General features: G+C 40.4%; 226 protein-coding genes, 2 tRNA genes, 1 other RNA gene and 1 pseudogene (1 of these 230 cut by a window edge). 150 read left to right on the top strand and 80 right to left on the bottom strand.

Going from position 1 to position 227,927, the window contains the following annotated elements:
- Positions 1-182, bottom strand: partial view of a radical SAM protein gene (locus tag AC6JA8_RS18100; protein WP_497975058.1) — the beginning only. It extends 937 nt beyond the left edge of the window; only the first 182 of its 1,119 coding nucleotides appear in the window; it begins with the start codon at positions 180-182; the stop codon falls past the left edge of the window.
- 78 nt (positions 183-260) lie between these two features.
- On the opposite strand from AC6JA8_RS18100, the gene AC6JA8_RS18095 reads away from it, so the two are divergent.
- Genes AC6JA8_RS18095 through AC6JA8_RS18085 form a run of 3 tightly spaced genes read left to right on the top strand, consistent with a single transcriptional unit; the run spans position 261 to position 3,148 of the window.
- Positions 261-1,436 carry a DegT/DnrJ/EryC1/StrS family aminotransferase gene (locus tag AC6JA8_RS18095; RefSeq protein ID WP_497975057.1) on the top strand — a complete coding sequence of 392 codons (1,176 nt, stop codon included), beginning with the start codon at positions 261-263 and terminating at the stop codon, positions 1,434-1,436.
- Between the two features lie 3 nt (positions 1,437-1,439).
- Positions 1,440-2,150: a glycosyltransferase family 2 protein gene (locus AC6JA8_RS18090; protein ID WP_497975056.1), complete on the top strand. Its 711-nt coding sequence runs from the start codon at positions 1,440-1,442 to the stop codon at positions 2,148-2,150.
- Complete coding sequence (locus tag AC6JA8_RS18085) at positions 2,147-3,148, top strand: radical SAM/SPASM domain-containing protein (RefSeq protein ID WP_497975055.1); 1,002 nt, start codon at positions 2,147-2,149, stop codon at positions 3,146-3,148. The genes AC6JA8_RS18090 and AC6JA8_RS18085 overlap by 4 nt, the downstream gene beginning before the upstream one ends.
- Here the strand turns inward: AC6JA8_RS18085 and AC6JA8_RS18080 are convergent.
- Together AC6JA8_RS18080 and AC6JA8_RS18075 are read right to left on the bottom strand one after the other, a co-directional pair.
- Positions 3,123-4,058, bottom strand: a complete 936-nt coding sequence (locus AC6JA8_RS18080; RefSeq protein ID WP_497975054.1) for a transketolase family protein — start codon at positions 4,056-4,058, stop codon at positions 3,123-3,125. The two genes, AC6JA8_RS18085 and AC6JA8_RS18080, sit on opposite strands and share 26 nt — an antisense overlap.
- Positions 4,051-4,884 carry a transketolase gene (locus tag AC6JA8_RS18075; protein ID WP_497975053.1) on the bottom strand — a complete coding sequence of 278 codons (834 nt, stop codon included), beginning with the start codon at positions 4,882-4,884 and terminating at the stop codon, positions 4,051-4,053. The genes AC6JA8_RS18080 and AC6JA8_RS18075 overlap by 8 nt, the downstream gene beginning before the upstream one ends.
- Positions 4,885-4,929: 45 nt before the next feature.
- Here AC6JA8_RS18075 and AC6JA8_RS18070 point away from each other — a divergent pair, with 45 nt between their 5' ends.
- From AC6JA8_RS18070 to AC6JA8_RS18060, 3 genes are read left to right on the top strand one after another with little or no spacing between them, the layout of a single operon-like run.
- On the top strand, positions 4,930-6,003 hold the full coding sequence (locus AC6JA8_RS18070; protein WP_497975052.1) for a radical SAM protein: 1,074 nt from the start codon (positions 4,930-4,932) through the stop codon (positions 6,001-6,003).
- Positions 6,004-7,353, top strand: a complete 1,350-nt coding sequence (locus tag AC6JA8_RS18065; RefSeq protein ID WP_497975051.1) for an SGNH/GDSL hydrolase family protein — start codon at positions 6,004-6,006, stop codon at positions 7,351-7,353.
- A complete protein-coding gene (locus tag AC6JA8_RS18060; RefSeq protein ID WP_102245208.1) occupies positions 7,350-7,559 on the top strand; it encodes a DUF5989 family protein in 210 nt (69 codons plus the stop codon). The genes AC6JA8_RS18065 and AC6JA8_RS18060 overlap by 4 nt, the downstream gene beginning before the upstream one ends.
- On the opposite strand, the gene AC6JA8_RS18055 is transcribed toward AC6JA8_RS18060, so the two are convergent.
- Together AC6JA8_RS18055 and AC6JA8_RS18050 are read right to left on the bottom strand one after the other, a co-directional pair.
- Entirely contained in the window at positions 7,556-8,413 is an 858-nt protein-coding gene (locus tag AC6JA8_RS18055) for a radical SAM protein (protein ID WP_497975050.1), read from the bottom strand. The two genes, AC6JA8_RS18060 and AC6JA8_RS18055, sit on opposite strands and share 4 nt — an antisense overlap.
- Complete coding sequence (locus AC6JA8_RS18050) at positions 8,406-9,212, bottom strand: glycosyltransferase family 9 protein (RefSeq protein WP_497975049.1); 807 nt, start codon at positions 9,210-9,212, stop codon at positions 8,406-8,408. Before AC6JA8_RS18050 ends, AC6JA8_RS18055 begins: the two co-directional genes overlap by 8 nt.
- A gap of 107 nt (positions 9,213-9,319) precedes the next feature.
- Between AC6JA8_RS18050 and AC6JA8_RS18045 the strand changes: the two genes are divergently transcribed.
- Positions 9,320-10,612, top strand: coding sequence for a glycosyltransferase family 4 protein (locus tag AC6JA8_RS18045; protein WP_497975048.1), 1,293 nt, complete (start codon positions 9,320-9,322; stop codon positions 10,610-10,612).
- On the top strand, positions 10,590-11,561 hold the full coding sequence (locus AC6JA8_RS18040; RefSeq protein ID WP_497975047.1) for a hypothetical protein: 972 nt from the start codon (positions 10,590-10,592) through the stop codon (positions 11,559-11,561). The genes AC6JA8_RS18045 and AC6JA8_RS18040 overlap by 23 nt, the downstream gene beginning before the upstream one ends.
- On the opposite strand, the gene AC6JA8_RS18035 is transcribed toward AC6JA8_RS18040, so the two are convergent.
- Positions 11,555-12,835, bottom strand: a complete 1,281-nt coding sequence (locus tag AC6JA8_RS18035; RefSeq protein ID WP_497976893.1) for a twitch domain-containing radical SAM protein — start codon at positions 12,833-12,835, stop codon at positions 11,555-11,557. The two genes, AC6JA8_RS18040 and AC6JA8_RS18035, sit on opposite strands and share 7 nt — an antisense overlap.
- A gap of 144 nt (positions 12,836-12,979) precedes the next feature.
- Here AC6JA8_RS18035 and AC6JA8_RS18030 point away from each other — a divergent pair, with 144 nt between their 5' ends.
- Positions 12,980-14,095, top strand: coding sequence for an SPASM domain-containing protein (locus AC6JA8_RS18030; protein WP_497975046.1), 1,116 nt, complete (start codon positions 12,980-12,982; stop codon positions 14,093-14,095).
- The gene (locus AC6JA8_RS18025) at positions 14,092-15,306 is read left to right on the top strand and encodes an amidohydrolase family protein (protein ID WP_497975045.1); all 1,215 of its coding nucleotides are present in this window, start codon (positions 14,092-14,094) and stop codon (positions 15,304-15,306) included. The genes AC6JA8_RS18030 and AC6JA8_RS18025 overlap by 4 nt, the downstream gene beginning before the upstream one ends.
- Here AC6JA8_RS18025 and AC6JA8_RS18020 read toward each other — a convergent pair.
- Entirely contained in the window at positions 15,298-16,101 is an 804-nt protein-coding gene (locus AC6JA8_RS18020; RefSeq protein WP_497975044.1) for a hypothetical protein, read from the bottom strand. The two genes, AC6JA8_RS18025 and AC6JA8_RS18020, sit on opposite strands and share 9 nt — an antisense overlap.
- A 188-nt stretch (positions 16,102-16,289) precedes the next feature.
- Between AC6JA8_RS18020 and AC6JA8_RS18015 the strand changes: the two genes are divergently transcribed.
- Positions 16,290-16,826, top strand: a complete 537-nt coding sequence (locus AC6JA8_RS18015; protein ID WP_497975043.1) for a hypothetical protein — start codon at positions 16,290-16,292, stop codon at positions 16,824-16,826.
- On the opposite strand, the gene AC6JA8_RS18010 is transcribed toward AC6JA8_RS18015, so the two are convergent.
- Complete coding sequence (locus tag AC6JA8_RS18010) at positions 16,823-19,393, bottom strand: M16 family metallopeptidase (protein ID WP_497975042.1); 2,571 nt, start codon at positions 19,391-19,393, stop codon at positions 16,823-16,825. The genes AC6JA8_RS18015 and AC6JA8_RS18010 overlap by 4 nt on opposite strands.
- A gap of 106 nt (positions 19,394-19,499) precedes the next feature.
- On the opposite strand from AC6JA8_RS18010, the gene hemW reads away from it, so the two are divergent.
- Positions 19,500-20,615, top strand: a complete 1,116-nt coding sequence (hemW, locus tag AC6JA8_RS18005; RefSeq protein ID WP_497975041.1) for a radical SAM family heme chaperone HemW — start codon at positions 19,500-19,502, stop codon at positions 20,613-20,615.
- Here the strand turns inward: hemW and AC6JA8_RS18000 are convergent.
- Positions 20,561-21,562 carry a glycosyltransferase family 2 protein gene (locus tag AC6JA8_RS18000; RefSeq protein WP_497975040.1) on the bottom strand — a complete coding sequence of 334 codons (1,002 nt, stop codon included), beginning with the start codon at positions 21,560-21,562 and terminating at the stop codon, positions 20,561-20,563. The two genes, hemW and AC6JA8_RS18000, sit on opposite strands and share 55 nt — an antisense overlap.
- A 64-nt stretch (positions 21,563-21,626) precedes the next feature.
- Between AC6JA8_RS18000 and AC6JA8_RS17995 the strand changes: the two genes are divergently transcribed.
- From AC6JA8_RS17995 to AC6JA8_RS17970, 6 genes are all read left to right on the top strand, one after another.
- Entirely contained in the window at positions 21,627-22,640 is a 1,014-nt protein-coding gene (locus AC6JA8_RS17995; protein ID WP_497975039.1) for a hypothetical protein, read from the top strand.
- Entirely contained in the window at positions 22,637-23,668 is a 1,032-nt protein-coding gene (locus AC6JA8_RS17990; RefSeq protein WP_497975038.1) for a hypothetical protein, read from the top strand. The genes AC6JA8_RS17995 and AC6JA8_RS17990 overlap by 4 nt, the downstream gene beginning before the upstream one ends.
- Positions 23,655-23,966, top strand: a complete 312-nt coding sequence (locus AC6JA8_RS17985) for a S24/S26 family peptidase (RefSeq protein WP_497975037.1) — start codon at positions 23,655-23,657, stop codon at positions 23,964-23,966. Before AC6JA8_RS17990 ends, AC6JA8_RS17985 begins: the two co-directional genes overlap by 14 nt.
- A complete protein-coding gene (locus tag AC6JA8_RS17980) occupies positions 23,963-24,724 on the top strand; it encodes an ABC transporter permease (protein WP_497975036.1) in 762 nt (253 codons plus the stop codon). The genes AC6JA8_RS17985 and AC6JA8_RS17980 overlap by 4 nt, the downstream gene beginning before the upstream one ends.
- The gene (locus AC6JA8_RS17975; protein WP_497975035.1) at positions 24,717-25,478 is read left to right on the top strand and encodes an ABC transporter ATP-binding protein; all 762 of its coding nucleotides are present in this window, start codon (positions 24,717-24,719) and stop codon (positions 25,476-25,478) included. Before AC6JA8_RS17980 ends, AC6JA8_RS17975 begins: the two co-directional genes overlap by 8 nt.
- A 62-nt stretch (positions 25,479-25,540) precedes the next feature.
- Positions 25,541-26,437, top strand: a complete 897-nt coding sequence (locus AC6JA8_RS17970) for an SUMF1/EgtB/PvdO family nonheme iron enzyme (RefSeq protein ID WP_497975034.1) — start codon at positions 25,541-25,543, stop codon at positions 26,435-26,437.
- On the opposite strand, the gene AC6JA8_RS17965 is transcribed toward AC6JA8_RS17970, so the two are convergent.
- On the bottom strand, positions 26,434-27,318 hold the full coding sequence (locus AC6JA8_RS17965) for an SGNH/GDSL hydrolase family protein (protein WP_497976892.1): 885 nt from the start codon (positions 27,316-27,318) through the stop codon (positions 26,434-26,436). The genes AC6JA8_RS17970 and AC6JA8_RS17965 overlap by 4 nt on opposite strands.
- Before the next feature lie 250 nt (positions 27,319-27,568).
- Between AC6JA8_RS17965 and AC6JA8_RS17960 the strand changes: the two genes are divergently transcribed.
- Together AC6JA8_RS17960 and AC6JA8_RS17955 are read left to right on the top strand one after the other, a co-directional pair.
- Complete coding sequence (locus tag AC6JA8_RS17960; RefSeq protein WP_497975033.1) at positions 27,569-28,984, top strand: glycosyltransferase family protein; 1,416 nt, start codon at positions 27,569-27,571, stop codon at positions 28,982-28,984.
- Positions 28,968-30,185, top strand: coding sequence for a hypothetical protein (locus AC6JA8_RS17955; protein WP_497975032.1), 1,218 nt, complete (start codon positions 28,968-28,970; stop codon positions 30,183-30,185). Before AC6JA8_RS17960 ends, AC6JA8_RS17955 begins: the two co-directional genes overlap by 17 nt.
- Before the next feature lie 2 nt (positions 30,186-30,187).
- Here AC6JA8_RS17955 and AC6JA8_RS17950 read toward each other — a convergent pair whose 3' ends face one another.
- A complete protein-coding gene (locus AC6JA8_RS17950) occupies positions 30,188-31,429 on the bottom strand; it encodes a hypothetical protein (protein WP_497975031.1) in 1,242 nt (413 codons plus the stop codon).
- 102 nt (positions 31,430-31,531) lie between these two features.
- On the opposite strand from AC6JA8_RS17950, the gene AC6JA8_RS17945 reads away from it, so the two are divergent.
- The 4 genes from AC6JA8_RS17945 to AC6JA8_RS17930 all read left to right on the top strand — a co-directional run bounded on the left by AC6JA8_RS17945 (position 31,532) and on the right by AC6JA8_RS17930 (position 36,727).
- Positions 31,532-33,151, top strand: a complete 1,620-nt coding sequence (locus tag AC6JA8_RS17945) for a hypothetical protein (RefSeq protein WP_497975030.1) — start codon at positions 31,532-31,534, stop codon at positions 33,149-33,151.
- Entirely contained in the window at positions 33,151-34,443 is a 1,293-nt protein-coding gene (locus AC6JA8_RS17940) for a PulJ/GspJ family protein (protein ID WP_497975029.1), read from the top strand. Before AC6JA8_RS17945 ends, AC6JA8_RS17940 begins: the two co-directional genes overlap by 1 nt.
- Positions 34,444-34,971: 528 nt before the next feature.
- Positions 34,972-35,700, top strand: a complete 729-nt coding sequence (locus tag AC6JA8_RS17935; RefSeq protein ID WP_497975028.1) for a hypothetical protein — start codon at positions 34,972-34,974, stop codon at positions 35,698-35,700.
- 4 nt (positions 35,701-35,704) lie between these two features.
- Positions 35,705-36,727, top strand: coding sequence for a hypothetical protein (locus AC6JA8_RS17930; protein ID WP_497975027.1), 1,023 nt, complete (start codon positions 35,705-35,707; stop codon positions 36,725-36,727).
- Here AC6JA8_RS17930 and AC6JA8_RS17925 read toward each other — a convergent pair whose 3' ends face one another.
- The gene (locus AC6JA8_RS17925; RefSeq protein ID WP_497975026.1) at positions 36,728-37,351 is read right to left on the bottom strand and encodes a class I SAM-dependent methyltransferase; all 624 of its coding nucleotides are present in this window, start codon (positions 37,349-37,351) and stop codon (positions 36,728-36,730) included.
- Between the two features lie 83 nt (positions 37,352-37,434).
- On the opposite strand from AC6JA8_RS17925, the gene AC6JA8_RS17920 reads away from it, so the two are divergent.
- The 3 genes from AC6JA8_RS17920 to AC6JA8_RS17910 are packed head-to-tail and all read left to right on the top strand — an operon-like array spanning position 37,435 to position 40,912.
- Positions 37,435-38,421, top strand: a complete 987-nt coding sequence (locus AC6JA8_RS17920; RefSeq protein WP_497975025.1) for a glycosyltransferase family 2 protein — start codon at positions 37,435-37,437, stop codon at positions 38,419-38,421.
- Complete coding sequence (locus AC6JA8_RS17915; RefSeq protein ID WP_497975024.1) at positions 38,418-39,560, top strand: glycosyltransferase family 2 protein; 1,143 nt, start codon at positions 38,418-38,420, stop codon at positions 39,558-39,560. Before AC6JA8_RS17920 ends, AC6JA8_RS17915 begins: the two co-directional genes overlap by 4 nt.
- A complete protein-coding gene (locus AC6JA8_RS17910; protein WP_497975023.1) occupies positions 39,560-40,912 on the top strand; it encodes an ArnT family glycosyltransferase in 1,353 nt (450 codons plus the stop codon). The genes AC6JA8_RS17915 and AC6JA8_RS17910 overlap by 1 nt, the downstream gene beginning before the upstream one ends.
- Here AC6JA8_RS17910 and AC6JA8_RS17905 read toward each other — a convergent pair.
- Positions 40,907-42,322 (bottom strand): NAD(P)/FAD-dependent oxidoreductase, encoded by a 1,416-nt coding sequence (locus AC6JA8_RS17905; protein WP_497975022.1) that lies wholly within the window; start codon positions 42,320-42,322, stop codon positions 40,907-40,909. The two genes, AC6JA8_RS17910 and AC6JA8_RS17905, sit on opposite strands and share 6 nt — an antisense overlap.
- Before the next feature lie 92 nt (positions 42,323-42,414).
- On the opposite strand from AC6JA8_RS17905, the gene AC6JA8_RS17900 reads away from it, so the two are divergent.
- The gene (locus AC6JA8_RS17900; RefSeq protein ID WP_497975021.1) at positions 42,415-43,803 is read left to right on the top strand and encodes a twitch domain-containing radical SAM protein; all 1,389 of its coding nucleotides are present in this window, start codon (positions 42,415-42,417) and stop codon (positions 43,801-43,803) included.
- Here AC6JA8_RS17900 and AC6JA8_RS17895 read toward each other — a convergent pair.
- Positions 43,800-44,963: a glycosyltransferase family 2 protein gene (locus tag AC6JA8_RS17895; RefSeq protein WP_497975020.1), complete on the bottom strand. Its 1,164-nt coding sequence runs from the start codon at positions 44,961-44,963 to the stop codon at positions 43,800-43,802. The two genes, AC6JA8_RS17900 and AC6JA8_RS17895, sit on opposite strands and share 4 nt — an antisense overlap.
- A gap of 65 nt (positions 44,964-45,028) precedes the next feature.
- On the opposite strand from AC6JA8_RS17895, the gene AC6JA8_RS17890 reads away from it, so the two are divergent.
- Both AC6JA8_RS17890 and AC6JA8_RS17885 read left to right on the top strand, forming a co-directional pair.
- Positions 45,029-45,796, top strand: coding sequence for an aspartyl/asparaginyl beta-hydroxylase domain-containing protein (locus AC6JA8_RS17890; protein ID WP_497975019.1), 768 nt, complete (start codon positions 45,029-45,031; stop codon positions 45,794-45,796).
- A 3-nt stretch (positions 45,797-45,799) separates the two neighbouring features.
- Positions 45,800-46,426 (top strand): hypothetical protein, encoded by a 627-nt coding sequence (locus tag AC6JA8_RS17885; RefSeq protein ID WP_497975018.1) that lies wholly within the window; start codon positions 45,800-45,802, stop codon positions 46,424-46,426.
- On the opposite strand, the gene AC6JA8_RS17880 is transcribed toward AC6JA8_RS17885, so the two are convergent.
- Genes AC6JA8_RS17880 through AC6JA8_RS17870 form a run of 3 tightly spaced genes read right to left on the bottom strand, consistent with a single transcriptional unit; the run spans position 46,423 to position 48,324 of the window.
- The gene (locus tag AC6JA8_RS17880) at positions 46,423-46,998 is read right to left on the bottom strand and encodes a hypothetical protein (protein ID WP_497975017.1); all 576 of its coding nucleotides are present in this window, start codon (positions 46,996-46,998) and stop codon (positions 46,423-46,425) included. The genes AC6JA8_RS17885 and AC6JA8_RS17880 overlap by 4 nt on opposite strands.
- Positions 46,967-47,752 (bottom strand): hypothetical protein, encoded by a 786-nt coding sequence (locus tag AC6JA8_RS17875; RefSeq protein ID WP_497975016.1) that lies wholly within the window; start codon positions 47,750-47,752, stop codon positions 46,967-46,969. The genes AC6JA8_RS17880 and AC6JA8_RS17875 overlap by 32 nt, the downstream gene beginning before the upstream one ends.
- On the bottom strand, positions 47,749-48,324 hold the full coding sequence (locus tag AC6JA8_RS17870) for a ferritin-like domain-containing protein (RefSeq protein WP_497975015.1): 576 nt from the start codon (positions 48,322-48,324) through the stop codon (positions 47,749-47,751). The genes AC6JA8_RS17875 and AC6JA8_RS17870 overlap by 4 nt, the downstream gene beginning before the upstream one ends.
- Before the next feature lie 231 nt (positions 48,325-48,555).
- Here AC6JA8_RS17870 and AC6JA8_RS17865 point away from each other — a divergent pair, with 231 nt between their 5' ends.
- Positions 48,556-49,611 (top strand): hypothetical protein, encoded by a 1,056-nt coding sequence (locus AC6JA8_RS17865; RefSeq protein ID WP_497975014.1) that lies wholly within the window; start codon positions 48,556-48,558, stop codon positions 49,609-49,611.
- On the opposite strand, the gene AC6JA8_RS17860 is transcribed toward AC6JA8_RS17865, so the two are convergent.
- Genes AC6JA8_RS17860 through AC6JA8_RS17850 form a run of 3 tightly spaced genes read right to left on the bottom strand, consistent with a single transcriptional unit; the run spans position 49,606 to position 52,790 of the window.
- On the bottom strand, positions 49,606-50,397 hold the full coding sequence (locus tag AC6JA8_RS17860; RefSeq protein WP_497975013.1) for a sterol desaturase family protein: 792 nt from the start codon (positions 50,395-50,397) through the stop codon (positions 49,606-49,608). The two genes, AC6JA8_RS17865 and AC6JA8_RS17860, sit on opposite strands and share 6 nt — an antisense overlap.
- Entirely contained in the window at positions 50,387-51,511 is a 1,125-nt protein-coding gene (locus AC6JA8_RS17855; protein ID WP_497975012.1) for a hypothetical protein, read from the bottom strand. The genes AC6JA8_RS17860 and AC6JA8_RS17855 overlap by 11 nt, the downstream gene beginning before the upstream one ends.
- Before the next feature lie 34 nt (positions 51,512-51,545).
- The gene (locus AC6JA8_RS17850) at positions 51,546-52,790 is read right to left on the bottom strand and encodes a hypothetical protein (protein WP_497975011.1); all 1,245 of its coding nucleotides are present in this window, start codon (positions 52,788-52,790) and stop codon (positions 51,546-51,548) included.
- On the opposite strand from AC6JA8_RS17850, the gene AC6JA8_RS17845 reads away from it, so the two are divergent.
- The 4 genes from AC6JA8_RS17845 (at position 52,778) to AC6JA8_RS17830 (ending at position 56,084) form a co-directional block, all read left to right on the top strand.
- Positions 52,778-53,584 carry a hypothetical protein gene (locus AC6JA8_RS17845; RefSeq protein ID WP_497975010.1) on the top strand — a complete coding sequence of 269 codons (807 nt, stop codon included), beginning with the start codon at positions 52,778-52,780 and terminating at the stop codon, positions 53,582-53,584. The two genes, AC6JA8_RS17850 and AC6JA8_RS17845, sit on opposite strands and share 13 nt — an antisense overlap.
- On the top strand, positions 53,568-54,392 hold the full coding sequence (locus AC6JA8_RS17840) for an SUMF1/EgtB/PvdO family nonheme iron enzyme (RefSeq protein WP_497975009.1): 825 nt from the start codon (positions 53,568-53,570) through the stop codon (positions 54,390-54,392). The genes AC6JA8_RS17845 and AC6JA8_RS17840 overlap by 17 nt, the downstream gene beginning before the upstream one ends.
- Positions 54,393-54,555: 163 nt before the next feature.
- The gene (locus AC6JA8_RS17835; RefSeq protein WP_497975008.1) at positions 54,556-54,993 is read left to right on the top strand and encodes a hypothetical protein; all 438 of its coding nucleotides are present in this window, start codon (positions 54,556-54,558) and stop codon (positions 54,991-54,993) included.
- A 53-nt stretch (positions 54,994-55,046) separates the two neighbouring features.
- On the top strand, positions 55,047-56,084 hold the full coding sequence (locus tag AC6JA8_RS17830; protein ID WP_497975007.1) for a TRAP transporter substrate-binding protein: 1,038 nt from the start codon (positions 55,047-55,049) through the stop codon (positions 56,082-56,084).
- On the opposite strand, the gene AC6JA8_RS17825 is transcribed toward AC6JA8_RS17830, so the two are convergent.
- A complete protein-coding gene (locus tag AC6JA8_RS17825; protein WP_497975006.1) occupies positions 56,077-56,853 on the bottom strand; it encodes a hypothetical protein in 777 nt (258 codons plus the stop codon). The two genes, AC6JA8_RS17830 and AC6JA8_RS17825, sit on opposite strands and share 8 nt — an antisense overlap.
- Before the next feature lie 29 nt (positions 56,854-56,882).
- Here AC6JA8_RS17825 and AC6JA8_RS17820 point away from each other — a divergent pair, with 29 nt between their 5' ends.
- Positions 56,883-57,428 carry an HD domain-containing protein gene (locus AC6JA8_RS17820; RefSeq protein WP_497975005.1) on the top strand — a complete coding sequence of 182 codons (546 nt, stop codon included), beginning with the start codon at positions 56,883-56,885 and terminating at the stop codon, positions 57,426-57,428.
- Entirely contained in the window at positions 57,425-58,042 is a 618-nt protein-coding gene (locus AC6JA8_RS17815) for an aspartyl/asparaginyl beta-hydroxylase domain-containing protein (RefSeq protein ID WP_497975004.1), read from the top strand. Before AC6JA8_RS17820 ends, AC6JA8_RS17815 begins: the two co-directional genes overlap by 4 nt.
- Here the strand turns inward: AC6JA8_RS17815 and AC6JA8_RS17810 are convergent.
- Genes AC6JA8_RS17810 through AC6JA8_RS17790 form a run of 5 tightly spaced genes read right to left on the bottom strand, consistent with a single transcriptional unit; the run spans position 58,011 to position 61,038 of the window.
- Positions 58,011-58,769: a hypothetical protein gene (locus AC6JA8_RS17810; RefSeq protein WP_497975003.1), complete on the bottom strand. Its 759-nt coding sequence runs from the start codon at positions 58,767-58,769 to the stop codon at positions 58,011-58,013. The two genes, AC6JA8_RS17815 and AC6JA8_RS17810, sit on opposite strands and share 32 nt — an antisense overlap.
- Positions 58,762-59,757: a hypothetical protein gene (locus tag AC6JA8_RS17805; protein WP_497975002.1), complete on the bottom strand. Its 996-nt coding sequence runs from the start codon at positions 59,755-59,757 to the stop codon at positions 58,762-58,764. The genes AC6JA8_RS17810 and AC6JA8_RS17805 overlap by 8 nt, the downstream gene beginning before the upstream one ends.
- Before the next feature lie 9 nt (positions 59,758-59,766).
- On the bottom strand, positions 59,767-59,970 hold the full coding sequence (locus tag AC6JA8_RS17800; protein ID WP_102245156.1) for a hypothetical protein: 204 nt from the start codon (positions 59,968-59,970) through the stop codon (positions 59,767-59,769).
- A 59-nt stretch (positions 59,971-60,029) separates the two neighbouring features.
- Positions 60,030-60,851, bottom strand: coding sequence for an adenine nucleotide alpha hydrolase family protein (locus AC6JA8_RS17795; protein WP_102245155.1), 822 nt, complete (start codon positions 60,849-60,851; stop codon positions 60,030-60,032).
- Complete coding sequence (locus AC6JA8_RS17790) at positions 60,844-61,038, bottom strand: hypothetical protein (protein ID WP_133566668.1); 195 nt, start codon at positions 61,036-61,038, stop codon at positions 60,844-60,846. Before AC6JA8_RS17790 ends, AC6JA8_RS17795 begins: the two co-directional genes overlap by 8 nt.
- Before the next feature lie 219 nt (positions 61,039-61,257).
- Here AC6JA8_RS17790 and AC6JA8_RS17785 point away from each other — a divergent pair, with 219 nt between their 5' ends.
- The 21 genes from AC6JA8_RS17785 to AC6JA8_RS17685 all read left to right on the top strand — a co-directional run bounded on the left by AC6JA8_RS17785 (position 61,258) and on the right by AC6JA8_RS17685 (position 85,698).
- Positions 61,258-62,331, top strand: coding sequence for an SGNH/GDSL hydrolase family protein (locus AC6JA8_RS17785; RefSeq protein ID WP_497975001.1), 1,074 nt, complete (start codon positions 61,258-61,260; stop codon positions 62,329-62,331).
- A gap of 2 nt (positions 62,332-62,333) precedes the next feature.
- Positions 62,334-63,404: a DegT/DnrJ/EryC1/StrS family aminotransferase gene (locus AC6JA8_RS17780; RefSeq protein ID WP_497975000.1), complete on the top strand. Its 1,071-nt coding sequence runs from the start codon at positions 62,334-62,336 to the stop codon at positions 63,402-63,404.
- Positions 63,401-64,096, top strand: coding sequence for a hypothetical protein (locus tag AC6JA8_RS17775; protein ID WP_497974999.1), 696 nt, complete (start codon positions 63,401-63,403; stop codon positions 64,094-64,096). Before AC6JA8_RS17780 ends, AC6JA8_RS17775 begins: the two co-directional genes overlap by 4 nt.
- A 166-nt stretch (positions 64,097-64,262) precedes the next feature.
- Positions 64,263-64,802 carry a nucleotide exchange factor GrpE gene (locus tag AC6JA8_RS17770; RefSeq protein WP_102245151.1) on the top strand — a complete coding sequence of 180 codons (540 nt, stop codon included), beginning with the start codon at positions 64,263-64,265 and terminating at the stop codon, positions 64,800-64,802.
- A gap of 36 nt (positions 64,803-64,838) precedes the next feature.
- Positions 64,839-66,761 carry a molecular chaperone DnaK gene (gene dnaK, locus AC6JA8_RS17765; RefSeq protein WP_497974998.1) on the top strand — a complete coding sequence of 641 codons (1,923 nt, stop codon included), beginning with the start codon at positions 64,839-64,841 and terminating at the stop codon, positions 66,759-66,761.
- Between the two features lie 76 nt (positions 66,762-66,837).
- Entirely contained in the window at positions 66,838-67,968 is a 1,131-nt protein-coding gene (gene dnaJ / locus AC6JA8_RS17760) for a molecular chaperone DnaJ (RefSeq protein WP_102245149.1), read from the top strand.
- Positions 67,969-68,101: 133 nt separating this feature from the next.
- The gene (locus AC6JA8_RS17755) at positions 68,102-70,072 is read left to right on the top strand and encodes an ABC transporter substrate-binding protein (RefSeq protein ID WP_497974997.1); all 1,971 of its coding nucleotides are present in this window, start codon (positions 68,102-68,104) and stop codon (positions 70,070-70,072) included.
- 331 nt (positions 70,073-70,403) lie between these two features.
- Positions 70,404-71,435 carry an AMP nucleosidase gene (locus AC6JA8_RS17750; protein ID WP_102245147.1) on the top strand — a complete coding sequence of 344 codons (1,032 nt, stop codon included), beginning with the start codon at positions 70,404-70,406 and terminating at the stop codon, positions 71,433-71,435.
- A 14-nt stretch (positions 71,436-71,449) separates the two neighbouring features.
- Positions 71,450-72,493, top strand: coding sequence for a rod shape-determining protein (locus AC6JA8_RS17745; protein WP_407079779.1), 1,044 nt, complete (start codon positions 71,450-71,452; stop codon positions 72,491-72,493).
- Positions 72,494-72,503: 10 nt separating this feature from the next.
- Positions 72,504-73,373 (top strand): hypothetical protein, encoded by an 870-nt coding sequence (locus AC6JA8_RS17740; protein ID WP_497974996.1) that lies wholly within the window; start codon positions 72,504-72,506, stop codon positions 73,371-73,373.
- Positions 73,366-74,175 (top strand): hypothetical protein, encoded by an 810-nt coding sequence (locus tag AC6JA8_RS17735; RefSeq protein ID WP_497974995.1) that lies wholly within the window; start codon positions 73,366-73,368, stop codon positions 74,173-74,175. The genes AC6JA8_RS17740 and AC6JA8_RS17735 overlap by 8 nt, the downstream gene beginning before the upstream one ends.
- Positions 74,168-75,079 carry an ABC transporter permease gene (locus AC6JA8_RS17730; RefSeq protein WP_497974994.1) on the top strand — a complete coding sequence of 304 codons (912 nt, stop codon included), beginning with the start codon at positions 74,168-74,170 and terminating at the stop codon, positions 75,077-75,079. The genes AC6JA8_RS17735 and AC6JA8_RS17730 overlap by 8 nt, the downstream gene beginning before the upstream one ends.
- An 8-nt stretch (positions 75,080-75,087) precedes the next feature.
- Positions 75,088-75,927 carry an ABC transporter permease gene (locus AC6JA8_RS17725; protein ID WP_497974993.1) on the top strand — a complete coding sequence of 280 codons (840 nt, stop codon included), beginning with the start codon at positions 75,088-75,090 and terminating at the stop codon, positions 75,925-75,927.
- 2 nt (positions 75,928-75,929) lie between these two features.
- Positions 75,930-77,012, top strand: coding sequence for a beta-N-acetylhexosaminidase (gene nagZ / locus AC6JA8_RS17720; RefSeq protein ID WP_497974992.1), 1,083 nt, complete (start codon positions 75,930-75,932; stop codon positions 77,010-77,012).
- 93 nt (positions 77,013-77,105) lie between these two features.
- Positions 77,106-78,455 (top strand): type II secretion system F family protein, encoded by a 1,350-nt coding sequence (locus AC6JA8_RS17715; protein WP_497974991.1) that lies wholly within the window; start codon positions 77,106-77,108, stop codon positions 78,453-78,455.
- A gap of 16 nt (positions 78,456-78,471) precedes the next feature.
- Positions 78,472-78,804 (top strand): DUF192 domain-containing protein, encoded by a 333-nt coding sequence (locus AC6JA8_RS17710; RefSeq protein ID WP_497974990.1) that lies wholly within the window; start codon positions 78,472-78,474, stop codon positions 78,802-78,804.
- Complete coding sequence (locus AC6JA8_RS17705; protein WP_497974989.1) at positions 78,792-80,372, top strand: FHA domain-containing protein; 1,581 nt, start codon at positions 78,792-78,794, stop codon at positions 80,370-80,372. Before AC6JA8_RS17710 ends, AC6JA8_RS17705 begins: the two co-directional genes overlap by 13 nt.
- Positions 80,372-81,439 carry an FHA domain-containing protein gene (locus AC6JA8_RS17700; protein ID WP_497974988.1) on the top strand — a complete coding sequence of 356 codons (1,068 nt, stop codon included), beginning with the start codon at positions 80,372-80,374 and terminating at the stop codon, positions 81,437-81,439. The genes AC6JA8_RS17705 and AC6JA8_RS17700 overlap by 1 nt, the downstream gene beginning before the upstream one ends.
- Entirely contained in the window at positions 81,393-83,723 is a 2,331-nt protein-coding gene (locus tag AC6JA8_RS17695; RefSeq protein ID WP_497974987.1) for an FHA domain-containing protein, read from the top strand. The genes AC6JA8_RS17700 and AC6JA8_RS17695 overlap by 47 nt, the downstream gene beginning before the upstream one ends.
- Before the next feature lie 3 nt (positions 83,724-83,726).
- Positions 83,727-84,467: a PP2C family protein-serine/threonine phosphatase gene (locus AC6JA8_RS17690; protein ID WP_497974986.1), complete on the top strand. Its 741-nt coding sequence runs from the start codon at positions 83,727-83,729 to the stop codon at positions 84,465-84,467.
- Between the two features lie 88 nt (positions 84,468-84,555).
- Positions 84,556-85,698: a response regulator gene (locus AC6JA8_RS17685; protein WP_497974985.1), complete on the top strand. Its 1,143-nt coding sequence runs from the start codon at positions 84,556-84,558 to the stop codon at positions 85,696-85,698.
- Here AC6JA8_RS17685 and AC6JA8_RS17680 read toward each other — a convergent pair.
- On the bottom strand, positions 85,695-86,408 hold the full coding sequence (locus tag AC6JA8_RS17680) for a biotin--[acetyl-CoA-carboxylase] ligase (RefSeq protein WP_497974984.1): 714 nt from the start codon (positions 86,406-86,408) through the stop codon (positions 85,695-85,697). The genes AC6JA8_RS17685 and AC6JA8_RS17680 overlap by 4 nt on opposite strands.
- A gap of 59 nt (positions 86,409-86,467) precedes the next feature.
- Between AC6JA8_RS17680 and rph the strand changes: the two genes are divergently transcribed.
- From rph to AC6JA8_RS17625, 11 genes are all read left to right on the top strand, one after another.
- Positions 86,468-87,184: a ribonuclease PH gene (gene rph / locus AC6JA8_RS17675; RefSeq protein ID WP_102245132.1), complete on the top strand. Its 717-nt coding sequence runs from the start codon at positions 86,468-86,470 to the stop codon at positions 87,182-87,184.
- Positions 87,184-87,765 (top strand): RdgB/HAM1 family non-canonical purine NTP pyrophosphatase, encoded by a 582-nt coding sequence (gene rdgB / locus AC6JA8_RS17670; protein WP_497974983.1) that lies wholly within the window; start codon positions 87,184-87,186, stop codon positions 87,763-87,765. The genes rph and rdgB overlap by 1 nt, the downstream gene beginning before the upstream one ends.
- Before the next feature lie 69 nt (positions 87,766-87,834).
- A tRNA-Pro gene (locus AC6JA8_RS17665) sits at positions 87,835-87,911 on the top strand.
- A gap of 23 nt (positions 87,912-87,934) precedes the next feature.
- Positions 87,935-89,125, top strand: coding sequence for a sugar transporter (locus AC6JA8_RS17660; RefSeq protein ID WP_497974982.1), 1,191 nt, complete (start codon positions 87,935-87,937; stop codon positions 89,123-89,125).
- A gap of 38 nt (positions 89,126-89,163) precedes the next feature.
- Positions 89,164-89,604 (top strand): thioredoxin TrxC, encoded by a 441-nt coding sequence (gene trxC, locus AC6JA8_RS17655; RefSeq protein ID WP_102245129.1) that lies wholly within the window; start codon positions 89,164-89,166, stop codon positions 89,602-89,604.
- A 17-nt stretch (positions 89,605-89,621) separates the two neighbouring features.
- On the top strand, positions 89,622-90,284 hold the full coding sequence (locus AC6JA8_RS17650) for a fumarylacetoacetate hydrolase family protein (RefSeq protein ID WP_497974981.1): 663 nt from the start codon (positions 89,622-89,624) through the stop codon (positions 90,282-90,284).
- 167 nt (positions 90,285-90,451) lie between these two features.
- Positions 90,452-94,126, top strand: coding sequence for a chromosome segregation protein SMC (gene smc / locus AC6JA8_RS17645; protein WP_497974980.1), 3,675 nt, complete (start codon positions 90,452-90,454; stop codon positions 94,124-94,126).
- Between the two features lie 54 nt (positions 94,127-94,180).
- On the top strand, positions 94,181-94,693 hold the full coding sequence (locus AC6JA8_RS17640) for a cupin domain-containing protein (RefSeq protein WP_497974979.1): 513 nt from the start codon (positions 94,181-94,183) through the stop codon (positions 94,691-94,693).
- Positions 94,690-95,154, top strand: coding sequence for a hypothetical protein (locus AC6JA8_RS17635; RefSeq protein WP_497974978.1), 465 nt, complete (start codon positions 94,690-94,692; stop codon positions 95,152-95,154). Before AC6JA8_RS17640 ends, AC6JA8_RS17635 begins: the two co-directional genes overlap by 4 nt.
- 5 nt (positions 95,155-95,159) lie before the next feature.
- Positions 95,160-95,843, top strand: a complete 684-nt coding sequence (locus tag AC6JA8_RS17630; RefSeq protein WP_102245124.1) for a VOC family protein — start codon at positions 95,160-95,162, stop codon at positions 95,841-95,843.
- A gap of 127 nt (positions 95,844-95,970) precedes the next feature.
- Positions 95,971-97,398, top strand: coding sequence for a C1 family peptidase (locus tag AC6JA8_RS17625; RefSeq protein ID WP_497974977.1), 1,428 nt, complete (start codon positions 95,971-95,973; stop codon positions 97,396-97,398).
- On the opposite strand, the gene AC6JA8_RS17620 is transcribed toward AC6JA8_RS17625, so the two are convergent.
- From AC6JA8_RS17620 to AC6JA8_RS17605, 4 genes are all read right to left on the bottom strand, one after another.
- The gene (locus AC6JA8_RS17620; protein WP_497974976.1) at positions 97,395-98,423 is read right to left on the bottom strand and encodes an SIS domain-containing protein; all 1,029 of its coding nucleotides are present in this window, start codon (positions 98,421-98,423) and stop codon (positions 97,395-97,397) included. The two genes, AC6JA8_RS17625 and AC6JA8_RS17620, sit on opposite strands and share 4 nt — an antisense overlap.
- A complete protein-coding gene (nagA, locus tag AC6JA8_RS17615) occupies positions 98,407-99,504 on the bottom strand; it encodes an N-acetylglucosamine-6-phosphate deacetylase (RefSeq protein ID WP_497974975.1) in 1,098 nt (365 codons plus the stop codon). Before nagA ends, AC6JA8_RS17620 begins: the two co-directional genes overlap by 17 nt.
- The gene (locus tag AC6JA8_RS17610) at positions 99,501-100,409 is read right to left on the bottom strand and encodes a glucosamine kinase nucleotide-binding domain-containing protein (protein WP_497974974.1); all 909 of its coding nucleotides are present in this window, start codon (positions 100,407-100,409) and stop codon (positions 99,501-99,503) included. Before AC6JA8_RS17610 ends, nagA begins: the two co-directional genes overlap by 4 nt.
- Before the next feature lie 96 nt (positions 100,410-100,505).
- The gene (locus AC6JA8_RS17605) at positions 100,506-101,462 is read right to left on the bottom strand and encodes a hypothetical protein (RefSeq protein WP_497974973.1); all 957 of its coding nucleotides are present in this window, start codon (positions 101,460-101,462) and stop codon (positions 100,506-100,508) included.
- A gap of 204 nt (positions 101,463-101,666) precedes the next feature.
- Between AC6JA8_RS17605 and AC6JA8_RS17600 the strand changes: the two genes are divergently transcribed.
- Positions 101,667-102,278, top strand: a complete 612-nt coding sequence (locus AC6JA8_RS17600) for a LolA family protein (protein WP_497974972.1) — start codon at positions 101,667-101,669, stop codon at positions 102,276-102,278.
- On the opposite strand, the gene AC6JA8_RS17595 is transcribed toward AC6JA8_RS17600, so the two are convergent.
- On the bottom strand, positions 102,271-104,367 hold the full coding sequence (locus AC6JA8_RS17595) for a lytic transglycosylase domain-containing protein (RefSeq protein ID WP_497974971.1): 2,097 nt from the start codon (positions 104,365-104,367) through the stop codon (positions 102,271-102,273). The genes AC6JA8_RS17600 and AC6JA8_RS17595 overlap by 8 nt on opposite strands.
- 84 nt (positions 104,368-104,451) lie before the next feature.
- On the opposite strand from AC6JA8_RS17595, the gene rimO reads away from it, so the two are divergent.
- Positions 104,452-105,834 (top strand): 30S ribosomal protein S12 methylthiotransferase RimO, encoded by a 1,383-nt coding sequence (gene rimO / locus AC6JA8_RS17590; RefSeq protein WP_497974970.1) that lies wholly within the window; start codon positions 104,452-104,454, stop codon positions 105,832-105,834.
- A gap of 4 nt (positions 105,835-105,838) precedes the next feature.
- Here rimO and AC6JA8_RS17585 read toward each other — a convergent pair whose 3' ends face one another.
- A complete protein-coding gene (locus AC6JA8_RS17585) occupies positions 105,839-109,366 on the bottom strand; it encodes an Ig domain-containing protein (RefSeq protein ID WP_497974969.1) in 3,528 nt (1,175 codons plus the stop codon).
- 188 nt (positions 109,367-109,554) lie between these two features.
- Between AC6JA8_RS17585 and AC6JA8_RS17580 the strand changes: the two genes are divergently transcribed.
- The 3 genes from AC6JA8_RS17580 to AC6JA8_RS17570 all read left to right on the top strand — a co-directional run bounded on the left by AC6JA8_RS17580 (position 109,555) and on the right by AC6JA8_RS17570 (position 111,957).
- The gene (locus AC6JA8_RS17580; RefSeq protein ID WP_497974968.1) at positions 109,555-110,892 is read left to right on the top strand and encodes a sigma-54-dependent transcriptional regulator; all 1,338 of its coding nucleotides are present in this window, start codon (positions 109,555-109,557) and stop codon (positions 110,890-110,892) included.
- Entirely contained in the window at positions 110,879-111,079 is a 201-nt protein-coding gene (locus tag AC6JA8_RS17575; protein WP_497974967.1) for a hypothetical protein, read from the top strand. The genes AC6JA8_RS17580 and AC6JA8_RS17575 overlap by 14 nt, the downstream gene beginning before the upstream one ends.
- Before the next feature lie 68 nt (positions 111,080-111,147).
- A complete protein-coding gene (locus tag AC6JA8_RS17570; protein ID WP_497974966.1) occupies positions 111,148-111,957 on the top strand; it encodes a hypothetical protein in 810 nt (269 codons plus the stop codon).
- Here AC6JA8_RS17570 and AC6JA8_RS17565 read toward each other — a convergent pair whose 3' ends face one another.
- Positions 111,958-112,929: an amino acid--tRNA ligase-related protein gene (locus AC6JA8_RS17565; protein WP_497974965.1), complete on the bottom strand. Its 972-nt coding sequence runs from the start codon at positions 112,927-112,929 to the stop codon at positions 111,958-111,960. It lies immediately after the preceding gene.
- A 106-nt stretch (positions 112,930-113,035) separates the two neighbouring features.
- On the opposite strand from AC6JA8_RS17565, the gene ftsY reads away from it, so the two are divergent.
- From ftsY to AC6JA8_RS17535, 6 genes are all read left to right on the top strand, one after another.
- Entirely contained in the window at positions 113,036-114,184 is a 1,149-nt protein-coding gene (gene ftsY / locus AC6JA8_RS17560) for a signal recognition particle-docking protein FtsY (RefSeq protein WP_497974964.1), read from the top strand.
- 90 nt (positions 114,185-114,274) lie between these two features.
- Positions 114,275-114,583: a hypothetical protein gene (locus AC6JA8_RS17555; protein WP_497974963.1), complete on the top strand. Its 309-nt coding sequence runs from the start codon at positions 114,275-114,277 to the stop codon at positions 114,581-114,583.
- Between the two features lie 8 nt (positions 114,584-114,591).
- Positions 114,592-115,155, top strand: coding sequence for a 5-formyltetrahydrofolate cyclo-ligase (locus AC6JA8_RS17550; protein ID WP_497974962.1), 564 nt, complete (start codon positions 114,592-114,594; stop codon positions 115,153-115,155).
- Between the two features lie 21 nt (positions 115,156-115,176).
- Positions 115,177-116,736 carry a ribonuclease Y gene (gene rny / locus AC6JA8_RS17545; protein ID WP_102245108.1) on the top strand — a complete coding sequence of 520 codons (1,560 nt, stop codon included), beginning with the start codon at positions 115,177-115,179 and terminating at the stop codon, positions 116,734-116,736.
- 169 nt (positions 116,737-116,905) lie between these two features.
- Positions 116,906-117,592, top strand: a complete 687-nt coding sequence (locus tag AC6JA8_RS17540; RefSeq protein ID WP_497974961.1) for an SDR family NAD(P)-dependent oxidoreductase — start codon at positions 116,906-116,908, stop codon at positions 117,590-117,592.
- Positions 117,589-118,089: a hypothetical protein gene (locus AC6JA8_RS17535; protein WP_497974960.1), complete on the top strand. Its 501-nt coding sequence runs from the start codon at positions 117,589-117,591 to the stop codon at positions 118,087-118,089. The genes AC6JA8_RS17540 and AC6JA8_RS17535 overlap by 4 nt, the downstream gene beginning before the upstream one ends.
- Here the strand turns inward: AC6JA8_RS17535 and AC6JA8_RS17530 are convergent.
- The gene (locus tag AC6JA8_RS17530; protein ID WP_497974959.1) at positions 118,016-119,011 is read right to left on the bottom strand and encodes a tRNA dihydrouridine synthase; all 996 of its coding nucleotides are present in this window, start codon (positions 119,009-119,011) and stop codon (positions 118,016-118,018) included. The two genes, AC6JA8_RS17535 and AC6JA8_RS17530, sit on opposite strands and share 74 nt — an antisense overlap.
- A gap of 42 nt (positions 119,012-119,053) precedes the next feature.
- Here AC6JA8_RS17530 and AC6JA8_RS17525 point away from each other — a divergent pair, with 42 nt between their 5' ends.
- The 7 genes from AC6JA8_RS17525 (at position 119,054) to AC6JA8_RS17495 (ending at position 124,304) form a co-directional block, all read left to right on the top strand.
- Positions 119,054-119,515, top strand: a complete 462-nt coding sequence (locus AC6JA8_RS17525) for an NUDIX hydrolase (RefSeq protein WP_272868931.1) — start codon at positions 119,054-119,056, stop codon at positions 119,513-119,515.
- The gene (locus AC6JA8_RS17520) at positions 119,503-120,282 is read left to right on the top strand and encodes a hypothetical protein (RefSeq protein ID WP_497974958.1); all 780 of its coding nucleotides are present in this window, start codon (positions 119,503-119,505) and stop codon (positions 120,280-120,282) included. Before AC6JA8_RS17525 ends, AC6JA8_RS17520 begins: the two co-directional genes overlap by 13 nt.
- Positions 120,279-120,758: a hypothetical protein gene (locus AC6JA8_RS17515; protein WP_497974957.1), complete on the top strand. Its 480-nt coding sequence runs from the start codon at positions 120,279-120,281 to the stop codon at positions 120,756-120,758. The genes AC6JA8_RS17520 and AC6JA8_RS17515 overlap by 4 nt, the downstream gene beginning before the upstream one ends.
- A 93-nt stretch (positions 120,759-120,851) precedes the next feature.
- Positions 120,852-122,219 (top strand): hemolysin family protein, encoded by a 1,368-nt coding sequence (locus AC6JA8_RS17510; protein WP_497976891.1) that lies wholly within the window; start codon positions 120,852-120,854, stop codon positions 122,217-122,219.
- Positions 122,220-122,239: 20 nt separating this feature from the next.
- Positions 122,240-123,223, top strand: a complete 984-nt coding sequence (locus AC6JA8_RS17505) for an NAD(P)/FAD-dependent oxidoreductase (RefSeq protein WP_497974956.1) — start codon at positions 122,240-122,242, stop codon at positions 123,221-123,223.
- A gap of 100 nt (positions 123,224-123,323) precedes the next feature.
- Entirely contained in the window at positions 123,324-123,605 is a 282-nt protein-coding gene (locus AC6JA8_RS17500; protein ID WP_102245100.1) for a hypothetical protein, read from the top strand.
- A gap of 138 nt (positions 123,606-123,743) precedes the next feature.
- A complete protein-coding gene (locus AC6JA8_RS17495) occupies positions 123,744-124,304 on the top strand; it encodes a hypothetical protein (RefSeq protein ID WP_497974955.1) in 561 nt (186 codons plus the stop codon).
- Here the strand turns inward: AC6JA8_RS17495 and AC6JA8_RS17490 are convergent.
- Positions 124,296-124,625, bottom strand: coding sequence for a 2Fe-2S iron-sulfur cluster binding domain-containing protein (locus AC6JA8_RS17490; RefSeq protein WP_102245098.1), 330 nt, complete (start codon positions 124,623-124,625; stop codon positions 124,296-124,298). The two genes, AC6JA8_RS17495 and AC6JA8_RS17490, sit on opposite strands and share 9 nt — an antisense overlap.
- A gap of 84 nt (positions 124,626-124,709) precedes the next feature.
- Between AC6JA8_RS17490 and AC6JA8_RS17485 the strand changes: the two genes are divergently transcribed.
- The 7 genes from AC6JA8_RS17485 (at position 124,710) to AC6JA8_RS17455 (ending at position 135,781) form a co-directional block, all read left to right on the top strand.
- The gene (locus tag AC6JA8_RS17485) at positions 124,710-125,822 is read left to right on the top strand and encodes a Glu/Leu/Phe/Val family dehydrogenase (protein ID WP_497974954.1); all 1,113 of its coding nucleotides are present in this window, start codon (positions 124,710-124,712) and stop codon (positions 125,820-125,822) included.
- A gap of 114 nt (positions 125,823-125,936) precedes the next feature.
- A complete protein-coding gene (locus AC6JA8_RS17480) occupies positions 125,937-129,752 on the top strand; it encodes a beta strand repeat-containing protein (protein ID WP_497974953.1) in 3,816 nt (1,271 codons plus the stop codon).
- Between the two features lie 79 nt (positions 129,753-129,831).
- Positions 129,832-130,929 (top strand): hypothetical protein, encoded by a 1,098-nt coding sequence (locus AC6JA8_RS17475; protein WP_497974952.1) that lies wholly within the window; start codon positions 129,832-129,834, stop codon positions 130,927-130,929.
- A gap of 127 nt (positions 130,930-131,056) precedes the next feature.
- Positions 131,057-133,306, top strand: coding sequence for an alpha-ketoacid dehydrogenase subunit alpha/beta (locus AC6JA8_RS17470; protein WP_497974951.1), 2,250 nt, complete (start codon positions 131,057-131,059; stop codon positions 133,304-133,306).
- Positions 133,307-133,349: 43 nt separating this feature from the next.
- Entirely contained in the window at positions 133,350-133,916 is a 567-nt protein-coding gene (locus AC6JA8_RS17465; protein ID WP_497974950.1) for a peroxiredoxin, read from the top strand.
- 162 nt (positions 133,917-134,078) lie between these two features.
- On the top strand, positions 134,079-134,726 hold the full coding sequence (locus AC6JA8_RS17460; protein WP_497974949.1) for a response regulator transcription factor: 648 nt from the start codon (positions 134,079-134,081) through the stop codon (positions 134,724-134,726).
- A complete protein-coding gene (locus tag AC6JA8_RS17455; protein ID WP_497974948.1) occupies positions 134,726-135,781 on the top strand; it encodes an ATP-binding protein in 1,056 nt (351 codons plus the stop codon). The genes AC6JA8_RS17460 and AC6JA8_RS17455 overlap by 1 nt, the downstream gene beginning before the upstream one ends.
- On the opposite strand, the gene AC6JA8_RS17450 is transcribed toward AC6JA8_RS17455, so the two are convergent.
- Positions 135,778-136,083, bottom strand: a complete 306-nt coding sequence (locus AC6JA8_RS17450) for a hypothetical protein (protein WP_497974947.1) — start codon at positions 136,081-136,083, stop codon at positions 135,778-135,780. The genes AC6JA8_RS17455 and AC6JA8_RS17450 overlap by 4 nt on opposite strands.
- A gap of 73 nt (positions 136,084-136,156) precedes the next feature.
- Entirely contained in the window at positions 136,157-137,005 is an 849-nt protein-coding gene (locus AC6JA8_RS17445) for a ComEC/Rec2 family competence protein (RefSeq protein ID WP_497974946.1), read from the bottom strand.
- Positions 137,006-137,255: 250 nt separating this feature from the next.
- Here AC6JA8_RS17445 and nadC point away from each other — a divergent pair, with 250 nt between their 5' ends.
- Together nadC and nadB are read left to right on the top strand one after the other, a co-directional pair.
- Positions 137,256-138,104, top strand: coding sequence for a carboxylating nicotinate-nucleotide diphosphorylase (nadC, locus tag AC6JA8_RS17440; RefSeq protein ID WP_497974945.1), 849 nt, complete (start codon positions 137,256-137,258; stop codon positions 138,102-138,104).
- The gene (nadB, locus tag AC6JA8_RS17435; RefSeq protein WP_497974944.1) at positions 138,101-139,660 is read left to right on the top strand and encodes an L-aspartate oxidase; all 1,560 of its coding nucleotides are present in this window, start codon (positions 138,101-138,103) and stop codon (positions 139,658-139,660) included. Before nadC ends, nadB begins: the two co-directional genes overlap by 4 nt.
- 196 nt (positions 139,661-139,856) lie before the next feature.
- Here nadB and AC6JA8_RS17430 read toward each other — a convergent pair whose 3' ends face one another.
- Positions 139,857-140,291, bottom strand: a complete 435-nt coding sequence (locus tag AC6JA8_RS17430) for a pentapeptide repeat-containing protein (RefSeq protein ID WP_497974943.1) — start codon at positions 140,289-140,291, stop codon at positions 139,857-139,859.
- Positions 140,292-140,439: 148 nt separating this feature from the next.
- Here AC6JA8_RS17430 and AC6JA8_RS17425 point away from each other — a divergent pair, with 148 nt between their 5' ends.
- From AC6JA8_RS17425 to AC6JA8_RS17415, 3 genes are read left to right on the top strand one after another with little or no spacing between them, the layout of a single operon-like run.
- Entirely contained in the window at positions 140,440-141,051 is a 612-nt protein-coding gene (locus tag AC6JA8_RS17425; RefSeq protein WP_497974942.1) for a helix-turn-helix domain-containing protein, read from the top strand.
- Complete coding sequence (locus AC6JA8_RS17420) at positions 141,048-141,848, top strand: hypothetical protein (RefSeq protein WP_497974941.1); 801 nt, start codon at positions 141,048-141,050, stop codon at positions 141,846-141,848. The genes AC6JA8_RS17425 and AC6JA8_RS17420 overlap by 4 nt, the downstream gene beginning before the upstream one ends.
- On the top strand, positions 141,848-142,906 hold the full coding sequence (locus AC6JA8_RS17415; protein ID WP_497974940.1) for an A/G-specific adenine glycosylase: 1,059 nt from the start codon (positions 141,848-141,850) through the stop codon (positions 142,904-142,906). Before AC6JA8_RS17420 ends, AC6JA8_RS17415 begins: the two co-directional genes overlap by 1 nt.
- Here AC6JA8_RS17415 and rnpB read toward each other — a convergent pair.
- From rnpB to AC6JA8_RS17400, 3 genes are all read right to left on the bottom strand, one after another.
- An RNA gene (gene rnpB / locus AC6JA8_RS17410) (RNase P RNA component class A) lies at positions 142,906-143,232 on the bottom strand. The two genes, AC6JA8_RS17415 and rnpB, sit on opposite strands and share 1 nt — an antisense overlap.
- A 49-nt stretch (positions 143,233-143,281) precedes the next feature.
- Complete coding sequence (locus AC6JA8_RS17405) at positions 143,282-144,055, bottom strand: transglycosylase SLT domain-containing protein (protein ID WP_497974939.1); 774 nt, start codon at positions 144,053-144,055, stop codon at positions 143,282-143,284.
- 78 nt (positions 144,056-144,133) lie between these two features.
- Positions 144,134-144,724: a zinc ribbon domain-containing protein gene (locus tag AC6JA8_RS17400; protein WP_497974938.1), complete on the bottom strand. Its 591-nt coding sequence runs from the start codon at positions 144,722-144,724 to the stop codon at positions 144,134-144,136.
- Positions 144,725-144,905: 181 nt separating this feature from the next.
- Between AC6JA8_RS17400 and aroC the strand changes: the two genes are divergently transcribed.
- The 4 genes from aroC to AC6JA8_RS17380 are packed head-to-tail and all read left to right on the top strand — an operon-like array spanning position 144,906 to position 148,553.
- Entirely contained in the window at positions 144,906-145,898 is a 993-nt protein-coding gene (gene aroC, locus AC6JA8_RS17395; RefSeq protein WP_497974937.1) for a chorismate synthase, read from the top strand.
- A gap of 24 nt (positions 145,899-145,922) precedes the next feature.
- Positions 145,923-146,948: a 3-dehydroquinate synthase gene (locus AC6JA8_RS17390; protein WP_102245081.1), complete on the top strand. Its 1,026-nt coding sequence runs from the start codon at positions 145,923-145,925 to the stop codon at positions 146,946-146,948.
- Positions 146,923-148,164 carry a 3-phosphoshikimate 1-carboxyvinyltransferase gene (locus AC6JA8_RS17385; protein WP_497974936.1) on the top strand — a complete coding sequence of 414 codons (1,242 nt, stop codon included), beginning with the start codon at positions 146,923-146,925 and terminating at the stop codon, positions 148,162-148,164. The genes AC6JA8_RS17390 and AC6JA8_RS17385 overlap by 26 nt, the downstream gene beginning before the upstream one ends.
- Before the next feature lie 20 nt (positions 148,165-148,184).
- Positions 148,185-148,553: a hypothetical protein gene (locus tag AC6JA8_RS17380; RefSeq protein ID WP_497974935.1), complete on the top strand. Its 369-nt coding sequence runs from the start codon at positions 148,185-148,187 to the stop codon at positions 148,551-148,553.
- Positions 148,554-148,556: 3 nt separating this feature from the next.
- Here the strand turns inward: AC6JA8_RS17380 and AC6JA8_RS17375 are convergent, their stop codons facing one another.
- Positions 148,557-149,183 carry a flavin reductase family protein gene (locus AC6JA8_RS17375; RefSeq protein WP_497976890.1) on the bottom strand — a complete coding sequence of 209 codons (627 nt, stop codon included), beginning with the start codon at positions 149,181-149,183 and terminating at the stop codon, positions 148,557-148,559.
- A gap of 128 nt (positions 149,184-149,311) precedes the next feature.
- On the opposite strand from AC6JA8_RS17375, the gene AC6JA8_RS17370 reads away from it, so the two are divergent.
- From AC6JA8_RS17370 to AC6JA8_RS17360, 3 genes are read left to right on the top strand one after another with little or no spacing between them, the layout of a single operon-like run.
- Complete coding sequence (locus AC6JA8_RS17370) at positions 149,312-150,520, top strand: M20/M25/M40 family metallo-hydrolase (RefSeq protein ID WP_497974934.1); 1,209 nt, start codon at positions 149,312-149,314, stop codon at positions 150,518-150,520.
- Entirely contained in the window at positions 150,510-151,361 is an 852-nt protein-coding gene (locus AC6JA8_RS17365; RefSeq protein WP_497974933.1) for a GNAT family N-acetyltransferase, read from the top strand. Before AC6JA8_RS17370 ends, AC6JA8_RS17365 begins: the two co-directional genes overlap by 11 nt.
- Positions 151,361-152,149, top strand: a complete 789-nt coding sequence (locus AC6JA8_RS17360; RefSeq protein ID WP_497974932.1) for a lysophospholipid acyltransferase family protein — start codon at positions 151,361-151,363, stop codon at positions 152,147-152,149. Before AC6JA8_RS17365 ends, AC6JA8_RS17360 begins: the two co-directional genes overlap by 1 nt.
- A 1-nt stretch (position 152,150) precedes the next feature.
- Here AC6JA8_RS17360 and AC6JA8_RS17355 read toward each other — a convergent pair whose 3' ends face one another.
- Positions 152,151-153,236 (bottom strand): homogentisate 1,2-dioxygenase, encoded by a 1,086-nt coding sequence (locus tag AC6JA8_RS17355; protein WP_497974931.1) that lies wholly within the window; start codon positions 153,234-153,236, stop codon positions 152,151-152,153.
- Positions 153,237-153,417: 181 nt separating this feature from the next.
- On the opposite strand from AC6JA8_RS17355, the gene AC6JA8_RS17350 reads away from it, so the two are divergent.
- Positions 153,418-155,343 carry a methyl-accepting chemotaxis protein gene (locus AC6JA8_RS17350; RefSeq protein ID WP_497974930.1) on the top strand — a complete coding sequence of 642 codons (1,926 nt, stop codon included), beginning with the start codon at positions 153,418-153,420 and terminating at the stop codon, positions 155,341-155,343.
- On the opposite strand, the gene AC6JA8_RS17345 is transcribed toward AC6JA8_RS17350, so the two are convergent.
- Together AC6JA8_RS17345 and hisC are read right to left on the bottom strand one after the other, a co-directional pair.
- Entirely contained in the window at positions 155,340-156,344 is a 1,005-nt protein-coding gene (locus AC6JA8_RS17345; protein WP_497974929.1) for a fumarylacetoacetate hydrolase family protein, read from the bottom strand. The two genes, AC6JA8_RS17350 and AC6JA8_RS17345, sit on opposite strands and share 4 nt — an antisense overlap.
- Positions 156,341-157,489, bottom strand: a complete 1,149-nt coding sequence (gene hisC, locus AC6JA8_RS17340; RefSeq protein WP_497974928.1) for a histidinol-phosphate transaminase — start codon at positions 157,487-157,489, stop codon at positions 156,341-156,343. The genes AC6JA8_RS17345 and hisC overlap by 4 nt, the downstream gene beginning before the upstream one ends.
- A gap of 71 nt (positions 157,490-157,560) precedes the next feature.
- On the opposite strand from hisC, the gene AC6JA8_RS17335 reads away from it, so the two are divergent.
- Genes AC6JA8_RS17335 through AC6JA8_RS17325 form a run of 3 tightly spaced genes read left to right on the top strand, consistent with a single transcriptional unit; the run spans position 157,561 to position 159,513 of the window.
- Entirely contained in the window at positions 157,561-157,974 is a 414-nt protein-coding gene (locus AC6JA8_RS17335) for a DUF309 domain-containing protein (RefSeq protein WP_497974927.1), read from the top strand.
- Positions 157,947-158,942 (top strand): glycosyltransferase family 9 protein, encoded by a 996-nt coding sequence (locus AC6JA8_RS17330; protein ID WP_497974926.1) that lies wholly within the window; start codon positions 157,947-157,949, stop codon positions 158,940-158,942. The genes AC6JA8_RS17335 and AC6JA8_RS17330 overlap by 28 nt, the downstream gene beginning before the upstream one ends.
- Positions 158,943-158,952: 10 nt before the next feature.
- Positions 158,953-159,513: an outer membrane beta-barrel protein gene (locus AC6JA8_RS17325; RefSeq protein ID WP_497974925.1), complete on the top strand. Its 561-nt coding sequence runs from the start codon at positions 158,953-158,955 to the stop codon at positions 159,511-159,513.
- 62 nt (positions 159,514-159,575) lie between these two features.
- Here AC6JA8_RS17325 and AC6JA8_RS17320 read toward each other — a convergent pair whose 3' ends face one another.
- Positions 159,576-160,832: a hypothetical protein gene (locus AC6JA8_RS17320; protein ID WP_497974924.1), complete on the bottom strand. Its 1,257-nt coding sequence runs from the start codon at positions 160,830-160,832 to the stop codon at positions 159,576-159,578.
- Positions 160,833-161,071: 239 nt separating this feature from the next.
- Here AC6JA8_RS17320 and AC6JA8_RS17315 point away from each other — a divergent pair, with 239 nt between their 5' ends.
- Complete coding sequence (locus tag AC6JA8_RS17315) at positions 161,072-162,466, top strand: RCC1 domain-containing protein (RefSeq protein WP_497974923.1); 1,395 nt, start codon at positions 161,072-161,074, stop codon at positions 162,464-162,466.
- Here the strand turns inward: AC6JA8_RS17315 and AC6JA8_RS17310 are convergent.
- The 3 genes from AC6JA8_RS17310 to AC6JA8_RS17300 form a co-directional block, all read right to left on the bottom strand.
- On the bottom strand, positions 162,455-164,140 hold the full coding sequence (locus tag AC6JA8_RS17310; RefSeq protein ID WP_497974922.1) for an ATP-binding protein: 1,686 nt from the start codon (positions 164,138-164,140) through the stop codon (positions 162,455-162,457). The genes AC6JA8_RS17315 and AC6JA8_RS17310 overlap by 12 nt on opposite strands.
- Positions 164,140-164,766, bottom strand: a complete 627-nt coding sequence (locus tag AC6JA8_RS17305; RefSeq protein WP_497974921.1) for a LuxR C-terminal-related transcriptional regulator — start codon at positions 164,764-164,766, stop codon at positions 164,140-164,142. The genes AC6JA8_RS17310 and AC6JA8_RS17305 overlap by 1 nt, the downstream gene beginning before the upstream one ends.
- A gap of 81 nt (positions 164,767-164,847) precedes the next feature.
- On the bottom strand, positions 164,848-165,894 hold the full coding sequence (locus AC6JA8_RS17300) for a hypothetical protein (RefSeq protein WP_497974920.1): 1,047 nt from the start codon (positions 165,892-165,894) through the stop codon (positions 164,848-164,850).
- Between the two features lie 225 nt (positions 165,895-166,119).
- Between AC6JA8_RS17300 and AC6JA8_RS17295 the strand changes: the two genes are divergently transcribed.
- Positions 166,120-167,094, top strand: a complete 975-nt coding sequence (locus AC6JA8_RS17295) for an extracellular catalytic domain type 1 short-chain-length polyhydroxyalkanoate depolymerase (protein ID WP_497974919.1) — start codon at positions 166,120-166,122, stop codon at positions 167,092-167,094.
- A 153-nt stretch (positions 167,095-167,247) separates the two neighbouring features.
- Complete coding sequence (locus tag AC6JA8_RS17290) at positions 167,248-168,072, top strand: substrate-binding periplasmic protein (protein ID WP_497974918.1); 825 nt, start codon at positions 167,248-167,250, stop codon at positions 168,070-168,072.
- Positions 168,073-168,081: 9 nt separating this feature from the next.
- Here AC6JA8_RS17290 and AC6JA8_RS17285 read toward each other — a convergent pair whose 3' ends face one another.
- Positions 168,082-169,917, bottom strand: a complete 1,836-nt coding sequence (locus tag AC6JA8_RS17285) for a Kelch repeat-containing protein (RefSeq protein WP_497974917.1) — start codon at positions 169,915-169,917, stop codon at positions 168,082-168,084.
- A gap of 118 nt (positions 169,918-170,035) precedes the next feature.
- Here AC6JA8_RS17285 and dapF point away from each other — a divergent pair, with 118 nt between their 5' ends.
- Positions 170,036-170,839: a diaminopimelate epimerase gene (gene dapF / locus AC6JA8_RS17280; RefSeq protein WP_497974916.1), complete on the top strand. Its 804-nt coding sequence runs from the start codon at positions 170,036-170,038 to the stop codon at positions 170,837-170,839.
- A 91-nt stretch (positions 170,840-170,930) separates the two neighbouring features.
- The gene (locus tag AC6JA8_RS17275; RefSeq protein ID WP_497974915.1) at positions 170,931-171,479 is read left to right on the top strand and encodes a hypothetical protein; all 549 of its coding nucleotides are present in this window, start codon (positions 170,931-170,933) and stop codon (positions 171,477-171,479) included.
- A 46-nt stretch (positions 171,480-171,525) separates the two neighbouring features.
- Here the strand turns inward: AC6JA8_RS17275 and AC6JA8_RS17270 are convergent, their stop codons facing one another.
- Positions 171,526-172,077 (bottom strand): transglycosylase SLT domain-containing protein, encoded by a 552-nt coding sequence (locus AC6JA8_RS17270; RefSeq protein ID WP_497974914.1) that lies wholly within the window; start codon positions 172,075-172,077, stop codon positions 171,526-171,528.
- A gap of 201 nt (positions 172,078-172,278) precedes the next feature.
- Here AC6JA8_RS17270 and AC6JA8_RS17265 point away from each other — a divergent pair, with 201 nt between their 5' ends.
- Both AC6JA8_RS17265 and AC6JA8_RS17260 read left to right on the top strand, forming a co-directional pair.
- Positions 172,279-172,917 (top strand): hypothetical protein, encoded by a 639-nt coding sequence (locus AC6JA8_RS17265; protein ID WP_497974913.1) that lies wholly within the window; start codon positions 172,279-172,281, stop codon positions 172,915-172,917.
- 72 nt (positions 172,918-172,989) lie between these two features.
- On the top strand, positions 172,990-173,304 hold the full coding sequence (locus tag AC6JA8_RS17260; RefSeq protein ID WP_497974912.1) for a hypothetical protein: 315 nt from the start codon (positions 172,990-172,992) through the stop codon (positions 173,302-173,304).
- 55 nt (positions 173,305-173,359) lie between these two features.
- On the opposite strand, the gene AC6JA8_RS17255 is transcribed toward AC6JA8_RS17260, so the two are convergent.
- The 5 genes from AC6JA8_RS17255 to AC6JA8_RS17235 form a co-directional block, all read right to left on the bottom strand.
- On the bottom strand, positions 173,360-174,331 hold the full coding sequence (locus AC6JA8_RS17255; RefSeq protein ID WP_497974911.1) for a hypothetical protein: 972 nt from the start codon (positions 174,329-174,331) through the stop codon (positions 173,360-173,362).
- A 68-nt stretch (positions 174,332-174,399) separates the two neighbouring features.
- The gene (locus AC6JA8_RS17250) at positions 174,400-174,717 is read right to left on the bottom strand and encodes a hypothetical protein (RefSeq protein WP_497974910.1); all 318 of its coding nucleotides are present in this window, start codon (positions 174,715-174,717) and stop codon (positions 174,400-174,402) included.
- A 7-nt stretch (positions 174,718-174,724) separates the two neighbouring features.
- The gene (locus AC6JA8_RS17245) at positions 174,725-176,563 is read right to left on the bottom strand and encodes an Lnb N-terminal periplasmic domain-containing protein (protein WP_497974909.1); all 1,839 of its coding nucleotides are present in this window, start codon (positions 176,561-176,563) and stop codon (positions 174,725-174,727) included.
- 57 nt (positions 176,564-176,620) lie between these two features.
- Positions 176,621-177,055: a DUF3015 family protein gene (locus tag AC6JA8_RS17240; RefSeq protein WP_102245052.1), complete on the bottom strand. Its 435-nt coding sequence runs from the start codon at positions 177,053-177,055 to the stop codon at positions 176,621-176,623.
- A gap of 61 nt (positions 177,056-177,116) precedes the next feature.
- A complete protein-coding gene (locus tag AC6JA8_RS17235; RefSeq protein WP_497974908.1) occupies positions 177,117-177,677 on the bottom strand; it encodes a putative periplasmic lipoprotein in 561 nt (186 codons plus the stop codon).
- 89 nt (positions 177,678-177,766) lie between these two features.
- Here AC6JA8_RS17235 and AC6JA8_RS17230 point away from each other — a divergent pair, with 89 nt between their 5' ends.
- Together AC6JA8_RS17230 and AC6JA8_RS17225 are read left to right on the top strand one after the other, a co-directional pair.
- Positions 177,767-179,077 carry a sensor histidine kinase gene (locus AC6JA8_RS17230; protein ID WP_497974907.1) on the top strand — a complete coding sequence of 437 codons (1,311 nt, stop codon included), beginning with the start codon at positions 177,767-177,769 and terminating at the stop codon, positions 179,075-179,077.
- Positions 179,078-179,200: 123 nt separating this feature from the next.
- Positions 179,201-182,011 (top strand): hypothetical protein, encoded by a 2,811-nt coding sequence (locus tag AC6JA8_RS17225; RefSeq protein WP_497974906.1) that lies wholly within the window; start codon positions 179,201-179,203, stop codon positions 182,009-182,011.
- Between the two features lie 46 nt (positions 182,012-182,057).
- On the opposite strand, the gene AC6JA8_RS17220 is transcribed toward AC6JA8_RS17225, so the two are convergent.
- Positions 182,058-182,498, bottom strand: coding sequence for a group I truncated hemoglobin (locus AC6JA8_RS17220; protein ID WP_497974905.1), 441 nt, complete (start codon positions 182,496-182,498; stop codon positions 182,058-182,060).
- 140 nt (positions 182,499-182,638) lie between these two features.
- Positions 182,639-182,715, bottom strand: a tRNA-Ile gene (locus AC6JA8_RS17215).
- Between the two features lie 89 nt (positions 182,716-182,804).
- Here AC6JA8_RS17215 and AC6JA8_RS17210 point away from each other — a divergent pair.
- From AC6JA8_RS17210 to AC6JA8_RS17180, 7 genes are all read left to right on the top strand, one after another.
- Positions 182,805-183,209, top strand: coding sequence for a hypothetical protein (locus tag AC6JA8_RS17210; protein ID WP_102245045.1), 405 nt, complete (start codon positions 182,805-182,807; stop codon positions 183,207-183,209).
- Positions 183,206-183,937, top strand: a complete 732-nt coding sequence (locus AC6JA8_RS17205) for a TlyA family RNA methyltransferase (RefSeq protein ID WP_497974904.1) — start codon at positions 183,206-183,208, stop codon at positions 183,935-183,937. Before AC6JA8_RS17210 ends, AC6JA8_RS17205 begins: the two co-directional genes overlap by 4 nt.
- Positions 183,934-184,476: an LOG family protein gene (locus tag AC6JA8_RS17200; protein WP_497974903.1), complete on the top strand. Its 543-nt coding sequence runs from the start codon at positions 183,934-183,936 to the stop codon at positions 184,474-184,476. The genes AC6JA8_RS17205 and AC6JA8_RS17200 overlap by 4 nt, the downstream gene beginning before the upstream one ends.
- An 81-nt stretch (positions 184,477-184,557) precedes the next feature.
- A complete protein-coding gene (locus AC6JA8_RS17195) occupies positions 184,558-185,079 on the top strand; it encodes a c-type cytochrome (protein WP_497974902.1) in 522 nt (173 codons plus the stop codon).
- A 4-nt stretch (positions 185,080-185,083) separates the two neighbouring features.
- Complete coding sequence (locus tag AC6JA8_RS17190; RefSeq protein ID WP_497974901.1) at positions 185,084-185,611, top strand: gamma carbonic anhydrase family protein; 528 nt, start codon at positions 185,084-185,086, stop codon at positions 185,609-185,611.
- A 56-nt stretch (positions 185,612-185,667) separates the two neighbouring features.
- A complete protein-coding gene (locus tag AC6JA8_RS17185) occupies positions 185,668-187,161 on the top strand; it encodes a hypothetical protein (protein ID WP_497974900.1) in 1,494 nt (497 codons plus the stop codon).
- Positions 187,162-187,281: 120 nt separating this feature from the next.
- Positions 187,282-189,270 carry a hypothetical protein gene (locus AC6JA8_RS17180; RefSeq protein WP_497974899.1) on the top strand — a complete coding sequence of 663 codons (1,989 nt, stop codon included), beginning with the start codon at positions 187,282-187,284 and terminating at the stop codon, positions 189,268-189,270.
- Here AC6JA8_RS17180 and AC6JA8_RS17175 read toward each other — a convergent pair.
- The gene (locus tag AC6JA8_RS17175) at positions 189,267-189,917 is read right to left on the bottom strand and encodes a lysophospholipid acyltransferase family protein (protein WP_497974898.1); all 651 of its coding nucleotides are present in this window, start codon (positions 189,915-189,917) and stop codon (positions 189,267-189,269) included. The genes AC6JA8_RS17180 and AC6JA8_RS17175 overlap by 4 nt on opposite strands.
- Positions 189,914-190,492, bottom strand: a complete 579-nt coding sequence (locus AC6JA8_RS17170; protein WP_497974897.1) for a 2OG-Fe(II) oxygenase — start codon at positions 190,490-190,492, stop codon at positions 189,914-189,916. The genes AC6JA8_RS17175 and AC6JA8_RS17170 overlap by 4 nt, the downstream gene beginning before the upstream one ends.
- Before the next feature lie 77 nt (positions 190,493-190,569).
- On the opposite strand from AC6JA8_RS17170, the pseudogene AC6JA8_RS17165 reads away from it, so the two are divergent.
- Positions 190,570-191,499 (top strand): annotated as a pseudogene (locus AC6JA8_RS17165) (TerC family protein); the annotation flags it as partial.
- Here the strand turns inward: AC6JA8_RS17165 and AC6JA8_RS17160 are convergent.
- A complete protein-coding gene (locus AC6JA8_RS17160; RefSeq protein WP_497974896.1) occupies positions 191,495-192,370 on the bottom strand; it encodes a LysR family transcriptional regulator in 876 nt (291 codons plus the stop codon). The pseudogene AC6JA8_RS17165 and the gene AC6JA8_RS17160 sit on opposite strands and share 5 nt — an antisense overlap.
- A 133-nt stretch (positions 192,371-192,503) precedes the next feature.
- Here AC6JA8_RS17160 and AC6JA8_RS17155 point away from each other — a divergent pair, with 133 nt between their 5' ends.
- The 3 genes from AC6JA8_RS17155 (at position 192,504) to AC6JA8_RS17145 (ending at position 195,052) form a co-directional block, all read left to right on the top strand.
- Entirely contained in the window at positions 192,504-193,613 is a 1,110-nt protein-coding gene (locus AC6JA8_RS17155) for a baeRF3 domain-containing protein (RefSeq protein WP_497974895.1), read from the top strand.
- Between the two features lie 43 nt (positions 193,614-193,656).
- Complete coding sequence (locus AC6JA8_RS17150; RefSeq protein WP_497974894.1) at positions 193,657-194,601, top strand: TerC family protein; 945 nt, start codon at positions 193,657-193,659, stop codon at positions 194,599-194,601.
- 64 nt (positions 194,602-194,665) lie between these two features.
- Positions 194,666-195,052: a hypothetical protein gene (locus AC6JA8_RS17145; RefSeq protein ID WP_497974893.1), complete on the top strand. Its 387-nt coding sequence runs from the start codon at positions 194,666-194,668 to the stop codon at positions 195,050-195,052.
- Here AC6JA8_RS17145 and AC6JA8_RS17140 read toward each other — a convergent pair.
- Positions 195,049-195,447, bottom strand: a complete 399-nt coding sequence (locus tag AC6JA8_RS17140; protein ID WP_102245027.1) for a hypothetical protein — start codon at positions 195,445-195,447, stop codon at positions 195,049-195,051. The genes AC6JA8_RS17145 and AC6JA8_RS17140 overlap by 4 nt on opposite strands.
- Positions 195,448-195,516: 69 nt before the next feature.
- The gene (locus AC6JA8_RS17135; protein ID WP_497974892.1) at positions 195,517-195,867 is read right to left on the bottom strand and encodes a histidine kinase dimerization/phospho-acceptor domain-containing protein; all 351 of its coding nucleotides are present in this window, start codon (positions 195,865-195,867) and stop codon (positions 195,517-195,519) included.
- A 182-nt stretch (positions 195,868-196,049) separates the two neighbouring features.
- Here AC6JA8_RS17135 and mmsA point away from each other — a divergent pair, with 182 nt between their 5' ends.
- From mmsA to AC6JA8_RS17095, 8 genes are read left to right on the top strand one after another with little or no spacing between them, the layout of a single operon-like run.
- Positions 196,050-197,525: a CoA-acylating methylmalonate-semialdehyde dehydrogenase gene (mmsA, locus tag AC6JA8_RS17130; protein ID WP_497974891.1), complete on the top strand. Its 1,476-nt coding sequence runs from the start codon at positions 196,050-196,052 to the stop codon at positions 197,523-197,525.
- A 23-nt stretch (positions 197,526-197,548) separates the two neighbouring features.
- Complete coding sequence (locus AC6JA8_RS17125; RefSeq protein WP_491638174.1) at positions 197,549-198,811, top strand: GTP cyclohydrolase II; 1,263 nt, start codon at positions 197,549-197,551, stop codon at positions 198,809-198,811.
- Positions 198,804-200,003, top strand: a complete 1,200-nt coding sequence (locus tag AC6JA8_RS17120; protein ID WP_497974890.1) for a URC4/urg3 family protein — start codon at positions 198,804-198,806, stop codon at positions 200,001-200,003. Before AC6JA8_RS17125 ends, AC6JA8_RS17120 begins: the two co-directional genes overlap by 8 nt.
- 28 nt (positions 200,004-200,031) lie before the next feature.
- On the top strand, positions 200,032-200,664 hold the full coding sequence (gene upp, locus AC6JA8_RS17115; protein ID WP_102245023.1) for a uracil phosphoribosyltransferase: 633 nt from the start codon (positions 200,032-200,034) through the stop codon (positions 200,662-200,664).
- A 9-nt stretch (positions 200,665-200,673) separates the two neighbouring features.
- The gene (gene udk, locus AC6JA8_RS17110; protein ID WP_497974889.1) at positions 200,674-201,279 is read left to right on the top strand and encodes a uridine kinase; all 606 of its coding nucleotides are present in this window, start codon (positions 200,674-200,676) and stop codon (positions 201,277-201,279) included.
- A 21-nt stretch (positions 201,280-201,300) separates the two neighbouring features.
- Complete coding sequence (locus tag AC6JA8_RS17105) at positions 201,301-201,903, top strand: arylesterase (protein WP_497974888.1); 603 nt, start codon at positions 201,301-201,303, stop codon at positions 201,901-201,903.
- On the top strand, positions 201,900-202,559 hold the full coding sequence (locus AC6JA8_RS17100; RefSeq protein WP_497974887.1) for an ABC transporter ATP-binding protein: 660 nt from the start codon (positions 201,900-201,902) through the stop codon (positions 202,557-202,559). The genes AC6JA8_RS17105 and AC6JA8_RS17100 overlap by 4 nt, the downstream gene beginning before the upstream one ends.
- A complete protein-coding gene (locus tag AC6JA8_RS17095) occupies positions 202,547-205,105 on the top strand; it encodes an ABC transporter permease (RefSeq protein WP_497974886.1) in 2,559 nt (852 codons plus the stop codon). Before AC6JA8_RS17100 ends, AC6JA8_RS17095 begins: the two co-directional genes overlap by 13 nt.
- Here AC6JA8_RS17095 and AC6JA8_RS17090 read toward each other — a convergent pair.
- A complete protein-coding gene (locus tag AC6JA8_RS17090; RefSeq protein ID WP_497974885.1) occupies positions 205,102-205,584 on the bottom strand; it encodes a hypothetical protein in 483 nt (160 codons plus the stop codon). The genes AC6JA8_RS17095 and AC6JA8_RS17090 overlap by 4 nt on opposite strands.
- A 114-nt stretch (positions 205,585-205,698) precedes the next feature.
- On the opposite strand from AC6JA8_RS17090, the gene AC6JA8_RS17085 reads away from it, so the two are divergent.
- On the top strand, positions 205,699-206,637 hold the full coding sequence (locus AC6JA8_RS17085; protein ID WP_497974884.1) for an AEC family transporter: 939 nt from the start codon (positions 205,699-205,701) through the stop codon (positions 206,635-206,637).
- Here the strand turns inward: AC6JA8_RS17085 and rlmN are convergent.
- The 4 genes from rlmN to AC6JA8_RS17065 are packed head-to-tail and all read right to left on the bottom strand — an operon-like array spanning position 206,600 to position 209,443.
- A complete protein-coding gene (rlmN, locus tag AC6JA8_RS17080; RefSeq protein WP_497974883.1) occupies positions 206,600-207,673 on the bottom strand; it encodes a dual-specificity RNA methyltransferase RlmN in 1,074 nt (357 codons plus the stop codon). The two genes, AC6JA8_RS17085 and rlmN, sit on opposite strands and share 38 nt — an antisense overlap.
- Positions 207,670-208,197: a HutD/Ves family protein gene (locus AC6JA8_RS17075; protein WP_497974882.1), complete on the bottom strand. Its 528-nt coding sequence runs from the start codon at positions 208,195-208,197 to the stop codon at positions 207,670-207,672. Before AC6JA8_RS17075 ends, rlmN begins: the two co-directional genes overlap by 4 nt.
- Positions 208,197-208,970 carry a LamG domain-containing protein gene (locus AC6JA8_RS17070; protein ID WP_497974881.1) on the bottom strand — a complete coding sequence of 258 codons (774 nt, stop codon included), beginning with the start codon at positions 208,968-208,970 and terminating at the stop codon, positions 208,197-208,199. Before AC6JA8_RS17070 ends, AC6JA8_RS17075 begins: the two co-directional genes overlap by 1 nt.
- A gap of 11 nt (positions 208,971-208,981) precedes the next feature.
- Positions 208,982-209,443 carry a YehS family protein gene (locus tag AC6JA8_RS17065; RefSeq protein ID WP_497974880.1) on the bottom strand — a complete coding sequence of 154 codons (462 nt, stop codon included), beginning with the start codon at positions 209,441-209,443 and terminating at the stop codon, positions 208,982-208,984.
- A gap of 163 nt (positions 209,444-209,606) precedes the next feature.
- Here AC6JA8_RS17065 and AC6JA8_RS17060 point away from each other — a divergent pair, with 163 nt between their 5' ends.
- From AC6JA8_RS17060 to AC6JA8_RS17050, 3 genes are all read left to right on the top strand, one after another.
- On the top strand, positions 209,607-210,731 hold the full coding sequence (locus AC6JA8_RS17060; protein ID WP_497974879.1) for a hypothetical protein: 1,125 nt from the start codon (positions 209,607-209,609) through the stop codon (positions 210,729-210,731).
- A gap of 65 nt (positions 210,732-210,796) precedes the next feature.
- The gene (locus AC6JA8_RS17055; protein ID WP_497974878.1) at positions 210,797-211,213 is read left to right on the top strand and encodes a DUF1761 domain-containing protein; all 417 of its coding nucleotides are present in this window, start codon (positions 210,797-210,799) and stop codon (positions 211,211-211,213) included.
- 1 nt (position 211,214) lies between these two features.
- On the top strand, positions 211,215-211,625 hold the full coding sequence (locus AC6JA8_RS17050) for a hypothetical protein (protein ID WP_497974877.1): 411 nt from the start codon (positions 211,215-211,217) through the stop codon (positions 211,623-211,625).
- Between the two features lie 4 nt (positions 211,626-211,629).
- On the opposite strand, the gene AC6JA8_RS17045 is transcribed toward AC6JA8_RS17050, so the two are convergent.
- Together AC6JA8_RS17045 and AC6JA8_RS17040 are read right to left on the bottom strand one after the other, a co-directional pair.
- A complete protein-coding gene (locus tag AC6JA8_RS17045) occupies positions 211,630-212,373 on the bottom strand; it encodes a class I SAM-dependent methyltransferase (protein WP_497974876.1) in 744 nt (247 codons plus the stop codon).
- A gap of 140 nt (positions 212,374-212,513) precedes the next feature.
- Complete coding sequence (locus AC6JA8_RS17040) at positions 212,514-213,089, bottom strand: hemerythrin domain-containing protein (protein WP_497974875.1); 576 nt, start codon at positions 213,087-213,089, stop codon at positions 212,514-212,516.
- A 216-nt stretch (positions 213,090-213,305) separates the two neighbouring features.
- On the opposite strand from AC6JA8_RS17040, the gene AC6JA8_RS17035 reads away from it, so the two are divergent.
- Positions 213,306-214,172 carry a DMT family transporter gene (locus tag AC6JA8_RS17035; RefSeq protein WP_497974874.1) on the top strand — a complete coding sequence of 289 codons (867 nt, stop codon included), beginning with the start codon at positions 213,306-213,308 and terminating at the stop codon, positions 214,170-214,172.
- Here the strand turns inward: AC6JA8_RS17035 and AC6JA8_RS17030 are convergent.
- The 5 genes from AC6JA8_RS17030 to AC6JA8_RS17010 form a co-directional block, all read right to left on the bottom strand.
- A complete protein-coding gene (locus tag AC6JA8_RS17030; RefSeq protein ID WP_497974873.1) occupies positions 214,080-214,784 on the bottom strand; it encodes a glutathione S-transferase family protein in 705 nt (234 codons plus the stop codon). The genes AC6JA8_RS17035 and AC6JA8_RS17030 overlap by 93 nt on opposite strands.
- Before the next feature lie 57 nt (positions 214,785-214,841).
- On the bottom strand, positions 214,842-215,273 hold the full coding sequence (locus AC6JA8_RS17025) for an EamA family transporter (RefSeq protein WP_497974872.1): 432 nt from the start codon (positions 215,271-215,273) through the stop codon (positions 214,842-214,844).
- Positions 215,273-215,827 carry a hypothetical protein gene (locus AC6JA8_RS17020; RefSeq protein ID WP_497974871.1) on the bottom strand — a complete coding sequence of 185 codons (555 nt, stop codon included), beginning with the start codon at positions 215,825-215,827 and terminating at the stop codon, positions 215,273-215,275. The genes AC6JA8_RS17025 and AC6JA8_RS17020 overlap by 1 nt, the downstream gene beginning before the upstream one ends.
- 52 nt (positions 215,828-215,879) lie before the next feature.
- Positions 215,880-217,292, bottom strand: coding sequence for a hypothetical protein (locus tag AC6JA8_RS17015; RefSeq protein ID WP_497974870.1), 1,413 nt, complete (start codon positions 217,290-217,292; stop codon positions 215,880-215,882).
- Positions 217,293-217,367: 75 nt separating this feature from the next.
- Positions 217,368-218,192, bottom strand: coding sequence for a class I SAM-dependent methyltransferase (locus AC6JA8_RS17010; protein WP_497974869.1), 825 nt, complete (start codon positions 218,190-218,192; stop codon positions 217,368-217,370).
- 180 nt (positions 218,193-218,372) lie between these two features.
- Here AC6JA8_RS17010 and AC6JA8_RS17005 point away from each other — a divergent pair, with 180 nt between their 5' ends.
- The 3 genes from AC6JA8_RS17005 to AC6JA8_RS16995 are packed head-to-tail and all read left to right on the top strand — an operon-like array spanning position 218,373 to position 219,682.
- Entirely contained in the window at positions 218,373-218,849 is a 477-nt protein-coding gene (locus AC6JA8_RS17005; protein WP_497974868.1) for a carboxymuconolactone decarboxylase family protein, read from the top strand.
- The gene (locus tag AC6JA8_RS17000; RefSeq protein WP_497974867.1) at positions 218,846-219,334 is read left to right on the top strand and encodes an RrF2 family transcriptional regulator; all 489 of its coding nucleotides are present in this window, start codon (positions 218,846-218,848) and stop codon (positions 219,332-219,334) included. The genes AC6JA8_RS17005 and AC6JA8_RS17000 overlap by 4 nt, the downstream gene beginning before the upstream one ends.
- A gap of 9 nt (positions 219,335-219,343) precedes the next feature.
- Positions 219,344-219,682, top strand: a complete 339-nt coding sequence (locus tag AC6JA8_RS16995) for a phage holin family protein (protein WP_497974866.1) — start codon at positions 219,344-219,346, stop codon at positions 219,680-219,682.
- On the opposite strand, the gene AC6JA8_RS16990 is transcribed toward AC6JA8_RS16995, so the two are convergent.
- The gene (locus tag AC6JA8_RS16990; protein WP_497974865.1) at positions 219,679-220,860 is read right to left on the bottom strand and encodes an MFS transporter; all 1,182 of its coding nucleotides are present in this window, start codon (positions 220,858-220,860) and stop codon (positions 219,679-219,681) included. The genes AC6JA8_RS16995 and AC6JA8_RS16990 overlap by 4 nt on opposite strands.
- 368 nt (positions 220,861-221,228) lie before the next feature.
- Here AC6JA8_RS16990 and AC6JA8_RS16985 point away from each other — a divergent pair, with 368 nt between their 5' ends.
- The gene (locus AC6JA8_RS16985) at positions 221,229-223,304 is read left to right on the top strand and encodes a sensor histidine kinase (protein ID WP_497974864.1); all 2,076 of its coding nucleotides are present in this window, start codon (positions 221,229-221,231) and stop codon (positions 223,302-223,304) included.
- Positions 223,305-223,390: 86 nt separating this feature from the next.
- A complete protein-coding gene (locus AC6JA8_RS16980; RefSeq protein ID WP_497974863.1) occupies positions 223,391-224,011 on the top strand; it encodes an outer membrane beta-barrel protein in 621 nt (206 codons plus the stop codon).
- A 37-nt stretch (positions 224,012-224,048) separates the two neighbouring features.
- Here AC6JA8_RS16980 and AC6JA8_RS16975 read toward each other — a convergent pair whose 3' ends face one another.
- Positions 224,049-224,564 carry a cytochrome b/b6 domain-containing protein gene (locus tag AC6JA8_RS16975; RefSeq protein WP_497974862.1) on the bottom strand — a complete coding sequence of 172 codons (516 nt, stop codon included), beginning with the start codon at positions 224,562-224,564 and terminating at the stop codon, positions 224,049-224,051.
- A complete protein-coding gene (locus tag AC6JA8_RS16970; protein ID WP_497974861.1) occupies positions 224,564-224,827 on the bottom strand; it encodes a PepSY domain-containing protein in 264 nt (87 codons plus the stop codon). Before AC6JA8_RS16970 ends, AC6JA8_RS16975 begins: the two co-directional genes overlap by 1 nt.
- A 255-nt stretch (positions 224,828-225,082) precedes the next feature.
- On the opposite strand from AC6JA8_RS16970, the gene AC6JA8_RS16965 reads away from it, so the two are divergent.
- Entirely contained in the window at positions 225,083-226,564 is a 1,482-nt protein-coding gene (locus AC6JA8_RS16965) for a B12-binding domain-containing radical SAM protein (RefSeq protein WP_497974860.1), read from the top strand.
- 75 nt (positions 226,565-226,639) lie between these two features.
- The gene (locus AC6JA8_RS16960) at positions 226,640-226,927 is read left to right on the top strand and encodes a hypothetical protein (RefSeq protein ID WP_491638114.1); all 288 of its coding nucleotides are present in this window, start codon (positions 226,640-226,642) and stop codon (positions 226,925-226,927) included.
- Positions 226,928-226,970: 43 nt separating this feature from the next.
- Here AC6JA8_RS16960 and AC6JA8_RS16955 read toward each other — a convergent pair whose 3' ends face one another.
- The gene (locus AC6JA8_RS16955) at positions 226,971-227,810 is read right to left on the bottom strand and encodes a glycoside hydrolase family 25 protein (protein ID WP_497974859.1); all 840 of its coding nucleotides are present in this window, start codon (positions 227,808-227,810) and stop codon (positions 226,971-226,973) included.
- Positions 227,811-227,927 lie beyond the last annotated feature (117 nt).

The following is a 227,927-nucleotide window of genomic DNA, read 5'->3' as shown; positions in this document are numbered from 1 at the left end:
TTTTTGCCGACGTTGTAACAAAAATGGCAGTCAACGTTGCAGATATTGGTGATCTTAAAAGTGATTTTACTTGGGTAAAAATGATGAACATTAAAGAGCTTTTGCGCTAAAAATCCATAGAGATCGGAGTACGCCAAAAAAATTCTACGAGTGAATTTATTAATTAATCTCTGTGGATTCATAGGGGAAATTATACTCTTAAATAATTCACAGTAGCAATAACACATGGAGCGTGAGAAGATATTTTCAGAGGCAAAACGATGATCCCTAGGTTTAAACCCAATCTTGGTTGGGGCGAATTTAAGAAAATTTTCTCTCTTACACCAAAGTCAGAAGTTCAAGACTTTGAAGAAGAGTTTGCTGTTTTTATGGGACAGAAGTACGCCCGTTCTTTTTCTTATGGGAGAATGGTGCTCTATGCTTTTTTAAAAGCTCATCAAATCGAGAAAAAGGAGATTATCCTCCCGGCCTATACCTGCATTGTTATGGCGCATGCCATAGAAGAAAGTGGCAATCACTCGGTTTTTGTCGATGTACGAAAAGAAGACCTTTCGATAGATTTTGAGCTTTTAAAGAAAGCTATAACCAAAGAAACTGGTGCCATTGTTTTTACTTCGCTCTACGGGGCTCCCGTTAATTTAGGCGAAGTTCAATTTATTAAAGAGCATTATCCCCATATCAAAATCATTCAGGACTGCACCCATTTACTCAATGGGAAATCCCAAGGGAAAACCATCGCTCATTTTGGGGATATGGCCCTCTTTGGGCTTGGGCTTAGTAAGCCCGTGACCTCTGTTTTTGGAGGGATGCTCACGACTAATGATGCAGAATTAATTAAGAAGATCGATTCAGTAAAAGCTCACTTGTTTTCAGACTCAGCAGCACGCGGTTTTTTTAAAAGAGCCTATCTCTTTCTTGCCTTTGTTGCTTTCTGGAAACCTTTTTATAATGTGACTAATTTTCTTGAACGCCATGGGTTTATTGATTACTTCGTTAAACTCTTTGATGTGAATAAGATTGAAATTCCAAAAGATAGTTTTCAGAACCTAAGTTCCTTCGAAGCTTCTATTGGACGCCTGCAATTAGAGAAGTTTTCTGATACGGCCGAGTCTATCCAGCTAATCTCTCGCGTTTATCAACAGGGTTTAAAAGTTTCTAAGATTGATGTCGCTGAAGACGTAGTTGTGTCGCACTATAATATTTTAGTAAAAAACCGCAAGTCCTATATGGAATCCATGCTTTCACATGGGATTCAGGTAGGAGATATGTATAATTATTCACTTCCAGAGCTTAAACCTTACCAGGGTCATAAGTATCTTTCAGAGCGCAATTATTCTCAAGTTGTCGCTAGAGAAATCGTCAATCTTCCTCTTTGTGTCTCAGAAAGCGAAGCCCGCCGTATTGTAGAACTCACTAATAAGTTGCTACAATCCTAGTTAATGAAGACACTGTCTATTATTGTCCCTGCCAGAAACGAAGAAGCAGAAATCGCCAACACAATTCATGGTGCTTTTAAAGCATTGTCGAAATTTAACCTTTCAGGTGAAGTGATTGCGGTTAATGATGGAAGCACGGATCAAACCGCCGTTATTCTAAAAGATCTTCAGCTTCTCTATCCCTCACTTATGGTCATCACCCATTTAAAATCTCAGGGATTAGGGGCCGCTTTTTTAAGTGGCATCCAATCAGCAAAAATGGATTATGCTTTTTTACTTCCAGGCGACAATGAAAATGACCCGGAAAGTGTCATGATTCATGTAGCAGATTTAAATCAAGAAGATGTCTTGGTGACCTACGTTGAAAACCCGGAAGAGCGCAGTGCTTTTAGGCAAAAGCTTTCTCGCATTTATACGCATATTATTAATTTAGCTTTCGGACATAGACTTAAGTATTTTAATGGGACTTCTTTATACAAAGTCTCAGTCATAAAAAAAATCAATCTTGAAAGCCGAGGCTTTTTTTTTACAGCGGAAATCTTACTTAAACTTTTAAGAGGAGAAGCTCAGTATAAAGAAGTTCCTATCAGGCTTACTAATGTAAAACAAACGAAGTCCCAGGCCCTATCGTGGAAATCACTTAAAGAAGTTATGAAAGGATTCTGCCGGATGCTTTATTGGCAATATGTGATTTCAAGGAGAGAAGCTCTTTGAAAATCTCACTTTATCTTTATGTAATGCTGAGATTTTTAAAAAATCCACCAGAGCTTAAAGTCATCATTAACTTTTTAAAATTCCAGTTTAATAAATGGACGAAAGAGACAGTGCTCGATTTTCATCCAGTTTCCATTATTATTTCTGCGACTAAAAGATGTAACTTCGCCTGTGAGTTTTGTTTTGTTGAGACTTATATGGCCGAAAGTCCCGGAAAGGAAGGCGATCTTTCGCCTGAAGAATTAAATAAAATATTAGAGACTGATGCCGCAAAAGCAGCTCTTCGAATTGGATTTCTTGGAGGAGAGCCTTTCTTAAATAAAAATATTTTTGATTATATCGAGATTCTGCATAAGAAAAGAAAGGTCACATCTGTGGTCACGAACTCAGCTTTATTAAAAGGTGAGATGTTGGAAAAACTTAAAGTCTCTTCATTGGATGTTCTAGGACTGAGTCTTTATGATAACAACCGTGAAGATATCAGAAGGGTCGCAATGGCGATCAAAGGCAAAAAGCGCTTTTGGATGCAGTCGGTGATTGATAGTACGACGATTCATCACATGGAAGATAAAATCAGGTTTGCCCTGGATATCGGCTGTAAAGAACTTATCTTTGATAACTATTATCCAAAGACAAAAGACAGAATGAAAAAAGTTCTGTTTGAAGACAATACTGAATATAAGAGTGAAGAAAAGCGCTTAAAAGAGAAGTACAAAGGGCAAATCTATATTACCTGGGTGCCATTAATTCCCCTAGAAGAAAGAAAGGTTAAGCATTGTGTTCTACCCATGAGTTATGTGCAGTTAGACAATGCTGGGAACATTGGTCCTTGTTGTGTGCGTGCTCCGGCCAAAGAATTTGGAAACATCTTTTCATCGGAAGGTTGGAATTCTCCTGCTATTATTTCCTTGCGTGATTCTTTAACTAATCCAGATAAAAAGGCCCATGACATTTGTCGTTTCTGCCAGTGTCTTAACGAAGACCTTTACCAACTCTAAGGAAAAAATCCCTCGATTCATTTGTAAGGGATTCAGAATCAAGTGACATGATCTTAAGTAGATCATCTTGCTCACCGTAGGTTTCTGAGTATTGATGAGGAATGTTGAAGTTTTTAATTTTGATTGGTAGGTCGCGAGAAAGAATTAAGTCGCTCACCAGACTGTAGAGTCCACCTGTCTTAATGTGCTCTTCCATTGTCACAACTCTCTCAATTCCTTCCAGTTGTTTTTCCAGTGCTAAGGCGTTGAGAGGGCGCAGGCTATGAAGGTCAATGACTTTTACATTGAGGCCGTCTGCTCTTAGATTTTCAGCAACTTTCATCGCAGTATGAGACATATACCCATTAGAAATAATGGCGAATTTTTCACCATTTTTTAAGAGACAAGGCTCGCCAAAGACGATGTCGTGCTTTGAAGTGAGGTCTGGATAGTTATCGCGGGCCACGCGGATATATATTGGGCCATGGTAATCAACAGATTGCTTTAAAAGTTGGAGTATCTGATTTTTATCGGCCGGAACAATGACTGCCATATTCGGAAGTGCCATCATCAGGGCAATATCTTCAATGATGGTATGGGTAGGACCCATTGGTCCGTAAATAAGTCCTCCGCCATTGGCAAACAGACGGACATTCGTTTTTTCTAAACAGAGATTAATTGAAATCTGATCAAGGCAGCGACGAGTAAGGAAAGAGGCGATCGTGTTGACATAAACGATCTTTCCATTGAGCGCCATACCTGCGGCCATGCCGATAATATATTGTTCAGAAATCCCTTCCATAAAAAATTGTTCAGGGAGAGTTTTTTTGAATTCTTCGAGAACTTTAAAACCTAAATCGGACCCGACAAATACAATGCGTTTGTCATTTTTGGCCATTTGAAAAATTTCATTTAATCCAGAACTACGCATGGCAATCAATCTCCATCAGTAGCTGGTCTCTAAAATCTTCACTCATTGATCTCAGGTGATGGTGAGCAAGATTTCCTTCAAGTGCCTTTGCTCCTAGACCTTTAATCGAATGGGATACGATACATTTAGGGCCTTTCGTCTTTTGTAAGCGAGCGAAACTTTCCATAAATGAATAAGGAGAGTTAATCGTATCAATTTCTTCACATTGAAAACCAAAACTTTGCCATTTGGCCTTTAAGTCATCGAGAGGGCAAATGACTTGCGTGTGATCATAAGACTGGTATTTATTGTAATCGACAATAATCCAAAAATTATCTAACTGGTGTTTGTTGGCGGCGAGAGCGGCTTCCCAAACACTGCCTTCGTTACACTCGCCGTCTCCGACGATAACGAAAATATTTGAGTTTTTATTTGTCAGTGCCATACCGATTCCCAGGGATGGCCCATGGCCCAATGACCCTGTTGAGACTTCGATGCCAGGAACTTTTCTCGAGGGGTGTCCTCCCAGAATTCCTTCTTTTGAGCAGAAGCGAAGCAGCTCTTCTTTTGGGAAAAAGTTTAAGTCTGCTAAAATGGCGTATTGCCCTAAACAACCGTGGCCTTTACTTAAAATAATGCGGTCGCGGTCTTGAGTCATTTCGGGTGTAATTTTCGCCAGTTGATAATAAAGCATCACTAGGATTTCAATCATAGAGAAAGCAGAAGGAATGTGCCCTTTTTGAGCAGCGAAAGCTGTATGGACAATGTCTTTTCTGATTTGTTTACTCTTCTCTTTGAAGAAGGAGATGTCTTTCATACCTAACACGATATAGTTTTCATTCTGCATGTTCAAGCTTATACTCAAGAGCGTAACACTTGGGAGTTAAGATTCATGACTGATCACTATTTCATGGATGGCCATAAGATGCTTTGGCATTTCGACAAAGTATTGAAGGTTAAAAATGGCGAAAGGATTGCGCCAATCTATCTGGAAGTCTCCCCAGTATCTTATTGCAATCACAAATGTAATTTCTGCGGCAAGGATTTTGTTCAATCGCCGGATCATCTTCTTAAAACATCTGTCTTTTCTGAGTTTGTGACTTTCGCAGGAAAAAGTGGGCTTAAGAGTTTAATGTTTGCTGGAGAAGGCGAGCCACTTTTACACCCGCAGTTTAAAGAATTAGTCGCAGTGACAAAAGACTCAGGTGTCGATGTTTCCATTACGACTAATGGCTCAAGAGCGACGGTTGAGTTATGGGAAGAAGTTCTTCCATTATTAACCTGGATTCGTTTCAGTGTTAATGGAGGAAGTCCAGAGGTGTATTCAAAAGTTCACCATACGACGCTTAAAGAATTTGATAAGGTTTGTAGAAATATTCAGGAAGCTGTCAGGATTAAAAAAGAAAAAAATCTTAAAACAACTCTTGGAGTGCAGTTTGTAGTCTTGGAAGAAAACAAACACCAAATGCGCGAGATGGTGAAGATCTTTACTGATATAGGTGTCGATTATATTGCGTTTAAACCTTTTTCTCGAAACCCTCAAATGATCTTGGATAAAAACGAAGTCTACGATCAAGCTATCATGAATGAACTTGATGCTATTCATGAAGAAAATAAGAACAATTCGACTCAAATTATTTGCCGTTCAGAAGCCTTTGATAAATACCGCTCACAAGAAATCACTTACCCAAGATGCCATGCGCTTCCTTACTGGGGATACATGACAGCGAGTGGGGATTTTTACACATGCCCCATTCATATTGGGAATGAGAAATTCAGAGCGGGGAACATCAATCTTCATAGTCCTGAAAAAGTTCTTTTCGGAGACGAAAGAGAAGCTTCAGTTCAATACGCACGCAATGAGCTGGATGTGAGAAGCACTTGCCGAGTCAACTGCCGCATGGCCCGAGTTAATGAATTCCTTGAGCAAATTAACCGCGAACCTGAGCATGTGAACTTCATCTAAATGAAAAACTGGAAAACAAAACTCACCATTTTTTTTCTTTCGCTTATTGTTTCAGTTACTGCTGTTGAGTTTGGGCTACGCTACCTGATTAAAAAAACCAATCTTCCCCGCATCTATCATGATGTGGCCGAATACAATCTTTCAGACCGCGAATCGGCCGGAAAAAGTGACTATTACCGCGATCGTTCCATGGAGATTTACGGAGGCAAAGAGCCTTTGGAAATTCTTTGCATTGGAGACTCATTCACCAATGGGGGAAACACTTTTTGGGATAATTCTTATCCGTATAAACTCTATTTAAAATTTAATAAGAAAGTGACGGTGAGAAACCTTGGGGTTTGTGCCAGTACAACCGAGCAGATTGCCACCCGACTTGAAGACTTTTATAAAAGTAATCAATACTCATCTGAGAAAAAATATGTCATTGCTGTGATGGCCGGAAGTGCAGACGTTTTTGCAGGAAGTGAACTGGTTCAAAAGATCTCGGCCCTCAACATCTCAAAAGAGCAGAAATGGGTAGAGATGAATCAGAAAACTGATTCTTTTTTCTCTCAGTTCTATTTTTATAAAGTGGTGACTCTTCTTGCTCAAGATTTAAAAAATAGAATCGATAAAGTCGACTCGGTGACAGAGCAGGTCACTTTTTCCAATCAAGAGCTCTCAGCTTGTCATAGCGCCAAAACATCAAAAGAGAGAGTGGATTGCCTGGTTAAGACGCTCAAGATGGAGAGTTATAAAAAACTGTCTCAAGGTTCAAAAGAGTATCTTATTATTCGTTTCTTACTAGAAAAAAAGGCCTTTAAGTCGAGTGAAGTCACTGAAGTGATCCGCGATTTTATGGGACTTGTGGAGTATCAACCTCAACTCTTAGAGCGTGATTACCTGGTGATGAATTTACTGGGGCTGGTTAAACTCCAGGATATTGTGAGTTTTGAAGAATTAAAAACAGCGATTGAAAAGAATTCTTCCAGAATTGCTCCTGAGGCTCAGAAAGTGAATCAAGAGCTTATTTCTAACGCCAGTTACTGGTATGACAATTTAGAAAAATTAAATGGTGAGCGCGATATCTATTGGAAGAAAATCTTTACGCTGGCCCGTGAGCACAACTCGAGTATCGTGGTGATGAATTATCCTTTGCCATACCAATCAACGAATGGTTACCTGCAAACTCTAGCCAAAAAAGAAGGGTCTGAGTTTATCGATGTCGAAAAAATCTTCACCTTACATCAGAAGGGAGCAGATGTGTTGCTTGATGACTGGGAACACTGTAGTCCTGAAGGTTATGATTTGATTGCTCAGACACTTTATGACAAAATTGAGTTAATGAGCCAAGAAAGGAAAGGAAAATGAGCCAGACTCCAAATCAGCCTGAGAAGCTATCTTTAGTCGCCAAGTTTAAGCAAAACTTCAAAATGTTGAAGGAAATTTTTGTTTTACTTAAGACGCATAAAAAGTGGTGGCTGATGCCGATCTTTTTTATTTTCGCCATCCTGAGCATGTTCATTGTTCTTGTCGGAGGAGGATCTATTCTTCCGGCGATCTACGCTATTTTCTAAAGTTTGATTTCAACTGATGTGTGGCCGAAGTGCTGGAAGCGGTTATTTTTGACTTTGACGTCACAAGGGTTGCAACTTCCAAAGTAATCACATGGTCTGAAGATATCTTCGATTTGATAATTAGGATCGAGGATGTCGCCTACAGGATTTTTGTTGTTGTAGAGGTCGTGGTGGCAGCGGAAAACTTTCCCAAAAGGATCAATAAGTAGTTCACTCGTTTTGCACAGGCAAGAGCGCTTCTCCTGACTAAAAACGGCTCCATGGTATTTGTATTCGCCGTAGAGTTGATTGTCGTGCATACCTAAGAAGTCTTTAAATCTAAAATCAATTCCATGAGAAGAAAAAAGTGTTTTAGCTTCTTCAACTTCTTTTAGTTGAGAAGGGTGCTTCACTCCATAAACACCGACATTAAAACCGTAAGCTTTAAGTTCGATAACTTTATTAAGTGTATCTCTTAAGTCCATGGTCTCCGGGTGATAACTCACGCGAATTGGCGCATAAGGGGCTTGTCGGTTAATTCTATTTTTGTCGATATTTTGAGCGAATTTCTCTGGAGAAAACTGAATATTAGTTAAGAGGTCAATGTCGTATTCAGCTGGCAGGGAGTTGACGATATCGTAGAAATGTTTATGAATCGTCGGCTCTCCACCTTGAAGTGTCAGAGGCACTTTGTGAGTCATTTTGAGACGAGAGAGACCTCGAGACCATTCTTGTGCCGTAAGAAGTTTTCTTCCTTTTTGCAGACCAACCAGGTGGTTGATGCAATATGAGCAGGCGATATTACAACTTAAGGTGAGAAACACTCCTACATAGTTATAATGATCCGGTACATGAATATCTGGTAGTCTACTCATGTCGATGGGCCTTAAGGTTAACGATATCGGCAAGAGTTGAAACAGCAAGATCCTGAGTAGAAACAGAAACGCCAAGTCCTGCTAAGTCAATCTCATGGCTCGATGTAGGACCAAAAAGTGCGGCAAATGGCCTTTTCATCGCTAGGGCCAGGTGAAGTCCGAGGCTGTCGTGAGTGACGATGTAATCGCAGCTGCTGATCCATTTAATGTATTCAGAAAGATTATGAAAACCTTCCTGCCATGAAATATCAAAATCAGATTGAAGAAGTTTTTCCAAAGCTTCCCAGTTTTCCAAGGGCCAGCTTTTTCCCGGCCACTTCTGACCGACTTTCCAGTTGAGACCGATTTTTAGGCGAGAGGAAGAAGTCGCAGGAAGCTCCCAATCAAAACTATAAGTTTCGTTCGTCCATTTTTTTCCAATGAGAGTAAAGAGTTTCTCACTCCAGTTCATTTTTTTAGAACTAAAGTCAGGGAGATTTTTATCACTAAAACCTAAAAGAGCAGATGTTTTAAGATGAGAGATCATTTCTAAAATCTCATCAGTTCTCTCCAGGTTTAAAATCAGGTCAAAATGTTCGTTTTCAATATCAGAGAAATCAGTCGTGAGTTTTTTGATTTTTTGATTTTTACTTAAAAGAAGAGCTGCTTCTTTTGAGGTAAACCAGGTGACATGCTCGTTTTTAAAGACTTCTAAAAGAACTGTTGTTCTCAGGACATCGCCCAGACTCACAATGTGTGTGTGTTCTGGATGAGCGTCAAAAGTTTCCGTATGTCCGGTTTTAATGATCAGGGTCTTCATTTTAGGTTCTAGAGTAACTGTTTTCTATCGAGATGACGACCATCTTTGCTGTTTGCCTTGCGACATGGGACTTGCGAAAGTCATCGTTAAAATGGAATAATTTCCCCATGAAAGAGCAGACTTTTTTAATTATCACCAAAGAGGAAGTTTCCTTCTGGAAAAGCTGCCAGCTGATCACTAAAAATTTGATTCAAAGCTATCAACTGGGCCTGAAGGGTCATAATATTCAGTTCTTAAAAGTTGAAGAAGACCTTACGCCATCCAGTGCTTATAAACATGCGCTCAAAATTAAAGAAATTAATCCGCAAGGTCTGATTTGGGTTGATCATGAACCGTGCAGTGCTTTACTTCTTAATGCTCTCAATAGTGTTTTAAGTGATAGGCGCTATAACGACAAACCTAAGTTTTTTATCCATCTTTTTGGTGACTTTGTTCTTCAATGCCGCCAATGGGAAACAACTCTTAAGAGTTTAAATGAATTCCCTGTTCATTTTTTAGTTGCTTCTGATGCTCAAAAATTACTTGTGGATAAAATGTTTATTTCCACAAAAAATATCACGACGGTCATTCCATTTCCTGTAGAAAAGAGTGTCTTTAATGCCAGTGCTTTTTCTCAGCAAAGAAACCTGATGCGTGAAAAATTTAAATTAAAAGATGAAGTCGTTCTGCTTTATACAGGACGGATGTCGTTACAAAAAAATATCGATTCGCTTATTAATACGTTCACTAAAGTTAAAAACTTGGTTGGAGGCAATGTCGAGCTTTGGCTTGCCGGCCCATGGGATAATATCCTTCTTCCTTACCACGGAACGAGAGGACTTCCGGGCTCATACTTTAGCCAGTTTAAGAGCTCACTCCTTGATAAAGGTTTAAGCAATGTCCGCTTCCTCGGTGATTTAGATGAGGAGGAATTACTTGGTGTTTACCATGCCAGTGATTTGTTTGTGAGTTTTAGCACTTTTAATGATGATGATTATGGAATGTCGATTGCTGAAGCCTTGATGTGCGGACTGCCCGCTCTCTTAACACAGTGGGGAGGTCTTCCGACATTTAAGAAATACTCTGAGCATGTTGATCTTGTTCCGGTTGAATTTCAAGATGTGAGAATGCACCCTCAATCCATTCTTGCTCAAAAGAAGATGATGGCAAAAATTTTAGAGATTAAAGAAAATAAATTTCCTAGAGAAGAAATGGCTATTTACTCGGCAACTCATCTCTCGATTGAAGCAGTTGGAAAAAAACTTGAAGAGCTCTTATTTGCAGTGGATTTCAATGCCAAGATCGAATTTTCGCAAGTTTTTTATAAACTCAGTACAACTTTTCATCTGAGTTCAGATGCTCCTTTTAAAAATAATCTAGGCCTTTATAAAGATGTGTATGGTGATTATGGAACACTTTGATTTTGGTAATTCCATTTTCTCACTGGAAAAGATCTGGGATCAGCGCACTGCTGTGTCACAAAAGACGGCGCTTTATCTTTCACCAGACTCCAACCCATATTGTTCTCGTTTAAATCCCATTTTTAGCTTCGAAGTCGAAGACGACTATTTAAGATATTTTAATGTTCTTTCTCTTCGCGATGGAGTCTATCCATTACTGCGCTTTTTCTTTATTAATCCTGCCCCTCATGTGGCGGACCCAATGATAATCATTGATGAGAAATTAGCTTCTTTGGTGCCTAAGGCCTGGAGAGAGAAAACTCTTTTAAGAAGTCTTTATACCAATGAGAAAGTTTTTCCAAAGCCGATCGAAGAGTGTTTAATCTTGATCTCCCCGGATAAAGACTCTCTTCCTCTAGAAATCATGGAAGTTGAACTTGCCAAGCTTGCCGAGAAAACAAAAAAATACCCTAAGATTTCTTTTTATTTTTCAAGTTGTATTAAAAAAGGTGAAGAGTACGCGGAAGCTGCTTCAACCTGGGGCTACACGACTTTGAATGCAGTTAATAAGGCCTTTGGAGGAAGAAATATAGAGATTTTGGATTGGGGAAAACTGCAGAAAAAAAACTTAGCGAAAGTCTGTTTTACTCATTTTAATCCACTGTCTTTTTATTTCACTGATTCGTTTTTAACTCACGATCTTCTTCAAAGAGGAGCGACTCTTTTAGATAATAAAAAATCAATGAAGAATGTCATTCATCGTGAAGAACTTTCAATGAACCACGGGGTTGAGCTGGCAGAGTGGTTTGATGATCAAAAGCGATCTCTTTATGATCAGGCCGATCTAAAGTCTCTTTTTGGAGATGAAATCAGAGAGAAACCGGCCTTTAAAGGTTATACCTTTATCACTTTAACGAATCATTCTTTTAAGCAGTTTGCCTTGGAGCGAGCAAAAGAGTTGTATCAGTAAAGGTTATTAACCTTCATCCAGAGATCAGCTTTTTTGCAGATCTTAAGGAAAGTCGCATACTCGGGAAAAGTTTCTTCGAAATTTGAATTAAATCTTCGGTCAAATTCCTGAATAAATTGTAGGAAGTGTGCCCTTAGCCATTTGTTTCTTTCATCATTTTTTGTCGAACATGCCCAATTGACCACTCTTTCAAATTTTTTCACTTCATAACTTTCAAAAGAAGGCAGCGTTTTCATGAGTTCGAGACTGGCAATTAGTTTTGCCTCCAGGCTTTCATCAAGGATATTGGCACGAAGATAATCCGGGTCCTTTAGGTAAGAGAGATCAAGAACGACTTTCTTTCCCTCTTTTTTCATGTCATCCACCCAATGAATCATCCTTTCAAATGAACCGATTGAAAGCAGATTGAATGTGCACATTAAGATCACTCGGCTTTCTGGAAGGGAGTTAAAAAGCATATTCACGTTTTTTGTAAAACGTTCGAAATCAAGTCCTCGCCTGATATAAGCAGACTCTGCTCCATGGCCGTCGAGGCTTGTATAGGTTGTGTATGAACCAATTGCTTTTTTAGCGAGAAGGACTTTTATGTGGGCCATGAACTTCTCTAGAAGTTGTGGCGAATAACTTAAGTTGGTATTGATGGCCAATTCGAGATTTGGATTCGGGTGATTTTCTAAATACTCCAGAACGCGAAACGTATTTGAAGAAAGAAGTGGTTCACCACCGGTAATACGAAATACACGCAGGGTGGGAAGAATTTCAGGAAACCATTTCCAAAAAGCCGTGATGTAAGGATTATCTCCCATAATTTCTTTATGCTTGGGCATACGGTGTTCAGAGGGAAGATTAGGGTAAGGTCCAAACTTTTCCATTTCACGTGCAATGGAAGAGCTCACATCAGAGACACAGTACATGCAATTTAAGTTACAATCAGAGCTGAAAATAACTTCGAGATAAGTGGGATTAACTGGTTTATCCCAAGAAGTGCTTAGGGCCTCATCTAATTTATCAAAGGCCCAGTGATCGATAGATTTAATAAAACGATCGGAGATATTTTCTCCTGGAGCATCTTCAATTTTCCAGCAGTACTCACACTCAGGAGGGCGGATACCTTCAAGCATCATCTTTCGCTGTTGCATTTTAAAGACGGTGTTATGTAAGGCTCCGGCATCAATTTCCAATTCTTTAAGAGGGATTTGATGTCTTTCCGGATGATGACAGCTGTGAGTGAATCCACGGCTTAAATCGAGGGTCACTTGATACCATTTGGCCAGGCAAAAGCCGTGAGGGACTTTCGCCTTAATGTGCTCAATTTTCTCTAGCTGCTCGATGGCTTCCTCGCGGTGAGTCTTTGTTGACTTTGATCTTTAGATCATAGAATAATTACTGAGAACTAGTAAAGCGCCCTCGGACATTCCATGGTTGATCATTCTCTCGACATTCTGGAGCAATTAAAAAATCAATCACACACCGTTGATCAAGCGTTTTCATCTCGTGAGCTCAGCAAATCCTCGTTCTGTGTAATGCCCTTTGTGAATATTATCCTGGAACCCAATGGAGAAGTTGGAGTTTGCAGACATAAAGGTACTAAGTTTACTTTTGGAAATATCAAAGACCAAAGTCTTGATGAGATCTGGCAATCAGAGCGAATGCAGGCGTGGAGACAAGAGCTTCTTTCTGGTGAAGTAGATGTTTGTAAGAAAGAACTCATCGATATGAAGTGCAATCAGTGCCCGGAGCTCAACAAGCTTCTGCCAATGGCCGAACTTGATGTTAAAAATCCAAAAATTCTAAGACTGACTGCGAATCTTAACGGCAAGTGCAACTTGCAATGCCAAATGTGTGATGTGTGGAAAATGCCTAATGGTTTCTACACCGAAGAAAACTTCTGGAAGCCAGCAAGAGAGAGATTTTTTAAAGATATTCAGGAAGTAGATTTACTCTCAGGTGAGCCTTTTATCCAGGCAGATACTTATAAGTTGATTAACGAAATAAGTGCCGTGAACCCAGATTGCCAATGGACTTTTACTACTAATCTTCACTGGAAGCTCACAGATAAGATCAAAGAGCAGTTGGATAGAATTAAAATTAAGAATATGATTCTTTCTATCGATAGCTTGGATCATGCGGGTTATGCCAAAATTAGACGTCTAGGGGATTTAAGTTTTGTCCTTAATAACGTGGAAGAGCTTCTTCGTTATCAAGAGGAAAGAGTAAGCAAGGGACTCGGCTCACTTAGCTTGAGGCTTAATTGTGTTGTTCAGCAAGACAATTGGCATGAAATGAAAAATATCATCAAGTTTTGCATTGAAAGAAAGATCATCCCTTTTGTGACCTTTCTTTATTTTCCAGAGAGTTTCTCTCTTCTTAGTTTGGAGCATGAGGAAAGAAAAAAGATTCTGAACTTTTATTTTGAAACCTTAACTCCAACAGAAATGATCTTTGCTCAAAGAGTTGTCAGGCCATTGGTCCGCTCACTTGAGAAAATGGATTACATTCAGTTTTTAGATAAAATGCGCGAGTCTTCGTTGTGATTGCAGTCTTTCTTTCTTTTCTTTTATCTTATGCCCACGCCAGTGAATTAAATCTTTTTCCGAAAGCTTATTTTGACTCTGAGAAAGGGGAGATGGTTTATGGAAAGGTTATTCAGATTAAAGACGATAAGATTATAGGAATCCTTAAGCGCGATCAGGTAAAAGATGTCACTGAGTTAAAGGATATGTACCTGCTTCCTGGCTTCATTGATTGTCATACTCATCTTCTTTTGGCCCAATTAAAGGGTGAGACAGAGTTTGAGGATACGCTTACAAGAGAAGCTCGTCTGGGTCCGGAAAAACGAATTGAAAGGGCAAAAGGTTTTTTAAAAGACTATTTAAAAGCTGGTTTTACAAGTTTGTGTGATCTTGGGAATTCAGGGCGATTTCTTGATGTTCAACTTAGAAAACAGACGGAGAGTGATAAGAATTTTCCCCATCTATATGTTTCGGGTCCAGGGATTGCTACTAATAAGGGGCAATTTCCAGCAAAAGCTCAAATGAGCGACTTTAACAATGAGTACTCGATTGTTAATGCCAAGACAGATGTGGATAAGCTTCTACAAGGTTATTTAGATCAAAAAGTAGATATCTTAAAAATATATTTAGACAATAATCCAGGCGCTGGATCAATGGATGAAGCCCTTTTAAAAAAGATTCTTTCTAATTCTAAAAGTAAGAAATTTAAAAAGATCACCTATCATGCCTCAGAATTAAAAAGTTTTGAGTTGGCCGAAAAATTAGGTATTCAAAGCTTAGAGCACGCCAATCAAATAACGTTGACGAAAAAAAAATCATCTCTTCGTTACATCACTCCGACGGATCAAGATAGCGAGACACTTAAAGAATTCAGTTATTACCGTGAACCTTTTTATAGGGCACAATCTCAGAGGCTAAAGGAGCTTTATCAAAGAAAGTTTGTGCTAGTTTTTGGGCCGGATTTTTATTTTCATAATCCACCAGTCTTTAACCGTGCTCTGTATGTGAAGCGCACACTTAAAACTTATCTCGAAGCCAATATCCCAAAAGTGGAAATCCTACGTGCGCTTACTTTAAATCCTGCAAAATCTTTAAGAGAAGAGAATAAGGTAGGAGTGATTAAAAAAGGTGCTTATGCCAATTTAATTGGTTTCAAGAGAAATCCATTGGAAACCTTTGATGTTGTTTTTGAGGAACCGATGGTGATTAACAGAGGTTCTTTTCTAAAGTAAACCCAACTCTTCCGCTGATTTTATAAGTCTTTGTGAAGTGGATGGCGTGAGGTGGTCTTCGGATTGCTCAAACAAAAATCCCATATGCTTTTTCATTTGCTTAGGATTGTCTGTCGCTTGATTGCTAAAGCATCCCCATAACTCCCAGGCAATAATCCTTTCCATGATGGCAGAATTGTTAGTGGAAATTTTTCTATTGAGAGGAAGGTAGCAGATTTTATTGTAAAAAAGACAATAAACAGTGTCACTTTTCGGACACTTCTTATGGGCAATCCCGTAATTGTCGAGATAGTAACGGTATTCTTCAATAAACTTTTGATCTTCACCCAAAAGAGCAGCGACAACGGCAGGCAATTCTTCCAGTGAAGAAAGACGAGTGTCGTGAGGAGTTACTTGATTGAGTGTGTATGCGATTTTTTCAGGTCTTTGTGGGAGTGTTTTTTTACTCCAGTTGGCCATTAAAAATTTATGAAGGAAAACAACTCTATCGGCGAGCTCAATTTGTGGGGCCACTTGATACTTATTCATGAGAACAGGGTCTCGTTTAAGCTCTAAAGGGTTTATCAGCAAAAGCAGTGTGCGATCTCTGGATTCATCGAAAAAGACGACTTCACCCATAACTGGTAAAAGCTTTTTGATTTTATCGTGGGTTTTAATCAGGCTTAAAAAGAGTTCAGGTGCCCCCTTTTTTACCATAATGGTGACATCAATATCGCTCTTTCCAAAGGCCCAGTAACCTAATTTAAGTGAGTTTCTGAACCAAATATCCACAACTTCTGGATGTCTTCTGCGCATGAAGAGGGCATAAGATTTAAAAATCAAAACATAGATCTGATAGAGCATACACTAAGAGTAAAGAGCATCGTCTATATAATCAAGGCGCCCAAGGAAATAATTTCCAGGTTCTTTTCTGTCTCGAGAATATTGTAACATTTAATATGGCCACCAGGTTTTTGAAGGTGGCGATCAGGAGGGAAGAGTCGATGTCTGATAGCGCGAAACTGATTCTCGATGGCAATTTGCAGGTCTTTTTTTATGATCACTTGCAAGAATTCAACACTCGTTCACTTTCTCCTCTGTCCACTGAAACAATTTTTTATTCAAGCCTTGTGATGGATCGCTTTGGGAACTCGGACAAATTCTTTGACCAAGTTAATGGACGCGCTCGCGAGAAAATCCTTGGGATTAAATTAATGGAGTCCAGTCAATTTCCTCGAGAGTTGCAAAAGAATGCACTCAAAGAGATTGCCGAAATGTCGTTACTTCTTTGTGGGTATTTTTACGACTCACTCAATAAGAAAATCATCGATGTTAAATATTATGAAGATGTAGGAAAGATTGCTTACACCAAGCTTAATTCATTCTGCCCGAGTGCTTATGATGTCCCGTCGTTTTATAAGAGGATGGCATCGAATTTTTCAGATGTCACAATGCTCATGAGTCTGGTCTCCAAGAAATACTCTAAAGAGACCGACCCGGCATTACCTTGGTTGATCTTGAGAGATCGGCAAGTCTCTTAAGACTTTACCGATCTTCCAACTACGATCGTGTTCCACTTTTGAGAAAGGATTTTCTTGATATTGGCCTGGAAAGCTTCATATTGAAGATCTTCGATCTCTTTGTTGCTTCTGTGGTAATAATCAAGTCCTTGTCCTTGAAGAACTGGAACTGAATAAACGCTCGCAAAGTCTTCGTTTGTCTGAACGTTAATTAAATTCTGACCTTTGATCATGTTTTTAATACGAGTGAAGTCTTCTTCTGGCAGACCATGCTCTTTGATTCTGTTGATGATGTCCTTAATCGCTGCGATTGCAGGATTCACCTTATCAAATCCAGACGCCATATAAATCCCGAAGTATCCACCTTCAATTGCTGAGAAGTGAACTGGCTGAGCAGAGTAACAAAGACCCTGGCGGTCTCTTACTTCTACGAAAAGTTCAGAAGACTGACCTGAAAGGTGAGTCGTTAACATTTTCAGGTATAAATTCTCAGGTGAACCCATTTTCCCACAAGGGATACCGTAGAAGATTTGAGTCTGCTCACGGTTAAATGGGATAAAGCTTTCAACATTAACTGTAGATTTATACTTTTTGAAATTAACTTTTTGAGTCTTTCTTGCAGGAAGTTCTGCAAAAAGAGGCTCAAGCATTGCTAGAACTTCTTGAAGTTCAGCGTCCCCACAGTAAGTTAAAACCAGCTCTTTTGTTTTAAGGTTTTTCTTATGAGTATCAAGTAAAGACTTCTGTGTAATCGACTTTAAAGTCTTTTCTGTTCCAATCGGGCTTAAAGCATAAGGGTGAGTTCCAAAGAAAAGTCTTTGAACTTCTTTGAAACATTGTTTAACCGGATCTTCTTTCTGGTTAACGAGTGCTCTTTGAGCGAGTTGTTTTTCGTGGTTTAAGTATTTTGTCGGCATATCAGGAGAAACCAGGGCCCCTCTAAAGTGTGGGAAAAGTTCCTGAAGATTGTCGCTTAATCCATGCATTAGAAGTCCGTAAGCATTTTTCCCAGAGAATCCAGAGATGCTTGAAGATTTTTCTTCCAATGATTTTTTAATTTTATCGAAGCTGATTTTATTGTGACCTTTTGTCAGCATGGCACTGATTAAGTGATAGCTTCCGTTTGTTTTAACAGTTTCTTCTGTAAGTCCGCCGCGAAGGTAAGCTTGAAGAACGAAAGTTGGAGTCATTTTATTCTGACGGTAGATCAGAGATACACCTGGCTTAATTTTAACCAGTTCAACTTGCTGATCTGAGTTTGATCTGTCGATTTTGTATTTTGCTTTAGCAGTTCCGCCTAAGCTTGCTTTAAGTTCTTTTAATTTTTTTTGGAAATCGGCCAGGTCTTTTTTAGTCTTTTGGACATTGGCCTCTTTTGGAAGCTGGATGCTGATATGGACATCTCTCATGAAGATTTTCTTCAATGATTGATTAACTGCATTTGGAGATGTTCCTTTAATTTTGTCGATAAATTCTTCTTCGCACTTGATGTCGCCGTTTTGAGCGTAACTGTGCCCTAGAGAAAAAGCGTAAGACTCGATTGATTCTCTCTCATAAATTTTAGATGAAAGGTATTGGTTTTTAATTTTTGCCACTTCATCGTTTCCAAGACCTTCGTTTAAAGCGTCTTTCACTGTCGATAAAAACTTCTTTAGAAGCTCTGGCATGTTCTTATGAGGGAAGACCAGTCTGATAAAATGTGCTCCACCTTTGGCCATAAACATAGTTGATGAAGAAGCGACGTTTGCCAGGGTCTTATCCAGTACAAGGGCGTTGTGTAGTCTTGATGTTTCACCAAAACCTAAACAGTTAATCGCCAGGTCTTCAGCTGCAGCTTCTTTTTCTGAGTAAGTTGGAGACTTAATCACCATTGTTAAAGTCGACATACCCACTTCTTTCTGGTGCATGTCAGTTGTCGCTTGAGATTTCAGGTCGAATTCAGGGAAGTCACTTTGAGGTCCTTCCGGTAATTGATATTTTTCAATTGTTTTGATGAGTTCTTCTTTTTCGCTCATGTCACCGGCAACGATTAAAAGAGCGTTTGAAAGATTGTAGAAATTATTTCTGAAGTAATTAAGCTGAGCGATTGAAAAGTTTTTAATTGTGTCTTCTCGCCCTAAAATTTGGTGAGCATAAGCACCTTCAAAGGCAGAGTTTTGAAGTCGTGCGAAAGCAAACTGGCTTGGGCTATCGATTGATCTTCTAAATTCTTCGAAAACCACATTGCGCTCAGGGATCAGGTCTTCTTCTTTGAACATTGGGTGAGACACCATGTCTAGAAGGATATCAATTGAATTCCCCATTTTTGTATTGGGAGTGTTGATGTAGTAACAAGTATAATCGAATGATGTGAAGGCGTTGATCTCTCCACCGAAAGACTCAACATCGTGAGCGATCATGGCCCCAGGTCTTGTCGCCGTTCCTTTAAAAAACATGTGCTCAAGAAAGTGAGCAATTCCTTCGTTATCAGTTTGCTCTAAGGCACTTCCTGCTCTAAACCAGATTTGTACAGTTCCGGCAGTTGAGCCTGGCTGATGAACAAATAGGGTCTTAAGCTTGTTTTTTAAAGTGGACATCTCGTATTGCATAATAAAATTCCTTTAAACTTTTAATCTAGAACCAAACGTCTTATTATAGTCCCTAAAGGAAAGTATCTCCTAATAGAATTTCTCTATAAAATGGAAGTAATGTTTGATGTCTAATCCCGTTTCATCCCTCTATCTCCATTTTCCATTCTGCAGACATTTATGTAACTATTGCGACTTTTATAAAAAAGTTCCGACTGATAGAAGAAATGACCTTGCGGGTTTTCATGAATATATGGAGAGCGCAGCAATAGAGCACGAAAAGCTGATGAAAACGAACGGGTGTTTGTGGGCACCGCTTAAGACTCTTTACATTGGAGGGGGAACACCTTCTTTGTGGGGAAGTGAAGGCAGTGCTTTTTTGCAAAGCTTACTAAAAAAACATCATATCGAATTAGCTCCAGATTGCGAATTTACCCTGGAAGTAAACCCGGGAAGCTGGGATAAAGAAAGCCTCGCTCTGTGGGAGAAGGCCGGAGTGAATCGTTACTCTCTTGGGATTCAGTCTCTTCAAAAAGAAGCTATTAAGTACCTCGATCGCGTTCATAGCATCGAAGATGTTTACGAAACATTGCAATTTTTCAAAGAGAAAAAAGCCAACTTCTCGATGGATTTTATGCTGGGGCTTCCATACTCCCAAGAAATGAAGCGAGATGTAATTGGCGAACTTAAAAAGGCTTTAGAATACAACCCGTCACACTTTAGTGTTTATATCTTAACGGTTAAAGATAACTACACTCACTATAAGGCCTTGCCGAGTGAAGAGTGGATTGAAGACGAATTCATGAAGGTGGCAGAGTTTTTAAAGTCCGAAGGTTTTGTTCATTACGAAGTTTCTAATTTTGCAAAACCTGGTTTTGAATCCAAACACAACTTGAATTACTGGAAGTCAGAGTCTGTGGCGGCCATCGGTCCTTCGGCGACTGGCTTTTTAAAAGAAGCAAGGCTTCGCTATAAATGGAAAACAAAAGACGCGAAGGTTGAGCTTGAAGAATTAGATGAAGAGGCTTTCCGCTTAGAGCAAGTATATATGGCCATGAGATCTTTTGAAGGGGTGACACCGTCGTGGTTTAAAGATGAATCAGTCTTTTTAGGATTGGTTGACAAGTGGACTAAGCACGGATGGGCCGCTCTTGAAAATGATGGAAAGCTAAGGCTGACAAGTAGAGGTTACTTGCTGCTTGATTCGTTGATGAATGACCTGTTTTCTTTGAAGTTATTGTAGAAAAGCGGGCCAAATTTCCATAGACCTTTTGAAAGTCCAATCGCATAAGCACCAAGAATAAAATAGTGCATGAAGATGTATTTGAAGCTAAATGACTTCCAGACGATAACCCTGTAAAGAGCGACAGTCAGGGCGTAAACAGCAAAGACAAAAATCAAAAAACTCTGCGGGTGAAACACCAGCCAGAGAAAAGATAAAAAACTCACAAGCGGTAAAAAATAAATCAACTCCTTTCGGTTAGGGAGGGTTACGAAATTAAGCACGCGGCATTCGCCACTTTTAATAACGGCAGCTCCAAGCTTTTCCAGGTTTTCTTTGCGCAGGTGATAGACGTAATTTTTTGGAGAATAGTGCAGAATCTTGCCTTTTTCTTTTAATTCTTTAAGCAAAAAGTTCTCTTCATTTCTAAAAAGATCAGCATTAAATTTAAAGCCCTCTGCATGAAAGAGTGAGGTTTTCATCCATAGGTTACAAAGAATCAGTTCGCGCTCACTTGAATCCGATGAATACCTGTCTGTTTTAGTATGTCTTTTGTAAGTTGGCCCCATGCAAAGTGGGGAAGAGAGCACTTCTCCAGTGAGTTTTTGAAAAACGCTGGCGCTCTTTGGTGTTTGATCTGGGCCACCAAGAACATCCCACCCGTTGTCGAAATTCAGGTGCGAGAAGTAGTCAGGAGGCAAAGTGCAGTCATCATCGAGGAAAAATAAGTACTCACCGCGGACCTTTGTCACGCCAAAGTTGCGGGCAGCGGCCGGGGTTGTTTTGTGAATGAAATGAAAAGAGTAGTCTTTGTAGATTCGCGAAAATCTTTCAACGTTTGTGCGGTCACCATTAAAAACCACAACGACTTCAAACGAATGCGAAGTAGGGCTTTTTCGAATGGATTCCAGACACTGAACAAGCTCCTTTTGCCTGTTGTAGGTCACGATGACGATACTGTATTTCATGGGCATAGATTAAAGAAAGATGATGTCATTGTCATGAGGAAAGTAGTGACGTTACAATAATCTCATGAAACTTTTTTCACTCTTAATTTTTTGTATTTCTCTTGGCGTCTGGGCCAACGTGCCCGACTCAGAAGTTGTAGAGACAGCAAAGACAGCTGACGGCAAAACGTTAGTGGAAAATAATAAAGTCTGGTACGGAAAAGGTTACGATCAGAATGCTTACGAAGCATTAAAGGCGCAAATCGGTTGGGTTTACCCCATCTACTCAAGAGTTCAGCATTCTAAAAAAATCCAAGGCACTCAAGAAGGCTACGATGTTTTTTATGACATTAATGCTTTAGGGCAAAGAGTTTATGAGGTGGTAGCACCGAAGAAAAAACATCTTATTTTAGCAGGAGACTCTAATACTTTCGGGTTAGGGCTTCCCAATGAAGAAACTCTGCCTGCTCTTTTTACGAAATCATGGATAGATTACCACGCTTATAATTTTGGCCATGGCGGGGGCGCCCCTCACAATACTCTATCTCTTATGGAGAATTTCCCATGGGATAAAGAGATTAAGGAAAGCGAAGGGCAATTTGTTTATATTTTTTATCCAAACTGGATGTCGATGAGAGTCATTGGAACTAAAAGTTACCTGACTTGGGATAGGGGGGATAGCCCTTGGTATGCTTTGGATAAAGGAAAGCTCGTGAGAAAAGGCAGCTTTAATGACCGCCTGCTTACTCACCTTTTAAAATTTTTGTCTTTTATTGATGTGTTTAATTGGATCGGTGATCTTCCAAAAATAAAAGCATCAGACATGGATTTGGTAGCAAAAATTTTAGTGAAAATGAATAATGAATATTTGATCAAGTTTCCGAAGGGGAAATTTACTGTTGTTATCAGTAACTATCATGAAACAAAAAAAGATTACGTCAAAGAACTCGATCGACTTTTAAAACTTTATAAAATTGACACGGTTTTTATCCATTTAAATCATCCAGAAAGCCCACGCTATCATTTGGTAGATCATCACTTTAATTACGAAGGCCAGAAAATGACGGCCCAGGATTTAATAGGAGTGCTTAAACCATGAAGCCTGCCTATTTTGAATTTTATGGTCACAAAGTTAAAGTAGAGTCGGAAGTATCTGAGCTTCTCTCTTTACTAAAAAAAGATTTTTCTGTTTTTGCACAAGATGGGGAAAAGGGAGTTGCTGATTTTACTCTTCAGGTTTATTTAACCGATCCTCCTCTTGAGCAAATTCCCAATGTTGTTTGCACTATGCAAACAATCAATTCGATTTGTTATGACATCCATGATGTACGCTATTGTGATTACTATGGAGAGTTGCTGGTTATTCTTAACAAGAAAACCAACAGCGCTAAAATGTATGCTAAGAATATCTCAAAGATTCATGAGGTGAGCTACCTTTTGATCCTTTCACGCATTGGAAAGCGTATGGACTTAAGTGGGCTTCATAAGCTTCATGCTTTTAGTGTTGCCTACAAAGACCTGGCCTTGGTTTGCATGATGCCAATGAAAGGTGGTAAGAGCACGCTTTTGATGGAGTTTCTAAAAGACTCTCGTTTTAAAATTATTTCTGATGATATCCCGCTTGTTGATTGGCAGGGCCATATCAGACCTTTTCCAATTAAGATTGGCCTCAGTGATAAAGCAGTAGAGTTAAAAGTACTCAATCCTGACGAAAATTATTATTTCATGGATAGAGGCCAATACGGAAAGAAAAAACTTCTCTCGCTTAAAGGTCTTCCTGGAAAAGTCGTTGAGATAGATAGATCTTATGAAAAAGTTCTTTTGATTGAAGCTTTCCGCTACAACTCGCGCACCTCAATTTTAAAAGACTCAAGCTTTCTTTCGACAGGAAAAGGATTACTCAAGCATGGAATCATTGGCTTTGGTCTGCCAATGGTTATTGAGTATTTCTGGGAAAATGGTTGGAGAGATTTTTTAACCAAGACGAAAATCTTCTGTTTTCGTTGCATTGGTTTTGGAGCGTTATTATTCAGAGCTAAACGCATGAAGCTTTTTTTAGGAAGAAACCCTGAAGAGGCGGCAGAAGTGATTATGAAATACATTGCGGCCAATTATGAAAAAATATAGAGTTGTCTCCGGCTCTATGATGCCGGTCATCCCCATTGGAATGGAGATTTTTTTAGAAGAGGTGAGCTTTCCCGACCTAAAAAAATTCGACATCATTGTCTTTAATGACTCGGGCAAGTACACTTGTCACTATATATGGCATATCAATAAGCACCTGGATCAAGGGATGATCATCACCAGAAACCTGGATGGTTACAAGTTTGATGACCCGTTTGCTTTTGATCAGGTCGTTGGGAGAGTGACCAACGTCAAACTTCCTCTTTGGATAAAACTTAAACTCCTTTTTTGGGTTAAATGAAACAGCTGGAAAAACTGCTCTTTCTTACTTATTTTCAAATGCGCTCAAAGTATCGCAAGACTTTGGCCGGATTCGTATGGGTCATTGCCTATCCCATTATCAGCTTTATTATTCAAGCGACTGTTTTTGATAAAATCTTAAAACTCAACATTCAAAACTATCCACTGTTTCTACTCTCGGGACTTCTGCCTTGGGTTTTTATCAGTCAAAGTGTGACGTCTTTTGCAAGTTCTTTAGTTCACTCTCGCGAAGTTTTGTTAACTTTTAAAGTTCATCCCAATTACATCATAGGGGCCAATGTCCTAGATAATTTTTTTAATTATTTGGTGGCGACTTTGATTCTGATCGTTGCCTTAATGGGGTTGGGGATGATGAGCTTTTCTTTGCCTCAATTAGTGCTGTTTCTTTTGAGTACAATAGTGCTCTTAGTTTTTGGATTTTTTTTAACAATGATTATCAGCTTTCTTCACGTTTTTTACAGAGACATTCAGTTCGTATCGACCTTTTTACTTGGTCTCGCTTTTTTTGTGACACCGATTTTTTATTCGCGCGATTATCTGGAAGCAAGTTTCCCGTGGATTTTAAAGATCAATCTTTTTTATCCTCTGATCGCTCTCTTTCAAAACTCTCTTTATGAATTAAATACAGAGGCCTGGCTAAATTATATGGGAATCAGCTTGGCGATTGTCGCCGGTCTTGGACTTACACTGGCCTTTCTTTTTAACAGAAAAATGAAGGATTTTTATATCAATGTCTAATGAAGTTATCTTAAGTGTAAAAGATTTCTCCCTCTCGTATGAGGCAAAGTACTACCGCGCCCATAATGTGAGAGATCTCTTTGTCAGCATGCTTAAGAGTCCTATTAATTATTTTCTCAATGCTCCTGACCGCTTATTGGTATTGAGCAAAATTTCTTTTGATGTAAAAAAAGGGGAACGAGTAGGCATTTTAGGGGCCAATGGTGTTGGGAAAACCTCTCTTTGCCGTTATCTTTCAAAGATCATTGCTTCGGATAAGATTTTGTTAAATGGCGAAGCACGCGCCATCTTTGAGACAGGACTTAATATTTATCCTGAGCTGACAGGGCGAGAGAATGCCGTTTTATTATGTGAACTAATGTATACCAACATTTCACGTCCGGAGAAAAAAGCTCTGGTAGAAGAAGCGATCCTTTTTAGCGACCTTAAAGATTTTGCAAATGTTCCTCTGAAAAATTATAGCAAGGGAATGAAGGCACGCCTTTTCTTATCTCTTTTGACGGCTAAAACATCAGACTTGATCATTCTGGATGAGGTCCTAGGTGGGACCGATCAGTTTTTTGCAGAGAAATTAAATTCCAGAATTAATAAAATGATTGAAGGAAGTGGAGCCTCGATTATCGTCTCTCACAACCTCGATGAAGTGTCCCTTCTTTGCAACCGAGTGATCGTTTTATCTGACAGATCCATCGCCTTTGACGGAAAGACTAAAGATGGCATCGACTTTTATAAAAATATGCTCCCCGCTCAATAGCAATTAATTCAATTTAATGTATACTATTAATGATTTTCAACAATATTGCCACGCAGGGTATTATGAGTAAAAAAACAATTACTATTACTTCTATTATCATTGTTTTGATCGTCGTCATCGCAAGCGCATACTTCTTTTACTTCAACCCACAGGTTTGCCCTGCCGGATACGTTGAATTCGACGGCGCACTTTCAAGAGTCTGTGTTGCTAAATACGAAATGAGAAAAGGGGCCAATGGCCAGGCCGTCTCTCAACCCCAAGGCCTTCCTTGGACAATGGTCAAACTTAAAGAAGCTATTGCTGCTTGCCAAAAAAATGGCGATAGATACGATCTGATCTCAAACGAAATCTGGACTCTAGTGGCAAGAGATATTGCTTCAGTTCCTGAAAACTGGAGTTCTGGGGCCGAGTATGTTGGTAGGCTAAATGTTGGGCATGCAAATAAATCACCTAACGCGCCATTAGCAGCTAGTACTAATGATCAGGACGCTTGTTTTGGCTTAACTGAAAAATGCTCTCAATCAGTGTGGAGCTTTTTTAGAAGGACTCACGTTCTTCCAAACAATGTCATTCTATGGGATTTTTCGGGGAACGTTGCCGAATGGATTAAGGATACTTCGCCACTATTAAATACAGACAACCATGTTGCCTTCAGTTTAGTTAAATTCAACAATCCTCCTTTCTCACGTTTTGGACCAACTACTAATTGTGACAACCCGGAACTTTCTAATATGTTCTGTGGTTTTGGTGCTTTTAAAAATGCGAAAGTGGCCCATAAAAATGGGATCTGCAGAGGTGGTCACTGGGAGCAGGGAAGTCCGGATGTTTCTGGAGTTTTTGCTACGGCGATTAACTTAAATATTTGGGATAGAGATAAGCATCTAGGGTTTAGATGTGTGTATAGGCCGCTGGAAGGGATTACTTCTGTGCGTGATTTGATTACTAGGTTAAGAAATTAATTTTTCTGCTGAATGAGTTTTGTAATTTCATCGGCGATTAACTTATGGCCTTTAGCTGAAGGGTGGACTGGATCGTAGAAGTTTTCCTTTGCATTCTTATTCACTAGAATAGAGTAAGCATCAATGACTTTCACTTGATTTTTTTCAGCAAATTTTTCTAACAATTTATTTAGTTCAAGAACTTTTTGATTGATGCTAAAAGGCTCAAGACTTTTAGCAATTTTAAGTTTTTCATGAGCTGCTTTACATTGGCCCTTAGAAGCAAAAATGCTAACTTCTTTATAAGCTTTATTTATTTTTTCATCAGTAAAAGCCTGGTCGGGATGAGCGAGATAGAATGGAGTATTGACAATAAAAGGCGTTATGTTTTTTTGCTCCATTTCGATTATTATTTTTTGCAGAATTTTTTCATAGTCATGCCATTCGACTCTTTGAGGAAATTTCATAAGTTGATCACATTTAAAGGTGTGCGAAAGTTGGCGGGTTACTAGTGATAGAACAATGATAAAGTTTGAAGGAAGTTTGGCTTTATCCATCTTGAGAGCATGTGGCTCAATGTTGAAAAATTCTTTATCGTTGATAGGGTCGGAATCAAAAAAACGAAATTTATCAAGATCGTTAACACCATAAGATATGATGGCATATTTAGGAGAGATTTTTCCTTTAATCAGATCCCAAACTCGTGAGCCTTGAGCAATCGAATGTCCAATTCCTGAAGCGTTTAATGATAGAAGTCCCATTTTTTTGGCACTTAGTGAAGTATAGGTTTCTTCATTTCTCACTCCCCAGCCAAAGGCTGAAGATGGTCCCAAAGTTAACAGTTCAGCGTTTCCTTGAATTAAATGATCCTTATCAATTCGAAACCCCTGGTCATTTGTCATCAAAATTTGTCCTTCAAATTTTGAATCCAGATTGTATTTTTGCATCCATCCCAAGAGAGCATCGTATTGGAGTATTCTTCTAGCACGATAAAGCGGATTAGGTGAGTTGTACAAAAAAGCGTAGCAGGTGATTTCTACTATAAAAAAGCAAATAAAAAACTGAGTTAGCAGAAAAAGAATTTTTTTAAATATCTTCATTTGTTATAATCATAGGAGAAAGGGAATTTAAGTTCAATTACAGAATGGAGAAATGATGCTTGCTAGAGAAAATAGACGGACCGTTTATGTGTCAGCACTCCTGATCATTTTCTTTCTTGTTGGACTGGTTTTGTATGCACCTGTTTTGCATGGCCAACCTCTTTGGGATGATTGGTTTTTTATTTTTAAGTCTTGGACACTAAACCATGCATCCCCATTTGATTTTTGGAAGTGGGGAGAGTTCAGACGATCATGGCCTGTTTTTTATTCAATCCTGTCTGTCATGTTAAAGATATGGAAAGAAGATGTTTTCTATTACCATCTTTTTAGCTTGACCTTACATGCATTGAATACCTTCCTTTTTTATAAAATATTACAAAAATTGGGACGTGGATATTCACTATTACTCAGTGCCATTTATCTGGTGCACCCACTCCATTTTTTTACGATTGTCTGGATTGTCCAGCTAAAAACCTTGTTGGCGTCTTTCTTTTTTCTGCTTTCTCTGAATCTATACATTAAAGAACAAAGGACTCTAATTAGTTATATAGCCTCTATTGTTTTCTTTGCCTTTTCTTTGCTCTCTAAGTCTGTATTTGCTCCTTTGATAATCTTGATGCCATTTTTAAAAAAAGAAAGGGTTCGATTGATCCCTTTTATGGTTATTGGCCTATATTCGATCGGACTCACAGCGTGGTCTAGTTTTTTAAGTCGCCTGTTGGCTTTAGTTCCTCGTACTTTTTTGGCGGAAGCTTATGCGCTGGAAAAAGCATCAAACTTAATATCTAATTCATCATCGTTGAGTGAGAAGTGGAATGACTTAGTTCTAGCGGCAGTTAATTTCTCCAAATATCTCGCTTACACTGTCTATCCTTGGGATAATCTATTGGTTCACCCGAGTACGCAGGTCGATGGATCTATTTGGCAACTTGTAGGTGTGTACCTCTCCTTTTTTGTATTGGCATTTATCCTAATGACTTTATATCGAAAAAAAGATTTTGTAGGATTGACTGGAATTATTTTTTTCATAATTTCTTTAGTGCCTTTATGTGGAATGATTCCTATTCCTATTTTTCATTACTCAAACTTTGTTGAATATTGGCTAAGCGTTCCATTCCTAGGATTATTGTTGGCCTTGTCGAGATTTGAAACAAAACTCAATTGGGTGTTGTTCGGATGTGCGATGGTCGTTTTCTATACGGGAATAACTTTTACTTCTGCTAGAAAACAGAGTGGAGCGGTTCAAATGATTACCAGGTCTATGGAAAAATCACCAGATAATGAGTTAATTGAACTTATTTTGGCAAAACATTATTTTCACACAAAGGAGTACGCCAAATCCAACAGTATTCTTATCAAGGTAAAAAAACGTCAAATGTATATGGAAAATAAAGACAAGATTGAAGTCGATATTCAAGAGAACTTGAAAGGAATGAGAGGAGAAAAGGTTAATGAGTACACATTATAAAAAGAATGTCCTGCCCCTGTTTTTCTTTTCAGTTTTAATCTATGTTGGTGTTTATTTCTCCGATTTTTCTGGCAGTTTCGGAGCGAGCAATTGGTATGTTTTAGTGACTCATCTACTTCTAACTTTAAATGCCTGCTTATTAGGGTTTGTTGTGAAAAGCTTTTCAGGGGAAGAGCGCCTGGCTTTTTTGCTTGGATTGATTTATTTGATTCTTCCTTTAAATTTAGAAATTTTCTATTTTCCTTCTCAAATCCAGTTTCTAGTTGCTGATACTTTTGTTCTTTTAGGTTTGCTTGCTTTTATTAAAAAGAAAATGAGTTTATCCACTGGATTAGTCTTATTGGCTGCAGCTCTTAATGTTAAAGGAGCATTATTTTTAATTCTTTTACTTGTAAGAAAGGAGACTAGTTTTTCTCAGCGTGTTTATCTAACAGGAGCACTGCTCATCATCCTAATGTTTTCTATTAATACAATGATCGAACCATCATATTCTCTTCAAGATAACTATTATCGCTTTGCTTTTACTTTAGAAAATTCAGTATTCCCGGTTAATCTGAGCCTCTTTAATTTGGGTGTTCTTTATCCTGGGTACTATTCGTCAAATATTCATTGGTATATTGGATCACTTGCTTGTGCCGGCCTGTTATATTTTGTTTACAAAAAATCAATCAGCTCTTTAATCTTTTTCGTGTTATTTGCTGGAGCCGCTTTACCTGTAAAGTATATCTCTTTCCCTTTTGGAGAAAGTTACTTTTTTTACCCCAGGGTGAATGGAGCTATTATTTGGGGGCTCATTTTCTTGCTTTTTTCTTTAATGATGAAATTTAAGAATGCCAAGTATGCAAACCACATTCTGACATGTTTTGTGGTACTCTTGGGAGTGGCCAATCTTTCATTCCAATACTCTTTTTTGAACTTTAATCAGTCTTGGGAAAAGGCTATGAATGAGCTTCCCGAAAATATCAATTACGAGTTTTTGGTCAAAACGGATTATGCACAATCGCTGATCAATGCCAGAGAATTTAATAAGGCTAGAGTGGTGCTAGAAAATATTAAAGAAAAATTTAGAGTAATGAAAATTTATGATTTACTCCTGGCTGTCTATGTAAATCAAAATGACCCTGCTGGAATTGATACTTTACGTAGAGAAATTATGTACTACAAAATTAATGAGCAGTCAGCGTCTCCAGAGACTAAGTAACTTTAAAAGTTTAAAGTTTTACAGCTGGGAGTTACTGTTGAGAATGAAGTTACGAAACCGTAAGTACCAGCGCAATCTTTATATTTGTTGTAGTATTCACAGGCAAGAGGATTCGAGGCACTGTTCGGATCTAGGTCTCTTGCATAGTAACTCGTGGTGCAGTATGCATCTCTATACTTTATGTACTCACAGGTAACAACTGTTCCCGTAGCATTAATATACTTAACATATTGACCACTAGGACAAGGCGTTTGACGGTTGTAGCAAGTTGGGACCCCTGATGCATTCATTCTATTGTAAAGTTGATTTGTACCACACCCTTGTGAACATGAAATCTTATCAGCGTCTGCTGAGTTTTTGACCATCATCGCATCAGTGCATCCGCCATTTTCTGGAACCTCACATGTCGGTGTACTGTTGTTAATTAATCTAAAAACTTGCTGAACTGGAGTGGTGGGACATACATTAACATAAGCAGCACATGAGTTTTCCAATAAATTTTCTGCACCTAAAGTATAGGTAGGGGTTTTTCCAGTAATAGTCATCCCGTTAAAAACTTGACCTGTTCCACAGACTCCTTCTTTGACGTTGTTTACACATTCCGCGATTGAAGTAGAGCTGCGCAGGTAAGCAGTAGGTGTTGGGTTTGTGGTTGTATCAACTTTACAAGTGGCCTGCATAGCTTTTTCAATAGCAGTTGAACTTGCTGTTCTATCTTCATCTGGAACGGCATAACATCTGGAGATATTTCCAGAGCCATCAACCTGGATAAAGAGAGGAACTTTAGCTGTTGCTGTACGCTTGGGAAGATTTCCTTTGTTAAGAGTCGCATTTTTGGCCAGAGAATAATTAACCATAAGTGAGTAGCGAAGCTCGTTGCTAACAGCATTGGGGTCGGCAATTAAGTAATAATTTGCAACAGTATAATGGTCTTGACCGTAGGATTTTCCAACCTCTAGGAAGTTGACTCCAGGGGTACCTCTTTTGAGCGAGAATGAAATTGGCGTGGTTAATGAGACTAATGATCTTCCTTTGAAGTTATCATCAGAACATACTTTTAAATCAGCAAGAAAAGCCGCGATTCTTGCTTGTTCAGATTGTTCAGAAATTTCAGATTTTGCAAAAGATGCATCTCTTGTTGAGTTTTTATTCATCTCATAAAAGTAATATGTATTAGCAAGAATAATGGCAGCTGCGCCAATCACTAGAGGAAGGGATACACCTTTCTGATCTAATTTAAACATCTTTAATCTCATAATTATGCAAAATATATTTTTATATATAGAGATATTAGATCATAATATACCTTAGTAAGGATAAATTATTTAAATAAAAGGTCTATATTTATGGGGAAAAAATCATTTAACTCATTAGAATTTTTATGCAAGTTGAAATCTTCGGGGTTTGGGTTAGTCGAAACCGCAGTTTCAGTTGGCATCATTGGGGTTATCGTTTGGGGTTTAATTAGCCAACAAAGGTTGTCAACTAAAGGGATTTTAAACTCATCCTCAGAGACTGAGATTAATAATGTTACCAAGAGAGTTTTTGGAGAAGTAGGGCTTCTTTCAGTTTGTTCTCTTCCTGAGAACTTTGGAAATAAGGCCGTTGCAAGGACGTTGACTTCTCTTCAAAATACGTCCGGAGCGCTGACTACTGCTAATACTATTATTAAGGTGGGAGATATTTATGGTAAGGGCGCAGGGCAAGTTCAAATTTCTAAATTAGAAAGTTATTATAGAACCGGGGAGACTGGAAGTCAGACGGAAATGGTTCTTGCTATTTACTTTCAAAAAAATGACCAAAACCTTCTTTCAAAGTTTACAACTCCTGCGGTAAAAAGAGAAATTCCTCTCAATATTATTGTCGATACTGCAGTTACTCCTAATGTCGTGACAAGCTGTTATGGAAATTACGACCTGATTGTCAAAACAGCAATTGAGCTTGCGTGTGTTGGTCGAGGTGCCTTTTACGATGCGACAGTGAATCTTCCTTATGGAGAGTGCAAGCACAATCATACAAATACTGTAAACCCATGTACGAATGGAATGTTCTTAAAGCGTATGGATTCTCCTGCAACTGGAGCAGTGGGGAGCGAAAAAGCATCCGGGGCTGTCACTTATACATGTGCCAGTTTAGAAAATGCTTGTCCTAATAATAAATTTATTACTGGCTTTAATTCAGATGGAAGTGTCATCTGTGATCTCGCATACAAAGAGTGTGCACCGGGAAGTATTCTTTACAAGTTAGCGAGTGGCCAATTTGTATGCTCAACACTGAATTGTCCAGGAGTAACAGCTTTCTCTGGAAAATTTGATCCGACAACAGGGGTTCCTATTTGTAATAGAATTCCTACTGCTAAAACTTGTGATCCTGGAAACTTTGCAAATATTTATAATACTGATGGATCGGTTGAATGTAATTCTGCAACTGTTATGGCATGGACATGTAAGCTCAATGAGTTTGTTTCAGGAATTGGAGCAGATGGATATCCGATTTGTACTCCTTTTATTCAGCTTCCCGCAAGTTGTCCAGGGGGACAAGCTATTTCTGGAGTGAATTCAGATGGAAGCATTAGATGTAAGCCTATACAGCGTCAGCTTTCTTGTAATGGAGCGACTCCAGCTGGTGCGAATGGGTATCACACTTACGCTCAGTGTGGAACAGTAAAAAATCCGGGAACTGCAAGTAGTCATTGCGAGTTTTCTGGATCAACTTGTCCCGCTGGTTGGACAAGATGTAACTTAAATGGGTATCAAACAGCGGTTTCATGTCTTGATACTAGTAACACTTATTATTGTGATGGTTATAGACAATGGAGAACGGCAGGGACTACTGGTTATCAAGATGCTAATGTGGCCTCGACAACGTGTTATCAGCAGACAGGTGCACCTAATACAAATAAAGCTTGCTCGTTAGTTGCAACACATACAATAACCTCACAACAAAATACAGTGGGATGTTTCTAATGAAAAAATTAGTTAAAAATATTTCAGGGTTTACTTTGGTTGAGACCCTTATTGCTGCTGGAGTCGCAGGAGCGATTGGTTTAATTGTTGTAACAATGATGTCGAACTCAAGAAAAATGGTTAATACAACATTGGTTGCATCAGAGTCTTCATTTTTAAAAAATCAAGTAATAGCCTATGTTTCGACTCCTGAAATTTGTATGAGAAATTTTAATGGAAAAACAATTGGAACAGTAGCATCGCCAACATCATATACTGCTTTATCAAGAAGACTTCCCAATAATACAATCTCGAATTTTTTAGAAGTAAATAAATCTTACGGGCAAGCAAAAAATGCAGCAGGTGGATCAGATTTATTGACGGTTAGAAGTATTGCAACTTCTCTTTCACCAGATAAAGCAAACATTATGAATCTGACAGTCAAATACGACATTCTTAATACTGTAAAGCAAAACAATAATAAAACATCAGACAGTTTTACGATTGAAATTTTTATCGGAAAAGACGAAGCGACAAAAACACTTGTCACTTCATGTTTTACAGATACGGCTAAGATGATTAGGGATGCGGTAAGAGCGAGCTGTAAACCAGATGCAGGTGGAACCGTAACATACAATCCTGATGTCATGCCATATGGCGAGTGTATGCACCATCGAATCGTTGTAAAAAATGCAGCAGGTAATGTCGTGCCTACGGCCACTTTGCCTGCCCAAACTTTATGTCCACCAAATCAATTCTTGGCAGAAGTTGTGATTGCCCCCGGAACAACGTCGTCAACATCGACAACGCCTGGAACGATTACTTACCAATGTAAGACATTAACCTTAAATGCACCATGTGCAGCGGGTAGCTTTTTAAAAGGTATTGATCCTAATGGGAATTCTATTTGCGTGTCTTTAGCCTCTATTGTTGATCCGATGCCAGATGGATTTATTATCACGACAACCACTGGAGGGTATGTTGCTGCAGATTTAAACTGCGATACGGATTATGTTTTAAAATCGTATAGTAGTTCTGGAAAAGTATGTGTGCCAAAAACCATTACTCAAAACTGTCCAGCTCCTAATCAGTATGTTACAGAAGTCAGAGCAGATGGTTCTGTTGTATGTTCTTCATTTCCAAAACGAGCGACAGCTTGTCCGAGCGGCCAGTATATTAAGCAAGTTAATGCTGACGGGTCAATTGCTGCTTGCGGTACTCCAGTGCTTCCTGCAGCGACTTGTGCAGATCAGCGCTATGTTATGACGGCCATTGATTCGAATGGAAACCCAACCTGTACTCCAACTTACTAAGTAATGGGGAGGCGGCTTTTTTTCATCTATATTAGCCTGGCCATTACAATACGCTTGGCCTGGGTTTGGTTTTACCCTTTTATAGTGGATGAATTAAATGTCTGGAACGTGTTTCATGATGCCCATGGCTTCTTGAGTTTTTGGCGTAATTTTATAAAATACGACACTCATCAGCCGATTTTCTATTTATTTTGGTATCCGCTTTTTAATAGCTTTTGGGGACAGTTTGTTCTAAGACTTCCTTCCGTTGTTTCTTTTGTAGGATCAATTTGGATCTGGAATAAGCTTTTTCCTTATGGCGATGAGAAGAATCAAGTTCCTTGGGGACTTTTTCTGTTTTCCCCATTTCTTCTTATGTATTCTTCTTTCTTTCTTCCTTATTCATTTCTCATTTTCTTTTCTTTATTAAATTATTGGGCTTTTTTATCTTGGGAAAAAACTCAGCAAAAAAAGGAATTGGGATTATTTATTTTATCCAGTCTTCTTCTTATTTTTACTCACTATTACGGAGCCCTGCAGGCGCTTTTGATGACTGCCTATCTAATTTATGGAAGCAAAAGAGTGGTGGTGAAGGCAGGGTTTTTAGGAATACTTTTTGTTTTATTCGGAGCTCTCGTCTTTTTTAGTGATTTTCTAAATGATTTCGGAGCAGTTCATACATACAGAAAAGTACCAACGCTATTTAATGTTTTAGGGTCCATTAACTTGCTCAATGGAGGGCGGTACTTATCAATTCTTTTATTAGTCTTATTTGTCATTAAACAAAAATGGAAGAATCTTTTTTCCAGAGAAGTCTTGTTTATTTTTGTTGTTTTGGCGATTGCCTACGGTAAATCAAAATATATTTCACCATCATTTGAAGCTAGGTATTTGTTAATTTTAATTTATCCACTATACAGATTATTTGTTGGATTTGAGATTCGTTATATTGTTCCCATTTTCACTATCGTTGGAGTTTTTTCACTTTATCAGCTTCAAAATACCTTCGGCGCTTCTTTCGTCACTAAATACGAACAAGTCCCTCGCACAAACGAAGGCGTAGGTCTTTTCATCACCCCATGCCCAAAATTCTACTTCCCAAGTAGCAACTACCTCTGCAAAGACTACTATCAAAACTACGAACAAATGACCGCCGGAGCAAATCAGTTTATCGTTCACAAAGACCATTATTTTTTCTTTAAACGCCTGGTTCGCAACTCAGAGTGCGAAAGAATGCAAGAGCCTGGCTTGTATAGCTGTAGATTGCAGGTAAAATAGTTCTATGATGCTAAAGTCGCTCATTCTTTTTATTTTCATTTCAATGAATGCCATGGCCGAAAAGCCTTCCTATGTCCATAAGATGGTTACAACTCTTCCCAACGGAAGACAATTTAAAGATGAAGCCAGAGTTTTTATTGGGCCTAAATTTAATTTCTATGAGTACAAAAGATTAAAGCTCAATATTGGCTGGGTTTATTCAATTAGTTCGCGCATCGAGCACATTAAAGAAGAGGTAAATGGTCCAGGCCGTATTGATGTTTTTTACAATATTAATGAATATGGGCAGCGTGTGATTCCACCTCCAAAAGAGCTGCGAAAAAAGCATCTTATCATTGCAGGGGATTCAAATACTTTTGGTATTGGAAATAAAGATGAAGACACTGTTACTTTTCAAATGGGACAAGCTCATCCTGATTACGAGACTTACAATTACGGACATGGTGGAGGGGCCCCGAATAATACATTGGCCTTGATGGAAAATTATCCGTGGGAAAAAACTATCAGACAGCCTGAAGGGATGATGATTTATATCTTTTATCCTCAATGGATGACTGTCAGAGTAATGGGGACCAAGGAGTTTATTAAGTGGGATGGTGGATTGAGCCCATGGTATGAGCTTGATTCAAATGACCAAGCGAAACGAAGAGGATACTTCAATAAGAGATGGTTATCTAAAGTTCTGCGAATTATTGATTCTATTGATAGATTTCATTGGATAGGAGACCTGCCTAAAGTGGGAGCAAGTGACTTCAAGTTAATCTCTAGAATCTTTCTTAAAATGAAAGAAGAGTACATGAAGAAATTTCCCAAAGGGCGATTCGTCGTCGCGATTAGCGATTACAACTTGATGAGGCCAATCTGGTCTAAAGACCTAATGAGATATCTGGCCGAAGATAAGATAGAGTTTGTTGAAATTCATAAAGGACTAATGGACGTTAAAAAATTTCATTTACCTGATTATCACTTCAATGCTTTAGGTAATAAATACGTTGTAGAGGAATTATCCAAAACGATAAAGTTCTAGTTATTTTTTTCCAATCACCATAAAGCGGTCATAAAGAGAAAAGGCCTTTGTTCCCGTATAATAAATTTCAGATAATCCTAAAAGCTTTTCCAATTCTTCGCTAGAGTTCACGCAATTGACATGTCCAGGAATCTTGTGACCATTATTGTTTTGGGCCACGACAAAAGTTCCTTTCGGAAGATTATCTGACCAGGCCTTCAAATTTAAAATATGCTCTGTCGATGTATTCACCACACACTGATAGCTGCGATAGTCTAGGTCAAACATATCCATGGTGAAGGCCTTACCTCTGTCCAGGTCCAATGTTAGGCGCGCGATGGTCGTGGCGTTCGGATCAATATCGACAGTGTCAGCAGTGATGCGTTTGTCCGATTCATTGAGGGCGCGGGCCAGGATACCAATCCAACCACCAACAACGATGGTTTTAAGATTATCAAGGTGTGGGTTGTTTTTAAATATTTGCTTAAATTCGCTAAGAAGCCACATTTTACTTTCAAGCTGGCCTTTAGATAAAACGTCTCTGATTTCTTCTTTTTTAATAAGCTCAAAACACTGTGGATCATACAGTGCATTTGTGAAGTGAATGATGGCCGACATCATAGGGGCCAGAGGCTCTTTTTCCATGCTAGTCATTTTGACACTCAAAGCTGTTATGGTAAAGTATCTAGGAACTATCATTCAATTTGTAATGTCATTTGGCAAGGTTCATGAGTCTTTCAATATCGGTGATTATTCCTGCTTACAACGCTGAGAAAACGCTCGGAGAGTGTTTAAAGTCCGTTGCTTCAGCTGTTGGAGAAATGGATGAAATCATTGTTGTCGATGATTGCTCGAATGACTCAACTGTCTCTATTGCTCAATCCTTTAAGTGCCACCTGGTTAGGCTAAGTGAGAATCAAGGCGCAGCCAATGCTCGCAACGAAGGAGCGGGATCGGCCAAAAATGATCTTTATCTTTTTGTCGACTCAGATGTTTTGATTACAAAAGATAATGTGGAAAACATCAGAAAATATTTTGAGAAATTCAGAAGCTGTCATACGGTCACACTTAATGTGAATCCAAGTGCAGGCCACAATAATTTTTTTAGCGAATATAAAAATCTTTATATGAACCATATTATTAGCATGGGACACGACGATGTGAACTATGTGTATGGTTCTTGTTGTGCAACCAGAGCAAGCGGCTATATCCCATGGCCAACTCATTTGCGTTTAACAGAAGACTCTCTTTGGGGGTATTTACAAAAGACTCAAGGGCACAGTATTCACTGTTTAAAATATGTCAGTGTGACTCATTTAAAAAACTATTCATTTTATACGCTTGTAAAAAATGATTTTCTTATCTCATCTTATTTCGCTAGAGCTTTCTGGGGATTTAAAAGATGGAATACTCTCTACACTCGTGAAAATTTTGGACATACTTCTAAAACTCAAATTGCCAGTGTGTTTTTAGCTGTAGTTATGACTTTGATGTTTTTTATTATGCCGGAAATGACTCCCTTCTTAGTGATTGCCTGGTTTCTTTTAAATAAGGACTTATTTTTTTCATTAAAAGAAAAAAAAAGGATGTGGTTTTTTATTCAATCTGTCGTCTGGACTTTTTTTGACCACCTAATCTATTTCTGCGGTATTTTTCATGGAAGCTTGCTTTCAACCGGAGAAAAAGAAAAAGTGTTTGAGAGAGAATTGACATGAAGTTTATTAGTGTCATTGTTCCGGCCTACAATGCCCAAAAAACGATTCATAAATGTATTTCATCGCTTGTTAATGCTGATTACGATAAAAAATCATATGAGATTATTGTCGTTGATAATAACTCAACAGATAAGACTGCAGAGATCATTAAGTCTTTTCCTGAAGTGACTTATGTTAAAGAAACTACTCAGGGAAGAAGTTATGCCAGAAATACAGGGGCAAGGATTGCAAAAGGAGAGCTTCTCGCTTTTATAGATTCAGATGTCTTTATCGAAGCTGGGTGGCTAAAACACCTGTCAGCTGGTTTTAGTAAAGACTATGTTGGTGGAGGACAGGGAAGGATTATTCCTTGTGATCAAGACGGTCAGCTTTCTTTAAACCGCTTTCGTATTCGCCAACAAACAGAATCGACAAGTGGGACAAATATCATTCTCCGTTTGATGTATATTGAAAGTCCGATGGTAAATTCAGCGGCGTGTATGTACCGTAAAGAAGCTTTCCATTTTGTTGGTGGCTTTGACGTTCTTTTAGAAAGGCATGAAGACATCGACCTTTCAAAACGAGTCAGTCTAGCTGGTTATGACTTAACAGCACAAACTCAGGCCGTTGCCCATGTCGAATATCATGGGGAAGGATGGGGTTCGTATTTTATGCGCTCTCTGTCTGAAGGTTACACAAAACAGAGTTACAATAAAAAATGGCAGCAGTATTTTACCACTCTAAATCACAACGAGGCTCCTGAAGGGCCAGTAAAAAAGCCACTTATTCCAGATTCTATCCGTTTAAACTATTACCTGGTTAAGGATGAAATTGTTTTCAACGTCATTCGTTCACTTATTAAATGGGACAGTTATTATTTTCTAAAGGCGATTAATTCAACTTTTAAAGCGACAGGAAGAGCTCTAGGGATTTTAAAAAACGACTATAGGGGACGCTTCGAGCCTCGCTATCAGCAAAATGTCCTGAATAAATCTATTGTTTTTCAAAATAACCAGAAGATTAATCTGGATACAAATTTGCGCTTTATTAATCAAGACAATGAAATCCTCTATGTGATGAACATCGAGAAAAATGATTTTTTAAAGTTTAACAATTTTAAAGCACTAAACGGAATCTTAGATCAGAGAACGATTCAGTAATGAACGAAAAAAAAGCAGAATTAAATATTCTTTGGATTTTATTGATGGGGACTCTCGTCCTTCATGTTTATATCTTCAACAAAATTCCCCTGCAGTATGATGAACTCCTGATGTATGACATCATCTCGCAGTTTCCCTATAAGCTTTTAACTGAATTGCTTTTAACTTTTGAAATCCAGATGCCTCTTCCATATTATTTAGCTAAAAAGATTTTTGAAATGTTTGGAGACAATTCAGGAATTCTTCGTTTACCTTCACTTCTTTTTACTATGGGCCTGAGTTTTTTTTACTATAAACTGGCGCGCCTGAGTTTTAATCGCAACAATGCTTTAAAAGCAGTTTGTTTAATGATGCTGGCACATCCGTTACTGCTTTTTTCGGGCTCAATGAGACCTTATGCGATGATGGTCTTTTTTCAGGTTGTCGTGCTTTATAACTTTAAAAAAGACCCTGTTCCTTGTTTTGATCGCAGTTCGTTGGAAATTGTTAAGACATCTTTAGCTCTTTTACTTCTTGCCCTCTCACATCCGCTAGGAGTCGTGTTTTCTTTTGTTTTTCTAGGGCATCATCTCTTTTCTTCGCGTGAGCACCGCAAATATTTTTATCGCTACATTGGGATTTTTTTAGTCGCACTGGCCCTCTACGTAGAATACCGTTTTAAAGGTGTGATGCTGATCTTAAATAGTGGAAGAAACTTACTAAGCATTGTTGATTACTTAAGGAAACTATCATTCATTTTTTCAGGAGGGGTATTTTCTCTTTGGATCTTGATCTTGAGTGGGACTTATCTCTATAAAAAGAAAAACTTTAAAGGGCTTGACCGCGACTATGTCCAAATCTTCTTTTGGACGGCTGGAATAGGAGCTTTCCTTCTTCTCTTTTTCCCGGAATACGCTTACCCAAGACATTTGCTTTTAACCCTGCCTTTGATTCCGTTAATGATTATTTCGATGCTCGACGATGCTTTTGAAGAGATGAATATTCAAAATGTCTTTTTTGGTCTGGCCATGGTCATTTTGATTTATAAAAGTTTCATCAAGGAAGACATTCAACACAGACCTTATGAAATTGATTCACAAGGCGTTGCTTTCAAGTCACAGGACTTATCGAAAGAAAAACTGAGTATTATCAATTGTGGCAATTGTCTTTCGTATTACATTAAATCAAGTAAACTTCAGTGCATGAACAGCTTTAACCGTAAAGGTCTAGTGGCCACTGAGGAAATTGTCTTTGTTGATTTTGATTACAGTCGGGCAAAGTGCAAGGTTCGATTTGTAAGTGATTTTTACGATGTGGCTGAGTCTTACCCATACAAAGGTGCCACTGTTTATAAGATGAAACCTAAGCTATAGCTTGATCTCTTCAATGTACTCAGCATCCTGATTCACTTTCCACGGATTAAATTTCTTATGCCCCAGCTTAATATTTTCGCTGGCGAGCATTGCTGTTTTTATAGAATGGTCTTGGTTGTTATAACGGTGAAGCCCACTTCTGCCAATCGGATGAAGATTGCTGAATTGATTTAAGTACTCTTGCACTTGAATCAGTCTTTCCTTGTATGAAAGATCGTAAATCGGATAGGCGTAAGGAGATTTGATTACTTTGTAATCAAGCTCTTCCTGTGAGTATTTTAATCCCAGGATATCAAGTTCCTTTTTAGCTAACTCAAAAAGCTCTTCGTTGGTTAAGTTCCAGAAGTCGTCATCGCGTTGGCAAAAGTACTCAAGTCCATAACAAACGCAGTCTAGTCCAGGAGTCATCGCCGGAGACCAATTGCCATAGTTTTGAATGCGGCCGACTTTCACTCGTGGATCATGAATATAAATCCAGTTATCAGGAAAGTGATTTCTTCCGCGGAACATGATGGCAACTGTGACAAAGCTTCTGTAAGAAAAGCTTTCAACAGCTTTTAAAATATGAGCTGGTGGTTGAGGATTGATTCCTTTAATAAGTTCGCGAAGAGGGGCCGTCGAAATAATATCATCAGCAAGGAGGCTTTCTTCACCATTAGAAAGAGAAACTTTCCACTGAGCATTGATCTGATGAATCGAGTTTACTTTGGCACCCATCACAATAGTGCCACCTAGCGCTTCAACTTCATCGCGAACTTTTTCCCAGAGCATTCCTGGACCTAGTTTAGGGTAATCAAATTCTTCAATTAAACTTTTGATATCGTTATTTTTAATTCTCAAAAGCTGCATAAGAGTTTTTTTAATCAGTGCAGTGATGTTCAGGTTATTGATTCGCTGGACGGCCCAGTCGGAAGAAATTTTTGAACATTCCATTCCCCAGACTTTTTCGGTGTAGGATTGAAAGAAGGCCTGGTAAAGCTTTTGTCCGAAGTTTGAAATAATCCAATTTTCAAAATTATCTTTTCTCTTATGAGGAAACATTTTGACCTTAAAAAAGGAAAGCATAAACCCGGCAGTTTCCAGAGGATTGAGTTTAAAAATCAACTCAGCTGGATTGAGCGGGTAGGAAAGAAATGTTTTTTTATAGAAGATGCGTGAGGTTCTTTTTCTTTTTAAAAGATCATCCTGAAGAATTTTTTCCCAGAAATCACTGACAACTTTTTCTTTGGTAAAAAAGCGGTGCCCGCCAATATCAAAGCGGTAACCATTGTGAAGAACTGTGCGAGAGAGGCCCCCGACATATTCTTTGTCAGATTCATAGACGACAACGTTATGTCCTTCTCGAGCGAGAAGTAACGCGCTCGTAAGCCCAGCAGGCCCGGCCCCTATGATAATGACGGTTTTTTTCATTGAGTTATACTATAATAATCACGTCCATTGCGCTACTTCACCTTTTACTATTTTCGTTGAACTGACCCTCTTTCTCAGATACGATTATGCCCATGTTCAATGATCCATCTTCCATTGAAGAAGCCGTCCAAAAACTCAATGCAGTTTCGCCATCTTTTTGCATGGCCAAATGGATGCATTCGACGATTCACTTAAATCTTGGAAGAACTCATAGCTGCCACTTGCCGCATCACCATGTGATTCCTTTAAAAGAAATCACAAAGAACCCATCGGCCTTGCATAATACGTCTTATAAAAAAGACTTGCGCAAAATGATGCTCAAAGGGAAAAGACCAAGCGAATGCCAGACATGCTGGGATATTGAAGATCTCCCTGAAAAGCGTTACAGTGACCGCCATTTTCGAGGCCAGGATTCATGGATCAAACCATTTTATGAAGAAGTGACTTCTTCAAAATGGGATAAAGATATCAATCCATCTTACCTGGAAGTCAGCTTTAGTTCGACTTGTAATTTTAAATGCAGTTATTGCGGTCCGACTTATTCGACGGCCTGGATTCAGGAAATTGAAGAGAAGGGTGGATATAAACTTTCCAACTTCACGGATCACCAATCCCTTTTTTGGCTTAAGGCCCAAGGTCTAATGCCGATTACTGATGAAGTGAATCCTTATGTCGATGCTTTTTGGAAATGGTGGCCAACATTAAAAAAACAATTGATGTTTTTCAGGCTCACTGGTGGAGAGCCGCTTTTAATTCCTGATACATTTAAACTTTTAAGCTTAATCGATGAAGAGCCTCTTCCTCACTTAGAGCTTTCAGTGAATTCAAATTTAGGTGTGCCGGAAAAGCAGTTTGATAAATTCATGACTCTGACTAAGAGTATTGTTGAAAATAAAAAAGTGAAGCATTTTATGATGCACACAAGCCTTGATACCTATGGCGCTCATGCCGAGTACATCAGACATGGGTTGGACTTTAAGCGCTTTGAAAACTATGTTGAACGCTACTTAACTGAGCTTCCAACTTCATCTATTTCTTTTACCTGTACGTTTAATGCTCTTAGTGTTGTGGGATTTATTCCTTTCCTGGAATGGGTTATTTCTCTTCGCAAGCGTTTTGCAAGTGTGGGAAGACAAATTTATATTGATCTTCCGCATTTAAAGTACCCGTTGTTTATGTCGTGTGCAGCACTGACTCCTGATTACCAGGAGCACATGAAAAAGATCATTACTTTCATGGAAGAAAGAGAAGACAATCGTTTCGGGATTAAGCCTGCTGAAACCCTAAAGATGAGACGCATTTTAGACTGGATAGAATCAAAACAACCTCAGAATAAAAAAGAAGAACAAGAACTTTATAAGCATCAAAGAGACTTCTATTCTTTTTTTAGTGAGCACGATAAAAGACGTGGCACGGACTTTTTAAAAACTTTCCCTGAAATGAAAGACTTCTACGAACACTGCCGCAAGCTTGCGGATTAAACTTCTTTTTTAAATAATCTTTCAAAGCGGCTAATCGCGCGGTCATAAGGTACACGAAGCCCAATTGTATTAAAGGGGATCAACGTCCAAAGAGCGCAGACAAAAACTGTGACAAGTGGAGGAACTGCTTTCCAGAAAATAAAATTTGGGATCTTCCACCATACATTGGCCTTAGTCCAATGATGAAACTCTCTAAACTTTAAAGACGGAAAGGCTTTCTGGTGAAAAGGCGTTGCATCTGGATTGGGTATGTAGAGGATCTTATCTGAGTTGACTTGAAAAAAAGTTTCAAGCATAGAAATGAAAACGACTTTTAGAGAAAGCGGTCCATTGTTTTCTTTTTTCCCATGCCTGTAGCCGACATGAAAAAAGAATTCATAAAGAGCTAAGTGGCAAAGAGCAGAGTAATAAAGAATTTTAGAATGTTGATAACGTGAAAGAATATCTTGAGAGCTGTTTGTGTCTACGCTCCAAAATGATTTCGGAACTATATCTTCATGAAAAGATCGCCCCATTCCTTGCCTCAAAGCCTTTTTTGCCAACGAAAAGGCATTGAGATGAGTGTCGTGTTCAATACTTAAGCTGTCCAAGAAAAGAAACTCATGACCGCTGGAATACAGGCGTAAATTGAGTTCAGTTTCCGACCCACCAAAAATGATTCCTTCGTTAAAATGAAAAGGAATATGGATAGATTCCAGATGATAAAGTGTATTACCACCTAGAAGATAAGTGCTTTTTTTATTCATCCAGGCAGTACTGATTTGATGATAAATTTCATCAACCAAACCGGCCTTTTTACTTAATAGATAGCTTCCACCAATGGCGGCCATGGATTTATGTTCTTTTGAAAGAGTCAGAAGATGCTGAAGATGTTTTGGATTTTTTAAGAGAACATCATCGTCGAGAAAATAGATATTTTTTGACTGGGCCTTTTGCACTCCCAGGTTTCTAGCAGCATTAACACCGATTTTCCCAGTGAAATATACGCTTGTTGGAACTTGATGGGCCTTTAGTTTTTTCTCTAAAGCCTGATCTTTTAAATTACCCACAACAATGACTTCTATCACTGTAGCGCCCAGGTCCTGCTCTCTGATAGAATCCAGGAGAAGCAGCACATTTTCGTGGCGGTTATGAGTAGGGATGACTAGAGACAAATCCATAGGGACAGGATAACCTTGATTCTACTTTGTAGTCATGTTAATTTAGACCCTGCAGGGCAATAAGAATGGTTGAAACAAAAACACGCAAAGAACTCCCAAACTTTGGTTATATTGCCAATGTAAAATTTCCTATCGAGGAGATTTTAAAACTTTGCGAAAGTCTCGATCTTTTAAATTTCGAAAACTACAACGACATCAAAGTCAGTTCAAATTCCAAACAATCACTTTTTGTGCGAGTGAATGCTTTTAACAAAAATTCTTTTTTTAAAGAAGAAGACGCAGCAGAACTTGAAGGGGAAAAATACCGTCAGATTTATCTTACAGAACTTGATCCAAAGTATTTGGATCAGCCTCTGGATTTAAGTTCAAATAACTCTCGAATGGCCAGGCAAAGACGCCTTGACCCAGGTAGTGAAAACTATAACCCGGTCGCGGATGAACTTAATTACAATACGAGAAATAAACTAGTCACAGGACTCTTTGAAACAATTCTTGATTCGTTTTCAGATCAAGTGACTCGCGTGCGCCTGGCCTACTTGTCACCAAATTTTTCTATCAAGCCTCATGTGGATTATGATCCAAGTTATATTACGAGGCTGCATTTACCGATTATCACCAATCCTGATTGTCATATGCACGTCTTTCGCAACAACGTAGAGTACCGCGCTCACTACCCGGCCGATGGACGACTTTACTTTTTAAATGCAGGTCTTAAGCACTTTGCCAGCAATAGTTCAAACGAAGGACGCTTGCACTTAATTATTGATATGCACGGGCAAAACAGCTTGAAGGATTTAGTTGAACTTGAATGTGTTGAAGTCAGTAAGGAATAGATTATGTTAAGTCAGCTTTTTACATTATATGGTGATGTGATTCCATTAAAGTTTACTCCGATGGAAGCAAACTTAACTGATCTTCTCAAACCTTTTGAGAATGACTGGAAACAGTACAATTCTAAAAAACCACATATTAAAAGAATGGGTTTAAGTATCACAAGTCTTGATGGTCTTTTGACGGGACATCCCGATTTAGATTCAGTGAAAGAGTACAATGAGATACATGGACTCAAGCTGGATGAACCGGATTTTAATAAAAAAACAGCTGTCGTTAATGCCAGTCCATCGCTTGTTAATATCACTTCCAAGTTTGCAAGCCTTGGCAGAAGTCACTTTATTAAGTTTGGTGCAGGTGGATTTTTCCCTTACCATCGCGATGGGAACTTCAGACTACCGGCCAAAAGCTTCAGAGTCTTTGCTCTGGTCAAAGGCTCTAATAAGTCAGACTTTGTGTGGCTTCAAGAGGACAAGAGACTCGAGTTGATTGAAAGAAAATGGTATGCCATTAATACTTTTAAAGAGCACAGCGTGTTTTCATTTTCAGAGGATACGATGATTGCCGTTCTTAATATTCCCGTGTGCGAAGAAAACATCAATGTAATTATTGATCACATGGACATTTCTTAAAACGAATAAGCTAAAACAAATTGCTCTGTGTGGTTGATGGTTTGAAGACCCAGGGATTTAAAGTTCTTGATTTCTTCATAAACCATTAGTGAAACCTTGTCGGTCTTGCGAGGAAGAATTCTCGTGTAGTAATTTAAGAGATGTTCGTTGTAGGGATTAAAAGTAATGATAGTCGATTTGTACCCGTTCTCTTTACTGAGTTTAATATGGAGAGGAAGGATAAAGGCATTACCGTAAGGGTAAAGGGAAGGGATACCAAAAAAACGGCTTAAGCAAATCGTTTCAACATCATCATGCCTTCTTAGTCCGGCAGCAGCCAGGAATGTTCCATCCATTTCAACAACAGTAAAACCTAATTCGAAGCCTTGATTTTTTAGCATCTGACCAAGTGACCACGATGTCTCATTATCGAAGAGGTAATTCGCTTCAGCGTCCTTTTTCCCTTTGGTTTCCCAATAGGCTTCAGCTTCAGTTTTTATCTGCTCATAACATAAAGTGGTGTCAAAGTAGTGGGTGAGCGTAAACTCGTGCCCGTCTTCGCTAAACTTTTGGACAATAGAGTCTTTGAACATAAATATTGTCGTCTAAGTTGATTGGTTTTTTGAATTTGCATCCATCCCAGACAAAAAAGAAGTAAAGATCATCGTCTTTAATACTTGTTTTAAAAACCTGGTGAATGAATTTGCTTTTGAAATAAATCTTGGTGATAGAGTTCTCTGGAGAATCAAAAACTTTAAAAGAATCAGAGAAAAAATCAAACACCGACGTGCTTTCTTTAGTTCCCGCGATTCTTACGGCGTAAGAGACAGAGTAAATGTCATCAGCGTGGTCTTTATCCTGCACGTGAAAGTGAGGTGGCTCCCATCCGGTTCTATGTAGAACCATGGTTGAGTCTTCAGTATTGTATTCAACTTCAGATTCAACTTCGCTTCTGATGAAGCGATAGAGTTCATTGAGTTTTTCAAGAATGCCGGCGCTCAACATTGATGAGGCCAGTTCGAAATTACAAAAACCCATTCGGTACTGACCGCTGAAAACGCGAGGGCGGATTTGAATTCTTTCTGCATGGAAATTGATAGGGTAGAGATTAAAGCCGCCAATGCGTCTTTTATGTTCTGTGACTAATTCCTGTGCATGAGCATCCATAAGAGCATAAGCAGCACTGTAAAAGGCTTTATTTTCGGGATGGTTATAATCGAGTTCATCCAGCGACCTGAACGATGTTGTTTTTTTCTCGAGTTCAGTGACTTTTAAATTCTCAGCAATGAGACCACCCTCCGAAAGGGCCTTAGTTAAATGGGTCTTGACCATCTTTTCGGTGATCAAGCTTTAGCTCCATCGTAGTAGAAGTTCCAGAAATCTTCGGAAGCAAAAACGATTGAACCGAATTTTTCCGGCAGGTATTTGCTGAAAAGAAATTGATCGATCTTGACGATTGAATCGGCAAAAACACTATTTGCATCTTCTTGGCCGATTTGATCAGAGTTGATGTCAAAGTGATTTTGCTCATCGATACAAATATCGTTTGCAACTTTTTTATAATCGCGGTCTGTTCCCACTCGGCGGTATGTACGGTAAATCCATACAGCTCTTCTTTCAGTCATGTCATGGACTTGAGCTGCTTCGATTAGTGATTTCGTTTTACCTAAATCAATAAACATTCCATACAGCTTAGCCTGCATGGAGAAAGCTAAATCTTTTACAATAATTGAATCTTTACTTTTAAGAGCATGAAGTAGCATGTTGGCATGACGGATTTCATCTTGAAGCTGAACTTCTCTCTCTGGTGACCATGCTGCCGGATAAAGATTTTTTAAACGCAGTAAATCGTTTACGGCCCAAAGCTCGGAAAGATAGGCGGAGTTGATTAAAGCATCGTCTTTATTTTTATGAATCATGCAATTTTCTCGCAGGTTTTATAGGGGAATTGTTCCGTAAATTGCTAAATTTTGCAATGAAATTAAGGGAAATAGGCCTTTGCAAAACTTGCTTTACTGCTTTCAGTCAAAAAGGTGGTTGGCGTTTTTCATTGATTTAAATCAGCGAAAACGATTTAACAGAGATTTCACGAATTAATGTATCTTTTCACCAGTGTTTGAGTATTAGTTTTTTTCGGAGGAAAATTTTTTATGACCTCATACAACAGAAGAGACTTTATTTTCATGGCCGGAACATGGTTAGTGGCCTCTAGTACCATGGGCGGTAGTATGAAAAGTGCATCTTCTGTTTACCAAGCAAGAAAGATGATTTTTACTGCGAAGTTAGACGGAAAGCTCTATTTCGTTGGGATTAACCCCGAGATAAATGATGTGGTGAAGATTCCGGCGATTTGCGGTCCACATTCATATCAAAATGATAACGGCATTTATTATGGAGTTGAGAAGAATGGTCCTAACCTGGTTAGGATTGATTTTAGAAATCCAAGAGATGTCAGGATGATTAAGTCTCCGGATGGAATTCTTTATTACGGGCATAGTATTGTTTATCAGGATCAGCTTTATGTTTGTGGTGTAAAAGTTGAGAATACAAAAAGTGACTATGACATCAACAAGTTTAATCCTAATAAAGCTCCAGGAGTTTTATTAATTTATAATAAAAAGACATTAGAGTTTGTTAATCAGCTCGAAGGTTTTGGTTATGGGCCACATGAATTGATTATTCATCAAAACGAGATAGTCATGGCCGTCAGTAGAGATGCTCAAAACAAGTTAAGTGCACTGGTTTATCTGGATTTATCTTCTTTAAAAACTATTCGCACACAACCAATTGATGAAAAATATAAACATCTAAAATTCAGACATTTTATGCAAACAAAGGATGCTTTTTATCCTGTTCTTGCAGCATTTGATCCAAAAACAGACCTGGTCACCAACATGGCCATTGGAAAATTTAGAAAAGATCAAAGTTTAGAAATCTTTGATTTTTCCAACACCAATGAGCCTAAATCAGATTTTGATCATACGACATCATTTGTCCATGATGATAATCTGCATGTCGTTCTTTACCGTGTTAAGCGTATGGTGAAGTTAGGGAAAAAGACAGAGTTGGTGGATTTTGGTCAGAGTGACTTAAGCCAATTAAAACATATTTCGAATCTTGTCATGAGAGGAGAAAATGGTTTTATTTTTAAGGATGCTCAGTTTAATAAAAATTTTGAAATTAAAAGCCACATCTATATTTCATAGCTTGTTTCTTATTCTCTTCCAATAGTTCACGTATGGTCTTATTTGAATCATTATGGGGTTGAACTCTTGCTCTTGAGTTTCAAGACCTACATTGATTTCATCCATCTCTAATGAGTCATCATAGGTCTTAAATAACCTATCCCAAAAACTAAAAATAAAACCAAAGTTTTTATTGTAAGTGAGCGTTCTATTGTGGTGAATTTTATGTAAACGTGGGGTAATAAGAACCCATTCCAGAGATCTCAACCATGAAGCGTCGTAATTAATATGCACCAAAAGATTGTAGAGAAACTGGGCAACGATAGCGATGAGAATGTCTTCCATCGAAAAGCCTAATAAAAAACAAGGCAAAAGAAAAAGAAGCTCATAGAGCATCATCGGAACTCTTATGGCCGTCGTGATATCAAAATGAGTTCCTGAATGATGAACAGTATGACCTAGCCTGAAAATAGTAAAGCGATGGCCACACCAATGCTGGCAGTACTTAATAAAATCAACTAGCAAAAAGCAAAATAAAAAACTAAGCCAGCCTTTTGGAAGATTCACCAGGCTGAGTTTGGAAAAAGAAGTGTAGGTGTAAAAGTTTCCAAAGACGAGAAGAACATAGACTTTGATATAAGAGCGCAAAAGAAATGTCAGGAGGTTAGAAAATGATTCTTTTGTAAGTTTGTGGCGAGAGCTTAAGAGAGTTAAAAATAGCCCAAGTCCCAAGACTAAAATTGCAAGGCTTAAGTCGCTAAAGGTGATAAAAAATCGGGCAAATTCAATAAAAAACTCAAGACCCATGGGAGAAACCTGGGCATTGGAGTGAGTAGTTTAGAATTTCTTTGAAATCTTTTTCAGTTGATCTTCGCGATTGCTGAAAGACTTTCATCGTTCCCGGGATAATCGTTCTTTCGCAGTAATGGCGAGCGATTTCTTTTGTAACTTGAGGGTCACAAAACATACGTGGTCTTTTGATATCGATGGGAATGTTAAAAGAAGTCACACCCTCAGCAGTTGTTAATTCAATTTGTCTTTCACAAACAGACTTTACATCCATCATATTGAGAGAAAGAATGCGCGAGCGACCGTCAAGACCTGGATCTTTGGCAAAAAGGTATGGGGTTAACTGAAATAGACACAGAAGGCCCATGATTGTAGCAAGACGAGGAAGATTCTCTTTAATTTTATAATCGTAGTTTAAAGTCAGGACAAAAAATCCCAGGATGCAAAACATAAATGATGGGTAGGGATAATCTACAATATGCCATGAATAAATGTGAAAAGCGATTAGTTGGATTAAAACGGCCAGGCGGATAGCTTTTTTATTGGAGAAAATAAACCAAACAATAAAAATTTCGAGAACAAGAACATAAACGAGCAAGGCACTTAAGAGTGGACCTTGAATGATAGAAGGCTTAATTAAAGTCTCACCGCTCAACCAATCGACATTAAGCTTGAGAAGTCCCGCACAGAAATAAACTCCGGGGAGCAAGATAGATATCGTGGCGATACGCTGAGGGACGATAAGGTAAACGAAAGTGATGACTTGAGCGAGAAAGTGGTAATTCGTGGCAATCCTGTAATCAGAAAGTTGCAGGATTAATTTGAATACACAAAGACCAAGAAGCATTAGGGGGGCGATCTTTTTAAAACGTTCACTGATAAAGGCAACTATTGTCGCAATCGCGAAAGCGCCATAAAGAATCATTAAGGTGCGCAGTTCAGGAGAAGAGAAAAATCTCCAGTGCTCACACCCTTCGAGACCGGGATAACAAATAGGGAAAGCACTTTCGCGGGCCAGGTCATCAATGCGGTAGCTTGAAAACAGATAAGACGTAATCACATGAATCAGCGCCAGGCACGAGCCGTAGTAGCGGAGCACTTTACTCTGAAGAATTTCATCCCATTTAAACATGGATCTATTTTATCCTAATTGGCAAAAATGACAATTAGAGCGAAAGCCATTCCATGGGAGTTGAGTCCAGAATGTCCTGGGTGCCAAAAGAGTGAGGCGATGTGAGGCTTCCGATCTTAAAATCGTAATTAGCAGTGTTGTAATAAATAGTTTCCTGATGAAAGCTTTTTAATCGCTGAAGACGCATTAAGTGTGCTTCTCTGTGCTGGGTCTTTGTTTCTTGAAGAAGAGTGAGATTTCTTTCATAGGAATTTGAAAACCAGAAATAATACGGACCGTTTGCCTGAGTTAAGAAATCTAAATTGCTAATGATATCGACTTGTAAAAAGTGAGAGCGCTCTTTCATTTGATCTAGAAGGTCAAAGAAATGAGCACTATCTTGAAAAAATGAATCGACTTGATGATTGAGTGTGAGTTTAACGGCTTCCATCGCATTAGCTGAAGGGCCTAGAAAGTAAGGAGAGAATTTCTCAAAAACACTCAAAAGAGCATTCATATTTTTGCATTCAATGACATCTTTCCAAAACTGAAGGGCCAAGGGGCTATAGTCACAAAAATGAATTTTTTTTAATGACTGCTTCATTTGCAAAAAGTAATGAGCGGGCTTAATTCCAGAAGACACACAGAAAATTTCTTCGGGAGCAAAATTGTATGGCCCAATCTCAAGGCTATCATTGTTGAGTAGATAAACTCTTTGCAATGAATAGTCATAATAACGTTTGATGAAAGTATGAATAACGTTCGTATTTTCACCGGCGACTAAAAGGCCCTGAAACTCTTGGATGAGATCAATTTCTTTTGAATTCTTTTCTTTTAAATTGATGATGGAGACAAGCTGATTGCTCGCTTTGTGTGCATGAGCATTTTCTAAAAGATAAATCTGGTAATTGACATAAATCCAGAAATCCATGAAGTGATTAATCAAAGTCCCATCGCGAATGACCACGGCATAATCAAAAAGATCAGGTTCGATGTCCTGAAGAGTTTTTTCAAGCTCAGAACTAGGAATGGCCATGCTATTAATGGGATGCAATGATCCTTTTGTGTAAAGCGACTCAGAGTGTCCTGATTCAATGATCCTGATCACTTTAATCCGGTGAACGACATCTTCTGTAACCCAGAAGATCCTCCACTGGTGATAAAGAATAGAGTCCTTCGACAGTAAATTTCCTGCACGGGTGACTCTAGAGACTTCTTTATTGATGTCGGATTTGTTAAGCTTTATGGGATTCATCATTTTTAATAGTAAAGAAAAATAAGGAAGCGATGTCAACGACAAGTGGAAATTTTAAACATTCCCTTATTGGACCTAAAGGAGTGAATGGAAAACTCTTCGTGAATATGGAAGAGTTTCTGGACACATCTTCTTTTATGGACCTTCATCATGAAGTGATTCTTGGTCTGGCCTTAGTCGATAAATTAGACCACTCCTACATAATGGGTGAGATTCCGCCTGAGCTTCGTAAAGACTATGGGAATATGTTTCTGGAGTCAGAAATTGTTGAAAACATCGAAGCTTACGATCCAACTGGATTTCACCGCGAAAGAACAAAAGACCTGACTTTGCAGCAAAAAAGACGTTACTACTATATGGCCTTTGGAGCTCTTAGTCCGTGGTATGGCGTTTGTTATTTGCGCTATAATAATTTTTTAAAGAAAACTTCTGAGAAAGAACTTCAGAATGATTGGCATGAAAATGCAGCTCATTTTCCGAAGCTTGTCTCTTATATTGAATCCCTCAAGGGAAAAGTTTTTGATGAAGTAGGAAGAGTTCTTCTCTTTGTCAGCTACCCTTTGGTTCCAACTGTCGTACACCGTGACTATATCCAAGAATCTCATCGCGATCACAGCGTAAATCTTTTTTTATCAAAAGGAAGACCAAGTTTTATTTATAACGAAGTGACTGGAGAAAAAAGTTATCTTGATCCAAGTTGCCGCGCTTATTTCTTTAATAACCGCGACTATCACGGAGTCGATGCTGAAAATGAAATGCGCTATACTTTAAGGATTGACGGCACTTTTACAAAAGAGGTGCAGGATAAAATTGGTTTGGTTGATGGTTTTGTTTATTAAGGTTTTCCTTCTTTTCTCGCAAGCTCTCTATGCTCAATCAGCATGTCCGACAAACTATGTTTCATTCAAAGATATATGCGTTGCCAAGTATGAGATGAAAAAAGGTAAAGACAAAAAAGCTTTGTCAGAACCTCATAATCAACCATGGATGGAAATCAATCAAAAAGAAGCATTGAAAGCATGCCAAGACCTTGGCGCAGGATATGATCTCATTAGCAATTCTCAGTGGACTGAAGTCGCTCGCGATATTGCTCACACTAAATCAAACTGGAATACAGGTATACCTTATAAAGGAACACTAAATATCGGTCACAGCGATGGTGTGCCTGATAAAGCGCTGGAAGCAAGTCTTAATGATGATGAAGCTTGTTTTCTTACAGGGCAAACGTGTACTGCTGAGACATGGAATTTAGAAAAGAGAACTCATAAACTCTCTAACGGTGAAACAATCTGGGATTTTGCCGGCAACGCTGCTGAGTGGATAAAAGAGATTAACGATAAAAAACAAATCGAAGCTCCACAAATGTATGTGAGTCTCGTTGATTTTAAAGATGCTCGTTACGCTTCTTTTGGGCCCGACCAAAAATGTGAAACACCTCAGATTGAATTTAATTATTGTGGTCTTGGTTATTACTGGACTCATGATGTGAAAAGAAATGGAATTGGTCGCAGTGGTTTTTGGAAGCATAAATCGCCCTTTATGACTGGGGTTTTTTCATTGGGTGTGGATGTCTTTATCGACAAGCGATACCCATTTATGGGTTTTAGGTGTGTGTACACTCCTGCCCAGAATAGGACTCACTTTTAGTAGGAGGCCTTTGTAAACTCAGTCCTTTAGCCAAGGGATTGAAAGCTCTAAGTCATTAAAATTTGGTATTTAAAACTGGCCTTTTCCAGATAGTTTGGCTTAAGCCATTGAAATATTAAATAAAATTATTAGCGTTTTTCCGAAAATAGGTCATAATAGAATTATGAATTTTGATAGAAGAGAATTTTTCAAACAGTTATCACTGGTAGCGGCCAGCTTGGCTATTTTACCTGGTAAGAGTTTTGCTTCTGGTGCTCAAGGCACTAGTGCTGTTCTTGGTGCAACAGCTGCTACAAAAGCAACTGGCACTTACAAAGTTCTTTATACTTTCACCGCAAAAAACCAAGCCGACATTTTAGAGTTTCTTACACTTCTTAAAACTTCTGGAGTCAGAAGTAACAATACGAAGTTAGAAAACGATGGCCACCTGGTTTACCGTTCAGAATTCTACCCGATTGCAGAAGGCACGATGCAATCAACTCTTGTTTTTAAATCAAAGGAATCATACGATCTTTTTCTTGAGTCATCGAAGTCTGTTTCAGATGAGTTGATCGCTTTTAAAAAGCAGAAAGATATTAAGATTTCGATGCAGACAGCTTAGTTAAATATTCTTTTTTAATAAGTAAGTATAAATCTCATAGCTAAGGAAAGGTCATGAAATTATCCCTTATCTTCACAGTCGCGGCCCTTGTTTTAACAACGTCTGCTAATGCTGCTGAAAAAACCAGAGAAATCCGTTGGTACCTGGCCCATAGTCCAAGCAGTACTGAATTAAAAAATATCATTGAAGAGTATTCTGAAAGACTTTACAAAAAAAGTTCTCAGAAACTTAAGGTTGTTGTGATCAACAAGGCCAGTCCTCTAAATCATCCTGGAAGTGATAACCCAGTTGGAAAAGTTGGAGAAGGTCAGGCGGAGATGTCACAGGTGACAATCTCTTCACTTAAGAAGTATTACGAACCAATCATGGCCTTTGATATGCCTTTCATGTTCCGCAACCACGAGCACGCTTATAAAGTTCTCGATGGAGAGATTGGTAACAAGATCCTTGATGGGATTTACAATGGTGAGCTAAACCAAAAGACAGATAAAAAAATCCGCGGATTGTTTTTCACATACAGTGGTGGGTATAGAATCATTTACGGATCAAAAGAAATTAAGTCAGTTGATGATTTCAAAGGCCTAAGAATGTACCGTCCAGGAAACATTCCTGGAGATAAATTTGCTCAACGTCTTGGAGTCAAATACGTTCCAGGTAATGCGGGATTTGGATCTTTGACTTATGCTTACAGCTTCAATGCTAACCAGATTGATATCGAAGAAGGTGAGCTAAACCGTTACGAAGTTTTTTACAGAACATACCCAGAGCTTAAAACAAAAGCTAACTATGTTATTGATACATACCACAGCCTTTATTTAACTCTAATTGTAGTTAATGAAGATTTCTTAAACTCACTTGATAGCGCCACTAAAAAAATCTTCTTAGAAGAAACGCACAAACTGGCCATGGATGAGAGAGAGCTTTCATTAAGACTAGAAGTTGAAAACAGAGCGAAGCTGATTAAGGAAGGAGTTAAATTCGTAAAACTTCCTGAAGCTGAAGAAAAACGCCTGCATGAAATCGGTCTTAAAGTAAGAGAAGATCTTCCGAAGCTAAAAGACTGGGTTCAAAAAATCGAAGCTGTTAAATAAGTTCTAAAATAATCTTCTTAGGTGCAAAAGGGCGGTTATCGAGAAACTCTGACTCAGAAATGAGGTGTTGATCGATTCTGCCTTTGTACTCCACCATCCCTTGCTTGTGTATAATGTTTTTTTCCTGATTGTAGTCATAGCGTTTCTGAAAGAATGAAGGGTATTTTTGAGCTTCATGAACCACTTTCGCATGGGCCGCTTCATCATAATCCATATAAATTGTCTGGATGTGGCGGGCGCGGTGATCGTAGTCGTAGTAGGCCGAAATAGAGCAGGTATGAGGGAAAAAGAGCATCCACTGGAAATAATCAAATGAGTTTCTATGCTCTTTGGTTGCTGCCTGGAACTTCTCTCCATCAGGTCTGATCTCATAAAGCACATGGGCCTTTAGGTTAAGAGACTCATTTCTTTTTTCCCAAGTGGGAGGAAGCACTGAGGCCATATGAAAAGCGATATTGTTTTGAGTGGAATAGGCCATGTTGTCTTTGAACAAAGTTTTAACCATGCCATCGATATAGAAACTGTGAATGAAGTCGAGATGGGCCTGTGGTTTTAAAAAGGCCAGGTCGATATGATACTCAGAAGCTGAAGATATTCCTGAGCCTAAAACCTGAATGTCGGAAATCGCTTCCAGGGCCGATTTAAAGTTTTGAAACCAGGCAGGAGTTATATCGTTGTAAAACGGAGTTTTCTCCTCCAGGCGCAGCCAGGATAATTTTTTATAGAGCGCAGGCCTTAAATCTAGCAGCTGATCTTGGATATTCTTCATCTGTTAGATAGTATAGAGAGAGAGGAAAAGTGACTACAAAATTTAAGAATATTAAAGACAGTACGAGTGAAGATTGGAAATCAATCGATCAAAGCTATTATGAGCTGCGTGATCAATTGCCCAACAGGCTGATTGAAACTCTGAGACAACTCGACACTATCCAAGGAGCTCTTCCTGTTTCAAGACTAGAGCATAGCCTTCAAGCGGCGACGCGCGCTCGTCGCGACAACAGAAGTGATGAGTATGTTTTCACTGCACTTTTTCATGATATTGGCTCTTACTTTACCCATGTTAACCATGCTGAAATTTCAGCTGCAATGATCAGGCCTTATGTAAGTGAGGATTTGCATTGGATGATTCTTCACCATGAAATTTTTCAAAGCTATCATTACTTCGATAAGATCGGTCTTGATAAAAATGCCAGAGATAAGTTTGTTTCTCACAGGCTCTATGAAGCCACTGTGGAATTTTGTGAAAAATATGATGCTCCTTCATGGGATGCTGCCTATGATTCTTTAAGGCTCGAAGAGTTCTACGACTTGGTAGACTCTGTAACCAAAAATAAAAGACGATGATCGCTGAAATCTGGAAAGCTGGATTTAACGTCCAGGACATTTATCAATCCATTATTAAAGCGAGCACTCAAGAGGCCCGCGAGGTTTATCCTGGTTACCAAGGCTGGTCGATTCTTTCTGAAGATGGTGGACTCTTTAGTGGATGGAATGCAGAGGCCGTCGTCTTTAATGACAAAGGTGAAATGGATTTAGAAAGATCCTACACAAAGAAAAAAGAGCTAGGCCTCATCAACGATTTAAAGCATATTCATCCAACTGAACTCATGACTCCTGAATTAGAAAAGGTCGTGGCCTTAGTTTCAAGCAAAGGGCTAAAGCCTTGTCGTATGCGCATCAGCGTTCTTTCTGCCGGAAGTGAGCTCTATTGGCATTCAGATGCCCCGAAGGATGTTTATTCAGTGAGGCTTCACATTCCACTCCTAACAAACGATCAGGCCTTTTTTGAAACAGAAAATGAAAGAGAGCATTTTCCGGCCAATGGTGATGCTTATTTTATTAAAGTGAATCAACGCCACCGCGTAGTGAATTATGGAAAAGAGGACCGCTGGCATTTAATTATGGATGTGACAGATACCGAAGGTTTTACCCGATTTCACTCGGTGAAAGATAAGTAGAGAGCATTCCACCTTTAGTCATTTTAGTTTTCAATTCAACATCATTAATAACAATCGTTAAAAACAAGTTGCCTGAAAGATCACTTAGGTTGTGAAGATTATAGAAAGAATCAAAGGCAATTTCTAAGGCCCCATTCTCTGGGAAAAGAATCTTTTTCCAGTCATTCGGTGAAGTCTTTTGTGAGAGTTCAATAAAATCTTCAGCGATCTTTTCTGGATTGTTATTCTTCCAGAAACTATAAGGTTTTCCGGCCAGATTCATTTTAGAGAGATCACAATAGTTAAAACTCTCATCGACCTTATTTTCTAAATAAAGAGGAGCAAAATAAGAAAGTGTGCTGATCTCATTTCTATCTCCGCGAGGTGGATGGTAATGATCATAGAACTTTTTGCGCTCAAACTTTGGATCAATGACCCCCCAATTTGTTTCAATGGCCACAAAGAGGCTTGAAAGAGAGTCGATTTTATCTTTTGATTTTTCTAAAAGCTTAAGTGTCAGTTCCACAATTCTATTGGAAAAATGACCTTCGGGAAGGTTGGCGGGAAAATTATTTTTTACCATAGCAATAACTTCGTTCATCGGAAGTCTTTTTTCGGCGATGGTGTAGAAGATACTTGGACGTTCTTCCTGAATGATATTCTTTTGATGAGAGTAGATAGAAGATCCGCCTTCGATCTCTAAAAGCTTTTGAAGTGCAGCCTTTTTCCAGTTAACAATCTCACTCATGGCTTACGGCCTTTGGTTGGAATTTTCTCCAGATAATAGAATCGTAAGAGTAGTGAACCAATAAAGGCACCCATGGAAGAAAGATTAAAGAGCTAGGAGTCCATTTAAATAAATAGAAAGACCCAACCCATGCTAAACCAAAAATTAAAGAGACCAGGCAAACGATGGCGAATTTATAATTTGAATTCCACACGCCGTTTTCGAGGTGTTTTGGCCAGGCCTGTGAAATATAGGCCATGTAACTAGTCCCGTGAGAGATGGCCAGGTAGACGTGGAAGAAACCCAGGGATTTAATAAAAAAGAGCCCAAAGCACATCCAAATAGTTGTTGAGAGAAAATAAATCAGGCGGGCAAAATCTAAAATGAGCACACCATTTTCTTTTCTAAACCCTAATCCCACGCTGATGAGAAGCGAGATCGCTGTAAAAGCAGTTAAAAAAGCAGGAGTGAAGATTCCCCAATTAGGAATTGATTGAGTGATTGTGATCCCATAAAGATAAGAAGGAAGATTATCCAGCTGGCGGAAAAACCAGATGAAGTTCGGAAGTCCTAGTACGGTAAGAAAAAAGATGCGTTCAAATTTCTTTCTTTGGGGAGAGAGTTTTCCCTGAGACATTTTTAGCCAGGCCTGGTGCTGAAGATAAATGTGAGCAAGCCCAGTGATGGCCAGGAGATTCATAAAATAGACATCGGAAATAAAGTTCGCAATCGCATAGATCCCGACAAAAACGAGAGGAACGATATAGAACTTTTTATCCAGTCTCTTCTTTAATTCAGAACCAGTGGCAAAAGGGATGTAGGTCGCAAAAATGTGACCGCCACCGATAAAAACTTTCGCTAGAAAGAAACTCAGCCAGTAGTTATTAACGCTGTTGTATTTTGTACCAATGAAAAAATAAGCGACGATAAAAGGCGCTACAAAAGATAAAAGGTCGAGCTTCCAGTTAAAGACCCATGAATTTCTAACAGCTAATATTCTGTCGGTCATAATCTTTTTTTAAAAGGCCATGTAGATGGCAGGAAGTAGAGCACCGTTACCTGTGAGAAAAAGAACCAGGCCGAGTGCTGCCAATAAACACCATACGAGAAGAAGCCAGTACTTTCTTTTTTCAATAATTTTTTTGAATAAAAAAATGAGAAAACCAGACGTCGTTCTGGGAATTTCTTCCTTCTGTTCAGGAGTGTTATCGGTGTTCTGCATAATGTATTTAGTAGACCACTGAATGATTTATTTGACTAGAATTTTTTATCCTGAGGAAATCAGACTCTTTCATTTGGAGATCTGACAAATGGGAAGTGAGATTCATCATTGATTAGGGCCTGGGCCATCTCAACTTTTTTACTCATAAATGTGCGCAGGTTGATCTTGTATTTTTCATAGCCAATAAGTGGCTCAAAAAACCAGAAAACCAGCATGTTGTAGACGATAAAAGGATAACAATCGTGTTGCATAAGTCGATCAAACTCGCTTCCTTTAACATTTTTACTAGGAAGAAGTCCGTTATTAAACAACCAGTCTCCAGTTGTGCGCGTTTTAGGTTTTGGCCCTAGTGTGAAACCATGGCGGTCAACAATCAACCTATCCATAAAGCGCTGATCTTCAGGAATGTCCCAGTCGATAACCATGCTGGAGAATTGGATGCCATGACTTTTATAAAACTCGCGGAAGAGCTCTCTGATTTCCGGCATGTGTCCTGGAAGATGCAGAAGTTCTTTGGTCATTCCATCATAGACGGTTTGAATCTTTTTCTCCTGGCAAAAAAGCACAGTTCTTGTGTGCCAGCTCAGCGAGCTTAGTCCAGGAGTCGCCAGGTTATAAAAGTGAAACTCTTTTAAGAATTTAAAGAAATGTTTATAACTTAGATGCTTAACAATTTTGTCTGTTGAAAAAACTGAAAGAGTGAATTTGTCAGCGCCGTATTTTTTTTGCAGGCGCTCAAGATTTTGTTCCGGCCAGGGAGAGTTTTCAGTCGCCTTCTCGTAGAAAGTTAGAAGATGAACGCGCTCGTGCTTTTCAGCAGCAAGTCCCGCTGTGCAAAAAGAATCAGTTCCACCTGAAAATAAAACGACACACTCATTCATACGGATTTTGCACTCCTAATTCTTTAAGCATCCATTTGGCCAGGGCACCAAAAAGTTTAAAAGGAAGATGAACAAAAAAAGAAATCATCTGAAACCACATCAGTCTCAGTCGGTAGGGAAGTAATAAGGCAATCAGGCAGATGAGAGAAGAGAAAATCAACCTGACAATAATTAATCCGTTATTCACTCGAGGAGTTTTCCACTTGTAATTCGTTAGACTTAAACTTTAACTTGCCATGGGGGTTATGGCACTATTTAATTATTATCAGTGAAAAATATTTTAAAACTCATCCTGGCCACTGTCCTTACCCTTGTCATATGTGAGGTTTCCCTCCGCTTAGTCGATCATTACGCTCGCAAATCCGCACCTGGAAATGAAAAAGGAGAGGGGATTCAGTCGCAAGCGATGAAGAGTTTTTTGCAGGATAAAATCAATCGCCTTTGGGTAAGAGGAAGAGATGCTCGCGATCATTTCTTTGAGCCGCCGTTTGATGTTTTCGTCAATAAAGACTTTCACAATCAAAGCCGCCTGGATTTTATTCACCGCTACGTTTCTCTCCCAAAAAACCTCAATGCAACAGTTGAAAATTTTCTGCGCCTAAATGATCAAAAACAAAATGAAACATTTACAGTGACCAGCAATGAGCTGGGATTTCGTGGAAGTAAAAATATTCCCATTGAAAAAAAAGCAGACACTTTCCGCATCGTTTTACTTGGTTCTTATCCGGCCTTTGGTCACGCTGTTAATGACGATGAAACCTATGCCAGCGTTCTTGAACATTCTCTTAACCAACATTTCAAAGGGAAAAAAAACATTGAAATATGGAATGGAGGAAAGCAGGGGGCGACTAGCATTATGGGTTACTCTCGTTTGAAAAAAGATGCTCTTTCTTTAAAACCAGATCTTATCCTCTGGGATTTCGGATGGATTGAACTCTACCTCGGCAGAGACATGGTGAAGCAAGACGGAAAGAGAGTTGAGCTTAAAAATCTTAATTGGTTTGAAAGACAAGTGATTAGAAAATGCGTGAACACCATTCTTGAACCTTTGGCCCTGTGCAAATTCTCGCTGAATAAAATGACAAAAGTCAGTTACAGTGACGCCATTGACGGGTGGAAAGAATCTATGACACTTTTAAGAGAGTGGGCAAAAGAAAACAACATCCCGGTGGTGTTTTTAAGACACAGAGGTGTGACGATTCCAAATCAGGAGTACAAAGCTTTTGATGCTCCTAAAGAAAGAATGTACTTCGTTGATACATCCGCTTCACTAGACCCGGCACCGACAGTAGAAGAGAAAAATCTTTTCTGGGGAAAGGTCAACTGGCTTGGTGAATTACACCATACGCGCGAAGAAGTGGAGAAATCAGACGAGAAGCTGATCTTCTTAGGAGATGCCATCCAATACAACAAATTGGGGTATAAACGCATCGGCCTTTACTTGGCAGACTGGTTTATTAAAAAAGACCTGCAGTTTTAATTATGATTAATATTTATTCAGTACCACATTTAAAAACGAACCTGTCTCATCTTCATAAATATTTTAATGAAGCAGATATGCTCGGTGGCGTAAAAAGCCGTCACGTGATGAAGCTGGAAGAAAAGTTTTCGAAAAATGGAAAACAAGCCGTGGCCGTTAATCACTGCACGAGTGGATTAAAAATTGCTCTGACAAAATACAAACCCACAACAGTGGTTGTTCCAGTTGTGATTTTTTTCGGAGTGATTGGCGCTATCCTTGAGGCCGGGCACGACTATGTCCTTGCCCCTGTTGACCAGTATGGAAATATTGATAAGTCAGTTCTAAAGAATATCCCGGACAATTATATTGTCATGAATGCACACATGAATAGCCGTGTGTCTGATTTGCGTGAGTTTTCTCATCTTGCCATTATTGATGACGCCGCTTCAGCTTTCGGTGGAAAGTTTAATGATGGCAAAGATTTGATCTACGATGCTCCCTATGATTCAGTCATTAGTTTCTCCTATGGAAAACCGCTAACTGCTGGTGAAGGTGGAATTGTTTTTACGACAAACAACACAGAGTTTTATAAAGAAAAAAGATACTGTGGAATAACAAATCTCACTGGTACTTACGGCATCAGCGATTATGAGATTAATGAAATTACCACGAAGGCCCCTTTTAACGCTCTTGGGGCGGCGTTAGTTTCACTGCAGTTAGAAAAGTTCAATGAAGACACAGAAAAGAGAAAAGCTCTTTCATTAGAGTTTGATAAACTCGCGGCCTTTAATCAGATCAAAAGTGATTTAAATGGAGTGTGTCTGACTTACTTCATGCGTTTTGCAACCAACGCTCAAAGAGAAGCCGCAAAAGAGTATTTCAACAATAACGGGATTCAGTGTTACCTGAATCATAAACCATTATACATGTACAACGCCTTTAAAGACGCCAAGATGATAGAAGGAGCACGCGAGAGTGCTGAGGATTATTTCTCAAAAGCTCTGCACATCACCAGTCGATCGGATTTAAAGACAGAAGAGATTGAACACATTAAAGCTCACCTTTCTTCATTAAGCAGGATCATTGCATGAAAGTACCAACATATGATTTAGAATGGAAAAAACAAGCGACACCTTTTATTAGAGAGGCCTTCAGTGCTTTTAAACCGAGAGCTGAATTCTTAAAAAGAAATGTAGAGGCCCGCGAGCAAAAGCTTGATGACAATGAACAACCTAATATTCTTGAAGTGAAGACTCCGCTGACTGAATATACTGGGCAAGTCGCTGACTTCGATGTCGTGTTTGAAAACTGTCCAAATTATCCTGAAATCAGAAAGGCCATGGATTATGTCCTGGCCTATGTTACTGAAGTGGCCTCAAGTGCAAAGGCAACTTTTGTTACTTTTGCGACAGATATTACCGGTGCAGAAATGGGGATTCGCCATCTTCATCCGAAAATGAATGGAGACCGTTGTAATGTTTTAACTTTTGGAATCCCACTTTATTTGGGAGAGCGAGCACCTAGTTTTGATATTTATGTCAATGAAACTCAGTGGCCTACTCGTTACTACGTCGATTATAAGCGCATCCGTGATTTAGATCTCTCTTATATGAAACTCAACATGCCGATGGATGGCTCTATTTTCCATATGCAATTTGATGGTTCAAGACACCCGCATGTGATTACATATACCGATTCCGTTTTCATGTGGTTTGTCTTTGATGGAGTCGAATTTAAAGACCAGCGAGACATTGGAAACGGGCTCAATATTAAGTTCCTATAACCCTGGCCTACGCATCGCTCCTCTAAATCCTTGAAAAGAGGGCACTTTTAAGTGCCTATAATCAGGCTATTTTAGGCCAAATCCAAAGTATTTTTCGTTCATAACATTGACACTCACCCGGGTGATACCACCTTTAAAATATAAGATTTTGAATCGAGGAAATGAAATGACGGAAAACACGAACGACACAAACAGCGAAGAGATTTTAAACGCTGATGGAAATGAAGCCACGACAGAAAATGTAGAAAGCATTGGAGCTGCTAACGCGAAAGCGGGCGAAGATTTCAAGGCGAAGTACTATTATCTGGCAGCTGAATTTGAAAACACGAGAAAGAGATTTGAGCGTGAGAAAGAAAACCTTCTGAAATACGGAAGCGAGAAAATTCTTTCTAACCTGATTAACGTTGTGGATAACTTCGATTTAACAGTGGCAGCACTTAAAAATGATAACGATGATAAAGTTCAAAATATTGTGAAAGGGATTGAAATGATCCGCACGCAATTTTTAGATGTATTAAAACAAAACGGACTAACTCAGGTTGAGTCTATGGGAAAAGTCTTTGACCCTAATTTCCACGAAGCGGTAGCTCAGGCTCCAGCTCCAGGGAAAGAAGACCAGGAAGTCATCACTGAGTATCAAAAAGGATATGTGTTAAATGGAAGGCTCTTAAGGGCCGCAAAAGTAGTAGTTGCAAATAACGCGTAATTTAGATTTAGAAATTAAAAATATAAGGAGACATTTATGGGAAAAATTATTGGTATCGACTTAGGGACAACAAACTCATGTGTGGCCGTGCTTGAAAACGGAACATACAAAGTTATCGCAAACGCTGAAGGACACAACACAACTCCTTCAATCGTTGGTTTCGCTAACAACGGTGAAGTCCTTGTTGGTCAGGTTGCAAAAAGACAATCTGTAACAAACCCAAAGAAAACACTTTTTGGTATTAAAAGACTAATTGGTAGAAAGGCCGACGCTCCAGAAGTTAAAAAATTCATGGAAGTAGCACCTTTCGAAATCCTAGCTAACAAAAATGGAGATGCTTGGGTAAAGGTTGACGGAAAAGAAATGTCACCTCAAGAAGTATCAGCAAAAATTCTTGAAAAACTTAAGAAAGCAGCTGAAGACTACCTAGGGCAACCAGTAACTGAAGCTGTTATTACAGTTCCAGCTTACTTCAACGATGCTCAAAGACAGGCAACTAAAGATGCAGGTCGTATCGCTGGTCTTGATGTAAAACGTATCATCAACGAGCCAACGGCTGCAGCACTAGCTTACGGTATGGACTCTAAGAAAGATAAAAACATCGCTGTATTCGACCTTGGTGGTGGTACATTCGATATTTCTATCCTTGAAATTACATCTGATGGTGTATTCGAAGTAAAAGCAACTAACGGGGATACATTCCTTGGTGGAGAAGACTTCGACTACAGAATCATCAACTTTCTTGCGGAAGAATTTAAGAAAGAAAACGGTGTTGATTTAAGAAACGACACTATGGCGCTTCAAAGATTAAAAGAAGCTGCAGAAAAAGCTAAGCACGAGCTTTCAAACGTTAACCAGACAGACGTTAACCTTCCGTTCATCACTGCTGATGCAACTGGACCGAAGCACTTAAACGTTGCGATTACACGAGCTAAGTTTGAACAGCTAATTGCTGACCTTGTACAAAAACTAGTTGAGCCATGTAACACATGTATCAAAGACTCTGGACTTTCACTTAATGAAATCCATGAAGTTGTTCTAGTTGGTGGTGCGACTCGTACTCCAATCGTACAAGCTAAAGTAAAAGACATCTTCGGAAAAGAGCCTTCTAAAGGTGTAAACCCGGATGAAGTTGTAGCTGCAGGTGCTGCGATCCAAGGTGGGGTACTAGCTGGTGACGTTAAAGACGTTCTTCTTCTAGACGTAACTCCTTTATCACTTGGTATCGAAACTCTTGGTGGTGTTTCAACAAGAATCATCGAGAAAAATACAACGATCCCGACTAAGAAGTCTCAGGTGTTCTCTACAGCTCAGGATAACCAACCAGCTGTATCGATTCACGTACTTCAAGGGGAAAGAGAATTTGCTAAAGATAACAAAACTCTTGGTAGATTCGATTTAACTGGAATTTCTCCAGCTCCACGTGGAATTCCACAAATTGAAGTAACGTTTGACATCGACGCCAACGGTATCGTTCACGTTTCGGCTCAGGATAAAGCGACTGGTAAATCTCAAGAAATCAGAATCACTTCTGGATCTGGTTTAACAGAAGAAGAAATCCAGAGAATGGTAAAAGATGCGGAAGTTAACCGTGCAGCTGACCAGGAAAGACGTCATGTTGTAGACGCAAGAAACAACCTTGATGGTTTAATCTTCGCGACTGAAAAAATGATTAAAGATGGAGAAGGAAAAATTTCTGCTCAATCTAAATCAGAGCTTGAAGGAGCTGTAACAGAAGCTAAAACGAAGTTAACTTCTGAGTCTCTTGATGAGCTAAAAGCAGCAGTAGAAAGACTACAAAACGTGTCTCATAAAGTTGCTACAGAAATGTACCAAGCTGGTGGAGCTCCTGGAGCAGAAGCTGGAGCACAAGGTAACCCTGGTGCTGGAGCTGGTGCGGACGCTGGTGCAAAAAAGAATGACGACGATGTAGTAGACGCAGACTATAAAGAAGTTTAATCTGAGTTCAGTTAAATAATTTTACTAAGAATAGAAGGTCTCTCCTAGCGGAGAGACCTTTTTCGTAAAGGATCATATGAGCAATAAACGCGATTATTACGAGGTTCTTGGGGTCCAGAAGAACTCTAGTAAGGATGAAATCAAAAAGGCCTATCGTAAGATGGCCATGCAGTATCACCCTGATAAAAATCCGGACAACAAGGAAGCTGAAGCAAAGTTCAAAGAGGCTTCAGAAGCTGCAGAAGTTCTTTTAGATGATGATAAAAAAGCGCGCTATGATCAATTCGGTCATGCCGGTATGAACGGGCAAGGCGGATTTGGCGGCGGCGGATTCCAGCAAGGAGACTTTGGAGATTTCGGCGATATTTTCGGCGACATCTTTGGAGATATGCTTGGTGGACGTGGCAGAGGCCGCGGAGGCAGAAGATCTACAGGACGACCTGGCGACGATCTGCAAATGGGAATTGATATCGACTTTAGCGAAGCTGCTTTTGGTACAGAGAAGACCATTTCACTAACTAAAAATGTGAAGTGTGACACTTGTAGCGGAACGGGAGCAAAGGCCGGATCATCTCCTACAACATGTGATTACTGTAATGGTCACGGAGAAGTTCGCCGTCAACAAGGCTTCTTCACTGTTTCATCAACATGTCCAAAATGTAATGGCTCTGGCCAGATGATTAAAGACCCATGTGGTACTTGTCACGGTCAAGGTAAGAAGAAAAAGAAAGTCGATCTACAAGTGAAAATCCCGGCGGGAATCGATCAAGGTCAGCGTCTAAAACTTTCAGGTGAAGGTGATGCAGGATCTAACGGTGGACCAAACGGAGACTTGTACGTTGTGATCAATATTCGTCAGCACGAAATTTTCGAGCGCGATGAATTCGACGTCCACTGTACGGTGCCTATCAGCTTCTCTAAAGCTGCACTAGGTGCGGAAATGGAAGTGCCGACATTATCAGGGAAAGTTCAATTGAAGATCCCTGCAGGAACTCAGTCGGGTGTAAAAATGCGTCTTAAAGGAAAAGGAATCCAGAGACTAGGCGGATACGGAGTGGGTGACCAGATCGTAACTGTTCAAGTTGAAACTCCAACTAAACTCTCAAGCGAACAAAAGGATTTATTCCAGCGCTTAGCAGAAGTTGAAGAGAATTCTAATCCGATGAGCCGTGGGTTTTTTGATAAAGTAAAAGACTTATTTCAATAATAACTTCGCAAATGATGAGCCGGGCAATGCCCGGCTTTTTTAGTCAGTCAATTTATAACACAACTTCCTTTTATAAAACTCCAACGCTTGTTAGAATAATCCAATCAAATAATAGATTTTCCAGGATTGTATTGTGAAAAGTGTTTTTGTTTTGATGGCCTTTCTTTTTGTTACTTCATGTTCAGGGGTGAGTATGATCACGCCAGAAAGAAAAGTGGCAGACAATGTTGATACTTCTAAATTATACCACCAGGATTTCCTGCAAAAAATCAATGCAGCTAAAGAAAAAGTGCGCCAGGGGAAAAACGACCTTGCGCTTAAAGATGTAGCGGCCATTAAAGAAGAAAAACTTTCAAATGCTGAGAAGGCAACGAAGAGAAACTTAACAGGTGTTATTAATTTCTCTCAAAAAAGATATGAAGCTGCCGCTAAAAGTTTTGAAGAAGCAAGTGCTTTGGCAAAAGATGACCCGGCCTTAGATGCACAAATTTATCTCAACCTGGGAAGTGCTTACTATAAGATGAATCAAAATGAAAAAGCGCTCAATACGCTTTCTCAGGCAAATTACAAAAATCTTCAGGATACAGAAGCAAAAAAATTCCACCAACTTTACGCTCTTCTCTCACAACAGCTTGGGAAAAAAGAGCAAAGTCTTTCGGCCCTTATCCGTTCACTTGAAGATAAAAAATCAATTAGCGAGCTGACGACAGACCCAAGATATGGACAGGTTGAAGAGCAGTTTAAAAAGCTTTCAAGCAGCGAGCGCGTGCGTTTACTAGAAGAGTTTGATCAGGATAAAAACCTAAGCGTGGCCTATTTAGCTTATAAAGAAGCTGAGACGGCTTTCCGTGAAGGAGACCAGGATAAAGTTAAAGACTTCTCAGAATGGATTGAAAAACGTTACGGATCAAACACAGAGATTATGGGATTGGTGGCAAGCCTTGGCGCAAGAAACCAAAACAACACAGCAAAGATTGATCTTCGTTATATTGGGGTGGCCCTGCCGCTTTCTGGGGACCTGAAAGGTTTGGGCGAAAGAGCATTGGCGGGTATTGATGTGGCCCTTGAAGAGATGTCACAGGACCCAAACAAAAAATATCGTTTAGAAATCAAAGACACAAAAGGGAATCCGGCCAACGGAGCTTTTGCAGTTAAGGACTTAATTGAAACAAACAACGTTGCCGCTGTTATTGGTGGGCTAACAACAGCTGAAGCGACAAAAGAGTATCTGGAAGCTAAAAAATACGGCGTAGTCTTTATTTCGCTTTCAAAGGTTCTTCTGCCAAAAGAAGAAAAGAACCATCTTTTAATCGAGATCCCGGGTTCAATTGAATCGCAAGTGAATACGCTTTTTTCTGAGAGAATGCTCGCAAAAATCGGTAAGCGTCCGGCGATCATGTATCCGAAGACGGATATCGGTGAAGCCTACGCAAATGAGTTCTGGAGACAATCAAAGAAATACAATTTAGACGTGACTGGTCTTATTTCTTTTGATCCAAATCAAACTGATTACCGCGACCCGGTTAAAAATATTTTGGGAATTAAGTTTAATCGTGAACGCGAAGAAGAGCTGGCGATTGTTAACGACATCGCTCACCTGGAGAGTAAAAAGAGTATTAAGCGCGTGCAGAATCTTCAGCCGCAAATTGATTTTGACTGGGTATTTGTTCCGGCCCTTCCAAGAGAAGTGGTGCAACTTCTGCCAAACTACAATTACTTTGATGCTTTCAACTTAAACTACGTAGGAGTGCCGAGCTGGAGGTCTGAGTTGATGGTGAACGAAGGCTACCGTTACGGAAATGTGTACTTCATGGATGAGCCGATCAGTGGAACCGAGACTCCCTTTACGCAGAAATTTTTCCAAAAATTTAAGAAGCAACCAAACATAGTAGAAACTATTGCCTATGACTCATTAAGAATATTGTTTGACGTTATTGAGGCGGACTCTTCTTATCAGACGCGACAAGATTTAGATTTGGCCCTAATTAAAAAGGAAAACTTAAAAAGTGAAAGTGGATCGTGGAAACTTGCGGATGATATCTGGATGAAGGATATGAGCACTTTTAGAATTAAGAGAGAAGGAATTGAAGCCGTAGTAAATTAAGTTTTATCAATAGTTTGCGCCGATTACCTGATTGGGATAATCAAGTAATCGGCACTGAAAAACTATTTTTTAGCAGCAGCAATTTTCTTTTTGATTCTTGCTTTTTTCTTTGCTTGAGCTGTTTTTCTTTTCATTTTTAGCGCGATAGATTTTCTTCCCATTCCCATTTTATTCTTCCTTTTTGGTCGGTTAATTAAGCTGATTTTCAGATGTCATAGTCTATTAAAAACAACAAGGGAAATCTAGTATTTAATTGTTGTATCCAACCAAGTGAAATGATAAATTTTATTATAAACATTTTAGTTTATTAGAATGGACTCGGAAAATAACAATGGTTGTTAAAAAAAGCACGCAAAAAAAAGCAGTGCAAAAAAAATCGCCTGCAAAGGCCAAAAAAACTGCTAAATCGACAAAAAAGACGGTTAAGGCTGTTAAGGCGAGAGCTGAAAAAGATATCGCAGCAGCCTTAGATACAAGTATTGAAACTGCGTTGAATGAAGATTCAACTATCAGTCAGCAAAGACGTGAAGTTCTTCACGAGATCAGTGATCTTAAAGAAAAGCTTCGCCACAGAAGAATTCATGGAAATGAAGACAAAAAGAAAATCGCTCGCGACATGCTTGAGCGATACACTGGCCATGAAATCAAAGACTTTCAAAAACAAATTATTCTTACGAACTTTCACTACTACGTAGAGCGCTTCAATGCTCTTCTTCCAGATGCACACTACACTCAAGGTTCAGCGTTTAAGGCTTCTTCATCGAAGAAAGCAAAAGTAACGATCATTGAATTTGGTGTTGGTTCAGCAATGGCCGCTTTAATCGGCGAGCTTCTGGCAGTAGTAGAACCCAAAGCAGTTTTATTCCTAGGTTTAGCTGGTGGTGTTCACCCTTCTCTTGATGTTGGAGATTTCGTTCTTCCGATCGCATCAGTGAGAGGAGAAGGTGTAACTCAGCACTTTTTACCTGAACAAGTTCCGGCCCTTCCAACGTTCAAGGTTCAGAAGTTTGTTTCACAAATTCTGGTAGAGCACGGATTAGAGTACAGAACAGGAACAATTCACTCGACGGATTACCGTTTCTGGGAATTCGACGACAGATTCAAATTAAATTTATTAGAAGAAAGAGTGCTGGCCGTAGAGATGGAAACTGCCGCTCTTTTCGTTTCTTGTTTTGTAAGTAAAGTTAATATTGGAGCCCTTTTACTCATCTCTGACTGTCCACTTAAAGAAGGTGGAATTAAAACTAAGCAGTCAGCAAAAGCAGTCTTTAGAAAATTTACCGATGTTCACATCGAACTTGGTATTGAAGCTATGGCCGACATTGCGGAGAGAGGAGAGGCTATCCGTCACTATCAATGGTAAAAACTAATTAAGGAATATGGAAAATGTTTAAAAGAGCTTTAGACTGGTTTTCAAATGATTTAGCTATCGACCTTGGGACAGCTAACACATTGGTTTATGCAAAAGACAGAGGGATTATCGTTAACGAGCCTTCAGTAGTAGCAGTTCACCAGGGTGCAAAAGGCCAAAGTAGAGTTTTAGCTGTTGGTAAAGAAGCAAAAGATATGTTGGGAAGAACTCCTGGATCTATCAAAGCTATCAGACCAGTTAAAGACGGGGTTATCGCAGACTTCGAAGTTACTCAAGCGATGATCAGATACTTCATTACAAAATCACTTACAGGTTCAAAGCTGATTAAGCCAAGAATCGTTATCTGTATCCCTTTCGGGATCACACAAGTAGAAAAAAGAGCGGTAAAAGAATCTGCTGAACAAGCTGGTGCTCGCGAAGTTTATCTCATTGAAGAACCAATGGCAGCAGCTATCGGTGCTGGCCTTCCAATCACTGAACCATCAGGTAACATGATCGTTGATATCGGTGGTGGTACGACTGAAGTTGCGGTTATCTCTTTAGGAGGTATCGTTTACTCTAAATCAGTTCGTGTAGCTGGTGATAAATTCGATGAAGCGATCGCTTCATACATTAAGAAAAAATACTCTCTTCTAATCGGGGAAAGAACAGCTGAAGCAATCAAACTTGCTATCGGTAACGCTTATCCATTTGATGACGAAGTTAAAACTTACGAAGTAAAAGGACGCGACTTGATTGCTGGTGCTCCAAAAATTATCGAAGTAACTTCTGATGAAATTCGTGATGCTCTTGCAGATCCAGTTTCTGAAGTTGTTGAAGCAATCAAAATTTCACTTGAAAAAACTCCACCTGAACTTGCTGCTGATATCGTTGATAACGGAATCATCCTTGCTGGTGGTGGTGCACTTCTAGCTAACCTTGACGTTCTAATCAAAGAAAAGACAGGTCTTCCGGTTTCAATCGCAGAAGATCCTTTAACTTGTGTTGTTCGTGGGTGTGGAAAAGTTCTAGAGTCTCTTGAACTTCTAAGACAAGTAACAATTAGCTAAGAGGCGACAAGTGTCGCGAGCAAAAATTAACTTCATTAAACTTAATCAAGAAGAGCTATCTGCCAAGATAGCTCTTTTAGTTTCTGAGACCAGCCGAGTGATCTTCTGGAAAACGGCCCCTCGTTATTACGAAGGGAAAGCTTTCCTGTTTGATGTCCGTCAAAGAAAGACTTATCTGACAGTCAGCGATTGCAACATCCATTTAAGGCTAAGTGGAGAGCGCATTTGCTTGAATTTCTCCATCAATGACATCGACTATTTCCTTAGAGGAAAAGTGGTTGAACAAGATGAAGGCAATCTGCAGATGGTGGTGGAGCTTGAAGAGCATTGCTTCCGTGTGGAAAAGAGAAGTCGTGAAAGGCTTCTGACTTATCCGGTATATGAAGTCTATGCTTATTTGAAATACGCCAAGAATCCAGCAACCAATGTAGTGTTCTTTAATAAAAAAGAGCAACAGAGCCGCGATTTTTTCTCCGAGATTGATAACCTCCAGAAAAATAGAATTCAGTCGCTGACTTCTGATCTTCACCTCGGTGAAAGTGAAGACTTGGTAGGCTTTCGCGTAGAAGACCTTTCTTCATCAGGATTGAGCTTTTTTGCTAATACAAAAGAGAAAGAAAATATTCTGGATGCTTTAGGTGACGGAAAGTTCTCTTTGGTTTTAAATTTTGAAATGCAGGTTTTTAACCTGGAAGAAGCAAGCATCGTTTATAAGATCAATTATATCAATTCGCAGTTCTCAGGTGTGCCGATGTATAAAATCGGAATCACTTTTAAGGCCAGTCCAAGTTTAAAGAGAAAAATTGAAGATCATTCAGGTATTACTGTAGACCTGGTGGATTATCAAAAAGAGTTTGAAGAGTTTATAAAAAATGAATAAGAATTTTTACCTCCTTCCAATTTTACTGGTGACATTGATCTCCTGTAGTGGGATGGGGAAAAAAGGCGCTGTTTCTAAACTTCCTTCAGAAGACGGAGCTTTTAGTTATACGGATAAAAACGGGGAGTTTTCTGTCCGTATCTCTGCAGGGCTCGATAAAGATAACAAGAATTTTTCAACGAAGCGAGTGATGGAGATCCCCAACCGCCAAAAGGATAAAATCCTTGAGCAAAGCGTGGCCATTTCGACTCTGGGGTCAGTGAAAAAAAATATCATATTGAGACCAAAAATTTCCCAATACAACGTCTGGTTTGATGGAAAGAAATACGCTTCTGAACTTAAGATTAACGCCGCAAAAAAGGCCATCGATCTTAAGATGACCAGCCCTGAATCTCAATGGAATGGAACAAAACAAGTCAAGTTTCCGACTACAAAGATGCTTCCGTGCTTTTTTTCACAGGTCATCGAGTGTGCTAAGGTTTCAGGTTTTATTTCCAAAGCTTCTGATAAAAAATCTGGTAGCACAAAGATGCTGGTGATCTGGGAAGGTTACCCCTATCTCAACGAAACCTTCAGTGATTTTCCAAGTGAGCTTTTTTCTGAAGCTGTACTTGAATATGATGGCAAAACCAAAGAATCTGAGAGAAGATTTAATTTAAGAGTTGCCGGGCAATCAATTTTCTACATTTTAAATGATAAGGACGTCATGATTAAAATGTTTTGGGTTAGCCAGGGGATCTCGATGGTGAGCAAATCGGTCGCCAAAGAAACTTCAGCAGAGGACGGGGGAAGTTTTGAGTAGATTCATTGAAAAAATTCTGTACGCAGCGCTGACTATCTTCGTTGCGCTGACGACAATCTTTTTTGTCATCCGTATGTCTCCGGGAGATCCTGTTGAGACGGTCCTTGGTCAAAAAGCGACTCAAGAAGAAATCATGAAATTAAAAAGCCAGCTTGGTCTGGACCTGCCGATGTCTGCTCAGTACAAGGCCTACTTAAAAGGCCTTACTAAAGGAGACATGGGAAAAACAATCTTTGGAAACAAAGATGTAAAAGAGCTTTTGAAGGAAAGAATGAAGCCAACAATTACGCTGGCCTCTATTTCAGTCACTTTGGCCGCAATCGTTGGGATTTTTCTGGGGATTCTTGCTGGCTATAAAAAGAACAGAAGCTTTGATAAGTTCTCTCGTTTGATCTCTTTATTTGCTCTCTCGTTTCCAATTTTCTCTCTAGCACCTTTAATGGTTCTTTTATTCTCAATTAAGTTTAACTGGTTTCCTGTTTCAGAATGGGGAACACTTAAACATATGTTTCTGCCAATCGTGACTTTAGTTATTCCTCTGAGTGCAGTTGTTATGCGCGTGACGAGAAATAAATACCTGGAAGAAGTTCACTCTCAATGGGTTATGGTGACGAGATCAAAAGGTCTCAACGAAGTCGCCATCCTTCTTCGCGTTTTAAAGGTTTGTCTTCCGACGATCCTGAACGTTGTTTCAATTCAGCTTTCAGTTGTTATCGCCGGAACAATGATCACTGAAACTATTTTTGATATTCCAGGAATGGGATCACTTCTTTTTGATGGAATTCAAAACCGCGATTACCCAATCGTCCAGGCCGTGATTGTATACTCAACTTTAACCTACATGGTGATCTACTTCGTTATCGATTTCGTTAACGAGAAGCTGGATCCAAGAACCCAGAGTTAGGAGAGTCCATGAGTCTACAAAGAAAATTTACTAAAGAAATGAAGTGGGGACTTGGAGTTCTCTCTCTCTATATTATTTGGGCCTTATCGTGGTTTGTTTATAAATACACAATTAAAGGAACTTTCCTAAAGCCTTACACGCCAGAGCTCGATATGAAACAAGAGCTGGCAATGCCTATGACTAAAGGACTTGTTTTAGGGGCAGACTTACTGGGCCGCTCACTGCTTGAAGTTCTTTCTGCTGGATTAACATACTCGCTGACTCTTTCAATGTTAGTGACAATCATCACGGCTTCAATTGGAATCCTGATGGGGTATATGGCCGTGAAAGCGCCGAGCTGGTTTAAGCTTGGGTTTGACCTGGCGATCAACTTAGTTTTTATTTTTCCGAGCATCCTGATTGCAATTATGATTATGGCCGTCACAGGTCAATCAATGAAAGGTCTGATCTTTGCCATGATCATTACCGGGTGGCCTGGTTATGCCAAGATTGCCCGCGGTGAGGCTAAGAGAGTTTTATCTCTGACCTATGTTGAAGGAGCACGCGCGATCGGAATTGGTGAAGTGAGAATGTTTTTTACGATTATTATTCCGGCCATTTTACCGGTGATGATCGTTAACATGGTTCTGGGAATCAGTGGTGTTATCATCAGTGAAGCTTCACTTGGATTCTTAGGTCTTGGGGGAAGCCCTTACTCGTGGGGAGCAATGCTTTCTGCTGCAAAAACTGTTTTATTAGAAGCACCTCACATCGCCATGATTTTATCAGTGACGATGGCAGGTTTAATTATTGGTTTAAATTTATTCGGTGATGGTCTTCGCGATTATCTCGATCCAAATAAAGGTTAATTATGAATCAACTTGGGCAACTTGTTTTTACCGGATTAAGCGGTTTAACACTGACGGATGAAGAAAAAAAATTCATCGAAAAAGAAGATATCGGTGGAGTTATTCTTTTTTCTAAGAACTATGAATCGCCTGCTCAGCTTGCTGAATTGGTTAACAGCATTCAGGTTTTAAGAAAAGAGTATCCTCTTTTTATCTGTACCGATCACGAAGGTGGAAGAGTAGTGAGATTTAAAACTCACTTCACTCAGTTTCCTCCAATGCTGGAAATTGCTAAACTCGATTCGCCAAAACTTGTTTTTGAAGTGGCAACAATCATGGCCGAAGAGCTGCTTGCCTGTGGTATCAACCTGAACCTGGCACCAGTTTGTGATATTTGGAATAACGACCAAAACAAAGTTATCTGGGATAGAGCTTTCGGGACAGATCATGAAACTGTATCGAAATTTATTTCTTCAATGATCCGTGGATTTGAAACTAATCATTTAATGTCTTGTGCGAAACACTTCCCGGGACATGGCAATACATTAAAAGATTCTCACTATGATCTTCCAATTGTTAAAAAGCCTTTAGAAGAAATTAGAAACGAAGAACTTCAGCCATTTATCAAGGCCGTAAAAGCGCGTGTTGATATGATCATGATGGCACACATTATTGTTGAAGATATTGACCCTGATCTTCCATGTTCACTTTCTCCAAAAGCTCACGCGCTTTTAAGAAATGAACTGAAGTATAAAGGATTGATCCTTTCAGATGATATGCAGATGGGAGCGATCACTGCTCACCGTGGAACAGGTGAAGCGGCGATGATGGCCATCAGAGCAGGAAGCGATTTAGTCGAGTATAGAGACATGTCGGAAGCGGTTTTAGGTCTTGAAGGCCTGAAAAAAGCTCAAAAAGACAAAACGATTAAAGCGGCAGACTTCGCTGATCGTTTAACGAGAATCAGTGAAGCTAAAAAAGCTTACTTTACTGAATATAAGCCAATCTATGTTCCAGATTTAGAGAAAAAGTTCAGCCGCAAACAAAACCAGCTTTTTGTTGAAGACCTAAAAAAGAAAATCGCAGAAAAGAGTAACAGAGCTTAAGGCTCTGTTACTACCGGACAATATTTCCACATCACCAATGCATCGCTCAGGATTTTGTTTTATCTGATATCATTAACTTATGATGGAGATAGAATGACCAGGGCCCTGATAGGACTTTCAATTTTTCTGTTCATATTTAGTTCAGGCAACTTGAAGGCGATTGAATTTAGCGACCTTACACAAGATCAAAAATTTGAGCTTTATAATGAGTCGTGTGAAAAAGAGCAGTTTGCAAACTGCTATCAAGTTGCGCATTGGTATCTTCAAAATAAACGTCTCGATCCAATTGATGAGCGCGCAACACGCGAAGAAATCAATCAGCTAAAAGAGAAACGCAAAAAAGTTAAGCTCGAAAATTTTGATAATGAAATCTCTGATGAGGAGATGACAAGACTTAAGGAATTAACAGCCAAACTCATTTCGGAAAATCAGGAAAAACTCAGCCAGGTAAAAGCAAAAGAAGCTCTTCAGCGCGCCTGTGGTGGTGGAGAGAAAATCGCTTGTAAAGAATTGAGCGGAAAGCTGGAATACGAAGGGGCATCTCTTCTTTATTATACAGCTCTTGCTTTAATTGGACTTGCTGTTTTCTTGGTTGCTAAAACAATTTTCCAGGATGAAGACCAGTTCCAGGCCCAGGAAAAACTAGATGATAATAAAACTCAACTAGACGATATCGCTCGCCATGGTGTTGTTCTTCGTTACTCTCGTCCTTTCTTTAAACGTTACTTCAGTCCGATTGTATCTGGAATGAAGAATAGAAAAACATTTAAAGATAAATACCGCAGAAAACTTGCAGCTGCAGGTCTAACCAGTGTTTTAACCCCGGAAGATTTTTTTGCTTTTAAGCTCTTCTTGATTCTTGGGTTCCCAATTCTTTTTATGGTGGTGAGAACTTTCCTGGAAGAGACGTGGCCCTTAACTTTGATTCCAGTCATTGCGTTTATTGGTTTCTTTTACCCGGATTTTTGGATTAAAGGAAAGATTCAACAAAGACAAAAAGACATTATTAGTGCGATGCCATTTTGCGTGGATATGCTGGCCCTTTCAGTTGAAGCCGGTCTGGATTTTATTGCGGCGATGACAAAAGTTATCGAGAAAGCAAAGGCTAACCCTTTGACTGAAGAATTTGAGATTCTTATTAAAGAAATTAAAATCGGGGCAAGCCGTGCTGAAGCTTTAAGAAACCTGGCATGGAGAATTGATTTGATTCAGATCTCTTCATTTGCCGCGACTTTAATTGCTGCTGACTCAGTCGGGGCTTCAATTGGGCCGATCTTAAAGGCACTTTCAGTTGAGATCAGACAGAAAAAATCTTCTGAAGTAGAAAAGGCCGGGGCAACCGCGGCGACAAAAATTCTTTTTCCAATGCTCTTTTTAATTGTTCCGTCGGTTCTGATGATTGTATTCGCTCCGATTGTCATGGAGGCGTTGGCTGGAAGATAAATTTTATAAACTAAAAATGAAATCAGGTGAAATCATTTGCAACAAGATGATGATTGCCGAGAATTTTTTTTCGAGATTGAAAGGGTTGATGTTTTCAGCGGAGCTTCCGGAGTGTGATGGCTTTTTGATTAGGCCATGCAATTCGATTCATACGTTTTTTATGCGTTATTCGCTGGACATTATTTTTCTTGATCAGAATTTTAATATCGTAAAAGTTCTTTATGACTTAAGTCCCTGGAGAATGACCTGGATCTATTTTAGGTCTTACCAGGTGTTGGAGATGAAGGCAGGAACATTGAAGAAGGGCCTTCAGCCGGGAGAAAAACTAGAGGCAGTATGTATAAGTTAGTCGTTGTCGGTGGAAAATTAAGAGGACAGGAATTCGTTCTAAAGAGCGGAGAAAACGTACTGGGAAGAGATCCTGGGTGCGATATTCATTTCCCTGTTGAAGGTGTGTCGAAAAAGCACATGGGAGTGACTGTTGCTGATGACGTTATCTATGTAAATGATTTAGGAAGTGCCAACGGTACATTCTTAAATGGAAGAATTGTCAAAAAGGCGAGCATCAAGAGCGGCGATAAAATCGGTCTACCGAATTCTATTCTTCAGCTGGTCTATGTTCAGGAAAAGAAAGTCGTTGTTAAGAAGAAAGTTGCTGTTCAGCGCGAGCGTGAAGAAAGTTTAGATGAGCTTTTGAGTGGGGGGACTCCTCCAGATAATTTAGTTGGAAAGATTTTTTGGTTATTTAAATATAAGTTCATGCCACTGCTTCACGGAATTAACCAGGAGTATGAATGGCGTATTCTTTTAGCGATTATGACGGCGGCCTTTGCTCTTGTCACGATCACTTTGACGATTGGCCCGGTTCTTCAGGATTCAAAAAACGTTCTGATGAATGAGATCCGTATTCGTGGAACTCACTATGCTGATGAGATCAGTCGTACAAACACGAAGGCCCTTGAACAAAAGGCTCTGGAGCGCGTTGATACATCATTTTTGGATGGAGCGGGACAAGATGGGGTTGAGTCTTATGAGCTAATCGATTTAGATGGACGTGTACTAAGACCTATTTCTCGTTTGAATGAATATACTAACGATACTGTTTCTATTCAGATTAAAGAATGGTTCTCGAACCCAAAAAATAAAAACATCAAGGACGCGAGGATTCTGCCACTTGAAGGTGGAAAGATCGGGATTGGAAAGCAGATCTTTGTTTACGATCCAAAAACAGGAACACAAGAGCCGGTAGGGATTATTGCAATTCGTTTTGCTCCAACAACACTGACGGCAGAAGCTTCAAAGAGCACAAGACTTTATCTTGAGTCAGTTGTTACTTCACTGCTTGTGGGGATTTTATTCTTCGGAGTTGTGTACTACTTAACACTGAGACCAATAGAAGAATTGCGTATTCAGATTGAAGAAGGTCTTCGCGGGCGCAGAAGAAGTGTAGAAAGTAAGCTTCTTTTTGAAGAAATGAATCCCGTGAGAAATGCCATAAATACAGGGCTGCAACGTATCCGTGAATTACAGCGTGATGAAAGCGACATCAGTGCGGATGATTTAGAAAGTGATGACGCTTACGTTAATACCCTGTTGGAATTCATGCGCGGGGCTCAAGGGCCAGTCATTGTCCTGAACTCGGCCAAAAATCTGGTGAAAATCAACACTCCAGCTGAAGATGTCTGCGGTATCAGGCAGTCAATGTCTGAAGGGATGAATATTTTAGATATTACTAAAGAGCGTGGATTTGCAGCAACACTGATTGAATTATGTGACAACTCGGCCAACAATTCGGGTCTTTCACAGGAAGGAAACTATGAACTGCAAGGAAAACCATACAGTATTCACGTGAATTCACTGATGGGGAAAGATGGATTTGCCAAAGGCTTTTATATTGCCTTTGTTTTGGATAATTAATGGCAGCAAACGTTAAGATCACAACAGAGCTTAAAGCACCTGGCGATGTCGGGACACATCACCGTTTGCTCTGTATGACAGGACCGAATAAAGGCAATGCTTATTTCCTGACGGGAAAAAGAATTATCATTGGCCGCGGTGACAATGCTGATATCCAGATTGTTGATACAAAGATTTCCAGAGAGCACGCTGAGCTTGCGATGGCCGAAGGTGTTTATACGATTACTGATTTAGGAGCGCAAAACGGAGTTATCGTTAACGATGCTAAAGTTAAGCAAAAAAAGCTCGTAGACGGAGAGAAGGTTGTTATTGGGCAGACTGTTTTTAGGTACAACATTTTTGTTGTCAGTCAGTCTGCAGAAATGATGCTGGCAGAAGCAACCCCTGATTCACCGATTGCTAAAGAAATTAAAAAAGGTGTGAAAGTTAAAGTTCCTACGAGAAATGCCAAAGGCAATTTTGAAGAGGAATTTAAAACGGAAAAGATTACTGATACAAAAGTAAACAGTAAAACCCGTTTTATGGTTATTGGGATTGTGTTACTTGCATTAGCTTTTGTTCTCTTTGGAGGAAACGACACTCCTAATACACCAAAGGGTGTGATTAAGACGGATAAGAGTCCAGATGCTGATATCTTCAATGAAACAATGGCCCCAAAGGCCAGTAAAGATGATCCGGATACCAGAAAAAAACTGGAAGCTTTAATCCATAGTGGGAGAAGAGAATTCAGGGAAGGGAATTATTTTAGAGCGATGGAAGAATTTAGACTTGCCCTTCTTTTAAGTCCAGGAAACGGACAGGCGAGTTTCTATCTTTCAAAAGCAAAACAAAGACTGGATGATGAAATCACCAAGAACTTTGAAAAAGGAACGCAGGAGCAAGACTCGAAGAAATACCAGGCAGCGATTGTTTCTTTCTGTGGAGTTGTTCAGTTAATTAAAGAGTATCCTAACGACGAAAGATATAAGAATGCGATGTTAAAAATTAGTGCAATCGAATCATCGCTAGGAATGGAGAAAGGTGAAATTAAGTGTTTTGAAGAGAAATCAGCCGATTCAGGAAATTGATTTAGGCAAAGATGTTCTCGCGCATGATTATTCAGAAACCATTTTTTTGATCGGACGGTCAAAAGACTGCCACATTGTCCTCGATGATAAAAAGATCTCGAGAGAGCACGCTCGTATCATTCATAAGAGCGGCAAGTGGTTTATTGAAAAAACAAATCCAGATAATGCCTGCCAGATTAATGGTGATGATTTTGAAAGACATGAACTGGAGACCGGTGATGTTTTCACTGCCGAGTCTTTCAGTGTAACAGTTCTAAGTGACGGGACAGAAGCAACTGGAGTGACAACTCAGAAGGAAGCTCCTGTCGTTGAACCAAAAGTAGAAGAAGCGCTGGCCGCTCCCGTAGTGCAAAAAGAAGAAGCACCAGTGCCGATGGCACCTGCCAAAACTGCAAAATCCAATGCTACAGCTACAGATTTAAATATCCAACAGATGGATACTGTTGATTCATCAGTTCATTTTGACCAGGATTCTACTAAAGAGATTGGACTGGATGAGATGGTGGAGTCTTCAGGTGAAGAATCTGAATTTCAGGATCAGCCAGAAGATGACCTGGATTTATCATTAGGTGGAACTCCACGCTCTGAAGATGCCAGCACGATAACTTCTCAAGAGACAGATGCTGATTTTGTTATCGCAGAAAATGATTCGGGAGAAGCGCCGTTAGAAGACGAGAACATGTCTTACTCTCTGGAAAATATCGACGGTGGAAGTGATGATGAAAGTACAAAAGTTATCCAAACTTTTGCTTCCGTTTATCTGGAGCTCTTCGGAGACACTGCTCCTTATGACCGCTACATTATTGAAAACGAAAAGACGTTTATCGGACGTGATCCAAGTAAGTGTCAGATCGTTTTAAATGATTCAGAGGTTTCAACTGTTCACGCAGTTATCACTAAAAATAATATTATGTTGAGCCTCGAAGATTTAAATTCTTCAAACGGTACTCTTCATAAAGGTGACCGCATCAATAAGGTCATGTTGAGTCACAACGATGAATTCGTTATTGGCGGTGTAACTTTCACTGTTAAGATCAGATCGGAATTCTTAAAAGAAGAAAGTGCAACTCTGATGGCCGTTGATGAAAATCAAACGGTTGAAGTTGAAGAGGTTGTTGAAGAGGAACTGGAAGAAGGCGAGCAGCTCGATGCTTTAGGTGAAGCCGTTTCAGCTGAGCCTGAAGAAAAATCAATTATCAAGCGCATCCTAAAAGATGAGCAAAAGAGAAAGAAAGCGCTTTATATTATCGTCGCACTTGCAGCCGCCTGGTTTTTGTTTGGAGATGAACAAACAACGGCTCCGGTTAAAGAGACGAAAAAGGCTCCGGCGAAAAAAGCAATTAATAGTCCTGTGACTAAAGTATCGCAGAAGAATTTATCTGAAGAACAAAAGCGCGCGCTCTCTGCCCAGTACGAGATTGGAAAGTCTCACTTTCAGGAAGGCCGTTACCGTGAAGCTTTAACTGAGTTACAGAAAGTTGCAGCAGTTGACCCCAATTTCAACTCAAACCTTCAATCACTCATAGCTCTTTCAAAAGAAGGGTTGGGTAAAATTGAAGAGGCCGAAAAAGAAAGACAGGCCAAGCTTGCAGCTGCAGAGAAAAAAGCGAAAGTTACAGCTCTTTTAGAGAAGGCCCGCGAATACACTAAAGATAGAAGAGTGGATTTAGCGACATCAACTTTCAATGAAATTACCCAGCTTGATCCGGAAAACTTTGAAGTCTCAAAGATGAAGATGGAGCTAGACGATTGGCAGAGAGAAAAACAAAGAAAAGAGCTGGAAGAGGCCCAGAAGAAAAAAGACCGCGATGACAAAGTTGAGAAACTAAAACCAGCGCGTACCCTTTTCTTACAAAATGAATGGTTCAGGGCCATTGGTAAACTGGAAGACTTCTTGCGTATTAAAGATATGGATGACGATTTGACAACTGAGGCGACAGAAATGCTAAAGAAGTCAAAAGATGAGTTGAACTCAGCGGTCGCTCCATTGATTGGGAAAGCCAAGTCACTACTTGAAGGTCAGGACTTAAAAGGTGCTTATGAGGTTTATCAGCAGATTCTTAGAATCGAGCCTTCAAACTCAGAAGCCCTCAACCAGGTTGGAGATATCAGAGAGCAGTTGGCAACCAGAGCAAGAAAGATTTACCGTGAAGCGATTATTGCTGAATCATTGAGTTTATTCCAGGATGCCAAAGAGAAGTTCCAGGAAGTTCAGCAGATTTCTCCGGTGGATAGTGACTACTATAAAAAAGCGACGGAAAAACTTAAAGATTATCTGGAATAGACTATGATTGAATTAAAAAGTTATGGCATGCAGACACATCAAGGACCACATTTAAATCTTAATGAAGATTTGGTGGAAGCTGATCTGGTGAATAATCTTTTTATGGTGGTCGATGGATTTGGCGGATCAAATATTGGCGACCGAGTGGCGATGATGGTGAGAGACAGCTTGAAGAGGTCTTACACAAAAATTGCGATTGACCCGGAAGCGACGTTGCCTTTTTTTTATAGCCATAAATATCTTATTGAAGGCAATGCCCTGATCAATGCGTTTCATACGGCCCACCAAAATGTTAACCGCGACAATGAACAAAAGAGTATGGACAATCGCGGAGGCGCTTCGGTAATTGCCGCTGCCTTGGCCGAAAATATTTTAACTTTGGTTTCGACAGGTAACTGCGTAGCTTACTTATACCGCAAAGGTCATTTGACAGTTGAAGTCCTGCCGGACTCTTTGGCGAGTTTAAGCCGAGACACTTTTCAATCGCATCTTCATTCAGTGCCTATGAGTGGGATTGGTCTTTTTGAAGATCTTCACTATAACGTGCGTGAATTAAAAGTGACGGAAGGTGATTTAGTGGTCCTACTGACTGACGGAGCTTACTCACGTTTAAGCGCAGATGAGATTAAATATACAATTGAAAAGAACTTAGAAAGTGAAATGGAGGCCATCAAGGAACTGTTTCGCTTATCCAATGACCGCGGAAATCTCGACAATCAATCAGCAATGATTCTTCAGTTTTAATACGCGAGTGAATTAGTTGGTTAACGTTCTCAAAATAAGTTGCTTAACAAGCTGATTTAGTTGAGAATAGTTACATAAGAGGATGAATATGACATCAAGAGTTTTGGTTGCAGACGACAGTTTAACGATTCAAAAAGTTATCGGCATTACACTGGCAAACAGTGGGTACGAACTTGTTGAGTGCATGAATGAAGAAGAACTGTTTAGAAAAATTCAATCAAATCATTTCGATCTTATCCTTTTAGACTTCAATCTCTCAGATTCAAGATCTGGTTACGAACTTTCAAAACAAATCAACAACGTTATGCCTGGAGCTGCGATCATCGTTATGCTTGGGACATTCGACACGATTGATGAAGGACAGTTCGCTTCGTGCGGGATCTCAGACAAAATTGTAAAGCCATTTGAAAGCAGCAAGTTCATCAAGAAGTGCCGCGATCTGCTTGAAGGAGTGAGACCAACTCCAGCTCCTGTTGTAGAAACAAAACAAGAAGAGACTTCGGAAAAATCAGATGACCTGGATCTTTGGACTGTTGATGCTCCAAAGATGTCAGCAAAAGACGAAGAGCCGACTGAGCCAGCATACGGACAAACAGAAGCAACAAGTTTAGATCCACTTTCGAGTGAAATCGAAGGATGGGGATTTGCCGCATCTAATAGCCTGGAAGAAAAATTCCAAAAATCTTTCCCGCCAGTTATTGAAGAAACACCGGAAGACAGACACGTTCTTGAAAGACTGCAAACCTCTTCAAGCTTCGTGCAGGAAGAAAGTGCATTTGATGAAGATGAAACAGATCCATCATTTGAAGTTCCTGAGGATTTAAACCGCAATCTATTAACTGAAATCGATGACGAGATTTCAGCTGAAGCTTTCTGGGCCGTTGATGAAGTGGTTCCGGTTAAAGCTGAAGAGTACGCCGATATTCTTTCAACAAATCTTGATGAAGTAACAGCAGACCTTACGGAAACTGTTCAGAACTTTAAAGAGAGTGAAGCAAAAGCTGCTTCAAAAGTTATCGAGTCACCACAAGGTGGCGACACAATCATTCACATGGATCAAGATGAGTTAGTTGAAAAACTAAAAATCTCTCTTCGTCCAATGATCGAAGAAATGGTTAGAGAGTTCTGCCGTCAAAATGCAGAGAAGGTTGCATGGGAAGTGATTCCTGATCTTGCAGAAAACCTGATTCGCAAAGAAATCAAAGAAATTTCGGATTCAGTTCAGCACTAAGCTTTGCCTAAGATTTTAAGTGAGCTGGATAAGAACGCTTTTACGTTGCCGTTGATTTCAACGAGGGCTTCACCGTTTTGTCCGATGCCCATGAATTTGCCTTCAAAGTTAAATCCATCATCGTCAATGTCGACCATGTGGCCGATGTGAAAGCATGCCTGAAGAAAGCGCACTTGCATTTCTTGAGCGCTTTGAACGCGATTGTTTAAAATATAGGAATAGAGTTTCGCTGGAATCGTTTTTTTATCTTCCTCAGAGAGTTTTAAATCAGAAACATTCCCCAGTCCATGTTTGTAATGTTCGGGAGCATTCGATGAAGGAAGTGAACCGAGATTTAATCCAAGGCCTGCAATCACAGTCTCACTGTCGATATACTGGGCGAGAATCCCACCACATTTTTTCCCTTCAGCTGTTAAAAGATCATTGGGCCATTTCAGAAAAATAGAAACGCCGTATTCTTGTTTTAAAAATTCTGAAGTGAGTACACCGATTTCAATTGGAGTGAGTGTCGGAACCAGATTTGGTTTCATGGTGAAACTCATGGCGATAGCGTTTGCATAGGAATCCCACTGGCTTCCTTTGCGTCCAATTCCAAGAGTTTGCTCACTGGCACTGATAAGGATTTCGCTGTCGTGACTAAGAAGATCGACGAGATTATCCTTCAGATAAATCTGAGTGGAGTGAATTGAATTAAAATGCGTATGATACATTGTAATTTAGTCTTTTTCCGGCTTAAAATGTGACCTAAAACTAACTCAAAGGAAAAATAATGTCATCTTTTGCTAACCTTATTTCCCGCACGCAACCAAGAAAAATTCAATACACTGTAAATCCTAACCCTTATGCGAAAGGATCAGTTATTGTCGAGTGCGGTAATACTAAAGTTTACGTGACAGTAACTGTAGATGAAGGTGTGCCTCCATTCTTAAAAGGTAAAGGCGAAGGATGGCTGACTGCCGAATACTCAATGCTTCCCTCTGCAACACACTCTCGCAACAAGAGAGAAAGAAATGGAGCGAGCGGAAGAACTCAAGAAATCCAAAGATTAATCGGAAGATCGCTGAGATCAGTTATCGATTTAAAGAAACTAGGTGAGCGCACAGTTCAAATCGACTGCGACGTTATGGTGGCAGACGGTGGAACAAGAACAACATCTATCTCAGGAGCTTACGTTGCTCTTTCATTAGCAATGAAAAAACTTATTGCTGAAGGACTTTTAAAAGAAAGCCCATTAACTGATCAGTTAGCAGCTATCAGCGTAGGGATCAATAAAGAAGGAAAGGCGATTGCCGATCTTAACTACGAAGAAGACTCAAGCTGTGAAACAGATATGAACATCGTTATGACGAGCTCTGGAAAATTCGTTGAAATCCAGGGGACGGCAGAAGGTGCACCTTTTTCACACGACCAAATGCTTGCGCTTATTGATTGCGCGAAAGAATCACTGAAGACTGTGTTTGCAAAACAAAATGAGATTTTAGCCTAATGGAATTACTACTCGCTTCAGGAAATGCCCATAAAGCAGAAGAGTTCTCAGAACTCTTTGACCCAAAAATTTTAGTGGTGAAGGCCGCTCCTGAAAAAATAGATGTAGTCGAAGATGGATCAACTTATTTTGAGAACGCTCTTCTTAAAGCAAAAGCGTATTACGACAAGTTTAAAGTGCCCGTGATCGCTGATGACTCCGGCCTTAACGTGCAAAGCATGCCCAATGAATTAGGGCTTCATTCGGCCCGTTTCGGCGGTCCTGGACTCACTGACCGCGAGCGCGCAGAACTTCTGCTTAAAAAAATGGATGGGGTAAGTGAGCGCGAAGCTTACTTTAGCTGCGTTCTTTGTGTGTACTTCAGCGAAAAAGAGATCTTTTACTTTGAAGGCCGCCTAAATGGCAGCATCGGGTACAGCTATCGAGGCTCAACAGGTTTTGGTTATGACCCGGTCTTTATCCCGACTGATAAGGCCGAAGAAGGTCTTACAGTCGCGGAACTACATGAATGGAAACAGAAAAACTCCCATCGTGCGGTTGCCTCGGCTTTGCTTTCAAAGTTCCTGGCCCAAAGAAATTAGAAAAAATCTTTGCCAATTAATGTTTCATGCCATATATATGGAGCCTATCTTTTTTGATTTTCTAAACGTCGGAGCGTAGCGCAGTTTGGTAGCGCATCTGCTTTGGGAGCAGAGGGTCGGAGGTTCGAATCCTCTCGCTCCGACCATTTAGAAATCTCTTTTTTTCTTTATGACTAATCAACAATCTTTAAAACAATGGCTGCCCTCACTAGGTTTGGGTTTTGCTGGATTTATTTTCGTTACGACGGAATTTATTCCCGTCGGCCTTCTTCCTGAGATCGCGGAAGGAATCCAAAAAAGTGAAGCTTTCATTGGGCTGATGATGACCATCTATGCCTGGATCGTAGCGACGATGTCGCTTCCGATGACGGTATGGAGTGCAAACTTTAACCGCAGAAAACTTCTTCTCACTCTTCTGGTTTTATTTATTCTGGCCCATGTGATTGCGATGAATGCCACTAACTTTCCAGTGCTCATGCTCTCACGTGTTGTCGTCGCTCTCTTGCATTCTATTTTCTGGTCGATCACTATTCCTCTAGCAGTGAGAGTGGCCCCACCGGGAAAAGAAACGCAGTCACTCGCTCTTGTTTCAACAACGACAACTTTAGGAAGTATTTTGGGAATTCCACTCGGAACTTCTATTGGGCAGATCTTTGGATGGCGCTGGGCCTTTGGTTCAATTGGTATGGGGGCCCTGATTGTTTTATGTAGTCTTTATAAAACTTTTCCCAACCTAAAAAGCCAAAACTCAGGGAATTTTAAAAGTGTTCCTGGCCTTTTTAAAAACAAAGTTATTGTTCTTATTTACCTGGTAACAGCAATCTCTATCACTGGGCATTTTACAGCATTCACCTATATCAAACCGTACTTAAGAACGATCGGGCATTACACTCCAAACAATATTGTCTTCATTCTCTTTGTGTTTGGTTGCTCGGGAATTATTGGAAGTCTTATTGGAGGAAAAGCACTCGCTTCTTCTCTAAGAAAACCTCTCTTGATTGCTTTGGCGATTATGGGAGTCAGCTTACTTCTGTGGAATCTACTTACATTTTCAATTGTCACTCTGGCCGCTCTTGCTCTTTTCTGGGGAGCTTCGATGTCAGTCATGGGACTTGTTTTTCAAACGGCGATTGTTTCTTCGGCCCCAGAGGCCCAGGATGTCGCAGTCTCACTTTATTCGGGAATCTTCAATATTGGGATTGGTTCAGGTGCTTTGATAGGCAGTTTAGCGTCGGTTAATTACCTGGGAAGTGTCGGGTATCTAGGCGCGGGATTTCTTTTATTGTCGCTCTTAATCAGCCTGGCAATTCCTTTTCATCAAGTCAAAAAGACATTTGGCGGGGACGTTTCTTTTCATTAAAATAGCTGAAGGCAAACCTCTTATCAGTGAGATGTTTTATGTCAGCTTTTACCTATACGAATTGTCAAAAATGCCATGCGACCAACAAGGTCAGCAGCGAAAAAATTAAAACGGCGAAAGCTGTTTGTGGCAAATGTGGAAACCCTCTTTTATTTCATCATCATGTTTCGGAAGTCGATAGCATCGGCATGGGAAAATTGATTTCTCAGTCAACACTACCAGTTGTTGTCGATTACTGGGCCCCGTGGTGTGGGCCGTGTAGAGCTTTTGCTCCAACCTATGAAAAAGCGTCTGAAGAGTTTGCAGGAAGAGTGGTTTTTGCCAAGGTAAATACAGAAAATTTTCCTGATGTTTCCTCTCAGCTCAACATTCGTGGAATCCCTACATTGATTGTGTTTAAGAATGGAAAAGAGGTCCAGAGAATTTCAGGAGCACTTCCGCCTGATCAGTTTTCAAGATGGCTTTCTGCTTATATTTAAATTAACCAAGGTTACTTATGTCGCGTAAAAAAATTCCCGGAACAAGCTTTGAAGTTAACAACATTTTTTGCATTGGCAGAAACTATGCCGAACACGCCAAAGAATTAAATAACCCCGTGCCAGCTTCACCGGTTGTGTTTATTAAACCTACATCATCCATCTGCTACAGCGGGGAAAACCTGATTCTGCCCAAGACTTCAAACCGCGTTGACCACGAGGTGGAAATCGTCCTGGTCGTTGGGAAGGGAGGGAAAGATATCCCGGCTTCTGAAGCATCTAAACATATTTCTCACCTGGGGATAGGCCTTGATTTCACCGCACGCGACCTGCAGGATAAAGCGAAAGAAAAATCTCTTCCATGGAGTATCGCTAAAGGCTTCGACACTTTTGCGGCCATTGGGGAATTTAGCGCTTTTTCCGGCCATGAGTCAGAGCTTAAAAACCTCACTTTTTCATTGGAAGTAAATGGAGAAATCCGCCAGAAAGGAACCTCAGAAAACATGATTTTCTCAATTCCTACGCTTGTAAGTTACTTATCTTCCGTGTTTACGCTTTCGGAAGGAGACCTGATTTTCACTGGGACGCCAGAGGGGGTTGGAGTCTTAAAAGAAGGGGATAAAATCGCAGCGAAACTAGGAAATGGAAAACCTCTATTGCTAGGTGTCCAAAAGGCCCAATAAAAGCCTAGAAGTTGCAGCACGTCTTCTGCTCAAAAATTCATCATTTTCCCTCTGAAAATGGACATCTTACATTGTCTTAATTCACCGTTTTTGTCGTGTACTAAACAAGTGTTTTATGACACATTAATCGCTACACACATAACAACACACAGCAAAGGATTACGCCTGTGAAGTTAAAGAGACTAATTCTCCAAGGTTTTAAATCATTTAAAGACCGTCAGGTCATTCATTTCGACGAAGGAATTACTGGTATCGTTGGGCCAAACGGCTGCGGTAAATCAAACGTCGTTGACGCCCTTTTCTGGGTAATGGGTGAGCAGTCTGCAAAGCACTTACGTGGTTCAACAATGAAAGACGTTATCTTTGCCGGGTCATCAAAATACACTCCAGCATCATTTGCCGAAGTTTCTCTTGTTCTTGAAAACGATGATGGAAAACACATTCACATTGGTAACCAGGTTTCTTCGCCAACTGAAATTCAGTTAACAAGAAAACTTTATAGAAACGGTGAAACAGAATACCGTATCAACGATATGCCTTGTCGTCTTCGCGATATCCAGGAAGTTTTCATGGATACAGGAGCTGGGGCAAAGTCATACTCGATTATCGCTCAAGGGGAAATCCACCGACTGGTAAACCAAAAACCAGAAGAGCGTCGTGTAATGATCGAAGAGGTTGCAGGGATCACGAAATTCAAAGTGAGAAAAAAAGAATCACTTAAGAAAATCGAAGCGACAGAGCAAAACCTTGCTCGTCTAAACGATCTACAACAAGAAATCGAAAAGAACCTTAAAGCGCTTGAGAAGCAGGCTGAAAAAGCTGAGCGTGCTCGCGATCTTAAAGAAAAAGTTCAACGTTACGATTTGATCGTTCACTCTCATAAAGAGTTCGACCTTCTTAAAAACTACAAAGAAGGAAAAACGATTGTCGATGCGCGTGCGGAAGAAATCGAAAACCTTTCTGCTAGAAAATCAGTTCTGGAAATCGGACTTGAAGAAGAACGTTTCAGAAAAGATGAAGAAACAGAAAAAATTGAAGAACTACAAAAAGAATACAACGTTATTTCAAAAGAGCTTGCAGCCGCTGAAGAACGCTTGGTTTACCTGTGCAAAACTCAATCAGAAAAAGAAAAGCTCATTGAAACTCGCGAAAAAGAAATTGAATCAGTTAATCATGAATTAGCTGGCCGTCTTGAGAAATTATCTCAACTTCAAACTGAACTTGAAGTTTGGGAGAAAAAAGGTGAAGAAGACAATGACTTCGCTCTTCTTGAAGAAAGAGTAGAGCACCTTAAAGAAGAGCTTGAATTCAAAACTCAGAGCTTTAATGATCTTCGCGATGAAATCGAAGCTGAAAAAGATTCATTCAATAAAATTGACCAGGAGCTTTTCAGAAATACATCTCGCCTTGAAGAGTACTCAAATCAACTTCAAGACTTAACAAAAGAAATTGAAGCTCTTGAAGCTCAATACTCTGGAGTTAACACTCAGATAGTAGCTGAAAGAGAAGCGGTGGCAACTGCTGAAAAAACAGCAGTAGAGCTAAAAGAAAAAGAAACGGCCCTGCGTTCGACAATCGATGCTAATAGTGCTCAAGTAAGAGAACTGGAGCAGAACTTCACTGCAAAATCAAAAACACTTATCCAGACTGATTCTAAGCTTCAGTCTTTAATTGAAATCAATCGTTCTCTTGAAGGGAAAAAAGATGGTATTTCAGCATTCTTAAAGGACCATGCAGAAGGTTTCTCGCTTCTTGGAACGTTGATTAAGTGTGATGAGAAATACACAAAAGCGACTCAAACGCTTTTAGCTGAATTTATGGAAACTCTGGTTGCAACAGCTGACGCTGATAGTGACCTGTTTACATGGATTGAAACTAACTCAAAAAATCTTGATTACTTAAAAATGACAAACGCAGATAAACTTTCAGTTGAAACTGTGTCTCGTCTAAAACTTTCTCTAGGGGATGACCTGGTGGCTTTAGCTGATATCCTGGAAATGGATGCAGCTCTAAAAAACAAAATGTCGTCTTTCCTTGATGGATACTTTATTGCGACAACTCTTCCGACTGACGTGATGAACTCACTTTCAGCTGAGATCCGTTTCAAAGCGATCACTGACCTGAGTGGGGAAAGAAAGCTCGCGAACCTTCAAGGTGCAAAACTAGTTTCTATCCAGACAGGGTCTGATGAAGCTCAAGGTTTTGTTGCAAGAAACAATACAATCGCTGAATTAAAAGTTGTCGTAGCTGACCTTCAAACAGAAGTCGCTGAACTTGAAGTTCGTGCGAATACAGAAAGAGAAGCACTAGAAATAGCTAAAGGAGAGTTCGATGCTCTTCGCGACCAGGCTGCAGAAGCACGTGCTCAACACGCAGCTAAGAAGTCTGCACTAGATGCAAAACTAGCAAGCTTTGAATCAGGATTTACTCGTCTTGAAATTCTAAAAAACAGAAAGAATGAGATTTCAAAATCTCGTTTGGATATGATCGAGTCTGAAGAAAAACTCTCTCGTAAGAAAGAAGAGTTCCATTCAGTATTAGAAGAAAAAACAGCTCGTTTTGAAGAGCTACAAGAGGAAGTGGAAATCCAAAGATCTTCTTTCGAAGAGGAGAGATCAACTCTTCTTCAAAAGCAAGTTGAAGCAAAATCATTTGAGTCGACTCTAAAGAGCTTAAACTCTCAGATTGAAGACTTAAACGGTCAGATCGAGCGTTTAAATCAGCGTCTGGAGTCTAATAAAACTTTAGTTGAAACTTACAATACAGAAATTGATCAGATCATTCTTGAGCTTGAAAACCTTGAAGCTTCTAACAAAGAAACGTCAACAGTTCTAAGCGACAAAGAAGATGTTCTGAATCTTCTAAAAGACAGCCTTGGACAACTTCTTCTTTCAATGAAAGACAGAGAAGATGAAGTGAAAGAGATCTCTTCAAAGATCAACAAGAATCAAAGAGAGATCACAGAATTTGAAGTTAAGCTTTCTCAATACATTATTGAAGAAGAGCAAAACACAAGAAACATTTTCGAGAAATACCAGATTGATCTTCGCGATGTTCTTGGCAAGTTCCTTTCATATGAAGAAAGTGACTACACAGATCTTAAAGATGTTAACTCTATGTTCTGGATGGAAACAGAAGAAGGTCTTAAAGAAATCGAAAGAAAAGAATTCGAATTCGTACGCCGTTACGGACAAGATCTTAAAGAGTGTTCTGAGAAACTTAAGAATTACAGACAAGAATTTGGTCGCTTAGGTGATATCAACTGGCAGGCCATCGAAGATTACGATCGTCAGAAGCTTCGTGCTGATTTCTTAAAGATTCAGGAGACTGAACTTAAATCATCACTTGATGACCTTCAAAAAGCGATTGCTCACATTGATGAAAAATCGAAAGCACGCTTTAATACTGCTTTTGAAGAAGTTCAGTCGCGCTTCCAAAAAGTATTCCCGATTATCTTCGGTGGTGGATCAGCAGATCTACGTATCGTTGGAAACATTGATGATCCGGAATGCGGAATCGAAATCGTGGCGCAACCACCTGGTAAGAAAATGCAGAACATCAACTTGATGTCTGGTGGTGAGAAGGCAATGACAGCGGTAAGTTTAGTATTCTCTATCTTCCTTGTTAAACCATCTCCGTTCTGTCTTCTGGATGAGGTTGATGCTCCTCTTGATGATGCTAACGTTGGACGTTTCAACGAGCTTCTAAGAGAAATGAGCAGTGACTCTCAGTTTATTCTTATTACTCACAATAAGAAGACTATGGAGCTTAACGACACTCTTTACGGTGTTACAATGCAAGAGCCAGGGGTTTCAAAGGCCGTTTCGGTTCAGCTACACTAAACAAAGTAAAAACCTTGAGGGCCTCTTCGGAGGCCCTTTTTTTTGGGAAAATTTATGGAACGCCCGTCTTTCATCGGAAACTACAAAGATCTTTTTGGCCCTGACGATTCTCATTATGAAGGAGATTCCGAGTTGATGAGTATTGGGGCACCGGTTGGAAAATTATTGGGTCTGCAGAAAATTGGTATTCATATTGAACTAATCCATCCGGGGCGAAGAACTTCATGGCCTCATGCAGAAAGTGCAGAAGAGGAGTTCGCCTTCGTGCTTGAGGGGCATCCTGACGTCTGGATCAACGGAGTCTTACATCCATTGGTGCCGGGAGATTTTGTAGCTTTTCCCGCGGGTACTGGAATTGCTCACACTTTTTTGAATAACACAGACAAAAATGTATTATTATTAGTTGGTGGTGAAAGACCGAAAAAAGAAAACAAGATCATTTACCCGCTAAACTCAGAGGCCAATGAAAAGCGCAAGGCTTTAGGCGATTTCTGGGAAGACTGTCCGAAACAAACATTAGGGTCCCATGATGGCAAGGCCCGCAAAAATACCAAGGTTGTGGAATGAAAAAGTTAATCCTCGCAGCAGCAGTTGTTTTTTCCTCTGGTCTGTATGCCCAGACTGATTTTTCAGCTGTTTTAATTAAAGATTTAAATGTCCTTTCAATCAGTGTAGCTGATGATGGTTTGATTACTCCTTTTGAGGCCGGAGAACTTTGGGCCTCAATGAAAGGAGTTGAGCAAAGAAAATATATCGATCAGGAAGGTTTCAATATGGAGTGTGATGCTTTAAGAAATCACGCTAATGAAATCTATGGATCGTGCACTTTCAATATCCCAATGAACTCTTTCCAGAAGGTAGGAGAGGTTCAGGTTTTCAAACTTAAAGGAACTGCGGCAGCTCGTTTAAACCGTTATTTCAATGATAGCGCTTACGTCTCTATTCAAGGCGGAAGAGTTTATCTAAACTCATACAATACTAAACGCGAATTCTATTTTGGAATTCATGACAGCCTGATTAAGAGATAAGAGCAATGAGAAAAAATAAACTTTGGTTTAGAAGAAAAACTTACGGATGGGGATGGACTCCAATCACTTGGGAAGGATGGTTTGTCACTCTTCTTGTAGTTGTCATTCCTATTGCAATCCGCCTGACTTTAAAAGCATTAGAAGTGGAAAGAAGCACTCAGTATTTTTATGCATGGGCATCAGTACCTATTCTTTTAATGGGGCTGACAATGATTTGTTTCCGCTATGGAGAGAAACCAAAATGGCAGTGGGGTGTAAAGAGAGTAAAGATGGCCCACTTGGACCTTGCGGTTTCAAATTATAAAGAAAGCGTGCGTTTTTACGACTCTGTTCTTTTAAGCCTGGGCTGGGAAAAAATCGTCAGCCGCATTGACCATACGACTTATACTGACGGGACGATGAAAATTATCCTTTATCCAGTGGCCATGGAGTCAAAACCTGCTTCACCAAAACAACTGGCATTTTACGCTGAAACGAAAGAAATCGTAGATGATTTCTACCGTGAAATTATCCAGAAGAATAATATGGAAACTGTAAAGAGCTCAGGGCCATCGGGTGACAACCATTATTACTCCGTTCTTTTTTCTGGCCCGGATAAATTGATTTTAGAAGTGGTGTATTCGCCTTTCTATGTTGATAAAGAATTCAGTCTCAACAATCTTGAAAACAACTTTGATCCATACGCTTAATTTAAAAAAGGCTCCTTCGGGAGCCTTTTTTGTTTCAATGTAATAATTTGTCTAAAATTTTTAAAAATATCTATGCGATCATTTAGTTAAGAATGAATCTTAAACACAATAAAATGGTCAGGTATTTATGAAATCAATTTTACTTCTATCTCTTCTGATCGCAAGCACTTCGAGCTTTGCCTGGACGAGAGGTGAAACTTGGGTCTCAAAATTAGATGCGCAAGGAAGAAGCAAGCTTTTTGGAAACAAGTTAGTCACACCGGAAGGCACTCTAACTTACAGTGAGAATGCTGTTAAGGAAAAGTGGGACTGGCGAAATGTCGACGGACAAAACTGGCTTTCACCTGTAAGTAATCAAGGTAATTGTGGTTCATGTGTTGCTTTTGCTTCTGTTGCTGTTTTAGAAGGCCAATACAATATCGACAATAAACTCTCTTGGTTAAAACCTCAGTTTTCTCAGCAGATGCTTTTTGACTGTGGTCAGGGGAGCTGCTCTATTGGATGGTTGCCAGAGTGGGCAACGTATCAACTTAAGACTGGCGGAACTGTTGATTTAGCATGTGCTCCTTATAAGTTAGGAGCTATCGGGAAAAACGAGCAGTGTTTGGAGAATTATTGCGAAAACCAAAGTGAACGCGTGATTAAAATCACATCGAGCTCAACACCAAGTACACGTTTTGGTGGCAGTGATAAAAAAGTTAAAGAGGCCTTAAAAAGAGGTCCACTTTTAACGACGATGAATGCACGTGAAGATTTCCTTTATTACAAAGGAGGAATCTATAAAGCGACGACTTCAAAAAAGGTCGGAGGTCATGCTGTGGCCCTGGTTGGGTTTGATGATGAGAAGAAAGCATGGCTGATTAAAAACTCTTGGGGGGAAGATTGGGGAGAAAGCGGGTATGCCTGGATTTCTTATAGTGACCCATCGGGGATTGCCAACTTAACCTGGAAGTATGAAGTCGGAGAGACATCGAGAAAATTGGCCTTTAATGATTTAAAGACTGGCGATTTTATCCACGGTAAAACATCATTTGCTTATACCAATGCAGCTGAAACACCAGCACAAATTGAACTTAAGTCAGCTCAACAAAACATCCTGGTTGAAAATTGCAGTATAGAAAACTCGATCTGCTCTCTTGATACTAAGGGGCTGGAGGACGGAGAGTATGAGCTATCGCTTATTTCAGAAGGGCAAAGAAGTATTCCTATTTCTATTTATGTGGCCAATAAACCTTCAGAAGTGACGATTGCCTGGGGAGACGACTTGATTGATTTATCAAAACCTCTTCAGGGAAGAATTGAGCTTTCGTTAACTATTAATACAGGTTCAACTGGGATTCCACCGAAGAATATCAATTTTGTGGTTAGTAATCTAAATGGTGAAGTGGTTTATAGAAGCAATACCCAGAATTGGAATGAAAAAATGCGCCAGGGCTTTAGGACTGGAAACGTTAAAAATGGGAAGTATCAGATTTATTTTGCTGCTGAAAGAATTTCTGCCGGCAAAAGCGATTACACTTCTACCGACATGAAAACAATTGAAATCAAAAATTAATTTGTCTTAGTAACTTTCGAGAGGTGTCTTGGTTCATCTGGATTGAGTCCAAGGCTTCTCGAAAGTTCTTCAATCATTAAATAAAATGATTGAGCAGCACTTAGGATATCCAGGTCTTCTGACTTCGCCGAATGAATCGTTAAACTCTTCTCTTTTACAAATGATGGTGCGGCCAGAATAACATTGGCCCCTCTTGCTTTCATGTCAGCGGCCAAGTCAAGCATACTATGAAGGGCAGGTCCTCTGTTGGCAAAAACAATCAAAGGGTATCCATGTTCAATTAAAGCTTGTGGTCCATGTTTAATTTCAGCCGCACTAAAGGCTTCCGCCTGAATAGAGCAAGTCTCTTTAAATTTCAATGAAGCTTCCAGCGCCAGAGAAAGACCAAATCCTCTCCCGACCACCATGATTCTTTTAGCGTTTTTTAAAGCAGGAATTGCTGAAGTCCAGTCGCAAGCCTGCGCTGCTTTTAGGTCTTCGGGAAGGGCCTTAAGTCCATCGAGAAGATCGTGATCTTTTTTCCAGCTGGCCACTAAATGAGCTGAAGCAGAAAGAGAAGCGATAAAACTTTTTGTAGCTGCCACTGATTTCTCTGCACCTGCATGAAGAGGAACAGTCCATTTTGCAGAGCTTGCCAGAGGCGAGGTAATATCATTGACCAGGGCAATACTGGCCGGAGCATGTTCTGAAAAATATTTAAGAGGGTTTACCACATCCGGGCTTTGTCCCGATTGAGAAATCGCGATCCCTACAGACTTACTGACATCAAGTTGAGTTTGATAAAGAGTTAAAATCGACATTGAAAGCGATGTAGGCAATTTTCCTAATTTGGCCATGGCGAGGTAGTTTAAGTACTGAGCGGCATGATCAGAGCTTCCGCGTGCAATACTAACGATAGAGTAAGGATCAAGGCGTCTTAGCTCTTCAGTGATGTGATTTAAAAGTCCCGTATTTTCTTTAAATTGTCTCTCGACAACGGCAGCGGCTTCAAGGGCCTCTGTGCGCATTTTAGAAATCACATTCATCTCCTTCAATGATAACAGTGCTGATGCGGTTTTCTTTATCTAGTAAAACAAAGTCGGCAAAGTGGCCGGTTTTAATTTGTCCGCGGTTGTTGATGTTAATGACTTCTGCTGGAATAGCAGAAAGCTTTTTAGTGATCTGAGCTTCCGTTAAACCAATGGTTAAAAGATTTCTGTAGGCCTGATCCATTGTTAAAGCGCTTCCTGCCAGTGTGCCGTCAGCAAGTCTCACACCACCTAAACATTTATGGACTGTATGGCTTCCAAGTTTGTAATCGCCATCTGGCATCCCGGTTGCCGCTGTAGAGTCGGTGACGAAATAAAGATTGGGAATGGACTTTAAGGCAACTTTAATAGCTCCTGGATGAACGTGCTCTAAATCTGGGATAAGTTCAGCGTACTCAGCATGAGCAAGAGCGGCTCCCGCCATTCCGGGTGCTCTGTGATGAAAACTCGACATGGCATTAAAGAGGTGAGTAAAACTTTTTGCACCTTGATTAAGTGCGGTTACACCTTGTTCATATGTTCCATTGGTGTGCCCGATCTGAACTGTGATTCCCATCTTTTTTAATTCAGGGATTAAATCCAGGTGATTGAAAACTTCCGGTGCCAGTGTAATGACTTTAATGGGAACAATGCTATGGAGATGATTGATTTCTTTTAAAGTCGCTTCACGAGTAAAATTGGGTTGAGCACCTAATTTATCAGCGCTGATAAAAGGTCCTTCTAAATGCACGCCGAGAATGCGGGCGTGATTTTTTTTCTTGTTTTGAAAGCTCTCTTTTAAAGCGAGAAAAGATTTTTCCAATTCGCTAAAAGGCGCTGTCATCGTCGTTGCCAAAAAACTAGTTGTTCCAAAACGTGCATGAGTTTTAGAAATCGTTTCGGCCGAGGCTCCGGCCTCCATGATATCAGCTCCACCTCCACCGTGAACATGCAGGTCAATAAAGCCTGAAACAAGTTTGGGAAGATTTGGATTGAGAGAAGATTTGAGTTCAATCTTTTCTATTTTATCAGAGTAAGAAAGATGTGCTTCTGTCAGACCATTTTCAGTCACAATATTGGCCTTGATGGTTTTCATCATCTTTCCTCAGCAATTAAAAGAAGAGCACCAATGGTTGAATCACCAAGAGCTGGTTGATTGCGTTTTCTTGTGGCTTCTGGCAGATAAGGGATTAAGGCTTCACCAAGTCTTCCACAGATTGAAAGGGGAAGTTCATTATTTGGATCGAGAGTTTTTGCCATTTGTTCGATTTCTTTTCCTGCGGCAATGAGAAGCTCTCTGGCATCCTGATCATGAGGAGCAGCTTGAAAAACAAGAGGTGCTAGTTGAGCGAAACTATTTTGACCAGCATTACCAAGCCAGTTTAAAAACTGAGAAGGCTCTTTGCCACAGTATTTTAAAACGGCGTCACTTAGTGCTGAATCAGCTCTTCTGCCATCAATTGTCTTTTGAGTAAGAGCGCAAGCGCGCAAACCAAGCCAGGCACCGCTGGCCTCATCACCAGAAGGAAATCCCCAACCTGAAACATCTTTGCGTTCATTTTTAGCATTCATCACCATGCCCACGCTTCCTGTTCCGACAGCGACGATTGAGCCAGGTTTACCACCATGTGCACCCAAGAGAGTCGTGAAGCCATCAGTGTCGACGATGATATTTTTGAATCCCGGATTGCGCATATAGAATTCGTTTTTCCAGATGACATTGTTTGCGCCCGAAAGACCAAGTCCAATGGCACATTCAGAAAGCATAGGAACTGGAATGCTTCCATAGTGAAAAGCACGCGCCAATGTATCGACGATGGCCCTCCATGCTTTTTCAATTCCCTGACCTAGGGCCGAAGGATCGCCTTGAGCACTGGCCAAAATTTTGAGTTTTTTATCAGTGACGATAATTCTTGTTCCGCTTCCGCCACCATCAACACCGACGAGGTATTTAATAGTGTAATCTTCCACGATCTTTGGGTTTACAATTGCGCTTTTGTTCATGCCTCAATTTTATGGGCAGGAGGGATTTGAGTCAAAGAGATAAAAGTAGTTGATAAGGGCAGTCAGGAGATGCGATCTCCTGACTGTTATAAGGTCTTAGTCGTTTACAGTAATTGATTCTTCAGCTGAAAGTGAAGGAAGAGATGTGTTAAGAGCACCAGTTAAATCAGCAGCTACGTTTAGGTTAACTCTGATAACGTGTTTCTTCTTTGTGTTGATTCCACCAAGAAGGTTAGAAAGATTAATCTTAACTAAACCGAAATCCTCACCTGTTTTTTCAAAAGAGTATTCGCTTGGTGCCAGGTTGCGGTTGATGAGTGTGTCATCGCTTCCAAGAAGTTTTCTTCTTTCTACGAAAAGTTTTAGAGAGAAATTAGAGTTTTTTGTCAGGTCCCCAGTTCTTAGAACAAGAGTTTGTCCTTCTAATCTCATTTCCCCGATTCCACCTTTTACTGGAGCCGTTAATTTCTTAGCGTCAACAAGAGTCAGGTCAAGAACGCGGTTTTGGATAACTGTATCACCAACGCGTGATTCATCAGCAGATTGTTTTGCAAGAACGATGAACTCAGAACAGCTTGCGTTTACTCTGAAAGAAGAACCTTCAAGAGTTGAATTCAGGTTACATGTGTTATGAGGAGCAAGTACACCTGGAGTGTTTGTTACTTTAACTTTTACGTTAGCTTTAACATTGTTGCTAGGAACTTCATATGGAACAGAGATTGTTTGGTAACAAGTGTAAGCTTCTTGTCTGTAGCGTGCTTCAGAAGAGCAACGGTTCACATATCTAGTGCTGCAAATTCTACGAGACATATGGTCTTCGTAACAATACGTTTCTGGTTCTTGGCGACAGATTGTCTGGTATCCATCGAATACAGTTCTAAAACATGTTCTTGCAACAGTTTCATTTCTGTACTCAGTTCTTGTTTGAACAGCGTTTAGAGTAAAGTTTTCTTCAGTTTGAATCCCTGTGATTGGAAGTGAGTATCCATCAACAGTTGAAGCAAAAGCATTAAAGGCACTTAGAAGTCCCAGGGCCAGCATAAGTTGTTTCATAAATTCTCCTCTTGGTGATAAATCCGTCATCTATATAGAAAGAAGCAGGATTCAAGTCAACCATAAGGCCAGGACTGTGAGATTTTTACACGACCTTACATATTGTTTTGCCAAATCAGTGTCATTTTGACCGCGACAGGAATTGAGCTTTGATTTCTTTTACGGCATGATTAGAGGAGAAGAGATTAATTTGGAGATTACGTTATGAAAAATATCGGATTGTTAGCAGGTCTTGTGCTTTTTAGTTCAGCGAGCTTTGCTGATTTTTTACCACAGTCATTTACCTCAAAATTTGAGCAGGAATATACCAGCACCCTTAAAGGTAAAACAAAAAGAGGACAAGGGGCCATCGAGTATAAGTACCCAGGGCAAATCCGCTTTGAAACCAATACACCAAGCACTGTGATCTTTGTAAGTAACGGAACAAAGTCATGGTACTACCGCGCTCCTTTTATTGAAGGTGAGCAAGGTGAGGTGACTGAAGCCACCTCTAAAGAAGGGTCAAATATCTATATTAGATTCTTTGATTCTCTAAAAAATGGGTTGGTAAGCAACGATCTTTATGATGTGAAAAAGGGCGAGCCGGCAACTATCATTTTTAAAGCGAAGACCAGTAAAGAGCTAGGGATTAAAGAGTCTGTGATTTACTTTAAGACGAAGGGAAGCCAGAAGTTTGAAGACGTCGATACAATTGAGTTGGTTTTTCCTGATGGAAAAAGATCAAAACTTAAATTTGTAGATTTAAAAGTGAATCAAGGACCAGGGGCCGACAGATTTAATTTCACTCCGCCGGCCAACACTAAAAAAGTTAATTAAATGGTTTTGCGAAGAAGTCCTCAGGAATCAGGACTTCTTCGTTCTTTAAAACGCGCTTGTAAGTGATATAGTTTCTGAAAACAAGCTTGATATAATTTCTGGTTTCTTCATAAGGAATCATTTCAATAAACTCTAAATAATCCCCGTTAAATCTCTCTCTTTCCCACACCGCAATCACTTCAGTGCTAGCGTTATAGGCGGCTACATTTTGAGCGAATTTTCCCTTAAATAGCGCGTGTAATTCAGACAGGAGTGCCGTTCCCATCTCCACATTTGGTTCAGGCTTATAAAGGTCATTAAAGTCTTTATAAGGAATGTGGTATTTTTTTGAAAGCTCTATCGCTTTCTCAGGGATCATTTGCATTAATCCAAAAGCGTCGGCCCATGAACGAACGTTAGGATTAAAAGCGGACTCTTGCCTTGTAATGGCAAATGGCAGGGCCTCTGGAACTTTGTACTTTTGTGAGTAACGGGCAAAAATATTTTCATAAGGAATAGGGAAGACGACTGAAATATATTTTTTTGTCAGGTCATCTCTCATTTTCATTGGGAAATTATAGATTTGAACCATTCCCCCTTGATACCATCCAGTCAGAGCATAGAGCGACATCGCTCTTTCTCTTTCAGCGATTGTTTTAAATTGTGAATTGATCTCTTTTAAGACTTTAGTTGAAAAGGCCTTTTCATCAACGGCAATAAGCCAGTCGAGAATTAAGTGCCCAAATGGGTCTTTGATGATTTCTGTCGGCGCTAGCGGAGCTAGTGGCTCTTGAGTTTGCATCGAAGAGATCAGACCGTAGTAGCCAAAAGCATCGTTAGCGGCCGTTGTTTGAAACAGTGCCTTTCCTTCATCTTCACGGCCTAATTTATAAAGAGCACGGGCCTTCCAGAAGTTTAGTTTGTGGATGAAGTTTGGATTCGATGATTTTTTTACAAAACGATCAACATCGCTGAGCATATCTTCGTATCTTTTTGTTAAATACTTATTCCACACCAGTGCCCACTGAACATTTTCTTGCAGGTCTAGAGTTGTGACTTTGTAGGTTGAAGCTTTCTCGTATTTCGCAAGAGCTTCCGGGAATTCTTTGCTTTCAACATGAAGAGAGCCGTAAACCCAGTAAAGTGTCGCCATTTGATTGGCGTTTCCAACTTTTCTTTCGATTACGTCTTCCAGGATGATTCTGGCCTCAGCATTCAGGTGCTCTGTCCAGACTGCGCGGGCGTAATTGATTTTTGCGTCAACCCAGGCTTCCTGAAGTTTTGTATCCGCTGGATCGTTGTCGAGGAGCTGTCTTAAGTAAAGCTCCATCTCTCCTGTTTTTTCCATAAACATCTTGAGGTCGCGGGCGACTTTAAAAGATGTGCGGTATGAGTTGTAAGCTTTCACTTTTTCTTCAAAAGAGTATTCTTCTCCATTGATTATTTCCAGGTAAAGATCGCGTGCTTTTTCAAACTCGCGGCTGGATTCAAAATCTTTAGCGACAGAGTAAATGTTGTCTCTGTTGATATCTTTTGAAAAAAGTGGAGAGACCTCTGTGAGTTTAGCAAAGAACTTTTCTTCAAGTTCTGGGCGGTTGATTTTTTGCGCCAGTTTAATAGCGTTTTGAAGTAGCTTCACCTTTTCAGATTGAACTTGTTTGAAGGCCACTAGATCGTATGAGAAATTCGCTGCGGCCTCATCGATCTGATATTTTTCAGCAAGCTTTAGAGATGAATCCAGGTAAGCTTCTTTTAAATAACTGGCAATCACTGTCTGGCCCCAGATACTTCTAAGTTCAGAAGCCGAGTATGAACAGTTCGTCAGAGTGTGCACTAAAGCTGTTTGATTGAGCGGGAAGGACTCATTTTCTGCCAGGTTCTTAAAAAGTTTGCAGGCACTCTTTGTGTCTCCTGCCGACTCAGCCTTCATTGCTTTTAGGTATTCCTGGGCCAGCTCTTCAGCATCGTTTTGGGTCTCAAATGACTTATTTCCCTCAGTTAGGGCACTTTTTAGGGCGCTCATGCGGGCATATCCCGGAGCTGGAATAGGGTTAATAGGCTTTGAAGAACAGCCAGTTAAGAGAAGAGTGATAAGCAGTATTTTTTTCATAGGGCCCTTTAAGCTTTGATTATTTAACTAATTTGTACTATTTAGTCCTAGCTTTTTTAAATTAAAAAACACGTTAGGTACACAGTGGAATTATCAACAAAACTTTTCAATGATAAGACGGTTTTCTTTACTTCGCTTGGTTGTTCAAAAAACCTCGTCGATTCACAAGTCATGTTAGGATACATGGGGCTGGATGGCTATTCAATTGCCGACGCACCAGAAGCCGCTGAAGTCATCATTGTTAACACTTGTTCATTCATTGAAGCATCAAAAAAAGAATCAGTTGATACCATCCTAGATATGGCCGATTTTAAAGATCCAGAAAATGGGCGTTGCAAGGCGCTGGTTATTTCTGGATGTATGGCACAAAGATACGCTCAGCAACTTGAAGCCGAAATTCCTGAAGCTGATTTAATTATCGGAACAGGTGAGTACAACAAAATCACGCTTCTTCTTCGCGCGATGGAAGAAGGAAAACTAGAAAAAAAATCATTCGTGGAAATTCCAAAATTCATCCACACAGAATACGATCCACGTTTAAACACTTCGCCGTTTTATACGGCGTGGTTAAAAATTTCTGAAGGCTGCAACAGGAACTGTACTTTCTGTATTATTCCAAAGCTTAGAGGAAAACTGAGATCGAGATCGGTTGAGTCGCTTGTAAATGAAGCTAAGAATTTGGCTTCTACAGGGGTACGAGAACTCAACCTCATCTCTCAGGACCTTTCAGATTACGGTGTAGACTTAGATGAAAACAATAAACTGTCTCACTTATTAAAAGGTCTGACAGAAGTTTCAGGAATCGACTGGGTAAGATTATTTTATTTCTACCCGGACGAACTTACTGATGAAGTTATCGAGATCATGGCGACATCAGAAAAGATCTGTAAATACCTTGATATGCCAGTTCAGCATTTCTCTTCAAACGTGCTTAAGCGCATGAACAGAAAAATCACTGGTGAAAAAATCCATGAAAGAATTGAGCGCCTGAGAACTCGCATTCCAGGAATCGTTCTTAGAACATCTATCATCGTTGGTTTCCCGGGGGAAACTGAAGAAGATTTCGAATTACTTCTAGAAGGAATCAAAAAGGCACGCTTCAACCACCTTGGTATTTTCAGATACTCGGATGAAGAAGGGACTCCTGCATTTAAACTTCAACCAAAAGTTCCTCAAGACGTTATTGAAGAGCGCTTTGACAGGCTGTACGAAGCTCAAAGAGAGATCGTAAGAGAGCTTAACGGAGAGTTCCTAGGTAAGGTTATCCCTGTTCTCATCGAAGGGGAGCACGAGGAAACAGAACTTCTAATCGAAGGTCGCCACTTTGGACAAGCTCCGGACATCGACGGAAAAGTGATCATTAACGATTTATCAGGCCGTAAGGTAGAAATCGGTGATCTCGTTCATGTCGAGATCACCGAAGTGTTGGATTACGATTTAGTTGGTCGAGTCACATCTTTAAGCTAAGAGCTTATAGTTCGCCTTCTGGGTATTGATAAGGGGCACCACCAGTTGGGTCTGCACAGGTTCCGACGAAGCCGGCAGCTGCACCGTTGTAAGCATCATCCCAGTCATAGTAGTCGTTATTGCTCTTACCAAAGACAACATCAGTATTGTTCATGAGAGCTGTACCGTTTGCCAGCGCTCCTGGTAGGTCAAAATCAATTGCAGAGTTAACTTTAAATGTTTTGTTCCAGTCACGCACAACCAGTCTGATTCTTGCCTTGATATCTTTTGCACCATCAAGACAATTGAATGTGTAGAATGGCTGCGTTTCTCCGTATGGAGCAGTTGTCGCCGCCGTTGATCTTGCTAGGGTTTCCCACAAATCAGCATCAGAGTTTGTTGCTGTACAGTTATTTTTCACTGAAGAGTTTGCCACTCTTAAGTTTGTATAGAATAACTTAGAGTATGGGCTCTTAAACGTATTGTTAACGATTGCTCCTGACGATGTCGAGTAAATCAGAGAGCGGTAGCCTTGTTCAAGTTCAGGCGCAGTTAAAATATCTGTGACTGGTCCATTTAGACAGCTAATTTTTTTACCACCACAAGTAACGACCTTTGGAGACTCAGGAGTTAGAACATCACATGCTGTTGGAGCGTTTGTCGGGTCAGAACTACTTCCGACGTAGTTAACAACAGTGAATCTACCTTCGTCACAATTTGGACCACTTTGACTAGCGTAATTACCATCACAATCAGATTCAGCAGTCGGAGTGTAATTTACCCATGTACCTGTTTCTGAGCCAGGAAGACCTGCGCCTGATCCAGCAGCACATCCACTTGTTGTAACTAATCTTTTTGAAGCAGGTGTTTTCAATGGAGACCATTGTTGAAAGTTATATGGTTCAACTTGAATGAACTCACACACACCCGCACCAGATGATGAAGTGAATTTTAAATCAGTATTGTGAAGCTCTTCTTCTTCAGCATCAAGGAAACATCTTACATCCAGCATTCCGCGGGCTTCAAGAATATCGTTGGCGTTGATTTTACAACCACGTGCTTGCATATTCTTACCATACTTATGTAGCTGGAAAGTTGTTGCGCCAGAAGAATCAGCAATTTTAAAGTAATCGCGAACTTCTAATTGAATGACATATGATGATTTACCAATCAAGTTTGTTGCAGTTAAAACGAATGTTTTTAAAGTTGTTCTAACTGTTGGTGTACCGCTGATGAGACCTGTGGCCTTATTCAAAGAAAGTCCTGTCGGAAGAGCAGGAGACACACTATATGTTAAGCTGTTTCCTTCTGTCAGGTTAGCTCTGATTTCAAGATACTTTCCTGTCTCAGCGATATAAACGTTTTGGTTTGCTACGTTGGTAATGACACCTGTGTTAGCACCTGTTTCATTTTCATTGTCATAGACTGTCTGAGCATTTCTCAGAAAAGGAACTGAGTCTGGACGTCTTGAAACGTTACTTAGACTAATAATTGTTGGGTCTACCGGTATAGTGGGATCAGTCTGATTTGAATCAAAGATATACGCGGCCAGTTTTCCTGACGATGTGATATCTTGCCCAGCTGTGAAATCGGGAGTACCAGCAATTGAACTCATTGTCACAGTCAGAGTTCCGGCTTCAATTTGAGTGATCGTTGTTTCAGCGGCAGCATAAGTTGCAGCATTATCAATTGAATTTGCTACACCACCGTTTCTTTCCTGGAAAGCAACAAATGAAGGAGATGTTCCAGGTGTTAAGCTTTGAACAAATAGAGTTGTTCCTTCAATTGCAACAACTTTTCCTAAAGCTCCTTGTGGAGTAGAGACATAGCCGCCAATTGTGAAAGGAGCAGATGTACCAACTGTGATGGCCAGGTTGTAGTTAACATTGATAGGCACAGTAGACAGTGTTGAAGCTGTCGGGGCGATTGCAGAAACTGGGATAAAAGATTTTTCACTGTAGAAAAAGTTCCCGCTATCTAAGCTTGCACCAGCAGAGAAGTAACCATTAGAAGCATCAATCGCAAGTTTGTAACGGTTCTCATCAGTCCCGCTTCCTCTGTCATACTTGCGGATAATTTGTCCCGAAATACTTGCATTACTCGGAGATGCAATTGGCTGCAGAATTGTTTCACTTTCAATAAACTTCGATGTGTTCTTAACTGCAACCAGCTGTCTATTTGTATAGCTTAAATCTAGAGGTGCTTTAATAGAACTCAACCCAATATCTGTGCTTGTCACTCCTAATGGGTTTGTCGCTTTAATTGTAAAGAAGGCAGGATCTAGACTGTCAACGAAGGCACCAGTGATTTCCCCAGTGTCTTCATTTAGGGATAATCCGTTTGGAAGGGCCGGAGCAACAGTATACTTAACCCCGTTAGCTGGAGTCATGACTCCAGTCGCAGCAATTGTTGAGAAAGTTAACCTCGGCATATCTGTTCCGAAAGTTTTAGTAACTTCGTAAACGCGAGAAACTTGAGAGCCCGTCATTGCTGAAAGGAAATACTGAACGTTGTTATCAATGTCAATATTAGGTGCTGCGTTTACTCTCTTAAACCCAGTTGTTAAGTCAACGGCAGCAACAGTCGCTCCCGTAGAAGCAGCGAATGTTTTTGTGTCATCAAGAACATCACCAGCGGTGAAGTATTTTGAAGAAATCATTTCAACATAGATAGTACTTGTGGCAGCTACGGCACGAATGACTTTCGCCGACTTTCCTCCAGCTGCACTGATGAATCGTGGAGTGAGTAGCCCTGGATATTCGTCTGCCGGCAGACCAAGAAGAGCAAAATTATTAACTCTGATTGGGATTAATTTAATAATACCAACTTTAAAGTTATCTGGATCAATATACTTTACGACTCCAGTTACACCACTTGCAGTTGTCAAGAAACCACTTCTTGTATAAGTCGCATCTACATCTGCGTTCGTTGTCACTCCACTAATAGAGCCAGAAAGAGGGGCAACTTTAAGAAGAATTTTTTCGTTTTGTAAATATTCAAATTGCCCAGGAGGAGTATAAACGGCCAGTGCAATAGAAGTTGAAATTGTCTTAACTGTCCCTGCATTACTTAAGTAGCTCATTGTAACGGTATAAGTAATTGGCGCACCTGGGTTCAGAGAGTCTGTAGAGATAGTTAGTGGATATCCTGTAATAGAACAACCTGTTGCTGACTTTGTGGTGTCAAGGGTAAGTCCAGAAGGAAGAGAAGGAGAGATACTACATCCCCTCATAATCGAAGCGACTTTATTTGCTTCACCAACACTACCATCAAATTCGGCGCTGAGATCAACTTTTTCACCCAGTTTTAAATTAGCAGATGTAACTAAAGCACTGTTGATTTCATCAGAATACTGAAACGTCGTCGGATCTGTTAATGTACCAACATCAATTGTATTCCCACCACTATCAACAATAGTAGGAGGTTCCTCTGTTTTTACTTCCGCTTTTTTCGGCGGATCCTTTTTGAACTTGGTCAAGCTGTCGGGCATACAACCAGTCAAAAGTAGAGTGGTAAATAGGGAAAGCGTGAGTGTAGTTTTTAACGTTTTCATACTTCTATTATCGTGAAAATCGGATAAATATTTAGGAATGATGGAAAACAAAATGAAATCAGTCCTTTATTGAAACTTGACTTAAGAAATCAACAATTTAATTGAGTCTAAAAGTGGGCAGTAGGGAATTTTTATAGCCTTTTTGAAGAGTTATTGAACCCTACACAAAATCTATCTATTATGCCTACATGAATACTAAACTTAATATCCTCTTAGTCGAAGACGATCTCCTCTCAAGACTCAGCTTAAAGAGCCGCTTAGAGCTCTCACACAAGGTCACCGAAGCGGAAAAAGCTTCGGATGCCCTGGCATTTTTGGATGTCCGATCATTTGACTTGGCCTTTGTTGATCTGGACCTGGAAACTAAGCTGGCCGGCTTTGAAATTATCAAAAAGTTAAAAAGCAAAAATATTCACACGATCGTTTTAAGTGGAAGAGAAGAAGAGAGTATCATTGAAGAGGCTTACCTCTTAGGTTGTCGCGATTTTCTATCCAAGCCATTTACTAAGCAAGCTATTGAGTCTGTTCTTTCAAAATATAAAAATTCACAATCAGATCTTTTAGGGAAATTAAAGAATACATTGATGACAAATGACCCGGAGACTGAGGCACAGTTAAAGCTTATTGAACAAGCGGTTTACGGAGAGCATCCGGTTCTCATTACCGGAGAGACAGGAACGGGAAAAACGTTTCTGGCGAAATACATTCATGAGCTGGTAGGAAGTGAAAAACCTTTTATTCATTTAAACTGTTCAGAAATTTCAGAAAGCTTGATTGAGTCAGAGCTTTTTGGACATGAAAAAGGTGCCTTTACAGGTGCGATTAAAACGAAAAAAGGATTGATGGAACTGGCCGATGGGGGGATTTTATTCCTCGACGAGATTGCCACTCTTCCTCTGAACCTACAAAAAAAATTACTTAAGGCAATTGAAGAAAAAACTTTTTATCCGGTTGGTTCGGAAAGGCCGGTAAAAAGTCATTTCAGGTTAATTAGTGCCACTTGCGAAGACCTGAAAACGAAAGTGAAAAATGGTGAGTTTCGCGAAGACTTCCTTTTCCGCTTAGAAGGCTTCAACATCATGCTTAAGCCTCTTAGAGAGAGAAAGAATGACCTGGGGAATTTAGTTACTCACTTTTTAAAACAGAATAAGAGAAGGATTGTTCTTTCAGCTGAGGCCAAAGAAGAACTGTTCAGTCACTCATGGCCGGGCAATGTGCGTGAACTGCAGAAAGTGATTGAAATTTTACGAAGTAGCGATAAAGGGATCATTGAAAAAGCAGACCTTGTGGGCCTTTTGACAAAGGCATCAGGTGCAGTAAAAGAAAAGATTGATATCGCTGCGGTTAAGGAAATGGGGTTGGCCAATTTCCTGGAAAAATTAGAGGCCGAAATCGTAGAAAAGGTGCTGGCCGAAAACAATGATAGAGTGAGAAAGACTTTGGGAGACCTGAAGCTTTCTAATAATTCATTTTATAGAATTATGACAAATATCAAAACTCAAGGAGGGGCCCGTGTCCAATCTTGATGAATCAAAGGCCGTTCTCTCTCACGATATTAACTCAACATTGTCCTCACTTTTAAGTGCGCTGGAATTAATGAGCGATGAGTGGAAAAAGAACCCTGAATTAGTTGATAAAATCCTTCCACTAACAGAACAGAAACTTTCTTTGCTAAAAGAGCAGTTAATCCTTTACCGAAACACAAAGAACTAAATTTCCATCTATTAAATATTCAAATCGCAGTTAAACTGGATTCATCCAATACTCAATGGGAGGATTTCTTGAGACTAGCTGTGATTTTCGCTTTGGCATTATCAATCCATATCTTATATGCCCAAGACCAAAAAGTGGTTCAAGAAAAATCATTCGTTGAGAAAATGCGCCCGACTTTAATGAAAGTTCTGGGAGAAGAGTGGACTGTTAAGTTAATCGGTGCCGATAAATTTATTCCAAAAGACGAAGTGCCAATGCCTGCAATCCCAAAGATCGTGGACGATGCTCGTTCGACTGCTGTTTACAACAAGAAACAAGATAAAGTTATTTTAAAGCCGGAAGTTGAAGAAAAATTCAACTACGCTTACATTAAAGAACTTTACGAAGCGACCAGACAAGAGAAACCAAACGATGATGAACTTGGAAAATTCCTAAACGTTCTTTCTCAAGGGGGAACACGTGAAGGCGTTTACCGTTCGCTGGTTCTTGATTCAACTTATGCCGGAATGGAAAACTGGGATAAACCAGTTAAAAATGCAACCGCTGATTTTGCGGTTTATTTCTATGATAAATATTTTGGAAAAAAAGTTGTTAAGAAAAGCTTTGAAGGTATGAGTGTCTTTACTTTAAAGAGACTCGTGACTGAAAAGGCTTTAGAGGTAGCCGATGCTTTCGGCGATGACCGCGACGGCTTAGAGAGATGGTATGCCATCATGTCATCAGACTTAGCGACTAGATTCCCACAAATCTGGTCAAACCCACTTCGTAAAAAGACTTCAGCTCTTGAGCACAAAGCATGGGCAGGTAAAGTGCCACTTCAGCATATTAAGTCTGAACTTATCATCAAAATTCACTCAGCGTTTAATTCGATGATGTAGTTATTCCCAAAACGGGTTTTCAATATCAGTCAGGATTTTTAACAAGCGCTCAACTCCCAACGCAATCCCGCTGGAAACCGGGAGACCTCTTTCCATTGCCTGGTAAAGCACTTGCGGCTCAGGAAGCTTATACCCATAAAGCTTTTCTTTTTCTTTTGCCTGGAAATGAAATCTCTCTTTTTGAATTTTTAGATCGCGCAGTTCATTAAAGCAGTTGCACAGCTCAACACCTTTTGAATAGATTTCAAAACGCTCACACACTCTCGGGTCTTCAGGTTTTAAAGTCGACAAAGCACTTAGGTGATTTGGGAACTCATAGAGAAGCAAGTATGGATAGTGAGTCAGATGCGGCTCAATCTTATTTAAGAAAAGCAGGAAATAATAATCATCCCAAGAGAGCTCTTCGCCTTGAACTGGAAGAGGAACATCTTTGAAATTCTTTTCAATCAATTCTTTTAAATCTTTTGTCTCAAGGAAATTCAGGATGTCTACGTTTAGCATATCTAAAAAAAGTTCCTGAATCGTCGCGCGCTCAAACTTTGCCTTTAAAAGCGTTTGATCAACTGGAAGATTTTTTTCGTTAAGCGAGTTGAGAGTGAATTTAAAAAGCTCTTCACAGTCTTCCATGATTTTCGTGTAGTGGGCACCTGTTCTGTACCACTCCAGCATTAAGAACTGCGGGCGGTGGTTGGGAGCATTGGGTTCATCACGAAATGAGTAACCAAGAGTAAAAATATTTTCAAAGCCCAGTGAAAGAAGCTCTTTCATATGGAACTCTGGCGAAGTGTTTAAGTACCACGGGCTTAAAGACTGCGTGCGCGCATGGGCCACCTGAAAAGGGTGGATATGGGTCTCCATTCCCGGGTTTTGCACCATCGGAGGAGGTAAAACGTCCACAAAATTTCTTTGGATAAAAAATTGTCTTATCGCCCAAAGGATTTGAAATTGAGCGGCCAGTTTAACTTTACGCATATTAAGGACTTATATATGACAAATCCTCTGCTATGCAAGTTGAAAAAAAGGGTCTCTTCAATTATCTTGAGCTCTCTTGAATTTTTAATTAAGCACAGGATTTTTAATGGATTGGTTATACGTTGTCGTCGGGCTCTTGGTTATTGTTATTGCCTTTGTCGTTTTTAAGAAAAAACCAAAAACTCCAGAGCTTCCAAAAAAAGAAGAAACTCCAACGCTAACTACGAAAGCCCCGGTTGAAGAAAAAACTCCAGTTGCTCAAACTGAAGCGACTCCAGCACCAACACCAGCGCCAACTCCTGCACCTGCGCCAAAAAAAGAAATCTCATTCAGCGAAAGACTAAAACTTGGTTTAAGCCGCTCGCGCCAGGAAGTCTGGGGAAAACTCTCAGGGCTATTCTCTGGACCAAAACTAGATGACGATGCCATTGAATCAATCGAAGAGCTGCTTTACAGCGCCGACATTGGAACAGCGACTGTTTCTGAGCTGATTGAAGAAGTAAAAAAGAAAACGAAAGAAGGCGAGTTGGATGAAAACAGCTTCAAGACTTTCTTGTTTAATTTCCTGAAAGATAAAATGAAGCCGATTCAGGAAACAGTTGATCACTCACTTTACACATTTAATAAAAACGACTCAGGTAAAACAAAAGTCATTATCGTTGTCGGTGTTAACGGTGCCGGAAAAACAACGACGATTGGAAAGCTTGCGACAAAACTTCGCGCTCAAGGGGCAAGTGTTGTGGTTGGGGCCTGTGATACTTTTAGAGCTGCAGCTGTCGACCAACTACAAGTTTGGTGTGACCGTGCAGGGGCCACGATGATTAGGGCCAAAGAAGGGGCTAACCCATCGGGAGTTGGTTATGACGCTCTTCAAGCAGCTATGAATGTAAATGCTGATTACTGTATTCTCGACACAGCAGGGCGACTTCATACGAAGGAAAACCTGATGGACGAGCTTGCTAAGAGTAAGAACGTTTTAAAGAAACTTGATCCAACTGCTCCTCATCAAATTCTATTGGTGATTGATGCAATCACTGGTCAAAATGCTCTTCGTCAAGCGGAGGAGTTTCATAAGACTCTAGACCTAACTGGCCTGATTTTCACTAAATGCGATGGCTCTTCAAAGGCCGGAAGTGCTGTGACTCTTGTCTCTCAGTTAAAACTTCCAATCGCTTACATTGGCGTAGGGGAAACTGCAGAGGATTTAGATGTCTTCAATGTCGATGACTACTTGAATGCTCTTCTTGGAAACTAAAGCCAAACTCAGGGAAATAAGAGGGTTTTCACTCTTATACGCAAGGCATTTTGTTTGACGAAAATTCCTCTATCGTTTACTCTTAATACAATGAATAACGAAAGAGAAATTCAAGAAGTATTTGAAGTACTAGGCTACAAAATCAAGCTCAAAAAAGATGAGAGACTTGTTGGTGTTAGTCCTAGTGATATTGTCGGATTTGTCAATTCTTCGGCTCAAAATATATTTAAGCAATCACCGCAGTTGGCACCTCACCAGGTGGCAGTCCTGCTTGCACTTCAATTTGCAGGTGAGAAGTTGGCCCTGGAAAAAGAGTACCGCGAAAATATCACTCAACTGCGTTTAACCGCAGTCGATGCCCTTCAGTATATCGAAGAGGTTTCTCCCACAACCCGTTAAGAGTTTATTTGGGAACGAAAACAGAACTTCGATTGGCCCTTAAGCGAAAACTCGGAGTCCTGAATGAGTCAGAGCAACTTAAGTTAAGTCAGAAGTTGTCCTCAAATCTTCACCAGCTCTTAAACGACCTTGGCGTTATTCAAAAAAAATTAGTTATTGGAGTTTATGCTCCCATTGAGCGCGAACCAAAATGGTTCACATCTCTTGATGAGAGTTTTCATAAACTGACGGCTTACCCCGCTTTCGAATCAGGTGCGATGCTTTTTAAAAAGGCAGCCCTCTCTGAGCTTGTTGAAAGTCAGGATTTTGGGGTGACAATCTTTGGGCCCAAAGCAGAGGCTCAGGTTGTAGAACCTCAGGTTCTTTTGATTCCAGGTTTAGGCTTTGGAACAAAGGGCGAAAGGTTGGGCCGTGGGAAAGGGTTTTACGATAAGTATCTCGAGTCGCATCCGGTGATTAAAATCGGAGTCGCTTTTGAGGTGCAGATGGAAAATGACATCCCAACTGAAGCACATGATATAAAAATGGATTTCGTGGTCACTGACCAGGAAGTATATATAACCAATCGATAGAAGCTAGAAGGAGTCTCATATATGAATATTTCGGTAATCTTGGCAGCCGTTCTGTTTGCCGTAATCGGAGCCGTCATTGGCTACGTGGTAAAGAACGCCCAAGTTCAAAAAGATATCAAAGAAAAAGAAGGTAAAGGAAACGACATCATTGAAAAGGCTAAGAAGTCTGCCGATGAAATCAAGTACAAGGCCCGTCAGGAAGCAAAAGAAATCGCACGTGAAGAAAAAGAAAAATCAGACCGTGAGATCAACAACCGTACTAACGAAATTAAAAACCAAGAGCGCGAGCTAGCGAAAAAAGACGCAACTCTTGACCGCAAAATCGAAGAGCATGACAAAGAAGTAAAAGTCCTAAAAGAAAAAGAAATTGCTTTTGAAGTTTCTAAAAAACTTCACGAAGAAGAAGCAACTAAACTTAAAAAGAAACAAGATGAGTTCTCTGACCGCCTTGCTCAGGTGGCTCAAATGACAAAAGAAGAAGCTAAGAGTGAACTACTTCGCGCAATGGAAGAAGAAGCTCGCGTAGACTTCTCTAAAGTTTTAAGAAGAATCGAAGAAGAAACAAAAGAAGAGGCAGAAGCTAAATCAAAAAGAATCGTGGGAATCGCGATTCAAAGATTTGCCGGTGAATACGTTGGTGAAAAAACTATCGGTTCAGTTGAACTTCCAAGTGACGATGTTAAAGGTCGCTTAATTGGTCGCGAAGGACGTAACATCCGCGCGTTCGAACAAATCTGTGGTGTGGATCTTATCATCGACGATACTCCAGAGGTTGTCGTTATCTCTTCTTTCAACGTCGTAAGAAAAGAAATTGCAAGAATGGTTATCCAAAAGCTAATCGCCGATGGACGTATTCACCCAGCTAAAATCGAAGAATTCCATGACAAATCTAAAGCTGAAATGGAAAGACAGTTAAGAGATCTTGGTGAAAAAGCTCAAATGGAAATCGGAGTTCACGGTATCCACCCTGAAATTCTAAAACTTGTCGGAGCTCTTCAATGGAGAACTTCATACACTCAAAACCAATACCAGCACGCTATTGAAGCCGCATTCGTTTGTGGAGCTATGGCCGCTGAACTTGGATTAAACGTAAAACAGGCCAGAAGAGCAGCCCTTCTTCACGATGTAGGTAAAGTTATCGACGCTTCAGCAGAAGGATCTCACGCCGTTGTTGGTGCTGACTTTCTGAAGAAATATGGAGAGTCTCCAGACATCGTTCACGCAGTTCGTGCTCACCACGATGATGAAAAACCAGAATCAGTTCTTGCTCACCTTGTAGCTGCAGCCGATGCTCTATCAGGAGCTCGTCCAGGTGCACGTAAAGCAATGATGGAATCATACGTCTCTCGTCTAACGGACATCGAAGAAATCGTAAACAGCTTCGAAGGTGTTTCGAAGTCATACGCAATCTCTGGTGGACGTGAAGTAAGAGTATTCGTAGAAAACGATCGCGTAACGGATGAGGAAACAGTCATGCTTTCTCGTGACATCGCTAAGAAGATCGAAGAAGAGATGTCTTATCCTGGAACAATTAAGATCACAGTACTAAGAGAAACAAAAGCGGTAGGTATCGCGAAGTAATACATAAAAAATGCAGCCTTTGGGCTGCATTTTTTTTGCCTTGATGTAAGATAGAGATCATGGAGTCGGCGGACAAAACGCAACCGCAGTTGCGTTTTGACAGTGCTTGAAAATGTAAAAAGGGAAACTCACGTATTAGAGTTCCGACGACAGAAGTAAAAAGGTAGTCATGGAAGATAGTATGTATGCTCTTATAACCGGAACCTCATCCGGTCTCGGCTTCGAAATGGCCGAGTTCCTTCTCGAAGAAGGCTACACTGTCATCGGCGTTTCACGCCGAGGCACAGCTATTGATAATCCAAATTTTATCGACATTATCTGCGACATCAAAGACGAAGCTTCAGTTGAAGAAATGTACGAACTCATTGGCAATCACACCAATGAATTGCACATGATCGTTTTAAATGCCGGTATTTTTGAAATGTCTCCATTAGTGGAAACATCAACCAAAGAATTTACAGATCACCTTACAACTAACGTTGTAGGGGCCTTTCATATCCTGAAGCATTCAAGTGACTTCATCGTGGAAGATGAAACTCATATTGTGACAGTGTCTTCGATTGCTTCTAAAAAAGGACTGGCGAATATTTCAGCCTACAGTGCTTCGAAGTTTGCCTTAAATGGAATGATTGAATCTCTAAGAGAAGAGTGGGCGCATCTAGGTGTGCGTTTCTCCACTCTTATGCCTGGAGCGATTGCTACTCCGATTTGGGAAGAAGGCGATATGGATCTACCACGTGATCAAATGATGGGCGTAGATGATTTCATGCATGTTTTCCAGATGGTGACTAGAAGTCCGAGACATGTTCAATTTCCGGAGATTGCTTTTTTACATAAAAAAGGAATCGTAAAATGAAATTGTGGGAAAAGCTTTCAGTAAAGGCAAGGTACTACATCATTTCCTTTACCAATCTTGCTATTTGTTGGGGAATTCTTTATCTTTTAAATCTCGATTTCCTAAATATCATTTTCTTTTTAACGGCCTTCACCTGGCACTTTGCTCTTTTGACTCCCGGGCTTAAAGAGCAGATTTTAACCAGCAATAACAGGTTCTCGTTTCTCGCTGTTGTTGTGAGATCAAATCATTACTTGCAAATGTTCATCAACTTAAAACGTGTTCCGTACGCTTCATCTTTCATCAGAGCTATTTCGCCAGTGATTTTTACGCTGTTGTTATTTATGGTGGGAGGAAAGGGGAATTTGTTTTTTACGCTATTGGGATCGTTTTGTTTTGAAGCTGTTTATCTTTTTTCTAAGAGAAAGCGCGATGAGCTTCCACCTATCCCTTTAGAGCATACAGATGCCCAAGAAACTGCTCCAGAGTCTCAGCACGTAAAAAAGAGCCTCGAATAGTTTCGAAGTCTTCATAATCATCAAATAAATTGCGCGAGAAAGATTTAAAACGTTTAAGGATTAAGTTGTCTGCCCAGCCAATTTGTCTGTATTCAAACATCAAAGCATCAAAGTACAGTTCGAGATATTTCTTTCTTTCATAAAGAAGATAAGTGTCGTCGATATTGCCATCGTCTTCTACGTAGTCTTTATAAATTTTCGCTAGCCATGGAGTTTTCAGCGCACTTCTTCCAAACATGACTGAGTGGCATTTAGTTTCTTTAAAGACTTTTTCAATATCTTCAGCAATCCAGATATCGCCGTTTCCAATAAGTGGAACTTGCACTTCTTCAACGGCTTTTTTGATGTAACTCCAGTCGGCGACACCTTTGTAAAGCTGATCGCGTGTGCGGGCGTGAAGAGTGATGGCCTCAACGCCTTCGTCCTGGATCAATTTAAGAGTGTCCGAGAAATTGCTGTCGTCGCGGTAACCGATGCGCATCTTAACTGTGAAGTGCCCGGTGAAGTTTGAGCGAATGGTTTTTAACACATGTGAAAGTGCTTTGTGATTAGATAATAAATAAGCACCACCAAAGTGCGAGTTTACTTTTTTAGAAGGGCATCCAAGATTTAAATCCAAATGATCCATCTTTAGTGACTCGAGAATATCGACGACATCTTTTGTTTGCGCGCGCTCTGTGGTGAGAATCTGGAATGAGTTTTTCTTTCGCCATTCAGGATTTTTCAGGATGCGCTCGCCGTAGTGTTCGACGATCATTCTCTCAGTCACCTTACCGACAGTTGGAACGCGCAAAAAATCCGTAAAAAGGTGATCCCACTCAGGAAAAGTCTTCATGAGAGCAATGCGATAGGGCTCATCGGTGATGCCTTCCATAGGCGCAAAGAGCAGGGATTTTTTAGGAAACACGTCGAAATTATTCATCGAGCATGTTAGTATCAGGAACCCATTCAAAGGAAAAGATACTTGAAAAAAAATCTCACCGTTTCTATTGCGATTTTTATCAAAGACGTAGAGGCCGAAAGCTTTAAGGTCTGGACCCAAGTGCGCCTTGAAGAGGGGGCCCTTTATGGGAAGCTGGAATTTCCAGGTGGAAAGATCGAAGTAGGCGAAACTCCGGAAGGAGCTTGCAGAAGGGAAGTCCACGAGGAAGTGGATCTGCTTCTTCCTCAGGATGAGAAGCTGGTTCTTTTTAAGTACCAGGACTACTCAGTAGAGCATAAGAATATTTGTTTATTCGTCTTCATTTCAAAATTCCAAGACTTACCGGCCGAAAAAGGGCAGTGGCTCACAATCCCATACAATGAAAAATCAGCTTCTTTACAAGGGAAGATTCCCCCGATAAACCATGTCATTATCGATGATTTAGCTGTATATATAAAAACTCAATTCGAACAGGGCGCGCTTCAGTATTTATGGCAACAGTAGATTTTATTAAAACGATTGCAGACTTCTTCCTTTTATCAGTGGCCTGGTCGCTGATTCTTTTTTCACCAATCGCTTCAACAAAGTTAACTGGTGCAGGACTGATGAAGCTTCTGGCCAACTCGGCCATCGGTGCGCTGGTTATTTCCATGGTCATTCAAGGTGTAACACCGGGTGGGATGGCAACTTTGACTTTTGGATTAAAAGCAATCTCTTTAGTGGCGATGATTTTAATCACCACACTTCATCAAGATGATAAATCACCGCTTATGTGGGGATTGTATGTCGTTCATAGTGCAGTTCTAGCGTACTTGTTGTGCGCACTCGTTAGTTTCAATATTCTTAATTCAGTTTTTATTATTTCAGCGGCGCTATTTCTAGGAGTGATCACTTACTCAATGGTTTTAGGTCACTGGTACTTAGTTGTTCCCAAGCTTTCAGAGCAGCCCCTTAAGGTTGCAGCTGTGATCACTTGGGCTATCCTGTTAGTGAAAATCATCTGGAGTTCTTATTCACTGATGCATAACTACGATTTCTTTGAAGAGCAAACACAGCTTGGAGCGGGGTATGCTTTTAACTGGATGCTTTTAACGATGAGAGTGTCTTTTGGTTATTTAGTGATTCTGGGAATGACATATTTTAATTGGAAACTTTTAAAACTAAGATCAATTCAAAGTTCTACTGGGATTCTCTACGCGATGACGTTTTTCGTTTTCATTGGAGAGCTGGTTTCAACTTATATCTTTTTTAACTACGGGCTTTATATATGATGACTGTTCAATTCACATGTAAACATTGCGGATCAAGCGTTCACGTTTACCCTGAAGCAAGCGCGCACAAAATTCAGTGTGATGTTTGTCAGACAGAGCAGGAAGTGAAATTTGATCACAATCATGAAGAAGGAATTCTAAAAGACTGTCCGTCGTGTGAGAGAAAAGACTTTTACTCGCAAAAAGATTTCAACAGAAAGCTGGGAGTGATTCTCTTCGTTTCTGCGGCCATTATTTCAACAGTACTCCTTTACTTCGGGATTAATCCGCTTTGGTACTTAAGCACTTTCGTGTTCCTGTATGCTTTGGACTTCTTTTTATTTAGAAGGCTGCAGGTCATCGCTATCTGTTATAAATGCCAAACGATCTTCAGGAACGTGAAGAATATTGAGGAAATTCCGGGGTTTAACCATGAAATGAATGATCGCATCATTTATTCTGACCACAACTTCCATGGCAAGCCTCTAGATCATTGATAATAGGTCGCAATTAGACTTCGGGGGCACCTTCCTGTATAATGATTAGATTAGTTTTTGTTTACTCGTTACTAACTTAACCAGGACTTTTCCATAGAACCCCCGCTTGAATATTTAGTCTCTTCCTACGAAATCTTCGCTCTCATCCTTTGTTTTATCGCAGCCGCTTTTTTCTCAGCAGCTGAAGCCGCACTTTTATCTATCGGTGTAGACCGTGCCCGCCAGCTTATTGAAGAAGGTGGAGCTAAAGGTAAAGCTATGGCCTTTATGATCTTAAGGCCATCAGAGCTTCTGGCAACTATCCTTGTAGGAAATAACATCGCCAACATTCTTGCCGGATCGATTACAACATCTATCACGGCAGCTTACACCGGAAGTAGTATCGTTGGTATCGCTCTCGGTTTAACGACAGTTATCATTATTATCTTCGGAGAGATTATCCCGAAGACCATTGGTAGAACACACGCTGAAAAATTCTCAGTCATTGTTATTCGCTCACTGCAAATCTGTTTTTATCTTCTGTACCCGGTGATCAAATCAATCGTTTGGTTTATCGGAACAATTTTAGGAGACAGTGCTGAAGTTACCGGAAGAATGGTCACTAAAGATGATATCGAATTCATGATTTCAAAAGCTGAAAAAGAAAGAACGATGGACTCAAAACAAATCGATCTTCTTTCTTCAATTCTTGAATTCCCAATGATCAAAGTTAAAGACATCATGATTTCTCGAGTGAGAGTTAACTACGCGCAAGTAACATGGAGCTTTGAAGAGATGATGAACTACGTGAGAGAAACTGGAAACTCACGTTACCCGGTTGTTGATGGAGAGCTCGAAAACATCGTTGGATTCCTGCACGTAAAAGACCTGGCCTTTGTTACTGATGAAGAAAAGAAGAACTTTAAAATGGAAAAACTTTTAAAGCCGCCTTTCTTCGTTTACGAACACATGAAGATCCAGTCGGTTTTTGATCACATGAACAGAAAGAAAGTGCACTTGGCATTAGTAAAGGATGAAAACGGAACGGTTGTCGGTATCGTAACTCTGGAAGATATTATCGAAGAGATTTTCGGTGAAATCCATGATGAGCATGATGACGTTGAAGAAATTGAAAAGGGGCTTGAGGAAGCTAACCTGGAGGACGGTATTGTCGTTGCCGGGGATATTTCTTTAAGAGAACTTTATAGTGATTATGACATTAAGATTCCTTTGAATGATAACTATTCAACACTGGCCGGATTTATGCTTGATATGTTGGGGAACACATTCCCTGAACAGGATCAGATCATTGTTTGGGAAGGATTATCGTTTAATTTAGAAATCGTTGAAGAGCACGTAATCAAACAAATACGTATTAAAGACGTCGATGGCGAAAAGCATATTTTCTCTAAGAAAGAGCACGCTGAACTCGTAGAGAAAAACGACATCGAAGCTTCGCTTAATCTGCAAGAAAAAGAGTAGATTTGAATTAGGATTCTCATATGAAAATTCATGATGTAGCGGTAATTGGCGGAGGCTCCGCTGGAGTCATGGCCGTTCTTAGAACAGTTCTAAACAACGATGAATGCCTTTTTTTTCCGGGTTCACCAAAAGATAAAAAGCGTTCTCGCGCTTTTTGGGTGACGAAAGTTGAAAACATGCCGGGACATCTTGAATACAAAAAAGGTATCGACGAACCCAATAAAGAATCTCTCGACTGGCTGGCCGCTGGTCCCTTCAAAGAAAAACTTATCTGGAAAAAGAACACCGGAATTGTCAGCGTCAAAAAAGAGGAAGATGGTCTCTTCACTTTAACTGATAACAAAAATGAAGTGTACCAGGCCCGTTACGTGATCTTATGTACGGGAGTGATGGATGTTCAGCCGACGATTCAAGGATCAATTGAAACGATCTACCCATACGCCAACATTCAGCTGGCAGATTACTGTTTAAGATGTGACGGGCACCACGTGCTTAATAAAAAGATTGCGATCTTTGGGCACAACTCAGGAGCGGCCTGGGTTGGGATCATGTTATATGAGCGCTATCAATGTCCTGAAGTCACTATTCTTACCAATGGAGAGACGCCGAGTTTTGATGAAGAAACAACAGCGCTGATGAAGAGATACAATTTTAAAATTGTCACTGAAGCGATTACTGAAATTAAAGGTGATCCGAAAAATAAAATCCTAAATGGTTTTGTCTGTGGAGATAAAACAGTTGAAGCTGATTACGCTTTCATCGCACTGGGGATGATCGTCTACAATGAACTGGCAAAAATGTTAGGGGCCAATCTTGACCAAAGAGGTTTTGTGGTGACCGATAACAAAGGTAAGTCAAGTGTAGATGGGTTGTATGTCGCAGGGGATTTGAGAGCAAACACGAAAAAACAAATATATACCGCATGGGATGGAGCTGTTGATTCTGCTGATGATATCAATACTTTAATCCGTCGAAAAAAGCGAACTGAAGCCTCACTATTATGACAGATCATATAGAGCAGTATGGGTGTAAAGTATCTCTAAGAAGATAACCAATATGGTTAACTTCCTATGTACTAACACGTCAGCCATGGAGGATGACAGCATGAAAACTTTCAATACTGCAGATATGGTAAATGAGGCGACAAGTGAAATCGAAAAAATTGCGCCAAGAAATTCGCACGTAGAAATCGATGTTAAAGAAGACCCTGCAGGTCACTTTAGCACTAACATTAAACTACAAACTAAAACTAGAACTTACTTCGCTAAAAAGGAAGATACATTTCTCTATCGAAGTTTTTCAAAAGCACTGCGAGCGATTAAAGCGCAAATTCAAAAAAAGCGTGTTAGCCACATGCACTCACAAACGAGCTTGAAAAACACTTAGCTCTTTGAGCATTTAATCAAATTAAAAAAGAAGAGGCCCTGTTTAATACAGGGCCTTTTTTTTGATTCACTATTTTTTATTGACAGTAATTAACTCAACTTGGTTTAATAATATAAATTTATTTATCAAGGGGAAAAAATGAAACACGTCTTATGGGTTTTACTGCTGGTTCTTGTTTCTTCGTGCGCGGGAAAAATTGAAAGTAATATTCCTAAGCCGGGAGCGATAAAGCAGGAAGAAGCTCTGAAGGTAGATGTTTTTTCTCTGACCTATCACAAACAGCTTGGCTCATGCACTTCATTGCCAATCACTCACCGCGTTTTATCTTTTGGCCTCATCCCACTAGCGATGAGTGGGGACGATATTTTTGTTGGTATTTTGGAAGTGTTACTCGATGAACAGACAAAAACATACCAAGCGCTTTACAAAGAATACCCGGGAGCGGGCAATACAGATCAAAATGTTTTCACAATGAATTTAAGCGGAAACTTCGAAGTGATTAAAGCTCAGGACAATAACAGCAATGATAAGTTGATTCTCGAGAACCTGGGTGAAGTAAACCCGACTTTGAAATCAGACCGCGTACGTTTTCTCTTAAAACTTGATTCTGATCTCAATAGAGAAGTGACTCAAGCAGAAGTGATGGGTTACGTTCAACAAAAAGGAACGGCATTAGTAGACGATAATTGTTTACTTTAGAGGGGCGATCTCCACATCGCCAAGCACCTTTGCCCGGCAAGAGAGGCGGACAGTCTTTCCAGGGTAAGAGCCTTTGATGTGTTCAATCGTATCTGTTTCCACCACACCCATAGGGGATAAGTTTTCGATTCCTTTGATAACTTCAATGCGGCATGACCCGCACGAGCCGGCCAGGCAACCATGAGGCAAACTCAGGTTTTGACGATCTAGTTCATCGTATAAGATTTGGCTTAAATTAACTTTGTATTCACGAGGCTTTGAAGGCTCCTTTTCATTGGGAGATTCAGAGGAACCCGGAAGGTGAACTAACACGGTGGGCATATTTATTTTATCCTTCAAAGAATAATATCTTCCCAATTGTAAAACACGATGCAAAATTATCCAACTCAAAAGTGAGGAATGACAATGTTTACTTTCGAAAAACTATACTCAATGGGACACGAAGAAGTGGTATTTTTCTCTGACCCTTCATGCGGCCTAAAAGCTATCGTAGCGATTCACAACACTACTCTTGGACCAGCTCTAGGTGGAACAAGAATGTGGAACTACAAATCAATCGACGACGCTATCGAAGATGCTCTTCGTTTATCTCGCGGTATGACTTACAAAAACTCTATCTCGGGTCTTAACCTTGGTGGTGGTAAAGCGGTTATCATGGGAGATCCTACAAAGGATAAATCTGAAGCGCTATTTAGATCATACGGAAGATTCGTTGAATCACTTAACGGCCGTTACATTACAGCTGAAGACGTTAACACTACTGTTGACGACATGGAATTCATCTTCGCTGAAACAAACAACGTAACTGGTGTTGCTGAAATCAATGGTGGATCGGGTAACCCTTCTCCATGGACAGCTCGCGGTGTATTCCGTGGGATGGAAGCTTCAGCTCTTAAAGTTTTCGGTGACCGTTCACTAAAAGGAAAAGTTGTTGCTCTTCAAGGTGCTGGTTCAGTTGGAACTCACTTAGGAAGACACCTATACGAATCAGGAGCGAAAGTTCTTTTCACAGATATGAACGAAGCAAACATCGCTCGTTTCAAAGAAGCTGTGCCTAACGCTGAATTCGTTGGTCTAAACGACATCTACGACGTGAAGTGTGACATCTACGCTCCATGTGCTCTTGGTGCAACTGTTAACGATCAAACAATCGACAGAATCAAAGCTAAGATCATCTGTGGTGCTGCTAACAACCAACTTGCAGAAAACCGTCACGGCGATATCCTGAAAGAAAAAGGCGTTCTATACGCTCCAGACTACCTGATCAATGCAGGTGGGGTAATGAACGTTTCTATCGAGTTCGAAGGATGGTCAGCTGAGAAGGCAACTAAGATGGTAGACAAGATCTACGATACAACTCTAAAGATCTTCAAGCTTTCTGATGAGCAAAATATTCCGGTGTATAAAGCTACGGATTTAATGGCTGAGCAAAGAATCCAGTCAATCAAGAACATCAGAGGGAAGTACCTAGGAAACCTAAGCCATAGATTCCCAGGACGTAAGTCTCGTTCTCGTTAATTATCAAAATCAATTAGGTCACCAAGCCAAAGCTGTTTGGTGACCTTTTTTTCCTCTTCTGCTTCCCCCTTTAGCTAAGTCCACTATTTAACCTATAATCTTAATTGAGGATATATGATCCCGATTAAGACGCTTATTAATGCCATTCTCTTCTCATCAATACTGCTTTTTGTTGGTTGTTTAAACTCGACTAAAAAAGAAGAAGTAAAAGGTTCACCTGAAGTGGTTAATCGTCTAATTGCTAAAAATATCACGCCGGCAGATGTTCCATCAAAAACTCAATCAATCATTACTTTATCCTATGAAAGCATTGATAGCGATTTAGCTTCAAGCTGTTCACTTTCTCAACTCTCGCATGTGAGTGTGACTCAAGCTTGCAGTTGCGATCAATTGGGTGTGTGTACTGTTGGTGTAACAGGAGCAGCAGCTTACACTGGTGCCGCAAGTTTTAATTACAATGTTGTGGCCGGAGGAAAAACGTCGACGACAGGGAAGGCGAGTTTTTCTATCTCTGCTCCTCCTGCTGGAAGTAATGAAGCCCCGACGATTTCTCCAATCAGCGCTAAAACAACGACAGAGGGAATTGCTATCTCTAATATTTCTTTTACTGTCGCTGATACAGACTCAACTGTTTCATGTGCAAATGTGACAGCGGCTTCTTCAAATACAACATTGATTCCGACCGCGAATGTGGTGGTGAGTGGATCGGGGACGAGCTGTTATGTCACAGTGACTCCAGCAGCTAATCAGATTGGTTCAAGCAATATCACCCTGACATTAACTGATACGGGGTCTCCTCTTCCAGCTCAAACGGCAGTGTCGACTTTTACTGTGACGGTTAATGCCTTTAACGATCCTCCGACAATTTCGACAATTTCAGCACAAATAACTAACGAAGACACTCCAACATCAGCGATTGCTTTTACGATTGCTGATGTAGATTCAACTCTTGCGTGTTCAAACGTGACGGCGGCTTCTTCTAATACTTCACTAGTGGCCGTATCTAATATTGTCATCGGAGGAACGGCACCAAATTGTACAGTAACACTTTCGCCAAGTTTAAATCAGTCAGGAGCTGTGACGATCACACTTACTGTGCGCGATAACGGGATGCCTCTTCCGGCAAAAACAGCTTCGACATCGTTTGGGTTAACTGTTGTTTCCGTCAATGATGCTCCGGTGATTGGAGCGATTGCAACTCAAGTGACAAATGAAAGTACAGCGAAGATGGTAAACTTTACGATTACAGATGTGGATTCTAACCTAACTTGTAATGGCAGTACCGTTATCACATCTTCAAATACGGCATTAGTTCCAAACACCAATATCTCAATTACGGGAATTGCACCGAATTGTACGGCGACAATTACACCAGTTAACGGCCAGTCGGGGACGACGACTTTGACTGTGGCAGTCTCTGATAATGGTTTTCCAATGCCGATTCAAACGACAACGACAACTTTTAATCTACAAGTGACAAAGGTGAATCAAGCGCCGACCATTTCTGCCATCACTAATAAGACAACAAATGAAGATACGGCAACGAGTGCGATCACTTTTACTATCGCTGATTCAGACTCCACAGTTTATTGTAGTAATGTAGTAGGGACTTCGAGCAATACAGCTCTAGTGGGCAACGCTAATATTGTTATTTCAGGGACGGCACCTAATTGTCAGGCCATCATTACTCCGACGGCCAATGGTTATGGTTCAGCTACCATCACTCTGACATTAACTGATAATGGAACACCTATGCCGGCATTGACGGCGACTTCTATTTTCACTCTTACAGTAAATGCAGTTAACGATGCTCCAACACTTTCGGCGATTGCTACGCAAACAACAGGGCAGGCAACCGCAAGTTCTCCAATCGCATTTACAATTAACGACGTAGACTCATCACTTTCTTGTACAGCGAGTGTGGTCGCGACGTCATCTAACACAACTCTTATTCCGAATGCCAATATTGTTATTTCTGGAACAGCTCCAAATTGCCAGGCGATGATTACTCCTGCTACTGGTTATGGTTCGGCGACCATTACGCTGACTCTAACGGATAATGGAACTCCGATGCCAGCGCTGAGCGCGACACAAACATTTACCATGAACGTGACTCAAGTTAACCAGACGCCGGTCATTTCATCTATTACAGCTCAAAGTACCAATGAAGATACAACTATTAGTGGAATTGCATTTACGATCACAGATGCTGATTCGACTGTTTATTGCAACAATGTGACTGGGACTTCAAGCAATACGGCCCTTGTTCCAAATGCAAATATTGTAATTACAGGAACAGCGCCAAATTGTGTGGCCGCGATTACACCGACAGCTAACAGCTCAGGTTCAGCTATGATCACGTTAACGTTAACTGACAATGGAGTTCCATTGCCGGCCAAAACGGCGACGTCTGCTTTTACATTAACAGTGAATGCAGTCAATGATGCCCCAACCATTTCGGCCATCACGAATAAATCAACTGATGAAGATACGCCAACGAGTGCGATTGCTTTTACGATTGCCGACATTGACTCTACTCTGACTTGCAGTGGAAATGTTGCCGGAACTTCTTCCAATACAGCTCTTGTTCCAAATGCAAATATTGTTATTTCAGGAACAGCTCCGAATTGCCAGGCGGTGATCACGCCTGCCGCCGACGCTAGTGGTTCAGCGACAATCACACTGACTCTTTCAGATAATGGCACACCAATGCCAGCAGCGACTGCGACCAGTGTTTTTGGTTTAACTGTTAATTCAGTCCCGGATCTTACAGGCTCTTTAACAGTTGCTGGTAACCTCTCTGGAGTTGCTTCTTCTTATTCTGGAAATTCATATGCCCGCACGATTGGTTTTACTGGTTTGACTGCAGATGAAGCTTTAGGTTCTGTTGAAGTTTGTTTAGGGACCGTGGCCGGATCGTGCGATGTCTCTTCATGGGTAGAGGCGACTGGTTATACTACTTCAGGTTCAGCTCCGACTGTTTCATTGGGAGGAAGCTATAAACTTAGAAGTGGTGTTGGTGGTGCTCAGGTATTTACGATTTATCCGTCATGTAGCTCAACCAATAATTATTACTATTCGGTAAGAGGAACAAGCGCTTCATCAAAATTAACCAACGTCCTGAGCACTCCTGCCTGGACATTCTGGGAACCAAGTTGTCTTGGTTCAACGGTTCTTGCTCAGTGGTTAGATGCAACCGAATCCTCAACAATGACGTTAGTGAGTTCAGCTATCAGCCAGATTACTGATAAGTCGGGTAATGGCCGAACGATGACTCAAGCAACTGCAGCGAAACGACCAGCGTATAGCGCAAGTAGCATGGGAGCGAACTTGCCAGGTTTCACTTTTAACGGAACTCAGTCGACCACTGCAGGTTCAAGCCTTGCTGGAACAGATTTTGTCTACGACTTTGGTGCCTCATCAATTTTTACAGTTATGAAAGCGGCGGCCATCAATGCCAACAGATACATTTACAGCGAAGGTAACACTGGAACAACCTCTAATGTATCGTATTCTCCTTTTGTCACTTCAACGACTAATACGATTACGAGTCTTCAGGTCAATAGTGGCAACGTGACTGAAGTGAACTTGCCGACGACGAGTACGACATTTTTCAACAATACAATCATGCTAGGAATGATGGAAGATTCAGGGACAACTTTTTATTCGTACACCAATGGTACGGCTCAGTCCCAAGCGAAAACGAACTACACGAGAGCAGGTTCGACACTGACGACTTCACGAATAGGGGCCCGCTTTAGAAACAATGCCGAGACTGGATGGATGGCCGGAGTGATGGGAGAGTTTATTGTAACCAACGGGGTACTAAGTACACTTAACCGTCAAAAACTCGAAGGGTATGCTGCCCACAAATGGGGAGTAAGTGCTAACTTACCGGCAGGACATCCCTATAAAACAACTCCTCCGTAGTACCTGATCAAAAGGCCCTTTATTTAGAGGCCATCCTTACCGCATAGGAAAGAACTCCCGCATAAGTTAAAATTATCCTATGAAAAAGAGTGCTCTCTTACTGACATTTTTCATTTTCTCTCAATCAGTTTTCGCCATTGATTTTGAAGATGCTGTGTTTCCGGAACTGGCAACCAGTGGTCGCGCACTCGCCATGGGGAACGCTTTTATTTCTAAAGTTGATGATGCTTCGGCCGCTTTTTACAATCCTGCAGGATTGGGAACTGTTCGTTACTCGCATCTGCACCTTTCAAATTTTCACCTTGAAGTAAACAAAGGTCTTCTTTCTACCGGAACAGGTGGAGCGATAACTGATGCTTTAAAAAATACGACGAAAATGTTCTCGCTGGATGGAACGCGTGAAGTTTTAAAAGATAACGTAGGGAAGATTTCTCATTCACGTTTTCACATGCTACCAAACTTTACATCGCGCTATTTTAGTTTTGGTTATTTGTTAGCTAAAAGAACCAGAGCAACTGTGGTTGATTCTTCGACAGCAGGATTTGAGTTTGCTGACAGATTAGATCACGGACCATACGCCGCTCTTAACATCTCTCTTTTTGGAGGAGTGTTTAAGGCCGGGTTATCAACAATCTTTTTAAATCGCAAAGAAATTATTGGGACAGCTGATCCAGCGGCGACTTTAACTGTCGCAGACAATGCTTATAAAAAAGGAAATGCTTTCATTGGAACAGCGGGAGCGAAGATCACTTTACCTGTTGTTTTCCTTCCAACTTTTTCAGCAACTCTTCACAATGCTTTTAAGCAGGAATTTAAAAACGGAAGAGGGGCAGGGGCCCCTGATTCAATTAAACAAAGTATCGATGTTGGTTTTTCGGTCACTCCACAGATCAGCAACAATAGCCGCATTCATTTTGAAATGAATTACAAAGATCTTTCAAAAGAATTTGATAATGTATCAGCTTCAAGAAAGTTCCTTCTGGGAATGGAAATTGATATTTCTCGCGTCTTTTTTATCCGCGCCGGTTATGGTGACGGGTTCGGATCTTTTGGTTTAGGGGTGAAGTCCAGAAAGCTGGAATTCGACCTGACAACCTACGCAGTAGACACCTCTTCGGCCAAGTTTAGAGGGCAAGAGGACCGCCGTTTCGCCCTTTCCCTGTCTAGCGGATTTTAATTCCAAAATTTTAGGCACTTACCCATTGGGGACGCAGAGCGTTCTCACTCCTCAAATTTAGACATTACGGACACTTTTAGGTAGAGTCTTGATACTTATTTTTATCACTCTTTAAGGATCGAAACTTATGTTGGGAAAGACAGCAAAATCTAAAGCAAAAGCACCACCGATGAAAGCCAAAGCAACGGCACCGGTTAAGGCAAAAGCAGCAGCACCAATTAAAGCCAAAGGCGGATCAAACGCTCACGCTAAAAAACTTGAGCTGGCAAAAAAATATAACTTAGGCAAAAAAGAAATGCTTGAGATGCTCTCAAACATTTATACATCAAGAAAAGTAGACGATGCTGAAATCTCAATGAAGAAACAATCAAAAGCTTTCTTCCAGATCTCAGGTGCTGGTCACGAAGGAATCCTAACAGCAGCTGCAATGGTTCTTAAACCAAAGTACGACTGGTTTCTTCCATACTACCGCGACCGCGCTCTATGTTTAGGTCTTGGGGTTACTCCATACGAAATGTTATGTCAGGCAAACGGAAACATGGGCGATACAGCTTCATACGGACGTATGATGCCAGCTCACTGGGGAAATAAGCCGCTTAACATCGTTAACAAATCATCTTGTACAGGAACTCAGTTCCTTCAAGCTTGTGGTCTTGCAGAAGCAGGAATCTGGTTTGAGAAACTAAAAAAAGAACACAAAGTTGATGTTTCATCAATGGACTACCACACTGACGAAATCGTTTACGTTTCAACTGGAGACGGAACAATTGCTCAAGGTGAATTCTGGGAAGGTTTAACAACTGCTTGTGTAAACAATCTTCCAGTTCTTTTCATGGTAGAAGATAACGGTTTTGCGATTTCAACTCCCACAACTGTTCAGTACCCTGAAGGATCAATTTCAAAAACTCTGGCAAACTTTCCTGGATTAAAAATCTTCAACACTGATGGATGTTGTCCAATCGAATCTTTTGCGACAATGACTGAAGCCGCGAAGTACATCAGAAAAACAAGAAAGCCTGCTCTTGTTCACGCAACTGTAACAAGACCATACTCTCACTCACTTTCTGATGACCACGGAATGTATAGAACAAAAGCTGAACTACACGAAGAAGGGCTAAGAGACGTTTTCAACGCTTTCCCTAAATTCTTAGTTGAAGCTGGTGTGATTACAGAAAAAGAAAGAGAGGAAGTTCTTAAAAAAGTAACTGCTGACGTTAAAGCGGCAATGGATAAAGCGATCAACACTGAGTGGCCAAAGCTGGACACAGTTCTTGATCACCTATACTCAGATGAGCATCCAATCACTGGATCTGAATTTGAAACAGCTCCAAACTTCTCAGGAAAAGATGACGTGCCAATGGCCGCTTCTATCAACAAAGTTCTTCGCACTGAGTTTGCTAAAAACCCAATGTTAAGAATGTGGGGAGAGGACGTTGCGGACTTCTTCGAAAAAGAAAGACTGAATAACCCTGAACTAAAAGGTAAGGGTGGAGTCTTTAAGCTTACAGCGAACGTTCAACGTGAATCAAAAGATGGTCAGGTTTTCAACTCACCACTTGCTGAAGCCAACGTTATTGGCCGTGCTATTGGTATGGCGATTCGTGGAATCAAGCCAGTTGTTGAAATCCAGTTCTTCGATTACATCTGGACAGCTTATATGCAATTAAAGAACGAGATGGCGACACTTCGTTATAGATCAGGTGGAGACTTCAAGTGTCCAATGGTCGTTCGTGTTCCAATCGGGGGATACCTAAAAGGTGGATCGATTTACCATTCTCAATCAGGTGAATCTCTTTTCACTCACGTTCCAGGTATCCGTGTAGCGTTCCCATCGAACTCTGCTGATGCTGCTGGACTTCTAAGAACAGCAATCAAGGGTGATGACCCGGTTATGTTCCTAGAGCACAAACACTTATACTACCAAGGGTACAACCGTGCTGCTGATCCAGGTGACGAGTACATGATTCCTTTCGGGAAGGCACGTATCGCTCGCGAAGGTTCAGATGCTACGATCGTTGCATGGGGTGCTTTAGTTCAAAAATCAATTGAAGCAGCTAAGAAATTAGAAGCGACAACTGGTAAGACAGTTGAAGTTATCGACCTAAGAACTCTTGCTCCATACGACTTCGAAGCTATCAAAAAATCGATTACAAAAACGTCTCGTTTAATGATTGCTCACGAAGAACACAAAACATCAGGATTCGCTGGAGAAATCGCAGCGAGAGTGAATGAAGAGTGTTTCGACCTTCTGGATGCTCCAATCCTGCGTGTAGGAGCTATGGACGTTCACTGTGCATACAACCCGGCCCTTGAAGATGTGATTCTACCTCAGGTAAATCACGTTGAAGAAGTGCTGGAAAAACTTCTGAACTACTAATAAAAAAACGAAGCCCTCGAAAGAGGGCTTTTTTGTAGGTGCCATGATGAAAGATCTTTTCAACCTGCCTAAAGACTTGCCGGCCCCACATGATGATGGGGCCGCTGATCACTTAGAAGGAATGTCATTGCCTTCTCTTGTTCTGCATACGACTGAGGATAGGGAAGTAAACATCCGCAACCTGGCAAAACAACCAACCATCATTTTCTTTTATCCGCGAACTGGAGTACCGAATGAGTCTGTCCCTGAGGGATGGGATATGATTCCTGGCGCGCGCGGGTGTACGCCTCAATCTTGTGGCTTTCGCGACCTTCATCAGGAATTTAAGACTCTGGGCTACGCAGTTTTTGGGGCCAGTACGCAGACAACTGAGTTTCAGCAAGAGTTTGTGGAGCGTAATCACATTCCATTTGAGATTTTAAGTGATGAGGACCTGGCGTTAACTGAGGCTTTGGAGCTGCCTACTTTTGAATTTAATGGAGAAACCCTCATCAAGCGAATGGTCTTAATTCTGGAGAATGAGAAGATCGAAAAAGTTTTTTATCCGGTGTTTCCACCTGATAAAAATGCAGAAGTTGTCCTAGGTTGGATACAATCTCAATTGAAATAATGCTAAGCGTTTAGAAAAATGGCCTAGGCTACTCTTTAAGGCTGAATTAAGCAAATATTAAGGCCACATTCAGCTCTGATTGATATAATATTAGAATTATATTCTTTTTTGAATAATTAAGGTAGGGTTTACTTAATTAAATCAGAGTGATTCGAGGTTAGTTTGGGCCATATATTAGTGCTTGAAGATGAAGAGAGCGCACGCAATTATCTTCGCGAAAATATTTCATGTTATGGAAACATTTCAGTCGCAGGAACTCAGGAAGAGATGGATTCTCAAATCCTGAAACATAAGTATGACTTAATTATTGCTGACTACTATTTAAAAGATAAAAACTGTTTTCAGGTTCTGTCTGAGTTTCGCTATCACTTAGGGCCAGTTCCTCTTATTCTGGTTTCGGGAAGACCTTCTGTAGAGATGCTTTCACAGGCCTTAGAAGAAAAGGTTTATGCTTTTATTCAAAAACCCATCGATATTCAAAAACTAAAAAATAAAATCGAAACGTTTTATACTTTCAATCCTGACTTCGACATTAGAGGGCATAAGATTATCCTTTTTCAGGATGACTGGAGTATCAAGATCAACGATCAGCTTTTCGAATTGACGGAAACTGAGTTTAAAATTTTCCGCTATTTTCTGGAGAGAGAAAACCAGGTGATTGACCGTCACGAATTGATCCATTATCTCTGGGGAAATTCAAAATCTTCAAGAAATAAATTGGACACTCATTTGACCAATTTAAAAAATAAAGTTCCTTTCGTAAAAGAGTCACTGCAAACTATTCCACGCGTAGGCTTTAAACTTAAGTAATGGACAATATTAAATACAAGAAGTCTTTTCTCATCATCGCCTATGGGGTGTTGGTGCAGTTCTTTATTTTGCCCTTTCTTGAATACCCTATGCTCAAAGGGGAAATGGTCAAGGCCTATCTCGTGGCCAAAACAATGACAGTCCTCGCATTGCTCTTTTTTATTTTAAGTGTGCACTTCAATAAGTTGGTAAAGTATTGGGTCATTATGTTCCATGTCTTCTGCTTTACTTATGTGCTTGTCGGTCAGTTTTTCAATCCGGGATATCACTTTGCGGCCATTCAATACATGTTTGTCTCGGCCATTGTGTTTGAAGGATTCTCTTTTGTCATTGCAGCTTTTCTTCCCATTTTTCTATTGGAGTACGCGCTCCATCCTTTCGCCAAGACTGTTTATGCCGATTACCCATTTTACCATGGTGATGTTTTTAATGCTCTGATCTCTTCGTGGATTGTGAGCGTTCTTCTTGAGAGATATGTCAGTCGAGTAAGGACAAAGCAAAGTTTTCTCGATCGCAAATTAAGATACAAAGGGATCAAGACAGATCTCTTTCTCCACGACTTAAAAAACAAACTTCAGCCGTTCTCTGGAATCAAAGAACTGCAGGAGGTTGTGGAGGCCGTTCGTTCGTTTAATTCATTCAGCGAAGTCGAGCAATTGAGTTTTAAATCTGTCGTGATGGACTTAAAGAGTAAACATCAGATTGAGGGAGAGTGCCTGGTCACTGGAGATGAAGACTTCTTTATTGATCAGATGGATTTACAGACTATTCTTACAAACTTAATGAAAAATTCGCAGTCTGCTGCTAAGGCGAGAAAAATATCGCTGCAAATGATCTTAAAGAATCGCAGTTCTGGTTTTATGTATGAAGATAATGCCGGCGGAATGAGCTTTGATCAGTTAAGCCATTTTAACCAAAAAGAATTTGGACCTTATCGTGGAGCTGAAAAGAAAGGTTACGGTCTTTTTCTTATCAAAAAACTTGTCGAGCATCAGGGCGGAAAATTTCTTGTGAGAAAAACATCCAATGGGACGCGCTTTGAAATTTCTTATTAGAAACAGTTAATCGAGTAGAACTCGTGACTTTCAGTCACGTAAGTCACCAGGCAAATTTCTTTGCTGATTTCTCTTGTTGTTAGATTCTTAACAGTTGTGCGTGCTGAGATGAGAGTATACTCAGCGCTTTGTGTATCTACAAAATTAATTTTTGAAATTTTTAGAACTGACCACTCACCAGAGGCCTGGTAGTAAAATTCAATTGCTTCCTGAGCACTTGTATAAAATTCTTTAATGCCACCAGCATGAAGTGGTGCTGAGGCAAGAAGAAGTGAAAGGCAAAGTGCTGAAAGAAATTTCATAGGAAGTCCTTTAAGAAACGTTTCAGCATTTGTACTGAAGGCCAGGTTGTTGGTCAAGTTAGACTTTCATTTTTTAACTTAAGTGGCTGAAAATGACAGGAGTCATGGCCGTATTTGTATGCAGAAAGATCAATAAAAAAACAATTGCGTATTTTCTTTTAGAAGCCTTGAGAATAAGCAGCGCCCAGACCGCGAGAATAAGAAAAACGGAAGAGCTGGTGAAACTCCCCTGAAGCATTTTTGCCATAAATTGCACACCTACGACATAGCTTCTGATCAGAGGCTCTCCCCAATTTAATGGGATCAACCAATAGCTCGCCAGAAACAAAAGCAGTGTCGGAAATAAGAGCGCGAAGAGGGCACTTCCCATTAGCCCTACAGGAATAGAAAGCAATGAAACTTTTTCTCCCATAAAAAGTCCCAGAATAAGCTGAGTGGAAAAGAGTCCAAGAATTAACATGATCTTGGAGTGATTTTGGAAAGCAAAAAACGTCCCGAGGAAAGCAAAGCTCATCAAAAATCCCAGAGGAGAATCAGAGTAATGGCCGCATAAAAAAGAAACGACAAAAGTCAGAAAGAAAATGACTTCAATTGACCATTTTCTTTTGGCCAAAAACTTAAATTGTAAAAGCAATCTCAAAATAGACAAACGATGGATGGAAGAAAAACCAGGAAGAAAAAAAGCAGATAAATAGGTCATGATTTTAATGATTCTTTGCCAGCGCTTAGCTTTCATTTTTTTCACTAAGAAAAAAAGAAGAAAGAGGACACTTGCATAGTGAATCCCTGAGGGAGCAAGCAAGTGAGAGAGGTTGGTCTTCTTAAAAGCTTTTCTGGTATAGGGTGAAATTCCATTTTTATTACCAGTAATAAAACTAAAAAGAAGGTTTGCGTTCTCTGGTTTTTTGAAATCCGCTTTCATTGACCTTTGGTACTTTTGCAAAAAAGGCGGGGTTGTCTTTGAGGGAGAGGGGTTTTGAGCAAGACCCCTCTCCATGGTTACTCCTAGTGAAAGGGCGAGAATAAGGCTAAATAAGACGAAGAATTTCATACCTAACTCCTTGAAAAAGAAGGGGGCGCATAAAAGACTTAACTCTTTGAGAGTAAAGGGTTAAATAGTAGGCAATCCGGGCTTTTTGAGGTCTCGGGCATCAGATTTTGAATAGGTTTTTATGAGTCTTATGACATTAGGGTTTGAAGCCGACTACGCTCGTTTTTTTGCAGAAGATGATCTGCAAGGAAATGCTTTTTACTTAAATCAACTTCCAACAGACATTGTAGAGTGCTCGCTTAAAATTAAAAGTGATGTCATGCTCTCAGGTCTTCCGTATTTTGTTGGTGCTTTTAATTTCTTAGGCGCCGAGCTCGACTACAACGATTTCAAAAAATACGAAGGGAAGAATTTTAAAAAAGGTGAAGTGATTACTTTCAAACTTCCTTTTGCTATCGCGCTTTCAGGTGAAAGAGTGGCGCTTAACTTACTTCAACAAGCAACACGCATTTCAACATTCACTCAGAAATTTGTGGAAATCGCGGCCGGATCAAAAACAACCATTCTTGATACTAGAAAAACAACTCCTGGGCTTCGCCAACTGGAGAAATACGCTGTCAGAGTAGGCGGCGCTCATAATCACCGTTTCTCTCAATCAGACGCGTGGATGATTAAAGATAACCACAAAACATTTTTTGGTGGTTTGGAAAAAGCATGGGCCTACTTTAAGTCGATGCAAACGTACTATCAAAACATCATCGTAGAGATTCACTCTCTGGATGAACTAGCTCTAGCGTTCGACTTAGGTGTTGAGCACGTGATGCTGGATAACTTTTCTAAGGAAGACCTGGCGAAGGCCGTTGCTATGAAAAAAGCAGGAGTCACTTATGAAGTGTCTGGAGGAGTGAAATTAGAAACTCTTAAAGATGCTCTACTGGAAGGAATCGATGCGATTAGTATCGGCGCCCTTACTCATAGCGCTCCTCACATTGATCTTTCAATGAAGCTAAAACCCGTAGGTTCAAAATGAGCGATTTTGAATTTGATGTCTTAATTATCGGCACAGGGATCGCTGGCCTTTCTGCGGCCGCAGGCCTTGCAGAAAGAGGTCTGAGAGTGGCCATCGTCACTCGCGAAAAAGACCCATCACAAACTAACACGGTTTGGGCTCAAGGTGGAATTATTTACGCTAAGGGATCGGAAGAATCTTTAGTGGAAGATATTTTAAAAGCAAGTGCTGGAACATCGTCAGTAGATGCGGCCCGACTGGTGGCGTACGAATCAAGTACCATTTTAGAAGACCTGTTAATTCATAAGGCGCACTCAAACTTTGAGCGCGATGAAAGCGGTGAGCTTCTTTTTACTAAAGAGGCGGCCCACTCGACTCCAAGAATCCTTTACCGTGGAGACTACACGGGAAAAGACATTCAGATCACTCTTTTAAATTACCTGAAGAATAGTTTTAAAAACGTGACGTTTTTTACGTCTCATACGGCGATTGATCTCCTGACAGCTCTTCACCACGGTGTGAAGATCCAGCAAAGATACGAAGAAAACAAAGTTCTTGGAGCTTATGTTTTTAACCAGGAAACAAAAGAAGTTCAGAAAATCCTGGCGAAGTTTACCATCTTAGCGACTGGTGGGATTGGTGCGATCTATCTTCACCATACAAACTCTGAAGGCGCTCGCGGAGATGGTCATGCCATGGCCAAGAGAGCTGGTGCTGTTTTAACAGACATGGAGTTCATCCAGTTTCACCCGACAAGTTTCTACGCTGGAGCGACACATAGACGCTTCTTGGTAAGTGAAGCGGTTCGTGGAGAAGGTGGACTATTAATTAATTCGAACGGCGTTCGTTTTATGGGGAAATACCATCCTGATATGGAGCTTGCTCCACGCGATGTGGTGGCCCGTGCGATTGCTGATGAAATGATTGAAACTCAAAGTGACTGCGTTTACCTGGATATCACTCATAAAGACCCAGAGTGGATTAAAAACCGCTTCCCGACGATTTATAAGCACTGCCTTGAGCATGGTGTGGATATGTGCAAAGACCGCATTCCTGTAGTTCCGGCCGCTCACTATACGTGTGGTGGAGTGAAGACAGATTTAAAAGGGCAAACAACACTAAAGAATTTATATGCTGTGGGTGAAGTCGCGTGCACTGGTCTTCATGGGGCAAACCGTTTAGCTTCAACATCACTTCTAGAAGGAATGACGTTCGGTCATTTCGCTGCTCTTGATATCATCAAAAAAGTGGATAATGAAAAAATCTACTCTGGTGACCTTATCAAAAATTGGGTTGATGGAACTGAAGAAGTCGACACTGCTCTTATTCACCAGGACTGGCAGACATTAAAGCAGACAATGTGGAACTATGTGGGACTGACGAGATCAAAGGATCGTCTTTCGCGCGCAGAGGCCATGTTCAATGAACTCTCAGATGAAATTAACCGCTTCTATAAAGATGCCAAACTTGTCGATAGCTTAATCGGTTTAAGAAATGCCGTTGAAGTTGGTCACCAGGTTCTTCTGGCCTCAAGACGTAACACTCAATCAGTGGGATGTTTCTACCGCAAATCTTAGGTAAAAAAAGAAAGAGCCCGGTTTAGGGAAACCAGGCTCAGTGGTAGGGCAGTGACCCTTGTAACTTCGTCATCCATGACAAAATTATAAGTATGTAGGAGATAATTCCCTCGTCGCAATTTATTGAAGTGAGTGAGAGATCCATGAGGGAGGTTCGTGATGCTCTCTCTAAAAATCCTTAGAATGTTTTTTAGTCTTATGCTGATAGAGTTAAGAACTCTGCCAGGCATGTGATCGTGTGCGATCCAGTTCCTTGAGACTCGAAGGCCACGTTGTCTTTAATATCGTTTCCAGCGATGTCCGAGTCTTTCATACTGCTCATTCCCCAGATGCAATTTTCCCATGCCGTCTGTTCGAAATTGCAATCTGTAAATCGTGAGAATTTGAACTTGCAATTAATGAACATGCAATTAATGAAGAGCGAGTTCTCAATCTGGGTCCCAAAAAAGGTACAGTTTTCGAAGATAACGTCCTCGTAAACCATGTCTTTCAGTAAGCTTCCAGAGATAATTGCATCTTGATAAGTCACTGATTTTACAGTCTTGTTTTCAAGTGTCTGATATGACGTCTCACCTAATTTTTCTTCAAGCTCAGCATATAAGTCATTGATAAAATAAGTAAGAGTTTCCATATCGACCTCTTGTTTGGGACGATTTCTCGTCCTTTTCCTGACGCCAGAATACCAAAATAGACCAATTGCGTCAAGTAATAAAATTGCATCAAGAAATTATTTTGCAATCCGATAATGCTTTTGGGCAGTTAGAAAAGGGGAAAATTGCATGGCAGAATTTAGACGCAATAAAATCGAGATGTTCCTGGGTGTGGTCAGGAAATACATGCAAATGCGTGGGCCTATGTCGCAAAAAGAGCTCGCTGAGCAGACTGACGTAGGGATCTCTACCATGAGCCGTTTTCTCTCTCAGAAGACAACGGAACTAAACCCTCAGCTAATTGCTAAAATCACCGCTAAACTCAATATTCCCCTCCATGAGATGATTGATTTTGTCGAAGAGGACTTTGCAGACCGATTTATAAGACTGGTGAAGTTTTATAAAGACGAACTCTCTGAAGAAAATATCGACGTGGCAGAACTCACCGATTCGGCCCCGGACCCTGGAACGCAGAAAAATATCAATCATACGACTACGTCAGAAAGAAGAGTGGCCGATGAGGATAGAAGAGAGACGACCAGGGAGATCTTAAAGGAGGAGAAAACCTCTCCTAAAGATCGATCGGATAAAAGTATCAGAGAAAAATTGGAGAGCTTAACACCCCGTCAGAGAGCTTTTATGACGGAGTTCTTAAACCTGAAACTGGAAGAGCGCGACTTGATTGTAGATGTCGGCAATAACATGTTCCAGTACTTCAAGATGAAAGGTATGGATATATGATCTCTTTAAGAAAAATCATCTGTCTTCTGTGTCTGGTGCCGGCCATTTCTATGGCCACGCCTAAAAAGATCGAAATGATTTTTCTTTCACCTAAAAAAGTGTCCATGATCCTGGAGCTTTTAGATAAAAAACAATCTATTTCAATGTCTTCTCACCTGGCCCAAAACGATGACCCTCATTGTGTGCCAATGGGTGATGGATGTTTTCACCCTCAACTCGGCTATATTGAAAAGAAAGTGGAAACTCCTCCTTCAGCTGAAGCCGCAAAAGAAGCGGCAGAAGATAAAAAAGCAGAGCTTAAAACTTTCAACGCACTTGAAACGAGTTTAGTAAACTGTGATAAAAATAATTACTTTGATATCTTCTGCGGGAAAGAAAAAGGTGATGCGCCTCCGGCAGAGATTGAAATCTGGTTTGATATTTCTTCTTCTCTAAAGTCGGTGGACTACAACCGCGAACCGGATAGATGTGGACGAAGATCATTTATGGAAGCTGTGATAAAAGGCTGTAAGAGCAAAGTGCGCGCTTCTGTCTACAATACGTCTATCAAAGAGGTGGGGGATTTCTCCAGCGTTTGTATGTCGTATGGAACTAACGATCAAAAAAGACTTCTTAGCTGGATGAAAGACTCCAAGGCCAAACATTTACTCATTGTCACTGATATCGATGAAATGTCAGTGGAGATGCGCGAATTCCTGGAAAGTAACGGGGCGAAAATGACTGGTGACGGTGTAAAAGCTTTTACTAGTGATGATCTCGTTGACTATGCAAAAGATTTTACTAAAATGTGCAAATAATGGCACATACACTTTTTTCTAACCTCATTGACTGGTCTAAGCACCAATACTCTCACTTACCGTGGAGAGAGAAGAGAACACTCTATAAGACGTTGGTGTCTGAAATCATGCTTCAGCAAACAACAGTAGGGACAGTTCTCAATCACTTCGAAAGATTTTTGGGAGAGTACCCGACGATTGAAGCGCTTGCTGATACAACTGAAGAGCAAGTGTGCATTTCGTGGAAGGGATTAGGTTATTATCGCCGTGCCAGAAACCTTCGCAATCTTGCTATTCAGATCGTCGATAAATACGACGGAAAAATTCCAACTAAGCTTGATGACTTAATGGCCCTCAAAGGGATTGGACCTTATACGGCCAATGCTATAGTTGCTATCGGTGCAGATAAAAAGGCCTTGGCGGTTGATGCTAACCTGGAAAGAGTGCTGGCGCGCTTTTACGGAGTAGATATTGAGAAAGGGCCAAAGCTTCAGAAAAAACTTTGGAATGATTTTGAACACAAAAAAATTCTTGCTGAGATGGATGGACTGAGTGCTCGCGCACTTAATGAAGCATTCATGGACCTGGGGAGAATTGTTTGTCAGGCGAGAAAAGCGACTTGTATGATTTGTCCGCTTAATAGTGCTTGTAAAGCAAAACAAAGTGGTGATCCTCTTTCTTTTCCGCGAGAAGGAGAGAAAAAAGAGAGTGAAGATTTATTCATTAAGCTCTTAAGAGTTGTGGTGACAGATAAAAAGAAAATTCTGGTTTATCAAAAAGGTGCGCGCGAGTGGCTTTCTGGTCAATGGGAAGTGCCAACGTTTATTCTTGAAACTAATGATGAGACACTTAAGCAGTACCCACATTTAAAAATCAAAAAAGATTTTGAAAAATTCCCGATGATAAAAACGGGAATCACCAAATACAATATTCAAAACTACATTCTGGAAACTTCATTGGAAGAATTCGAAAAGATGACCAAGAAAATTGATGTCGAGTACGAGTTTAAAACGAATGATGCAAAATTGAATGTGTCGACGGCGACGTTGAAAGTGATCAAAGCGATCACTAGGAAATAAAACCGAGAAAAGGTGTAAGCCGGATCCTGTTTTCAACCATCATTCATCTAGGGCCTGCGTTACCACAGGCCTCGAGCACTCTACCCGTATAGCATCGGAGGTGGCACCCCCTAGTCCTCTATTGCTAAAAGACGCCTATACCTATTTGAGCTTGCACCACGTAGAGTTTACCTGGTTTCACTACAGCATTACCTGTACATACTTTCTGTTGCACTTGTCCTCACCTCGCGATGGACGGCCGTTAGCCGCTACGTTGCCATGTGGTGTCCGGACTTTCCTCCCGTCTTTGTATTGCTACAAAGGCCAGCGATGATTCCCCCTTCTCGGTAGAGGGGTTATCGGATAAGTGGCGTTAGACGTCAATAGGGAGAGGAATTATTGCTGAAGAAAAGGAAAATTTACTTTGTGCGGGTACAGATTCTGCACGTTTTTGAAGATCGCTTTCGCGTAATTTACTTTAGCGTTGCCTTCTTCACCGTTATAAATCTGTAGCGCTTGATAGTAGGTTTCACTCAAAGGAAGGTCTACTTCAGCTCTTGCTGACCTGTTATCAACGTAGGCCACGTAAGTCTTAAGTAAAATGGCCCCATAAGTGACGGCCGTTGGGATATCAGTTTTGATTTCTTCTTTTAAAAGATTGAAAAAATCCGGGTCTTCGGGAGTTGCCGAAACGCGGTTCCATAAATCCACCCATCCTGGATCAATGCAGTCGCGGATTTTTGAGCTGTAATACAAAATAGCGTTTTCAGTTGCGCCTTCTTTACCTCTGATTCCCAACTGGTCGTTGACTTCTTTGAAACCAACAGAAGTAAATTGGGTCAGACCTGCAGCGTTTGTCGGACTGACAGCATCTCTTTTAAATGTAGACTCTTTTTGAATCAATCCAGTTAATAACCATGGATCAATTTTTAAACATTCAGAAACTTTTAAAACATTGCTGGCAATGGCAACAGCTTCTTCTCTAGGAACTCTGTGATTTGTTTTTAAAATGTATTTGATGAGGTGGTCTTCACTCGGAGTCAGGCGCATTAGAGTGAAGTCTTTCATGACTGCTTCACCAGAGAGACGATAGCCTTTATCGGCGATCTCCTGTGTGTGGCCTGGTTGAGATAAAACGAAAGTCAGTAGGGTTAAAGTCTTTTTCATCATGGCATCTTCTAGCTTAAGAAAAATACCAATGCCTAGGGGAGGGTGTAATTTTTTTAGGTTGTAAGTAGTGGGAAATTGTTAATAGACCCGTGCCGTTTCGGGAATAAGTAGCCTTCCGCAGTTTGGGCAGGTCTCAATTGAGCGCCCTTCGTCCAGGGAGTTCTTAAGCATGGAGTCTGTCAGCATATGGCAGGCATTGCACTTTTTATCGATTAAGTAACCGACCGGGCGGCTTTTAGGTGCAAACTTTTTTTCAAGTTCAAGGTAGAGCGATTTTAAACTCGGATGACATAAATCAGTGAGTGACTCAATTCGTTTGTTGCGATTATCGATGATCATTTGCTCTTTAGCGACATTGTCTCTGACTTCTATTTTGATGGATTCAAGAGTTGTGAGCGAGCCTTTCATGAAGTCTTCATTTTCTTTGATCTGATTTTGAATCTCTTCGCTTTTTTCCAGCTTCTCAAAATAGAGAGCTTCGTTGCTTTCGATATCTTTTTTCACAGTCGCAATCTGACTTTCAAAAGCGAGTTGCTCTTTTTCAGTCGCGGCCATACTTAGTTGTGAAGTGAGTTTATTGAGACGCAGTTGCCAGTCTTCGATTTGATACTGACTTTCTTCGAGCTTGAGATTTTTTTCTTCCAGGCGCAACTCTTCATTTTGTAACAAAGTCTTGCTACGACGCTGCTCTAAGTCGGATATTCTCTTGTTTTCGCTGCTAATTCTCTCGAGATTTTGTTGATTTTCCCTCTTTAGGGCCTCAATTTCGATTAAATGCCTAAAGCTCTCGAGGAACATGACCGATGCTTCCTTGTTTTTGCCTGGTGCTTTTGAGTATAATGGTCACTATATGCGTGGAAATAGCTTTGGTAAAATGTTTTCTTTGACGAGCTTTGGCGAGTCACATGGCCCGGCAATGGGTGTAGTGATTGACGGAGTTCCAGCTGGGCTTTCAGTTTCACTGGAAGACTTGCAGCGCGAATTAGACAGGAGAGCTCCTGGAAAAATCGCTGGAACAACTTCAAGAAATGAAGACGACAAAGCGGTTATTCTCTCTGGTGTCTTTGAGGGGAAAACTCTCGGAACACCAATTGCTGTTATCGTTCACAATACAAATCAAAAAAGTGCTGACTACGATAAGTTAAAAGAAGAACATCGTCCTGGACACGCCGATAAGACGACCATGATGAAATACGGTATCCGCGATCATCGCGGAGGCGGACGTTCTTCAGGAAGAGAGACTCTCTCGCGCGTAGTGGCCGGGTATTTTGCAGGCCTTGTGCTTCCACAGGTAAAAGTAAAAGCTTATGTAAGCCTGCTTGGACCATTTGAACACAAAGAGATTTTAAAAGATTTATCAGCAGACCTAAGTCCTTATTCATTTCCTGATACAAAGAGAAATGATGAGATAAAAAAATACCTTGAGGATTTAAAAACTCAGGGAGAGTCAGTTGGTGGAAGAGTCCGCATCGTTGTGGAGAATTCACCTGTAGGATTAGGAGAGCCAGCCTTTGACAAATTAAAGGCGGATTTCGCTAAAGCACTTCTTTCAATTGGAGCTGTCGTGTCTTTCTCTTATGGTTTAGGAGAAGAGATGGCGCTGATGAAGGGATCAGCTGTTTCAAATACGGCCAATGCTTTTGGCGGAATGGAAGGCGGGATTTCTAATGGTGAGAAAATGGTGATGACCATTACCTTCAAGCCAACCTCAACAGTGGGGGATAAGGCCAAAGAGGGACGCCATGATCCGTGCATTATCCCTAGGGCCATTCCAGTAGTGGAGGCCATGGTGAAAGTAGTGCTGGCGGATCATTTTTTAAGACAGAACGCATACCAGATTTAAAAATATATTAAGAAAAGAGTTTGAATGAAGACAGAAATTAAGAATGTAGAATTAGAAAATATTGTTGAAGAAATTAACCAACTGCAAACGGATACCGTTTTAATTATTGCTGATCACCATGTCTGGAGTCTTTACTCAAAAGACATCCTTCTGGAAAAAATTGAAAATAAAAAAGTCCTTTTCTGGAAAGCTGCTGATGGTGAGAAAGTTAAAAACATTAACGATTTCCAAAGTGCAGTAGAGTTTTTCCTGGATAAAGGAATTCACAGAAATGCTCACCTGATCGTTATTGGTGGTGGAGCTACGTCTGATTTCGGAGGACTTGTGGCGGCCACTATCCTTCGTGGAATTAAGTGGAGTATTGTCCCGACAACTCTTCTTTCAATGGTTGATGCAAGTATTGGTGGGAAGGTTGCGATTAACTCTAAATCAGGAAAAAACCTGATTGGAGCTTTTCATTTGCCGACAAATGTCTGGATCTGCCCTAAGTTTATCGAGACTCTAACTCCTGTTGAAAAAAACAGTGGTATGGGTGAAATCCTTAAGTACTGTTTCCTGGATTACACAATCTATGACCTGGTCATTAGAAAAACTGACATGGGACAAATCATTGATGCCTGTGCAAAATACAAAGAAAAACTTACGGAAGAAGATCTAAAGGAAACGGGAGTGAGAAGACTTCTGAACCTTGGGCATTCTTTTGGTCATGCAGTAGAGTTTATCTACAACATCCCTCACGGAGAGGCGGTGATGTGGGGAATGTCCCTTCTGTTTAAACTTTTTGGAACAGAGAAAAACTTAAATGATATCACGGCCCTTAAAAAGGCGTTGGAAATGCCTGGTGAGAACTCACCATGGTTTAACAAGGAATTCCCGATTGAGAAGATCATGCTGTATCTTTCAAAAGATAAAAAGATCAGTGCACTTAGCTCAATTGACCTGGTTATGATCAAAGATATTGGAAACGCCGATATCGAAACAAAAACGTTTGATGAAATTCAAGCGGTGCTGGAAGCCAATAAAGATGAACTTAGAAAATTCACTTTATAAGGCTCGCCCTCTTAAGAAATTCGACAAAGAAATCATTTTACCGACAAGTAAATCCCACTCCAATCGCGCTCTGATCCTGGGCGCGATTCGCGGTGGCAATTTTAAAGTTCACAATCTTTCTACTTCTACAGATGTCACTCATTTATTAAATGCTTTTAAGAAAATTGGTCTTCGAATCCGTCAAAATGGATCGACGGTGGTTTTTGAGAATTCATTCCCTGAATGTGAGAAGGAATCGAGTGGAGATGTTATTGAACTAATGACAGGAGATGGTGGGACGACCAATCGTTTTCTTATTGCTCTTCTCGCGCGCGGGAAAAAGGAATACCATCTTCGTCCTTCTGAGAAAATGAATGAGCGTCCGATTGAAGACCTCATTGTTCCGCTTAAAAAAATGAGCGTGAGCATAGTATGCAATCAAGATAAGAATAATCCAGAGGCATGGATCAAAATGAAGGGCCCTGCTTCTCTTTACAATACAACCAAGCTGGAAGTCGATTGCTCAAAAAGCACCCAATTTGCTTCGGCCTTAATGCTGGCGTTTTCTAATATCCCGCTAAAGTTTGAATTCTTAAATTTAAAAGCTTCAGAAGCGTATTTAAAAATGACTTCGCAGGTAATTAAAAAGGCCACGGAAGGAAATTCTTATACCATTCCAGTGGATTTTAGCTCGCTTGGTTATCCGGCTGCACTCGCGGCCTTAATGGGAAGAGTGCTGATTAAAAATTGCCTGGAGATTGATTCATTCCAGGCGGATTCATCGTTTATTGAACTTTTAAAAGAAATTGGTGCTCACCGTGCACTTTCTAATGATGGCCTGGAAATCAAGAAAGGAAGCGCTTTAAAGGCGTTCTCTTTTGATGTTTCAACGGCCCCTGATCTTTTTCCAACATTAGTTTTTCTTGCTGCGCACATAGAAGGGGAGAGTACATTTTCTAAACTTGAAGTTTTGCAGTTTAAAGAAAGTGACCGCCTGCTGGAAATGGTGAAGATGATGAAGTCTTTTGGAGTGGAGTTCACCCACTTCCCTGAGAACGACTCCATGACGATTAAGGGTTCATCTAAAACTTATCCAGAAGTAACGATTCACCCTGTCCGCGACCACCGCATTGTTATGGCCGCAGCGCTTTTTATGTGGAAAAACTCTGGCGGAATGCTAGGGGAAGTCGACTGCATAGAAAAATCTTTCCCAAATTTCCTGTCGTTGTTAGAATAGATCTCATTAGTGAGGTCTATATGAAAAAAATCATTTTATTAGCGTCTGTATTATTCTCATCAACATTACTTGCCAGCACTTCGTGGAGTGACCTGGAGCTTTACGATCAATACAAATCAACTCAAGACATTGCGTTTGAAAACGGAGTGGTTCTGCCAGCTGGTCAAACGTATGAACTACGTCAAATTGAGCCGCTTACCATCCCTGGCTACCCCATGTTCTATCTTCAGTTTCACCAAATGAACTGTGTGAATGTAGACCAGACAGCGGAGATGTCTCTTCTGGAAGTTAAAGGCGGGACAGTTCTGGGAATCGACCTGGAAGAAGGCTGCAATGTAGGAATGTACCTTGAAGTGAAGGATTACTACAAAGACAGCGCTTTCGAATAAGTCTTATTTTTGAATTTGGGCTTTCATTAATCGTGAAAGCTCAAATGTATCATCGCATCTGAAATAATCATTTCCTACACCACGCCCGACCGGCTTTAGTTTTTTCGTGATAATTCTGTGATCTTCTAAAATTTCTTCTGCAATGTGAACTTTTACCACTTCGCCGGTAATGATCATGCCAGCTCCCGGCTTATCGCCGTAGCTTAAGTGGTCACGGTAAACGCATTCAAAGTGAATCAGGCATTCTTTAATTCTTTTAGCTTTGATTTTTTCAGAGTCAATCGGAGTTAATCCTGAAAGAACAAACTCATCTTCGCCATAAGGAAGTTCAGTTGAAGTCATATTGATTTTTTCAATGATGCCAACGCTCGCGATATTAATAACAAATTCTTTTTCGCGAAAGATGTTTCTTGGAGTGTCTTTGATTGTTCCAGTGCTTGAGCGGATCATTGGACAAAAAGCAACGATCATCGGGCTTGCTGAAACGGCCGTGAAAAAAGAGAAAGGGGCAACATTGTTTGTTCCACTTTCATTGACTGTTGAAACAACGGCGATCGGACGCGGAAGAATAGAGCCAATTAAAAACTTATAATTGTCAGCAAATGCTCCATTTGTATCAAAAGACTTCATTGTCACGCGAAAACCCCGGTTATTTAAATAATCTTGATACAACTCTAACAAAGTTCTACCGAGATTTTAACACTCAATATGTAAATCATTGTGTTTAAATTTTATTAATATCTTACAAGGATGTTTCGTTGTTAGACTTAGCGCTACCTTTAGTGACTCCACCTTTCCCGGTTGCCGAAAGGCTTTTGGGATTGGATTTTCTAGAAGAGCTGGTGGGAATGGATTCCCAGACGAAGAATGTCGAAGGCGTTAACCGCGTTCAGAGAAAAATTGCTCTAAAACTGCAGGAATTAGGTTTTAGTTGCAGCTTTATTCCCAACCTTGAATCAGAGACAGGTGATTTACTCTACGCTGTTAAACCAGGTGAAACAAGTGAGCAAATCAGTTTTATTGGACATGCAGACACTGTATGCTCTCCAGACCAAGATTTTTATTTTAAAATTCATTACGCTTCACAAACTTTGACCGGGCCAGGAATTGGCGACGACAAAGGAAGCATTGTAATGGCCCTTGAATCACTAAGAAGCTTTTTTGCTGCTCATCCTACCCATCGTCACACTTATGCTTTTGTTTGCTCACCATGTGAAGAAACAGGCTCAATTGGTTTTCACAGCTTCTTTAAAGAAGTGGGAGAAAAATCAAAAATTGTTTTTGGATTAGAGCCGGCCCTCTTTAATGGATCGCTGATCTCATCTCGAAATGGAAACCGTTGGTACAATATCAGTATCAAAGGTAAAGCAAGCCATGCAGGCCGTTTTGGTGAACCTTTTATCAATGCCGCTCACCATGCCTGTGAGTTTATTTCCAAACTCCATCCGTTCAACGACATCGACAACAAAATTAAAGTCAATGTCGGGACAATGAGAGGGGGAATGGACCGCTACAATGTGATTTGCGACACTATGGAAATCAAATTAGACACTCGATTTCCAAGTTTAGAGGCCAGAGACGAGATCGATCAGGCAATTAGAAGTCTGATCGATAACTCTTCAGTGGAGTGTTTCTACACCAAAGAGCAGTGCCAGACTGCCATTGAAATTGTCGATGACTGCCCACCACTGCCGTTGCAACCGGATCATCATCCGCTTCTTTTAAAATATATTGAGGTGATTGAAGAGATTGAAGGAGAAAGGTGTGAGCTTGAGCACTCAGGAGGTGCTGCTGACATCAATTATTTCGCCAGACCAGGACTGATTTATCTTGATGGAGTGGGGCCAAAAACAAAAGGCATGCACACTAAAAATGAAGAAATGTGTTTAAAGAGTTTTTACTCTCGCCAATATGCTCTTACTAAAATGCTTACTCTCTTGGAGAAAGGAGATTTTTATGACAACTAGTTCTCAAATTGCTTGCATTCACTCAGGACACAAGCTGCACGACGAATGGATGTTGTATATTTCACCGCGCTTTTTAACTTATAGTCCAAAACATCCGCTTTTTATTAAGACTCAAAACTACACACTTAAAACAGCTAATCATCTTTCAGAACTGGTTGAGCTCTTCCGCATGAGACACCATATTTTCTTCAATGAAACAGGAATCACAGATGACCACAACCTGGATTTAGATGACTTTGATTCTCTTTGTGACCATCTGGTAATCCGTTCAAATCAAACGGGAGAAATTTGCGGCACCTACCGCATGCTCTCAAGTGCCCACACATCAAAGTTTTACTCGCAAGGTGAATTCAGCCTGGATGCTTTCGTTCAATCTGAAGGAGTCAAGCTGGAGCTGGGAAGGGCCTGCATTCATCCGGAACATAGAAATGGAGCCGTTATTGATCTTCTTTGGAGAGGAATCGGTGAGTATGCAAGGCTTACGAATGCTAGTTACCTTTTTGGATGTAGCAGTGTGATGACTGTCTCTCCTGTTATGGCCAAAGCGATCGTAAAGACCATGAAAGCTAACAATATGACATCAGAAGAATTTGCGATTAAGCCAACAACTAAATATAAAATGAGCCTCTCTAAAGTGACAGGTGAAGATATTTTCGAAGAGAAATTCATCATGGGGCAAATTCCTTCATTGCTTCGCAGTTATATCAATGCGGGAGCAAAAGTTTTTGGGCATCCGGCACTGGATAAAGATTTCCAATGCATCGATTTTTTGACTATACTTAATCTCAAAGAACTCAATTCTTCTTATGAGAAGAGGTATTTTAAAAAGTCGGAAGGTTAATGGCCCTGGTGAGACTATTTATTCGGACACTCTTTTTTGTCATTGCCCTAATAGGGTACTTTCTTGTCTCGTTTACTATTTTCGCTTTTGCCGGGTTTAGCTTTGAGCGCGCAAGGCCTTTTTTAACCAAAGTGATTTCGCTGACGAGTCGAGTTGGGTTAAAAATTTTCAATGTAAAAGTAAGAAAGAATTTTGCTCCTATTGATCCCGATGAAAATTACCTAATTGTTTCCAATCATCTTTCTTACCTCGATATTTTGATTATCAGTTCTTATTTTCCGACATGTTTTGTGACTTCTAATGAAATGAAGGAAACTCCTTTTTTAGGTCATCTATGCATGCTTGGCGGGTGTTTATTTGTGGAAAGAAGAAGCCGATCAGGACTAACGGCGGAAGTTCAGGAGCTAAGTAATGCTCTTAGTGATGGTCTGAATGTCGTGATTTTTCCAGAAGCTACAAGCACTAATGGCGAAGCAGTGATCCGCTTTAGAAGACCTTTGTTTCAAGCAGCCGTGAACTCTCACTCAAAAGTTCTTCCTGTATGTTTAAATTACCGCACACTTGATGGCGAAAGACTCACTCTTAAAAACCGCGATAAAGTCTTTTGGTACGGCGATATGGCCTTTTTAGGTCATGCTCTAAAGCTTTTCAGTCATAAAAACGTTGTGGCCGAACTGACGGTTATGAAAAGCCTGAATGCTGATGATTTTGAAAGTAAAAATGATTTGGCGGAGAAATGTTTTGAGCTGGTGAGTGAAGAGTATCAAATCATCACTCACGCAGTCTAAATTAGAACCAAGATTTCCAGTAATCTTTATTTTCGTTTTTCATAAACCATTCTGATGGGATCAGTGGTCTTTTCGCATCGATCATCACCGCAAATTCGTCAGTGAAAGTTTTGCTCTCACTATTTTTAAACGCCTTAGGGTGTGGCCCGTGGTGAATCCCTTGTGGGTGGAAAGTTAAAGCACCGGCATCAATATTATCGCGCGAGAAGAAGTTTCCTTGGTGATAAAAAAGCACTTCATCAAAATCGATATTTGAATGGTAGAAAGGAACTTTAAGCACTCCGTGAGATGAGTCTTCCAGCGGTCTTTCAACAAATGAGCAAACAACAAAGTTTTTACAAACGAAAGTTGTATGAGCACTTGGTGGCATGTGGTAGCGGTGACTCATAACCGGACAGAAATCATAAATAGAAAGTTTAAATGGGTAAACTGACCCTTTCCATCCTGAGACACAAAGAGGGTTGTATGGGTAAGTCACAGTCGTGATTTTTCCCAGGCGCTTAATTTCAACCTTGTACTCTTTTTTATCTTGCTCGCTTCCGTAAGCAGCTGTTGGAACAACGATCGCGGTTTGATCGTAAAGAGCGTTGGGCCCAAGCATACCGCGTTCTGGTTGCTCGAATTCTGAGCGAGATTCAACTTTAAAGATTTTCGTTTCTGTTTTCAGGTAAAGCTTATAAGTGGTTCCACGTGGGATCACGATGTAGTCACCTTTAACGTAATCAAGATGACCGTAAACTGTTTCAATAGTTCCTGTTCCATCGTGGATGAAATACATCTCATCAAAGTCAGCACTGCGGTAGAAGTTTTTAAATGATTCAGTGTAGTGGCCGATATTTAAAACGACATCGTCATTTGAAAGAATGGTGATGAATTCGTTTTTGGCGGCATTGTCATACATTGGTGGCTGGCAGCGAGGCTTTAGGTCACCTTCGATGTTGCTCCATCCGACCGGTGGTTTTTGGTGATAAAGGTGAGAGACTCTACCAAAGAAACCATCTCTTCCGTGTTCTTCTTCAAAATGGCCTTCAGGCACCTTGACGTGAGCTTGTTTAGTATGAATTCCAGACGATTTAAAATTTTCCATAGTCCTCATTTTGACCCAAACCAAAGGCCCTCGTGAAGTAAAAAAGGTCTTTTGAATCGCGCAAATACACTATTTTCAGCAAATAGCTGACCTTTTTGCTCGGTGACATAAATCAATATTTTTCTTTTAAATTTTTAAACAGTTAACCGATCAAAGGTAAGGAAATCTTAAAGGAAGTATTATGAAGCTTAATTTATCGCTATCAACAAAACTTTTTATCAACAATATTTTTTACGCCATTCCAATCTTGGTGTTGTTGTATTTGATGTTTAATTCATACGACAAAGATTTAGTATTTGGTAGAAAAGAACAAATGGGAAATGAGATTCAAAGAACAACGATGAATCTGATTAATCTTGTCGTCGAAAATAAGAAATACACTCCGGCGATGGGGCCTTTGATGGCGGATGTGTTAAAGCAGTTTAATAAGTTTGAAAGTGATCTTCTTTTAGATGATGGGTCTCTTGCTGAACGCAAGCGCGATCATATCAATAAAGTTGCTCTAACAAAAACATTTGAGGATTTTAAAGCGAATAAAGCTGAACCTTATAAAGTTCTAAAAGACCTTCGCGACCTGGTTGTCCATACGGGAGATACATCAAACCTGATTCTTGACCCGGATCTGGATTCATATTATTTGATGGATATTACATTGCTGGCCGCACCTCAAATTGCAGATCGTTTTTATGAAGTAGATGGACTCCTGGCAGATTTTGCAGCGAAATCAACTGTTCCTATGACTACGGAGGAGCAGGTTAAGATGGCCGTCTTTCTTTCAATGTTAAGAGAGTCAGACTGGGGGCGTATTTATGCAGATGCAGGTACATCAATCAATGAAGACAAAAACTTCTATGGTGTAAATTCAAAGCTACAAAAAGAAGTAAAAGAGCAAGGCGATAAAGCTGATGCTCAATTTAAACAATACTTTGCTCTTTTAGAAGAAATCTCAAAAGGAAATAAAGCAAAGGCCATCGAAGCTCATGCGATGACTCCGAAAATGGTAGAAACGGCCCATGGATTTTATCTTTTAACAAATGAAGTTTTAACAGAGCTTCTTTTAACCAGAGATGGATCGATTGTTGATGCAAGAAATAAAGCGACATCAATTGGTATTGGCGCGATTTTAATTGCCCTGATTGTTTCAATTGCAACATCTAAAAACTTCAAAGAAGGCTCAAAGAGAATTTCAACGGCCTTAAGACAGTTAACTGGAGCAGTGGCCATCAATGCTGACGCCAGTGAAAAGTTAACAGAGTCTTCAAACAGCCTTTCTTCTGTTTCTTCCCAACAGGCCGCTGCTGTTCAGGAAACGGTGAGCTCTCTGCATGAGATCAATGCCATGTCAGAGAAAAATTTTGAAAGTATCAAGATCTCTTCGATGAAATCAGAAGAAGGAAAAGAGCAGGCGATTAACGGTAAAGAGTCTATTTATAAAATGGCCTCGACGATTAAAGAAATCGCTGAAAGCAACCAGGAATTCTTCAAGGAGATTAACTCGAGCAGTGAAGAGTTAAAAACAATTATTAAAATTATTTCTGATATCAGCGAAAGAACAAAAGTGATTAACGATATCGTTTTCCAGACAAGACTTCTATCTTTCAATGCTTCTGTAGAAGCAGCGAGAGCTGGAGAACATGGGAAAGGGTTTGCGGTCGTTGCTGAAGAAATTGGAAAACTTGCTTCGGTTAGCGGGGCTTCGGCTAAAGAAATTAACGATATCCTTTCACTTGCCAACACACAGGTCGAAAGCATTATTACGAAAATGAGTTCGCGCGTTGTTGAACTTACCGCTAAAGCAAGTGCTCAACTTGATTCTGGTGAGCGCATTACAAAAGAATGTGTGACTTCATTAAATGAAATTGTAGATAACATCACAGAGTTAAGCTCGATGATGAATGAAATCTCTATGGCGATTACTGAGCAGACTAAAGGGTATTCAGAAATCACCAGAGCTATTGATCAGATTGATGAAGGTGTTCACCATGGTCTTGGGTTATCTCAGGAAACATCAGAGCATGCCCAGAAACTTACTGGTCAGGTTGTTGAGCTTAAGAGAATTGTAGGAACGATTGAAAGAGAAGTTTTGGGAGTGGAGCAAGCCGCTTAATAAAGCGACTTGTGCCCAACCTTATTGATTAATTTTCCGATTTGTTCAATTTCTAATTCGATAACGTCTCCGGGCTTGATCCACTGGTCAAGCTCGAGACCACAACCTGTCCCGACTGTTCCCGAACCAAAGAAGTCCCCAGCTAAAATCCATTCATCGCGAGAAACGTGCTCGATCATTTGCGCCCATGTAAACTGAGCATCACCCGAACGTCCGCGCGACCATTCTTTGCCGTTGATTTTTGCCGTCATAAGAAGATCAGGTTCTGTTGTATCGAATTCATCAGCAGTCACAATCACTGGTCCAATCACAGAGCAGAAGTCTTTTGCTTTGGCCGGTCCTAGTCTAACTGTCATTTCTTTTTTCTGAATATCGCGGGCAGAAACATCATTTAAAATAGTGAACCCAAAAATGTGTTTGTGTGCATCTTTTGCTTTGATGTTTTTTCCATCGAGACCAACAACCATTCCTAGTTCTAGTTCATAGTCTAAAACGTCAGTGTATGAAGGCCATAGGATGTCTTTATCTGGTCCAATGAATCCAGCCGTCGCTCCTTTGTAATAAACAGGAAGCTCATACCATGCCGGAGGAATCGGCTCATTTCTTTTTTTGAAGCCGGTTGCCACGTGTTTTTCGTGCACGAAGAAATCGCGGTAAGTTTCAATTTTATCAAGTGGAGCTGTAAGAGAAATACTTTTATCCATTTCAATTAAATACTTTGTTCCGTCTTCCATGTTGAAGCAGCCGCACTTTTCCAAGAAAAGCATTAAACCCCAGGCTTCATGGAGAACTTCTTTTGGATTTTCTCTAGTGCGAAGAAGAGCATTTAAAGAAGGTGGACAGTGAATATTAGCGCGCTCTCTGGCATTGAAGCGTCCTTCTCTTTCAAAGTCACAAGCAAAAACAAAGTTTGGATCAAGAATGACAGTGTCGCTAACCAGGATTCCTAAACGTTTCTCAGTTCCTAATGAATGACGGTGTAAGTAAGTGACGACTCTCATTTTTTAGGTCTCCCGTAACGTTTATTGTACTCAGGTAGAATGGCTTCCATGGCCTTGAAGAAATGGCTCATCTCTCTTTTTGTTCCAAGTGAAACGCGAACATAGTCCGGCATTTCATTGGCCTTAAGTTGCCTGATAATGACCCCTTTATCAAGTAGGCTGTCAAACATATAGCGTGAAGCTTCTTCAGAACCGGTTTTAAAAGCAATGAAGTTTGCCACCGATTTGATTGGGTTGAATTCGTGTTTTGTTAAGAAGTCGAAAGTCTCAGCATATCTTCTCTGGTTATTCACAACCGTTCTTCTTAAATGCGGTTTATCGTGAATCGCGCCAGCTGCTCCCATTTGAGCGATAAGACCTGGCTCAAAAGGAAGTTTAACTTTATGGAGATTGGCAATTAGGTCTTCATGTCCAAAACCATAACCAATTCTGATTCCCGAAAGACCATAAGCTTTAGAGAATGTTCTTAAAGTCAGAACGTTGTCATAGCGGTAGTCCATTGAGTTTGGATAATCTTCTTTTCCAATAGCAAATTCAAAGTAAGCTTCATCTAAAATAACCAGAACATGTTTTGGAACATACGACATAAGAATGTCGAATTCTGTTTTAGTGATATAAGTGCCGGTTGGATTGTTTGGGTTGCAGATGTAGATGACTTTCGTTTTTTTAGTGATGCTTTTTCCTAGAGCGATAACATCAAAACGATAATCTTCAGTTAAAGGAACAGTTTTTAGGATGGCCCCAACGCTTCTGGCGATGATGCTAAATCCGATAAAACTATTCTGGCATGTCAGGACTTCCTGACCTGCTTGAATGAAAGCGCGGGCGATGTAGGCCATGATTCCTTCAGAGCCGTTTCCAAGAATAATGTTTTCGTGTTTAAGTTTGTAGAGTTTTGAAAGAGAGCTCTTAAGCATGTAAGCGTTCATGTCCGGGTAGCGGTGAACATCCCAAAGAGCATTGGTCATCGCTTTGATGGCAAAAGGAGATGGCCCAAGTGGGTTTTCGTTACTTGCCAGCTTTGAAACGCGGGTTAAACCCTTTTCGCGGGTCAATTCATCAATAGGTTTTCCTGCTTGATAAACAGTTAGATTACGAACATAGTCAGGTACTAGGGTTTGGATTTGATCAGAAATTTCCGACATAACAATAATTCCATTAAAACGGTAGAATAGATGCTTATGAAGATACCAAGTTTCTCACATAGAGGCAAAAAATGAGTCAATTTGATCACTCTCATCTTGCCGTTATGGAACAAGGAATCCTGCTTTTTAACGCTCAGAAATATTGGGAGTGCCACGAAGAATTCGAGCATCACTGGCTGGAAGAGCCGGGGCCGCTTCGAAATGTGTATTGGGCAGTGATTCAGGTTGCGGCAGCGATGATTCATTACCGCGAAGGCAATCTTACCGGGGCGCGTGGCTTGATCTATAAAGCTAAACAAAAATTTGATCGCTGTGAGCAAAATCATATTGAAAGCGATCTTCTCTACAGTGAGCTTTCCTGGAAAGAGTTAAAGCAGATGGTGCGAGCAGTGCCAGCGGAACCAGTCATCAGTGATTTTAAAAATCTTTTTGAATTTCGTTTTAAGGACCCAAGTTTATGGAAATGGAAATTAGAAAAATCTTAGTGAAATTCCCACGCACAGAAGTGGAGGTGGTGAATTGCCTGCCTTTTTTGGTGACATTGAGTGAAGAGTTCCCCAAAGCTGAAATCAATGTGATCACTGAAGAGGGTTGTTCATTGGCCTTAAACTTTATGCCGTTTAAGCTTAAAATCTTTGAAAGACCTAAAACAAAATTAAGCATGGTCGAAACTCATCATTTTTGTGCGAACTTGGATGATATTTTTAACATTGATTTATTTTTTGACCTGGAAAATTCAGTAAACTCAGCTTTTATGGGAGTCAATTTTCGTTCAAAAGAGCGCGTAGGGTATGAAGTTAAATGGAATAAGTATTTACTGACGAAACGCTTTCCAGATCAGCCAATGATGCCTATTGAAAAGAAATCAATGAAGCTTCTGGAGCTTTATCTCAACAAAAATCTAAGTGACGTTAGAATTGCTAAAAGCAAAGAAAGCGGACAGCAAATCGACAATATTGAGCAGCTTTTTAAAGAGCCTGAACCTCCAAAATTTATTATGGTGATGGTGGACAATTTTGCGAACGTCTCCAGACAAATTGAGATTTGGAAAAAGTTTTTTGACTCTTTTCATGGTCAGCGATTTGTTATCTGGAGCAGGCAGGATGAAGGCATTATCTCTGATTTGTTTGCCAGCATCGACTTAGGTCACAATGAGCTGTTTATGCAAAGAGGGACCAATACAAAAGAGCTTCTCTATCTTTTTTCAAAAGTAAAAGGTGTCATTGTCAATGATGTGTGGGCCGAAGCGATCTGCAATTATATTGGAGTTGATGCACTTTCATTTTTTGATAAGAAAGAAGGATGGCCTTCTTATGATTATTTTAAATACCGTCCTCAGCGCGTGTTTTTTAATGCTGATGGAACGATTCAATACCATGTGATGGATGAAGTGAGAGAGATGAAAGAGATAAACCAGGTGGTTGATCAAATTCATTTGAACTTCAAACTGTAGGAGAGAGTTTATGTTAAAAATTATTCTAGCGATTATTGCCCTTATTTCAGGTGAAGTTTTTTCAGCTGAAGTCAAAGGGCGCTTAAGCGTAACACCAATTATCGGATTGGAGCGAGTACAGAAATTTCAACCGACACCGCATATGAAAAGCCGCGCGATCTTTGGGGCAAGAGCAACTTATCGCTTTCCAATCTCTGCTTTAGAAGTAGAGTACACACATGCACAAGATGACAGCACAGACTTAGCGACAAACACAACCTATAAAGACTCTGAGGATAAACTACGTGTTGGTCTTCGCGGAAGTTTTACAATGTCGACTTTTCTGACGTCTTATATCCGCGGAGGAGCACAGGGAAGAAAAAATGAGCAAACAAAAACAGTTAATGGCGGCACCTCAACTACGAGCACTTCTTCAAAGGTTCAGCCCTATGTAGGAACAGGAGTAGAGTTGAGAGTGATGGAATTTTTCTCGCTGACTGCAGATTTACTTGCGACTTATACGCCGACCGATGATCCAAATCTAAAAGACTATGAACTCCAGCCTTCAGTGGGGATCAATATCAGATTTTAAAAAAGAAAGGGCCTCATATTGAGGCCCTTTTTGACGTGTGTGGAGATTAAAAAAGGAATGACTTATCTGAGGTTGATAATGATTCTTTCGATGTCAATCATTCCCATTCTAACCGATAGACTTAATTCTGATAGTTTCGCAAAGTTTACAGACGATAATTTTACTGTCTGAGCTCCTGGGTAAAGTGTTGAGATGTTTCCACAGTTAACAGTTGCGTATGGCCCTGAAACCTGCTGACATAATTTTAATCTTGCACCGTAGTCGCTGTTTCTTAAAACAACTTCTACTGAATCAACAACGCGGTCTAAGTGTCTTTGGTCAATTCTCATTAGAGCTGTCAGGTTCACTCCGCTTGTGTCGTATAGTCTTTGGTTGATCACTTGCTCAATTCTTCTTTCAAGAACCGGTCCTGGATTGATCACGCCGCCTCTGTCGAATTCAAGACTTACTTCTTCAACTACAACGTTTCCTCTGAAGTACAGTCTTAGACCCTGGATTTCTCTTCCGATTCTTTGACCACTTAGTTCAAATGAAAGTCTTGTTGAACTCATACCGATTGATTGAGCGATTCCACTGTTTTGGTCGTTCACTAGAAGCTGAGCTTGAGCGCTTCCTCTTTGTGATCTGGCAAGAACAGTCACTCTTCTTAAAGCCTGGCCTTGTCTTTCAGCGGCAAGGTTAAACATTCTAAAGAGCTGCAACCCACCTTCAGTTTGGATTTGCTCGTTAAGTTGTTGTCTGACAACTTCAACTTGCGGCTGAGATGGATTCCCTGGGCCAGGGTTAATAGGACCATTATTCTGAAGGAGATTAAAGACAACTTTTTCAACATAGAATCTTCCTCTCATTTCCAGTTCAAGATTTCTAAGAGACTGGCCAAGTGTATTGGCAAATGGGTCAACTCTTAGTGTGTAGTCTGCCATTTGACGAGCAACTCTCTGTGGCTGCTCTAGTGACTGACCATTTGAAAGCAGTCTCATTTCACCGTTACCAGCTTCAGTTGAAGCGGTGATAGTGATAGCTCTGATTTGCTTTCCTTGAAGCTGTGAGCGGATATAGTAATCCTGGATTAAATCTAGACGTGCTTGAGATTGGAAATACTGACGAACTTGAAGTTCAACGTCGCGGACACTGCTTCCGCTGTCGTTGCCCCAAGGGTCTCTAGGGTCTGTTGGTCTTGTGTCCCATGGGTCTCTGCCTTGGTCGCGACCTGGATCACGTCCTGGGTTTGAGCCTGGGCCCCATCCGATGTTGTCTGCAGCTTGAAGTGTTGTAGCGAGAACGAGTAGTGACGATAGCATCAGCTTTTTAAGATTCATTTTTCCCCCTCAGAAAAAAACCGGGAACCCGGCAAAGACAGTAAAGCAAGCCTAATGCCAACTAAATTGCTCAAATTTGGGATCGGACTGACACTTTTTCTCGGTTATGGTGCCATTTTGTCATTCTCCAATGGCCCTCCCTGGTGCTTCTTTTTCATCCTCCGTTCGGCCGATTTTAAAGAGTGCGTTGTTTTGTTTTAATTTTCTAAACAATTGCTTTCGCGCTTCATGGAGGATTAATGAAAGTTGCTCACTATTTAAAAATTTTTGGATTGGCCTTATTTCTGAGTTCTTGTGGAGATAGTGGGAAGTCTTTGAGTTCAAATTCAGACACAGAAACGACAACAGATGAAGAAACTACGACAGCTAGTTATGTTTTAAGCGGTGGTGAAGCTTTCATGTGTATAAAAAGTGATACTGGAGTTGTGAAGTGTTGGGGGAAAAACGATGATGGACAATTGGGCAATGGCACCAATCAACATGTTGGCAACAACGTTGGCGACATGGGAGATTCTTTGCTGCCTGTAGATTTAGGAACAGGTCGAACTGCTAAAGAATTGGGTGTCGGAAGGTTTAGTTCGTGTGCGATCTTGGATAATAATTCACTAAAATGCTGGGGAGATAATGGCTATGGCCAGTTAGGTCTGGGGAATACTCAGAACCGTGGGGATAATGCAAATGAAATGGGCGACAATCTTCCCGCTGTCTCTCTGGGGACAGGAGTTGTCCCGGCCAAAGTTGGAGTTGGTGAAAATTTCACATGTATTCTGACAACAGATGGAAGGGTTAAGTGTTGGGGAGCTGCAGATTTAGGAGCAGTCGGGACTGGCGTTGGTGGTTATATTGGAACTAGCCCTTCGCATATGGGAGACAATCTTCAATACATAAATTTTGGAACAGGAAGAACGGCAAAGTCTATTTCGCTAGGAGGTTCACATGCCTGCGCGATTTTAGATAACAATAAGTTAAAATGTTGGGGATTTAATTTTTATGGAGGTTTGGGATTAGGAGATACGACAGATCGTGGAGCGGCCCCAAATCAAATGGGTGACAACCTTCCTTATGTGGATTTAGGTACGGGAAGAACTGTAAAGAGTGTTGCCGGAGGAGGTGAAAGTACGTGTGCCATCCTGGATGATAACTCTGTAAAATGTTGGGGAGATAATAGTTTTGGTCAATTGGGTCTGGGAGGCACCAATCATCGCGGAGATGGCGCCAATGAAATGGGTGACAATCTTCCGACTGTCAACTTAGGATCAGGGCGATACGCTGTGAAAATTGCATCTAACGGAGCTAACTTTTGTGCGGTTTTAGATGATCAATCACTCAAATGTTGGGGAAGAAGTACTTCTGGAAACTTAGGAATAGGAAATGGGAGCAGTAAGGGAGGAAGTTTAAGCGACATGGGGGATGCACTTCCATTCGTTGATTTGGGAACTGATTTTAAAGTTGTAAGTGTAGCCTCTCACACTTATGGCTTCTGCGCTGTGAATGCATCGGGAAGAACGAAGTGTTGGGGTGGCAATTACTATGGAAACTTAGGCCTAGAGCTTCCAACATCAACAGTTAAAGGAGATGCCTCAGGACAAATGGGAGACAACCTTCCATTTCTTGATCTTGGTTCAAATTTTTAAAATAACTTTAGTACCTTTTAGAGGGAGCGATTCAAAGTGGATCGTTCCTTCTAACTGTTTAATCAAATCAAAAGTTAGCTGCAATCCAATTCCAAATCCATAACTACTTTTGACCGTCATCCTCGTTTCATCCTGAAGGTTTTGTAAAACAGGTTGAGGGATTCCTGGGCCTTGATCAATGATGTTGATTTCAAGTTTGTCTTTGACCTCAACTTCTATCAGGACGGAAAGATTCTGAGGGGTGTTTTTTATGGCGTTTGAGACCAAATTTCGAAGAATCGTTTCCAGGGCCCTGAGTGACGTGGTGTAGGTGCTGTTTGGTGAGTGGTTAATGACACTCAACTTAACCTGATGTTGCTTTAAAAGCATTTCTTGAGAATGCACGATTTCATTTAAAAGGCTATCAATAGAGAGCTCTGTTTTTTCCTCATCATAGCTCCAGCTCAAGATATTTTTTAACAAACTAAGTGAGGACTGATTGGTCTTTAGAATGCTTTCGGTTAAATTTTTAAACGAAGATGGAATCGCAAGATTTTGAAAAATAACTTCCAGTGAAGAATTCATTTGATGAAGCAGACCGGATAAATCATGAGAGAGTACCGCTTGGATTCTTTTGTTGAAATTAGTCATCTTTAAAATCTCAACATTCATATTTTTTAGAATTTCATTGCTTTCAGCAAGCTCTTGATTGAGCTCTGAGATCTGGGAGATATCCGTTAAAGAGACAATCACTCCCATTCCCAGATTTTGATAATCGATTAAGTATTCGTTTTCTCCCAGGCGCAATGTTTGATCTCTCCTTTGGATGAAATCAAAGCGATGATCTATAGAAACTGTCGATCCCAGGTCATCTGTTGTGAGTTGAAAAAGTTCCAGGGCCTTTTTATTTGCATCCCAGATTTCTCCCCGAGGATTGATCGTAATAACTGGTGTGGGAAGATTTTCAAAGGCCACTTGATTCGAAAAACTTTTAATGTTCAAAAATTCAAGTTTGTGGATGGCATAATAAAGAGCAAAGAGCATCGGGGTGTATGAAGCCACAGTGAATTGAATCATCGCCGAGTTTCCAAATCGTGAACGGCTGTAGAATTCAAGCGCTACCTGAATGAGGGCACAGATAAAAAATAGTCGTGCCAATTGTCTACTGCGTGTATTTTTTGAAAAAAGTAATAGAACAAAGAGCACCATCATGGTGAGCATGACGAGTCCACTGAAAGCAAACTGCAGACTTAACAGAGGTCCAATTTTGTATTCAACCAGACCGACTCCCGGAATAGGGGCGAAGCTATGTGCCATGAGTTTTTCAAAATAAAGAGAGCCTGACATTGAAAAAATAGTGGAGATGCACGAGATGACCGGAAGAATATAAAACAGGATCGCAACCTTTTTAAGCTTTTTCCAATGACCTCTAAAAAAGATGAGGATGAACACAAAAAACCAATTGATTGTTAGAAATGGATTGGTTAATTGGCGGGCCTTTGTAAAAAGAATTTTAAGTTCCATATCTTCAGTAAAAAGAGTCATGAAGATGGAAAGCGACCAAAGAATAACCATACAAAGGTTGATGATATAGAGCCGGGTGAGCATTGATCTTCTAAAGGGCAAAAGGTGGTAGCAGAACACTGATGCTAAAATGAGAGTGAGAAGATTGCTGAACTTTAGCCAGAAAATCATTAGAGCAGATTATTCTTCAAGGCCCAGTTGCAGATTTCAACTGAGTTGTTCACATTAAGTTTTCTCATAATGTTTGCTTTGTGAGTTTTTACTGTGAGCTCAGAACAACCCAGTTTGCTTGCGACTTCTTTGTTGGTTTTTCCCGAAGCTGTAAGACGAGTGATTTCAATTTCCTTAGGCGTCAAGAGGTCGACGGAAGAGGTCGAAGATATCAAATCATTGAACGTAGGAGAGAAATAAATTTCACCATTGTGAGCGATTTGCTCCAGGGCCTTTTTGATTTCAATCTGATTGTCTTTTTTCGAGACAAATCCTAAAACTCCAAGCTGCATGTATTCTTTTAGGATCGCCTTTGAATCGAGCTGACTTACCAGAATAAAAACGGGAGCAGATGTATCGTTTGGCATTGATCTAATCAGGTCTGCACCTGTAGATTTGCCAATGAGGTGATCAATGAAAACATAAGAAGGTTTGATCTCAGGTAGAGAGTCTCTTGCTTCAGAGACCGACATGGCATGTCCACAGCAAGTCCACGAAGGTAATTCATTGCCTAAATAAGATTTAAGACCTTCTAAGAGTAAAGAATGATCATCAACTAAAAAGTATGAAGCGGGAGTAGAATTCATTTAAAAAAGGGTAGCCTCGGGCCACCCGCTTGTCAAACGAACGGGCATTCTCACCTACTCCAATTGGAGTAGGTGAGAGCTTTAAAGTGATTTAAGTAAGTCTTTGGCGAATTTTTTTGCTTCTTCACCAGAATAGAGTTTCGATTTTCCAGTGCTCGGATTAACTTCGAAAATACCTGAAACATTTTTAATATCGTTAGTTAAAAGATAAGTCACAATGTTGGCATAAGCTTCAGGTTGATCGCTTGAAACCACATGTCCTGAATCTTTTACCAGAAAGGCCAGAGCATTTGGAGTTGAGTCCATTGCTTTTAAAAAAAGTTGTAGTTGGTCTTTAAGTAATGTTTCAGAATCATCCTTTGCAAAGATAAATACGCGTCTTGTATCAGCAGATGTTTTCTTTAAGTCCCAAACGAATCCTTCAGCAGCACGGCTGGCCACAGTGTAACCTTCAACCATATCGTCTTTTCTGCTTTTATCAAGATCAAACGTTGTGATCATGCTGTCAACTTGCGGACGCCATTGTTGATAGTAACTTTGATCCAGCATTGAGCGAGTGATTCCTGGCCCAAAGATAGGATTGAAAATTTCTCCAGATCTTAAATACGCTCTGTAAGCTTCAAGTTCCGGGTTAACTGCCGCTGACGCTGTCATTGGAACAGCATCAATAATAAACGGAAAATTTGGAAGAGTTGAAGAGACAGCAGAGCTGAATGAAATCGAAATCGGGACGATCGTTTTTACTTTGAAGTTCTTTTGCAATTCATTTGAAAGAGCTGCCACTTCAGCGTGGTAGCTTTCTAGTGTGTATGTTGAATTCCTGAAATCAGGCTTAACTCCTTTATCAAGTTGAGACACAGAGATTGGTTGTGTGCTGAAATTCATTGTGACAATTCCAAATCCTCTTTCTGCAAGAGTCTCTAGTGCTTCATCACTTGAAAGCAGTCCGCGGTTTACACCTGGAAGAAAAAGAAGAGTGGGAAGTTTTGCATTTTTAGCTTTAGTGAATTCAAAAGAAACAACTCGGTTTGTTCCCATCTTTAGAATATAGCTTTCAGCATTGGCATAGGCCTGGTTGGCGAAAGCAAGAGTCAGGAAAAGGGCACTAAACACTTGTTTGATTTTCATAAAATCCCGTTATTAAGCTAAGTTGATGGCCTTCGGGTGTATCATTATTATTTTGAAATGATTATGTATAGCTATAAAAATTACATTCTTATTAAGGCTGGCTTAGGCCACGCGACTTAGGAGCAGAGTGTAAAATAGGGGCGTAAGCAGATTTCCTCGACTTCTTAGATTCATTAAAATAAGATCGCGCCCGCACCATTTTTATGAGGTTTTCGGGAGACTGTTTTGAAGACAAGAATCGCGATTTTACTAACATTACTCGCAACATTAGTTAGCACTGCGTACGCCATCGACTATAAAGAAGGCAGCTACGTCGGCATCTATGGCGTGAGAAACTATAAAGTCTATCTTCCAAAAGGACTTCCTAAAAACGAAAAAGCTCCTGTCGTTGTTATGCTTCACGGATGCGAGCAAAATGCCGCTATCTTCGCTGAAGGAACTCGCATTACTGAATGGGCAGACAAAGGTAAATTCATCGTTCTTCTTCCTGAACAAAATCCAGCTTATAACTCTTATAAATGCTGGAACTGGGTTCTTCCGGCAAACAACAGCCGTTACGGTGAGCCACAAGTTATTGTGGAAATGTTGGATGAAGTTTTAAGAAAATATAACGGCGATAAAAATCGCGTGTACGCAGCTGGAATGAGTTCTGGTGCTTCAATGGTTAACATTCTTGGAAACTGTTTCCCTGATCGTTTTCAGGCCCTGGCCTCTCACGATGGAACTCAGTATTATTCAACGACTACAGGATTAGATTTTGCTGATGTTGTTCTTTATGGAGCTTCAGTAGCAGCACCTCTTGCAGCAGAAACAGGATACGCTTGTTCAGCAGGACACCATCCTTCTAAAATGCCGATTATTATTTTTCATGGAATGGCGAGCCCGCTTATGAGCCCTGCCCATGCTTTCCAAATTGAATCTGAATTTAAAATTTTCAACGACCTTCTTGATAACGGAACTCGCGACACTTCTTATTTCTTAGAAAAAGATGTGAAGTTTGTGGCCGGAAAAAACGGCAAGTACGGATACAACAAGTACACGCTGGTTAATCCAAGCAAAGATGTACTTATCGAACGTTACATGATCAACGATCTTGGGCATGCGTGGAGCGGTGGAGTGGCCGGGATGGCCTACTTTGATCCAAAAGGGCCGGATGCGACGGAGTTAATTTTAGAATTCTTTAAAAAATACGGATTATAAAAAAGGGCCCTCGCGATGAGGGCCTTTTTATTTCCCATTTGCTGAACGGTGCAGCAGTATTTTAACTTCAGAAAAACATTTCCTAGCTTAAATTTTACTAATAAGATTTCATAAACTTATTTTATGTAAAACTGTTGTTGTCAAAAGGCGTATATGAAAAAATCTCTTTTTTTACTCCTGCCACTGACGTGTGCCTTATTTTATTCGGCATTACTTCAAGCTGAAGATCAAAAAGTTTTAACCGTCGGTTTCGGAATGAATAAGCCTCCTTATGTTTTTGAAAAAGAAAACTCTGGACTTGAAGTAGAAATTTTTCGAGAAGCCGCTCATGCTGCCGGTTATGAAGTAAAATCTTTTTTTGGACCGCTGGAGAGACTTAAGTCGAAATTGTTAAATGGCGAATTGGATGCCATCACGATCACGAATATGAATGAGAATCTTCATTCTTACAATTCAGCGCCTTTTATCATTTATCACAATTATGCAATTGCCTTAAAAAAGAAAAACTTAAAAATAAAAACGATTGCGGATTTGAAGAATTACTCAGTGACAAGTTTCCAGCGCTCTCGCGATCTGCTTGGAAGTGAGTTTGCAAAAATGAGTAGCGAGAATCCTCAGTACAGAGAATTTGCAGACCAAAAACTTAGAAACATTCAGCTCTACAAAGGCAGAGCGGATGTGGCCATTGGAGACATCAGGATTTTTGAATACTTTAATTCTCAAATAGAGGACACAGTCGATACGACTCAGCCGTTGGATTTATTTAAATTATTCAAGGAAAACCACTACCAGGCCGCCTTTCGTTCAGAGTCTGTTATGAAGAAATTTAATGAAGGTCTTGTGGTGATTAAAAAGAATGGGACTTACGAAAAAATTGAGAAGAAGTATAGCAACAATAAAAAGACGAAAGAGTTTCCTTCAAAGAAGATGCTGGACTCTCACATGAGAAGTAAGGCCTTCATTGCGAAGGCCTTCTAGGTTATCAAATTATTTTTTAAAGATCTCAAAAGTGTTAACTGGCTTATCCTCATTTAGATAGTACCTGTGCCCACCAAGCACTCCAATTGTTCTATTGTCATACTTAAAGACCTGAGCAAACCCTTTGCTCTCTTTTAAGTAGCGACCAGTGTGTCTCCATTTCTGCGAATCAAAGTTGTATCCGTAGATGTGAGAAACATACTCATAGGCCATGTCTCCAGTCTTAAACATTCCACCGAAAACAAAAAGCTCATTTCCGATTGTTTCAGCAGCTGGAGCAAATGTCGCAAAAGGAAGCTCTGGAAGCTCTGTTGTCATCCCTGTTTTTGGATCAAGTAGAGTGACTTTTGAAATTAAATCAAAGTGACTTGCTCCTTGTCCCAATCCACCGACCAGAAGGATTTGTCCCTGGTATTCGATTCCCGTGAAAGCACGTCTTAGTGGACGAGGGATTTCAAAAGGAGCTGAAGAGATTGTTTCAGTTGTCAGGTCGAAAACGTCAATTGATGAATGGAAAGTTCCATCGTAGTCGTTATTAAATTTAGGAGTACTATCCCAGCCACCAACCAGATAAACTTTATCTCCGATTGTCACCGCAACGTTTGATGAACGCGGTTTTGTTAACTGAGCAACCGTCGTCCATGTGTTCGTACGGATGTCGTAGCGGTCAACTGTGCTTACAGATTTCCAGTTTGGCTTGTGGTTTTCAGAGTAAGTGAATCCTCCGAAAGCGTAGATGTAGTTTCCTTTCGCGGCCAGTGTGTAGCCGTGAGCTTTGATTGGTCGTGGAGCTAACTCTCTCCAGCCATTGATTCTTTTATCGTAAACATTGAAGTTGTCAGTGAAAGACTCTTTTGGATAAGTGTGCTCTGGTCCTTGGTGGCCTCCGCACATATAAAGCAGACCATTGTGCATGATCGTTCCAAAAGATGATCTCATCGGCTCCATGAAAGAAGCGCGGATGCCTTGAGTGAAGTTGGTTTCACCTGAAAACTGAGGAGCGTAATCATCAGTACCCGCGATTTCAGTTAAACGAATCCATTCATCACCATTTAATTGATAAAGTTGGAAGTTTCCTGTTTTGCTTGAAGCAAAAACCAAATCACCAGATGGAGTGTATGTCGGTGCCATCTCATCAGTGGTCTCATCAAAAGTTTTTTGAGTCACAGTTTTTGCCACACGGTCATATTCGAAAATATCCCATGAGCCATTTTTCTTTGATGTGTAAGCAATTTTTCTTTCATCAAAAGAAATCGCTGGCGCCATTCCTTTGTCGATGACTAACTTTGTCTCTTCCAGGCGATCGTAAAGAACAACTTCTCTCGTTCCTGTGACATTTCTTTGGTAGACGACAAAGTTTCCATCGCTTGATGGTCTTGGGAAATAAGCTTCATCTTCTTTTACCAGTGCTTCGGCTTTAAACGTTGTCACGTCACTGTTGCTCGTGAATTTTCCTGGCTCAAAATAGAAGACTTTATTTTTAGGTGATGGAGCTGAAAAGAAAATGAACTGGCCGCTCTTTGAGAATTTAGGATGAAGAATCATTCCTTTTAGATCTTCTGAATGCCACTTCTTGGTTTTTCCTGTTTCAAGATTTTTTGTCACCAGGTAAAGATCTTGTGTGCCGTTATCGAAGATTTTTCCTTCAACGTACACAACGTTTTTCCCATCTGGAGTAATGTCAGGATAAAGATGGACTAAATCACCGCTCGTGATTTGAGTTGTTACACCGTCGCTGTTTTTATGCATGATATGTTTTTGATTGTCCCACTCGCGCATGAAAACCATGTCGGCAAATACACTGCTTGAAAGAAGCAGCATTGCTGTCATTGTTAAAAACTTCATTTTGAACCTCATTTAAGATATAAAATAGGGAAGTGTGCTGATCTTATGACAGAGCAGTTTGCTTAATCAAACTTTTTATATTGGACAAAGTGTTAACCTAGGCATAGGCTAGTTTTATATGACAAAAATCAATTTCACTAAATTCAATGCAACGGGAAATGATTTTGTGGTTATTGATAACCGCGACTTCACTTATAGAGCTGAAGACAGAAGTCTTTGGGCGCGTCTGTGTTCATTGAAGACAGGGATTGGCGCTGACGGAGTTCTGCTTCTTGAAGTGAGCGATAAAGTTGATTTTAAAATGAGATACATCAACGCTGATGGCGGTGAAGTAGAAATGTGCGGCAATGGTGCAAGAGCTATTACGGCCTTTGCTCATGAAGTTCTTGAGACAAAAAAAGAAACATATAAATTTGAAACGATGAACGGTGTGTACGAGTGCGCGCTTGATCCAGTTTATGGCTATAGACTTAAGATGACTGAGCTCTACGACGTCGACAAAATCAACCTTCACGATTTAGATTCAAAGCTCCAAGCAAAAAAATCCCTTTATATGAACACTGGTGTTCCACACGCAGTGTTTGAAATCGAAAAGATTCTTGATTACCCGGTCTTTGCATTCGGCAAAGACGTTCGTTACGATGCCCGCTTTCCAAAAGGCTCTAATGCTAACTTCTTTGAAGTGATCTCGCCAAAACATATTCGCATCAGAACTTATGAGCGCGGTGTAGAGAACGAAACTCTTTCATGTGGAACAGGTGCCACAGCGACAGCGCTGGCAGCAGCTAGGTTCTATGGATGGAGTGACGAAGTTGTACTGGAAACTCTTGGTGGAAGATTGGCGGTCAAGTTTTCGAAGGATTTAAAAGATATCTATCTTTGTGGAAAAGTCGAAAAAATATTTACGGGTAGTACTGTCTAGATTTTTTACGGGCATGGCATTTTTTACAAAACGACACATCTTTAAAAAGACTCACTTATAATCTTTTGAAAAATAACACCTCAAGGAGATTATGTTGAAGGCAGTTTCATTTGTTTTTTTATCATTCTTATTGGCATCACAAGCAGTTTATTCATCTTCTCGTGTCGACTCTGTTGTCTCAGATGGGGCGATCGAGAGATTAAATAAGATTAGTGTTCTTAAAAGTGAGTTAATAGAAGGTCAAAAAAATCTAGATGCTTTTGAATTAAAGCTTCTGAGAGTCAATGAAGAGCATAAGGCCCATCAATTCTTTTTTGAAACTCGCAAGGTCGCTAGTATTGCTACCGTGGTTTCGTTTTCAATGTTAGGAGTTGGTATGTTAAGTGCCACAGCAAGAATTCCTAAGCCAACCTCTCTTATCGAAAAGAGTTTTATCACTTATGGTTCAGTGGCTATTTTACCTTCAGCTGTTGCTGCTGCAGGCTCTCAAATTGGATTTATGCTCACTAAAAATGAGTCGGATAAATTGAGAGTGGATATTAAGAACATTAAGTCAGTATTGAAGATTAAAAACAAAGAGCTGGAAAGTGAGGTGAAGGTGCTTTGTGGACAGGAGCCTCGTCATCAACTTTGTTACTAGATAAGTATCCACCAGACTTTATTTACAAGTCTGGTGGAAATATTTATTAAAGAGAAACTGAAGCAATCATTCTTAAACGAGTTTGAACTTTTCCATCGTATGCGTTTTTAAACTTTTTAGTTTTTGAGTGGTAAACAGCATACCATTTAGCATCTTTTTTAGCGTGACGAGTTTTCAGGATAGAAAGAATCTTACCCATTTTATTAAGAGCATAAGACTCGTCTGCCTTTAAAAGCTTCTTGTCGATTTTTCCAAGTCCTAAACGCTCAAATTCAGCGTCCCAAACTTTAGTGTTGATCTGAGCAAGAGAAAGGTCTCCCGAAACAGATACAGCGGCATTATTAAAGTTAGACTCAGTAGAAATAATGGCCACCATAATCTTTGGATCGATCGCATACTTCTTTGTTGTCTGATAAAGAGCACGCGCGATTTCTTCTCTTTTCTTTGCATTCACTTTTGGTTCAACCACTTCAATCATCTTTGAAATTGTAGCGATGTTATAAGCTCTAATCTCTGCTTTAGTGAAAGACTTTGGCATAACATTCGTTGAAATCAGAGAAAGGATAAGTGTAAGAATAAGTGTTTTTGTTGTTTTCATTTTAAGCCCCCGCTTGCCTTCTAAAGTGCACGGTTTGGGCCAAAAATGATGGTCTAACTCCTTGAAAAACGGGAGAAAAATTGCCTAAAAAGTAGTCTCTGTTGAACCTTTTGACAGGGTCTAAAATAAATACCTGTGGTTAGGAATGGGGCAGGTTTCCGGAGTAGAATTTCGACAAACTGTTTAAATCTTGGAGTCATTATGAAAAACAATGTCTTAGCTCTTAGCATGGTTTTCTCGACACTTATTTTACCTGTTGCCGCACACGCAGGGTTAATCAATTCAAAAATTGATCATAAAGGGATTTTGGCCATTCCAGGCAAGGATTCTGTCGTCCTTTCTCAACATGCAGGACGTAGCATCTCATTGAATAAAGGTTATATGGAAATCAGAACGGAGAAGGTACCTCTAGGATTTTCACTACTTGATCCACAACTGGTTTTAAAGCAAAACGGGCAAACCCTAACTATTGATGTTCCAACAGATAGCTATCATAACGATGAGACTTTCACGCTCTTAGCGAAAGACTCAGGTCTAAACTATGATTTGTACTTACGTAAAACGATAACTCAAGGAAAGGCCGTAGAGAAAACAGAAACACAAATCTGTACTTACCAGGAGATGGGGTACAAGTGTGGTGTTGATGTGAATGGTGCTTATAACTGCGTGATGGGTCTGATGGATAAGACAGGAACTCAACAGGCCCGCAATACATATGCAGACGTGACGACAACATACAAACTGACATTGGGAAAAAACAAAGTCCTTCAGGCTGAGTTTTCTTCTTCAAATGTGAAGGCTTCCCAATCATCTTCAGAGGCGCTGACTCGCTGTAAATAGTTCAGATGGCCCTTTCTTTACTGAGACCAACAATGATAGAAGCTCCTCATTCTAACCAATGAGGAGTTTTATATGAAAACATTAATCGCTGTTCTTGCACTGACTGCATCTGTTTCTACATTCGCACGCTCACCAATCAGAACTTGGGAAGGGACATCACGCGCTTGGAACGCTAGCGGAAATACTGCTGGTCTTTTAATCCAAGGTGAAGCTGCTAGAGTTGTTTTCGAAAAATTATCTGCTGCTACTCAAACATCAAAAAGAGAAGGAAGCCTAGAGACAACTGTAAGAGTTGGAAGAGACCTTAAGTGTTCAAGAGTTTCTGCATTCGTTCTTAACTACTCTTGTGAGTTAAAGATTGATGAAACTGGTGCTGTTGGGAACTAATTAATCTTTTAAAAGTTTAAATAAAAAAGCCTCCATATGGAGGCTTTTTTATTTTCTAGAATTCGTTGAAGTAAGAGACTTTGCCAAGACCCTCATCGTTGATGATAAGGTGCTCGATTCCAGAAGGTTTATACTTCTGTCTCATTTCTTGAAGCTTAGAAGGCTCAACCGGACAAAGCGCCTGGTTGTTGCTGTCGACGAAACCTCTTTTCTTAATAGCTGCCTTAAACTTGCCTACGGCCTTTGTGCCGGCGAATTTGCTGCAATTGATACTTTCATCCATTGAAGCATCGATATAGTTTTTAAAGTCGATTGGATTCTTCTCATTGACCTGCCATTTAGAAGCAGAACATGTCACATAAGGGCCAAGGTTGTGCTCACTTCCTAAAATATCGTCGTTCTTTTGCAGAACGTGGTTCCAGAATCTCATTCCGTTAAAGTTAGCTGAAAGATCACCGTAGGAAAAAACACCAGTGGCAAACACGTTCCCACCCAAAATAGTTTTCTCCAGGGCGATCCCGTAACTTAGGACATCTTTAATATCTTTGCCTTTTTGGTAGTGCTTAGTGAAGTAAGTAAATCCCATCCCAAACATGTGCTCAAACTTATCGACACCAACAGTTTCGTCGCCGATTTTAATCAGTGGGCTTAGGGCCAGAGGGCTGGTTGCTGCTTTTTTTCTTCCCAGTAGGAATCCATCAGCTTTTTCCCAGTTTTCGTAAACTGATTGTTTAATTGGAAGGTTATTGATGGCCACGGCATTACGGTAAAGAATGTCTTTAACCAGTTCGCCTTTGCTGTGATTTGCGAAGTATTTTCTTAATTCCTTATAAAGGGCTTCCTCATTACACCCACCGACCTTGTTTAAATCAACAATGGCCTTCTTTAGGTAGTTGTTGGCCAGGACATTGACCTCTTCTCCAGCATCAGCAAGATCCAGAGTGCGCGCTGTGAAGTTGTCGGCTTCAGCTGCAAACAGGTTGAAGGAAAGACTTAAAAGACTCAGGGATAAAATTGATTTTTTCATAGTCCAAGGATTCTATCAGAACCAGGGCGCTCTCATAGAATCCTTGTAATTTTTTCAGAACTTATTGCTTAAGGGCATTTGTAAGCGATGCCTTTGCAGGTTGTGATTGTCGAAATAGCTGTTTTCGTTTCTTTGCACTCTTTTACGAAGATTGCATTAGCGCCTTTTCCTTCAGCGTATTTCTTCATGTTGGCAACGGCAGTGTCTCTTCCAAGGTTCATCAGGTTATCTTCCCCGCGAACAGTTGTGACCACTGTGCAAGAACCGGCCGGTGCATCGGCCTCAAGGACTCTTACAGAGTCAGCCTCGGCCATCATGTTGACGTTAGTATTTTTTTGAAGTTCGGCACAAGAAGCAAGCAAGGTAAGAAGAAAAAGGTACTTCATAAAACTCCTAGTAGAAAAAATTGAATCCCATCATATACTGCTTTTTCTTATCAGAAAAGCTGGCTTCAATGCTGGTATCAATGTGTTTAGTATGGTGAAACTGACCTGTTACTTCAGTCATATAGTTTTCTTTTTTGTTAAAAAGGGCATAGGCCTTTTTATATCTGGCAAAACTTGAAAACCAATCTGAGACTCTCAAGATCACTCCGGTGTAAATTCCGGCATTAATTTCAAAGTTTTTATTATAGGCGCTCGCGTACATAAAATCAGAGCTGGCGAAGATAAAAGGAATTAGGCGGTCATTGAAAAAAGACCACGATGGACCTGAGGCCACAGAGCCTTTAAAGACGCGGCAGTCGCCACAAAGATTCATTCTATCCTTTGAATAGTCGATGATTCCATAGATGCTCACTGGATAAAAATAACTTCCCCATGGATTAAATGAAGCGACTTCAACTGCAGTTACTGAATCAACTTTAAGAGCTTTTTTTGAAGCTTCCAGGTCTACTTTAAAAAAGTTAATTGACGACAATTTCGGTGAACCAAGAGTGGGGTCAGTGAAATCGTGAAGCGCAAAACGATGAGAGACTTTAAATGTCAGGTCATCCGAGTGTTCAGTTTTGACTGCCATAAGTTTTACTTTTCTCGATGGGTGAGAAAGATGCGGCTCTTCATCTTTTGGAGGAGGGATTTGAAGATCAGCTCCTCTTTCAGGATTTTGGCTTCTGATAGCCAGGAGCTTTTGTTTCCATTCGTACTTCGGCCCTTTTTCAAAAAGAACTTCTTTTGAATATTTGTAGTCGATGAACTCAATGATGACATCCAGGATTTTTGCCGCTGAAGCAGTTGAGATATCTTTGCTTTGAACTAGATTCCAGTCATCGTGATCGACAACCTGTTTGAAAACTCTTTTTTCTTCTGATGAAAGCTGCCCATAAGCTTCCTGGAACATTCTTCTTTTACTCGGGCGGAAAGTGATGTGATTCACAAGCCCTGGAACATTGTAGAGGGCCTTAATAGTTTCGGCCGGGATAATGTATTTGGGAAGACTATCGAGAAGTTTCCATGAAGGTTCAACTCCATCAAGAAGCGCCATGATTTTCTGCGAGCAGTTTCCTGTAAAGAAGTAATAGTAATACCAGGTTCCACCGAGCTCCCATAAATGATCGAGCAGTTTTTCTTTTTGAGCTTCAGTGAAGTTTAGTTCATAAGACCAAAGGTCTCGGGATTCAAAATCATTGTACTCGCGGATTTTATAGAAATAGGGAATAGAAGAGAAAGTCCCCTGGAATCCACCAAAGATTCCATAGACGGTATAGACCAGTGGATTACTTGAAGTGTTGGAAGCACCATAATTAATTCCGACATCCAAAAGTTCTGATCTTTTATCACTTGAGAGAGATTCGTTTTTAGAAAATCTCAGGAAAGTGTGTCCAAAGGCTGAAGCCGGTGATTCAAGATAATAAGAAGAAAAAACCAGATGAACTGTTTTTGGGTAATGATCAACAAGGTATTGTTGATACTTTTCGCAACTCTTTAAAATAGATTCATCAATATTAAGGTTCTGGCTTCTGTTTAAATATTTAAATCTCGCCGGGAAACGGCAAATGTATTCTCTATCTTTAGCGTTAATTTTAAGAACGTTTTCCGCTAATTCATGAAGCGGATTATTTTTTCCATCTTTAGCAATAAAGAAGGCCGAGTCATCGACGTCGCTGGAGACGCCCAGGAGACCGCGGTTATAATGAAGCAAGTTTTTCCAAACTGGAGAATAGTATTGGTCTTGAGCAAAGCTTACTGAAACAAAAAGGAAGAAGAAAAGAACAAAACGCAGGGTAGAAGTCATGTGTTGTCTGCAGTAGAGGAGAGGAAGCCTGAGCTTCCTCCCTTATTAAAGCGAAAATTAAAGTAACTTGTTTGATTTTGCGATAGCGATGATCTTTGAGTTGATCGTCTTAGCATCACCAGTCTTGAAGATTTCAGAGTACTGAGCTTTAAGAGCAGCAGCGAACTCAGTCTTGTTAGATACGTTCATGATAGTAGCTAGTGAATCAACAGTTTCACCTTGTCCACGAGCAATGTCGTTTCCTAGAGAAGCTTTGTTAGCTTCGATGAATTGCTCAGAAGATTTTCCAGCAGATCCACAGTTAGATGTACCTGAAGTGATACCAAAAGTTTGTGAACCAGATGTTCCGTTTGTAGTAGCAGCGAAAACTTGCATAAATCCTGGCTTGTCACCTAGAACGATTGATCCAAGACCACATCCAGCTGAACCGTAACCAGCAGCAAAAGCGTTAACAGATACTAGAGAGATAGCGATAGCTAAAAGCTTCTTCATGAGAACTCCTCCATAAGAATAATAAAGCTAAAGCATAAGTTACTTTTACATTACAGTAAAATTAAATTTTATTTACGCGAAGAAAAATTCTTTGGAGTACTTGAGCAGATTGCTCGTCTTTGTTGTTAATGAATTTATGCAAAAGGTATTTGTATTCCAGCCCATAGGGAGAATTAATATTTTCGTCGCATTCATAACCCCACTCTGGGCGCTTTGAACATTTCGCATGTTCAAAATTTTGTGATTCCAGATGGCGGGCTTCATGAAGAAGGGCCGTGAATTGTTCCAGTGAGGGCATTTGGAAAAAGTTTTGATTAATAAAGATTTTTCCATCATTCATCTTATCTGAGCACGCCACCTGTCCGCTGCCGCAATGGCCCGGTTGATAATCAATGAAGTGAATAGAAGATAACGTTTTTAGAAGTTCGTTTTTAAAATCTTCTTCCGTGATGGTCTTTATATACGTGAGTTCATTTTTTAAAGTGGCCTCAACCTTACTTGCGACTTCGGCATTAATGGTAATGGATAGATGATCTTGACTAAAAGTTGTGACTGGTCCTACAGGTGATGAAGAACAACCAGAGAGAATTAAAATAGCAAGAAAGGGGATAAGTCTTTTCATTTTTATACTAATTTAGTCCATTAAAATGATTTTATCTTAATAATAAATTCAAGCAACGGACAGTCTTTTTTATGTAGAATCTAATCCATATGGGTGAGCTATTCCTAAAAGCATACATGAACCTTTACCAGTTCGTAGCAAAAAATCGTCTTCAAAAAAAAGACCTGGCGCCGAGGCACATTCACAGCTATCTCGTGTGTGTTCTAGCGACAGGAATTTTAATGTGGGGCTATGCTCTTTTGGCCTACAAAACAATTCTTCATCCTCTTCCCGGAATCGTCGGAATTACAGCGAGTGTGATTCATCTCCTCTCGCCATTGTTGTTTCGTTTTAATAATCGCCTTGAATTCAACACCAATATTTTTCTGGCCGCAGGGATGATCCATCAAGCGACCTTTGGTTTTTTCTGCGGTGGTTATCATAGCAACATTATTATTTGGTTCGGGATTCTTCCATTGATTGCCGGAGTTGTGACAGGAAGAAGAGGGATTATCACCTGGCTTACTATCAGCACTCTGGTTGTTTTAGGTTTCGCTGTTTTGGAAATGAATAACTATCCCTTTCCATACTTGATTACACCTAACGGGCTGTTAATCTCTCAGGCCCTGGTTACGTTTGGATGGATTTTTGTTGCTGCTATTATTGTTTGGGTTTTCCTTCTTCTGGTTGAAATGCACCAAAAAGAAATTGAAGATAAAAAAGAAGGAATTCAAAATCTTATTTGTGTTATCACTCATGACATTTCCACTCCGCTGACGGTTATTATAGGGAGAAGTAATCTTTTAAATAAAGAGCCACTTCCTGAAGAGGCGCTGACGTCGGTGAAAAAAATTTCAAAAGCTTCTTACAATATTTCTGATATCGTCAACAATGTCAGAAACCTCTACGCGACAGAGCTGGGAAAAAACAGGATTGATATTCAAGACGTAGAGCTTTTTAACCTTTTGGAACAGTTAAGAGAAAACTTCTCTGAAAAACTGGAGACTAAGCGTATCTCGCTTAATGTGATCAGTGACCTTAAAGTTTGCCCCATCCGTGCCAATGGCGATTTACTACTCCATCAAATCTTAGGAAACCTACTTTCAAATGCAATTAAGTTCTCACCTGAAGGAAGTGAGATTTCAATTACGTTGGAAAAGAAAGCAGCAAGCGCTTTAATCTCTATAAAAGATTCCGGAATTGGTATTCCTCGAGACCTTTTGCCTAAGCTTTTTGATATGAAGAGTAAGACTTCCAGAAAAGGCACACAGGGAGAAGAAGGAACAGGCTTTGGGTTGCCAATCGTAAAGACATATGTTGAAAAAATGAACGGCAAAATAACAGTCGTTTCTCAATGCTCTGAAGACGATGCAAAAGAAACTGGAACAACTTTCACTTTAGAGTTTGAACGCGCATCATAAACGCCTTTAACTTATTACCCATTTGAGCTAATTCCGATTAAAATATTTTTATTAAGACCATTCTTCGTATATATTCACTACATTCTCATTACCTGATTCCTTTTTATAGCGAGGTTTTCTTTTATGCGATTGTTATTGCTGATTCTCTCATTTGCTTGTGCATTGAATACATATGCACAGACCCTGCCTGAAGAAGTACTTACACAAAGTAGTTCATCTCTAAAGTGGGAAACCATCTCCAATGATTATGTCGATTTGATTTATCCAACTTTCTTAAAAGAAGAATCGATCTACCTGGCAAATCTTGTTGAACACTATTCACAATATGTTGGAAAGACCTATGGAATTGATAGGCCTAAAAAATTCCCTTTAATTATCCGTGGAGAAATGGCCGTTCCAAATGGCTTTGTAACCGTTGGGCCAAGAAGAAGTGAATGGTTTAGCTCGCAAAGTTTCTCTAGTTATGTTGGTTCGAGCGAATGGTATCAGACACTGGCTATTCACGAATACCGTCACGTGAACCAATTTGATAATATCAAGCAATCAACAGTAAAGTACGCTTCCTATCTTTTTGGAGATACGGCCGTCATGATTGCCGTAGCTGCCGGGTTGCAACCTTGGATTATGGAAGGTGATGCTGTTTGGACTGAGACAAAATATACAGATGCAGGAAGGGGAAGGTCTCCACTGTTTCTGGCCAGATTAAAGGCCTTGGTTTTGAGTAACCGCATTCCGACATATGATGAGTTCGTTAACGGGACATATAACAATGTTCTGCCGAACCATTATGTCTGGGGATACGCTCTTGTTTCACGCGGCTATCAAAAATATGGAGAAGACTTTTGGAAAAAAGTTTTTGCAGGAGTTGCTAAATTCCCACACCCATTTCGCCTGTATGAAGTTTTTAGAGACATTACCGGACAAAGCTTTCTTGATTTCTATGATGAGACCATGAAAGAGCTAAAAGACAAGTGGTCAAAAGAAGCAGACTCAAGCATGGTTATCGGAGAGTATCGTGATAACACTTATCCGTTTAAAATTAACAATGATCTATATACTGTCAGCTCAACCATGGACACTCATTGGGAGATCCAGAAAAATGGTGAAACTATTGTAGAGATACCTTTCATTAAAGATTTATACCAGGTTCACATGAACAAAGGTCACGCCGTTTATGCACAATCTTTTTCAGACCCGCGTTTTGGCTATAAAGGCTCTCAAGATTTAATTATTGTTGATCTCGCTAAAAAAAGTAGAGAGAGAATTACCTGGGGGAAAAGACTGTTTGCCCCTCGTTTAAACCAGGCAGGGGATCGCATCCTCGCGACTGAATTTAACGAAAAAAACCACTGGATTCTTTCGGAGTTTAACCTGACTGGTGAGCGCTTAAGAAGTGTTGAGTTTACCAATTTACACGTACTAGAAGCAGTCTACTTAAATCAAGATGAAGTGGTTGCTATTATGTCTGATCTTCGCGGTTATAAATTTATTGCGAAAGTTAATTTTAGCGGAAAAGACAGCCAGCCTTTACTTCCACCATCGCGCAATAATATTTTTGCTCTTTCTTTGAATGCGAATAATGATGTTTTCTTCGAGGCTCAATACAAAGGACATGTTGAAATCATGAAGTTAAACATGGCCGGCGATGTCGCACAATGTACGCGCACAAAGTTTGCGGCGTCGGCCCCAAGTGCTGATGGGACAAATTTGTATTACAGTGAAATGGATACAAATGGATCTAAAATTGTAACAGCTCCTTTAACGGACTGTACTCCATTGCCAAAAGAATCTCTGGTTAATTTTAATTACCTGGATAATTCATCACCTTCAGATAATTACAACCAATTCACTCTTCAAGCTTTTGATGATCAAAAAGAATTGAGGACTAAAAATAGTGAAAAATATAGTCCAAAGGCCTATGGGGATGTAACGAGTGAACTTTTCATTCCTCATTCTTGGAGTATTGTTGGTGGAAAAGGGGTTGAGCTTAGCGCCCAGACGTCAAACTACCTTAACACTTTAGGCATCAATTTTATGTATGCTTCGGGTGGAGAAAGAAATGCTAATTTAGCTGAAATCAATTTTGATATTAGAAAATTCTATCCGGTTTTTAACCTGAACGCAGGAGCAAGAAAACGTAAGTTAGAGTATTACTCAAATGAAAATTATCTTGAGTGGAAAGAATACATCTCTGGGGCAAGTATCCTTCTTCCATATTCTTATCAAAAAAACCTTTATGGTTTCTCTGCAGCACTAGGGGCCGCAGGTAATTACCTGGACACTAGAGACTATGCTTACAATTCAGCTGCACAGGCCGCGAGTAAGGAGAGTTTTGTTTTAACGACGGGGTACGCAGGCTTCACTCTTAAGAAGCAAAAAACACAGCGTGAGATTTTTTCTGAATGGGGTCTAAAATATAATATCAGTTACGATAATGCTGAAGGAAAAAAGGCAGCTTCATCGAATTACCGCCTGACTCATTTAGCGGAAGCGACGACTCCTGGTTTTTGGACCAACCATGCCTTTAGATTCACGGCGAGTCAGGAGAAACAAAAAGACTCTTTAGCTGGTTACCGCTTTATGCCTGCTCTTGCTTCACCATTGGATTATATTCTTTCAAGAGGGTATGAGTACAAAGATGTTTTTAGTTACGATAAACTTTCAGGAAACTACATTCTTCCGGTTATTGACCCAGACTTCAATGTTTTTGGTGTCTATTACCTAAAACGTATGACGGCCAACGCTTTCTTCGATAGCACTCATGTTAAGTACTCTGGAAAAGGTGAGACGCTTAACAGTTATGGACTAGAGCTTGAGCTTGAATCGAGACTTGCTCGTTTTCTTCCGTTTAAAATCGGGACTCGTTATGTTCACAAAATGAAAGATGATGCTAATTTAGGACAAGTTTATTTTTCGATTGATGTAGCAGAGTAATCAAAAAAAATTCCAACAAAACGACCACCGGGTAAAACCGGTGGTTTTATAACTTCCTAAAAAATTCTTTAATCTTTTTGATTTTCTTATAAAGATAGCGAGCAATCCTATCCATTAGTGTGTTTTTAGCTGTAACGATCATGGGCTCTTTTGATTTAATAAAGTTCATAATGAACTTTACCTCATCATCTTCTAAACCATTATTTTTAAAAATTTCGGCAAATCTTGTGGCGACTGTCTCGAATTCATAACCAGTCACTCTCAAATATTTATGGGCGATGCCGATGTCGCGGCCTTGGTACATTTTAGGGCCGCCGATCGCTTCACAGAGGTATTGCGCTTGAAGGTTTGAGAGGCGCTCAATATCAACGCCGATAAAATGATAACTAATTTCTATATGATCAAATAATTCCAGGTAAAGCTCATAGATAATCTTATGAAAAAAATCATAGCCACCGTACTTATCGTAGATAGTCACTTGAGTCATTGTCTGCCTTTATGAAGAAGTAGATATCTTTTAGTCTAGAGCAACAAGAGAGTCGGTGCAATTGTGAGGAAGAGAAGGATCATTGATAGATAGGATAGCTGACCAAAATTAACCACCAGAAGTTCATCTGGTGGTTTAATTGGTGGGTCAACCGGGACTTGAACCCAGGACCACCCGGTTATGAGCCGGGAGCTCTAACCAACTGAGCTATTGACCCCTATATGTAGTCAACAAAGTATGCACCAAAACGCCTGATCTGTACACAATTCGATTGAACCCTTAAGCATCATCCTTTAAGATTTTAGAATGAAAATTTTATTAGTCTTAAGCCTTATGGCGCTCACGACGGTTGCGGAAGCAAAAATCGGTTTAAAAGTGAGCCTTATTTATAAAAAGGGAATCGGAAAAGGGTTCTTCTTGTCTACAGAGCAACATTCAATTCAATCCGTGGATGAAAAAGAACATATTCTCATTCAGATGAAAAACGGGATTAAGGCCGACATCTCTGCTTTTTATGTTCAAAGTGTTCATGAATACGGACCGTCAGGTTTCGTGCGCATTAAAGGTGATCTTTACAATATCAACGGGAAAATCGTTAAAACTTTTAACGAACCCAACCTGGATATTTACTTAGGTGATACGAAAACAATCACTCACGTTGAAAGAAACGAAGAGCAGATTGAAATCGTCATCACTCCAGTTTCACTATGACTAAAGACCGCGTAGATAAAGTTCTCGTTGAAGCAAAACTGACCTCAACCAGGTCGCAGGCTTTGCTTTTAATCGAAGAAGGGGTGGTGTTTTATCAAGGGAAAAAAGTCGAAAAGGCCTCTCAACAAGTAACTGCCGAGGGTTTAGAAGTGAGAAAAGATGTTCAGTATGTTTCTCGTGGCGCCCATAAAATTGAAGGAGCTCTCGCTCGTTTTCAAATTAACCCGGAAGGATTGGTTGTGGCCGATGTCGGTGCGAGCACTGGCGGATTCACAGATTATGTTCTTCATCAGGGAGCTAAAAAAGTTTACTGCATTGATGTTGGCCACGATCAACTGGCCCAGTCTCTTCGCCAAGACCCGCGCGTGGAAAATCACGAAGGGGTCAATATCCGTTATCCATTCGAGCTGAGTGAAAAAGTTGACCTGGCCGTCGTGGATCTTTCTTTTATTTCATTAAAATTAGTTCTTAAAAATATTTTTGACCTGGTGAAACCACAAGGGGCGATCATCGCTCTGGTGAAGCCACAGTTTGAAGTTGGTCCAACGGGTGTAGACCAGAATGGGATCGTTAAAAGCGAAGGCCATCGCCTGGTGATGATGCACGAAATGAAAGAGTGGTGTAAGGCCCAGGGGTTTTTCCTGGTCGATCAATGTGATTCACCGATTCTTGGGAAGACCGGCAATAAAGAATACTTCTTCTATTTTGATAAAGGGCGCTCTAAATGAAAAACCTCTGCATCTTTTGTGGTTCGGCATCGGGCCAGGGTTCTAAATATCTCGAGCTAGGGCATGCCATCGGCGAGCTTTTAGTAAAAAACAATGTAGGTTTAGTTTACGGTGGTGCTTCGATCGGACTGATGGGGGCGATTGCCGATAGCGTGTTAAAAAATAAAGGAAGAGTGATCGGTGTGATTCCTCAGGCCTTGGTGGATTACGAAGTGGCCCACAGTGGACTGACTCAACTTCATGTTGTGGATAACATGCATCAAAGAAAGCAATTGATGTATGACAACGCAGATGCTTTTTTAAGTTTACCGGGTGGAATGGGAACTCTTGATGAGATGTTTGAGGTTCTGACTTGGACTCAATTAAAATACCATCAGAAGCCGAGCTATATTTTAAACTTCGAAGGTTTTTATGACTCACTGCTGTCTTATCTAAGACACTCAAATGCAGAAGGGTTTATCAAAGGGGAACATCTCAATCTCCTGCATGAATTAAAAACCCTAAACGATGTAGAAAAAATTCTTTTGCAAGGCGTATAAAATTGCCAAGTTTTTAATAATGCCCTATAATTCGAGTCTTAAACGTATATTTTTTTTCTCAAGGTCTAAGGCGGGAGAGTCATGACAAGATTGATGGTTTTTTTAGGTGTATTAACAGCGTTCGTACTTGGTCTTGTGCTGTTCTCATACAAATCTCTTCCAGTTTCAAATGCTAAATTTGATCTTCATAAAACAGAAGAAGCTTACGAAAAAAGAACTGAGCTTATTCATGAGCTAACGGCTCCAAAAGAAAAAGTTGCTGAAGTAGAAGTTGAAGTAAAGGAATACGCTCCAGTTGTAGACCTGAACACTCCAGAGCTTGTTAAAGGACATAAACTTTATAATCAGTGTATTTCTTGCCACGGTAAAGGTGGAGAAGGGAAAGCTTCTCAAAAAGCTCCTTTCATCGGTGGACAGTTCGACTGGTACATTGAAAAACAACTTACTGACATGAAAGCTGGTGTTCGTTCAAACCCAGTTATGAACCCAATCCTAAAAGGTCTATCTCCACAAGATATGAAAGACCTTGCTGCTTACGTTTCACGTCTTCCGTGGAAAAAGCTAGTTGAAGGCGCAGCTCCTGCTGCAGCTCCAGCTCAATAGGATCATGCCTCTTTATTCCTTTAAAGGAATTAACCCGCAATTAGGAAAGGGAGTGTTTATCGCTCCCAGTGCAGATATCATCGGGAAAGTTATTCTCGCTGAAAACGTCAATATTTGGTATCAGTGTGTCGCTCGCGGCGACGTCAACACCATCACTGTCGGAAAAAACACCAACGTTCAAGATCTAACTATGCTTCACGTGACGAAGGATTTCGCGCTCACAATTGGTGAGAATGTGAGCATTGGTCACAGTGTAACTCTTCACGGGTGCACGATTGAAAACAGCTGCCTGATTGGTATGGGGGCCGTGATTATGGATGGGGCCTATATTGGTGAGAACTCTGTTGTGGCAGGAGGAAGTGTTGTGCCTCCGGGGAAGAAGTATCCTCCAAAGAGCATGATTATGGGGAGTCCGGCAAAGGCCGTTCGCGAACTAACTCCAGAAGAAATCATTCAATACGGCAATCACTATAAAGCCTATGTTCTTTATAAAGACGAATACCTAGACCCTTCTCAGGTAAAATTGCTTTAGTGTAAAAAATACTCCTTTACTCCTTGGGCTTCGATTTCATTATATGATGGCCCCCTATGAAAACAGCAAAATTAATTGTCGGTGCACTGGCCTTAATTGTGTCGTTTGGACTCAAGGCCCAAACGTTTTGTTCAATGACGTTTAATTCGCCGGACGAAAAAATAAGCTTTAATAAAAATCTTTCCCCTCTTGGGTATAAGCACATTGAACTCGTGCCACAGAATAAAGACCCAGAGTGGTTTTCTAAGGCCTGTAAGACAGTAAGTTCGTGCGACATCCTGGTCGTCTCTGGGCATTTTGGAGGGCTTTTTTTTGGTGAGCAAAGCTCTGCTACGATCTCTCTTGAAGAACTGACCCGCGCCCGTGAACTTGGAACATGCCCAGCGATTTTAGATAAACCAAAAGCTGTTTACCTAATGGGGTGTAACACTCTTTCATCAAAGTCACCTGATCACAGAAGTGTGAATGATTATCTAAGAGTTTTAGTGGGCGATGGTTTTCCACTCAGCCTGGCAGAGGAAGTGGCAGCGGCCCGCTATTTAAGTTTTGGGCAGAGTATGGCCGAATCAATGACTTCTATTTTTAATAAATCTGAAATGGTTGTAGGTTTTGAAAGTACAGGTCCTCTTGGAGCGCAAGCTGCTCCGAGACTGGAGCGCGCTTTTAAGGCAAGCACGACGGTTGAAAAGAAGACAACTGGTCTAGGGAAAAGTGCGCTCTTGAGTGCTTTTAAAGGGACTAACCTAAGAGTGGTGAAACCTGAAGTTCGTAAAAATGACGAGCTAAAAAAAGTGGCCCTCTCTAGCGTGGATTCTGTTTTATCTCTCAATGCCTGGAAGCAAATCTTAAAGGTGGGAAGTATTTCAGAGAACTATGACTTTCTTATTAAGAATCAGAATCATCCTATTCTTGTAGCGCTTGCTCGCGATGAAGATGAGATTGCCCGTAATCTTTATGAGAAAATGCTTTCAATTTATCAGTCTTCAAGAGGTTTAAGTGAAATCCAAGTGAAGGTTCTAGGTTTTATGAAACTTCACAACTTGATTGATATCTACACCTACGAAGATTCTTTATTAAGTGTTGTAAGTTCAATCCTTTCTAAAGAGATTGATTACATCAGTGCCGATCAGTTATGCACGATCGTTAAACATAACAAAGAGGTGGGGCTTTTCACGAAGCTAAATGCTGCTCAAAAGAAGCTTCTCCTCTCTTCAAGTTACGGCCCTTATCTGCAAAAATGTGCAGGTGAAGTCGTTGTAAAGAAGATTCCTTCGAAAGCTTATCAGTGCTTGGTGAATAAAGAGAACCACGATTGGGGTTGTTTAACTTCTAATCCAAAGGATTTGGATATTGAAGCTTGCTCTCTGGCAAAAAGCCGCAATGGTGACCCGGAGAATGCAGACGATATGATGTGGTATTGTTACTCGCAAATGAACGATAACCGCTATCTCACACGCGCAGGTTGCCTGGAGCTTACACACCATTTTAACCTTCTAGGAAATCAAATTAAGATGAACTGGAACTGTCTCAACAGGGTGTCTAAAGAATAGACACCCTGAATGATCTTTAATCAGACACCTGGACTAAGCCTCTAAAAAGCCATTATTAAACCCGGCATAAAGTTTGCTCTCTTTAGATTGAATTTCCACGTCCAATGAATTGAGGTTTATATGGTGAACATAGTACTTTCATTCGTCATCGCTTTTCTGGCCGCAGTTATGCCTTGGTCGGCATTTGCAGCGCAAGCAGAGATTGATTTCGCCAGAGCAGATCAGCTGATTAAGAAGTACAATTCACAGGCAGAACGTCCAAAGTCGTGTCCAATGGAATCAAAAAAATTCTCGGACCTGATTGCAAAAACTGAAGCGATCAAAGACGTTTTAAAAGGAAACTGTCTTAAAAAAGATAACGATAAAATGGCCGAAGTTCTGGAGTCAATCAAAGGGATTCAGGACGAATTAAAAAGTCAGAACATCGTAAGCAACAGCTCTCAGACAACAGAAGTTCTTGGCAGTCTTCTAGGAGATGGAAACACAACTCAAAGTACGAATGCTATTAGTGGACTTAAATTTTCAACTCTCTTTTCTAACATCACAACCATGTTTAAAAAAAACCAATGTAATATGGAAGATGGGCGCGTCCTGGAAATGACTGCTGATCTTATTTACGATTCAACACAACTTGGAGTCCTTGCTGGAAATCAGCTGGGATTAATCGTTGCCGGTGGAGGATTTCTTATTTCCTCTGCTCTTCGTTTGATTGACTTAATCTTCAAACAACGTTTTGACTTTGAAAAATCAACTGACCGTCAGACATTCGTAAAACTTAACTGTTCATTCTATGAGATTAGAAGAGAGCTTGATATGCAAGGGGCTCTGGATATTGAAAACAATACCAGCAAAGAAGACTACCGTGATACAAAGGCCCTGATGGAATCTATTACTGCTGAACTTAAGCGCATGGAAGACCAGAAAGTCAGTGTCTCAAAATCTTATTCTGAACTGGATCGCAAGGCCTTTGAAGAAAGTGTGGGCGATTTAAAAGAATTTAAAAAGACTTTGGATAAGGTTCAAAAATACTTACAGCCGGGCATTAATCAGGTCGGAGAGATGCCTACAGATACTCAAAAACTTTTAATCATGTCACAACTGGCCCAGGACTATGATCTCTTGGTGACACAGACAAAGTATTATAAGTCACTCAATATTAGTTCAATCCCGATGCTGGATGATCTGTTTATTCTGGAATTAAAGAAATTTGATCCTCTTGATATTGAAAACTTTATGAACACGCTAAATGTTTCAGCAAAAGATTTTAATGAGAAGAACCGCGCCAATATCTTATTCCACATTATTAGAATTGGAAAAGACATCAAAGCGAAAGAAGATTCTATGTCTGAAAAAAATCAGAAGGTAAAAACAGAACTGGCCTCTTCTCTTGATAAGAAAAAAGAAGAATACCTGGCAAAGCTGGTTGAGTTAAAGAAAGTAGAGACACGTTTAGGAAACGTCGTTGCACCTAAGGAGTACTCTGGTTTAGATGATGGGTCGGACAACCTGGTGACTATCCTTGATAACCACAAGAAAATCTCAGCTCAACTCTATGGAGAGTGGGGAGACAAATTCTTAAAGTACACTACTTATAAGAGTTACGATGAAGTTAAAGACTTCAACGAAAGACTGGATTTATTTAATGCTAAATACACTAACATTATTAAGAATAATAAAGTTGATAACCTGGCCTCAAATTATCTATGTCAGGATGCCCAGAAGTTAAGAATTCTTTTTAAACATGCTGACAGCATTGTACAGGAAGGTTTTGATTTCGTTGTGACTAACAGAGATATTATCTACTCTGACGTTAAGAACTATTACAATGGTGAAATCAACGAATACAAAAACGATGCAGCTTTTATTGGCTCAATTGAAAAAGTTCAACGTCACTATAAGTCTGCTATCTTTGCGCTTAAGAAAATGAAAGGTGATGAAGTTTCTAAAGAAGATACTGAACGCTACCTGAATATGCCATGGCTTGGGTCTTATTATATTGGGCGCTCAATGCTGGAAGTTTCAGCTACTAAAGTAAAAGCGCGCAACATTCAGGACATCTATGAAAGAATGGGATGCCAAAAGAGTTTTTCAGACGAATTAGTTAATTAATTTTTAGATAAATGGGCCTTGGCAGTCTCTTCACCTTGAGTGATGAGATTGCCAACCTTAAGTGCAACTTCTTCAAACGCTTCACGACTGACATCTTCACCAATAAAAACCGGCTCACCAATCACCACAACAATTTTCGTAAAAGGCTTTGGAATGCGGAATTGATCCCAGCTCTTTTTGAAGTACCAGTATTTTTCAGCATAGGGAGAAAGGGGAAGAAGCGCGCATTGAGCGAGGCGGGCAATTTCAATGACTCCAGGCTTTACCACATGGGCAGGACCTTTTGGACCATCGACAGTAAGGGCCCCGGGAACTCCGCGCTTAACTGTCTTTACGATTTCAATAAGGGCCCTCTTTCCTCCACGTGTAGAGCTTCCGCGCGCAGGGATGTGGCCAAACTTTTCGCAAGTAACAGCAACAAGTTCTCCATCTTTTGATTCAGAAATAACCATCGTGAATTGTTCACCAATGTGCGAGAAGATGGCGCCAATTAAATTCTGGTGCCAAAGAGCATAAACAAAGGTTTTATTCGGGTGAAAATCTTTAGCGCGTTTTTTATTTTCCAGTCCGATAAACTCATAACGGTAAGTCAGGTTTAGAATGCGGATGAGATAATAAATAATTTGCGCGAGGATTTTTACTTTCATAGGGTCCTGAACCAGCCGGTCAAAGAGTAGCGCTCACTTTCTGTGGGCAGGACTTCATGATAAATTTGATTGCTTAAAAAGCAAACAAAACTTCCCGGGCGGGGTTTGATTTTTGCTTCGATAGTCTCAGGGTCTTCTTTGTTGTAGATTACCAGCTCGCCGCCGGCCACAGGCTCATTAAGATAGAAAATAGCGCTGACTATGCGCTTTTGACTGCCCTTGTGTTGATCCAGGTGTTTTTTGTAAAAACCGGAAGTTTTATAGTGGGCAAAGTGGCATTCAAATTCGCGAAGCCCAAGATAGAGCTCTCTGTTTATTTCATCCATCAGTGTGCGCATCTCTTCAAGATACTTTTTTTGAAGGTGACTGGCGCTTCTTTCATCAATCCAGAAAATAGAGTCGTTTCTGATCTCCAGGGCCTCTTGTTTTAGATTTCCGGTGCCTACATGGGCGGTTTTCCATTCCAGGCTTTTACATTCGTCCAATAACTCTAAGCAAAATTCCTGGGGAAGGAAATCTTCGGCGTGAAACCATCCCTTCTCAATAAGAGAGGATATGAGCATTTCTTTTTTCATATGGTGAAACCTAGCTTATAATTTGGTGGTTTTCAATGATATTTGGCAGTTAATAGGTACGATTTAAGGAGTAGTTTTTGGAATCGCAGTTATCGTGGTGGATTGGTTTTCACGTTTTTGTTTTTGCCATGTTGGCACTCGACTTAGGGGTCTTTCATAAAAAAGATCATATTGTTTCTGTAAAAGAATCGCTTATCTGGACAGGTGTATGGGTTACACTGGCACTGATTTTCAATTATGGTGTTTATCACTATATCGGGGAGCGAGAAGCTTACGAATTCTTAACGGCCTACGTTTTAGAAAAGAGCTTAAGCGTCGACAACATTTTCGTTATGACTCTGATCTTTACTTACTTCAAAGTTGAGCAACAATACCAGCACCGCGTTCTTTTCTGGGGGATTTTAGGTGCTCTGGTTATGAGGATTGTTTTTATCGCAGGTGGAGTCGCTTTAATTAGTAAATTCCATTTCATCCTGTATATCTTTGGGGCCTTCTTAATTTACACCGGAGCAAAAATGCTTTTTTCAGGTGGAGATGATGATATCAATCCGGAAGAAGGATTTATCTATAAGTTTTCCAAGAAGTATTTCAAGATGACAGATAAATTTCACGCCCAGAAATTCTTTGTTATGGAAAATGGCGTTCGCCACATAACTCCGCTGTTTCTGGTTCTTTTAATTATTGAATCAACAGACGTTATTTTTGCGGTGGATTCGATCCCGGCTACTTTATCAGTAACAAAGAGTGCCTTCATCGCTTACACATCAAACATCTTTGCGATTTTAGGATTGAGATCGTTATATTTCGCTTTTGCCGGCGTCGTAAAGCTCTTCAGATTCCTGTCTTACGCTCTTTCAATCGTCCTGATCTTTATCGGGGTGAAAATGTTAATTGAATTTAAGTACAAAATCCCAACGTCTTATTCATTGGGATTTGTTTTAGGTTTAATTGCGCTTTCAATTGTTTTCTCTCTGCTTATTCCAGAGAAAGAAAACGACGAATCTAAATAGACTTCATTAATTTGGAAGCGATTGGGTTATCAATAGTTCTTTTAGAACTGATAATCCAATACTCTTCCTTAATGTTTGGAAGTGTTCCGATCTTATAAAGCGTATTGCTTCTCACCTGGTCCAGGGCCGCGATATCCGGCAGGGCCGCAAGACCTGCACCTTGAGCAGCAAAGATTTTCATCAGGGCCGTATCCTGCGTTTCAAGTTCACTTAAAATCTTAATCTTTTTTGAATCAAAGAAATAATCTAAATCATGGCGAAGCTTCGAGTGGTGAGTTGGAAGAATCATCGGCTGATTGTTAAGCGATTTCGGGAAATTATTTTTACAGTCTAAATACTGTTTTGATCCATAGATTGAAACAGGTGCTTTGACAAAAGACTTACTGTTCATGTTTTTATCTTTTGAAATGTCACCCGAATAGTTTGAGATAAAACAATCGATATTTCGCGAGAGAAGCTCTTGAGTCAACTCCTCCTGATCACCTTCGACAATACTGACAAAACAGTCGCCGTAGCTTCTGGCCTTCTGAGCGATCTCCCAAACAATCTGCTTAGGCACACTATCTAAAGCACCCAATCTGAAAGGTGTTTTGTTTGAGTATGATTTATCTGCGATGACTTGTAGAAGTTCTTGCCCCAGTTGTCCGATTTCATTGGCGTATTTTAAAACAACTTTTCCAGCATCAGTCAGAATGAGTTTTCTGTTTTTCCTTTCGAAAAGTTCGATTTCTAATTGGTCTTCGAGTTGTTTTAGCTGAGCACTGAGAGCGGGTTGACCGATTAAGAGTTTTTCAGAAGCTTTAGAGATACTTCCTTCGTTGGCGATTTCGCGGAAGTAGATTAAATGGTGATAGTTGAGCCATTTCATTAATAATCTCCTAGTTAGCTACGTCAGTATAAAACAATCTTCGTAAAAAACGAACTATTTTAGCTTAAATATCAATTTTATTAAAACGACGCCATGGACTAATATAGCGCTATCTATAGTCCAAGGAGGATTTATGAGAGAACTTACAATTAGAGACCTGAATGCGCTAAACGTCGGTAGTAAAGGGCCAATGATATCTCTTTACCTGTCTAAAGATGTTGCCATTCTCGATCAGAAGTCGATGAAAGAAAGATGGAAAGATCTTCTTTTAAAGGCCGAATTGTATCTCTTAAAAGACTATACGCGATCTTTTGTCGATGCATTCATGGAAAAACTTTGGAATGAAAAGTACCTGGATAAAGTTGAAGCAATGGACCGCGGAGTCGTGGTCTTTTATTCAGAAGAAGGTTTCGATGGGGACCTGGGATACATTCGAGTGCAGTCATCAATCAACGACCTCGTCGTTGTTGCCGACAGCTTTCACATTAAACCGCTCATCAGAATTAAAAACAATGTTCGTGGTTTTTTTATCGTGACGATGAGTTCACGCGCTATCAACGTGCTGATTGAAAACAGTGGTCACTTGGTCAAACTGGATTCATATAGAAATGAGCCGGGGATTGACGGAAAAAATAAAAAAGATGGCAAAGAGTTTTTCCTCAATGCCTCTCAAGAACTTAATAAGCTCTTTACAGCTTACCGCCTTCCTATTGTCCTTGCTGGTGTTAAAGACCACATCGGGCACATGAAAAAACTTCTTAACCAATCGATGCTGATGAATGAATCTATTGTTGGCAACGTGGAAAAGATGAAGGCAGCTGAACTGCAGGAACGTGTTTATAATATTCTTACTCCTTATTATGAGCAGCAAGAACTCGGAGCTCTAACCGAGTTGGAACTGGCCATGAACAGAGACCGTGCGATTACATATCTTGAAGATATCGCTATCAGCGCGGTGTACGGTAAGATTACAAAACTGTTCGTTGTTGAAAACCGTTATGTATGGGGATCAATCAACAGACAAACTGGTGAGATTTTTATCGAGCCAAAACAGATAAATTCCCATGATGACGACGTTCTCGATGACTTATGTCAAATGGTGCTCGCCAAAGGAGGCGAGGTGGTTGTGGTCAAAGAGATCAACCATTTTAAAGGACATTACGCTGTAGCGATTGTCACTGACCGTTCACACCTATATGATGGTGCGTATGATTCAGGAAACTTTCAGGCTTCAGGATTATAAATAGGCTTTTTCTAAAAATAGGCGTTTCTAGGAGTAAAAGAGAATGTTTGCAGTTCACTCGGTGTGGGAATGGTTGGCGTTTGCCGGGATTATCACCTTCATGTTAGTGCTCGACTTGGGGGTATTTCACAAAAAATCGCATAAGGTTTCAATCAAAGAATCCTTGGCATGGACGGCCGTATGGATCTGTCTTGCGATGATGTTCAATGCTTGGGTTTATCACAAGATGGGGCATCAAAAAGGTCTGGAATTCTTAACCGGGTATGTAATCGAGAAATCTTTGAGTGTGGATAACATCTTTGTTATCTCGCTTATCTTCTCATACTTCCGCGTTCCGGCCCAGTATCAACACAGAGTTTTATTCTGGGGGGTACTAGGAGCATTGTTCTTTAGAATTATTTTCATCTTCGCCGGAGTGGCCTTGATCCAAAAATTCAACTGGATGATTTACATCTTTGGTGGATTCCTGGTGTTTACTGGTCTTAAAATGCTTCGTGAGGAAGAAAAGCACATTGAGATTGAAGCCAATCCAATGATTAAATTTGTAAAAAGATTCTGGAAAATCTCTCCAAATTTCGATGGTGAGCACTTCAGGACAACTCATAATGGGATAAGAATGTTTACTCCATTATTTCTTGTTCTCGTGATGATTGAAACAACTGACATTATCTTTGCAGTAGATTCAATCCCGGCGATCTTAGCGATTACGCCAGACCCATATATCGTTTTCACTTCTAACGTGTTTGCGATTCTTGGTCTTCGTTCGTTATACTTCGCACTTAATGGAATCATGGAGATGTTCGAATACATCAACTATGCGCTGGCCGGAATCCTGGCCTTCGTAGGGGTGAAGATGATCATCTCATCTTGGTACCACGTTCCAACAATTGTATCGATTGGCGTTATTTTTACATTGCTGATTGGATCAATTGTCGCTTCGATCTACTTTCCAAAGAAAAACAAGAAGCTACCAAAAGCTCCGGTATAATTTACCGGAGCTTCTCAATTAGGCCGGGTTTGTTTAGAATGGACTCTTCAAACCCGGAGGAATTGTGAAAAGAGCTCTACCATTATTGTTCGTTTTTTTACTCTCAACTTACTCTGGCAGCGCTTACTCACAAATCAATCTCAACATTAAAATCAATCAAGTTGTTGGCTCTAAAACAGTCGAAATCGTAAAGACCATAACTGGCAACTATAACCAAGACATCGTTATCGCCTCTGAAGGTTTAAAAAATAAAATTGTTTTTAGTCTTAGAAAATTTAAAGACATTTTAGTCAATGGCAATAAGATCAATCCGGTGCAAATTGATATGAAGATGGTGGATGAGGCGAAGAAAGTGATTGGTAAACCTCAGACTATTACGTCTTTTTACAACAAGACAGCAGAGTTCAATGCCTCTGATCTCAATGTAAAAGTCAATTTCGAAGAAATTTAAGCGATCAATTTTTTTAAGAACGTTTCAAATCGATCCAAGAAGCTGAAGTCCAGGCGTTCGGCCTTATTCTTACAAATCTTAATTGAAAGACATTCTTCATCACGGGCGATTTCATCCAAAAAATCCATCATGACTTTATAGCCTTTGATGTTTTTTTGATGCATCTCCTGGATTTCGAGGATTCGACCGAGGTGAGGGCATGGTGTGATTTTGTAGCTAATCGTTCCCACGCATTCATCATCTTGAAAAGCACCAATCAGTTTTAAGCGTTGTGGGTTTCTGAATGAGTCGTGCTTGAGAGTGTACTCATAGAAAGAAAGCGGATATTCTCTTTGATCGAGAATACGAAATGCTTTCTCAAAGTCTTCCTTGACTGTGATTAAACGTATATCCATATAACTTCATCCTAAGATATGCCGCAAAATTTACAAGCATAATTATACGAAACGAATTACTCGGGAATACTAAACGACCTTAAGTTCTTTAGAAGGCGTGGCCGGAAGAGATTTTTGTAGTTTGCGGATAGAGTTAATGATCTCAATCATGCTATCAGTTGAGCGTTTCATTCGGTCTAATGTTGCGCTGAATTCGGGAGCTCGGTCCTGAAGAGATTCAATTGTCATGGAAAGAATCTGCAGAGGACTTGCGAGGTCATGGGAGAATTTCTTAAGGTTAGAGCTATTTTCAGCCTGTAAATCAGCAATAATCCCTTCATATTTTTTAATTAATGCTCGGGCCGAATCGAGTTCGCGTTGTAACTCTCGGTTTTTTTCAGTCAGGCTACTTTTAGAGATTAGATTTTCTTCTGTGCTCATTTGCTCATTCTACAATGAGGATGGAAATTATGCGCTCGGGTAAGAAATACCACATCACGAAGAGACTCTTTTACCTAGGAATAAGTTCATTTTTCATTGGTAAATCCATTGCGATTAAGCATAAAATTTTCTTCTTTATATTTGCTTTTGTTTAATAAGTTAACCTAATAAAGGACACAGGTATGAGCGTTAAGATACCCGCACAAGTTATTAATTGCCAAAATTTCATCGATGGGCAATTTCAAAATGGGAAGGGCGAAAAAGTTGAAGTGACTAGCCCGTACAATGGAAAAAAAATTGGCGAGTTCATGAGCGCCACAAAATCAGAAGTAGACCAAGCTGTTGAGTCTGCTCATAAAGCACAAGCTCTATGGGCCGATGTTCCTATGAAAGAGCGCACGAAAGTGATGTTCAATTTTAGAAACATCTTAATGCGTGACCTGGAAGAAATCTCTCACTTAAAAAGTTCAGAGTCTGGGAAATGTTTTGAAGAGGGAAAAGCAGGTCTTCTAAAAGGAATTGAAGTTTTAGAATTCGCTATCGCTCTTCAGAATATGGATCTTGGTGGACGTGTAGAAGTGTCTCGTGGTGTAAGCTGTGAGTACCGTCGCGAACCAATTGGTGTTGTCGCCAACATCACTCCATTTAACTTTCCGGCGATGGTTCCAATGTGGACGATTCCTATTGCTCTAACATTAGGAAACGCTTACATCTGGAAGCCCTCTGAAAAAACTCCTTTAACATCACTAAAAATCGCTGCTGCTTTAAAAGAAGCTGGTCTTCCAGATGGATTGTTCCAGGTGCTTCAAGGTGGACGTGAAACTGTTGAAGCGATCATTGATCATAAACACGTTAAGGCCGTAGGCTTTGTTGGTTCAACAAAGATCGCTAAGATGGTTTATGACAGAGGAACAGCTTTAGGGAAACGTGTACTTGCTCTTGGTGGAGCAAAAAACCATATCGTTCTTCTTCCAGATGCTAACCCTGATTTAGCAGGAATTGGTATCAGTGATTCATTCACTGGATGTGCAGGACAACGTTGTATGGCAGCTTCTGTTTTACTTGCTGTTGGTGAAGTTGATGCTCACATTAAAAAGATTATCGAAAGAGCAAGCTCTTTGACTCTTGGAAAAGATATGGGAGCGATCATTACAAAAGCTCAAGTTGAGTTTTTAAGATCGGCCATTGACCGCGCTGAAAAAGCGGGAGCAAAAATTCTTCTTGATGGAAGAAAAGCAAAGGCCCCAGCTGGAATGGAAGAAGGAAACTGGATTGGACCAACGATCCTGGATAACATTCAGCCGGGAAGCGAAGCTGCTCAAGTGGAACTTTTTGGACCAGTTATTAGTATTATCAGATGCCAGGACATCACTCACGCGATGAAAATTGAAAACAGCGTAGACTACGGTAACGCTTGTTCTGTTTTCACTCAGAGTGGGGCGCTGGCCGAAAAAGTCATTAAGATGGCAAGCACGGGAATGGTCGGAGTGAACGTTGGAGTTCCTGTTCCGCGCGAACCGTTCTCTTTTGGCGGAATCAATGCTTCGAAGTTTGGCCACGGTGATATCACTGGACATCACTCGCTCGATTTCTGGAGCAACATTAAAAAAGTAACAATTAAATGGGAAAAACAAAACGACAACAACTGGATGTCGTAAACGAGGCAGTATTTATGGAAAATATGAGCGAAAAGAAATTTAAAAGATCAGCGCATGTTGTTTTAACGTCTCACTCAAAGCAGCTTTATAAAAGCAGTTTAAAAATCAACTGGGGTGCTAAAACTCCAAAAGAAAGAGGGCCAGTCATTGGTTCTCTCACAGACATTAAAGAAAGAAATGCGATTGGAACTCACAGCGGAAGTTATTCTGTTTACCGTGCGCTTTCAATTGCCCAAGGTTCTTATAAAACTGATCACCGTCCGGACTTACACAACACTGAGTCTCCGGTAAAAATTGGGCCGTACGCTTCTTGGTTTGACCCGGAGAAAATGGTGTCGATTGATCCATGGGGATTAGATGTTCAGTTAAACTTCAAAGAACTCTATGACCAAGGTTATGACATTCGCCCGACGATTTCTGTAACTCAAGCTCACTTACAACTTCCAGAAATCCACGATGCGATTAAGGCCGGAAGATTAAAAGTTGATGGCAAGATCGTTAAAGAAAACATGGATATCAAAGTAACAAAAGTTGCTCTTGAGCCAGTTTGGTATCTTCCAGGGATTGCAAAGCGCCTTGGAGTTGAAGAAGGTGAGCTAAGAAAAATTCTTTTCCAGGAAACTGGAGGAATGTTCCCTGAGCTTGTGACTCGTCCTGATTTAAAAGTGATGCTTCCACCAATTGGAAGTACGACTGTTTATATTTTCGGAAACCCAGCAGACCTTGCTGATTCAAAAGTAGAGCTTACTTGCCGCGTACACGACGAGTGTAACGGATCAGACGTATTTGGATCAGATATCTGTACGTGTAGACCGTACCTGATCTACGGAATCGAAGATGCTGCTCGCACAGCTCAAAGAGGTGGAGTCGGGATCATCGCTTACTACAGAAAAGAAGGACGCGCTCTTGGTGAAGTAACAAAGTTCTTAGTTTACAACGCTAGAAAGCGCCAGGAAGGAGGAGACTCTGCGGCGACTTATTTCCGTCGTACAGAATGTGTTGCGGGTGTTGAAGATGCTCGTTTCCAGGAATTGATGCCAGATATTCTTCAGTTCTTCGGGATCACAAAAATCCACAACCTGCACTCAATGAGTAATATGAAATACAACGCTATCGTAAAAAGCGGTATCGAAGTTGTGAATAGAATTCAGATTCCTGCTGAGCTAATCCCTGCGGATGCTCAGGTAGAAATCGAAGCGAAAAAAGCTGCCGGTTACTTCACTCCAGGTGAAGTAAAAAAAGGTGATGCGCTAGAAAAAGTTAAAGGGAGACCGATCGATGAGTAATACTGAAAAAGACCTGGATTTTCTTTTGTCGCCAAGTGCGATTAGAAGAAGTGCTGAGAGCATTCTTGAACTAACCCAGGCGGGGAAAACCCATTTTAACTACCACCCGGAAAAATTAAATGAAGTGGTGGATTACGTAGTTCAGGTGATTAATGAAAATTACCCTGATCACAATATTCCTTTCCACTCTCGTTGGGGGCATTTCAAAGTCGGCGGTATCAACCGCGCTGAAGCGCTTAATGCAAAAATCAGCAACAGAGATGCAATGGAGCAGGCGAGAATTAAACTCGACTTGGTTATCACATCTGTTCTTTTAGATGCCGGTGCCGGAAATATCTGGGCCTACAATGAAAAATCGACAGGGAAAATTTTTAACCGTTCTGAAGGTCTGGGAGTCGCAAGCTTCTACCTTTTCATGGAAGGCGCTCTTTCAGAAGATGGTTCATTAAAAGCGACGGCCACAGGACTGCAAAATCTTACGGCAGAAAAATTAAAATCAGCTTTCCAGGTAACAGAATCAAATCCTCTCATTGGAGTTGAAGGACGCTTAAGCCTGCTTAAGAATCTTGGTAAAACAGTTGCCGATAAACGCGAGATTTTCCCTCTGGGAAGACCGGGAAGCATTGTGGATTATCTCGAAATTCGCTACGGGAAAAACATCACAGGGCCACAGCTTCTAAGAGCAGTGCTTGATGGGTTGGGAGAAATCTGGCCGGGAAGATTAAAAGTTGATGGCGTGAATCTTGGTGATGCCTGGTCATATTCAAAAGTTCCAGGTGGACTTGCGGTTTTCCACAAACTTTCTCAGTGGATGACTTACTCTTTGATTGAGCCGCTTATTGAAGCAGGTTTTACAGTGACGGATGTGGATAAGCTGACTGGTTTGGCTGAATACAGAAACGGTGGACTATTGGTTGACCGCGAACTGATCACACTAAGAGATAAAAAATTAATGGAGGCCAGCCATAGACCGGATTCAGAACTCATCATTGAATGGCGCGGGCTAACAGTGGCCCTGCTTGATCGCATTGGAGCTGAAGTGCAGAAGAAGCTTGGAAAATCTTCAGGTGAATTCCCGCTGGCAAAAGTTCTTGAAGGTGGAACATGGTGGGCCGGAAGAAAGGCAGCGAAAGCAAAAAGACCTGACAGTTCTCCTCCATTAAAGATTGAAAGTGATGGAACAGTTTTTTAATTAAGTTTAATTTATTTAAGGAAATATTATGGGCCAGAAAATTACGATCATTAAGCACCCGCTCTTAAGACACAAGCTGGGGCACTTGCGTGATAAAAACACGAACTCGAATGACTTCCGTGAGATCACCAAAGAAATCTCGAAGATTTTAGCATATGAAGCAATGAGAGAATGGGACCAGATGGAGCCAGTGGCCATCGAAACTCCAATTGCTAAGACGACAATTGAAAGAATGATCAACCCTCCAGTGGTTGTTTCTATCCTTCGCGCCGGAAATGGGATGCTGGATGCAGTATTGTCGATGTTACCGATTGCCAGCGCTGGATTTATCGGGATCTATCGCGATAAATTTATTCACAATACGGTTGAGTATTATTTCAAAATGCCGGAAAATATTAAAGGCAAAGAAATTCTTCTGTGCGACCCACTGGTGGCAACATCAGATACGATTGTGGCAGCGATTGACCGCTTAAAACAATACGAAGTTGGCAAGATTAAAGTTCTTTGTTTAATTGCTTCGAAAATTGGTCTGGAAAAGCTTCATTTTTTCCACCCAGACGTCGAAGTGTTCACATTGAATGTAGAAGAAGAGATTAACGAAGTTGGTTACCTTGTTCCAGGACTTGGGGATGCGGGAGACCGCCTTTTCCAGACTAAATAGGAAAATTGCATGGTTACTCCATACATTATCGGTGTTGCAGGTGGAAGCGGATCTGGGAAAACTTATTTTGCCAGAGAGCTACAGAAAATTCTTGGCGATGAGAGATGTTCGATTCTTTATCAGGACAACTACTACATTGACCAGTCTGCAAAATTCGACGGCGATGGTGGATCAGTAAACTTCGATCATCCAAGTAGTCTCGACTTTGATCTTTTGGCCCAAGGTCTTCGTGATTTAAAGCAAGGCAAAAGCATCAAAGTTCCTCTTTACGACTTTGCTACTCACACAAGAAAAATTGAAACAATCGACTGCCATCCAAAGAAAATTATTCTGGTGGATGGCATTCTGATTTTAGATTCAAGTGTTGTCCGCGCAGCTCTTGATGAAGCAGTTTTCTTCGATACGCCAGAAGAGCTGCGCTTTAAAAGAAGACTGGACAGAGATGTTCATGAACGCGGAAGAACGCCTGATGGAGTCAAAAAGCAATTTGACCTGCAGGTAAAACCAATGCACAACCAGTTTGTTGAACCATCAAAAATCTTTGCTCAAACCATTGTCAAAGATTTTGGTGATTATCATGAAGCGATAGAATTCTTCACCAGAAAACTGACTTAAACTTTTTTTGGAAAATTAGTCATGAAAAATTTTTTGATTCTCCTGACGGGATTGTTATTTATTAACACCGGCGTCTTTGCGTCTACACACATTCTTTTCCTAGGTGATTCTCTCTCTGAAGGTTATGGACTTGATGAAGAGCAGTCCTTTCCTCGTTTAGTGGAAAAAAACCTGAAAGAGAAAAAACACGATGTCGTTGTCACTAACGGCGGAGTGAGCGGTTCAACTTCGGCAAGTGGAGTGACCAGACTTAAGTGGCACTTAAAAAAGAAAACTGACATTCTGGTTTTAGAGCTAGGGGCCAATGATGGTCTGCGCGGACTAAAACTTGCTGAAACCGAGAAGAACCTTTTAGCGATTATCAAACTTGCGAAAGAGAAAAAGGTAAAAGTTTTATTGCTAGGACTTTTAATGCCTCCTAACTATGGAAAGCAGTATGTGGCCGAATTCGAAGCTATGTACAAAAAAATTGCCAGCACTGAAAAAGTTGCTTTCCTTCCTTTTGTTTTAAATGATGTAGCGGGGAAATCGGATCTTAATTTACCAGACGGGATTCACCCGAATGCCAAGGGGCATGTCATGGTGGCCAAAACAGTAACTGATTTTGTGGAAAAAAATTTATGAGAATAGAAGTTAAAAATTTAAATAAGCATTTCGAGCAGGGCAAAAATACGATTCACGTTTTAAACGATGTCACCCTGGATATTAAAAGTGGCGAGATTATCGCCCTTCTTGGTAAATCGGGAAGTGGGAAGACGACGATGCTTTCACTCCTGGCCGGGCTCGATCGCCCGGATCATGGAAGCATTTCTGTTGACGGCACTGACCTGACAAAATTATCAGAGGAAGAGCTTTGTAAGTTTAGGGCCGAGAAGCTGGGGATTGTTTTCCAGCAGTTTCATTTAATTCCTCATCTAACAGCTTTAGAAAATGTTCTGTTGTCATTTGAGATTAATGGCAAAGAAGATAAGGATACAGCGATGAAGTGGCTGGATATGGTTGGCCTAAAAGAGCGCGCTAATCATTACCCTTCAATGCTTTCAGGTGGAGAGCAGCAGCGCGTGGCGATTGCTCGTGCTCTTTCTTTTGGACCTCCTTTACTTCTAGCGGACGAGCCGACAGGAAACCTGGATACTGAAACGGGCAAACATGTTATTGAAATTCTTTTTAATATGGTCCGTGAAAAAAAGACTACCATGATTCTTGTCACTCATGATGAGGAACTGGCCAGTAAGGCAGATCGCATTGTGCGTCTGATTGGTGGAAAATGTCATTTATAAAATTCTTCTGGAAAGACTTCAGGTCTGATAAGTCGTTTAACTGGTTTTATGTTCTTTGTGCTTCATTGGGGATTATTGGTCTTTTACTAGTGGAGTCCTTTCGAGTTGGCATTGAAGATAAAGTCGCTAAAAATGCTAAAAACTTTATTGCCTCTGACCTTTCCATCTCAACCAGGCGTGCGCTTGATGAAAGCGAAATCAAAAAAATTGAAAACTACCTAAGCGAAAAACAATTCACTTACGCCAAATGGACGGAAACATACTCGTTGGTGATGAAAGTGACTTCTGATAAAGAAGGTGAGCCTTTATCAAAGCTTGCGGACTTAAACTTTGTTACACCTGAATTTCCTTTTTATGGAAGTGTGGTGCTCGAAGAAGGGGGACGCAAAGGCCCGGGCGACTGGGGAAGTATCCATGAAAGTCCTGTTCTCTGGATGAGTCGCGATCTTTCGTGGGAGCTGGGAATTAAGGTCGGTGATAAGGTAAAAGTAGGAGAAGCAATCTTTACTGTCGGTGGAATTATACTGCAGGATCAGTTCTCTTCCTTTAGAGGATTTAATTTAGCACCTAAGATTTTTCTTTCTTATAATTTTCTGCCGCAAACTGACTTAATTAAATTTGGTTCAACTGCAACTTATAGTTACTCAATTAAGCTTCCGCCTGAAATCAAAAATAAAGTTATACAAAAAGAACTGCGTAGTCTGATTATTGATAAGGCCGTGAAGATTGCAGGGCCTGAAGAGTCGAGCCAGCAGATTTCTCGCTCACTCAATCTTCTTACAGATTACCTGAGTTTGATTACGCTCATGACTTATTTACTAAGTCTTGTCGGTCTTTATTATTTCACCCAGCATTTTCTTTCAAAGAAACTTAAAACGTTTTCGATTTATAAAGCGATGGGAATTAGAACGACGTTTCTCTTTAAGGTAAACTTTGTTCACCTGGTCTTACTTACATCGATTGCAGTTCTCATTTCTACGACAATTGTAGTCTCTGCACTCCCATTTACTGAAGGGTATTTTAGTAAACTTGTTGGAGAGGAGCTCATTTTTAGACTCAATGGTCTTGCTCTGTTGCGTATTCTTTCTCTTTCTTTAGGGGGAAGCATGCTGGCGCTGGGGCCTCTTTTCTGGGGCGCTCTACAGACTCCGGTCGCAACGATCTTTCAGGATTTACCGGCAGAACTTAAGCGCATTAAGTTTTATTACTTTCTTCCACTTTTAGTGTACGTGATTATCCTGGCGATTGTTTTAGCTAACTCAATTAAAGTGGGTTCACTTTTCCTTGGTGGGTTACTTCTGATTATCTTTTTGGCCGGGGTTTGCTTTAAAGGGGTCACAACTCTTTTAGACAGGTCCTCTGGAAAGATGGCGTTTGTTAACCGTCATGCTTCGAGAACAGTAAGTCGCTATTTTACTTCGTCATTCACCATTTTTATTTGCTTGCTTGTAGGGATGACGTTAACGACTTTCATTTTTCAATTAGAGAGTTCTTTAAGGGAAGAATTTACTCAAACTTATGGAGATAGAAGACCAGATCTTTTTATGTTTGATCTTCAAGACACTCAGGCCGAAGAGTTTGACCAGCTGACAAAATCAGAAGGCTGGAACCGCACTATGTTTGCCCCAATGATTAGAGGGCGCTTACTAAAAATTAATGATGTGGCCACACAAAAAAGAGAAGAGCCTGGTACAAATGACCCAAGTTTCCAGACGAGAGAGGAAGAAAACTCAGAGCGTGTGAGAAACCGTGGCGTGAACTTAAGTTATCGCTCTCACTTGTCGTGGTCGGAAACACTGGTTGAAGGAAAATTTAACGGTGAGAAATGCGATGTAGAGAAAGGTCCATGTGAGATTTCTCTTGAGCGCTCTTATGCCAGAAGACTAGGAGCTGAAATCGGAGATAAGTTGGTTTTTGATATCAGCGGGATCGAAGTTGAAGGAGTGGTGACAAGTTTCCGTACCGTAAAGTGGACGAGTTTTGAGCCAAACTTTTTTATCTTGTTTCAACCTGGAGTATTGGAAGAAGCCCCAAAGACGTACCTCGCCTCGATTAAAGTGAAGTCATTTGAAGAAAAAAGAAAAGTCTTCTCAAAAATGGCAGAGACTTTTCCAAGTGTGTCGATGTTGGAAGTTTCAGAGTTAGTGAGAAAAATTACGACCATCTTTGATTTAATGGCAATTGCCATTAAATTTATTTCTTTCTTATCTCTGTTTGTGGCCTTCGTTGTCCTGGTGGCGGTGAGTTTTAATCACCTGGAGCTAAGAAAGCGTGAAATGAGTCTCTTTTATATGCTAGGGCTTAAGACAGATACGATTAAGCAAATTTATTCAAGAGAATTTTCGTTTTTAACGGGCTTCTGCTTTATTCTCTCTGTGCTTTTTGGTTCAGGGTTGACGTTTGTGATTATGAAGAATGTCTTTAATTCAGAAGTGATCCTGAGACTTGGATTTGTTGTGCCGGTTATGGCAGCACTTTCAATTCTTCTACTGGTTATTGTGAGTTTGCGAGTCAATAAACTCGTGAAGAGTAAAAGTTTATTTTAAAGTTGTGATCTCAAGGCTTCGCGAATTTCAGGGGCCTTGGGAGTGCGCTTTAAAAAGTAACGGACACCGATAGCGACTTCAACTGATTGATCAGCTTCATCGTACACAACGTCGTCACTGTATGAATTGACTGTGAATGGCGAGAATTTAACTTTAATTTTCCAGTTCGGATCATCTAGATTTGCTTTATAAGCGTATTGGCCGTGACAAATTGAGCTTCCCATATCCCACGTATCGCGCGATCTTGCTGATGTGGCCAGTTGGTCAGCGCTTACAAGAATATTTGTTTTAGGAGCTTCATTCTTATTGTAGCCGTTGCAATTACAGCTGTATGAACAGATCTTTTCTCCGGCCTTATTGTCGATTCCGGGACCTTTAGCGACACATTTACAAACAAAAACATCATGGGCCGCTTGCGCGTTTCCTGCAATCGTTAGGGCGAAGAGGAAGAATGTCATAGTAAACATTTTCGTTAGCATAACGGCTCCACAAGTTTATGGACCAAGCTTAACCTCTGACCTAACTTTTTGGGAGAGGTGGATGTAAAAAGGGTAGAGCTGTCCATTCTTTAGACACTCTGGTAAAATGCCTCTATGACAAATTTTATTGTTATTTTTACCTGTCTTATCGCTGGAAACCTTTGCAAAAAGGTACGCCACTTTCCAAGTGCCACGCCACAGGTTTTAAATTCCTTTGTAGTTTATTTATCACTGCCAGCTCTGGTTTTTGCCCAGCTTCCGAAACTTTTGGTGACCATGGATTTTAGCGGGAACTGGTGGATGCCAGTATCGATGGCATGGATGGCCTTTGCTTTATCTTATTTAGTTTTTGGTTTTGCCGGAAAACAGTTTGGATGGAAAGACTCGACCACCGGTGCCCTGATTCTCACAGCTGGATTGGGAAACACATCCTTTGTTGGATTTCCTTTATTAGAGGCCTTAATCGGCCCGCATGCTCTTCCTATCGGGATTTTGGCAGATCAGCCAGGAAGTTTTCTTGCATTGGCGACAATTGGTATTTTTGTAGCCGCTCTTTATTCGGGAGCTAAAATCACACCACAATTTATTGCGCGCAGGATTTTATTCTTCCCGCCTTTTATCGCTCTTTTACTTTCTGTTTTTTGGTATCTGCTGTTTGGAATTAACTATCCTAACAGTCTTGATCCTATTATACCGGCATTTGAAAAGGTGGCAGCAACTCTTGTTCCACTAGCGGTTTTTTCCGTTGGTTATCAGCTGCATGTTGACCTTGCCGTTTTTAAAAGACGTTGGTTTCCATTAATGATCGGTTTGGGCTTCAGGCTTTTAGTCCTTCCTGCTTTTTTTGCTTTTTTCTACATTAAGCTTTTAGGTGGAAGTGATTTAATCACACAGGTCACAGTGCTTGAATCAGCAATGGCGACTATGATTACTGCTGCCGTTGTGGCCAATGAATTTAACTTAGACAATGAACTCACCAACCTGATGGTGGGAGTAGGAATTCCTATTTCTCTTATTACTGTGCCGCTTTGGAAGTATTTCCTGGGACTTTAGTATTGAGTTGCCCACAAGCGGCCAGGATATCATCGCCTTTTGTCGTGCGAATAAGTGCCGGCAGGTTGTAACTCTCAATAATTTTTTGAAAGCGTAGAATGCTCTCATCTGTAGAGCGCTCGAAATCAGAACCAGGGAAGGGGTTAAAAGGGATCAGGTTGATGATGGCCTGTCTGCCTTTTAAGAAAGCTCCTGTTGCATGAGCATCTTCTTCTGTGTCGTTAAAATCTTTAATCAAAAGGTATTCGTAAATCACATACTGCTTTCTCGCTAGAGGAATTGTGTCGATGTAATCCATGACTTCCTGAAGTGAGTAGCGCTGATTGATTGGGATAAGTTTATTTCTTTTTTCTTCAATTACTGAATGCAGAGAAAGAGCGAGATTTACTCCCGGCATTTCTTCGTTCCAGCGCTTTAGCCCCGGCAGATACCCCGCTGTTGAGACAGTGATTTTTTGAATTCCCAAACTCATGCCATGCTGGTCGAGGAAAATTTCAGATGCTTTTTTAACCGCTGAGAAATTGTGAAGAGGTTCGCCTTGTCCCATATAAACGATATTTTTTAACTGGTGATCGTCCGGGCGGTTTTCCTTTAGCCAGTTCCAGGCAAGAATAAACTGACCGATGATTTCAGAAGTTTCTAGGTTTCTTTTTAGGCCCTGAGTTCCGGTAAAACAAAAAGAGCACTTCATCGCACATCCAACCTGGGTTGAAAGGCAGATGGTGTACTTGTTTTGAAAAGGAATAAGCACGCATTCAACTTTTTGATCGTCTTTTAATTTTACTAAAAGTTTGACTGTCTGATCTGTTGATTCATGAACGTAGTCGATCTCTGGAAGAGCGAAATCAAAATTTTCGGCCACAAATGAACGGGCCGCTTTTGAAAGATTGTGGTGCTCGCAAGGCGAGAGTTTTTTTTCTTTGTAATGATGGCGAAAAAGCAGCGAGGCACTTTTGGGATTGATGGCATGAGTTTCCAGAAGAGTTTCCAGCTCCTGATAATTATGCTCGTAAAAAGATGTTCTGCTTGCGCTCATACAAGATTAACGTCGATGATTAAAAGGCGAGTAGGAATTGATCCTTTAAACTCACTTTCATCACCCTGATTCATTTTTGTTAAAGTTTGAGCATGAGTATCATAAATAAACTTTAAAGGGCAGAGTGCTTTGATCTTTAGTGGATTTTTTCCATCTCTATCCACGATGCTGAGAGAGCTTTTGGCAAAATCTCTTCTGGTCATGATGTTAAAGTCGCGGCAAGTGCCTTGAATCAGTTGGCAGTGAATGTCTTCTTCTCCGGAGAAAGTAAGAGGAGAAAAAGGGGTGTCCATTGTTAGAGACTGAGGTTTTTTATTTAATCGAAAGCCCGCGCCTTCCATTAAAAGAAGAATGCGATCAATCCCCGGAAAATGAGAGAAGGGCCCATCTGAACTGACTGTGGCCATGGAAAGACGAAAATTGAAGTCGCCTTCACTTGGCATTCTATAAAGCTCTAAAGTAGAGCCTCCGCCATTTTTCCACGGCATTTCTTTAAATGAATCTTTAGTAAAAATTTCGATCATTAATTGCTGTCACAAACGATGGCATCAAAGCGGTTGGCCAGAGCGCGACACGCACTTTGAATTTCACTTTTTCCAAGCTCTCTCGGGTAGACAGCAACCCAGGCAATAGAGCCCTGGAAGTAGTCCCATGCGCCACCTGCTGAGCGGCCAATGGTAAATGTATTGGCGACGTTGTTGATTGTTGGAGCGGAACCATAACTAGAGGCCGTGCCGTTTTTATAAACAGTAATGCCTGAGGGAGTGTAAACAACAGCGATGTGTTGCCATTGATTAACGTCGATTGAGTGAGATTCAAAAGTTGTCGATGTTCCGGTGAAGGCAGACCAGTTACTATTTTGAATAACCAGTGCGCGATTATAACTTCCCGAGTGATTGTCGATAGAAAGTACGTGCTGAAAAGTAGTACTTGTCGGATAAACCCAGGCCATCCATGTGGTGCTGCTTAAAGCGCTTGGACGGGCATTGATACTTGTTGTAACGACTGTGCTAGTTCCGTTAAATTCAAAACGGTAGGGACTCGTGAAGATTCCATTGCCGGCAAAACCGCCACCCATAGAACAGTCTAAACTTCCATTTAAAGCGCTATTAGATGTATTTACCCATGTCGAAATTGAACAGCCTGTACTTGGAATCGAGCGGTCACCGTTGGCATTTTCAGCATCAAAAGTTGCGCTTGCTCCACCGGGAAGAGATTTACTGCTTCCGCTACCGGAGCTATTTGAGCAAGAGGTAATAAGAGATAGAAGAAAAACGGATAGAATTAACTTTTTCATAGAAAAATTTTCTATCCGCGCTCTTTTAGTGTCAAACCTTTTAAGAAGTTTCTGAGGAATTGGTCACCGCATTCGCGGTAGTTTTCATGACCTTTCTTGCGAAGAAGAGCACTGAATTCAGAGCGGCCAACTTTAAAGCCAGCTCGGGACATAGCATCGTGCATATCTTCTTCTTTTAGGGCAAAGGCCACCTTAACTTTCTTTAAAACGACATTGTTAGTAACGGGCAGTTCAAAAGGTGGAGGAGTTTTGCTCTCGTCTTTTCCACGCTTGTAATAAACCATGCCATCTAAAAAGTGAGCAATCACTTCATCGCTACATTTGATGTAGCCCGGGTCTTCTTCGTCTTTAAAATAAGCGCGCACTTCTTCTAATGGCACCGTTGGGCCAGAGAGTTTGATGATCTCCACGACTTTATAGTCGCTGATATCGAGTAGGTAGCGCAGGCTTCTTAGGTAATCGTTTGGGGTCATAGTATGGTCTTCCTTTTTTCGTGATTATAATGGGTTTTACTCCAAAAAGTGACTACTTTTTAGACAAGTCATTACCTTTTTACAGCGTAACTTGAGGAAATTTCTGGAAGTGACAGAATACCTAAAATTGTACGCGAACCCTTCACCCCCAAACGGAGTCGTTATGAAGTCTAAATCTTTAGTTCTCGCTTGCGCGCTTTCGGCAGCTGCTTTTAGCTTTTCTGCCTTTTCTCAAGAATCAACAGTCTGTGCTGATCCTCTAAAAAAGATCTGTACTGAAACTCAAGCTCAAAGAGCTCAGAGAGACATTTATATCAATAAACTAAAAGGCGAAATTGCAGCAGAAGCTTCAAAAGCTTCTGAGCCAAGAATTGAAGAAATGAAGAAAAAGATTTCTAAATTTCACTTCATTAAACGTGCTATCCAGTCATACAAGATTAGAAACCAGGAAATTATGCGTGCAGCGAAGAAACGTGTAGTTGGTATCGAAACAGTTGTTACAGATCCAGCTAACGTAAATCTTCTTAAGTCATACATGAAGCGTGGAATTTCAGAAAGCCGCTTTGACAATACAACGAAGATTGTTATGTCAGGAATTATCGACCAAATTATCGTTGGTAACTTTGGTGACTTCCTTGAGAGAACAGGAATGGAAGATAACATTCTAGCGCAACTTCTAAACAATGCATGTGGATCTGATGGTATGGTGGCAAATGCTTTTGCTACAACATTAGGAAACGACAAATACGTTTTAATCTGTCCAGGATTCCTGATCACGATGAGCCAGGAGCCGGATATGAGAGAGAGATTTAACAGCATCCTTCTTGCTATCTCTCACGAAATGGGTCACCACTTAGATAACAGCAAGCTTGGTAACGAACTATACAAACCATTCATGGGATGTTTAGCGGATAACTATGTTGATAAATTCAACAAGACAGACGACGATAAAAAATTCTGTAAGAAGAATGAAAAAGACCCAGCTGCGTGTAACATGAAAGTTGTAACAAGCCACGCTGGTGAGTTGATTGCTGATGCTTGGGGTATGAAAGCTCTAAACATTCACGCGAGATCACAAAACTACTCTTTTGCTGAAACAGATGCACTTCTAGTAAGCAGCTGGGCAAATCTATGTGGAACTGGTGATGAAGGTATCCACCCGTCTGGTGACTTCCGCATTGGAACATCGCTAAGAACGAACCCTGATATCGTTGACTACCTGGCTTGTGGCAACGCAGGTGTAAGCAATAAACCAGCTTGTACATTCGAAGGCGCAGTTAGTATTTAAGACTTTCTAACTAATCATATCTGATTTAGAATCTCCCTGAGGGTTATGCCCTCACGGGAGATTTTATGTTTTTACAATTCAATTTTTCCGCTATCCTTGTTTGTGCCGTGCTCAATATGGTGCTGGGCTTTTTGTGGTATGCTTTTCTTTTTAGCAGGCCATGGATGAAGCTGATGGGATTAAATCCTGACAAAATGAGTGAACACGAATCTCAAAATGCTGTGACTCACGGTTATTTTGCCTCGTTTATCTCTTACATCATCATGGCATTGGTATTGAGCTATTTTATTATTACAACAGGGGCTACGACGGCATTAGAGGGTTTAAAACTCGGCTTTTTATGTTGGCTGGGATTTTCTTTGACGACAATGCTCCCGAACCATTATTTTTTTATGAAACCTATTAAGCTTGCTTTCATTAATATCTCTTATCCACTTGTGGGAGTGTCAATGATGGGCGTGATCCTTGCCATTTGGAGATAGTATGAAAAGCGTTCTACTTTTATCACTTGTGACTCTTTCGTTGTATTCATGTTCTAAGACACCAGAGAAACCAGCTGTCACTATTGGCCAGTACTCTAAGCAAGTCGTGCAGATTAATGAAGTCGTCAATAAACTGATGAATGAACCAGATGTGAAAGTCATGAACTATATGGCCGATGGAGTAGAGGCGACCAGGGCCATCCCGTGCGATGCTGTCGGTGAAGAATGCAATGCCTATTACGAATTTCTTAATAAAGTTGTCGACCTGACAAAAGATAATGAGCTTAGCGATGCAGACAGAAAGGAATTAGTAGACCTTCAGGCAAAGCTTCAAACAGAGCTGCAAAAAAGTGATGCAAAAATCCAACAAGAGTGGAAAGACTACATCAATTCTCAAGGTAAAAAAGAATAAATTTTTAGTGGATTGCCAGTGGCTTTCTTAAGCGTACAAGCACCATACTGGTAGTAAATTCTCTACCCAGGAGTTTTTGTAGCCACTTTTTCCCTTTGATTGGTTTGCAGTTAAGCTCGACGATTTCAAATGGACTTTCATTAAAGATCTTTTCAAAATCAGCAATTGAAAGCTGGTTAAGTCCACCGGCCACTTCATTAAACTTCGTCGCACCGTCATGATAGAACTGGTTTCTCCAGCGAATCAGGGCCTTTTCAGTGAAAAGCAAATGCGCCCATGGGAAGACAGAGAAGGCGTGTCCTCCGTGCGGGTGATACCAAGTTGGACCAAAGCTAATATAAGCTTCACCACCAGGGCGAAGACAGCTGTACATGATTTTTAACATTTCTGCTGGCCGATCGAAGTGTTCGAAAGCATCAATAGAAATAATTAAGTCTGCCTGCGATTGAAGATTTTCAGGGAGAGTCGTCGCAAAAGTGCAGTTTGGAAGTTGAATACGTTCTAAGTTGTCTGCCACTAGCTCTGGTCTGATTTCAAGACCTAGAGAAAGTTTAGCACCCCATTGGGCCATCGCTTCGGTGTCTCCACCTAGGCCACAGCCAAAATCAACGACGAATTTATCTTTGATTTTTGAAGGGAAATCATCGACGAAAATCTTATCTAAAGTCAGACGGTTTTCAGATGCCGGTGCGCTTGTATCAATGTGATATTTTTTCTTTAGATAAGCAAATTGTAGGTCGTTAATCATATTCGTCATCCTCGTCTTTATACAACAGAATCCAGTTAGTTTCTTAGGGCAGGTAATATTTTTATGACCCCTAAATCACAAAAACCCGGTGGGGCGGCCACCGGGTCTCTGCGGGTCAATGTTCTATTGATAATTTACGCTCAATAAAAGAACGTTATCACATCACTTCTTGATACGTCCGACGGACCGTTTTCCATCTCCATATCCAGGTACATTAAACATTTCTCAAGATATTCATTAGTTAAATTCACCAATCGTTTCTCACTTAGGGAGCGTTTAGCGATTGGGTAAACCATACTTTCTTCTTCTTTAATATGGGATTTAATTAACCCCGTTAACACTCTAATTTTTGCATCAATGTCATCTGACCAATAACGTTTGTAATCCATACTTTTAATTTCATCGACTATTTCAAACGCAATCTCATGTTCATCCTGTCCCTTTATCCCCAAAAGTCTCACTTCATGACTTGAAGCCTCTCTGAGGGCCGGATAGAAAGAATCTCCTTCCGCGTGTGCGTGCATTTGAAAAATGCAAAGAAAAAGCGATGTTAAAGCTTGCCTATCTTCAAGAGCGGTATCGTTGTCATTGAGCATATTAATATACTCTTTAAGGTACTTGTGATGATTTTCCATAATATGAATAACGTTTGTGTCGTCATCTTCATCGTTCAGAGATTGTCTTAGATGCTTAAGAGTCTCTAATGCATTGACCATGAAAAATCCTTTGTTTTAGCTGAACCCTGTCCTAAAGTTCTATTCACAATCGAATGTTGCAAATTTAAAACCAATGAAGGGTGACGAATTTTTCATGACTCCACGTTTTGTTTCGGGGAAAAAATGGACTCAATAGTGAACTCGAATGGGGAAAAAGTTGAATGCTTAGGAATATTCTGCTGTGGAACTGGAGAAAATCTATTAACATCTCTAGTTATGAAAACAATTGATCTGATTCGCCTTTTTACCCTCGCCGCCATTTGGGGAGGCTCATTTATTTTTTTGAGAATTCTTGCACCAGTCTTAGGCCCTTTTCTTACGACTAACTTAAGACTTTTTATTGGTGGATTAGTGCTGTGTCTTTATTTTGCAGCAAAAGGCTTTGACCTGGAATGGAAAAAAAATTGGAAGCATTATTTAATAATTGGGGTCATCAACTCGGCCATCCCTTTTACTTTGTTTGCTTATGGTGCACTTTATCTTCCTGCTTCTTATGAAGTGATTCTCAATTCTACTTCGCCCATGTTTGGCGTGATCTTTTCGTGGCTTTGGTTAAAAGACGAAATGACCTGGTCAAAAATAATTGGTCTTATTTTGGCGAGTGCGGGAGTCGCTCTGGTTGTTGACTTAGGAACAAATCAAATTAGTAACAATGCATTTCCTGCTATTGTTGCATGCTTAGTTGCGGCCAGTTGTTATGCTATTGCTGGCATTTATATAAAAAAATGTGCTTCCCATATTAAGCCACTTTCTTTTGCTGGTGGATGTCAGCTGTTTGCCGGACTTATTCTTATTCCGCTTTCGCTAAGTCAGCCACTTCCGGAGAGCGTGAGTTTAAGTATTGTTCTTAATGTTTTAGGCATTGCTCTTCTTTGTAGTGCTGTGGCCTATTTGCTTTATTATCAATTGATCGCTGATGTCGGACCGGCAAAGGCCTTAACTGTGACTTTTCTTATGCCGGTCTTTGGAATGATCTGGGGAGCACTTTTCCTAAGAGAATCCATCACCGTACATATGATCATGGGGACTGTCTTGATTCTGGCGGGGACCTGGTTTGTTATAAGGAAAGTGAGCAGTCGTTGAGCGTGGATTTTTTGCCAGCTCCTGATCTTTTTTCAAAGCGCGAATAAAAGCAGGTCTTTCACTTAGGCGATCAAGATAGCGCATAAAAGATTCTTTCTCTGGCATTACTGGAAAAATTTTAATCGCCCAATAAAGCATTATTCCTAGTTGCACATCGGCCGCTGTAAAATCGCTTCCTGTTGCGTAGGGATGATGAATGAGTTTTTGGTCTAAATACTCAATCATGTCATCAAAGAGACCGAACGAAAATTCATTTGATTTGTATTCCCATTGATGCGCTTGAGCTGCGATGACAGGATCGAGGACTGCATCACAATAAACTAACATTGAAAGATAAGGTCCACGTCTTAAATCTCCCACTTGAGGAGCAATATCGTTATCGGGAAAAGCATCGCATAAGTAAGTGGTGATGGCCGCTCGCTCGGTGATAATAATCCCATCGTGGATAATGGCCGGGACTTTTTTGTTCGGCTGAATAGTTCGGTAAGCCTCAGGTGCACCACCCGGGGCATTGATATTTATCAGCTCTAGTTCATAAGGAATTTCTAACTCTTCTAAAAGCCATAAAGTGCCGGTCGAACGCGAGTGAGGTGAGTGATAAAATTTTATCATGGTAGACTCCTTTTGCTATCTGTACTGCAAAGAAGCCTCCATAAGAAAAGTTAAAGTTTAGAATTTTGGAAGAGCGATAACGATTGATCCACTAATGATCAAGAGACATCCAAGTGCAGTTTGCCATGTTAGATTTTCTCCTAAAATGAGAGAAGAGAGAACAATGGCAAATGCAACACTAAGCTTGTCAACTGAAGCGACCTGCGCCACGTGCCCGAGTTGAAGAGCGCGGTAGTAGCATAACCAGGACAATCCTGTTGCGATACCAGAGAGAACTAAAAAGATAATAGTGCGTGAAGAAAATTTATCAACTCGCTGCCACTCTGAATTCATCGTGATGATAGAAGCAGAAACAAAAAGAATGACGATTGTACGAACAAAAGTGGCCATGTTGGAATTGACGTTTTCCACTCCCATCTTTCCAAAGAGGGCGGTTAAGCCAGCAAAAAAAGCTGAACCAAGAGCGAAAATCAACCACGGCTGAGACATTAGTTATCCTTTTCGATTTCTTCTTTAATAGAAGTGATAATAGGAGCGACTTGATCAGCGATTAAATTTTTAGCGATTGGACCAATCACCCCGCCATAACCTTGTCCTTTTTTCATTTTAGATTTTACAGTAGCAATTAAATGATCAGGTCCTTTTTCTTTCGTGCAAAAAATCATCTCCAGGTTTTCGATATTTTCAATAATCAAATCCCCCGAACCGTTGAAATCCAAAAAGGCCTTAAAACATTTTTGAGCAGGCTGAGAATCGACATATGAAATATCCAGCGTGCCCTTGTATAAAACAGTTTTTGAGATACCTAGGACTTCTTTTGTCGCCCAAAATTGAATTTGGTTTTTATTGATGACCTTATCCTTAATTTTCATTCCCACTGGTTTGTAGCGAACTAAAACAGGCTCAGGATTATTGATAATATCATTGATACGATCATAGATGCCTTCGGCCTTTGATTCAAATGTTGAAACAGGAAGATCAATGTAGTCTCCAGCAAAAACTTGAGTCGACAATAAAAAACAAAGGGCGATTAATTTCTTCATAGCTGGCCTGTAAAAAAAAAGAGCAGTCACGAGGACTGCTCCGATTGAAATGCTATTGTAAACCCCAGCGCCTTAAAATGGAATCTTTGGGATTGTAGCTGGCGAGCTTTTTCTCAAAAATATTTCTCAATCTTGCCAGAGATAATGAGTACCCCTCAATATCGAGCACGGTGCCATCCAGTGCATCTTGCCAGTGCTGCATAAGACCTGGGTACATGGGATCAAAGGCCTTAACCAGGTCTTCAATTTCGGCAAACTTAATAACGTATTTTGAATCGCGGTTAGGTGTGCTCCAGTCTTCGTAACCTTGTGTTCCTGGATTGCAATTGTGAGAGCGGCAAAATTCATATCCATCGCGGACGATTTTGACTCTCATATTAGTGTAATTCACCAGATCGATAATTCCTGTATCAATTAAACTAAATGGGTCGTAGTTGGGTTTTACTCGGCTGATAACAAACTGGATGAAAGAATAATATTTTCCCTGAAGGCCTTGATCAAACTGCTCTGTAGAGTAGCGAGGATCATTTTGTTTAGGTGTAAGTGTCCATGAGTTTCGTGAGACAACTGGCCAGCGAAAGGCGAGTATTTCTCGCGTCCCTCTTATCGGCCAGGCTTGATCCACAAATGCTTCTCTATAAAGAGGTCTGACTTCTCTTGGCGCTGTTGATGAATGTGTGAAGAGAGGAAGTTGTGAAGGGTCATCAAAGTAATTTTCTGTAATTGTTCTCATGTGACCTGAACCATTAGTTTGGCTGACAATAAATGTTCCCGCTTGCAAACCTTTTCTCGTGACTGCAACGGGAAAACCATCAGTGGCCATCACTGTTCTGGTGCTGGTCATGTCCATGACATAATTTAATGCTGCAAGAAATAATTGATCATCATACCAGTTGGCAGAAGTTGGAAGATTTTCCCACTGCTTTCTCATCGAAAAATGTCCAAACAAAGAACCGGTATCAGAAACCGTATTTGCCACAGGAAGAGAGTTGATGCGGGCAAAAATCCAGCGGTAACCAATGAGTGCATCTGCACAATCTGTGGGGATATTGTATTTCATATAGAAGTCGGAGGTTATTTCAGACTGTAGCCATTGAGCGTATCTTTCTTCCCAGTAATCGCTCCATTGATTAGTCGCTACCCACAGGTTGCTGTTCTTTTTGTCTGAAGCAGTTGTGTCAATGCTCCAGTCAGAAAGTTTTTTAATAGGGTGGTATTGTGGATAAGTCTGTTTGATAAAATTTTTAGCATCCAACATTGTACTAAATTCATTACTGGAGATTAAATCCTGGTAGTCTCCTTTTTCTTGGACATAGTGTTTAACAATGATTCCTTCGTCAGTGTCTAAACTCACAAAGTGCCTTATATCTCCTGAGGTTTTTACCCAAAGATCAGAGGCCAGCAGATTATGGGTAAAAAAGAGAAGTGAGAAGCAGAGTAAAAAGCTTCGAAAAGTTTTTTGCATATTATCCTCTTTTTTAAAATGAAATCTTTCAACTTATGTTGAAAACAAAATTCATTCTGCAAAAGAAGAACCACTTTAGGATTTCTTGATACCGATACCAAAGTAAGCAGTGGTCATCAGCTGTATTGGAGATTCTTTGTACGTCTCATGAAGATAGTTCATGATTTTAGTCGAGATCATATGCCACTCGTCAGCACTGTATTTACTTTGCAGTAAAGCAATCGGAGCACCACCTTCAGACATTAGTTTCCAAAACATTTTAGGCGAGATCGCTGGTAAATTCATTGCACATTCTTGAATCAGAACATTTTCAAAACCGGCCTCTTCCATTTCTGCTTTAAAGATTTCCGGGTTTTCTAATGAGCGAGAGTTTGCTCTTGGTGAAGGAGCATCGGGAAGTGCAGAATTAATTGCGGCCCCAGTTGTTTGCATTAACGTTGATTTTTCAAGAGGTGCCCAGCTTGAAACTATGGCGGCACTTCCAGGCCTTAGTACGCGGTGAAGTTCTTTAAAGCCCTTAATGCGATCGGGGAAGAACATAAGTCCAAAAAGAGAGAAAGCATGATCAAATTGGTTGTCATCAAAAGGCAGGTTTTGTCCATCGGCCTTGAGTGTCTCAACATTAAAGAGCTCTCTTTTTAACAAACGTTTTTTTAGTTCATTAAGCATGTCATGAGAGAAATCTAGTGCGTGAATTTCTTTAACCTGATTAGAGAGCATGCAAGTTAAAATACCACTTCCACAAGCAACATCCAGAACTCTTGAGGCAGGTGTAATGTTAGATATTTCAATCGCTTTTTTTGCAAAAGGCGACATAACCCAATCGGCCATCTCAGCATAACCTTCAGCAACTCTGCTCCAGGACTCCGCTTGGGATAGGGGATTAACTTGATTAGACATAGAAACCTCACGGAAATTTGTAGGCTTAACTATATAATGATTTTGCACGAAAGTACTATGAGTGTGAGATTTTTTTAGAACAGCTCCAACATTAAAGCTAAAAAAAGCGGCAACTTGTCCCACCTTTGACAATAGTTCTGATTACGGATAAAATATATCCATAATTAAAAAGGAGGACCCATGAAAGCTCGTCTTAACTATTTCCAACATAACCCGGATGCCTTTAACAAATTTGGTGAAGTAGAGGCCATGATTAAGAATTCAAGCCTTGATAAAAAGCTTATTCACCTGGTGAAATTAAGAGCTTCACAAATTAACAACTGTACTTTCTGTGTTGATATGCATGTGAAAGAAGCAAAAATTGACGGAGAGAGGGAACTGCGCCTTCATCACCTGGCAGCTTGGGAAGAGTCACCTCTTTTTGATGATAAAGAAAAAGCAGCTTTCGCTTGGACAGAAGCTGTGACAAAATTAAACCAGGCGCATGTAAGTGATGATCTTTATCAAAAGACGAGAGAATTTTTCTCAGAAAAAGAAATTGTTGATTTAACACTTGCTGTCGCCATGATTAACTTATGGAACAGATTTGGGGCCACATTCAGGTCAACACCTGGATCGTTAGATAAAATTTACGGTCTCGACAAAGCAGGACTATGATTTTAGGAAACCAAGTAGAATGGGCACTTCATTGCATGATGATCCTGGCGGGAATGCCAGAAGGCGTGCAGGTGCCTGCTAAATACCTCGCTGAATTTCACGGGGTGCCGAAAGAGTATTTATCAAAAGCTCTGCAATCGCTTGCGGCTGCAGGGCTGGTTCACACATCGCTTGGGCCTAAGGGCGGTTATTCACTGGCGAGAGCTGCCGATAAAATCAATATGCTTGAGGTCGTAGAGGCCGTTGAAGGAAGACAAAATACTTTCAATTGTCAGGAAATCAGGCGCAATAATCCGTGCGAGCCAAAATTAAAGAAAATGAAACTTCCGGTATGTTCTATTGCCGGGGCCATGTATGAAGCAGACAATGCTTGGCGAGATGTTTTAAGAAAAAAGAAACTCTCAGAACTGGCAAAAGAGATTCAAATCAGTGTCGATGAAAAAATTCTGGAAAAGTCTGCAGAGTGGTTTGCGGAAAAAATTTAAAGAGGTTCTATGTTACATGTTTTGCTTGTTTGGGTTTTCTCAGCCGTTGGCCTTTTAGTTACATCAAAATTAGTTAAAGGCTTTGATATCAAGGATTTTAAATCAGCGATGGTGGCCAGTGTGGTTATTGGCTTATTAAATGCCATACTAAAACCAATTCTTTTTATCCTTACTTTGCCAATCAATATTCTAACTCTAGGGCTATTCACTTTTGTGATTATTGCTATTGTTCTTCGAATGGCCGCAGGATTGATGTCGAGCTTTAAAATTGATGGCTGGGCAACGGCTATTATTGCGTCCGTCGTCCTAACCATCGTTCAGATTTTAATTGATTTAGTTATTTTTTAAGCTTTGCGTGCTCTTTCTAAAGCAAAGGGAAGAGCACCAATCGCGATCATGAGAAGTGCACTTGCACACACTCCAGTCCATCCGTAGAGTCCCCAGGAAATTGAACCAAGCCATGAGCCGAGAGCTCCACCTAGAAAGTATGAGAACATATAAGCAGTGTTTAATCTGCTGCGCGCTTCAGGGATTAAAGAGAAGACACGGCTTTGGTTAGAGACGTGGCTCCCTTGAAGTCCAATATCCATTAGAAGTACTCCAATGGCCAAAGCAATCAGTGAGTTTTGTCCCAGAGTCATATAAAGGATAAAAGAGAGGGCCATCAAAATAAAACCAATCATAATCGCAGAGCGTGGGCTCTTTTTATCTGAAAGTCTCCCGATGATAGGTGCTGTTAATGCACCAGCAGCTCCCAAGAGGCCAAAGAGTCCAACGGCCCTTGCACCAAGATGAAAAGCAGGTGACTCCATTAAGTAGATAAGTGTTGCCCAGAAAGCAGAGAAGGCACCAAAGAGCATTGAACCAAAAAGCATAGACTCACGAAGAACTGGTTGTTCTTTAACCAATGTCCAAACGGAATGAATAAGTTTAACGTAGCTTCCCTGGTAACTCGGCTGACTGGCAGGAAGAACAAGTCTTAAAATAACAGCAAGAACTACGAGCACACCAGCGGCCAGGCCGAACATAAATCTCCATCCGTATTCAGCACCAACAAAACCAGCAACTGTTCTGGCTAGAAGGATTCCCAGAAGTAGACCACTCATAACCATTCCTAAAACCCGACCACGCTTTTCAGCAGGAGCGAGATGAACAGCAAAAGGAATAATAAACTGCGGAGTCATTGTCGTTACGCCGATGAGAAAACTCATGATGGTTGCCGTTAAAAGATTTGGTGAAAGAGTCATACCAACTAATGTCAGCGCAGAAATGAGTGTTGAAACAAAAATAAGTTTTCTTTTTTCAATCTGATCTCCAAGAGGAATAAGAAAGAGCATTCCAACTGCATATCCAAGTTGAGTAAGAGTGGGGATGGCCCCCATTTGTCCTGGAGTGACATTAAATGTTTCCTGCATTTGATGCAGAAGAGGCTGGCAGTAATAGAGATTGGCCACGCATACACCAGTTGCAATGGTCATCAGCCATAAGACCAGGGGAGAGAGAGTTTCTTCTTGATTATTTTTCATATTAAAAGATCGCTTGTGAGTTTAAAGAATGGACTCATTATAACACTGATTGATTGTGAATGAAACAGCGCTATTCTCAGGGGAATTTATTTAAACTCAGGGATTATTATTTAAATATTTTGCGAAATGACTGCACGAGTTTAATTCTTCCTTCATATTTCTTTCAGAATGACATTTGTTAAAAGAGATTGCGTTCTCAAATTAAATTGCTGGTATGAGCTTTGCAATTTTTCACACAGGTATTCAATTCATCACTGAGAGGGAAAAATGTCTCATCAAAATGCAGTTAAAAGACAAAAAGGAAGACGAAATGTCCTTTCAGTTTGGGAGACAAAGAATGTTGTTAACTTTTTCTTAAGGATTCTCAGATGAATACGCAAAGCACACCTGACTTTCGTTTACTGTTTGAATCGAGTCCGGGATTGTTTCTTGTTTTTCTTCCCGATGCTCCTCGCTACACGATTGTTGCTGCCAGCGATGCCTACATGAAACAAAGCAAAGTTAAAAGAGAAGAGATTATCGGAAAAGGAGTTTTTGATGTATTCCCAGAAAACCCCAATGAAATGGAAGCCCATGGGAGAAAATTATTAGTAGAGTCTTTTGAAAAAGTCATGAAGATCAATAAACCGGATAAAATGGATATTCTTCGCTACGATATAAAGAATGACACTGATAAATTTGAAACACATTTCTGGCTGGTGATGAATTCACCTGTTTTAGATATGGAAGGTAAAGTTCTTTACATTATCAATCAGGTGGAAGATGTAACCAATCTTGTCGTAGAAAAACAAGGCGCTGAAATCGCCCTTAAAGAAAGCGAGAAACTTTTTAAATTGCTGGTAGAAAATTTACCAATAGGTGTTTGGCTAATTGATAAGCAAGGGCATATCTTTTCTGAAAATCCGGCAGCGATTAAAATTTGGGGTGGCGATAAGCAGATACCAATTCAAAATTATAATGAACTGCAGGGCTGGGTTTATGAAACGGGGAAAAAAATTGAATCCCATGAGTGGGCCTCTGTTCGTGCTCTGGAGAAAGGAGAGATTTGTCTTAACGAAGTTTTAAGAATTAAAAAATTTGATGGCACCTATGGAGTCATTTTGAATTCAGCTGCACCTATAAAAGATGAGCATGGGCAGATAATAGGAGCTCTTGTTCAAAATCAGGACATTGCTGAACAAAAGAAATATGAATCAGAGCAAAAGTTTCAGCTCAACGTCAGCCGAATCCTGGCAGAGTCACTAGAGCTCGACACTAATAAACTGGGAAAACTTCTCATTCCAAATTTTGCAGATTGTTGTGTTTTCTATACCACCAATCTGGAGGAGGATGTGCATCTTGAGTTTGTGGCCCATAAGGATTCAGACAAGGCCATTGTCCTTGAGGAATTCATCAGACGCTACCCGAGAAACTCCAAGTATTTTCAATCTATCAAAGAAGTACTAATAGAAGGAAAACCTATTGTGGTTTCTTACTTAACAGATGAGGAATTTGTTGAAGCTTTTCCCGATAGTAAAGATCGTTCTCTTTATTCAGCACTGGCGATTAAATCTTTTATTTCTGTTCCTGTTGTCGCCAGAGGCAAATCAATGGGAGCTGTCACTCTCTGTTTTAATGACTCTGGAAGACGCTTTGATGTTAATGCACTTCCTTTTTGTGAAGAGTTTGCTAATGCTTTGGCGCTAGCACTTGATAAAGCCCGCTTATATAAAGAAGCGCGGGATGCAATTGGGATTCGTGAGGATGTTCTGGCCATGGTGTCGCATGATTTGCAAAATCCTCTCTCCGTAATCATGATGAGTTTAAAGGCCATTCAGAAAATTGATCTTTATGATGAGAAATCGAAAGAGAAAATAAATAAGGCCACAATTCGTATAAAGCGCTCAAGTGAGTTAATGCAGGGACTGATTGCCCGCATTTTAGATTTTGCAAAAATCCAGGCCGGAACTTTTGCCATTGATTTTAAGGACCATGACCCAAAGACAATTTTGGAAGAGTTCATTGAATCAGCGAGACTTCTGGCGGAAGAAAAGAGTATTAAAATCATAAATGACATAGATGATGATCTTCCTCATATTTTATGTGATAAGGATCGCTTTCTTCAGGTTTTGTCTAATCTCATTGGAAATGCAATTAAATTTACGCAAAAAGGGGGCAGGATCATTGTCCATGCACGTCGACTCGATCATCAGGTTCTTTTCAGTATAGAAGATACAGGATTAGGAATGAGTGAAGATCAACTCCCACATATCTTCGATCGCTTCTGGCAAGTAGAGCATTCATCAAAGCATGGGGTAGGTCTTGGGCTTGCTATCGCGAAGGGAATTGTAGAGGCCCACAATGGAAAAATCTGGGTCGATAGCGAGAAGGGAGTTGGAACGAATTTTCATTTCCTCCTTCCCATCGGGGCAACGAAAAGCGATTTTATGCACTCATTTCACTAATTAAAATCATTTTTTAATCTAATCTGAAACATTCTCAAAAAATAGTTTGAGGACGAAACTCTCATTACTCAACAAAGGAGAATGAGATGAAAAGATTAGGTCTATTGGCCGTGTTAGCTATTATCAGTACAAATGCTTTTGCAGAAGGTCAGGTATTTTACCGTTACGGACTTTCTAACCTGAATACAAGCAGAGGGGGGCAAACTTTTACTGATACTGGTGGGGCCAATGGAAAGAATGATGATAAGAGCGGTCATGGACTAGGGGCCGGTCTAGATATTAAGTTAATGAACTGTCCACTTTTTGAGTCTAACTCACTTCTAGGAGAAATTTTTGTTGATTACAATAGATTCTCAAATAAGAAAGTTGCCAACGCCATTGACGTGGTCGTGGCCAGTGATTCAAGCAAAAAAGAAGTCAGCGTTTCAGAGCTCGCAGTTGTCGTTGCTCCAAAATACCGCTTCGATGGATTGGGAAAATTCAGACCGTGGATTATTCCAGCAGGACTTGCATTCATGGTCAATTCACCACCTTCAAACACAACCAACTATCTTGATATCGGATATCATGCAGGAGTGGGAGCGGAGTATATGATCGTGAAAGAACTTTCACTAGGTCTTGATTACCGCTACACAATGGGTTCTGGCGACCCACAATTAAAGGTGAAGTACTCAAGCTTCGGAGCAAATTTAGGAATTAACTTCTAGAGCTTTGAATGAGTAGCGGGCCCCACTCACGGGTCCGCTATTTATAACCTTTAATCATCGCCATCCAGGTTTTGCGTTTCCAGAAATAGGAATCAAGCGCAATGCCGATGAAATGAATAATCACCAGGACTTCAAGACCTGTAGAAATTGCACCGTGAATCTCTTCCAGAGTTTCATCACCCCAGAAGGCATCAAGCCCCAACATCCAACCGCTAATAGCGAGTCCAATCAGGCAAATCCAAATTAAAACGTAAACGACTGAGGCCAACGGGGTGTGGCCTTCGTAATCAACATGTGAACCGTTGAAGTGTGACGAAATATGAGTTTTAATATCCGACCACTTTAAAGGAAGAGCTGGAAAGAGGTTTTTCTTTTTGCTGATGAACCCAAGAAAAAATCTGATAATCACCAAGCCAAGAGCGATGTAACCTAAAATCCTGTGAGGAGGATCGCCCTCCTCCAGGATAAAGATATTTAGAACTACTGTAAGTGCAATAATCCAGTGAATAAGCCTTATGTAATAAGGCCAGACTATCTTTGGAGAAGAACTCATTAGTTGATTTCTTCTTTTACTTTAGAACCGTCAACTGGGCTGAAGTAGATTTCTACTTTTTTGCCTTCTTTGTTCCATCCGTAAATTTCGTAACAGTTTCCTTTTGTTACTTTGAAAACTTTGATTTTGTAACCATCAGCTACTAATTTTTCCTGGAATTTTTTTTCATCCTGCCATTTTGTTTTTGGCTCTTTTGTACAATCAGGTCCAGCAAAAGCAGAAACAGAAACGATCATAAGAAGTGAAGAGATTAAAAATTTCATATTAACTCCTAGTTGTTAAAGCAAAATTTTATCCAATAAAAAATCCTTGTTCAATTTTTTTGATTTATAAAACTTTGTCATAAACGACGCTTGTGACAAATGATTTAGGGAAAATGTGTTTATTGTCTAACATTAAATAAATGTAAGAATCAACGCATGCTGGCTTTAGTATGAGAAATCAATTACTGTGACAATTTTCTTTCTGTGACACTTTAATTGAAGATAATACCCTGCTGAGCTAACATTTTTTCCCTTATGGACGTAGTACTTTTCTCTGATATTTCACCACATCAAATCTGGATTCGTACTATTGGGGTGTATCGTCTTGCTTCTATTTGTAGAAAGGCAGGTCTTTCGACAAAGGTCCTTTATGGATTAACCGATTACCCACCAGAGATTCAAAGACAAATTTTAGAGCGTTATGTAACTAAAGATACGAAGCTTGTCGCACTTTCTACAACATTTATGGTGGCTCGAGCGCGTTATTCAGGAACAAGTTCCCTTCGAAATAAATATGCTCAAGAACTTTTAGATCTCATCAAAGAAAAAAAAGAGCAATTCCCTCACATCCCTTTCGTGGCCGGAGGAGGAAATAGCAACGATGAAATCTTCAGCTTCTTCGATCATGTTGCTCTTGGTTACGGTGATCAACTTATTACAAAATTTGCCACAGATATCCATTCTTTAAAGAAATTTAGACGCGTAGTAGACGGACGAAATATTTATATCTCAGACAATACCTTTAATAATGATTACTCCACTGAGTATCACGAGACGGATGTCATTCATCGCAATGAAACTATGACTATTGAAGTCTCGAGAGGCTGCAAGTTTAAATGTAAATTTTGCTCTTTTCCTTTAAATGGGAGAAAAGCGAATGAATATATAAAACCAGGAACTATTCTAGAAAAAGAATTTATCGATAACTATGAGCGTTTTGGAATTCAGAATTATATTCTGGCCGATGACACTTTTAATGAAGATGCAGAAAAACTGGAATACTTTTTAGGCATTGTAGAAAACCTTCCCTTTAAAATTCAATATACAGGTTATTTCAGATTGGACTTACTCGATAAGCAGCGCGCTTATTGGAAAAGACTTTTAGATAGTGGCTTAAGAGGTGCTTTTTTTGGAATCGAAACACTAAATGATAAATCTGCCCAGGTGATTGGCAAGGGATTTGGAAAGGAGAACACTCTTAAAACACTCTACGATCTAAGAGAGTGCTGGGGGGATGAAGTTAATACTGCTGCTGGTTTTATTGTTGGGCTTCCTTACGATACCAAAGAAGAATTTCAAAAGTGGGCCGATATTGTAAGGGCGCCAGGTTTTCCTGTTCACTGTAAAAGTTTTGAACCTCTAAGCATTAATAAAAAAAGCGACATCTCTCCATGGCAATCTGAGTTCCAAATGGATTCAGAGAAATGGGGTTATAAGCTTTTTGAAAAAAGAGAAGGGAAGTATTACTGGGAGAGCCCTGATTGGAATTACGCAGAAGCAGCAGTTGTTGCAGAAAAAACTGTCCGAGAAATTGCAGAACTTGGTGGACAGAATTTTGGTTCATTTAAAGTGCAAATGCTCATGGGGCTGGGGCTTTCTTATAAAGAAGCTTTTTCATTAATCCCTGGAGACAAGGCTTCAATCGAGCGCATCAACGAAGTTGTATCAAGAAGAATAAAAGCAAATCTTGAGAGAGAGCTGGCCTTACTTGAACATCCTGCTCAAGTAAAATCTTAAAAGAAAGATCACTCAATTTCCTAAAATTGATTAAAATAGATGTATCAATACAGAAATTTTTCAAAGGATTGAAACATGGAAATGGAAAGAAGAACGATTATTGAATTTTTAAGATCACAAGACCCAGATATGGATCCAGCAATTGCTGGTTGGTCACTTATGGACCTAATCGATCTAATGATCGATCACGTTTCAGAGCAAGAACTAGAGTACTCTGTTCTTTCTACTGCATACGCTTCAGGTGTTCACCCAAATCGTTTTGATGAATTCTATGATGCGGTAATGGGACAATACGAAACAATTCGTGACGGGGAAGAAATTCCTGTTCCAGTTCTAGACAGACTAGCTGCTCAATACAGATAATCTAAAATAAAAAGGCCCGGGAAACCGGGCTTTTTTTTATTTCTTAATCATTGTTCCACTGAAGCGCCAGATCTGTCGGCGATCCATAATAAACATTCACATCCATATCATACTTCGTTCCCGGAACATTGTATAAACATGAGCCAGTCGATGTACAATTGATCTCGCTAGAGAACTGCCACATAAAGTAGTTTGACCAGATTCCTGTCGGGAAGTCTGTCACACTTGATTTAAAGCGCGCGTACCAAAGTTTTGATCTTTGAAACAGTGGTTGGTTTTTTACTTTAGAGTTTAAAAGAGTTGTTGTTGCGTGGTTAGCATAAACAACTGGCACTCTTCCTGTTTTTTCGTAAACGTAGTTCATAAAGACAACAGCTTCATCAACACTCATAAAGTTACTTGCGCCTGTATCTTCCAGATCCAGAACCATTAGTGTGTTTGGTTCGTCTTGTACTAATGAAAGAAAGAAGTCAGCTTGAGCAATTGTGTTTCCTCTTGTTCCCAAGTGGTAGGCTCCCCATAAGTATCCGCGCTCAAGAGCAATTTTTTTACGGGCCTTATATTGAGAGTCGATTTTTAATCCCATACCAGAACGGTGAATAACCGCTGCGACTTTTTTGTCTGTTGCCATTTTATCCCAATCAATCGAATTGCCTTCATAGGCATCGATAATAATTGATGTATCAGCTTGCTTCCAAGGAGCACTAAAAGCAGCTCCGGTAGAAGGAGTTGTAGGAGTCGTAGGAGTTGTTGTTCCTCCACCAGAGGAACCTGAACTTCCAGAACCAGAACCCGGAACACTTGGTCTCTTTGCTCCGAATGCATGTGAGTTAGTAGAAAAAATATTTAAGGCAATAAACAATGCGAGATAGACATGCTTCATCGTGAAGCTCCTTTGTGTAGAGGTTAGTAAAAACCAAATTCGATTGATGTCATCGAATGCAAAGAAGGCGTGCCAACTTATGTAAGCTCTACGGCAAAAAATTCTATGAACTTTAAA

It is taken from the genome of Bacteriovorax sp. HI3, assembly GCF_059738875.1.
Note: the sequence above shows the minus strand (reverse complement) of the source record. Positions and strands in the feature narration are given on the sequence as shown.

Excerpts from the sequence above, each read along its gene's own strand:
- dnaJ (WP_102245149.1), top strand. The coding sequence starts at position 66,838 with ATGAGCAATAAACGCGATTATTACGAGGTTCTTGGGGTCCAGAAGAAC.
- AC6JA8_RS17315 (WP_497974923.1), top strand. The coding sequence starts at position 161,072 with ATGAAAGTTGCTCACTATTTAAAAATTTTTGGATTGGCCTTATTTCTG.
- AC6JA8_RS17070 (WP_497974881.1), bottom strand. The coding sequence starts at position 208,970 with ATGAAAAAGTTAATTCTATCCGTTTTTCTTCTATCTCTTATTACCTCT.
- AC6JA8_RS17190 (WP_497974901.1), top strand. The coding sequence starts at position 185,084 with ATGCCTCTTTATTCCTTTAAAGGAATTAACCCGCAATTAGGAAAGGGA.
- AC6JA8_RS16995 (WP_497974866.1), top strand. The coding sequence starts at position 219,344 with ATGTTACATGTTTTGCTTGTTTGGGTTTTCTCAGCCGTTGGCCTTTTA.
- AC6JA8_RS17405 (WP_497974939.1), bottom strand. The coding sequence starts at position 144,055 with ATGATGAAAAAGACTTTAACCCTACTGACTTTCGTTTTATCTCAACCA.
- rlmN (WP_497974883.1), bottom strand. The coding sequence starts at position 207,673 with ATGAGCGCAAGCAGAACATCTTTTTACGAGCATAATTATCAGGAGCTG.
- AC6JA8_RS17905 (WP_497975022.1), bottom strand. The coding sequence starts at position 42,322 with ATGAAAAAAACCGTCATTATCATAGGGGCCGGGCCTGCTGGGCTTACG.
- AC6JA8_RS17235 (WP_497974908.1), bottom strand. The coding sequence starts at position 177,677 with ATGAAAAGACTTATCCCCTTTCTTGCTATTTTAATTCTCTCTGGTTGT.
- AC6JA8_RS17100 (WP_497974887.1), top strand. The coding sequence starts at position 201,900 with ATGAGAATAGAAGTTAAAAATTTAAATAAGCATTTCGAGCAGGGCAAA.
- AC6JA8_RS17330 (WP_497974926.1), top strand. The coding sequence starts at position 157,947 with ATGGAAATGGAAATTAGAAAAATCTTAGTGAAATTCCCACGCACAGAA.
- AC6JA8_RS17600 (WP_497974972.1), top strand. The coding sequence starts at position 101,667 with ATGAAAAATATCGGATTGTTAGCAGGTCTTGTGCTTTTTAGTTCAGCG.
- AC6JA8_RS17725 (WP_497974993.1), top strand. The coding sequence starts at position 75,088 with ATGAGTCTACAAAGAAAATTTACTAAAGAAATGAAGTGGGGACTTGGA.
- AC6JA8_RS17335 (WP_497974927.1), top strand. The coding sequence starts at position 157,561 with ATGAGTCAATTTGATCACTCTCATCTTGCCGTTATGGAACAAGGAATC.
- AC6JA8_RS17555 (WP_497974963.1), top strand. The coding sequence starts at position 114,275 with ATGAATAACGAAAGAGAAATTCAAGAAGTATTTGAAGTACTAGGCTAC.
- AC6JA8_RS17285 (WP_497974917.1), bottom strand. The coding sequence starts at position 169,917 with ATGAAGTTTTTAACAATGACAGCAATGCTGCTTCTTTCAAGCAGTGTA.
- AC6JA8_RS17270 (WP_497974914.1), bottom strand. The coding sequence starts at position 172,077 with ATGAAAACAACAAAAACACTTATTCTTACACTTATCCTTTCTCTGATT.
- AC6JA8_RS17210 (WP_102245045.1), top strand. The coding sequence starts at position 182,805 with ATGAAAATTTTATTAGTCTTAAGCCTTATGGCGCTCACGACGGTTGCG.
- AC6JA8_RS17060 (WP_497974879.1), top strand. The coding sequence starts at position 209,607 with ATGAAGTCTAAATCTTTAGTTCTCGCTTGCGCGCTTTCGGCAGCTGCT.
- AC6JA8_RS17800 (WP_102245156.1), bottom strand. The coding sequence starts at position 59,970 with ATGCAGAACACCGATAACACTCCTGAACAGAAGGAAGAAATTCCCAGA.
- AC6JA8_RS18015 (WP_497975043.1), top strand. The coding sequence starts at position 16,290 with ATGTCTGATAGCGCGAAACTGATTCTCGATGGCAATTTGCAGGTCTTT.
- AC6JA8_RS17795 (WP_102245155.1), bottom strand. The coding sequence starts at position 60,851 with ATGAATGAGTGTGTCGTTTTATTTTCAGGTGGAACTGATTCTTTTTGC.
- AC6JA8_RS16990 (WP_497974865.1), bottom strand. The coding sequence starts at position 220,860 with ATGAAAAATAATCAAGAAGAAACTCTCTCTCCCCTGGTCTTATGGCTG.
- AC6JA8_RS17505 (WP_497974956.1), top strand. The coding sequence starts at position 122,240 with ATGAAAATTCATGATGTAGCGGTAATTGGCGGAGGCTCCGCTGGAGTC.
- AC6JA8_RS17530 (WP_497974959.1), bottom strand. The coding sequence starts at position 119,011 with ATGAATAATTTCGACGTGTTTCCTAAAAAATCCCTGCTCTTTGCGCCT.
- AC6JA8_RS17180 (WP_497974899.1), top strand. The coding sequence starts at position 187,282 with ATGGTGAACATAGTACTTTCATTCGTCATCGCTTTTCTGGCCGCAGTT.
- AC6JA8_RS17520 (WP_497974958.1), top strand. The coding sequence starts at position 119,503 with ATGGCAACAGTAGATTTTATTAAAACGATTGCAGACTTCTTCCTTTTA.
- AC6JA8_RS18045 (WP_497975048.1), top strand. The coding sequence starts at position 9,320 with ATGAAAGAGCAGACTTTTTTAATTATCACCAAAGAGGAAGTTTCCTTC.
- AC6JA8_RS18050 (WP_497975049.1), bottom strand. The coding sequence starts at position 9,212 with ATGAAGACCCTGATCATTAAAACCGGACATACGGAAACTTTTGACGCT.
- AC6JA8_RS18010 (WP_497975042.1), bottom strand. The coding sequence starts at position 19,393 with ATGCAATACGAGATGTCCACTTTAAAAAACAAGCTTAAGACCCTATTT.
- dnaK (WP_497974998.1), top strand. The coding sequence starts at position 64,839 with ATGGGAAAAATTATTGGTATCGACTTAGGGACAACAAACTCATGTGTG.
- AC6JA8_RS17975 (WP_497975035.1), top strand. The coding sequence starts at position 24,717 with ATGTCTAATGAAGTTATCTTAAGTGTAAAAGATTTCTCCCTCTCGTAT.
- AC6JA8_RS16985 (WP_497974864.1), top strand. The coding sequence starts at position 221,229 with ATGAATACGCAAAGCACACCTGACTTTCGTTTACTGTTTGAATCGAGT.
- AC6JA8_RS17540 (WP_497974961.1), top strand. The coding sequence starts at position 116,906 with ATGGAAGATAGTATGTATGCTCTTATAACCGGAACCTCATCCGGTCTC.
- AC6JA8_RS17925 (WP_497975026.1), bottom strand. The coding sequence starts at position 37,351 with ATGGAAAAAGAGCCTCTGGCCCCTATGATGTCGGCCATCATTCACTTC.
- AC6JA8_RS17910 (WP_497975023.1), top strand. The coding sequence starts at position 39,560 with ATGAACGAAAAAAAAGCAGAATTAAATATTCTTTGGATTTTATTGATG.
- AC6JA8_RS17230 (WP_497974907.1), top strand. The coding sequence starts at position 177,767 with ATGGGTGAGCTATTCCTAAAAGCATACATGAACCTTTACCAGTTCGTA.
- AC6JA8_RS17890 (WP_497975019.1), top strand. The coding sequence starts at position 45,029 with ATGGTTGAAACAAAAACACGCAAAGAACTCCCAAACTTTGGTTATATT.
- AC6JA8_RS17310 (WP_497974922.1), bottom strand. The coding sequence starts at position 164,140 with ATGATTTTCTGGCTAAAGTTCAGCAATCTTCTCACTCTCATTTTAGCA.
- AC6JA8_RS17515 (WP_497974957.1), top strand. The coding sequence starts at position 120,279 with ATGATGACTGTTCAATTCACATGTAAACATTGCGGATCAAGCGTTCAC.
- AC6JA8_RS17075 (WP_497974882.1), bottom strand. The coding sequence starts at position 208,197 with ATGATCGAAATTTTTACTAAAGATTCATTTAAAGAAATGCCGTGGAAA.
- AC6JA8_RS17125 (WP_491638174.1), top strand. The coding sequence starts at position 197,549 with ATGAGCGAAAAGAAATTTAAAAGATCAGCGCATGTTGTTTTAACGTCT.
- AC6JA8_RS17715 (WP_497974991.1), top strand. The coding sequence starts at position 77,106 with ATGACCAGGGCCCTGATAGGACTTTCAATTTTTCTGTTCATATTTAGT.
- AC6JA8_RS17640 (WP_497974979.1), top strand. The coding sequence starts at position 94,181 with ATGGAACGCCCGTCTTTCATCGGAAACTACAAAGATCTTTTTGGCCCT.
- AC6JA8_RS17325 (WP_497974925.1), top strand. The coding sequence starts at position 158,953 with ATGTTAAAAATTATTCTAGCGATTATTGCCCTTATTTCAGGTGAAGTT.
- AC6JA8_RS17465 (WP_497974950.1), top strand. The coding sequence starts at position 133,350 with ATGATGAAAGATCTTTTCAACCTGCCTAAAGACTTGCCGGCCCCACAT.
- AC6JA8_RS18080 (WP_497975054.1), bottom strand. The coding sequence starts at position 4,058 with ATGCGTAGTTCTGGATTAAATGAAATTTTTCAAATGGCCAAAAATGAC.
- AC6JA8_RS18060 (WP_102245208.1), top strand. The coding sequence starts at position 7,350 with ATGAGCCAGACTCCAAATCAGCCTGAGAAGCTATCTTTAGTCGCCAAG.
- AC6JA8_RS17750 (WP_102245147.1), top strand. The coding sequence starts at position 70,404 with ATGGTTGTTAAAAAAAGCACGCAAAAAAAAGCAGTGCAAAAAAAATCG.
- AC6JA8_RS17045 (WP_497974876.1), bottom strand. The coding sequence starts at position 212,373 with ATGATTAACGACCTACAATTTGCTTATCTAAAGAAAAAATATCACATT.
- AC6JA8_RS17205 (WP_497974904.1), top strand. The coding sequence starts at position 183,206 with ATGACTAAAGACCGCGTAGATAAAGTTCTCGTTGAAGCAAAACTGACC.
- rny (WP_102245108.1), top strand. The coding sequence starts at position 115,177 with ATGAATATTTCGGTAATCTTGGCAGCCGTTCTGTTTGCCGTAATCGGA.
- AC6JA8_RS17825 (WP_497975006.1), bottom strand. The coding sequence starts at position 56,853 with ATGAAGAATATCCAAGATCAGCTGCTAGATTTAAGGCCTGCGCTCTAT.
- aroC (WP_497974937.1), top strand. The coding sequence starts at position 144,906 with ATGCGTGGAAATAGCTTTGGTAAAATGTTTTCTTTGACGAGCTTTGGC.
- AC6JA8_RS17990 (WP_497975038.1), top strand. The coding sequence starts at position 22,637 with ATGAAGCCTGCCTATTTTGAATTTTATGGTCACAAAGTTAAAGTAGAG.
- AC6JA8_RS17490 (WP_102245098.1), bottom strand. The coding sequence starts at position 124,625 with ATGCCCACCGTGTTAGTTCACCTTCCGGGTTCCTCTGAATCTCCCAAT.
- AC6JA8_RS17275 (WP_497974915.1), top strand. The coding sequence starts at position 170,931 with ATGTTGAAGGCAGTTTCATTTGTTTTTTTATCATTCTTATTGGCATCA.
- AC6JA8_RS17595 (WP_497974971.1), bottom strand. The coding sequence starts at position 104,367 with ATGAAAAAAATACTGCTTATCACTCTTCTCTTAACTGGCTGTTCTTCA.
- AC6JA8_RS17690 (WP_497974986.1), top strand. The coding sequence starts at position 83,727 with ATGATTGAATTAAAAAGTTATGGCATGCAGACACATCAAGGACCACAT.
- AC6JA8_RS17225 (WP_497974906.1), top strand. The coding sequence starts at position 179,201 with ATGCGATTGTTATTGCTGATTCTCTCATTTGCTTGTGCATTGAATACA.
- AC6JA8_RS17085 (WP_497974884.1), top strand. The coding sequence starts at position 205,699 with ATGACAAATTTTATTGTTATTTTTACCTGTCTTATCGCTGGAAACCTT.
- AC6JA8_RS17480 (WP_497974953.1), top strand. The coding sequence starts at position 125,937 with ATGATCCCGATTAAGACGCTTATTAATGCCATTCTCTTCTCATCAATA.
- AC6JA8_RS18065 (WP_497975051.1), top strand. The coding sequence starts at position 6,004 with ATGAAAAACTGGAAAACAAAACTCACCATTTTTTTTCTTTCGCTTATT.
- AC6JA8_RS17425 (WP_497974942.1), top strand. The coding sequence starts at position 140,440 with ATGGCAGAATTTAGACGCAATAAAATCGAGATGTTCCTGGGTGTGGTC.
- ftsY (WP_497974964.1), top strand. The coding sequence starts at position 113,036 with ATGGATTGGTTATACGTTGTCGTCGGGCTCTTGGTTATTGTTATTGCC.
- AC6JA8_RS17895 (WP_497975020.1), bottom strand. The coding sequence starts at position 44,963 with ATGGATTTGTCTCTAGTCATCCCTACTCATAACCGCCACGAAAATGTG.
- AC6JA8_RS16955 (WP_497974859.1), bottom strand. The coding sequence starts at position 227,810 with ATGAAGCATGTCTATCTCGCATTGTTTATTGCCTTAAATATTTTTTCT.
- AC6JA8_RS17030 (WP_497974873.1), bottom strand. The coding sequence starts at position 214,784 with ATGATAAAATTTTATCACTCACCTCACTCGCGTTCGACCGGCACTTTA.
- AC6JA8_RS17135 (WP_497974892.1), bottom strand. The coding sequence starts at position 195,867 with ATGAGCACAGAAGAAAATCTAATCTCTAAAAGTAGCCTGACTGAAAAA.
- AC6JA8_RS17155 (WP_497974895.1), top strand. The coding sequence starts at position 192,504 with ATGAGAGAACTTACAATTAGAGACCTGAATGCGCTAAACGTCGGTAGT.
- AC6JA8_RS17830 (WP_497975007.1), top strand. The coding sequence starts at position 55,047 with ATGAAATTATCCCTTATCTTCACAGTCGCGGCCCTTGTTTTAACAACG.
- AC6JA8_RS17660 (WP_497974982.1), top strand. The coding sequence starts at position 87,935 with ATGACTAATCAACAATCTTTAAAACAATGGCTGCCCTCACTAGGTTTG.
- AC6JA8_RS17005 (WP_497974868.1), top strand. The coding sequence starts at position 218,373 with ATGAAAGCTCGTCTTAACTATTTCCAACATAACCCGGATGCCTTTAAC.
- AC6JA8_RS17780 (WP_497975000.1), top strand. The coding sequence starts at position 62,334 with ATGATTAATATTTATTCAGTACCACATTTAAAAACGAACCTGTCTCAT.
- AC6JA8_RS17000 (WP_497974867.1), top strand. The coding sequence starts at position 218,846 with ATGATTTTAGGAAACCAAGTAGAATGGGCACTTCATTGCATGATGATC.
- AC6JA8_RS17980 (WP_497975036.1), top strand. The coding sequence starts at position 23,963 with ATGAAACAGCTGGAAAAACTGCTCTTTCTTACTTATTTTCAAATGCGC.
- AC6JA8_RS17620 (WP_497974976.1), bottom strand. The coding sequence starts at position 98,423 with ATGAATGTGATTTCTAAAATGCGCACAGAGGCCCTTGAAGCCGCTGCC.
- AC6JA8_RS17175 (WP_497974898.1), bottom strand. The coding sequence starts at position 189,917 with ATGAAAGTAAAAATCCTCGCGCAAATTATTTATTATCTCATCCGCATT.
- AC6JA8_RS17065 (WP_497974880.1), bottom strand. The coding sequence starts at position 209,443 with ATGACCCCAAACGATTACCTAAGAAGCCTGCGCTACCTACTCGATATC.
- AC6JA8_RS18095 (WP_497975057.1), top strand. The coding sequence starts at position 261 with ATGATCCCTAGGTTTAAACCCAATCTTGGTTGGGGCGAATTTAAGAAA.
- AC6JA8_RS17055 (WP_497974878.1), top strand. The coding sequence starts at position 210,797 with ATGTTTTTACAATTCAATTTTTCCGCTATCCTTGTTTGTGCCGTGCTC.
- AC6JA8_RS16980 (WP_497974863.1), top strand. The coding sequence starts at position 223,391 with ATGAAAAGATTAGGTCTATTGGCCGTGTTAGCTATTATCAGTACAAAT.
- AC6JA8_RS17430 (WP_497974943.1), bottom strand. The coding sequence starts at position 140,291 with ATGGAAACTCTTACTTATTTTATCAATGACTTATATGCTGAGCTTGAA.
- AC6JA8_RS17845 (WP_497975010.1), top strand. The coding sequence starts at position 52,778 with ATGTCAACGACAAGTGGAAATTTTAAACATTCCCTTATTGGACCTAAA.
- mmsA (WP_497974891.1), top strand. The coding sequence starts at position 196,050 with ATGAGCGTTAAGATACCCGCACAAGTTATTAATTGCCAAAATTTCATC.
- AC6JA8_RS17995 (WP_497975039.1), top strand. The coding sequence starts at position 21,627 with ATGAAACTTTTTTCACTCTTAATTTTTTGTATTTCTCTTGGCGTCTGG.
- rdgB (WP_497974983.1), top strand. The coding sequence starts at position 87,184 with ATGGAATTACTACTCGCTTCAGGAAATGCCCATAAAGCAGAAGAGTTC.
- AC6JA8_RS16975 (WP_497974862.1), bottom strand. The coding sequence starts at position 224,564 with ATGAGTTCTTCTCCAAAGATAGTCTGGCCTTATTACATAAGGCTTATT.
- AC6JA8_RS17355 (WP_497974931.1), bottom strand. The coding sequence starts at position 153,236 with ATGGAAAATTTTAAATCGTCTGGAATTCATACTAAACAAGCTCACGTC.
- AC6JA8_RS17245 (WP_497974909.1), bottom strand. The coding sequence starts at position 176,563 with ATGACTTCTACCCTGCGTTTTGTTCTTTTCTTCTTCCTTTTTGTTTCA.
- AC6JA8_RS17200 (WP_497974903.1), top strand. The coding sequence starts at position 183,934 with ATGAAAAACCTCTGCATCTTTTGTGGTTCGGCATCGGGCCAGGGTTCT.
- AC6JA8_RS17415 (WP_497974940.1), top strand. The coding sequence starts at position 141,848 with ATGGCACATACACTTTTTTCTAACCTCATTGACTGGTCTAAGCACCAA.
- nagZ (WP_497974992.1), top strand. The coding sequence starts at position 75,930 with ATGAATCAACTTGGGCAACTTGTTTTTACCGGATTAAGCGGTTTAACA.
- AC6JA8_RS17455 (WP_497974948.1), top strand. The coding sequence starts at position 134,726 with ATGGACAATATTAAATACAAGAAGTCTTTTCTCATCATCGCCTATGGG.
- AC6JA8_RS18000 (WP_497975040.1), bottom strand. The coding sequence starts at position 21,562 with ATGAAATACAGTATCGTCATCGTGACCTACAACAGGCAAAAGGAGCTT.
- AC6JA8_RS18040 (WP_497975047.1), top strand. The coding sequence starts at position 10,590 with ATGGTGATTATGGAACACTTTGATTTTGGTAATTCCATTTTCTCACTG.
- AC6JA8_RS17040 (WP_497974875.1), bottom strand. The coding sequence starts at position 213,089 with ATGGTCAATGCATTAGAGACTCTTAAGCATCTAAGACAATCTCTGAAC.
- AC6JA8_RS17835 (WP_497975008.1), top strand. The coding sequence starts at position 54,556 with ATGAATTTTGATAGAAGAGAATTTTTCAAACAGTTATCACTGGTAGCG.
- AC6JA8_RS17240 (WP_102245052.1), bottom strand. The coding sequence starts at position 177,055 with ATGAAGAAGCTTTTAGCTATCGCTATCTCTCTAGTATCTGTTAACGCT.
- AC6JA8_RS18075 (WP_497975053.1), bottom strand. The coding sequence starts at position 4,884 with ATGCAGAATGAAAACTATATCGTGTTAGGTATGAAAGACATCTCCTTC.
- AC6JA8_RS17185 (WP_497974900.1), top strand. The coding sequence starts at position 185,668 with ATGAAAACAGCAAAATTAATTGTCGGTGCACTGGCCTTAATTGTGTCG.
- AC6JA8_RS17470 (WP_497974951.1), top strand. The coding sequence starts at position 131,057 with ATGTTGGGAAAGACAGCAAAATCTAAAGCAAAAGCACCACCGATGAAA.
- AC6JA8_RS17220 (WP_497974905.1), bottom strand. The coding sequence starts at position 182,498 with ATGACTCAAGTGACTATCTACGATAAGTACGGTGGCTATGATTTTTTT.
- AC6JA8_RS17305 (WP_497974921.1), bottom strand. The coding sequence starts at position 164,766 with ATGAATTCTACTCCCGCTTCATACTTTTTAGTTGATGATCATTCTTTA.
- AC6JA8_RS17870 (WP_497975015.1), bottom strand. The coding sequence starts at position 48,324 with ATGATTCATAAAAATAAAGACGATGCTTTAATCAACTCCGCCTATCTT.
- AC6JA8_RS17735 (WP_497974995.1), top strand. The coding sequence starts at position 73,366 with ATGAATAAGAATTTTTACCTCCTTCCAATTTTACTGGTGACATTGATC.
- AC6JA8_RS17025 (WP_497974872.1), bottom strand. The coding sequence starts at position 215,273 with ATGTCTCAGCCGTGGTTGATTTTCGCTCTTGGTTCAGCTTTTTTTGCT.
- AC6JA8_RS17360 (WP_497974932.1), top strand. The coding sequence starts at position 151,361 with ATGGCCCTGGTGAGACTATTTATTCGGACACTCTTTTTTGTCATTGCC.
- AC6JA8_RS17375 (WP_497976890.1), bottom strand. The coding sequence starts at position 149,183 with ATGAAGTCTTTTGATACAAATGGAGCATTTGCTGACAATTATAAGTTT.
- AC6JA8_RS17445 (WP_497974946.1), bottom strand. The coding sequence starts at position 137,005 with ATGAAAGCGGATTTCAAAAAACCAGAGAACGCAAACCTTCTTTTTAGT.
- AC6JA8_RS17160 (WP_497974896.1), bottom strand. The coding sequence starts at position 192,370 with ATGAAATGGCTCAACTATCACCATTTAATCTACTTCCGCGAAATCGCC.
- AC6JA8_RS17565 (WP_497974965.1), bottom strand. The coding sequence starts at position 112,929 with ATGCGTAAAGTTAAACTGGCCGCTCAATTTCAAATCCTTTGGGCGATA.
- AC6JA8_RS17475 (WP_497974952.1), top strand. The coding sequence starts at position 129,832 with ATGAAAAAGAGTGCTCTCTTACTGACATTTTTCATTTTCTCTCAATCA.
- AC6JA8_RS17500 (WP_102245100.1), top strand. The coding sequence starts at position 123,324 with ATGAAAACTTTCAATACTGCAGATATGGTAAATGAGGCGACAAGTGAA.
- AC6JA8_RS16965 (WP_497974860.1), top strand. The coding sequence starts at position 225,083 with ATGGACGTAGTACTTTTCTCTGATATTTCACCACATCAAATCTGGATT.
- AC6JA8_RS17250 (WP_497974910.1), bottom strand. The coding sequence starts at position 174,717 with ATGAAGTACCTTTTTCTTCTTACCTTGCTTGCTTCTTGTGCCGAACTT.
- AC6JA8_RS17585 (WP_497974969.1), bottom strand. The coding sequence starts at position 109,366 with ATGAAAACGTTAAAAACTACACTCACGCTTTCCCTATTTACCACTCTA.
- AC6JA8_RS17970 (WP_497975034.1), top strand. The coding sequence starts at position 25,541 with ATGAGTAAAAAAACAATTACTATTACTTCTATTATCATTGTTTTGATC.
- udk (WP_497974889.1), top strand. The coding sequence starts at position 200,674 with ATGGTTACTCCATACATTATCGGTGTTGCAGGTGGAAGCGGATCTGGG.
- AC6JA8_RS17880 (WP_497975017.1), bottom strand. The coding sequence starts at position 46,998 with ATGTTCAAAGACTCTATTGTCCAAAAGTTTAGCGAAGACGGGCACGAG.
- AC6JA8_RS17785 (WP_497975001.1), top strand. The coding sequence starts at position 61,258 with ATGAAGAGTTTTTTGCAGGATAAAATCAATCGCCTTTGGGTAAGAGGA.
- AC6JA8_RS17580 (WP_497974968.1), top strand. The coding sequence starts at position 109,555 with ATGAATACTAAACTTAATATCCTCTTAGTCGAAGACGATCTCCTCTCA.
- AC6JA8_RS17710 (WP_497974990.1), top strand. The coding sequence starts at position 78,472 with ATGAAATCAGGTGAAATCATTTGCAACAAGATGATGATTGCCGAGAAT.
- dapF (WP_497974916.1), top strand. The coding sequence starts at position 170,036 with ATGACAAAAATCAATTTCACTAAATTCAATGCAACGGGAAATGATTTT.
- AC6JA8_RS17255 (WP_497974911.1), bottom strand. The coding sequence starts at position 174,331 with ATGAAAAAATCAATTTTATCCCTGAGTCTTTTAAGTCTTTCCTTCAAC.
- AC6JA8_RS17805 (WP_497975002.1), bottom strand. The coding sequence starts at position 59,757 with ATGACCGACAGAATATTAGCTGTTAGAAATTCATGGGTCTTTAACTGG.
- AC6JA8_RS17105 (WP_497974888.1), top strand. The coding sequence starts at position 201,301 with ATGAAAAATTTTTTGATTCTCCTGACGGGATTGTTATTTATTAACACC.
- AC6JA8_RS17095 (WP_497974886.1), top strand. The coding sequence starts at position 202,547 with ATGTCATTTATAAAATTCTTCTGGAAAGACTTCAGGTCTGATAAGTCG.
- trxC (WP_102245129.1), top strand. The coding sequence starts at position 89,164 with ATGTCAGCTTTTACCTATACGAATTGTCAAAAATGCCATGCGACCAAC.
- AC6JA8_RS17960 (WP_497975033.1), top strand. The coding sequence starts at position 27,569 with ATGATGCTTGCTAGAGAAAATAGACGGACCGTTTATGTGTCAGCACTC.
- AC6JA8_RS17810 (WP_497975003.1), bottom strand. The coding sequence starts at position 58,769 with ATGAGTGAGATTGTTAACTGGAAAAAGGCTGCACTTCAAAAGCTTTTA.
- AC6JA8_RS17320 (WP_497974924.1), bottom strand. The coding sequence starts at position 160,832 with ATGAATCTTAAAAAGCTGATGCTATCGTCACTACTCGTTCTCGCTACA.
- AC6JA8_RS17390 (WP_102245081.1), top strand. The coding sequence starts at position 145,923 with ATGAAGACAGAAATTAAGAATGTAGAATTAGAAAATATTGTTGAAGAA.
- AC6JA8_RS17140 (WP_102245027.1), bottom strand. The coding sequence starts at position 195,447 with ATGGATATACGTTTAATCACAGTCAAGGAAGACTTTGAGAAAGCATTT.
- AC6JA8_RS17950 (WP_497975031.1), bottom strand. The coding sequence starts at position 31,429 with ATGTTTAAATTAGATCAGAAAGGTGTATCCCTTCCTCTAGTGATTGGC.
- hisC (WP_497974928.1), bottom strand. The coding sequence starts at position 157,489 with ATGTCGGAAATTTCTGATCAAATCCAAACCCTAGTACCTGACTATGTT.
- AC6JA8_RS17450 (WP_497974947.1), bottom strand. The coding sequence starts at position 136,083 with ATGAAATTTCTTTCAGCACTTTGCCTTTCACTTCTTCTTGCCTCAGCA.
- AC6JA8_RS17955 (WP_497975032.1), top strand. The coding sequence starts at position 28,968 with ATGAGTACACATTATAAAAAGAATGTCCTGCCCCTGTTTTTCTTTTCA.
- AC6JA8_RS17840 (WP_497975009.1), top strand. The coding sequence starts at position 53,568 with ATGGTTTTGTTTATTAAGGTTTTCCTTCTTTTCTCGCAAGCTCTCTAT.
- AC6JA8_RS17900 (WP_497975021.1), top strand. The coding sequence starts at position 42,415 with ATGTTCAATGATCCATCTTCCATTGAAGAAGCCGTCCAAAAACTCAAT.
- AC6JA8_RS17420 (WP_497974941.1), top strand. The coding sequence starts at position 141,048 with ATGATCTCTTTAAGAAAAATCATCTGTCTTCTGTGTCTGGTGCCGGCC.
- AC6JA8_RS17930 (WP_497975027.1), top strand. The coding sequence starts at position 35,705 with ATGATGCTAAAGTCGCTCATTCTTTTTATTTTCATTTCAATGAATGCC.
- AC6JA8_RS17650 (WP_497974981.1), top strand. The coding sequence starts at position 89,622 with ATGTCGCGTAAAAAAATTCCCGGAACAAGCTTTGAAGTTAACAACATT.
- AC6JA8_RS17935 (WP_497975028.1), top strand. The coding sequence starts at position 34,972 with ATGACTGCCTATCTAATTTATGGAAGCAAAAGAGTGGTGGTGAAGGCA.
- AC6JA8_RS18055 (WP_497975050.1), bottom strand. The coding sequence starts at position 8,413 with ATGAGTAGACTACCAGATATTCATGTACCGGATCATTATAACTATGTA.
- AC6JA8_RS17610 (WP_497974974.1), bottom strand. The coding sequence starts at position 100,409 with ATGAACAAAAGCGCAATTGTAAACCCAAAGATCGTGGAAGATTACACT.
- nagA (WP_497974975.1), bottom strand. The coding sequence starts at position 99,504 with ATGATGAAAACCATCAAGGCCAATATTGTGACTGAAAATGGTCTGACA.
- AC6JA8_RS17940 (WP_497975029.1), top strand. The coding sequence starts at position 33,151 with ATGAAAAAATTAGTTAAAAATATTTCAGGGTTTACTTTGGTTGAGACC.
- AC6JA8_RS17680 (WP_497974984.1), bottom strand. The coding sequence starts at position 86,408 with ATGTATCATACGCATTTTAATTCAATTCACTCCACTCAGATTTATCTG.
- AC6JA8_RS17020 (WP_497974871.1), bottom strand. The coding sequence starts at position 215,827 with ATGAAGAAATTAATCGCCCTTTGTTTTTTATTGTCGACTCAAGTTTTT.
- AC6JA8_RS17920 (WP_497975025.1), top strand. The coding sequence starts at position 37,435 with ATGAGTCTTTCAATATCGGTGATTATTCCTGCTTACAACGCTGAGAAA.
- AC6JA8_RS17290 (WP_497974918.1), top strand. The coding sequence starts at position 167,248 with ATGAAAAAATCTCTTTTTTTACTCCTGCCACTGACGTGTGCCTTATTT.
- AC6JA8_RS17985 (WP_497975037.1), top strand. The coding sequence starts at position 23,655 with ATGAAAAAATATAGAGTTGTCTCCGGCTCTATGATGCCGGTCATCCCC.
- AC6JA8_RS17035 (WP_497974874.1), top strand. The coding sequence starts at position 213,306 with ATGAAAACAATTGATCTGATTCGCCTTTTTACCCTCGCCGCCATTTGG.
- AC6JA8_RS17860 (WP_497975013.1), bottom strand. The coding sequence starts at position 50,397 with ATGGGTCTTGAGTTTTTTATTGAATTTGCCCGATTTTTTATCACCTTT.
- AC6JA8_RS17120 (WP_497974890.1), top strand. The coding sequence starts at position 198,804 with ATGAGTAATACTGAAAAAGACCTGGATTTTCTTTTGTCGCCAAGTGCG.
- AC6JA8_RS17010 (WP_497974869.1), bottom strand. The coding sequence starts at position 218,192 with ATGTCTAATCAAGTTAATCCCCTATCCCAAGCGGAGTCCTGGAGCAGA.
- AC6JA8_RS17300 (WP_497974920.1), bottom strand. The coding sequence starts at position 165,894 with ATGAAAATCAAACAAGTGTTTAGTGCCCTTTTCCTGACTCTTGCTTTC.
- AC6JA8_RS17815 (WP_497975004.1), top strand. The coding sequence starts at position 57,425 with ATGATCGCTGAAATCTGGAAAGCTGGATTTAACGTCCAGGACATTTAT.
- nadB (WP_497974944.1), top strand. The coding sequence starts at position 138,101 with ATGAGCGATTTTGAATTTGATGTCTTAATTATCGGCACAGGGATCGCT.
- AC6JA8_RS17915 (WP_497975024.1), top strand. The coding sequence starts at position 38,418 with ATGAAGTTTATTAGTGTCATTGTTCCGGCCTACAATGCCCAAAAAACG.
- AC6JA8_RS17855 (WP_497975012.1), bottom strand. The coding sequence starts at position 51,511 with ATGTTTAAATGGGATGAAATTCTTCAGAGTAAAGTGCTCCGCTACTAC.
- AC6JA8_RS17150 (WP_497974894.1), top strand. The coding sequence starts at position 193,657 with ATGTTTGCAGTTCACTCGGTGTGGGAATGGTTGGCGTTTGCCGGGATT.
- AC6JA8_RS17170 (WP_497974897.1), bottom strand. The coding sequence starts at position 190,492 with ATGAAAAAAGAAATGCTCATATCCTCTCTTATTGAGAAGGGATGGTTT.
- AC6JA8_RS17700 (WP_497974988.1), top strand. The coding sequence starts at position 80,372 with ATGGCAGCAAACGTTAAGATCACAACAGAGCTTAAAGCACCTGGCGAT.
- AC6JA8_RS17380 (WP_497974935.1), top strand. The coding sequence starts at position 148,185 with ATGAAAAAAATCATTTTATTAGCGTCTGTATTATTCTCATCAACATTA.
- AC6JA8_RS18090 (WP_497975056.1), top strand. The coding sequence starts at position 1,440 with ATGAAGACACTGTCTATTATTGTCCCTGCCAGAAACGAAGAAGCAGAA.
- AC6JA8_RS16970 (WP_497974861.1), bottom strand. The coding sequence starts at position 224,827 with ATGAAATTTTTAATCTCTTCACTTCTTATGATCGTTTCTGTTTCTGCT.
- AC6JA8_RS17775 (WP_497974999.1), top strand. The coding sequence starts at position 63,401 with ATGAAAGTACCAACATATGATTTAGAATGGAAAAAACAAGCGACACCT.
- AC6JA8_RS17630 (WP_102245124.1), top strand. The coding sequence starts at position 95,160 with ATGAGAAAAAATAAACTTTGGTTTAGAAGAAAAACTTACGGATGGGGA.
- AC6JA8_RS17485 (WP_497974954.1), top strand. The coding sequence starts at position 124,710 with ATGTTTACTTTCGAAAAACTATACTCAATGGGACACGAAGAAGTGGTA.
- AC6JA8_RS17625 (WP_497974977.1), top strand. The coding sequence starts at position 95,971 with ATGAAATCAATTTTACTTCTATCTCTTCTGATCGCAAGCACTTCGAGC.
- rph (WP_102245132.1), top strand. The coding sequence starts at position 86,468 with ATGTCATCTTTTGCTAACCTTATTTCCCGCACGCAACCAAGAAAAATT.
- AC6JA8_RS18070 (WP_497975052.1), top strand. The coding sequence starts at position 4,930 with ATGACTGATCACTATTTCATGGATGGCCATAAGATGCTTTGGCATTTC.
- AC6JA8_RS17050 (WP_497974877.1), top strand. The coding sequence starts at position 211,215 with ATGAAAAGCGTTCTACTTTTATCACTTGTGACTCTTTCGTTGTATTCA.
- AC6JA8_RS17265 (WP_497974913.1), top strand. The coding sequence starts at position 172,279 with ATGAAAAACAATGTCTTAGCTCTTAGCATGGTTTTCTCGACACTTATT.
- AC6JA8_RS17350 (WP_497974930.1), top strand. The coding sequence starts at position 153,418 with ATGAAGCTTAATTTATCGCTATCAACAAAACTTTTTATCAACAATATT.
- AC6JA8_RS17195 (WP_497974902.1), top strand. The coding sequence starts at position 184,558 with ATGACAAGATTGATGGTTTTTTTAGGTGTATTAACAGCGTTCGTACTT.
- AC6JA8_RS17535 (WP_497974960.1), top strand. The coding sequence starts at position 117,589 with ATGAAATTGTGGGAAAAGCTTTCAGTAAAGGCAAGGTACTACATCATT.
- AC6JA8_RS17495 (WP_497974955.1), top strand. The coding sequence starts at position 123,744 with ATGAAACACGTCTTATGGGTTTTACTGCTGGTTCTTGTTTCTTCGTGC.
- AC6JA8_RS17865 (WP_497975014.1), top strand. The coding sequence starts at position 48,556 with ATGACCTCATACAACAGAAGAGACTTTATTTTCATGGCCGGAACATGG.
- AC6JA8_RS17635 (WP_497974978.1), top strand. The coding sequence starts at position 94,690 with ATGAAAAAGTTAATCCTCGCAGCAGCAGTTGTTTTTTCCTCTGGTCTG.
- AC6JA8_RS16960 (WP_491638114.1), top strand. The coding sequence starts at position 226,640 with ATGGAAATGGAAAGAAGAACGATTATTGAATTTTTAAGATCACAAGAC.
- AC6JA8_RS17345 (WP_497974929.1), bottom strand. The coding sequence starts at position 156,344 with ATGAGAGTCGTCACTTACTTACACCGTCATTCATTAGGAACTGAGAAA.
- AC6JA8_RS17365 (WP_497974933.1), top strand. The coding sequence starts at position 150,510 with ATGACAACTAGTTCTCAAATTGCTTGCATTCACTCAGGACACAAGCTG.
- upp (WP_102245023.1), top strand. The coding sequence starts at position 200,032 with ATGGGCCAGAAAATTACGATCATTAAGCACCCGCTCTTAAGACACAAG.
- AC6JA8_RS17385 (WP_497974936.1), top strand. The coding sequence starts at position 146,923 with ATGAACTTAGAAAATTCACTTTATAAGGCTCGCCCTCTTAAGAAATTC.
- hemW (WP_497975041.1), top strand. The coding sequence starts at position 19,500 with ATGTCTAATCCCGTTTCATCCCTCTATCTCCATTTTCCATTCTGCAGA.
- AC6JA8_RS18030 (WP_497975046.1), top strand. The coding sequence starts at position 12,980 with ATGGTTGATCATTCTCTCGACATTCTGGAGCAATTAAAAAATCAATCA.
- AC6JA8_RS17945 (WP_497975030.1), top strand. The coding sequence starts at position 31,532 with ATGGGGAAAAAATCATTTAACTCATTAGAATTTTTATGCAAGTTGAAA.
- AC6JA8_RS17605 (WP_497974973.1), bottom strand. The coding sequence starts at position 101,462 with ATGAAACAACTTATGCTGGCCCTGGGACTTCTAAGTGCCTTTAATGCT.
- AC6JA8_RS17090 (WP_497974885.1), bottom strand. The coding sequence starts at position 205,584 with ATGCTAACGAAAATGTTTACTATGACATTCTTCCTCTTCGCCCTAACG.
- AC6JA8_RS17965 (WP_497976892.1), bottom strand. The coding sequence starts at position 27,318 with ATGACAAATGACCAGGGGTTTCGAATTGATAAGGATCATTTAATTCAA.
- AC6JA8_RS17015 (WP_497974870.1), bottom strand. The coding sequence starts at position 217,292 with ATGCAAAAAACTTTTCGAAGCTTTTTACTCTGCTTCTCACTTCTCTTT.
- AC6JA8_RS17260 (WP_497974912.1), top strand. The coding sequence starts at position 172,990 with ATGAAAACATTAATCGCTGTTCTTGCACTGACTGCATCTGTTTCTACA.
- AC6JA8_RS17685 (WP_497974985.1), top strand. The coding sequence starts at position 84,556 with ATGACATCAAGAGTTTTGGTTGCAGACGACAGTTTAACGATTCAAAAA.
- AC6JA8_RS17885 (WP_497975018.1), top strand. The coding sequence starts at position 45,800 with ATGTTAAGTCAGCTTTTTACATTATATGGTGATGTGATTCCATTAAAG.
- AC6JA8_RS17705 (WP_497974989.1), top strand. The coding sequence starts at position 78,792 with ATGTATAAGTTAGTCGTTGTCGGTGGAAAATTAAGAGGACAGGAATTC.
- nadC (WP_497974945.1), top strand. The coding sequence starts at position 137,256 with ATGAGTCTTATGACATTAGGGTTTGAAGCCGACTACGCTCGTTTTTTT.
- AC6JA8_RS18020 (WP_497975044.1), bottom strand. The coding sequence starts at position 16,101 with ATGCGCAGAAGACATCCAGAAGTTGTGGATATTTGGTTCAGAAACTCA.
- AC6JA8_RS17770 (WP_102245151.1), top strand. The coding sequence starts at position 64,263 with ATGACGGAAAACACGAACGACACAAACAGCGAAGAGATTTTAAACGCT.